189 protein-coding genes and 4 tRNA genes (1 of these 193 only partly in view) are annotated in these 211,992 nt (G+C 73.8%); 78 read left to right on the top strand and 115 right to left on the bottom strand.

Annotated features, from left to right (window positions below):
* Positions 1–508: 508 nt before the first annotated feature.
* From glgB to ACFYE3_RS13665, 3 genes are all read right to left on the bottom strand, one after another.
* Positions 509–4,447, bottom strand: a complete 3,939-nt coding sequence (glgB, locus tag ACFYE3_RS13675; protein WP_387610028.1) for a 1,4-alpha-glucan branching protein GlgB — start codon at positions 4,445–4,447, stop codon at positions 509–511.
* A 53-nt stretch (positions 4,448–4,500) separates the two neighbouring features.
* Positions 4,501–6,267 (bottom strand): maltose alpha-D-glucosyltransferase, encoded by a 1,767-nt coding sequence (gene treS / locus ACFYE3_RS13670; protein ID WP_387610026.1) that lies wholly within the window; start codon positions 6,265–6,267, stop codon positions 4,501–4,503.
* 107 nt (positions 6,268–6,374) lie between these two features.
* The gene (locus tag ACFYE3_RS13665) at positions 6,375–8,831 is read right to left on the bottom strand and encodes an alpha-1,4-glucan--maltose-1-phosphate maltosyltransferase (RefSeq protein WP_387610024.1); all 2,457 of its coding nucleotides are present in this window, start codon (positions 8,829–8,831) and stop codon (positions 6,375–6,377) included.
* A 143-nt stretch (positions 8,832–8,974) separates the two neighbouring features.
* Between ACFYE3_RS13665 and glgP the strand changes: the two genes are divergently transcribed.
* The gene (gene glgP, locus ACFYE3_RS13660; RefSeq protein ID WP_387610022.1) at positions 8,975–11,572 is read left to right on the top strand and encodes an alpha-glucan family phosphorylase; all 2,598 of its coding nucleotides are present in this window, start codon (positions 8,975–8,977) and stop codon (positions 11,570–11,572) included.
* A gap of 102 nt (positions 11,573–11,674) precedes the next feature.
* On the opposite strand, the gene glgX is transcribed toward glgP, so the two are convergent.
* Genes glgX through ACFYE3_RS13630 form a run of 6 tightly spaced genes read right to left on the bottom strand, consistent with a single transcriptional unit; the run spans position 11,675 to position 18,209 of the window.
* Positions 11,675–13,894, bottom strand: a complete 2,220-nt coding sequence (gene glgX / locus ACFYE3_RS13655) for a glycogen debranching protein GlgX (RefSeq protein WP_387610021.1) — start codon at positions 13,892–13,894, stop codon at positions 11,675–11,677.
* Positions 13,881–14,855 (bottom strand): 23S rRNA (guanosine(2251)-2'-O)-methyltransferase RlmB, encoded by a 975-nt coding sequence (gene rlmB / locus ACFYE3_RS13650; protein ID WP_387610019.1) that lies wholly within the window; start codon positions 14,853–14,855, stop codon positions 13,881–13,883. Before rlmB ends, glgX begins: the two co-directional genes overlap by 14 nt.
* A 39-nt stretch (positions 14,856–14,894) precedes the next feature.
* Positions 14,895–16,325 carry a cysteine--tRNA ligase gene (gene cysS / locus ACFYE3_RS13645; protein WP_387610018.1) on the bottom strand — a complete coding sequence of 477 codons (1,431 nt, stop codon included), beginning with the start codon at positions 16,323–16,325 and terminating at the stop codon, positions 14,895–14,897.
* Between the two features lie 35 nt (positions 16,326–16,360).
* Positions 16,361–16,852, bottom strand: a complete 492-nt coding sequence (gene ispF, locus ACFYE3_RS13640; RefSeq protein WP_387610016.1) for a 2-C-methyl-D-erythritol 2,4-cyclodiphosphate synthase — start codon at positions 16,850–16,852, stop codon at positions 16,361–16,363.
* A gap of 3 nt (positions 16,853–16,855) precedes the next feature.
* Positions 16,856–17,719 carry a 2-C-methyl-D-erythritol 4-phosphate cytidylyltransferase gene (gene ispD, locus ACFYE3_RS13635; RefSeq protein WP_387610014.1) on the bottom strand — a complete coding sequence of 288 codons (864 nt, stop codon included), beginning with the start codon at positions 17,717–17,719 and terminating at the stop codon, positions 16,856–16,858.
* Positions 17,720–17,726: 7 nt separating this feature from the next.
* A complete protein-coding gene (locus ACFYE3_RS13630) occupies positions 17,727–18,209 on the bottom strand; it encodes a CarD family transcriptional regulator (RefSeq protein WP_017831963.1) in 483 nt (160 codons plus the stop codon).
* Positions 18,210–18,365: 156 nt separating this feature from the next.
* Here ACFYE3_RS13630 and ACFYE3_RS13625 point away from each other — a divergent pair, with 156 nt between their 5' ends.
* Positions 18,366–18,914 (top strand): hypothetical protein, encoded by a 549-nt coding sequence (locus ACFYE3_RS13625; RefSeq protein WP_387610012.1) that lies wholly within the window; start codon positions 18,366–18,368, stop codon positions 18,912–18,914.
* A 100-nt stretch (positions 18,915–19,014) separates the two neighbouring features.
* On the opposite strand, the gene ACFYE3_RS13620 is transcribed toward ACFYE3_RS13625, so the two are convergent.
* Both ACFYE3_RS13620 and ACFYE3_RS13615 read right to left on the bottom strand, forming a co-directional pair.
* A complete protein-coding gene (locus ACFYE3_RS13620; protein WP_035926161.1) occupies positions 19,015–19,695 on the bottom strand; it encodes a response regulator transcription factor in 681 nt (226 codons plus the stop codon).
* Complete coding sequence (locus ACFYE3_RS13615) at positions 19,692–20,960, bottom strand: sensor histidine kinase (RefSeq protein ID WP_387610010.1); 1,269 nt, start codon at positions 20,958–20,960, stop codon at positions 19,692–19,694. The genes ACFYE3_RS13620 and ACFYE3_RS13615 overlap by 4 nt, the downstream gene beginning before the upstream one ends.
* A gap of 220 nt (positions 20,961–21,180) precedes the next feature.
* On the opposite strand from ACFYE3_RS13615, the gene phoU reads away from it, so the two are divergent.
* Positions 21,181–21,879 carry a phosphate signaling complex protein PhoU gene (phoU, locus tag ACFYE3_RS13610; RefSeq protein ID WP_387610008.1) on the top strand — a complete coding sequence of 233 codons (699 nt, stop codon included), beginning with the start codon at positions 21,181–21,183 and terminating at the stop codon, positions 21,877–21,879.
* A 104-nt stretch (positions 21,880–21,983) separates the two neighbouring features.
* Here phoU and ACFYE3_RS13605 read toward each other — a convergent pair whose 3' ends face one another.
* The 3 genes from ACFYE3_RS13605 to ACFYE3_RS13595 form a co-directional block, all read right to left on the bottom strand.
* Complete coding sequence (locus tag ACFYE3_RS13605; protein ID WP_387610006.1) at positions 21,984–22,742, bottom strand: phosphoglyceromutase; 759 nt, start codon at positions 22,740–22,742, stop codon at positions 21,984–21,986.
* Positions 22,743–22,832: 90 nt separating this feature from the next.
* On the bottom strand, positions 22,833–23,147 hold the full coding sequence (locus ACFYE3_RS13600) for a DUF2516 family protein (RefSeq protein ID WP_368832613.1): 315 nt from the start codon (positions 23,145–23,147) through the stop codon (positions 22,833–22,835).
* A gap of 10 nt (positions 23,148–23,157) precedes the next feature.
* The gene (locus ACFYE3_RS13595) at positions 23,158–24,327 is read right to left on the bottom strand and encodes a trans-sulfuration enzyme family protein (RefSeq protein WP_387610004.1); all 1,170 of its coding nucleotides are present in this window, start codon (positions 24,325–24,327) and stop codon (positions 23,158–23,160) included.
* An 82-nt stretch (positions 24,328–24,409) separates the two neighbouring features.
* Between ACFYE3_RS13595 and tmk the strand changes: the two genes are divergently transcribed.
* Genes tmk through ACFYE3_RS13580 form a run of 3 tightly spaced genes read left to right on the top strand, consistent with a single transcriptional unit; the run spans position 24,410 to position 27,900 of the window.
* The gene (gene tmk / locus ACFYE3_RS13590) at positions 24,410–25,129 is read left to right on the top strand and encodes a dTMP kinase (RefSeq protein WP_387610002.1); all 720 of its coding nucleotides are present in this window, start codon (positions 24,410–24,412) and stop codon (positions 25,127–25,129) included.
* On the top strand, positions 25,126–26,265 hold the full coding sequence (locus ACFYE3_RS13585) for a DNA polymerase III subunit delta' (RefSeq protein WP_387610001.1): 1,140 nt from the start codon (positions 25,126–25,128) through the stop codon (positions 26,263–26,265). The genes tmk and ACFYE3_RS13585 overlap by 4 nt, the downstream gene beginning before the upstream one ends.
* Positions 26,266–26,310: 45 nt before the next feature.
* On the top strand, positions 26,311–27,900 hold the full coding sequence (locus ACFYE3_RS13580; protein ID WP_387610000.1) for an alpha/beta hydrolase: 1,590 nt from the start codon (positions 26,311–26,313) through the stop codon (positions 27,898–27,900).
* Between the two features lie 224 nt (positions 27,901–28,124).
* Here ACFYE3_RS13580 and ACFYE3_RS13575 read toward each other — a convergent pair whose 3' ends face one another.
* The gene (locus tag ACFYE3_RS13575) at positions 28,125–28,844 is read right to left on the bottom strand and encodes an HAD-IA family hydrolase (protein ID WP_387609998.1); all 720 of its coding nucleotides are present in this window, start codon (positions 28,842–28,844) and stop codon (positions 28,125–28,127) included.
* Between the two features lie 219 nt (positions 28,845–29,063).
* On the opposite strand from ACFYE3_RS13575, the gene ACFYE3_RS13570 reads away from it, so the two are divergent.
* Positions 29,064–29,136 (top strand) — tRNA-Thr (locus ACFYE3_RS13570).
* Positions 29,137–29,351: 215 nt separating this feature from the next.
* Entirely contained in the window at positions 29,352–30,236 is an 885-nt protein-coding gene (locus ACFYE3_RS13565) for a hypothetical protein (protein ID WP_387609996.1), read from the top strand.
* Positions 30,237–30,994: 758 nt separating this feature from the next.
* On the opposite strand, the gene ACFYE3_RS13560 is transcribed toward ACFYE3_RS13565, so the two are convergent.
* Entirely contained in the window at positions 30,995–32,812 is a 1,818-nt protein-coding gene (locus ACFYE3_RS13560) for a sensor histidine kinase (RefSeq protein ID WP_387609994.1), read from the bottom strand.
* Positions 32,813–32,891: 79 nt separating this feature from the next.
* On the opposite strand from ACFYE3_RS13560, the gene ACFYE3_RS13555 reads away from it, so the two are divergent.
* The 5 genes from ACFYE3_RS13555 to ACFYE3_RS13535 all read left to right on the top strand — a co-directional run bounded on the left by ACFYE3_RS13555 (position 32,892) and on the right by ACFYE3_RS13535 (position 37,491).
* On the top strand, positions 32,892–33,989 hold the full coding sequence (locus ACFYE3_RS13555; protein WP_387609993.1) for a PP2C family protein-serine/threonine phosphatase: 1,098 nt from the start codon (positions 32,892–32,894) through the stop codon (positions 33,987–33,989).
* A complete protein-coding gene (locus tag ACFYE3_RS13550) occupies positions 33,986–35,941 on the top strand; it encodes a glycosyltransferase family 2 protein (RefSeq protein WP_387609991.1) in 1,956 nt (651 codons plus the stop codon). The genes ACFYE3_RS13555 and ACFYE3_RS13550 overlap by 4 nt, the downstream gene beginning before the upstream one ends.
* Positions 35,925–36,257 (top strand): STAS domain-containing protein, encoded by a 333-nt coding sequence (locus ACFYE3_RS13545; protein ID WP_387609989.1) that lies wholly within the window; start codon positions 35,925–35,927, stop codon positions 36,255–36,257. Before ACFYE3_RS13550 ends, ACFYE3_RS13545 begins: the two co-directional genes overlap by 17 nt.
* The gene (locus tag ACFYE3_RS13540; RefSeq protein WP_387609988.1) at positions 36,250–36,681 is read left to right on the top strand and encodes an ATP-binding protein; all 432 of its coding nucleotides are present in this window, start codon (positions 36,250–36,252) and stop codon (positions 36,679–36,681) included. Before ACFYE3_RS13545 ends, ACFYE3_RS13540 begins: the two co-directional genes overlap by 8 nt.
* 219 nt (positions 36,682–36,900) lie before the next feature.
* Positions 36,901–37,491 (top strand): glycosyltransferase, encoded by a 591-nt coding sequence (locus tag ACFYE3_RS13535; protein ID WP_387609986.1) that lies wholly within the window; start codon positions 36,901–36,903, stop codon positions 37,489–37,491.
* Positions 37,492–37,516: 25 nt separating this feature from the next.
* Here ACFYE3_RS13535 and ACFYE3_RS13530 read toward each other — a convergent pair whose 3' ends face one another.
* The 4 genes from ACFYE3_RS13530 to ACFYE3_RS13515 all read right to left on the bottom strand — a co-directional run bounded on the left by ACFYE3_RS13530 (position 37,517) and on the right by ACFYE3_RS13515 (position 41,047).
* Positions 37,517–37,837 carry a hypothetical protein gene (locus ACFYE3_RS13530; RefSeq protein ID WP_387609984.1) on the bottom strand — a complete coding sequence of 107 codons (321 nt, stop codon included), beginning with the start codon at positions 37,835–37,837 and terminating at the stop codon, positions 37,517–37,519.
* Positions 37,838–37,896: 59 nt separating this feature from the next.
* Positions 37,897–38,361 (bottom strand): hypothetical protein, encoded by a 465-nt coding sequence (locus ACFYE3_RS13525; RefSeq protein WP_387609982.1) that lies wholly within the window; start codon positions 38,359–38,361, stop codon positions 37,897–37,899.
* A gap of 157 nt (positions 38,362–38,518) precedes the next feature.
* Positions 38,519–39,502: an NAD(P)H-quinone oxidoreductase gene (locus ACFYE3_RS13520; RefSeq protein WP_387609981.1), complete on the bottom strand. Its 984-nt coding sequence runs from the start codon at positions 39,500–39,502 to the stop codon at positions 38,519–38,521.
* Between the two features lie 108 nt (positions 39,503–39,610).
* Positions 39,611–41,047 (bottom strand): cryptochrome/photolyase family protein, encoded by a 1,437-nt coding sequence (locus ACFYE3_RS13515; RefSeq protein ID WP_387609979.1) that lies wholly within the window; start codon positions 41,045–41,047, stop codon positions 39,611–39,613.
* A gap of 95 nt (positions 41,048–41,142) precedes the next feature.
* Here ACFYE3_RS13515 and ACFYE3_RS13510 point away from each other — a divergent pair.
* From ACFYE3_RS13510 to ACFYE3_RS13500, 3 genes are all read left to right on the top strand, one after another.
* Positions 41,143–41,230, top strand: a tRNA-Ser gene (locus ACFYE3_RS13510).
* 131 nt (positions 41,231–41,361) lie between these two features.
* Complete coding sequence (locus ACFYE3_RS13505; protein WP_387609977.1) at positions 41,362–43,572, top strand: bifunctional metallophosphatase/5'-nucleotidase; 2,211 nt, start codon at positions 41,362–41,364, stop codon at positions 43,570–43,572.
* Positions 43,573–43,618: 46 nt separating this feature from the next.
* A complete protein-coding gene (locus tag ACFYE3_RS13500) occupies positions 43,619–45,664 on the top strand; it encodes an ExeM/NucH family extracellular endonuclease (RefSeq protein ID WP_387609976.1) in 2,046 nt (681 codons plus the stop codon).
* Positions 45,665–45,750: 86 nt separating this feature from the next.
* Here ACFYE3_RS13500 and ACFYE3_RS13495 read toward each other — a convergent pair whose 3' ends face one another.
* Positions 45,751–47,715 (bottom strand): FAD/NAD(P)-binding protein, encoded by a 1,965-nt coding sequence (locus tag ACFYE3_RS13495; RefSeq protein WP_387609974.1) that lies wholly within the window; start codon positions 47,713–47,715, stop codon positions 45,751–45,753.
* Between the two features lie 64 nt (positions 47,716–47,779).
* Here ACFYE3_RS13495 and ACFYE3_RS13490 point away from each other — a divergent pair, with 64 nt between their 5' ends.
* Positions 47,780–49,897 carry a prolyl oligopeptidase family serine peptidase gene (locus ACFYE3_RS13490; protein ID WP_387609973.1) on the top strand — a complete coding sequence of 706 codons (2,118 nt, stop codon included), beginning with the start codon at positions 47,780–47,782 and terminating at the stop codon, positions 49,895–49,897.
* A 13-nt stretch (positions 49,898–49,910) separates the two neighbouring features.
* Here the strand turns inward: ACFYE3_RS13490 and ACFYE3_RS13485 are convergent, their stop codons facing one another.
* From ACFYE3_RS13485 to ACFYE3_RS13470, 4 genes are all read right to left on the bottom strand, one after another.
* Positions 49,911–50,321, bottom strand: a complete 411-nt coding sequence (locus ACFYE3_RS13485; protein ID WP_368820837.1) for a phage holin family protein — start codon at positions 50,319–50,321, stop codon at positions 49,911–49,913.
* 12 nt (positions 50,322–50,333) lie between these two features.
* Positions 50,334–50,756 (bottom strand): spore germination protein GerW family protein, encoded by a 423-nt coding sequence (locus ACFYE3_RS13480; RefSeq protein WP_387609971.1) that lies wholly within the window; start codon positions 50,754–50,756, stop codon positions 50,334–50,336.
* A gap of 171 nt (positions 50,757–50,927) precedes the next feature.
* Positions 50,928–51,016: transfer RNA gene (locus tag ACFYE3_RS13475), tRNA-Ser, on the bottom strand.
* Positions 51,017–51,078: 62 nt separating this feature from the next.
* On the bottom strand, positions 51,079–52,179 hold the full coding sequence (locus tag ACFYE3_RS13470; RefSeq protein WP_387806133.1) for a glycosyltransferase: 1,101 nt from the start codon (positions 52,177–52,179) through the stop codon (positions 51,079–51,081).
* 228 nt (positions 52,180–52,407) lie between these two features.
* Here ACFYE3_RS13470 and ACFYE3_RS13465 point away from each other — a divergent pair, with 228 nt between their 5' ends.
* Positions 52,408–53,874, top strand: coding sequence for a lipopolysaccharide biosynthesis protein (locus ACFYE3_RS13465; RefSeq protein WP_387609968.1), 1,467 nt, complete (start codon positions 52,408–52,410; stop codon positions 53,872–53,874).
* Between the two features lie 12 nt (positions 53,875–53,886).
* On the opposite strand, the gene ACFYE3_RS13460 is transcribed toward ACFYE3_RS13465, so the two are convergent.
* From ACFYE3_RS13460 to ACFYE3_RS13445, 4 genes are all read right to left on the bottom strand, one after another.
* Positions 53,887–55,983 (bottom strand): acyltransferase family protein, encoded by a 2,097-nt coding sequence (locus ACFYE3_RS13460; protein ID WP_387609967.1) that lies wholly within the window; start codon positions 55,981–55,983, stop codon positions 53,887–53,889.
* Positions 55,984–56,058: 75 nt separating this feature from the next.
* Complete coding sequence (locus ACFYE3_RS13455; protein WP_387609966.1) at positions 56,059–57,153, bottom strand: glycosyltransferase family 2 protein; 1,095 nt, start codon at positions 57,151–57,153, stop codon at positions 56,059–56,061.
* 54 nt (positions 57,154–57,207) lie between these two features.
* Positions 57,208–59,394 (bottom strand): RecQ family ATP-dependent DNA helicase, encoded by a 2,187-nt coding sequence (locus ACFYE3_RS13450; protein ID WP_387609964.1) that lies wholly within the window; start codon positions 59,392–59,394, stop codon positions 57,208–57,210.
* A gap of 616 nt (positions 59,395–60,010) precedes the next feature.
* Complete coding sequence (locus ACFYE3_RS13445) at positions 60,011–61,801, bottom strand: AMP-binding protein (protein ID WP_387609962.1); 1,791 nt, start codon at positions 61,799–61,801, stop codon at positions 60,011–60,013.
* 162 nt (positions 61,802–61,963) lie between these two features.
* Here ACFYE3_RS13445 and ACFYE3_RS13440 point away from each other — a divergent pair, with 162 nt between their 5' ends.
* Positions 61,964–63,487, top strand: coding sequence for an MFS transporter (locus ACFYE3_RS13440; protein WP_387609960.1), 1,524 nt, complete (start codon positions 61,964–61,966; stop codon positions 63,485–63,487).
* 9 nt (positions 63,488–63,496) lie between these two features.
* Here the strand turns inward: ACFYE3_RS13440 and ACFYE3_RS13435 are convergent, their stop codons facing one another.
* Positions 63,497–64,789, bottom strand: coding sequence for a DUF2254 domain-containing protein (locus ACFYE3_RS13435; protein WP_387609959.1), 1,293 nt, complete (start codon positions 64,787–64,789; stop codon positions 63,497–63,499).
* A gap of 120 nt (positions 64,790–64,909) precedes the next feature.
* Between ACFYE3_RS13435 and pstS (ACFYE3_RS13430) the strand changes: the two genes are divergently transcribed.
* Positions 64,910–66,052 carry a phosphate ABC transporter substrate-binding protein PstS gene (gene pstS, locus ACFYE3_RS13430; RefSeq protein WP_387609957.1) on the top strand — a complete coding sequence of 381 codons (1,143 nt, stop codon included), beginning with the start codon at positions 64,910–64,912 and terminating at the stop codon, positions 66,050–66,052.
* Between the two features lie 23 nt (positions 66,053–66,075).
* Positions 66,076–67,146, top strand: coding sequence for an ArsO family NAD(P)H-dependent flavin-containing monooxygenase (locus tag ACFYE3_RS13425; protein WP_387609956.1), 1,071 nt, complete (start codon positions 66,076–66,078; stop codon positions 67,144–67,146).
* 19 nt (positions 67,147–67,165) lie between these two features.
* Here the strand turns inward: ACFYE3_RS13425 and ACFYE3_RS13420 are convergent, their stop codons facing one another.
* Positions 67,166–67,390, bottom strand: coding sequence for a hypothetical protein (locus ACFYE3_RS13420; protein WP_368832646.1), 225 nt, complete (start codon positions 67,388–67,390; stop codon positions 67,166–67,168).
* Between the two features lie 154 nt (positions 67,391–67,544).
* Between ACFYE3_RS13420 and ACFYE3_RS13415 the strand changes: the two genes are divergently transcribed.
* Together ACFYE3_RS13415 and ACFYE3_RS13410 are read left to right on the top strand one after the other, a co-directional pair.
* Entirely contained in the window at positions 67,545–67,799 is a 255-nt protein-coding gene (locus tag ACFYE3_RS13415; RefSeq protein ID WP_368820850.1) for a hypothetical protein, read from the top strand.
* Positions 67,800–67,963: 164 nt separating this feature from the next.
* On the top strand, positions 67,964–68,248 hold the full coding sequence (locus ACFYE3_RS13410) for a hypothetical protein (RefSeq protein ID WP_387609954.1): 285 nt from the start codon (positions 67,964–67,966) through the stop codon (positions 68,246–68,248).
* A gap of 104 nt (positions 68,249–68,352) precedes the next feature.
* On the opposite strand, the gene ACFYE3_RS13405 is transcribed toward ACFYE3_RS13410, so the two are convergent.
* Positions 68,353–68,428, bottom strand: a tRNA-Lys gene (locus ACFYE3_RS13405).
* Between the two features lie 183 nt (positions 68,429–68,611).
* Between ACFYE3_RS13405 and glsA the strand changes: the two genes are divergently transcribed.
* The 4 genes from glsA to ACFYE3_RS13385 all read left to right on the top strand — a co-directional run bounded on the left by glsA (position 68,612) and on the right by ACFYE3_RS13385 (position 73,099).
* The gene (glsA, locus tag ACFYE3_RS13400; RefSeq protein WP_387609952.1) at positions 68,612–70,483 is read left to right on the top strand and encodes a glutaminase A; all 1,872 of its coding nucleotides are present in this window, start codon (positions 68,612–68,614) and stop codon (positions 70,481–70,483) included.
* A 43-nt stretch (positions 70,484–70,526) separates the two neighbouring features.
* Positions 70,527–71,171 (top strand): hypothetical protein, encoded by a 645-nt coding sequence (locus ACFYE3_RS13395; protein WP_387609950.1) that lies wholly within the window; start codon positions 70,527–70,529, stop codon positions 71,169–71,171.
* 292 nt (positions 71,172–71,463) lie between these two features.
* Positions 71,464–72,078 (top strand): DUF47 domain-containing protein, encoded by a 615-nt coding sequence (locus ACFYE3_RS13390; protein WP_387609948.1) that lies wholly within the window; start codon positions 71,464–71,466, stop codon positions 72,076–72,078.
* 43 nt (positions 72,079–72,121) lie between these two features.
* Complete coding sequence (locus tag ACFYE3_RS13385; protein ID WP_387609946.1) at positions 72,122–73,099, top strand: inorganic phosphate transporter; 978 nt, start codon at positions 72,122–72,124, stop codon at positions 73,097–73,099.
* 105 nt (positions 73,100–73,204) lie between these two features.
* Here ACFYE3_RS13385 and pstB read toward each other — a convergent pair whose 3' ends face one another.
* The 4 genes from pstB to pstS (ACFYE3_RS13365) form a co-directional block, all read right to left on the bottom strand.
* Positions 73,205–73,984 (bottom strand): phosphate ABC transporter ATP-binding protein PstB, encoded by a 780-nt coding sequence (gene pstB / locus ACFYE3_RS13380; protein WP_387609945.1) that lies wholly within the window; start codon positions 73,982–73,984, stop codon positions 73,205–73,207.
* 70 nt (positions 73,985–74,054) lie between these two features.
* A complete protein-coding gene (gene pstA / locus ACFYE3_RS13375; protein WP_387609943.1) occupies positions 74,055–75,188 on the bottom strand; it encodes a phosphate ABC transporter permease PstA in 1,134 nt (377 codons plus the stop codon).
* Positions 75,188–76,123 (bottom strand): phosphate ABC transporter permease subunit PstC, encoded by a 936-nt coding sequence (pstC, locus tag ACFYE3_RS13370; RefSeq protein ID WP_387609942.1) that lies wholly within the window; start codon positions 76,121–76,123, stop codon positions 75,188–75,190. The genes pstA and pstC overlap by 1 nt, the downstream gene beginning before the upstream one ends.
* A 175-nt stretch (positions 76,124–76,298) precedes the next feature.
* A complete protein-coding gene (gene pstS / locus ACFYE3_RS13365; RefSeq protein ID WP_387609940.1) occupies positions 76,299–77,414 on the bottom strand; it encodes a phosphate ABC transporter substrate-binding protein PstS in 1,116 nt (371 codons plus the stop codon).
* A gap of 302 nt (positions 77,415–77,716) precedes the next feature.
* On the opposite strand from pstS (ACFYE3_RS13365), the gene ACFYE3_RS13360 reads away from it, so the two are divergent.
* The gene (locus ACFYE3_RS13360; RefSeq protein ID WP_387609938.1) at positions 77,717–78,865 is read left to right on the top strand and encodes an FUSC family protein; all 1,149 of its coding nucleotides are present in this window, start codon (positions 77,717–77,719) and stop codon (positions 78,863–78,865) included.
* Positions 78,866–78,893: 28 nt separating this feature from the next.
* On the opposite strand, the gene ACFYE3_RS13355 is transcribed toward ACFYE3_RS13360, so the two are convergent.
* From ACFYE3_RS13355 to arsB, 3 genes are all read right to left on the bottom strand, one after another.
* On the bottom strand, positions 78,894–79,346 hold the full coding sequence (locus ACFYE3_RS13355; RefSeq protein ID WP_387609936.1) for an arsenate reductase ArsC: 453 nt from the start codon (positions 79,344–79,346) through the stop codon (positions 78,894–78,896).
* 54 nt (positions 79,347–79,400) lie between these two features.
* Complete coding sequence (locus ACFYE3_RS13350; protein ID WP_387609934.1) at positions 79,401–79,832, bottom strand: arsenate-mycothiol transferase ArsC; 432 nt, start codon at positions 79,830–79,832, stop codon at positions 79,401–79,403.
* A 62-nt stretch (positions 79,833–79,894) separates the two neighbouring features.
* Complete coding sequence (arsB, locus tag ACFYE3_RS13345; RefSeq protein WP_387609932.1) at positions 79,895–80,986, bottom strand: ACR3 family arsenite efflux transporter; 1,092 nt, start codon at positions 80,984–80,986, stop codon at positions 79,895–79,897.
* Positions 80,987–81,070: 84 nt separating this feature from the next.
* Between arsB and ACFYE3_RS13340 the strand changes: the two genes are divergently transcribed.
* The 3 genes from ACFYE3_RS13340 to disA are packed head-to-tail and all read left to right on the top strand — an operon-like array spanning position 81,071 to position 84,018.
* Positions 81,071–81,457, top strand: coding sequence for an ArsR/SmtB family transcription factor (locus ACFYE3_RS13340; RefSeq protein ID WP_368820864.1), 387 nt, complete (start codon positions 81,071–81,073; stop codon positions 81,455–81,457).
* A 49-nt stretch (positions 81,458–81,506) separates the two neighbouring features.
* On the top strand, positions 81,507–82,934 hold the full coding sequence (gene radA, locus ACFYE3_RS13335) for a DNA repair protein RadA (RefSeq protein ID WP_387609930.1): 1,428 nt from the start codon (positions 81,507–81,509) through the stop codon (positions 82,932–82,934).
* Positions 82,935–82,941: 7 nt separating this feature from the next.
* Positions 82,942–84,018, top strand: a complete 1,077-nt coding sequence (gene disA / locus ACFYE3_RS13330; RefSeq protein WP_387609929.1) for a DNA integrity scanning diadenylate cyclase DisA — start codon at positions 82,942–82,944, stop codon at positions 84,016–84,018.
* Positions 84,019–84,034: 16 nt separating this feature from the next.
* Here the strand turns inward: disA and ACFYE3_RS13325 are convergent, their stop codons facing one another.
* On the bottom strand, positions 84,035–84,778 hold the full coding sequence (locus ACFYE3_RS13325; RefSeq protein ID WP_387609927.1) for a hypothetical protein: 744 nt from the start codon (positions 84,776–84,778) through the stop codon (positions 84,035–84,037).
* A 24-nt stretch (positions 84,779–84,802) separates the two neighbouring features.
* Here ACFYE3_RS13325 and ACFYE3_RS13320 point away from each other — a divergent pair, with 24 nt between their 5' ends.
* Positions 84,803–85,780, top strand: a complete 978-nt coding sequence (locus tag ACFYE3_RS13320; RefSeq protein ID WP_387609925.1) for an A/G-specific adenine glycosylase — start codon at positions 84,803–84,805, stop codon at positions 85,778–85,780.
* Here the strand turns inward: ACFYE3_RS13320 and ACFYE3_RS13315 are convergent.
* The 20 genes from ACFYE3_RS13315 to dacB all read right to left on the bottom strand — a co-directional run bounded on the left by ACFYE3_RS13315 (position 85,764) and on the right by dacB (position 106,104).
* Positions 85,764–86,291, bottom strand: a complete 528-nt coding sequence (locus tag ACFYE3_RS13315) for an amino-acid N-acetyltransferase (RefSeq protein WP_368820869.1) — start codon at positions 86,289–86,291, stop codon at positions 85,764–85,766. The two genes, ACFYE3_RS13320 and ACFYE3_RS13315, sit on opposite strands and share 17 nt — an antisense overlap.
* Positions 86,292–86,423: 132 nt before the next feature.
* A complete protein-coding gene (locus ACFYE3_RS13310) occupies positions 86,424–88,988 on the bottom strand; it encodes an ATP-dependent Clp protease ATP-binding subunit (RefSeq protein WP_368832667.1) in 2,565 nt (854 codons plus the stop codon).
* A gap of 299 nt (positions 88,989–89,287) precedes the next feature.
* The gene (locus ACFYE3_RS13305; protein ID WP_387609922.1) at positions 89,288–89,617 is read right to left on the bottom strand and encodes a histone-like nucleoid-structuring protein Lsr2; all 330 of its coding nucleotides are present in this window, start codon (positions 89,615–89,617) and stop codon (positions 89,288–89,290) included.
* Positions 89,618–89,870: 253 nt separating this feature from the next.
* On the bottom strand, positions 89,871–90,086 hold the full coding sequence (locus ACFYE3_RS13300; RefSeq protein WP_387609920.1) for a hypothetical protein: 216 nt from the start codon (positions 90,084–90,086) through the stop codon (positions 89,871–89,873).
* 65 nt (positions 90,087–90,151) lie between these two features.
* Entirely contained in the window at positions 90,152–91,675 is a 1,524-nt protein-coding gene (gene lysS / locus ACFYE3_RS13295) for a lysine--tRNA ligase (RefSeq protein WP_387609919.1), read from the bottom strand.
* 44 nt (positions 91,676–91,719) lie between these two features.
* Entirely contained in the window at positions 91,720–92,595 is an 876-nt protein-coding gene (panC, locus tag ACFYE3_RS13290) for a pantoate--beta-alanine ligase (protein WP_387609917.1), read from the bottom strand.
* Positions 92,592–93,530 carry a Rossmann-like and DUF2520 domain-containing protein gene (locus tag ACFYE3_RS13285; RefSeq protein ID WP_387609915.1) on the bottom strand — a complete coding sequence of 313 codons (939 nt, stop codon included), beginning with the start codon at positions 93,528–93,530 and terminating at the stop codon, positions 92,592–92,594. The genes panC and ACFYE3_RS13285 overlap by 4 nt, the downstream gene beginning before the upstream one ends.
* Positions 93,527–95,053 carry a PH domain-containing protein gene (locus tag ACFYE3_RS13280; protein WP_387609913.1) on the bottom strand — a complete coding sequence of 509 codons (1,527 nt, stop codon included), beginning with the start codon at positions 95,051–95,053 and terminating at the stop codon, positions 93,527–93,529. Before ACFYE3_RS13280 ends, ACFYE3_RS13285 begins: the two co-directional genes overlap by 4 nt.
* A complete protein-coding gene (locus ACFYE3_RS13275) occupies positions 95,050–95,562 on the bottom strand; it encodes a PH domain-containing protein (protein ID WP_368832700.1) in 513 nt (170 codons plus the stop codon). The genes ACFYE3_RS13280 and ACFYE3_RS13275 overlap by 4 nt, the downstream gene beginning before the upstream one ends.
* Positions 95,563–95,572: 10 nt before the next feature.
* Complete coding sequence (locus ACFYE3_RS13270; RefSeq protein ID WP_387609911.1) at positions 95,573–96,142, bottom strand: DUF3180 domain-containing protein; 570 nt, start codon at positions 96,140–96,142, stop codon at positions 95,573–95,575.
* A gap of 12 nt (positions 96,143–96,154) precedes the next feature.
* Complete coding sequence (gene folK, locus ACFYE3_RS13265; RefSeq protein ID WP_387609910.1) at positions 96,155–96,685, bottom strand: 2-amino-4-hydroxy-6-hydroxymethyldihydropteridine diphosphokinase; 531 nt, start codon at positions 96,683–96,685, stop codon at positions 96,155–96,157.
* A gap of 1 nt (position 96,686) precedes the next feature.
* Positions 96,687–97,148, bottom strand: coding sequence for a dihydroneopterin aldolase (gene folB, locus ACFYE3_RS13260; protein WP_368832676.1), 462 nt, complete (start codon positions 97,146–97,148; stop codon positions 96,687–96,689).
* A complete protein-coding gene (folP, locus tag ACFYE3_RS13255) occupies positions 97,145–98,086 on the bottom strand; it encodes a dihydropteroate synthase (protein WP_387609908.1) in 942 nt (313 codons plus the stop codon). Before folP ends, folB begins: the two co-directional genes overlap by 4 nt.
* 4 nt (positions 98,087–98,090) lie before the next feature.
* Positions 98,091–98,855 (bottom strand): GTP cyclohydrolase I FolE, encoded by a 765-nt coding sequence (gene folE, locus ACFYE3_RS13250; protein ID WP_387609907.1) that lies wholly within the window; start codon positions 98,853–98,855, stop codon positions 98,091–98,093.
* 12 nt (positions 98,856–98,867) lie between these two features.
* Entirely contained in the window at positions 98,868–100,976 is a 2,109-nt protein-coding gene (ftsH, locus tag ACFYE3_RS13245) for an ATP-dependent zinc metalloprotease FtsH (protein WP_387609905.1), read from the bottom strand.
* A 181-nt stretch (positions 100,977–101,157) separates the two neighbouring features.
* The gene (gene hpt, locus ACFYE3_RS13240; RefSeq protein WP_058875281.1) at positions 101,158–101,709 is read right to left on the bottom strand and encodes a hypoxanthine phosphoribosyltransferase; all 552 of its coding nucleotides are present in this window, start codon (positions 101,707–101,709) and stop codon (positions 101,158–101,160) included.
* Positions 101,699–102,814 carry a tRNA lysidine(34) synthetase TilS gene (gene tilS / locus ACFYE3_RS13235; protein WP_387609903.1) on the bottom strand — a complete coding sequence of 372 codons (1,116 nt, stop codon included), beginning with the start codon at positions 102,812–102,814 and terminating at the stop codon, positions 101,699–101,701. The genes hpt and tilS overlap by 11 nt, the downstream gene beginning before the upstream one ends.
* A complete protein-coding gene (locus ACFYE3_RS13230; RefSeq protein WP_058875279.1) occupies positions 102,811–103,290 on the bottom strand; it encodes a hypothetical protein in 480 nt (159 codons plus the stop codon). Before ACFYE3_RS13230 ends, tilS begins: the two co-directional genes overlap by 4 nt.
* Before the next feature lie 126 nt (positions 103,291–103,416).
* The gene (locus tag ACFYE3_RS13225; protein WP_387609900.1) at positions 103,417–104,598 is read right to left on the bottom strand and encodes a zinc-dependent metalloprotease; all 1,182 of its coding nucleotides are present in this window, start codon (positions 104,596–104,598) and stop codon (positions 103,417–103,419) included.
* Positions 104,599–104,643: 45 nt separating this feature from the next.
* Positions 104,644–106,104 (bottom strand): D-alanyl-D-alanine carboxypeptidase/D-alanyl-D-alanine endopeptidase, encoded by a 1,461-nt coding sequence (dacB, locus tag ACFYE3_RS13220; protein WP_387609897.1) that lies wholly within the window; start codon positions 106,102–106,104, stop codon positions 104,644–104,646.
* Positions 106,105–106,360: 256 nt separating this feature from the next.
* On the opposite strand from dacB, the gene ACFYE3_RS13215 reads away from it, so the two are divergent.
* From ACFYE3_RS13215 to ACFYE3_RS13200, 4 genes are all read left to right on the top strand, one after another.
* Positions 106,361–106,888: an inorganic diphosphatase gene (locus tag ACFYE3_RS13215; protein WP_368832683.1), complete on the top strand. Its 528-nt coding sequence runs from the start codon at positions 106,361–106,363 to the stop codon at positions 106,886–106,888.
* A 470-nt stretch (positions 106,889–107,358) separates the two neighbouring features.
* Entirely contained in the window at positions 107,359–110,988 is a 3,630-nt protein-coding gene (locus tag ACFYE3_RS13210) for a TM0106 family RecB-like putative nuclease (RefSeq protein ID WP_387609894.1), read from the top strand.
* On the top strand, positions 110,985–111,647 hold the full coding sequence (locus tag ACFYE3_RS13205; RefSeq protein WP_368820888.1) for a hypothetical protein: 663 nt from the start codon (positions 110,985–110,987) through the stop codon (positions 111,645–111,647). Before ACFYE3_RS13210 ends, ACFYE3_RS13205 begins: the two co-directional genes overlap by 4 nt.
* A 52-nt stretch (positions 111,648–111,699) precedes the next feature.
* Positions 111,700–112,365, top strand: coding sequence for a hypothetical protein (locus ACFYE3_RS13200; RefSeq protein WP_387609892.1), 666 nt, complete (start codon positions 111,700–111,702; stop codon positions 112,363–112,365).
* On the opposite strand, the gene ACFYE3_RS13195 is transcribed toward ACFYE3_RS13200, so the two are convergent.
* From ACFYE3_RS13195 to ACFYE3_RS13180, 4 genes are read right to left on the bottom strand one after another with little or no spacing between them, the layout of a single operon-like run.
* Positions 112,323–113,303, bottom strand: a complete 981-nt coding sequence (locus ACFYE3_RS13195) for a glycine betaine ABC transporter substrate-binding protein (protein ID WP_387609890.1) — start codon at positions 113,301–113,303, stop codon at positions 112,323–112,325. The two genes, ACFYE3_RS13200 and ACFYE3_RS13195, sit on opposite strands and share 43 nt — an antisense overlap.
* The gene (locus ACFYE3_RS13190) at positions 113,300–114,112 is read right to left on the bottom strand and encodes an ABC transporter permease (protein WP_387609887.1); all 813 of its coding nucleotides are present in this window, start codon (positions 114,110–114,112) and stop codon (positions 113,300–113,302) included. The genes ACFYE3_RS13195 and ACFYE3_RS13190 overlap by 4 nt, the downstream gene beginning before the upstream one ends.
* On the bottom strand, positions 114,109–115,338 hold the full coding sequence (locus tag ACFYE3_RS13185; RefSeq protein WP_387609885.1) for an ABC transporter ATP-binding protein: 1,230 nt from the start codon (positions 115,336–115,338) through the stop codon (positions 114,109–114,111). The genes ACFYE3_RS13190 and ACFYE3_RS13185 overlap by 4 nt, the downstream gene beginning before the upstream one ends.
* A 4-nt stretch (positions 115,339–115,342) precedes the next feature.
* Positions 115,343–115,984: an ABC transporter permease gene (locus ACFYE3_RS13180; protein ID WP_368832689.1), complete on the bottom strand. Its 642-nt coding sequence runs from the start codon at positions 115,982–115,984 to the stop codon at positions 115,343–115,345.
* Positions 115,985–116,132: 148 nt separating this feature from the next.
* Between ACFYE3_RS13180 and ACFYE3_RS13175 the strand changes: the two genes are divergently transcribed.
* The gene (locus ACFYE3_RS13175) at positions 116,133–117,557 is read left to right on the top strand and encodes a dihydrolipoyl dehydrogenase family protein (protein ID WP_387609883.1); all 1,425 of its coding nucleotides are present in this window, start codon (positions 116,133–116,135) and stop codon (positions 117,555–117,557) included.
* 10 nt (positions 117,558–117,567) lie between these two features.
* Here ACFYE3_RS13175 and ACFYE3_RS13170 read toward each other — a convergent pair whose 3' ends face one another.
* Positions 117,568–118,569: an HAD family hydrolase gene (locus tag ACFYE3_RS13170; RefSeq protein WP_387609882.1), complete on the bottom strand. Its 1,002-nt coding sequence runs from the start codon at positions 118,567–118,569 to the stop codon at positions 117,568–117,570.
* A 74-nt stretch (positions 118,570–118,643) separates the two neighbouring features.
* Complete coding sequence (gene serS, locus ACFYE3_RS13165) at positions 118,644–119,948, bottom strand: serine--tRNA ligase (protein WP_387609880.1); 1,305 nt, start codon at positions 119,946–119,948, stop codon at positions 118,644–118,646.
* A 150-nt stretch (positions 119,949–120,098) separates the two neighbouring features.
* Here serS and ACFYE3_RS13160 point away from each other — a divergent pair, with 150 nt between their 5' ends.
* Entirely contained in the window at positions 120,099–121,040 is a 942-nt protein-coding gene (locus ACFYE3_RS13160) for a diacylglycerol/lipid kinase family protein (protein ID WP_387609877.1), read from the top strand.
* Positions 121,041–121,081: 41 nt separating this feature from the next.
* Here ACFYE3_RS13160 and ACFYE3_RS13155 read toward each other — a convergent pair whose 3' ends face one another.
* The 3 genes from ACFYE3_RS13155 to ACFYE3_RS13145 form a co-directional block, all read right to left on the bottom strand.
* A complete protein-coding gene (locus ACFYE3_RS13155) occupies positions 121,082–121,408 on the bottom strand; it encodes a hypothetical protein (protein ID WP_387609874.1) in 327 nt (108 codons plus the stop codon).
* Between the two features lie 143 nt (positions 121,409–121,551).
* Complete coding sequence (pheA, locus tag ACFYE3_RS13150) at positions 121,552–122,553, bottom strand: prephenate dehydratase (protein ID WP_387609871.1); 1,002 nt, start codon at positions 122,551–122,553, stop codon at positions 121,552–121,554.
* Positions 122,550–122,885, bottom strand: coding sequence for a rhodanese-like domain-containing protein (locus tag ACFYE3_RS13145; RefSeq protein ID WP_368820900.1), 336 nt, complete (start codon positions 122,883–122,885; stop codon positions 122,550–122,552). Before ACFYE3_RS13145 ends, pheA begins: the two co-directional genes overlap by 4 nt.
* 220 nt (positions 122,886–123,105) lie before the next feature.
* Between ACFYE3_RS13145 and ACFYE3_RS13140 the strand changes: the two genes are divergently transcribed.
* From ACFYE3_RS13140 to gabT, 4 genes are all read left to right on the top strand, one after another.
* Positions 123,106–124,575, top strand: a complete 1,470-nt coding sequence (locus ACFYE3_RS13140) for an APC family permease (protein ID WP_387609868.1) — start codon at positions 123,106–123,108, stop codon at positions 124,573–124,575.
* Positions 124,576–124,644: 69 nt separating this feature from the next.
* Positions 124,645–126,186, top strand: coding sequence for a PucR family transcriptional regulator (locus tag ACFYE3_RS13135; protein ID WP_387609867.1), 1,542 nt, complete (start codon positions 124,645–124,647; stop codon positions 126,184–126,186).
* Positions 126,187–126,482: 296 nt separating this feature from the next.
* A complete protein-coding gene (locus tag ACFYE3_RS13130; RefSeq protein ID WP_387609865.1) occupies positions 126,483–128,021 on the top strand; it encodes an NAD-dependent succinate-semialdehyde dehydrogenase in 1,539 nt (512 codons plus the stop codon).
* A gap of 163 nt (positions 128,022–128,184) precedes the next feature.
* Positions 128,185–129,528, top strand: a complete 1,344-nt coding sequence (gene gabT, locus ACFYE3_RS13125; RefSeq protein WP_387609864.1) for a 4-aminobutyrate--2-oxoglutarate transaminase — start codon at positions 128,185–128,187, stop codon at positions 129,526–129,528.
* A 151-nt stretch (positions 129,529–129,679) separates the two neighbouring features.
* Here the strand turns inward: gabT and ACFYE3_RS13120 are convergent, their stop codons facing one another.
* Together ACFYE3_RS13120 and ACFYE3_RS13115 are read right to left on the bottom strand one after the other, a co-directional pair.
* The gene (locus tag ACFYE3_RS13120; protein WP_387806129.1) at positions 129,680–130,615 is read right to left on the bottom strand and encodes a hypothetical protein; all 936 of its coding nucleotides are present in this window, start codon (positions 130,613–130,615) and stop codon (positions 129,680–129,682) included.
* A gap of 284 nt (positions 130,616–130,899) precedes the next feature.
* Positions 130,900–131,319: a hypothetical protein gene (locus ACFYE3_RS13115; RefSeq protein ID WP_387609861.1), complete on the bottom strand. Its 420-nt coding sequence runs from the start codon at positions 131,317–131,319 to the stop codon at positions 130,900–130,902.
* Positions 131,320–131,450: 131 nt separating this feature from the next.
* Here ACFYE3_RS13115 and ACFYE3_RS13110 point away from each other — a divergent pair, with 131 nt between their 5' ends.
* Positions 131,451–132,962 carry an amidase gene (locus tag ACFYE3_RS13110; protein WP_387609858.1) on the top strand — a complete coding sequence of 504 codons (1,512 nt, stop codon included), beginning with the start codon at positions 131,451–131,453 and terminating at the stop codon, positions 132,960–132,962.
* Here ACFYE3_RS13110 and ACFYE3_RS13105 read toward each other — a convergent pair.
* Positions 132,959–133,147 carry a hypothetical protein gene (locus ACFYE3_RS13105; RefSeq protein ID WP_368832476.1) on the bottom strand — a complete coding sequence of 63 codons (189 nt, stop codon included), beginning with the start codon at positions 133,145–133,147 and terminating at the stop codon, positions 132,959–132,961. The genes ACFYE3_RS13110 and ACFYE3_RS13105 overlap by 4 nt on opposite strands.
* Before the next feature lie 190 nt (positions 133,148–133,337).
* Here ACFYE3_RS13105 and pgm point away from each other — a divergent pair, with 190 nt between their 5' ends.
* Positions 133,338–134,972, top strand: coding sequence for a phosphoglucomutase (alpha-D-glucose-1,6-bisphosphate-dependent) (gene pgm / locus ACFYE3_RS13100; protein WP_387609856.1), 1,635 nt, complete (start codon positions 133,338–133,340; stop codon positions 134,970–134,972).
* On the opposite strand, the gene ACFYE3_RS13095 is transcribed toward pgm, so the two are convergent.
* Positions 134,962–135,660 (bottom strand): metal-dependent transcriptional regulator, encoded by a 699-nt coding sequence (locus tag ACFYE3_RS13095; protein ID WP_387609854.1) that lies wholly within the window; start codon positions 135,658–135,660, stop codon positions 134,962–134,964. The two genes, pgm and ACFYE3_RS13095, sit on opposite strands and share 11 nt — an antisense overlap.
* Positions 135,661–135,879: 219 nt before the next feature.
* Between ACFYE3_RS13095 and ACFYE3_RS13090 the strand changes: the two genes are divergently transcribed.
* The 5 genes from ACFYE3_RS13090 (at position 135,880) to ACFYE3_RS13070 (ending at position 140,435) form a co-directional block, all read left to right on the top strand.
* Entirely contained in the window at positions 135,880–136,413 is a 534-nt protein-coding gene (locus ACFYE3_RS13090) for a nickel-binding protein (protein WP_387609852.1), read from the top strand.
* Positions 136,414–136,541: 128 nt separating this feature from the next.
* Positions 136,542–137,633: an acyl-CoA dehydrogenase gene (locus tag ACFYE3_RS13085; RefSeq protein ID WP_387609851.1), complete on the top strand. Its 1,092-nt coding sequence runs from the start codon at positions 136,542–136,544 to the stop codon at positions 137,631–137,633.
* Entirely contained in the window at positions 137,609–138,361 is a 753-nt protein-coding gene (locus tag ACFYE3_RS13080; protein ID WP_387609849.1) for an ABC transporter ATP-binding protein, read from the top strand. Before ACFYE3_RS13085 ends, ACFYE3_RS13080 begins: the two co-directional genes overlap by 25 nt.
* Positions 138,358–139,539: an ABC transporter substrate-binding protein gene (locus tag ACFYE3_RS13075; protein WP_387609848.1), complete on the top strand. Its 1,182-nt coding sequence runs from the start codon at positions 138,358–138,360 to the stop codon at positions 139,537–139,539. The genes ACFYE3_RS13080 and ACFYE3_RS13075 overlap by 4 nt, the downstream gene beginning before the upstream one ends.
* Positions 139,536–140,435, top strand: coding sequence for an ABC transporter permease (locus ACFYE3_RS13070; protein ID WP_387609845.1), 900 nt, complete (start codon positions 139,536–139,538; stop codon positions 140,433–140,435). Before ACFYE3_RS13075 ends, ACFYE3_RS13070 begins: the two co-directional genes overlap by 4 nt.
* Positions 140,436–140,438: 3 nt before the next feature.
* On the opposite strand, the gene ACFYE3_RS13065 is transcribed toward ACFYE3_RS13070, so the two are convergent.
* Positions 140,439–140,756 (bottom strand): CDGSH iron-sulfur domain-containing protein, encoded by a 318-nt coding sequence (locus ACFYE3_RS13065; protein WP_387609844.1) that lies wholly within the window; start codon positions 140,754–140,756, stop codon positions 140,439–140,441.
* Positions 140,753–141,814, bottom strand: coding sequence for an iron-containing redox enzyme family protein (locus ACFYE3_RS13060; RefSeq protein ID WP_387609842.1), 1,062 nt, complete (start codon positions 141,812–141,814; stop codon positions 140,753–140,755). Before ACFYE3_RS13060 ends, ACFYE3_RS13065 begins: the two co-directional genes overlap by 4 nt.
* A 191-nt stretch (positions 141,815–142,005) precedes the next feature.
* Here ACFYE3_RS13060 and ACFYE3_RS13055 point away from each other — a divergent pair, with 191 nt between their 5' ends.
* From ACFYE3_RS13055 to ACFYE3_RS13035, 5 genes are all read left to right on the top strand, one after another.
* Complete coding sequence (locus tag ACFYE3_RS13055) at positions 142,006–143,364, top strand: uracil-xanthine permease family protein (protein ID WP_387609841.1); 1,359 nt, start codon at positions 142,006–142,008, stop codon at positions 143,362–143,364.
* A gap of 148 nt (positions 143,365–143,512) precedes the next feature.
* Positions 143,513–143,914: a hypothetical protein gene (locus ACFYE3_RS13050; protein ID WP_387609839.1), complete on the top strand. Its 402-nt coding sequence runs from the start codon at positions 143,513–143,515 to the stop codon at positions 143,912–143,914.
* A 38-nt stretch (positions 143,915–143,952) separates the two neighbouring features.
* Positions 143,953–144,378: a four-helix bundle copper-binding protein gene (locus tag ACFYE3_RS13045; RefSeq protein ID WP_387609837.1), complete on the top strand. Its 426-nt coding sequence runs from the start codon at positions 143,953–143,955 to the stop codon at positions 144,376–144,378.
* 1 nt (position 144,379) lies between these two features.
* Positions 144,380–146,797: a phosphoenolpyruvate synthase gene (ppsA, locus tag ACFYE3_RS13040; RefSeq protein WP_387609835.1), complete on the top strand. Its 2,418-nt coding sequence runs from the start codon at positions 144,380–144,382 to the stop codon at positions 146,795–146,797.
* Entirely contained in the window at positions 146,794–148,683 is a 1,890-nt protein-coding gene (locus ACFYE3_RS13035; protein ID WP_387609832.1) for a heavy metal translocating P-type ATPase, read from the top strand. Before ppsA ends, ACFYE3_RS13035 begins: the two co-directional genes overlap by 4 nt.
* A gap of 58 nt (positions 148,684–148,741) precedes the next feature.
* On the opposite strand, the gene ACFYE3_RS13030 is transcribed toward ACFYE3_RS13035, so the two are convergent.
* The 4 genes from ACFYE3_RS13030 to ACFYE3_RS13015 all read right to left on the bottom strand — a co-directional run bounded on the left by ACFYE3_RS13030 (position 148,742) and on the right by ACFYE3_RS13015 (position 150,763).
* Positions 148,742–149,170 carry a universal stress protein gene (locus tag ACFYE3_RS13030; protein WP_368832492.1) on the bottom strand — a complete coding sequence of 143 codons (429 nt, stop codon included), beginning with the start codon at positions 149,168–149,170 and terminating at the stop codon, positions 148,742–148,744.
* Positions 149,171–149,255: 85 nt separating this feature from the next.
* Complete coding sequence (locus tag ACFYE3_RS13025; RefSeq protein ID WP_387609830.1) at positions 149,256–149,684, bottom strand: universal stress protein; 429 nt, start codon at positions 149,682–149,684, stop codon at positions 149,256–149,258.
* A gap of 76 nt (positions 149,685–149,760) precedes the next feature.
* Positions 149,761–150,192 carry a universal stress protein gene (locus tag ACFYE3_RS13020; protein ID WP_368832494.1) on the bottom strand — a complete coding sequence of 144 codons (432 nt, stop codon included), beginning with the start codon at positions 150,190–150,192 and terminating at the stop codon, positions 149,761–149,763.
* 154 nt (positions 150,193–150,346) lie between these two features.
* Positions 150,347–150,763: an Hsp20/alpha crystallin family protein gene (locus ACFYE3_RS13015; RefSeq protein WP_387609828.1), complete on the bottom strand. Its 417-nt coding sequence runs from the start codon at positions 150,761–150,763 to the stop codon at positions 150,347–150,349.
* Positions 150,764–151,049: 286 nt separating this feature from the next.
* On the opposite strand from ACFYE3_RS13015, the gene ACFYE3_RS13010 reads away from it, so the two are divergent.
* The gene (locus tag ACFYE3_RS13010) at positions 151,050–151,568 is read left to right on the top strand and encodes a hypothetical protein (protein WP_387609827.1); all 519 of its coding nucleotides are present in this window, start codon (positions 151,050–151,052) and stop codon (positions 151,566–151,568) included.
* Between the two features lie 19 nt (positions 151,569–151,587).
* Here ACFYE3_RS13010 and ACFYE3_RS13005 read toward each other — a convergent pair whose 3' ends face one another.
* Both ACFYE3_RS13005 and ACFYE3_RS13000 read right to left on the bottom strand, forming a co-directional pair.
* Positions 151,588–152,913: an erythromycin esterase family protein gene (locus ACFYE3_RS13005; RefSeq protein ID WP_387609824.1), complete on the bottom strand. Its 1,326-nt coding sequence runs from the start codon at positions 152,911–152,913 to the stop codon at positions 151,588–151,590.
* Complete coding sequence (locus ACFYE3_RS13000; protein ID WP_387610032.1) at positions 152,910–154,265, bottom strand: phosphoribosyltransferase family protein; 1,356 nt, start codon at positions 154,263–154,265, stop codon at positions 152,910–152,912. Before ACFYE3_RS13000 ends, ACFYE3_RS13005 begins: the two co-directional genes overlap by 4 nt.
* A gap of 272 nt (positions 154,266–154,537) precedes the next feature.
* Between ACFYE3_RS13000 and ACFYE3_RS12995 the strand changes: the two genes are divergently transcribed.
* Positions 154,538–155,116 (top strand): hypothetical protein, encoded by a 579-nt coding sequence (locus tag ACFYE3_RS12995; protein ID WP_387609822.1) that lies wholly within the window; start codon positions 154,538–154,540, stop codon positions 155,114–155,116.
* A 24-nt stretch (positions 155,117–155,140) separates the two neighbouring features.
* On the opposite strand, the gene ACFYE3_RS12990 is transcribed toward ACFYE3_RS12995, so the two are convergent.
* From ACFYE3_RS12990 to ACFYE3_RS12970, 5 genes are read right to left on the bottom strand one after another with little or no spacing between them, the layout of a single operon-like run.
* The gene (locus ACFYE3_RS12990) at positions 155,141–156,187 is read right to left on the bottom strand and encodes an enoyl-CoA hydratase/isomerase family protein (protein WP_387609819.1); all 1,047 of its coding nucleotides are present in this window, start codon (positions 156,185–156,187) and stop codon (positions 155,141–155,143) included.
* 40 nt (positions 156,188–156,227) lie between these two features.
* On the bottom strand, positions 156,228–157,052 hold the full coding sequence (locus ACFYE3_RS12985) for a glycerophosphodiester phosphodiesterase family protein (RefSeq protein ID WP_387609817.1): 825 nt from the start codon (positions 157,050–157,052) through the stop codon (positions 156,228–156,230).
* Positions 157,053–157,062: 10 nt separating this feature from the next.
* The gene (locus ACFYE3_RS12980; RefSeq protein ID WP_387609814.1) at positions 157,063–157,941 is read right to left on the bottom strand and encodes an HAD family hydrolase; all 879 of its coding nucleotides are present in this window, start codon (positions 157,939–157,941) and stop codon (positions 157,063–157,065) included.
* A gap of 14 nt (positions 157,942–157,955) precedes the next feature.
* Complete coding sequence (locus ACFYE3_RS12975; protein WP_387609811.1) at positions 157,956–158,474, bottom strand: YbhB/YbcL family Raf kinase inhibitor-like protein; 519 nt, start codon at positions 158,472–158,474, stop codon at positions 157,956–157,958.
* Positions 158,475–158,506: 32 nt separating this feature from the next.
* Positions 158,507–159,436, bottom strand: a complete 930-nt coding sequence (locus ACFYE3_RS12970) for a carbohydrate kinase family protein (RefSeq protein WP_387609808.1) — start codon at positions 159,434–159,436, stop codon at positions 158,507–158,509.
* A gap of 212 nt (positions 159,437–159,648) precedes the next feature.
* On the opposite strand from ACFYE3_RS12970, the gene ACFYE3_RS12965 reads away from it, so the two are divergent.
* The gene (locus ACFYE3_RS12965) at positions 159,649–161,100 is read left to right on the top strand and encodes a glyceraldehyde-3-phosphate dehydrogenase (protein WP_387609805.1); all 1,452 of its coding nucleotides are present in this window, start codon (positions 159,649–159,651) and stop codon (positions 161,098–161,100) included.
* A 126-nt stretch (positions 161,101–161,226) separates the two neighbouring features.
* Here ACFYE3_RS12965 and ACFYE3_RS12960 read toward each other — a convergent pair whose 3' ends face one another.
* The 10 genes from ACFYE3_RS12960 to fdhD all read right to left on the bottom strand — a co-directional run bounded on the left by ACFYE3_RS12960 (position 161,227) and on the right by fdhD (position 172,582).
* Complete coding sequence (locus ACFYE3_RS12960) at positions 161,227–162,546, bottom strand: M18 family aminopeptidase (protein ID WP_387609803.1); 1,320 nt, start codon at positions 162,544–162,546, stop codon at positions 161,227–161,229.
* A gap of 9 nt (positions 162,547–162,555) precedes the next feature.
* The gene (locus ACFYE3_RS12955; protein WP_387609800.1) at positions 162,556–163,659 is read right to left on the bottom strand and encodes a CPBP family intramembrane glutamic endopeptidase; all 1,104 of its coding nucleotides are present in this window, start codon (positions 163,657–163,659) and stop codon (positions 162,556–162,558) included.
* A 64-nt stretch (positions 163,660–163,723) separates the two neighbouring features.
* Positions 163,724–164,785, bottom strand: coding sequence for a Gfo/Idh/MocA family protein (locus ACFYE3_RS12950; RefSeq protein WP_387609798.1), 1,062 nt, complete (start codon positions 164,783–164,785; stop codon positions 163,724–163,726).
* 76 nt (positions 164,786–164,861) lie between these two features.
* Positions 164,862–165,881, bottom strand: a complete 1,020-nt coding sequence (locus ACFYE3_RS12945) for a LacI family DNA-binding transcriptional regulator (protein WP_387609795.1) — start codon at positions 165,879–165,881, stop codon at positions 164,862–164,864.
* A gap of 41 nt (positions 165,882–165,922) precedes the next feature.
* Positions 165,923–167,377 (bottom strand): GH1 family beta-glucosidase, encoded by a 1,455-nt coding sequence (locus tag ACFYE3_RS12940; protein ID WP_387609792.1) that lies wholly within the window; start codon positions 167,375–167,377, stop codon positions 165,923–165,925.
* The gene (locus ACFYE3_RS12935) at positions 167,377–168,279 is read right to left on the bottom strand and encodes a carbohydrate ABC transporter permease (protein ID WP_387609789.1); all 903 of its coding nucleotides are present in this window, start codon (positions 168,277–168,279) and stop codon (positions 167,377–167,379) included. The genes ACFYE3_RS12940 and ACFYE3_RS12935 overlap by 1 nt, the downstream gene beginning before the upstream one ends.
* A complete protein-coding gene (locus ACFYE3_RS12930; protein ID WP_387609786.1) occupies positions 168,276–169,394 on the bottom strand; it encodes a carbohydrate ABC transporter permease in 1,119 nt (372 codons plus the stop codon). Before ACFYE3_RS12930 ends, ACFYE3_RS12935 begins: the two co-directional genes overlap by 4 nt.
* Positions 169,395–169,458: 64 nt before the next feature.
* Positions 169,459–170,751 (bottom strand): ABC transporter substrate-binding protein, encoded by a 1,293-nt coding sequence (locus ACFYE3_RS12925; protein ID WP_387610030.1) that lies wholly within the window; start codon positions 170,749–170,751, stop codon positions 169,459–169,461.
* Between the two features lie 198 nt (positions 170,752–170,949).
* Positions 170,950–171,684 (bottom strand): glutamine amidotransferase, encoded by a 735-nt coding sequence (locus ACFYE3_RS12920; RefSeq protein WP_387609784.1) that lies wholly within the window; start codon positions 171,682–171,684, stop codon positions 170,950–170,952.
* A 40-nt stretch (positions 171,685–171,724) separates the two neighbouring features.
* Complete coding sequence (gene fdhD, locus ACFYE3_RS12915) at positions 171,725–172,582, bottom strand: formate dehydrogenase accessory sulfurtransferase FdhD (protein WP_387609782.1); 858 nt, start codon at positions 172,580–172,582, stop codon at positions 171,725–171,727.
* A gap of 396 nt (positions 172,583–172,978) precedes the next feature.
* Between fdhD and ACFYE3_RS12910 the strand changes: the two genes are divergently transcribed.
* From ACFYE3_RS12910 to ACFYE3_RS12890, 5 genes are all read left to right on the top strand, one after another.
* Positions 172,979–173,578: an alternate-type signal peptide domain-containing protein gene (locus ACFYE3_RS12910; protein WP_387609779.1), complete on the top strand. Its 600-nt coding sequence runs from the start codon at positions 172,979–172,981 to the stop codon at positions 173,576–173,578.
* A 110-nt stretch (positions 173,579–173,688) separates the two neighbouring features.
* A complete protein-coding gene (locus ACFYE3_RS12905; RefSeq protein ID WP_387609776.1) occupies positions 173,689–174,279 on the top strand; it encodes a hypothetical protein in 591 nt (196 codons plus the stop codon).
* Between the two features lie 16 nt (positions 174,280–174,295).
* Complete coding sequence (locus tag ACFYE3_RS12900) at positions 174,296–175,285, top strand: hypothetical protein (RefSeq protein WP_387609775.1); 990 nt, start codon at positions 174,296–174,298, stop codon at positions 175,283–175,285.
* Complete coding sequence (locus ACFYE3_RS12895; protein ID WP_387609773.1) at positions 175,282–175,935, top strand: signal peptidase I; 654 nt, start codon at positions 175,282–175,284, stop codon at positions 175,933–175,935. The genes ACFYE3_RS12900 and ACFYE3_RS12895 overlap by 4 nt, the downstream gene beginning before the upstream one ends.
* A 143-nt stretch (positions 175,936–176,078) precedes the next feature.
* Positions 176,079–176,831 (top strand): PIG-L deacetylase family protein, encoded by a 753-nt coding sequence (locus ACFYE3_RS12890; protein WP_387609771.1) that lies wholly within the window; start codon positions 176,079–176,081, stop codon positions 176,829–176,831.
* A gap of 24 nt (positions 176,832–176,855) precedes the next feature.
* Here the strand turns inward: ACFYE3_RS12890 and ACFYE3_RS12885 are convergent, their stop codons facing one another.
* The 4 genes from ACFYE3_RS12885 to ACFYE3_RS12870 all read right to left on the bottom strand — a co-directional run bounded on the left by ACFYE3_RS12885 (position 176,856) and on the right by ACFYE3_RS12870 (position 180,805).
* Positions 176,856–178,070: an MFS transporter gene (locus tag ACFYE3_RS12885; protein ID WP_387609769.1), complete on the bottom strand. Its 1,215-nt coding sequence runs from the start codon at positions 178,068–178,070 to the stop codon at positions 176,856–176,858.
* The gene (locus ACFYE3_RS12880) at positions 178,063–179,346 is read right to left on the bottom strand and encodes a glycosyltransferase 87 family protein (protein WP_387609766.1); all 1,284 of its coding nucleotides are present in this window, start codon (positions 179,344–179,346) and stop codon (positions 178,063–178,065) included. Before ACFYE3_RS12880 ends, ACFYE3_RS12885 begins: the two co-directional genes overlap by 8 nt.
* Positions 179,347–179,477: 131 nt before the next feature.
* Positions 179,478–179,819, bottom strand: a complete 342-nt coding sequence (locus ACFYE3_RS12875) for a hypothetical protein (protein ID WP_387609763.1) — start codon at positions 179,817–179,819, stop codon at positions 179,478–179,480.
* 176 nt (positions 179,820–179,995) lie between these two features.
* Complete coding sequence (locus tag ACFYE3_RS12870; RefSeq protein WP_387609762.1) at positions 179,996–180,805, bottom strand: SDR family oxidoreductase; 810 nt, start codon at positions 180,803–180,805, stop codon at positions 179,996–179,998.
* A 182-nt stretch (positions 180,806–180,987) separates the two neighbouring features.
* Here ACFYE3_RS12870 and ACFYE3_RS12865 point away from each other — a divergent pair, with 182 nt between their 5' ends.
* On the top strand, positions 180,988–181,659 hold the full coding sequence (locus ACFYE3_RS12865) for a hypothetical protein (RefSeq protein ID WP_387609759.1): 672 nt from the start codon (positions 180,988–180,990) through the stop codon (positions 181,657–181,659).
* A 12-nt stretch (positions 181,660–181,671) separates the two neighbouring features.
* Here the strand turns inward: ACFYE3_RS12865 and ACFYE3_RS12860 are convergent, their stop codons facing one another.
* Positions 181,672–182,601 carry an NADP-dependent oxidoreductase gene (locus ACFYE3_RS12860; protein WP_387609756.1) on the bottom strand — a complete coding sequence of 310 codons (930 nt, stop codon included), beginning with the start codon at positions 182,599–182,601 and terminating at the stop codon, positions 181,672–181,674.
* Between the two features lie 162 nt (positions 182,602–182,763).
* Here ACFYE3_RS12860 and ACFYE3_RS12855 point away from each other — a divergent pair, with 162 nt between their 5' ends.
* Entirely contained in the window at positions 182,764–183,186 is a 423-nt protein-coding gene (locus ACFYE3_RS12855; protein ID WP_387609755.1) for a VOC family protein, read from the top strand.
* Positions 183,187–183,254: 68 nt separating this feature from the next.
* On the opposite strand, the gene ACFYE3_RS12850 is transcribed toward ACFYE3_RS12855, so the two are convergent.
* The 5 genes from ACFYE3_RS12850 to moaC all read right to left on the bottom strand — a co-directional run bounded on the left by ACFYE3_RS12850 (position 183,255) and on the right by moaC (position 186,501).
* On the bottom strand, positions 183,255–183,713 hold the full coding sequence (locus ACFYE3_RS12850) for an SRPBCC family protein (RefSeq protein ID WP_368832522.1): 459 nt from the start codon (positions 183,711–183,713) through the stop codon (positions 183,255–183,257).
* Between the two features lie 121 nt (positions 183,714–183,834).
* Positions 183,835–185,013 carry a molybdopterin-synthase adenylyltransferase MoeB gene (gene moeB / locus ACFYE3_RS12845; RefSeq protein WP_387609754.1) on the bottom strand — a complete coding sequence of 393 codons (1,179 nt, stop codon included), beginning with the start codon at positions 185,011–185,013 and terminating at the stop codon, positions 183,835–183,837.
* A 5-nt stretch (positions 185,014–185,018) separates the two neighbouring features.
* Positions 185,019–185,471, bottom strand: a complete 453-nt coding sequence (locus ACFYE3_RS12840) for a molybdenum cofactor biosynthesis protein MoaE (RefSeq protein ID WP_387609752.1) — start codon at positions 185,469–185,471, stop codon at positions 185,019–185,021.
* Positions 185,468–186,007 (bottom strand): MogA/MoaB family molybdenum cofactor biosynthesis protein, encoded by a 540-nt coding sequence (locus ACFYE3_RS12835; RefSeq protein ID WP_387609750.1) that lies wholly within the window; start codon positions 186,005–186,007, stop codon positions 185,468–185,470. Before ACFYE3_RS12835 ends, ACFYE3_RS12840 begins: the two co-directional genes overlap by 4 nt.
* A complete protein-coding gene (moaC, locus tag ACFYE3_RS12830) occupies positions 186,004–186,501 on the bottom strand; it encodes a cyclic pyranopterin monophosphate synthase MoaC (protein ID WP_387609748.1) in 498 nt (165 codons plus the stop codon). The genes ACFYE3_RS12835 and moaC overlap by 4 nt, the downstream gene beginning before the upstream one ends.
* Positions 186,502–186,671: 170 nt before the next feature.
* Here moaC and ACFYE3_RS12825 point away from each other — a divergent pair, with 170 nt between their 5' ends.
* Positions 186,672–187,550, top strand: coding sequence for an alpha/beta fold hydrolase (locus ACFYE3_RS12825; protein ID WP_387609745.1), 879 nt, complete (start codon positions 186,672–186,674; stop codon positions 187,548–187,550).
* Positions 187,551–187,554: 4 nt separating this feature from the next.
* On the opposite strand, the gene ACFYE3_RS12820 is transcribed toward ACFYE3_RS12825, so the two are convergent.
* Positions 187,555–187,941 carry a hypothetical protein gene (locus ACFYE3_RS12820; protein ID WP_387609744.1) on the bottom strand — a complete coding sequence of 129 codons (387 nt, stop codon included), beginning with the start codon at positions 187,939–187,941 and terminating at the stop codon, positions 187,555–187,557.
* Between the two features lie 192 nt (positions 187,942–188,133).
* On the bottom strand, positions 188,134–189,366 hold the full coding sequence (locus ACFYE3_RS12815) for a molybdopterin molybdotransferase MoeA (protein WP_387609742.1): 1,233 nt from the start codon (positions 189,364–189,366) through the stop codon (positions 188,134–188,136).
* Positions 189,367–189,415: 49 nt separating this feature from the next.
* On the opposite strand from ACFYE3_RS12815, the gene ACFYE3_RS12810 reads away from it, so the two are divergent.
* From ACFYE3_RS12810 to ACFYE3_RS12785, 6 genes are all read left to right on the top strand, one after another.
* A complete protein-coding gene (locus ACFYE3_RS12810) occupies positions 189,416–189,745 on the top strand; it encodes a biopolymer transporter Tol (RefSeq protein WP_387609740.1) in 330 nt (109 codons plus the stop codon).
* A gap of 112 nt (positions 189,746–189,857) precedes the next feature.
* The gene (locus ACFYE3_RS12805) at positions 189,858–191,036 is read left to right on the top strand and encodes a GTP 3',8-cyclase MoaA (RefSeq protein WP_387609739.1); all 1,179 of its coding nucleotides are present in this window, start codon (positions 189,858–189,860) and stop codon (positions 191,034–191,036) included.
* Between the two features lie 6 nt (positions 191,037–191,042).
* On the top strand, positions 191,043–191,309 hold the full coding sequence (locus ACFYE3_RS12800; protein ID WP_387609738.1) for a MoaD/ThiS family protein: 267 nt from the start codon (positions 191,043–191,045) through the stop codon (positions 191,307–191,309).
* Between the two features lie 4 nt (positions 191,310–191,313).
* A complete protein-coding gene (gene mobA, locus ACFYE3_RS12795) occupies positions 191,314–191,901 on the top strand; it encodes a molybdenum cofactor guanylyltransferase (protein ID WP_387609737.1) in 588 nt (195 codons plus the stop codon).
* A gap of 39 nt (positions 191,902–191,940) precedes the next feature.
* Entirely contained in the window at positions 191,941–192,237 is a 297-nt protein-coding gene (locus tag ACFYE3_RS12790) for a DUF6457 domain-containing protein (protein ID WP_387609736.1), read from the top strand.
* Positions 192,237–193,604: a molybdopterin molybdotransferase MoeA gene (locus ACFYE3_RS12785; protein ID WP_387609734.1), complete on the top strand. Its 1,368-nt coding sequence runs from the start codon at positions 192,237–192,239 to the stop codon at positions 193,602–193,604. Before ACFYE3_RS12790 ends, ACFYE3_RS12785 begins: the two co-directional genes overlap by 1 nt.
* Before the next feature lie 117 nt (positions 193,605–193,721).
* Here ACFYE3_RS12785 and ACFYE3_RS12780 read toward each other — a convergent pair whose 3' ends face one another.
* The gene (locus tag ACFYE3_RS12780; RefSeq protein WP_387609732.1) at positions 193,722–194,222 is read right to left on the bottom strand and encodes a DUF456 domain-containing protein; all 501 of its coding nucleotides are present in this window, start codon (positions 194,220–194,222) and stop codon (positions 193,722–193,724) included.
* A gap of 82 nt (positions 194,223–194,304) precedes the next feature.
* Here ACFYE3_RS12780 and ACFYE3_RS12775 point away from each other — a divergent pair, with 82 nt between their 5' ends.
* A complete protein-coding gene (locus ACFYE3_RS12775) occupies positions 194,305–194,913 on the top strand; it encodes a lytic transglycosylase domain-containing protein (RefSeq protein WP_387609730.1) in 609 nt (202 codons plus the stop codon).
* Positions 194,914–194,920: 7 nt separating this feature from the next.
* On the opposite strand, the gene ACFYE3_RS12770 is transcribed toward ACFYE3_RS12775, so the two are convergent.
* The 3 genes from ACFYE3_RS12770 to ACFYE3_RS12760 all read right to left on the bottom strand — a co-directional run bounded on the left by ACFYE3_RS12770 (position 194,921) and on the right by ACFYE3_RS12760 (position 202,008).
* Entirely contained in the window at positions 194,921–196,363 is a 1,443-nt protein-coding gene (locus ACFYE3_RS12770) for a phytoene desaturase family protein (protein ID WP_387609728.1), read from the bottom strand.
* Between the two features lie 9 nt (positions 196,364–196,372).
* Positions 196,373–201,295, bottom strand: a complete 4,923-nt coding sequence (locus ACFYE3_RS12765) for an NAD-glutamate dehydrogenase (RefSeq protein ID WP_387609726.1) — start codon at positions 201,293–201,295, stop codon at positions 196,373–196,375.
* 134 nt (positions 201,296–201,429) lie between these two features.
* Positions 201,430–202,008 carry a histidine phosphatase family protein gene (locus tag ACFYE3_RS12760; protein WP_387609725.1) on the bottom strand — a complete coding sequence of 193 codons (579 nt, stop codon included), beginning with the start codon at positions 202,006–202,008 and terminating at the stop codon, positions 201,430–201,432.
* A gap of 177 nt (positions 202,009–202,185) precedes the next feature.
* Here ACFYE3_RS12760 and ACFYE3_RS12755 point away from each other — a divergent pair, with 177 nt between their 5' ends.
* A complete protein-coding gene (locus ACFYE3_RS12755) occupies positions 202,186–203,568 on the top strand; it encodes a TIGR01777 family oxidoreductase (RefSeq protein WP_387609724.1) in 1,383 nt (460 codons plus the stop codon).
* A 152-nt stretch (positions 203,569–203,720) separates the two neighbouring features.
* Here ACFYE3_RS12755 and ACFYE3_RS12750 read toward each other — a convergent pair whose 3' ends face one another.
* Together ACFYE3_RS12750 and ACFYE3_RS12745 are read right to left on the bottom strand one after the other, a co-directional pair.
* Positions 203,721–205,916 (bottom strand): catalase, encoded by a 2,196-nt coding sequence (locus ACFYE3_RS12750; RefSeq protein ID WP_387609721.1) that lies wholly within the window; start codon positions 205,914–205,916, stop codon positions 203,721–203,723.
* 279 nt (positions 205,917–206,195) lie between these two features.
* On the bottom strand, positions 206,196–207,188 hold the full coding sequence (locus tag ACFYE3_RS12745; RefSeq protein WP_387609719.1) for a YsnF/AvaK domain-containing protein: 993 nt from the start codon (positions 207,186–207,188) through the stop codon (positions 206,196–206,198).
* A gap of 146 nt (positions 207,189–207,334) precedes the next feature.
* Between ACFYE3_RS12745 and ACFYE3_RS12740 the strand changes: the two genes are divergently transcribed.
* From ACFYE3_RS12740 to ACFYE3_RS12730, 3 genes are read left to right on the top strand one after another with little or no spacing between them, the layout of a single operon-like run.
* Entirely contained in the window at positions 207,335–207,598 is a 264-nt protein-coding gene (locus tag ACFYE3_RS12740) for a PLDc N-terminal domain-containing protein (protein ID WP_387609717.1), read from the top strand.
* Between the two features lie 43 nt (positions 207,599–207,641).
* On the top strand, positions 207,642–208,325 hold the full coding sequence (locus ACFYE3_RS12735) for a tetratricopeptide repeat protein (protein WP_387609715.1): 684 nt from the start codon (positions 207,642–207,644) through the stop codon (positions 208,323–208,325).
* A complete protein-coding gene (locus ACFYE3_RS12730) occupies positions 208,322–209,278 on the top strand; it encodes an aldo/keto reductase (protein WP_387609713.1) in 957 nt (318 codons plus the stop codon). Before ACFYE3_RS12735 ends, ACFYE3_RS12730 begins: the two co-directional genes overlap by 4 nt.
* 15 nt (positions 209,279–209,293) lie before the next feature.
* On the opposite strand, the gene ACFYE3_RS12725 is transcribed toward ACFYE3_RS12730, so the two are convergent.
* Positions 209,294–210,064, bottom strand: a complete 771-nt coding sequence (locus tag ACFYE3_RS12725; RefSeq protein WP_387609710.1) for an IclR family transcriptional regulator — start codon at positions 210,062–210,064, stop codon at positions 209,294–209,296.
* Positions 210,065–210,236: 172 nt separating this feature from the next.
* Between ACFYE3_RS12725 and ACFYE3_RS12720 the strand changes: the two genes are divergently transcribed.
* Together ACFYE3_RS12720 and ACFYE3_RS12715 are read left to right on the top strand one after the other, a co-directional pair.
* On the top strand, positions 210,237–210,398 hold the full coding sequence (locus tag ACFYE3_RS12720) for a hypothetical protein (protein ID WP_387609707.1): 162 nt from the start codon (positions 210,237–210,239) through the stop codon (positions 210,396–210,398).
* Positions 210,398–211,992, top strand: the 5' portion of a protein-coding gene (locus tag ACFYE3_RS12715; RefSeq protein ID WP_387609704.1) for a bifunctional sugar phosphate isomerase/epimerase/4-hydroxyphenylpyruvate dioxygenase family protein. 271 nt of this gene lie beyond the right edge of the window; the window shows 1,595 of its 1,866 coding nt (coding positions 1–1,595); its start codon is at positions 210,398–210,400; its stop codon lies beyond the right edge, outside the window. Before ACFYE3_RS12720 ends, ACFYE3_RS12715 begins: the two co-directional genes overlap by 1 nt.

Raw genomic sequence — 211,992 nt, 5'->3', positions numbered from 1 at the left:
AACCAATCAACCGAATAAAACATCCGGTATCAACAAACATGGCACACTATTGAGTTCTCAAACAACAGACCGATCAGCGTGTCTCGCTTGACACCTTGCTGCCGGAGTGCTCTGCAACCTTAGCCCTTCCGGTCGGCCCCGGTCAATCTCAGGTGAACTCTTGGTTACCTGATCGTGACGGCGCCGCCTTCCGGCGAAGCTCACAATCTCCCACCCTAACACCCTTCCAACTCCGTGCAACTCGTTGGTTGCTCGGTGCGGACCGTCCGGTGTGGGATGCCGTCCCGTGGCTCTCCCGGAGGAGTTCCTCGCCGCGACGACTTGGAAGAAGTTACTCCGATTCCGCGGCCCGTGCAAACCGGCCTCCGGGACCCCGCTGCCGCCGCCCGTCGAGGGGTCTCCCGGGCATCCCGCGCCGGTGCCGGGGACGGCGGAAGGGCCCGGATCCGAGGATCCGGGCCCTTCCCGCGACTCCGGTCGACACCTCGCGGGCGCGACCGGGGCCGGATCAGTGCTCGGCCGGCTTGAGGTACAGGACCGCCAGCGGCGGGACGGTCAGCTCGACCGAGGCGGGGTTGCCGTTGTGGGCGCCCTCCTTGGCGGTGACCTTGCCGAGGTTGCCCACGCCGGAACCGCCGAAGAGCTCGGAGTCCGTGTTGAGCGCCTCGACCCACTCCCCCGCCCACGGCAGACCCAGCCGGAAGTTCTCGTGCGGGTTGCCGGCGAAGTTCGCCACGCACACGAGCGGGTTGCCCTGCTCGTCCCAGCGGGTGAAGGAAAGGGTGTTGCGCCCGGCGTCGGCCGCGTCGATCCACTCGAAGCCGGCGGGGTTGTTGTCCCGCTCGTACAGCGCGGGGGTCTCGCGGTAGATCCCGTTGAGGGTGCGCACCAGCTCCTGGACGCCCTTGTGCGGCGGGGTCTCGGAGAGCCACCAGTCCAGGCCGTGCTCCTGGGACCACTCCGACTCCTGGGCGTACTCCGTGCCCATGAAGATCAGCTGCTTGCCGGGGTGGGCCCACATGAACGCCAGGTAGGCGCGGACGTTGGCGAGCTGCTGCCACCGGTCGCCCGGCATCTTGCGCAGCAGGGAGCCCTTGCCGTAGACGACCTCGTCGTGGGAGATCGGGAGCAGGAAGTTCTCCGAGAACGCGTAGACCAGCGAGAACGTGAGCTTGTTGTGGTGGTAGTACCGGTTGACCGGGTCCTCAGCCATGTACTCGAGGGTGTCGTTCATCCACCCCATGTTCCACTTGAGCCCGAAGCCCAGCCCGTCGGCGTCGGTCGGCCGGGTCACGCCCGGGTAGGACGTCGACTCCTCGGCGATCATGACGACCCCCGGGGTGCGCTTGTACGCGGTGGCGTTGGCCTCCTTGAGGAACGCGATCGCCTCGAGGTTCTCGCGGCCGCCGAAGACGTTGGGCTCCCACTCCCCCTCGTTGCGCGAGTAGTCGAGGTAGAGCATGGAGGCGACCGCGTCCACGCGCAGGCCGTCCACGTGGAACTCCTCGAGCCAGTAGGAGGCGTTGGCCACCAGGAAGTTCCGGACCTCGTTGCGGCCGTAGTCGGGGATCAGTGTCCCCCAGTCCTTGTGCTCGCCCCGGCGGGGGTCGGCGTGCTCGTACAGGGGCTCCCCGTCGAAGCGGGCCAGCGCCCACTCGTCCTTCGGGAAGTGGCCCGGCACCCAGTCCACGATCACGCCGATGCCGGCCTGGTGCAGCTTGTCCACGAGGTAGCGGAACTCGTCCGGGCTGCCGAAGCGGGAGGACGGCGCGTAGTAGGACGTCACCTGGTAGCCCCAGGACCCGCCGAACGGGTGCTCCGCCACGGGCATGAACTCCACGTGGGTGAAGCCCTGCCAGGTGAGGTACTCCACGAGCTCCTTCGCGAGGTCCTTGTAGCCGAGGCCCTTGCGCCACGAGCCGATGTGCAGCTCGTAGACGCTCATGGGCGCGTTGTGCGGATCGGTCGCCGCGCGGCGCGCCATCCAGTCGTCGTCCTGGAACTCGTAGTCGGACTCGAAGACGCGGGACGCGGTGGACGGCGGCACCTCGGTGCCGAAGGCCATGGGGTCCGCCTTCTCGCGCCAGCCGCCGTCCCGGCCGAGGATGCGGAACTTGTAGGTGGCGCCGGAGCCCAGGCCCGGGACGAAGATCTCCCACACGCCCGAGGAGCCGAGGGAGCGCATGGCGTGCTCGCTGCCGTCCCAGCCGTTGAAGTCGCCGATGACCCGCACCGCCTGGGCGTTGGGCGCCCACACGGCGAACGCCACCCCGGTGATGTCGCCCATCGCCGAGGGGTAGCGGCGCACGTGCGCACCGAGGACGGTCCACAGCGTCTCGTGGCGGCCCTCGCCGATGAGGTGGAGGTCCAGCTCGCCGAGAGTCGGCCCGAAGCGGTACGGGTCGTCCAGGCGCTGCGGCTCCAGGTCCCGGTAGGTGACGTCCACGCGGTAGTCGGGGATCCGCCCCGGTTCGTGCGCCGGGACCACGCCCGTGAAGATGCCGCCCCACTCGTGCTCGAGCTCGAAGGTGCCGTCCTGCGTCACGACGGCCACGGCCGTCGCGAACCGGCGCAGCGTGCGCACGGTGACGCTGCCGTCCGGGTTGAGGTGGGCGCCCAGGACGCCGTGCGGGTCGTGGTGACGGCCCTCGGACACCGCCGCCAGCACGTGCTCGGCCACGGGCACCGCCCCCGCGGGTGCTACGTCGTGCCCGGCCGGGACGGCGCGGGACGTCTGGACGGGGTCGGATCGGTCCTGCGGAGTGCTGGGGCTCACTGCGTCCTCGATTTCCGTTCCCGCTGCCGCCGGGATGTGCCGCGCGGACCGGGAGCTGTCGTCGTCGTGGTCGGTGCCGGGCGCGGGGTCCGCACCGGCGGTATCAGGGTTCACGCTACGCGACCGGAGGCTCTCCAGTGAACGGCGAACCGCCGCGGCCGGGACGTCCACCCAGTCGGGGCGGTTGCGCTGCTCGTAGACGACCTCGTACAGGGCCTTGTCCAGCCACAGCGCCAGGAACAGGGGGGAACCGCGGTCCACCGCGTGCCCCGCGCCCTGCTCGTAGCCCGCCAGGAAGGCGTCGCCGGCGCGACGGCCCCACTCCTCGGCGTCCTCCGCGCCGGCACGGGCCCCGAAGGCGGCGGCGTAGTCGAAGGAGCGCAGCATGCCGACCACGTCGCGCAGGGCGACGTCCGGGCGGGTGCGCTCCTCGATGGCGCGCAGGGGCTCCCCCTCGAAGTCCAGGACCTTGAACTGCCCGTCCTCGGTCTGCAGGACCTGCCCCAGGTGGTAGTCGCCGTGGATGCGCTGCAGCGGGGGCAGCTCCGGCACGTCGTCGAGGGACGTGATCAGCTGGTCGAGGGCGGCTGCGTGCTCCGAGAACAGGGAGCCGGTCTCGGTGCGGGCCCAGCGCAGGCGCCCTCCGAGGTCGTTCAGGAGGCGGGCGCGGGCGTCGTCGTCGGGGGCCTCCGCGCCGAACGCGCGGCCCAGGTCGCGGTGCACGCGCGCCGTCGTGCGGCCCAGTTCCCGGGCCTCCTCGGAGAAGTCCGCGCCCTGCTCGGCGGCCTCGACGGCCCGTCCCCACGCGTCGGCGGAGCCGGCGAGGAACTCGGTGGCCACGGCCAGCTGGCCCTGCACGGCGCTCAGACCGGTGCGCCAGCGGGCGTCGAGCCACCCGAAGGTGCTCGGCACCGCGGGGCAGCCGAGCGCGGTGAGCTCGCGGCCCACCTCGACGTCGGGGTTGTCGCCCTCCCCCAGCACCCGGAAGAACTTCACGATCACGGCGTCGGCGTCCGCCCGGCCCGCGGGCGGGGTGAGGATCACCGAGGAGTTCGACTGCTCGCTCGAGATCACACGGACCTGCTCGGACGTCTCGACCGCGTAGGGGACGCGCAGCACGTCGCCGTGCGCACCGGTCACGGTCATCCCGAGGGGGCCGGAGCCGACGGATGCCGCGCTCTGCATGAGCCCGAGGACCGGCCCGACGAACGCCGGGTCCCCGACCCCGTCGTAGACCCAGGGGCCGGCCACGGCGTCCTCCGCGCCGGGCAGCGGCAGCCCGGTGCGGTGGGCCACGGCGCGGCCGGCGCGGGCCGCCCGGTCCCGGAGGAAGCGCGCGGCCCGGCGCGGTGTGGCGTTCTCCTCCGGCGGGACGCCTGTCCCGGCCTCCTCGGCCGCGGCCGGCGCCAGCTCCCCGACGAGGAAGCGCTCGGCGCCCTCGAGGGGCGCGGCGCGGAAGCTCAGCGGCACCTGGAGGAGCTCGGTGCGCGCCCCCTCGGAGGCCTCCACCAGGAGGATCCGGGCGCCGGCGCCCTCCTGGTCCGGCAGGGCCAGCTGGGCGACGACCCGCAGTTCCACGCCCGCACCCCCGTCGGCGAACGGGAACCACCGCTGCCGCGGCAGCCACCGGCGCAGGAGGTCGAGGAGCTCGTCGGGGTGCTGGTCGGTCATGGGATCGGGTCCTTCCGGGACGGGCGTGGAGGTGGCCGGACGCGCGGACGCGCTCAGGACTTGGTCGCGGTGATGATCGGCATGGCCGTGGTCTGCGGGGCCGAGCCGTCGTCGCGGGCGGCCGCCCGCAGACGCAGCCAGAAGAAGTCCTGGCTGCCCAGGGTGATGCGGTACTCCCCGGCCTCGTCCACCTCCCCGAACAGGTCGCCGCCGAAGAGCTCGCGCAGCCCGCGGCCCGCGAACTGCGGCATCCGGATCCGCGCGAAGGCGGGGGTGTGGGCGAGGTTGAACAGGCACAGCACGGTCTCGCCGCGCCCGTCGTCGGTCTCGTCGTCGGGGAGCACGCGCAGGAACGCGAGCACGGAGTCGTGGTCCGTCTCCACGTTGACGTAGGTGCCGAGGCCGAAGGCCGGGTGCGCCTTGCGCACCGCGAGCATCTGGCGCATCCAGTGCAGCAGGGACGACGACGACGCCAGCTGCGCCTCCACGTTGACCTGGTTGTAGTGGTAGACCAGCGACTGCACGACCGGCAGGTACAGCTTGCCCGGGTCCGCCTTGGAGAACCCGGCGTTGCGGTCCGGGGTCCACTGCATCGGGGTGCGGGACGCGTCGCGGTCGTCGAGCCAGATGTTGTCGCCCATCCCGATCTCGTCCCCGTAGTACAGGAACGGGCTGCCCGGCAGGGACAGGAGCAGGGCGTGGATCAGCTCGATCTCGGCCCGCGAGTTGTCCAGCAGGGGGGCCAGCCGGCGGCGGATGCCCACGTTGGCGCGCATGCGGGAGTCAGGGGCGTACCAGCCGAGCATCGCCTGGCGCTCCTCGGTGGTCACCATCTCGAGGGTCAGCTCGTCGTGGTTGCGCAGGAACGTGCCCCACTGGGTGCCGCGCGGGATGTCCGGGGTCTCGCGCATGGTCTCCACGATCGGGCCGGCCTTCTGGTCCCGCAGCGCGTAGAAGATCCGCGGCATGATCGGGAAGTGGAAGCACATGTGGCACTCGGGGCTCTCCTCGCTGCCGAAGTACTCCACCACCTCGTGCGGCATCTGGTTCGCCTCGGCGACCACCACGCGCCCCGGGTACTGGTCGTCGATCATGCGCCGCAGGTCGACCAGGAAGTCGTGGGTGCCGGGGAGGTTCTCGCAGTTGGTCCCCTCCTCCTCGATCAGGTACGGGATCGCGTCGGCCCGGAAGCCGTCGATGCCCATGTCGAGCCAGAACTTCACCACGTCGTGGACGGCCTCCACCACGGCGGGGTTCTCGAAGTTGAGGTCCGGCTGGTGGGAGAAGAACCGGTGCCAGAAGAACTGGCGGCGGATCGGGTCGAACGTCCAGTTCGACTCCTCGGTGTCCACGAAGATGATCCGGGCGTCCTGGTACAGCTCGTCCGTGTCGGACCAGACGTAGAAGTCGCCATAGGGCCCCTCGGGGTCCTCGCGGGAGGCCTGGAACCACGGGTGCTGGTCGCTCGTGTGGTTGAGCGGGAGGTCGATGATGACCCGCAGGCCGCGGGCGTGCGCCTCGGCCACGAGGCGCTTGAAATCGCTGATCGTGCCGAACTCGTCGAGCACGGAGTAGTAGTCCGAGATGTCGTAGCCGCCGTCGCGCAGCGGGGACTCGAAGAACGGCGGCAGCCAGAGGCAGTCGATGCCCAGCCACTGCAGGTAGTCGAGCTTGTCGATCAGGCCGGAGAAGTCGCCCGAGCCGTCACCGTTGGCGTCGGAGAACGCCCGGACGAGCACCTCGTAGAACACCGCTTTGCGGAACCAGTCGGGGTCGTGGGAGATGCCGGGGGCGTTGAGCGAGTACGGCGAGATGCTCATGCGGGGGTGCCGCCTTTCGGACAGGTGGGTCGGAGGCCATCGGTGCTGAGGAGGGGCCCTCCCGGGGATGTCGCCCGGGAGGGCCCCGACGGGGAGCGGTCGAGCCCCTACTTCACGTTGCGGCGGACGTGCAGGACGTGCGCGGGGTCGTAGTGCGGGTCCAGGCGCACGTAGTTGTGCGTGCCCCACTTCCACGAGTGCCCGCTGAGCAGGTCGTCCACCCAGAAGCTGCCGTCCTCGTTGAAGTCCGCGTCGTCCAGGTCCAGGGACTCCAGGTCCAGCCACACGGTGCCCTCGCGGACCGCGTGCGGGTCCACGTTGACGACCACGATGACCGTGTCCTTGTAGCTCGAGCCCCCGTGCCGGACGGTCTTCGTCTTCGAGTAGGCGACCAGGGCGTCGTCGGACGTGGACTGCACCGTCAGGTTCTGCAGGTCGCCCAGGGAGGCGTGCCGGCGCCGGATCTCGTTGAGCCGCGTGAGGTACGGGGCCAGGGACTCGCCGCGCTCCTCCGCGCCGGCGAAGTCGCGGGGCCGGTACTGGTACTTCTCGTTGTCGACGTACTCCTCGGCACCCGCCCGCGCCACGTGCTCGTACAGCTCGTAGCCGGCGTAGACGCCCCAGAGGGGCGAGCCGGTGGCGGCCAGGACGGCACGGATCTTGAAGGCCGCGGGACCGCCGAACTGTAGGTACTCGGTGAGGATGTCGGGGGTGTTCACGAAGAAGTTCGGCCGGTACACCGCCGAGGTCTCGTGGCTGATCTCCTCCAGGTACTCCTCGATCTCCTTCTTGGTGTTGCGCCAGGTGAAGTACGAGTAGGACTGCTGGAAGCCGACCCGGGCGAGGCCCTGCATCATGGCGGGGCGGGTGAACGCCTCGGCCAGGAACACGACGTCGGGGTGTTTGGCATTGACGGTGCCGATCAGCCACTCCCAGAACCACAGGGGCTTGGTGTGCGGGTTGTCGACCCGGAAGATCTTCACCCCGTGGGAGATCCACAGCTCCACGATCCGCAGCACCTCGAGGGACAGGCCCTCGGGGTCGTTGTCGAAGTTGATCGGGTAGATGTCCTGGTACTTCTTCGGCGGGTTCTCCGCGTACGCGATGGAGCCGTCGGCACGGGTCGTGAACCACTCCGGGTGCGCCGTGACCCACGGGTGGTCCGGGGAGGCCTGCAGGGCGAGGTCCAGGGCCACCTCGAGGCCGAGGTCCGCGGCGCGGGCCACGAATCCGTCGAAGTCCTCGAACGAGCCGAGGTCGGGGTGGATCGCGTCGTGCCCGCCCTCGGGGGCGCCGATGGCCCACGGGGACCCCGGGTCCTGCGGACCGGCCACCAGCGTGTTGTTGGGGCCCTTGCGGTGGGCGTGGCCGATCGGGTGGATCGGGGGCAGGTAGATGACGTCGAAGCCCATGCCGGCGACGGCCTCGAGGCGCTCCGCGGCGGTCCGGAAGGTGCCGGAGGCCCAGGTGCCGGACTCGGCGTCGAAGACGGCGCCCTCGGAGCGGGGGAAGAACTCGTACCAGGACCCGCGGCCGGCGGCGGCGCGCTCGACCTTCAGCGGACAGCGGCGGCTCTCGGTCACGAGGTCGCGCACCGGCCGCTCGGCGACCACGGCCAGGACCTCGGCGGAGGTGCCGGCCTCGAGCCGGTGCTCGGCGGGCAGCTCGCCGTTGCCGAGCGTGCGCGAGACCGAGCGGAACAGCTCGGCGTCGGAGTCCGGGCGGCCCGGCTCCGCGGCGGCACGGTCGAAGAGCACGACGCCCTCGGCCATCATGAGGTCGACGTCCTGGCCGACGCCCACCTTGATCTCGGCGGCGTGGCGCCACGTCTCGAACAGGTCGCCCCAGCCCTCGACGGCGAAGGTCCAGGCGCCCTCGGCGGTCGGCGTGAGCCACGCCTCGTAGCGGTCGGTGCCGGGAATGGTGAGGCGCATCGGCACGCGCTCGGCCTCCGCGCCCTGCGGGTCGTACAGCACCGCGGTCACGCCCAGGGCGTCGTGGCCCTCGCGGAACACGGTGGCGCCCACCCGGACCGACTCGCCCGGCACAGCCTTGGCCGGGAAGCGCCCGTCCTCGACCACGGGGCTCACACCGGTGATCGGGATCCGGCCGTAGACCAGGTCCTCGCGGGAGAACGCCGAGCCGGCGGCCTTCCGGCGGGTGGTCGTCGCCTTCCGGGGCGTGGTGGTCTTCCTGGCGGTGGCCGTCCTCGTGGTGCCGGCCTTGGCGGCCGGAGCCTTGGCGGCCGCGGGCGCCTTCGGGGCGGCGGTCCTGGTCGTCGAGGTCCGCTTGGCACGCGGCTTGGGCTCCGCCGCGGGGACGACGGCGATGCCGGGCTCGTCGGCCACGGGCGTCGGGGCCTCCGCGTCCGGGGCCTTCCGGGCGGTGGACGCTCGGCGCCGGGCAGGCGCCTTCTTCGCGGGCTGCTCGACCGGCGCCTCGGGGGCACCGGTCCCGGCGGCGGGAAGGGCGGGTGTCGTCGAGGGGTCGGGGGCGGGCGCGCCGGCCGGGCTCGAGGCCGGGTCGGACGGGGGCGGCGTGTTGGCTTGGCTCACCTGGACCACGTTAGCGACAAACCCGGCGATCGTTAAGCCCGCTGTCGAACCGTGGGACGGTGTCGCGGCGCCGGTGGGGCGGCCCGGCGCGCCGGGGGACGGGTGGGCCGTGGCGCCGCCCTCCGGCGCCGCGGCACCGGTAGTCTGACGGCGTGAAGGCAATCCGTAGATTCACCGTGCGCACCGTGCTGCCGGAGTCCATCGCCCCTCTGAGCCGACTTGCGAGGAACCTCCGCTGGTCCTGGCACCGGCCCACCGAACAGCTGTTCGCCGAGCTGAACCCGCAGGCCTGGGACGCGGTCCACGGGGATCCCGTCAAGCTCCTCGGCTCCCTCACCCGCGAGGAGATCCAGCAGATCGCCCAGGACCCGGCCACGGTGCGCCGGATCGAGGAGCTGGACGCCGACCTCGAGCGCTACCTCACCGACGACCTGTGGTACCAGAGGACCCAGACGGAGGACGCCCCGAGGGCCATCGCCTACTTCTCCGCCGAGTACGGTGTCACCTCCGTGCTCCCCCAGTACTCGGGCGGGCTGGGAATCCTCGCCGGCGACCACCTCAAGAGCGCCTCGGACCTCGGCGTGCCGGTGGTGGGGGTCGGCCTGTTCTACCAGCACGGCTACTTCAAGCAGTCCCTGTCCCGCGACGCGTGGCAGCAGGAGTCCTACCCCGTGCTCGACCCGGACGGCATGCCGCTGGCGCTGCTGCGGGAGGAGGACGGGAGCCCGGTCCGCATCACCCTGCCGCTGCCCAACGGCCGTTCCCTGTCCGCCCACGTCTGGCGGGCCGACGTCGGCCGCGTCCCGCTGCTGCTGCTCGACTCCGACATCCCGGACAACGACGACCACGCCCGCAACATCACGGACCGCCTCTACGGCGGCGGCGGCGACCACCGGCTCCAGCAGGAGCTGCTCCTCGGGATGGGCGGGATCCGGGCGCTGCGGGCCTTCTCCCGGCTGACCGGGGCGCCCGCCCCGGAGGTCTTCCACTGCAACGAGGGCCACGCCGGGTTCCTGGGCGTCGAGCGGATCGCGGAGCTCATGGACCCGGCGGACGGGACCGAGCCGATGACGTGGGACGAGGCCCTGACCGCGGTGCGCTCGGCCACCGTGTTCACGACCCACACCCCGGTGCCCGCGGGCATCGACCGGTTCGAACGGGCGCAGATCGAGCACTTCCTCAACGCGGGTCTCGCCCCGTCCGTGCCCACGGCCAAGGTCCTGTCCCTGGGCGCCGAGGACTACGACGGCGGCGACCCCGCCAAGTTCAACATGGCGGTCATGGGCCTGCGCCTGGCCCAGCGCGCCAACGGGGTGGCCAAGCTGCACGGTGTGGTCTCCCGGGGCATGTTCCAGGGGCTGTGGCCGGGCTTCGACGTCGACGAGGTGCCGATCGGCTCGATCACCAACGGCGTGCACGTGATGACGTGGATCGACCCGCGCATGGCGGAACTGGCCCTCGACCCGATGGGCTCCGACCTGAACCGGGCCGCGCGGTGGCGCCGGATCTACGGCGTCGACGACGCCGAGCTGTGGTCCGTCCGCCGGGAGCTGCGCACCCGGCTGGTGGAGGACGTCCGGGCGCGGCTGCGGGCGTCGTGGAAGAAGCGCGGTCTCGCCGACGCCGAGCTGGGCTGGACCGACACGGTCCTCGACCCCGGCGTGCTCACGATCGGCTTCGCCCGCCGGGTGCCCACCTACAAGCGGCTCACGCTCATGTTGCGGGACCCGCAGCGGCTCAAGCGGATCCTGCTGGACCCGGAGCACCCCGTGCAGCTCGTGGTCGCCGGGAAGTCGCACCCGGCCGACGAGCAGGGCAAGCGCCTGATCCAGGACCTCGTGCGCTTCACGGACGACCCGGAGGTGCGCCACCGGATCGTGTTCCTCCCCAACTACGACATTGCGATGGCCCGGACCCTCTTCCCGGGCTGCGACGTGTGGCTGAACAACCCGCTGCGCCCGCTCGAGGCGTGCGGCACGTCCGGGATGAAGGCCGCCCTCAACGGCGGACTGAACCTCTCGGTGCTCGACGGCTGGTGGGACGAGATGTACGACGGGCAGAACGGCTGGGCCATCCCGACCGCCGACGAGGGCGCGCACCCGGACGAGCGCGACGACATCGAGGCCGCCGCTCTCTACGAGCTCATCGAGAACCACGTGGCCCCGCGGTTCTACGGCGAGACGGCGGAGGGCTCGGACCCGAACGCCGACGGCGTGCCGCACCAGTGGCTGGCCATGGTCAAGCACACCCTGGCGACGCTGGGCCCGCAGGTCTCCGCCAAGCGCATGCTCGAGGACTACGTGCGGCACCTCTACGTCCCGGCCGCGGTCTCCGGCCGCCGGGCCGCGCTGGACGGCCACGCGGCCGCCCGGGCGAAGTCCCGGTGGGTCGGGCGCGTGCGCCAGGGGTGGGGCCAGGTGGCGGTCGAGCACGTGGACGCCGAGGGCGTGGCCCAGGAGCCGCAGATCGGCGACGAGCTCACGGTGTGCGCGTACCTCTCGCTCGGCTCCCTGAGCCCCGACGACGTGTGCGCGGAGATCGGGTACGGCCGGGTCTCGGAGACGGACCACATCCACGAGCGCAAGTACGCGGGCCTGAGCCCCGTGGACGACCTGGGCGGCGGCCGGCACAAGTTCTGCGGGAGCATCACCGTGGACCGCTCGGGCCCGTTCGGCTACACCGTGCGGGTGCTGCCCGCCCACCCCGAGCTCGCCGACAAGGCGGAGCTGGGCCTGGTGACCAACGCCTGAGCCGGCGCGGCACCGCGCGCGGCACAGGAGGGGCCGCACCCGTGGGTCACGGGTGCGGCCCCTCCGGTGCGTGGGCCGCCGCGGCTCAGCGCACCCGGAAGCTCAGAGCACCCGGAAGAGGGTCACCGAGCCGGCGGGAACGCCCTGCGCCTGGCCCGCCCGGTAGCGCGTGCCGTAGCGCCCGTGCAGCACGGAGGCCGTGCTGTGCACCAGGGAGTAGACGCCGTCGGCCTTCTCGAGGGGGTGCCCGTCCTCGCCCGGGCGCAGGAGGTCCGCGACGTCCGGGAAGGTGATCGCCATGTCGGCGCTCGCGCCGTTGACGACCATGAGCCCCGCCACCCGACCACCGCGGGACCCGATCAGCACCTGGATGGTCCGGGCCCCGGGGGTCTGCCAGCCGGTGGCGGTCATGGCCGACCCGTCGGGGCCGAACCAGTGCATCATCACCTCGTCGGGGCGGGTCGGGAAGTGGGACGGCTGCCCCGCCAGGAACTCCCCCCGCACGCTCACCAGGGAACGGGTGGCCGCGAGCATGGCGCGGTCCGCCGGGGTGAGCCGCCAGTCCACCCAGGACAGCTCGTTGTCCTGGCAGTAGGCGTTGTTGTTGCCGCGCTGGGTGCGGCCGAACTCGTCCCCGGCCGTGATCATGGGCACGCCCTGGGAGAACAGCAGGGTGGCCATGACGTTGCGCGCGGTCTGGGCCCGGTCGGCCCGGATCCGGACGTCGCGCGCCGGGCCCTCCACCCCGTGGTTCCACGAGTGGTTGTCGTTGGTCCCGTCCCGGTTCTTCTCCAGGTTGTCCTGGTTGTGCTTATTGTCGTAGGAGACGAGGTCCGCCAGGGTGAAGCCGTCGTGGGCGGTCACGAAGTTCAGGGACGCCAGGGCGCTGCGCCCGGACGCGGCGAACATGTCCGAGGAGCCCGCGAGCGCCCCGGCGAGCCGTGCGGCGTTGCCGCCGTCCCCGCCCAGGCTCATGCTGCGCGGGCCGGTGAGCCAGAAGTCGCGGACGGTGTCCCGGAAGCGGTCGTTCCAGTCGGCCCACCCCTCGGGGAAGTGACCGGTCTGCCATCCGCCCATGCCCACGTCCCAGGGCTCGGCGATGAGCTTCGTCCCGAACAGGGCGGGATCGGCGCCGACGGCCACGAGGAAGGGGTGGTTGCGGGTGAAGCGGTGGCGCTCGTCCCGGGCCAGCTCGGGGGCGAGGTCGAAGCGGAAGCCGTCCACGTGGCAGCGCTCCACCCAGTAGCGCAGGGAGTCGAGCGCCATCTGCACCACCCGCGGGTTGCCGAAGTTCACGGAGTTGCCGCACCCCGTGACGTCCACGTAGCGGCCGTCCTCGCCGTGGCGGTAGTAGGCCTCGTCGCCGAGTCCCCGCCAGCAGTAGGCGGGCTCCTCCTGGCCGGCCTCCGCCGTGTGGTTGTAGACGACGTCGAGGTAGACCTCGAGCCCGGCGCGGTGCAGCTCCCGGACCATGGCCTTGAACTCGTCGAGCACGCCCTGCGGCCCCCGGGCGCGGGCGGCCTCGGTCGCGTAGCCGGCGTGCGGGGCGAAGAAGCCCAGCGTGTTGTAGCCCCAGTAGTTGCTCAGCCCGAGCGACGTGAGGTGGGGCTCGTCCAGGTGGGCGTGCACGGGCAGGAGCTCGACGGCCGTGACGCCCAGGGACGTGAGGTACTCGGTCATCGCGGGGTGCGCGAGCCCCGCGTACGTGCCCCGGAGGTGCTCCGGGACGTCCGGGTGCAGGGCGGTCAGACCCTTGACGTGCGCCTCGTAGACGACGGTGTCTCTCCACGGGGTGGCGGGACGGCGGTCCTCGTCCCAGTCGAAGTCCTGCTGGACGACCACGGACACGTAGCGGCCCCCGTAGGCGTCGGGCCCGGGGTCGGCGACCCCGGGCGGCGGGGCGACGCGGCGCAGACCCTTGCCGTAGGGGTCGAGCAGGATCTGCTGGTCCGCCGGGTCCGGGGAGCGGTGCCGGGAGGCGACCGGCGAGTCGGCGGGCACGAAGCCGTACTCCGTGCCGGCGGGCAGGGCGGGGGTCTCGTCCCGGTGCCGCAGGTAGTCGAAGCCCGTCTCCGAGAGCCGCTGCTGCTCGGCCGGCGGGATCGTCCCGTGGTGCACGCCGCCGGTGCGGCCGGTGAGCCGTCGGCGCTGCCAGCGCCCGCCGGGCAGCCGGAGAACGATGTCCAGGTCGGGGATCCCCGGGGCGTAGACCGCCACGTTCGCGCTGCCGTCGCGCTCCGGCGAGGGGTGGACCCCGAGGGGGTAGGGGTGGGAGACGTACGGCCGACCGGTGTCCTGCCGCCGGGGCTCAGGAACCAGCACGGCGTCGCGACACCTCGTACAGGGTGATGCCCACGGCCATCGAGGCGTTGAGCGACTCCATCGTGGAGTCGATGGGGATGGAGACGACCTGGTCGCAGTTCTCGGTGACCAGCCGGGACAGGCCCTTGCCCTCCGAGCCGACCACGATGACGAGCGGCTCGGTGGCCAGTTCGAGCCCGGGCAGCTCGACGTCGCCTCCCCCGTCGAGGCCGACCACGAAGTAGCCCATGGCCTTGAGCTCCTCGAGCGTGCGGTTGAGGTTGGCCGCCTTCGTGACGGGCACCCGGGCCGCGGCACCGGCGCTGGTCTTCCAGGCGGAGGCCGTGACGCCCACGGACCGGCGCTCGGGCACGATCACGGCGTTGCCCGAGAACGCGGAGACGCTGCGGATGATGGCACCGAGGTTGCGGGGGTCGGTGATCCCGTCGAGGGCGACCATCAGCGGCGGGCGGCGGATGTGCCGTTTCTCCCACTGGGTCATGAACTTCCGGGCGGCCTCCACGGCGTCCTGGTACTCGTAGGCCGGCACCTGCAGGGCCACGCCCTGGTGCACGGCGTCGCTGGTGAGCCGGTCGAGCTCGCCCTTGGAGGCCTCGAGGATCGTGATCCCCCGCTCGGCGCAGAGCTGCAGGATCTCGCGCACGCGGTCGTCGACGTCGATCTTGCTCGCCGCGTACAGGGCCTTGGCGGGGATGTCCGCGCGCAGCGCCTCGACCACGGAGTTCCGCCCGGTGACGAGGTCCTCCTGGACCTTGCCGCGGGTCCGGGCCGGGGAGCGACCGCCCGGGCTCTGCCGGCGCTCGGCGGCCTTCTTCAGCTTGTGCGCCTTGTGGTACGGGCGGTCCTCGGCCTTGGGGGTGGGGCCCCGGCCCTCGAGGGCCTTGCGGCCGTGGCCGCCGGTGCCGACCAGGGGGCCCTTCTTGTTCTTGCGGATCGCGCCGGGACGCTTGGGGGCTGGCATGGGTTCCTCTGTTCGGTCGTGGGTGGTGGGGCGGGCCGGTCAGGCCACGGACCAGGTGGAGCCGCCGGCGGCGTCGCGCACCGCGACGCCGGCCGCGGCGAGCTCGTCCCGGAGGGCGTCGGCCCGGGCCCAGTCCTTGGCGGCGCGGGCCTGGTCGCGCTGGGCCAGCAGCGAGCGCACGAGGGCGTCGAGGGCCGTGTGCTCGGCCGCGTTGCCCCCGGCGTCCCCGAGGTCCATGAGCCCGGTCAGGCCGAGGACGTCGGTCATGGCGCGCACCGCGCGGGCGGGCGCGGCGGCGTCCGGGCCGTCGGCGAGCGCGGAGTTGCCGGCGCGGACGGTGTCGTGCAGGACGGCGAGCGCCTGGGGCACGTTGAGGTCGTCGTCCATGGCGTCCCCGAAGGCCTGCGGCACGTCCCCGGCCGTCCCCTCGAGGTCGGCGCCGGCGTCCCGGGCCGCCCGCAGGAAGGACTCCACGCGCTCGACCGCGGCCGTGGCCTCGACGAGAGAGGTGGGCCGGTAGTCCAGCACGGACCGGTAGTGGGCCTGGCCGAGGTAGTAGCGCACGGCCAGCGGCCGGGCCTCGGCGAGCATGTCCGCCGGGGAGACGGTGTTGCCGATCGACTTGGACATCTTCTCGCCGGCGTAGGTGACCAGTCCGTTGTGCAGCCAGAGGGTCGCGAACCGCTGCCCGGCCGCCGTCGACTGGGCGAGCTCGTTCTCGTGGTGGGGGAAGCGCAGGTCCAGGCCGCCGCCGTGGATGTCGAAGTGCTCGCCGAGGTACTTCGCGGCCATGGCGGAGCACTCGAGGTGCCAGCCGGGCCGGCCGGCGCCCCAGGGCGAGTCCCACCGGGCGGTCTCGGGCTCGCCCGCTTTGTGCCCCTTCCACAGGGCGAAGTCGCGGGGGTCCCGCTTGCCGCGGGGGTCGGCGTCGGGGGCGTCCTGCATGTCGTCGACCGACTGGTGGGTGAGCTCGCCGTAGCGCGCCCAGGAGCGGACGTCGAAGTAGACGTCCCCGGAGCCGTCCGGCGCCGGGTAGGCGTGTCCGGCGTCGACCAGGGCGCGGATCAGCGCGTGCATCTCGGGGACGTGGCCGGTGGCGCGCGGCTCGTAGGTGGGCCGGTCGACGCCGATGGCGGCGTAGGCGGCGTTGAACGCCTGCTCGAACCGGTAGGCGAGCGCCCACCAGGGCTCGCGGGGGTGGTCGCCGTCGTAGTCGGGGGCGAAGGACGCGGCCGAGTTCGCGAGGATCTTGTCGTCGATGTCGGTGACGTTGCGCACGGTGGTGACCCGGTAGCCGCGGTGGGCGAGCCACCGGGCGAGCTGGTCGAAGACCAGGGCCGAGCGGACGTGGCCGATGTGCGGCATGCCCTGGACGGTGGCGCCGCAGTAGTACAGACGCGCCTCGCCGGGGTGGGCGGGCTCGAAGTCCCGCACGGTCGCGGTGGCGGTGTCGTAGAAGCGCAGAGTCACACGGCCCATCATAAGGGCGGGCGGTGGCGCGCCGGTCAGGCTCCCCGCGCGTCCGCGGGGACGACCAGCGCGGTGGCCACGGCCGCGAGGCCCTCGCCGCGGCCCGTGAGCCCGAGGCCGTCGGAGGTCGTGGCGCTGACCGTGACGGGCGCGCCGGCCGCGGCGGTGAGGACCGCCTCCGCCTCGGCCCGCCGCGGCGCGAACCGCGGCCGGTTCCCGATCAGCTGCACGGCCACGTTGCCGATCTCGAAGCCGGCCGCCCGCACGATCCGGGCCGCCTCGGCGAGGATCAGCGTCCCGGACGCGCCCTTCAGCTCGGGGCGGTCCACGCCGAAGTGGGTGCCCAGGTCCCCCGTGCCCGAGGCCGAGAACAGGGCGTCGGCCGCGGCGTGGGCCACGACGTCCCCGTCCGAGTGTCCGGCGAGACCGCGCTGCCCCGGCCATTCGAGCCCCGCGACCCACAGCGGGGTGCCCTCGGGTCCGAAGGCGTGGACGTCGACGGCGATGCCGGTGCGGGGCAGGATCACGGGTCAGCGCTCCTCGGGGCCGGGACGGTCGGGGCCGGGACGGTCGGGGTCGGGAAGGCCGGGCATCGGAGCGGCGGCCGCGGGAGTGCCGGCGGTGACGGGCACCGCTGCCGCGCCCGGTGCGCGGCCGCGCAGGACGGCCTCGGCCAGGACCAGGTCGAGCGGGCGGGTGATCTTGAAGGCGTGCTCGTGGCCGGGCACGGTCAGCACGGTGGTCCCCGGGGCGTGGGCCTCCACGAGGGAGGCGTCGTCGGTGACGGACTCCGGGTCCGTCCCGGCGTCCGCGGCGGCGCGGTTCACCGCCCGGAGCAGGGCGAGGTCGAAGCCCTGCGGGGTCTGCACCGCGCGCAGCACCGTGCGGTCCACGGTACCGAGCGACCGGCCGGCGTCGTCGACCCGGCGCATCGTGTCCGCCACGGGCAGCACGGGGACCACGGCGCGCGCCCCGGCGCGCAACCGGTCCACGACGGTGCGGAAGACCTCGGGCGGGGTGAGGCAGCGCGCGGCGTCGTGGACGAGCACGGCGGTGCAGGCGGTCTCGGACCGCGCGAGCTCGCTCAGCGCCTCCCGCACCGACTCCGCGCGGGAGGCGCCGCCTGTCACGGGCCGCGCGCCGTGCGCCCGGGCGGTCGCGGAGAGCTCGCGGTCCCCGGCGGGGACGGTCACCAGCACGGGGCCGGTCAGCCCGGCGCCCCGGATGCCCCGCAGCGCGTGCTCCAGCAGCGGCCGGCCGTCGAGGGCCACCAGGGCCTTGGGGATGCCGTGCCCGAGCCGCGTGCCGGAGCCCGCCGCCACGACCACGACGGCGAACCCGCCCTCCGAGGAGGGCGGGTTCGCCGTCGTGGGCCGTGGTGCGTTCCCGGTCACGGGCCGGTCAGGACGCCAGGATGTCGTCGAGGCGCTTCTCGGCCTCTTCCTCGTCGATCTTCTTGGCGAGCGCCAGCTCGGAGGTGAGGATCTGGCGGGCCTTCGTCAGCATCCGCTTCTCCCCCGCCGAGAGACCGCGGTCGCGGTCGCGGCGCCAGAGGTCGCGCACGACCTCCGCGACCTTGAGCACGTCGCCCGAGGCGAGCTTCTCGAGGTTGGCCTTGTAGCGCCGGGACCAGTTGCTGGCCTCCTCGGTGTCCTTCGCCTGCAGGACCGAGATGACCTTCTTGAGCCCGTCCTCGTCGACGACGTCGCGCACGCCCACCAGGTCGACATTCTCCGCGGGTACCTCGATCACCAGATCCCCCTGGGTCACCTTGAGCTTGAGATACATCTTCTCTTCGCCCTTGACGGTGCGGGTCTTGATCTCCTCGATGGTCGCCGCGCCGTGGTGCGGGTAGACAACCGTCTCGCCAACCTCAAAAACCATATGGAAATACCCCTTTCAGAACGTCCATTCTAACACGGTGTAGGATTCGCCGATCCGGGACGGGCGGGGCACCGGGGGCCCCGCGATGCGGACGATCCGTCGGCAAACGGATAAGCTGAACGGGACATCGTCCTGAGCTCCCGAGGAGTACGCGCCGTGAAGATCGCCGCCCGCCAGAAGCTGCGCCGCGCAGGCCTGAGTGCCGCCGCCGCGGCCGCCCTGCTGACCACTGCCGGATGCGCCTACATCAATCCCCCGGCCACGACCATGGTGTACTCGGCCGCGGACGGGATCGTGGAGCAGGTCGGCGACGTCAAGCTGGCCAACGTGCTGATCGTGGCCACCGGCGCCGAGGAGGAGGGCCGCGTGCTGGGCACCCTCAGCAACCGCGGTCAGGAGGACGTCACACTGACGATGGACGTCGACGGCGCCACCGCCGAGGTGCAGATCCCGGCCGGCGGCTCCGTGGAGCTCGACCAGGCCGAGCCGGTCCTCGTGGACCGCGCCGGCGCGGACCCCGGGCTCATGGTCGAGACCGAGTTCACCGCCGGCGGCGAGTCCCTCACCGAGCGGGTCCCGGTCCTGGACCACACCTTCGAGCGCTACGCCGAGTTCGTCCCCGGCGGCGCGCCGACCACCCCTGCGAACCCCTCCAACACGCCCGTGCCCGTCGAGGAGATGGTGGGCCAGGAGAGCGGCCACTGACGGCTCCCACCGGCACGCGCGCTCGGGCGAAGGGCCCGGAACCCCCACGGGGTTCCGGGCCCTTCCGTCTCCGGATTCCTCCGTCTGCGGCGCCGCCGGCTCAGCCCTCGAACTTGTAGCCCAGGCCGCGCACCGTCACCAGGTGCCGCGGGGCGGAGGGGTCGGGCTCGATCTTGGCGCGCAGCCGCTTGACGTGGACGTCGAGGGTCTTGGTGTCGCCCACGTAGTCCGAGCCCCAGACCCGGTCGATGAGCTGCCCGCGGGTCAGCACGCGCCCGGCGTTGCGCAGCAGCATCTCCAGCAGCTCGAACTCCTTGAGCGGCATGGCCACCCGCTCGCCGTGCACGCTGACCACGTGCCGCTCGATGTCCATCCGCACGGGGCCGGCCTGCACGGTCGCCGAGACGAGCTCCTCGGGCTCCCCCTGCCGGCGCAGGACCGCGCGGATCCGGGCCACGAGCTCCCGCGACGAGTACGGCTTGGTGACGTAGTCGTCGGCGCCGAGCTCGAGCCCCACCACCTTGTCGATCTCGGCGTCCTTGGCCGTGAGCATGATGATCGGCACGGAGGAGCGCTGCCGCACCTGCCGGCACACCTCGGTGCCGGACAGTCCCGGGAGCATGAGGTCCAGCAGCATCAGATCGGCCCCGGACCGGTCGAACTCCGCCACGGCGTCCACGCCGTTGTCGACGACCTCCACCTCGAACCCCTCCTTCCCGAGCAGGTAGGAGAGCGGGTCGCTGAGGGACTCCTCGTCCTCGACGATCAGGATGCGGGTCACTGTCGGTCCTCCGTGCTCCCGGCGCGCGCCGCGGGAGCGGCGGGCCGTGGGGTCGATGCTCCTGGGCGGGGTGGTGCCTGCTGCGGCACCGGTCGGGCGGACGCGCCGGGAGCCGGCTGCCCGGTCCCCCCGGCGTCGTCGGCGCCCTCGATCTGGGGGATGCTGAGGGTGAACGTGGAGCCGCGGCCCGGCTGCGACCACAGGGTGGCCTCGCCGCCGTGCTGCGACATGACGTGCTTGACGATGCTCAGGCCCAGCCCGGTCCCGCCCGTCCGGCGGGACCGGGCCGCGTCCACGCGGTAGAAGCGCTCGAAGATCCGGTCCTGCTCGTCCTCCGGGATGCCCGGGCCCTGGTCGGTCACCGAGATCTGGGCCATCCCGTCCCGCTCCCGGACGCCGACGCCCACGCGGGTGCCCTCCGGGGAGTAGTGCACGGCGTTGTCGATGAGGTTGCGCAGCGCGGTGACGAGCAGGTCGGGGTCGCCGAACACGGGCCGGGTGACGCGCCCGCCCACCGCGATCTCGATGCCCTTGTTCTCGGCCGGGAACCGGTTGCGGTCCACGGCGTCGGCGATCACCTGGTTGAGGTCCACGGGCCGGCCCTCGGTGACCACGTCCGCGCCCTGCAGGCGGGAGAGCTCGATGATGTCCTGGACCAGGGCGGTCAGCCGGGCGGACTCCTTGTGCAGGCGCTGGGCGAAGCGGCGCACGGCCTCCTCGTCCTCGGCCGCGTCCTCGATCGCCTCGGCGAGCAGCCCGATGGCCCCCACGGGGGTCTTCAGCTCGTGCGAGACGTTGGCGACGAAGTCGTTGCGGATCGACTGCGCCCGGACGATCTCCGTCTGGTCGTCGGCGAGCAGCAGGATGTACTCCTCCGCGATGGGGGCCACCCGGACGTCGAGCACCACCGCTCCCGTCTGGAACGGTCCGCGGTTCAGCTCGACCCGCCGCTCCTCGATCACGCCGCTGCGCCGGGCCCGGCGGATCATCTCGAGCATCTGCTCGTGCACCACGGTGTGCCCGCGGACCAGTCCGAAGGCGTAGGCGGCCGGGGAGGCGCGCACCACGCCGTCGACCCCGTCCACCACCACGTAGGCCCGGCCGATGACCGCGAGCACGTCCGCGGTGCCGTCCGGCAGCGTGGGCTCCTGGACGTCGGCGCGGGCGCGGCGGCCGCGCCCGCTCACCCGGAGGGCGATCAGACCGCTCACCCCGAGGGCGAAGCCGAGCAGACCCGCGGCGACGGCGATGGCAGTTGGACTCACGGAACCAGCTTAGGCACTCGGGGGCACGGGCACCCCGCACCGGGCGTCACGGGCTACAGGTTCAACGAACGTTCATCCTAAGATGAGCGAAAGTTCACTCCTGGCTGTGACGGTGGCGGCGGGTGTGCTCGCACCCGGCCCCCACGTCATCCGTCCCGCTCCGCGCCGCACCCCGGCCGCGGCTGCCGCGGACGCCGCCGCATCTCGAAAGGACGTCTCCGTGCGCAAGGTTTTCCAGGCAGAACTCCACCAGGTCGGTGAGGAGCTCATCCAGATCGCGACCCTGGTCCGCGAGGCCCTCGCCCGCGCCAAGGACGCGCTCCTCGACGCGGACATCCAGCTCGCCGAGGAGGTCATCTCCAACGACGCCCGGATCGACTTCCTGCAGAACGACCTCGACGAGCGCTCGATCGACATCCTCGCGCTGCAGAGCCCCGTGGCCTCGGACCTGCGGATGATCGTGGGCGCGCTCCGGATGAGCGCCTCCCTGGAGCGTGCCGGCGACCTCGCCCGGCACCTGGCCCAGGCCGTGCGCATCCGCTACCCCGAGCCGGTCATCCCCGAGCCGCTCGTGGAGACGTTCACGCGGATGTTCGACCTCGACCTCCAGATCCTGGACCGGGTCATCCAGGTGCTCCAGACCCGAGACCTCTCCCTCGCCGACGACATCTACTCGCTCAAGGGCGAGGTCAACAAGCTGCACCAGTCCGTCTTCGACGCGCTCGCCGCGCCGAGCTGGGACTCGTCGGTGCCCACCGCCGTGGACGTCACCCTGTGCTCCCGCTACCTCGAGCGCATCGGGGACCACGGGGTCTCGGTGACCCGCAAGGTCTCCTACCTGGTGACCGGCGACTGGGTCCCGGCGAGCGCCGACCGCCCGACCGGCCACGGCCACGTGGGCCGCGACGGGGGCGAGTGAGCCCCCGCCCGGGCGCCGGCTGAGCCGCCCCCGGGCACGAGGAAGGGCCGGGTCCACCGCAACGGTGGACCCGGCCCTTCCTCGTGTTCGGAAGCCGGCCGGGACTACTTCTTCCCCTGGTTGGCGACCGCCTGGATCGAACTCGCGGCGGCCTCGGGGTCGAGGTACTCGCCGCCGGCCACGAGCGGGCGCAGGTCCTCGTCGAGCTCGTAGTAGAGCGGGATGCCCGTGGGGATGTTCAAGGCCGCGATGTCCTCGTCGGAGATGCCGTCGAGGTGCTTCACCAGGGCGCGCAGGGAGTTGCCGTGCGCGGCGACGATGACCGTCCGCCCGGCCTGCAGGTCGGGGACGATCTCCTGCTCCCAGTACGGCATGAACCGGTCGAGGACGTCCTTGAGGCACTCCGTGCGGGGCGCGTCCGCCACGTCCGCGTAGCGGGGGTCCTCGGCCTGGGAGTACCGGTCGGAGTCGTCCAGCTCGGGCGGCGGGACGTCGTAGGAGCGGCGCCAGGTCATGAACTGCTCGTCGCCGTACTCGTCGCGGATCTGGGTCTTGTCCTTGCCCTGCAGCGCGCCGTAGTGGCGCTCGTTGAGCCGCCAGGAGCGCTTCACGGGGATCCAGTGCCGGTCCGCGCGGTCCAGCGCGAGGTGGGCGGTGGTGATCGCCCGGCGCAGGAGCGAGGTGTGCAGGACGTCCGGGGCGATCCCCTTCTCGACGAGCAGCTCACCGCCGCGGACGGCTTCCTCCCGCCCCTTCTCGGTCAGGTCCACGTCCACCCACCCGGTGAACAGGTTCTTCTCGTTCCAGTCGGACTGTCCGTGCCGGAGCAGGACGAGCTTGTGCGGTGCTGATTCGGTAGCCATGGGGCCATTCTTCCATCCGGTCGGCGGCCCGGGACAAGCGGACGTCGCGGGCGCCCCGTGTCGCGGGACCGGGGGCCGCGCGGCCGCCGGTCACCAGTTGTTGGGGCCCTTGGACTCCAGGCCCACGGCCGGGCGGACGTCGGCGAGGTAGACGCCCACGGCCGTGCCCGCGATGAGCAGGATGAACAGGCTGGGCCGCAGGAGCAGCAGTGTGAAGACCGTGAAGGCGAGGGAGCCCCCCGTGAGCGCGAGCCAGAAGCCCTTGGTCCGCTTGAAGGCGCGCTGGAACTGCACCGGCGCCTTGGTCAGGCAGTCCACGAAGGCCCACACGGCCAGTCCGGCGACGACCAGGGCGAGCGCGATGTCGATGAAACGCACGAGATAGAAGACCCAGGGAATGTCCACGCCGCCCAGCCTACCGGTCGATCCCGGACAGGGCGCGGTCGAGGTCCTCCCAGAGGTCCTCGACGTTCTCGATGCCCACCGACAGGCGCAGCAGCGTCTCCGGGACGCTGTGCGGCTCCTCGTGGTGCCGGCGCCGCCGCTCAATGAGCGACTCCACCCCGCCGAGCGAGGTCGCGGGGGTCCACACGCGCAGCGTGTCCACGGCCGCCTCGACGGCGTCGACGCCCCCCGCGGGGACGATCGCCACGATCGCGCCGAAGCCGTCCATCTGCGCGGCGGCGCGCTCGTGCCCGGGGTCCCCGGGCAGGCCCGGGTAGCGGACCTCGAGCACGGCCGGGTGCCGCTGGAGGCGGCGGGCGAGCTCTCCGGCGGTGGCCGCGGAGCGCTCGACCCGCACCGCCAGGGTGCGCATCCCCCGCAGCGCGAGCCACGCCTCGAACGGGCCCGGGATCGCGCCGTGCAGGGAACGGTGCCCCTTCAGCCGGGCCCGCAGGGCCGGGTCGGAGGTGACGGCGGCCCCCAGGACGACGTCGGAGTGCCCCGCCAGGTACTTGGTCACGGAGTGCACCACGATGTCGGCGCCGTGCACGAGCGGGCGCTGCAGGAGCGGGGTGGCGAACGTGTTGTCCACGCACGTGAGCACGCCGCGCGCGCGGGCCGCCGCGAGCAGCGCGGGGAGGTCGGCGACCTCCAGCATGGGGTTGGTGGGGCTCTCGAGCCAGAGCAGGTCGGCGTCGTCGAGGGCGGCCACGACGTCCTCGGTGTCCGCGACGTCCACGGTCCGCACCGTGAGCATCCCACGGGACTCGAGGTCCGCAGCCAGGGCCAGGGAGCCCTGGTAGCTGTGCCGGGGCAGCACCACGCGCCCGCCCGCCGGGACGAGCGAGAGCACCGACGCGACGGCGGCCAGCCCCGAGGCGTAGAGCAGCCCGGGCAGCTGTGCCTGCTCGAGCCGGCCCAGCACGTCCTCGACGTCCTCCCACGTGGGATTGCTGAAGCGCCCGTAGGTGCGGTCCTCGGCGTCGAGCCCGCCGGAGCCCCGGTAGGTGGAGGTCAGGACGATGGACGGGCCGACCGGCGCGTCGTGCTCCGGTGCGGGCCGCCCGCCCGCGACCAGCACGGTGTCCGGGCGGAGGGCGGTGGAGCCGGGGGCGGACGGGATCTCGGAGCGCGCAGTCATGGCCCCAGGCTATCGGCCCGCGGCGTCCCCGGCCCGCGCGCGACCGGGGCGCGCTGTCCGCGCGGGTGGATAGGCTGGGACCGTGACCTCCCGACCGGACCCCGCCCCGCCGCCCGCCACCGCCGCGGAGGCCTCCCCCGCGCCGTCCGGGCGCGGGCTCTTCGTCGTGTTCGAGGGCGGGGACGGCGCCGGGAAGTCCACGCAGGCCAGCCGGCTCGTGGACGCCCTGCAGGCCGAGGGGCACGACACCGTGCGCACCCGGGAGCCCGGCGGGACCCCCCTGGGCGAGAAGGTGCGCGAGCTCGTGCTGGACCCGGCGCACGGGCCCGTCGACGCCCGCGCCGAGGCCCTGCTCTTCGCCGCGGCCCGCGCCGCCCACGTCGCCCAGCTCATCCGCCCCGCGCTCGCCGCCGGGCGGACCGTGGTCTGCGACCGCTTCGCCGACTCGTCCGCCGCCTACCAGGGCGCCGGGCGCGGTCTCGGCGTGGACCGCGTCGCGGAGCTCAACGCGTGGGCCACGGCCGGGCTCGTCCCGGACCTCACCGTGCTGCTCGACGTCCCGGCCGGGACGGGGCGCGCCCGCCGGGAGGCCCGCGACGGCTCCGCGGGCGACCGGCTGGAGACCGAGCCCGACGCCTTCCACGACGCCAACCGGGAGGCGTTCCTCGAGCTCGCCGGGCGGGCGCCGGAGCGCTACCTGGTGCTCGACGCCACCCGCCCGGCCGCGGAGATCGCGGCCTCCGTGCGCACCCGCCTCGCCGGGCTCCCCCGGTGCGCCCCGGCCGCGGAGGTGGGAGCGTGAGCGTGTGGGACCAGTTGCTGGGCCAGGACGCCGTGGTGGCGCAGCTGCGGCGCGCCGCCCAGGAGGACCGGCCCAACCACGCCTGGCTGTTCACCGGGCCGCCCGGTTCGGGGCGCTCCAACGCGGCCCTCGCGTTCGCCGCGGCCCTGCTGTGCGAGCAGGAGGACCCCGCCGAGCGCGGGTGCGGGCAGTGCCACGCGTGCCGCACCGTCCTGGCCAGCTCGCACGCGGACCTCACCCACTTCGTCACGGAGAACCCGCAGATCACCATCGAGGAGGCCCGCGAGCTGGTGGTCCGCGCCCAGGACCGGCCCTCGGTGGGCCGCTGGCGCGTCATGGTGGTCGAGGACGCCGACCGCATGGTGGAGCGGACCTCCAACGTGATGCTCAAGGCCGTGGAGGAGCCCCCGCCCAACACCATCTGGCTGCTGTGCGCCCCGAGCCCCATGGACGTGCTCGTGACCATCCGCTCGCGCTGCCGTCCGGCCACGCTGAAGGTGCCCGCCGTGGAGGACGTGGCCGAGCTGCTGATCCGCCGGCACGGGGTGCCCCGGCAGCGCGCGGAGGAGAGCGCCCGGCTGGCGCAGTCCCACGTGGGGATCGCCAAGCGGCTCGCCCTCTACGACGACGCCCGCACCCGGCGGCAGGAGGTCGTCTCCATGCCGCTGAAGCTCTCCGGGGTGCCGGACGCCGTGCGCGCCGCGGACCGGCTGCACAAGATCGCCGTGGAGGAGTCCCAGGCGGACGCCGATTCCCGCAACGAGGCGGAGCGCAAGCAGCTGCTCGTGGCCCTGGGCGCACCGGAGTCCGGGCGGGTGCCGCCGGCCATCCGCGGCGCCCTCAACCGGCTCGAGGCCGACCAGAAGCGCCGGTCCCGGCGGATCCAGACGGACACCCTCGACCGCTTCCTCATCGACCTCACCACCTTCTACCGCGACGTCCTGACCCTCCAGCTGCGCACGGGCTCCGCCCTGGTCAACGAGCACCTGGCCCAGCAGCTGCAGGACCACGCGTCCAACTCGACCCCCGAGCGGACGCTGCACCGCATCGACGTGATCAGCCGGACCCGGGACCGGATCCGGACCAACGTCAGCGCGCAGCTGGCCTTCGAGGCCATGGCCGTCTCCCTGCTCTGACACCCCCGACCGCCCGCCCCCCTCTCCCCCCCCTCGAGGAGCCCCATGATCCGCCGCGCCGCCCCCTCGCGCCGTTCCCTCCTGCCGGTCACGGCCGCACTGACCGCCGCCGGCCTGCTCCTGAGCGGCTGCTCCTCCCTCGGGGCCGGCGCCACGGGCGAGCCGACCTCCGGAGGCGCCACCGGCACCGTCGTCGAGGGCAGCCCCGAGGAGCTCCGGCGCTACTACACGCAGACCGTCGCCTGGGAGGAGTGCGCGTTCGAGGTGGAGACGAACGGCGCGCAGGACGACCTCCAGTGCGCCGACGTCGAGGTGCCCCTCGACTACGCCGACCCGGCCGGGGGGACCACCACGGTGGTGATGTCGCGCCTGCCCGCCCGCGGGGACCCCCGCGGCAGCCTGCTCCTCAACCCCGGCGGACCCGGCGCCTCCGGGGTGGACGCGATGCTCTACGCGCAGTACACGGTCACCGGCGACGTGCGCGAGGCCTACGACGTCGTGGGCTTCGACCCGCGCGGCGTGAGCCGCTCCGAGGGGATCGAGTGCCTCGACGACGCCGAGCTGGACGCGTGGCGCGCCGAGCCGATGTTCGACCCCCAGGACCAGCCGGTCGAGCAGATCCAGGACGAGTACGAGCAGCTCGGCGCCGCGTGCGTGCAGGACTCCGGGGAGCTCGTGTCCCGGATGGACACCGTGAGCGCCGCCCGGGACATGGACGTGCTCCGGGCCGTCCTCGGCGACGAGCGGACGACCTACCTGGGCTTCTCCTACGGCACCCACCTGGGCGCGGTGTACGCCGACCTGTTCCCCGACCGGGTCGGCCGGCTCGTGCTCGACGGCGGCGTGGACCCGACCCTGAGCGACATGGAGGCCACCGCCGACCAGGCCGAGGGCTTCGAGGACAACCTGCGCCACTGGGTGCAGCAGTGCCAGTCCGAGATCCGGGACTGCGTGGTGGCCGACGTCTCCGTGGACGAGGCGATGAACCGGATCCAGGAGCTCGTCGCCTCGGTCGACGAGGGGACCGTGACCGCCGCGGACGGCCGGCGGGTCACCGCCACCAACGCGGTCGAGGGCATCCTGGGCCCTCTCTACGCGACCACCACCTACGAGACGCTCAACGAGTCCCTGGGCGCCGCCTTCGACGGCGACTTCTCCGCGCTGCTCGCCCAGTCGGACGCCACGCACGGGCGCAGCGCCGAGGGCCGGTACACGAGCAACACGACCGTGGCGTTCACGGCCGTCAACTGCCTCGACCGGCCCGACGGGACGGTCACGGCGGAGCAGATGGCCCGGCACCAGGAGGAGCTCGAGCGGGTCGCGCCGACCTTCGGCCCGTACCTCGGCTACGGCGACGCCGCCTGCCAGGGATGGCCCGTCGAACCGGCGGGCCTGCAGGAGCCGCTCGACGCCGCGGGCGCCGATCCCGTCCTCGTCGTGGGCACCACCCACGACCCCGCGACCCCCTACCACTGGTCCGAGGCCCTCGTGGAGCAGCTCGACGACGCCCGGCTGCTGACCTACGACAGCTACGGCCACACCGCCTACACGGCCGGCAACCGCTGCGTGCAGGACGCCGTGGACGCCTACCTGCTCGAGGGCGAACTCCCCGCGGAGGGCACGACCTGCTCCTGAGCCCGCGCCGCCGAGGCTGCCGAACCGGTCGGCGGCCGCCCGGTCGCACCGCCGGCGCCCCCGCGCGGAGCCCCCGTGGCGCCCGTCAGGCCGGGTCCTGCGCCCCCGGCTGGAGCCGGCCGCCCTCCAGCATGCCAACCACCGAGGCCGTCGTCGTCCTCGCCCATCGGCGCGCGTCACACGCGCGCGCGGTCCGCCGGAGCGGGCAGGCACGGCGGTGGGCGTCAGCTCCGCCCGGGCACCGGCGCCCGGACGAGGCCGGGGAGGTCCCGGACGGAGTCGACCACCACGTGGGCGCCGGCCGCGCGCAGGGACGCGGCGTCGTGCGCGCCCGTGCGGACGCCGACGACCGCGGAGGAGCCGGCCCGCAGCCCGGCCTGCACGTCCGCCGCGGTGTCCCCCACGACCATGACCCGGCGGACGTCGCCGAGGTCGAGAGCCAGCACGGCGGTCAGCACCATGTCCGGCCAGGGCCGCCCGCGCCCCGCGTCCGAGGGGCACAGGCTGAGATCGGCCAGGCCCGTCCAGCCGAGCTGCTCGAGAAGCGTGTTGAGGCTGTGCCGGTCGTAGCCGGTGGCCAGGCACACCCGCAGACCCGCCTCGCGCAGCGCCGCGACGGCCTCCTCCGCGCCCTCCACGGGGGTGACCCCCTCGGTGGCCAGCAGCTCGTCGAGATGGTGCTCGAAGTCCCGGACGGCCTGCCGCGCCCGCTCCGGGTCGGTCGCGAACAGCTGCTCGAGCACCCCCGCCTTCGACTGGCCCAGCGTGTCCCGGACGTGCTGGAGCATCCGCCGGAACCGCTCCGAGCCGGGGTCGACGCCGAGACCGGTCACGGTGCGCTCGAAGGCCCGCTCCATGATCCCGTTGTCGTGGAACACGGTCCCGGACATGTCCAGGAAGGCCAGCTCGAGGTCCGGCGCGAGGCCACCGTCCGGTGTGCGCACTGGGCTGCTCCTGTTCCGGGCGGACCCCTGCGGCCGGCCCCGTCGTCGTGTCCGTCCATCCTGCGCAACGGGCCCCGGGCGGGCAATGCCGGGCGGCCGAAGAGCCGGTGAACTCCCGGGGAACGCCCCACGGCGCCCGGCCGACCCGATTGGGGACGCCCCGGCGCTCTCTGCTACAGTTTCACCTGCACTGAGGCCGTCCCGGACGGCCGAGTGCAGGCCTCCTTAGCTCAGTCGGTAGAGCGTTTCACTCGTAATGAAAAGGTCGTCGGTTCGATTCCGACAGGAGGCTCCGGCACGAGAAGGCTCCGGACCCGATGGGTCCGGAGCCTTCGTCGTCGGGCCCCGGCTCCCGTCCGCCCCGCCGCCGGCCTCGGCGGGGACGGCGCGGTCCGGCCGTCACAGTCGCGTCACCCCTCGTCAGAGACCTGTTTGTCGAGCGGATCCCGCCGTACGCTGAGGCAATTCCGGGCGATCGGCCACCACGGACGACTTTGGCGGTGCACCATGCAACTCCGTTCCCGACAGCAGCTCTGCACGCTCGTCCTGGCCGGAGCAGCACTGGCCACGTCGGCCTGCGGCACCTCCCCCGATCCTCCCCCGGACGATCCCGCCCCGGCCTCCTCGGAGTCCGCGGACCCGTCGGGCTCCGCGACCCCGCAGCCGAGCGAGCCCGGCGACCCCCCGGTCTCGCGCATCCTGACCTGGCTGCGGATCGGGCCCAACGGGGAGGGCACCCCGCTGTGGTACGACCCCCTGAAGGACGGCAACTGCGGCGACGAGCAGCTGCTCGCGTCCCGGGTCCAGCCCATCCCGCGAGCCGGCGCCGTCCTGTGCGAGGCCGCCACGACCAACGACCCCGAGCTGTGGCGGCAGGGCGAGGAGGCACTGGCCGCCGCTCCGGCACCCGGCAGCTGCTGGGAGGAGGAGACCGTGGCGGGCCTGCGGAGGCTGGTCGAGTTCCACCGCCGGGCCCCGGAGGCGGTCCCCGACCTCCGGGTCCCCGATGGCACGGCCTGCCCTCTCGTCCTGGAGAGCCTCGTCTCTCCCCTGGCGCCCGGGGTCGAGGGCCTGGAGATCCCCGTCTCGACCTGCGGGGGCGCCCCGGTCTTCCTGCAGGGCAATCTCGAGTGGATGCCGCCCGAGGGCATCCGCGCCGTGACGGTGGGCGCCACGGCCGTGCCGGTGCAGGAGGGCAACGAAAGCCTGTTCTTCCGCGCCCCTCCCTCCGACGTGACCGGCCACGTCCCGGTGTCCGTCTCGGACGCGGACTGGCCCGTCAGCGGGCTGGCCCACCTCGTCTACGAGGTACCGGCGGCCGCCTGTCCCAGCCCGCCGCCGGCGGCCACGCCGACTCCGACGGCCACCCCCACTCCGACGCCCGCACCGTAGGAGCCACGGTGGCGGAACAGGGACCGGACCAGCCCCCGCTCTGGACGCGCCTGGTGCAGGCGGTCTCGGAGCTGGGCATCTCGGTCGGCCTGCTCACGGCCCTGCTCGTCTACTACGGCTGGGTCCGCGCCGGCGCCCAGGCCCGGGTGATGGGCCTGGACGTGAACCTCTTCGGCTACACCACCCAGGACTACCTTCTGCTGAGCATCAGTTCCCTCTACGGGACGCTCTTCTGGATCGCCGTGGTCGTGCTCGCCGGGGTGTGGGCGGACCGCCTGGTCCGCGAGCGCGTCGACGCCCGGGTCCGGGCGTCCGGGAGCGCCCCGGTGGCGCGGTGGGCGCGGCTGGGGACGTGGTTCTTCATCGGGCTGGCCGTCGCGGCGCGGCTCCTGGGCGGCGCCGTGCCGGAGGATGAGGCCTGGGTGATCCCCTTCGCCATGGCGCTTTGCGTCCTGGGCTCCGCATGGGCCGCCGGGCTCCGGCGGCGCGCCACGGCGCGGGACCGGCCGCCCACCGCGCCGCGCGGCCAGCTCCTGGGCGCCGCCGCACTGGTGTCGGTGGTCGGCCTCCTGGTCTTCTGGGGCACGACCGCCGCGGCCGAGGCCATGGGAGAAGTCATGGCCTACGACTTGCAGGACGATCTGGCGGAGATGCCGCGAGCGGTCGTCTACAGCGAGAAGCCGCTGCACATCGGCCTGCCCGGGGTCCGCGCGGAGGAGCTGGGCGGACCGGACGACCCGCTCCACCGCTATGACGGGCTACGGCTCCTGACGCTGCGGGGCGGCCGGTACTTCCTCCTGCCCGAGCAGTGGACGGTCGCCGGCAGCACGGTCCTGGTGCTGCCCGACGACGACTCGGTCCGCCTGGAGTACAGCCGGTGATCCGTTCTGCTCCGACCGGTCGGGGGCCTCCGCACCGGCCGGTCCGGCCGCGGGGAGGGTCAGGGTGAAGACGGTTCCTTCCCCCGGTGCGCTCTCGCAGCGGACGGTGCCGCCGTGGCGCTGGACGATCTCGCGCACGACCGCCAGCCCCAGGCCCAGCCCCGGGATCGCGCTCATCCGGGCGTTGCGGCTGCGGAAGAACCGGCCGAACACGTTCTCGGCGTCCTCCGGGCGCATCCCCATGCCGCAGTCGACGACCTGCACCTGCACGGTGCTGCCGACCGGGGCCACCCGGACCGTCACCGGCCCGCCGTCCGGGGAGTACTTGATGGCGTTCGAGAGCAGGTTGTCGAGCACCTGGCCCAGGCGCACGGGGTCGCAGGGCAGGACGAGACGGGACGGGGCGTCGACCCGCAGCACCACCCCCGCCTCCGCGGCCCGGAGCCCGGCCGCCGCGACGGACTGCTGGACCACCTGGACGAGGTCGGCCGCCACCGGCTGCAGCTCCAGACCCGGGCCGGCCGTGCGAAGGAGGTCCTCGACCAGGACGAGCAGCTGGTCCGCGTTGCGCTCGATGACCTCCAGCCCGGAGCGGACGTGCCCGGGGAGCCGATCGTCCATGGCCACGAGCTCGGTGTAGCCGCGGATGGACGTCAGGGGCGTGCGCAGCTCGTGGGAGACGCCGGCCAGGAAGTCGTCCTTGGCCTTCAGCGCGGCCACCAGCTCGGTCACGTCGTTGAAGGACAGGACAGAGCCCTCGGTCCCCCCGTCCTCGTCCCGGAGCACGCGGACGGACACGGAGAGGACCCGCTGGACGGGGGCCTCCCCCGCCCACACCAGGACGTCGGAGAAGGACTCGCCGCGGATGGCGCGGAGGGCGGGGCGCCGGTCCACCGGCAGCGGCGTCCCGTCCGCGTCCGCGTAGATCCGCAGGTCCGCCTCGGCGCCGTCCCCCATCCCCTCGGGCAGCGAGAGCTCGTGGATCCGGTGCTGGCGCCGGTTCATGAGGATGTCGTGGCCGTGCTCGTCGATCGCCAGCACGCCCACGTCCACCGTGTCCAGGACGGTGTTCAGCAGCCGTTCCCGCCGCGCGGTCACGCCCAGCAGCCGGCGCAGCTCGGCGTCCTTGGCCTCGAGCTCGGCGTTCTGGCGCTCCATGCTGTTCGACAGCACCTGGACGGTGAGCCCGATGCCCAGCAGCATGACCGGGATCAGCAGCGGGGCCGTCAGCAGCTGCGCGCTCAGCGGCCGGGGCGGGACGAGGAGCGGGACCCACACCATGGCGAGGGTCAGGAGGAAGCCCAGCGGTGCGGACGCCCGCGGCAGCCGTCCCGAGCCGGTGAGCCAGATGACGGGGAACGCGGCCATGATGCCCACCCCCGTCACGGTGCTCAGCGTGCCCTCCCGCAGCAGGGTGATGGGGACGAAGTCCAGGACCGGGATCGTCAGGAACGCCCCGTAGGGCAGCCGGTCCCACGGCACGAGCACGCACAGGGCCGTCAGGGCGAGCGTGAGCGCGAGGGCAAGCTGCACCTGCAGGTCGTCCCGCAGCGGTTCGTGGACGGCCCAGATCCCGGCGACGAGGACGACGGTCGTGACGAACAACGGCATCTGGCTCAGGAGCACGCGCCGGCGCATCGACAGCTCGTGGAAGCTGATCCGGTCGAGGGAGAGGACGGTGAGCAAGCGGTCCACGGGAGAACTCTTCCGACTGGGTGCGTCACCCTCGGGGGGTCGGGATGACAATTGCAAAGAATAGCGGCTTAATGAGTCCATGACCCCCTCCCCCCAGGGTCGCCGTGCCGTCGTGATCGAAGACCACGACGACATCCGCAACCTCCTCGCCCAGACCATCGGCATGCGCGGCTTCACCGTGACGACCGCCGCGACCGGCCTCGAGGGCATCGAGGCCGTGCGCCGCGACGGCGCCGACCTCATCACCCTGGACCTCAGCCTCCCGGACCTCGACGGGCTGGAGGTCTGCCGGCGGGTGCGGCAGTTCTCCGACGCCTACCTGCTCATGGTCACGGCCCGCCCGGGCGAGATCGACCGTCTGGAGGGCCTCGAGCTCGGGGCGGACGACTACATCAGCAAGCCGTTCAGCCCCCGGGAGCTGCAGGCCCGGATCGAGGCGATGTTCCGCCGGCCGCGCGCCCGGGCGGAGCAGGCCGACGCCGAGGAGCTGCGCCGCGCGGCCGAGGTCCAGCGCAGCCTGCTGCCCGCCGCCGCCCCGTCCGTGCCCGGCTACGACGTGGCCGGAGCGTGCCGGCCCTCCCGCAGCGTGGGCGGGGACTTCTTCGACTGGTACACGACCGGCGGCGGGCTCCAGGTCTCGCTGGCCGACGCCATGGGCAAGGGCATGGGGGCCGCGCTCATCGCCGCCACCGTGCGCGCCGTGCTGCGCTCCGCGGCCGGGCAGCCGGACATGCAGCAGGCCTTCCGCGACACGTGCCGGCAGCTCGAGAACGACCTCGCCCACTCCGACTCCTTCGTCACGCTCTTCCACGCCCGCCTGGACACGGCCCGCGGGGTCGTGGAGTACGTCGACGCGGGACACGGACTGGGGCTGCACGTGCGCGCGGACGGCACCGACCGGCTGCGCCCGGGCGGTCCGCCGGTGGGGGCGGTGCCCGGGACGGAGTGGGTGCCCGGCCGGATCGTGCTCGCGCCCGGCGACGCGCTCGTCGTCGTCAGCGACGGCCTCCTCGACGCCTACGAGGACGTCGACGACGCCGTGCGGGCGGTCGCGGACGTGGTCTCCCGCCACCATGACGCCCAGTCCGTCTGCACCGCGATCCTCGACCTGGCCGCCGAGGAGACCCGCACCGACGACGTGACCGCCGTGGTCGTCCGCCGCCGGAACGCCCCGTGAACCGCTTCCTCGTCCGGCTGCTGGTCGTCCTGACGCTCCTGCTGGGCGTCAACTACATCGCCTGGCGCTGGCTCGAGTCGCTGAACTGGTCGGCGTGGTGGATCGCCGTGCCCCTCGTGCTCGCCGAGACCTACAGCCTCATCGACGTCTCGCTCTTCGGGCTCACCGTGTGGCGGCTCCGGCGCCGGGGGGAGGCCGGCGCCCCGCCCGCGGGCGCCACGGTGGACGTCTTCATCACCACCTACGACGAGCCCCTGGACCTCGTGATGGGCACCGCCCTGGCGGCGCAGGCGATCCGCCACCCCCACAGCACGTGGATCCTCGACGACGGGGCCCGCCCCGAGCTCGAGGCCCTCGCCGCCGAGCACGGGCTGGGCTACCTGACGCGCAGCGAGGACTGGACCGACCGGCCGCGCCACGCCAAGGCCGGAAACCTCAACAACGCCCTGATGACGACCCAGGGCGAGTTCCTCCTGATCCTCGACGCCGACCAGGTCCCCGACCCGGAGATCCTGGACCGCACCCTGGGCTGGTTCAACGACCGCAAGGTGGCGCTCGTGCAGACGCCGCAGTGGTTCGTCAACGTGCCCGACCACGATCCGCTCGGCAGCCAGGCCCCCCTGTTCTACGGCCCCATCCAGCAGGGCAAGGACGGCTGGAACGCCGCCTTCTTCTGCGGCTCCAACGCGATCCTGCGCCGCGAGGCGCTCATGCAGCTCGGCCTCTCCGGCTACGTCCAGGAGGTCGAGCAGGACGTGAAGGAGGCCCTCGCCCGCACGCGGGCCGCCCTGCGGAAGGCGCGGCGGGCCCCGGAGGCCACGAACCCCGTCGTCGCCGGCATGCTCGACGACGTCGAGGCCGCCACCGCGAGGGCCCACGCGGAGCTGAAGGCCGGCGCCCCCCTGACGGAGCTGACCTACCGGCTGCAGCGGGAGGTGGACGCGGCGGCCCGGCGGACGGTCACGCAGGACTTCTCCCAGATCGAGGCGGATCTCGCCTCGATCGCCGCCCTGGAGCTGCCCCCGGAGGACGGCATGGTGTGGCCGGAGGAGCTCGCCTCCGCCGTGGACCGGATGTCCCGCCGCGACCTGTCCCCGCTGGCCGCCGTGGAGCCGGTCCGGGAGGTGCTCGAGGCGGTCTCCGTGGACCGGCCCGGCGAGGCCCAGCCGGTGATGCCCCTGGCGACGATCTCGGTCACCGAGGACATGGCCACGGCGATGCGCCTGCACGGCCTGGGCTGGCGCAGCGTCTACCACCACGAGGTCCTCGCCCACGGCCTGGCCCCCGAGGACCTGAAGACCATGCTCACCCAGCGCCTGCGCTGGGCGCAGGGCACGGTGCAGGTGCTGCTCCGGGAGAACCCGCTGCTGCAGCGCCGGCTCGGGTGGGGCCAGCGGCTCATGTACTTCGCCACGATGTGGAGCTACCTGTCCGGCTTCGCGGCCGTCGTCTACTTCGCCGCGCCCATCGTGTACCTGGTGCTGGGCATCCTCCCGGTCACGAGCCTCAGCTGGGACTTCTTCGTCCGGTTCATCCCCTTCATGGTGGTCAACCAGCTGCTGTTCCTCGTGGTGGGCCGGGGCATCCCCACGTGGCGCGGCCAGCAGTACAGTCTCGCCCTGTTCCCCATCTGGATCCGGGCGTGCACCACGGCCGCCCGCAACGTCTGGTTCGGCCGGCCCCTGGGCTTCGCGGTCACGCCCAAGGTGCGGCAGGACTCCGGTCCGGCCTGGCACCTCATCCGCCCGCAGCTGGTGGTGATGGGGCTGCTGGCCGCGGCCCTCGTGGTGGGGACCGTCCGGCTGGCGGTCGGACTGAACGAACCGGTGGGAACCCTGGTCAACGTGGCCTGGGTCGCCTTCGACCTGGTGGTGCTGAGCGTGCTCGTCACCGCCGCGAGATACACGGGCTTCGAGCCCGAGAAGAGGAGTGCCGATGCAGTTCACGATTGAGCAGAAGCCGAGGTTCGCCCACATCACGGGCACCGGACGGCTCAACATGGTGGGAGCGCCCAAGCTCCGGGAGGTCGTGGCGAAGGTCGTCGGCGAGGGCAGCAACCACGTGGTGGTCGACCTCGGCGGCACCGAGTTCATGGACTCCTCCGGCCTGGGCGCCCTCATCGGGTGCCTCAAGCTGGCCCGCCAGGCCGGCGGCGACCTGCGGATCGCGAACGTCAGCCCCCAGGTGCGCATGGTCCTCGAGCTCACCAGCATGCACCGCGTCCTCACCCCCTACGACACCGCCGACGCGGCCTTCGCCGATGACTGAGCCCACGGCCCGCCGCTCGCGCCGGGGCCCCGCCACCGCCCTGACGGTGGACGCCCTGCACGAGGACCTGGACGCCCTGTGGGGAGAGGCCACGTTCGTGCCCGAGGCCGACCGGATGGCCTTCACGCTGGCGGTGGTGGAGGCGGCCGGCAACGTGGTGGTCCACGCGGTGCCCGCGGCGGAGGAGCCGATCGAGCTCTCGGTGGACCTGGTCGCGGACCCGCACCGGCTGGAGGCGAGGATCTACGAGATCGGCGCCGCACCGGCGCAGGTGGACCTCGCGCGGACCATGGCGCAGGAGCACCGCGAGTCCGGGCGCGGGCTCGCCCTGATCCAGGCGCTGGTGAGCCGGGTGGTGTTCGAGCGGCACGGCGACACCAACGTCTGGAAGCTGTGCCGGGAGTGCGGCCGGGACGAGGCGTAGCACCCCCGGCGCCCCCTGGAATGCCTCTCCTGCCGGGGCGGACGTCCCCTGATTTGCGGATGTAAACTGTCTGCCGTGGTGCCTAGACTTTGGTCCAGGACAACACGTCAGGGGGCTCACGTTGTCACCGAAAGCACTCGTTCAGGGGCCGGTCGGGCTCCTCGCCGCAGGGGGACGTCAGCGGCGGGGCGCACGCCGAGCACGCCGAGAGAAGTCGTCATGATCGCCGCGATCATTCCCGTCCACGACGAGGCGACCCGCGTCGAGCACGCGGTCACCTCCCTCCACCGTCAGACCCGTCCGCCGGAGCGCATCCTCGTGATGTCGGACGACTCCACCGACGCCACCGTCGAGGTCGCTCTGCACGCCGGCGCCGAGGTCCTGCTCACCGTCGACAACCGTCACGACCGGGCCGGGGCGCTGAACCAGGCCCTGGACACCGTCCGGATGGAGCCGGACGACCTGGTCCTGGTCCTCGACGCGGGCGTCCGGCTGCCACCGGGCTTCCTGGCCCGAGCCCTGGCCGCCCTCCAGGACCGCAACGTGGGCGCCGTCTCCGCCCGGTCCACCGCCGTCGGCGGCCCCGCGGCGCTGATCCGCTGGCGGGCGCTCGAGGACGTCCGACGGTCGTTCGGCCGCTACTGCGACGAGGGCCCCGTGACCGGCCAGATGCGCCTCGCCCTGGACCTCGAGGCCGTCGGCTGGCGCCTCTGCCCGCCCCTGGAGGACGAGGAGGACGCGCCCGTCCCGGTCGAGCACATCGTGCCCGTCCCGGTCGACGCCCTACGGGCGCAGCCGGCGGCCGCGTGATCCGCCGCCCGGCCCGTCGGGACGCTCAGTCGCGGGCGGCGCGCCCCGCGAGGACGACCGCCGCGCCCGCGAGGACCGTGCTGGTCAGGCACCCGATCGGCAGCGGCAGGCAGCAGCCGCCGACCGTGACGTTCGTGCCGCGGCGGGTCCGCGTGGAGTAGCCGGGGAAGGGGAGCATCCGGAAGCCGGACCGGCGCCCGTACGTCCCAGCCCGGCGGCCGGGCAGGTCGTAGCCCGGGCCGAAGCGCCCGGGGCCGCCGCGGCCGGGACGGCCGAGGGGTGAGCGGGACCAGCGGGCGTCGAACTCGTCGTCGGCCGCGCGGTAGTCGAATCCGGATGCGTTCATGCCGACCATCAAACCATCAGCAGTCTGTCGGGTCCACCCCGCCCCTGTGCGGAACGGGCTCAGCCCCGCTGCAGCAGCTCCTCCGCGCGCTCCACGTGCTCCCGCACCGCCTCCGCCCGGCGGACGACCGCGTCCAGCCGGTGGGCCGAGGACTCCTCGTCGGGGCGCACGAACCGGGCCATGGTGAGGGCCTCCGCGGCCTGGGCCATCGCGTTGCCGGCGCGGGACAGCTCGCGGTGGACGTCGTTGAGGTAGCCGCCCGGGGATGCCGGGATGTCGTGGCTGCTGCTGGGCGCCGCGCGCTGCGCCGCGGCGCACACGGACCGCACCTCCGGCAGCAGATCGGCGAGCGCGTTGGCGGTCGGCACCACGGACTGCGCGAGCGCCTTGTCCGGGAGGCTCTCGAGGATCTGGTGGAAGCGGTCCAGACCCCGGCGGAACCGGTCGTGGGCGCGGCGCCACACGCCCAGGCCGAGCTCGGCCTCGTCACGGCGAGCGGCGCGGTAGTCGCGCAGGAATGCCACGGGCGGTCCTTTCGAGAGGAGACAGTCCATCCTACGGCGCTCCGGCCCACCTCCCGCGCGCACGGAGGGCGGGCCGGAGAGCCTGCGGAGGGCCTGCGGAGGGCGGGCACGACGACGGTCCGCGGCCGGGCGTGCGGGGCCGTGCCGGCCGGTGCGCTCAGGGGACGAGCAGGACCTTGCCGATGTGCGTGCCGGAGTCGAAGTACTCGTGGGCCCGCGCGACCTCGTCCAGGGGGAAGGTGCGGTCGACGACCGGGCGGACGGCCCCCGACTCGACGTGCGGCCACACGTGCTCCTGCACGGCGGCCATGATGCGGGTCTTCTCCGCCACGGGCCGCGGTCGCAGCGTGGTGCCGATCACGGCGGCCCGCTTGGCCATGAGCTTGCCGAGGTCCAGCTCCCCCGTGCGCCCGCCCTGGGTGGCGATGACCGCGATGCGCCCGCTGGTGGCCAGCGCGTCCAGGTTGCGCCCCAGGTAGGAGCCGCCCACGACGTCGAGCACGATGTCGGCGCCGTGCCCGTCCGTGAGCTCCCGGACGCGCTCGACGAAGTCCTCCTGCCGGTAGTCGATCGCCTCGGCGCCGAGCCGCCGTGCGGCGTCTGCCTTGTCCGGGCTGCCGACCGTGGTCAGCACGCGCAGTCCGAGCGCCCGGCACATCTGGATGGCGTTGGTGCCGATCCCGCCCGTGCCGCCGTGCACCAGGATCGTCTCGCCCTCGCGGGCGGCGGCGGCCATGAAGACGTTGGAGAGGACCGTGGCGCAGACCTCCGGGAGCCCGGCGGCGGCGGCGAGGTCCACTCCCGCGGGCGCGGGCAGGACCTGGCCGGCCGGGACGACGACCTCCTCGGCGTAGCCCCCGGAGTCCAGGAGGGCGACGACCTCGTCCCCGGGTGCGAGGCCGGCGCCGGCGGGCACCGCGGGGCCGAGCTCCCGCACCGTGCCCGAGACCTCGAGGCCGAAGACGCTCGACGCTCCGGGCGGGACCGGGTAACTGCCCCGCCGCTGCATGACGTCGGCCCGGTTGATCCCGGCGGCCCGGACCCGGATCCGCACGCCGTCGGGGGTGAGCTCCGGGGCGGGGACCTCGGCGACGGAGAGGACCTCCGGTCCGCCGGGGGTGGTCTCGAGCACTGCGCGCATGGTGGGGCCTTCCGGTCGGGGACGACGTGCGCTCCCATTGTGTCGCGGGGCGGGGACCCGGTCACCCGGCGTCGGCCCGTGGCGAACAGGGGTGCGCCGGTGCCGCGCTCAGCGGATCGAGGCGTAGGCGTCGAGGGCCCGTCCACGGCTGGCCGGCAGGTCCACGACCGGCTCCGGGTAGCCCACCGACGGGCCGAGCAGGCCGGGCTCGTGGGGGTCCACGCCCTCGTCCCCGGCCAGCTCGGGGACCCAGCGGCGGATGTAGCGGGCCTCGGGGTCGAACTTCCGGCCCTGGGTCAGCGGGTTGAAGATCCGGAAGAACGGGCTCGCGTCCGCGCCGGAGCCGGCGACCCACTGCCAGTTCCCGGGCCCGCTCGCGGGCTCGGCGTCCACCAGCGTCTCCCAGAACCACTGCTCCCCGGCCCGCCAGTCGACCAGCAGGTTCTTGGTGAGCAGGGACCCGGCGACCATCCGGACCCGGTTGTGCATCCACCCCGTGGCCCGCAGCTGTCGCATGCCCGCGTCCACGAGCGGGAATCCGGTGCGCCCCTCCTGCCAGGCCCGGACGTCGCCGGCGGCCTCCGCCGGGTCCCGCCACGGGAACGCGTCGAAGGCCGGGCGGACGTGGCGCACGTGCAGGTCCGGCACCTGGTGGAGCAGGTGCCAGTTGAACTCCCGCCAGCCCAGCTCGGCCAGGAACTTCTCCAGTCCCTCGCTGCTCCCCCGCTCGGACCGGTGCCGGACGGCCGCGTCCCACACCGCGAACGGGCTGATCTCGCCCCACCGCAGGTGCGGGGAGAGCCGGCTGGTGCCGTCCCGGTCGGGCCGGTCGTGGCCCTCGGCGTAGTCCTCGACGCGGTCCAGGAAGTCGTCCAGCCGCTCCCACGCGACCGCCTCCCCGGGCGTCCACGTCGCGGCCAGACCGGCCGCGCGCTCCGGGGACGGCACCAGGCCCCAGTCGTCCTGGTCCTCGGTGCCGGCGGCCGCCGCGACCTCCGCGGCGGCGCCCCGGCCCGCACCGGGCACGGGCAGGGGCTGCCGGATCTCCAGCGCCCGGAGCGCCTTCCAGAAGGGGGTGAACACCTTGTACGGGCCGCCGGCGCCGGTGCGCAGGGTCCACGGCTCGTGCAGCAGCGCGGCCTGGAACGAGTGCGCCTCGACCCCGTGCTCGGCGCACCACTGCTTCACCCCGGCGTCCACGGCGAGCTCGGGGCCGCCGTAGCGGCGGTTCCAGGTGACGCCGCCCGCACCCGTGCGCCCGAGGACCTCGGGCAGCACGTCCCCCGCGGGGCCGCGGCGCAGGACGAGGGGGATGCCCAGCTCCCGGAGGGACTCCCGCAGGGACCGCAGGGACCCGTCCAGCCACCATGTCGCGGCCGCGCCGAGGGGCCGGACCCCCTCGGAGTCCTGGTCCAGGACGTAGAGGGCGACCACCGCGCCGCGCCGGCACGCGGCGTCGAGGGCGGGGTGGTCCGTGACGCGCAGATCGTCCCGGAACCACACGATCGTCGTCGTCCCGCTGTCGGGGCTCTCGGGTGCGTCCACGCGCTCACCCTAGCCGCGGCTTTGGCGGCGTTCCAGGGGCCGTGGAAGAATGGGCTGCGCGCTCCGCCGCCCCACCGGGGAACGGACGAGCGCGGGGAAGGTTGTCCGAGCGGCCTAAGGAGCCGGTCTTGAAAACCGGTGTGCGGTGACCCCGTACCAAGGGTTCAAATCCCTTACCTTCCGCCCCGCACGAGGCCCCCTCCGCGAACCCGCCGGCGGGGGCCTCCGCGCATGCCGGCCCCCAGTGGCCCCGCGCGGTGCGGGCCGGAAGATGTCGCTGTGTCGTGGCCCACCGTTCACGTCTGCGTGCTCCAATGGTGACAACGAACCGCCGCGCCCCCGGAGGACCTCCCATCGCACCCCAGAAGCACCGTCCCGCCCTGCTCGCCGCGCTCGCCGCCGGCGCCGTCGTCACCTCGTCCGGCCTGGTCCTCCCCGCGGCGTCCGCCGAGGAGACCGCGGGCCCGGGCACCCCGGTCCCCGCCGGGGAATCGACCGCCGCCGGGGAGACGGCCGTCGATCTGCTCTACTTCAACGACTACCACGGCCGGCTCGGCTCGGACCCCCTCCTCTTCGCGGGCGCGATCGAGCAGCTGCGCGCGGGAAACGAGGACGGCACGCTGCTGCTGTCCGGCGGGGACAACGTGGGTGCCTCCGAGTACGTCTCGGCCGTGCAGCAGGACGACCCCACCCTCGACGTGCTCGACGCGCTCGGCCTCGACGCCTCTGCCGTGGGCAACCACGAGTTCGACCGGGGCGCGGACGACCTGACCGGCCGCATCACCGAGCGCGCCGACTTCCCGTACCTGGCGGCCAACGTCACCGGCCCCGACGGCGAGCTCGTCACCGAGGCGTCCGCGACGTTCGACGTCGACGGCGTGCGCGTGGGCGTGGTCGGCGCCGTCACCCAGCAGACCGCCGCGCTCGTCCCGCCCGGCGCGATCGAGGGCATCACCTTCGGCGACCCCGTCGAGGCCGTCAACGCCGAGGCCGAGCGGCTCGAGGAGGACGGGGCCGACGTCGTCGTGGCCGTCTACCACGAGGGCGTCGCGGACGCGGCCGACGCCCTCGGCGACCAGCTGGTGACCGGCACCAGCACGACCGTGGACGTCGTGCTCAACGGGCACACCCACGAGGTCTACGACGAGGGCGTCGACACGGACGGCGACGGCGACCTCGACCGCGCGGTCCTGCAGGCCGGCTCGTACGGCGGCAGCCTCGGGCGGATCTCCCTGAGCTACGACGCGGCCGCCGACGACGTCGACCTCACCACCGCGGTGCTGGCCGTCGACGAGGTCGTCACCGCGTCCGAGGAGGAGCTTGTGGCCCGGTACCCGCGCGTCGCCGAGGTCGCCGGGATCGTCGCGGCCGCCGAGGAGGTCGCCGTGGAGCGGGGCAGGACCCCGGTCGGCGAGATCACCGGGGACATCACCACCGCCTACGGTCTCCGCGACGGGAAGCCGGTCCGCGACGACCGGGGCGCCGAGTCGAGCCTCGGCAACCTGGTCGCCGAGTCCATCCGCGACAGCCTGGACGAGTCGAACGGCGTGCAGATCGGCCTGATCAACCCCGGCGGCCTGCGCGCCGACCTCCTCTGGGCGGACGACCCCGCCCAGGTCATCGACGGCGAGCGCGACGGCGTGGTGACGGAGTCCGAGGCCAACCAGGTGATGCCCTTCGCCAACAACCTCAGCACCGTCACCCTCACCGGCGAGCAGTTCGAGCGGGTCCTCGAGCAGCAGTGGCAGCCCGCCGGGGCGTCCCGGCCGTATCTGCAGCTGGGCCTGTCCGAGAACGTCTCCTACACCTTCGACGCCGCCCGCCCGGCCGGCGACCGGATCACCTCGATCACGGTCGACGGGCAGCCCGTCGACCCGGCCGCCGAGTACGTGCTCGGCTCCGTGTCCTTCCTGGTGGAGGGCGGCGACAACTTCACCGCCCTCACCGAGGGCACCGACGTGACCGACACCGGCCGGATCGACCGTGACGCCTGGATGGAGTACCTCGCCGACCGCTCCGCCGACGCCCCGATCGCCCCGGAGTTCGACCGCCGGTCCGTGTCCCTGACCGGCGCGGCCGCCGAGGCCTGCACCGTGGGCTTCGAGGTCTCCCAGCTCGACATGACCTCCCTGGGCGCCCCGTCCACCACGTCGCTCTCCGTGCGCGAGGGCGGCCCGGAGGGCACCGGGATCGGCACCGCGGCCGTCGCCGACGGCGCGGCCACGGTCTCCGTGGACACCTCCGACCTGACCGGGGGCGCGCCGGTGTGGCTCGTCGCCGAGCCCACCGGCACGCAGGTCCGCGTCCCGGAGCAGGTCCTGGACCTGGCCGACGGCTGCGCGCCGGCACCGGCCCCCACGCACGGGCCCGGCGAGGAGCCGGCGCCGTCCGAGGAGCCCGCGCCGGGGCACCGGCCCGGCCAGGGCCACCTCAGGAAGCACCCCGGGCAGGGCGAGCCCGGCAAGGGCGTGTGGGAGCACGGCTCCGAGCGCGCCCGCTCCGTCCTCGGGCGCCTCTTCGGCTGAGCCCTCCCGACCCCCTTCTCCCTCCCCCGACCGAAGGAACTCCCCCGTGCAGAAGCTCTTCACCGTGCCCCTGAGCGCGGCGGCGGCCACCGCGCTGCTCGCCGCGCCGCTGACGGTCCCCGTCCACGCCGCCCCGGAGCCCAGGCCGGGCGTCCGGCCGGTGGAGCTCCCGGTCCGGGAGATCCAGGGCACCGGGGACACCTCCCCGGTGACCGGGCGGGCCGTAACCACCCGCGGCGTCGTCACCGCGGTGTACGCCACCGGCGGCCTCAACGGCTACTACCTGCAGACCCCCGGCACCGGCGGGGACCTCGACCCGGCCACCCACGACGCCTCCGAGGCGATCTTCGTGTACTCCCCCGACACCGCCGCTACCGTGCAGCCGGGACAGTTCGTGGAGGTCACCGGCGAGGTCGCCGAGTACTACGGTCAGACCCGGCTCAGCGTCCGCTCCGAGGGCCTGCGGGCCCTCGACGAAGCCGCGGAGGCCGCCAAGCCCGCAACCGTGGCATGGCCGGCCGAGGAGGCCGAGCGTGAGGACCTCGAGGGCATGCTGCTCGACCCGTCCGGTGCGTTCGTGATCACCGACAACTACGACCTCAACCGCTACGGCGAGATCGGCCTGGCGGCCGACACCACCCCGCTCGTGCAGCCCACCGCCGTGGGCGCGCCCGGCTCGCCCGAGGCCGCCGCGCAGGCCGCGGACAACGAGGCCCGGGGCGTCCTGCTCGACGACGGCGCCACGACCAACTACGGCAACGTCGCCAACGCCTCGGTCCCCCTCCCCTACCTCTCCCCCACGACCCCGATGCGGATCGGCGCGCCCGTCGACTTCGTGGCGCCCGTGGTGCTCGGCTACTCGTTCGACGAGTGGCGCCTCCAGCCCACGACGCACGTCACCGGGGAGAACCCCGAGGACGCGCCCGTCATCGCCGAGAACACCCGCGCTACCGCCCCGGAGGACGTGGGCGGGGACCTCCAGCTCGCCACGTTCAACGTGCTGAACTACTTCACCACCACGGGCAACGAGCTGACCGGCTGCAGCTACTACACGGACCGCGCCGGCGACCCGATCTCGGTGCGCGGGGGCTGCGACGCCCGCGGCGCGGCCGAGCAGGAGGACCTGGAGCGCCAGCAGGCCAAGATCGTGGCCGCGGTCAACGCCCTGGACGCCGAGGTCGTGTCCCTGGAGGAGATCGAGAACTCCGCGAAGTTCGGCAAGGACCGGGACCAGGCGCTCGCCGACCTGGTCGGCGCCCTCAACACCGCCGCCGGCGCCGAGGTCTGGGCGTACGTGCCGTCACCGGCCGAGCGGCCCGCCGTCGAGGACGAGGACGTCATCCGCACCGCGTTCATCTACAGGCCGGCCGCGCTAGGGACCGTGGGCGAGTCCGTGATCCTCCAGGACGAGGAGAACTTCGACAACGCCCGCGAGCCGCTGGCCCAGACGTTCCGCCCCGCCGGCGGGGACGCGGGCGACGACTTCACCGTGGTCGCCAACCACTTCAAGTCCAAGGGCCCCGCCCCCTCCACCGGCCCCAACGCCGACGCCGGGGACGGCGCCGGCGGCTGGAACGCCGACCGCACCGCGCAGGCACAGGCCCTCGTGGCGTTCGCCGAGCAGCTGGAGTCCACGCAGGGCACCGACCGGGTGCTCCTCACGGGCGACTTCAACTCCTACGACCAGGAGGCCCCGATGCGGGTCCTGCACGACGCCGGCTACGCGAACCTGGCGCCCGAGGGCGAGCACTCCTACGCCTACGGCGGGATGGTCGGCTCCCTCGACCACGTCCTGGCCTCCCCCGCCGCGGCCGAGATGGTCACCGGCTCGGACATCTGGGAGATCAACGCCCACGAGTCCGTGGGCCTGGAGTACAGCCGGCACAACCACAACGTGGTCGACCTCTACGCGGCCGACCCGTACCGGGCCTCCGACCACAACCCGGAGGTCGTGGGCCTGCGCACCGGCGCCGAGGAGCCGGTGGTTCCGCAGAAGCCGGGCCGGGGCGGCTCCGGCGAGCACCCCGGCCGCGGCGTCGCGGAGCACGCCGCCGACCGCGCCCAGGAGGTGCTGCAGGGCCGCTCCGGCTGAGCTGCCCCCGGCCCGTGGCCGGCCACGGGGACCCCGCCCCGCCACGGATCCTGTGGCCGGCCGGGGTCCCCGTGGCCGCACCCTTCTCAGCGCCGGGCGGGAGCCGGGGCCAGCACCGCCGCGGCGATGCGGTCGGCGTCCGCCAGCGTCCGGGCGCCCAGCTCCGCGGACGCGCCGGCCTCCGCGGCGATCGCCACGCCCCACTGCACGGCAGAGAGCTGCAGGCCGAGCACGAGGACGCCGGGCTCCACGCCGCCGTCGACGCGCACCGCACGGTACGGCGGACGGCTCACGTCCAGCCCGGTGCCAGGCACGGTCGCGACACCGTCCCGGGTCTCCATCGCCCGGACCCGCACCAGTCCCTCCCGGTGCATCGCGGACAGCAGCGGCGAGATGTTGCGCCGGACGTCGTTGGGCGGGGACATGGCCTCCACGAGGTGCTCGGCGCGGAACGGCTCGTCCTTGACCCAGGGGGAGCTCGCCACGAACCGGCCCTCCTCCTCGTCCACGAGGAACTGCGGGTCCGGGCCCAGGAAGCGCACCACGCCGGCACGGGCCAGCGCCGCCAGCTGCTGGGTCCGCAGCACCGGCGGCCCGGAGGCGAGGCCCTCCACGAACGGCTCGAACGTGCGCCGCAGCTCGTCGGTCCAGGAGGCGTCGCCGATGCCGATGTCCGCGAGCACGGCCTTGAGCACGGTGCGCGCGGCGTTGAGGGAGGCGACGGCCATCTGCAGCGGGTCGTCCTCACCGGCCAGCGCGCCGTGCACGTCCCGGTCCAGGTGGTGGACCAGGGCCGCCGCGTACTCGTCGTGGGAGCCGAAGCTGAGCCCCTCGAACGGGCGGGCGAGCCGCAGGGCGTTGAGCTGCCGGCCCGGGACCACCGCGGACGCGATGAGCCGCTCGGCCCGGGACGTCCACGGCCCCTCGGGGTGGTCGTCCCCGGTGCTCAGCACGGCGTCGAGGCGCGCCAGGAACTCCTGGGGATCGGTCTCGAAGGCGTCCGGGGCGGTCCGCGCCAGGACGGTGTAGTAGTTCCACTGGGCGTCCTTGCGGATCAGCGGATACAGGTCCGCCTCGAAGGACAGCGGTCCCTGCGCCCGCGCGGCGAGCGCCCGCACGGCGTCGAGGGTGAAGAACCGGGTGACGAGGGAGGCGGCGTAGTAGCCCTCGAGCACGGCCTTGGAGCGGTACGGGGTGCCCCGGCGGGAGCCGGCCACGATCACGGGCTCCCGCCCGGACGGGTGGTAGACGTAGCGCTCCCCGTCCTGGGTGTAGATCCCGCCGCGGCCCTCGGTGACCTGGGCGAGGACGTCGCAGAAGTTCAGGCCCATGCCGCGCACCAGCACGGTCCGCCCGGCGGGCAGGGCGTCCCAGTGCGCGTCGGCGGGCACGGCGGGCGGCCAGTAGGTCAGCCCCAGCTCGGCGGCGCCGTCCACGAGCTCCCGCTGGTCGGGGCGCAGGTCGGCGTCGAGGTGACCCAGGGCCAGCACCACGGCGTCCGCCGGGAGGTTCTGCCCGCCGCTGATCTCCACGTCGTAGCGGTGCCGGGCGTGCTCCCGCACGTGCACGCCGACGGCCTCGGCCCGGTGCACGGCGAGCGCCACGGTGGGCGGGAGGGCGTCCTGCAGCGTGCGGAAGATCCAGGAGAGGTAGACGCCGTACATCCGCCGGGAGGGATAGGACTGCGGCGTCATCCGGGTCAGGTGCGCGGCGTCGTCGGGGTCCACGGCGATGGTCCCCGCCACGGCGGCGAGCCGCCAGTGCTCGAAGCTCATGTTCCGCAGCGGCTCGAGCGGGTCCACGGGCAGCACCCCGTCGTCGGCGATCACCGTGGGGAACACCGAGGGCGTGTTCATGAGGTACAGCGGGGACTGGTTCGTCCGCCACACGTGCCCCGGACCGGGCGGGAAGGGGTCGACGACGTCGATGCGCACCCGGGTGCCGGAGGCCGCCGCGCGGGCCGCGAGCCGCTCCACCACCGACAGCCCGCGCGGGCCGGCCCCGATCACGGTGACTCGTCGTTCGGTGCCTGGCCTGCCCGTTGCGCTCATGGCCCTCAGGATATCGACCCGCGCACGGGGCCACGGGCACGGGGCTGCGCCTACGATGGCGGACATGACCGAGACCGCGCAGACCGCCGCCCGCCCGACCGCCGAGCAGCCGCACGACGAGAACCTGTGGCTGGAGGAGATCACGGGGGCCGCACCCCTGGAGTGGGTCGCCGGGCAGAACGCCCGCACCCTGGCGGCGCTCGAGGGCCCGCGGCTGCGCCGTCTCGAGGCCGACGTGCTGGCGGTCATGGACTCGACCGAGCGCATCCCCATGGTCGCCAAGCACGGGCCGCACTACTACAACTTCTGGCGCGACGCCGAGCACCCGCGCGGCGTCTTCCGCCGCACCACGTGGGAGTCCTGGCTCGGCGAGGACACCGAGTGGGAGGTGCTGCTCGACGTCGACGCGCTGGCCGCCGAGGAGGGCGTCGACTGGGTCTGGGGCGGGGCCCGGCTGCTGCGCCCGCAGTACACCGGCGGGCGGCACCGGAGGGCGCTGTTCAGCCTCTCCCCCGACGGCGGTGACGCGAAGCGGGTGCGCGAGTTCGACCTCGACGAGCGCCGGTTCGTACCCGGCGGGTTCGACGTCCCCACGGCGAAGTCCACCGTGACGTGGGTGGACGCCGACACCCTGCACGTGGGCACCGACTTCGGCCCCGGCTCGATGACCACGTCCTCCTATCCCCGCACGGCCCGCGTCCTGCGCCGCGGGCAGGCCCTCGCCGAGGCCCGCCAGGTGTTCGAGGTGGCCGAGGACCACGTCCAGGCGGTGCTCGTGCGCGACCACACCCCGGGCTTCGTGCGCGACGTGGCCGTGGACGTGGTGGACTTCTTCGCCTCCCGCACCTACCTGGTGCGGGAGGAGGAGCTCGTGCACGTCGACGTCCCCGACTCGGTGACGGTGGACCTGCACCGGCAGTGGCTGCTGCTGCGCCCGCAGGAGGAGCTCGAGCTGGACGGGACCGTGCACCCGGCCGGCTCCCTGCTCGTGGCCGAGCTCGAGGCGTTCCTGGCCGGGGACCGCTCCGTGACCGCCGTGTTCGTCCCGGACGCGCGCACCTCCCTGCAGTCCTGGTCCTGGACGGCCGACCGGCTGCTCCTCAACCTGCTGCGGGACGTCTCCTCGGTGGTGCGGGTCGCCGAGCCGGGTCCCTGGACCTCGTCGGAGCTGCCCGGGGCGCCGGCGCTGTCCAGCGTGGACGCCTACGCCGTCGACGACGAGGACCCGGAGGCGGGCAACGACTACTGGCTCGTGGCCACCGGCTTCCTCACCCCCACCACCGTGTCCCGCGGCACCGTCCCGGCCGGCGGCGCGGCGGGGGCCCCGCCGCGCACGGCGAGGACCGCACCGGCGTTCTTCGACGCGGCCGGGCTGTCGGTCGAGCAGCACTTCGCGGTCTCCGCGGACGGCACCCGGGTGCCCTACTTCCAGGTGGGCCCGGCCGACCTGGTCCTCGACGGGGCGAACCCGACGCTGCTCTCCGGCTACGGGGGCTTCGAGGTCTCCCGGACCCCCGCCTACTCGGGGGCCCTCGGGCGGTCCTGGCTGACCCGCACCGACGACGCCGGGCGGTCCGGGGTCTACGTCCTCGCCAACATCCGCGGCGGCGGGGAGTACGGTCCGGCGTGGCACCGGGCCGCGCTGCAGGCGAACCGGCACCGGGCGTACGAGGACTTCGCGGCCGTCGCCGCGGACCTGCAGGCCCGCGGGGTGTGCTCCCGGGGAACGCTCGCGTGCTCGGGCGGCTCCAACGGCGGGCTGCTCGTGGGCAACATGCTCACCAGCTTCCCCGAGCTGTTCGGCGCGGTCTCCTGCGGGGTGCCCTTGCTGGACATGCGCCGCTACACGAAGCTGTCCGCGGGCTACTCCTGGATCGCGGAGTACGGCGACCCGGACGATCCCGAGCAGTGGGAGTCCGTCCGCACGTTCTCGCCCTACCACCTGCTGGAGGAGGGGCGGGACTATCCGGACGTCCTGTTCTGGACCGCCACGAGCGACGACCGCGTGGGCCCCGTCCAGGCGCGCAAGGCGGCCGCGCGGATGCTCGGCATGGGCTACGAGAACGTGTGGTTCTACGAGGCCACCGACGGCGGGCACGCGGGCGCGGGCGACAACAAGCAGGCCGCCCGCCTGCACGCGCTCTCCCACGAGTTCCTCTGGACGGCGCTGCACCGGGGCTGAGCCCCGGCGCGGGTCAGCGCTTCTCGCGGTCGGGGACGATCCAGCCCATCACGAGGGAGACCACCCCGATGATCAGGGTGGCGAGCACCGCCGTCCAGAGGAAGGAGTCGATCTCGAGCCGCAGCGGCGTGAAGGAGCTCAGCCAGGACGTCAGCCACAGCATCGCCGCGTTGACCACGATGGCGAACAGCCCCAGCGTGAGGCAGGTGATCGGCAGGGACAGGATCGACAGCACGGGCCGCACGACCGCGTTCACGACGCCGAACACCAGGCCGACGAACAGGTAGGCCAGCACCGACGCCGCGGTCTCGCCGCCGACGGCCGAGACGACGGACGGGTCCGCCGCGATGCCCATCCCGGGCAGGATCCAGGCGGCCACCCAGATGGCGAGCGCGTTGACGAGGACACGGAGCAGGAACGACATGGTCCCATCCTGTCAGTCGCGGCGGGAGACGGCCGCCCAGCCCACGACCGTGGCCGCGCCGCACAGCGCCAGGCCCAGCGCGAGGGCGATCCGCCCCGCGTCGACGGCGGGCCGCCACGTGACGCTGTCCCCCCGGACCACGTAGACCCCGGCCGGCTCGGCGTGCACGCCGTAGCCCACGCCCGATCCGCTGCCCGAGCTGTCCTTCTCCTCGCCGGAGCCCCCGCCACCGCCGCCCCAGCCCCTCACGCGGGCGACGGGCACGACCGTGGTGCCGTTCACCTCGTACGCCTCGCCGAAGACCCGGCGCACCGTCACGGCGTCGACGGCCTGCTCGAGGACGGTGCGGTCCGTGAGCCCGGCGCGCCAGGCGGGGGCGGGGCGTGACCCGCCGGGCGCGCCGGGAGTGGTCTCGGGACGGTCCTGCTCCGGCATGGTGGCCTCCCTGGGCTCGGGCGCCGGCGGCGCACTGGCCCCCAGTCTAGGAAGCCGCCGGTGCCCGGTCACGGGGGCGGCCGCAGATGACGGGCGGCGCGGGACCCGGAACGCGAGACACCCCGGACCGAGGGTCCGGGGTGTCAGCGATGTCCGGGGACATCACGAGCGCGGAGACGGGGGGATTTGAACCCCCGGTCGAGTTTAACCCCGACCCTTCATTAGCAGTGAAGTCCATTCGGCCGCTCTGGCACGTCTCCATCCGTGGCCCACCACGCGGGTGGACAACACAGGCCAGCTTAAGGGAGGACCGGGCACGGGGTCAAAGCCGACGGCGCCCGTGCCGCCCGGCGAGCACGGAGCGGTAGAGCCGGTCGAGGTCCGCGGCGATCCGCTCGGACCCGTAGACGGAGCGGATCTCCTCCGCCATGGCCTCCGGGCCGAGCAGTCCGGGATCCGCCACGACGTCGAGCACGGCACCGCCGAAGGCCTCGGCGGTGCGCTCGGCCACGAGGCGCCCGTTGCCCGGGTGCACGAAGTCCCGCTGCCCGCCGAGGGCGCCCATGACCACCGGACGGCCCGCGGCGAGGGCCTCGGCCGCCGCCACGCAGAACGTCTCCGAACGGCTGGGCAGCAGGAACACGTCGGCGGCGGCCAGGCGCCGCTGCACCTCGTCCGCGCCGACGTTGCCCAGGAGCCGCACGCGCTCCCCGACCCCGAGCCGGCGCGCGCGGTCCCGGACCTCCTGCTCGAGTCCGCCGGAGCCGCACCAGGTGAGGCGGACGTCGTGGCCGGCGTCGCGCAGCCACGCCACGGTGTCGACCGCCAGGAGGGGGTCCTTGATGTCGCGCAGGGCGCCGACCGCGACGAGTTCGAGGGTGCTCCCCCGCGGCGGGTCCGTGACGTGCTCGGCGTGGTCGACCACGTTGCCGATCCGCTCGACCCTGTCGGCCGGCGCGAAGCGGCGCAGCACGTCGCACATCATGGTGCTCACGCCGGTGACGCGGTCCGGGACGCGCAGGATCCGGCGGCTCCCGGCGAACCGCCGCCACACGGGCCCGTTCTGCTCGGGGGTGAGCACGCCGTTCCAGTGCTCCGTGTGCACCCACGGACGGCGCCCCGCGAGGGGCAGGCAGACGAGCGCGGCCGAGAAGGGCATGGTGTGCAGGACGTCGGCGCCGGCCAGGTGGCGGCGGAGCGCGGCGTACGCCCGCAGCAGCGTGACCGGGTGCCGCGGGTCGAACGGGAGCCGGAGCACCGGCACCCCGTCCCACCGGTCCTGGACGGCCGGCCCGGTGCGCAGCAGCCGCAGGTGCAGCACCCGGACGTCGTGGTGGCGTGCGGCGGCGCGGACGTGCCGGGGGACGAAGGGCGTCTCCCCGGGCCGCTCCGCGGACGGGTACCAGGTGCTGACGACGAGCACGCGCACAGCGCTCAGCCCTTCCCGGCGCCGGTGCGGTCGGGGGCGTCGTCGGGCGCGGCGCCGAACGGGGCGCTGAACGGGGTGCTGGGGACGGTGCTGAACGAGGTGGGGGCGGCGATCATGGTGCCACCCTAGCGGCGGGCCGCGCCCGGGGCGGTCCCCGGACGGCGCCCGGGCGCGAGTAGACTCGGGCGCGATGACCAGCCCAGCCCCCGGGTCGGCCGCCTGATGTCCCGGCTGCGCTCGATCCTCTTCCCGCCGCCCAACCACGCGAACACCGACAACCCCCTGGGGTCGGCGTTCGCGCTGACCGTGGTGGCCGTGTTCGTCCAGGGGCTGTCCCGCTTCGGCTACAGCGTCCTGGTGGGCAATCTGCTGGGGCAGGAGGCCCTCGCCGAGGTCAACCTGACCATCTCGCTGGCCCTGTTCCTCGTGCTGCTGTGGCCCCAGGCCTCGGGCACGGGGGCCGCCAAGTTCATCGCGATGGCCCGGGGCCGCCAGGACCCCGAGGGGCAGGCGGCGACGGCCTCCTTCACCGCGACCAGCGCGTCCGCGGGCATGGCGCTGCTGTCGGTCTCGGCGGTGCTCTACGCCGCGTTCGCGCTCGAGCTCTCGTGGGGCTTCGCGGTCTCGGCGGGCCTGCTCGTGCTCTCCCTGTCGGCCTACAACTTCGTGCGCGGCGTCCGCACGGGCAACAACCAGTTCGTGACGACGACGGCGTGGGACACCATCAGCTCGTTCCTCACCCTCACCCTGCTGCTGCTGGTCCTGCTCGCCGGCTGGCACTGGGTCCTGCTGCTGCCCCTGATCCTCGGCTACTCGGTCTACGCGCTGCCCTCCTGGCCGCGCCGCACCGGGGCGCGCCTCGACCCGGCGCTGCGCCGGGAGATCCTGGTCTTCACCGCCTGGGGTTCGGCCCACCTGCTGGCGGCGAGCGGCCTGATGCAGCTGTCCCTGGTGATCGGCGACAGCTTCGCCACGAAGGCCGAGGTCGGTCTCTACGCCGCCGCGGTGTCCCTCGCGACCCCCGCCAGCATGCTGTCCGGGGCCATGCTCACCGCGCTGTCCCCGAGCGTGGCCCGCATGCACGCCGCGGGGGACACCGCGGGCCTGACCCGCCAGGTGGACACGATCCTGCGCACCATGGTCACGGTGTTCCTGCCGGTCTTCGGCGTGGGGGTCCTGTGGGCGGAGCCCGTCCTCCGGCTGGTCTATTTCGGGGACCCCGAGTTCGTGAACGCCGAGCCGCTGCTGGTCGTGCTGTTCCTGGCCGTCTCGGCGACCAGCTTCAACGCCGCGAACGCCCGGCTCAACGGCACCGAGGCCTGGGGGGTCAAGGTGCTCGCCGCCGCCAACGGGCTCGGCCTGGTGCTGGGCGTGGTCACGATGCTCCTGCTGGGCCCGGAGCTCGGGATCATGGCCTCCGCGGTCGGCTACCTCGCGGGCTCGCTGCTGAGCGCGCTGCTGCCGCTGCTCGTGGTCTGGCGGCTCGACCGGATGCGGTGGGGCACGGTCCTGCTGCGGATCGTGGCCGGCTACGCGATGATCCTGGTCGCGCTCGACCTGCTCGGCCCCGACTTCAGGGTGCTGCCGGCGCTCGGGGCGACCGCCGTGTTCCTCGCCGTCTGGGGCGGGCTCAGCGCCCGGGACCTGCGGCCCGCGCTGCGCGCCGTGGGCGCCCGGCTCCGTCGCTGAGCCGGCTCCGGCTCACCCCGCGGCCAGCGGCCGGGCCCGCTGCCCGAACTGCTGGTCGAACTGCTCGGCGAAGGCCGGGACCATCGTGACCACGTAGTCGCGGGGCATGTGGTTGTCGTCCATGTAGACCCAGCGGTTGCCGATCCGGGACGAGCACGTGCCGTCGGGACAGATCCAGTCGCTCATGTCGACGCTGACGAAGTTCCCGTGCCACCCCGTCAGGGCGTCGGCCGGGTTCTGCGGGGCGAGCTTCTGCGCCCGCGGCGGGTTGCAGCGCTCGGCGTCCGGGCCGTCCTGGTCGATGCAGGTGACCATGTTGAAGGAGAACCGCGGGTTGTCCCGGATCCCGACCACCGTGATGCCCCGCTCGTCGAGGTCGTCCAGGAGCTGCGAGAACCCGGGGGCGATCTGCTCGCCGGGCCCCTCGTCGGCGGTGACGGTGGACGTGGTGAGCACGACGTCGATCCCGTGGTCCTCGATGTACTGGTCGGTGAGCCCGATCAGTTCCCGGCACTCGGTGTTGTCGGTGGTCTCCACGGGCTGGAACCGGCAGGCGCCCCGGATGACGGAGACCAGGTTCCAGCCGCGGTCCTCGGCGACGCGCTGGAACGCCGGCAGCCACTGCTCGGCGTGGGAGTTGCCGACCACCATGGCGTCGACCTCGGCGTCCGGGTCGACCGGCAGGGTCGAGCAGGCCACCTTGTAGCCGTCGAACCACTCCTCCGTCGCGGCGTCGCAGGACTCCGGCAGCTCCGACCACTGCCCCTCGCGGACCAGCGGGTTCGGGATCGTGGGCACCTGCGGGTCCCGATCCCAGGCGAGGTCCCCGGTCAGCACCGCGGCCCCCGGGTTCTCGAGGACGGCCTGCTCCGCGGCCTCCTGGGCGTGCCGGTCCAGGACCACCCGCGCCCCGGAGACGGGGACCAGCACGAGGGCCGCGCACAGCACCACGAGCCCGAGCTGGTGCCTGCCGGCGCGGGCGCCGGTGCGGGGCCGCAGGGGCCGTTCGACGAGCCGGTGCACCAGGACGCCCAGGACGATGCTGCCCAGGAGGATGAGCAGCCCGTGCAGCAGCGTGGCCTTGGCGCGGTCCGTGACCACCAGGTAGGTGACGAGCACGGGCCAGTGCACCAGGTAGACGGCGTAGGACGCCTCGCCCAGGACCAGCAGGGGCCGGCGGCTGAGCAGGGCGTCGGCCCCGCGGGGGTCACCGGTGTGCCCGGCGAGGATCACCAGCGCCGCCCCGGTCAGCGGCCACAGGGCGGCCCAGCCCGGGAAGGAGCCCTGGACGTCGAGGACTAGCCCGCACACGGCGATGGCCACGAGCCCGGTCCAGCCCAGGACGAGGCGCAGCGCGCCCGGCAGGGTGACGCCGCGCAGCACGGCCAGGGCCAGCAGGGACCCGAGGGCGAACTCCCACAGCCGGGCACGGGTGTCGAAGTAGGCGAAGGCCTGCTCGTTGCCCGTGGAGACCACCGAGAAGGCGAAGGAGGCGAGGAACACGGCGCCGAACACGCCGGTGGCCGCCGTGGCGACGGACCACCGGGTGCGCCGGGCGACCAGTCCGCACAGGGCGAGGAGCAGGGGCCACAGCAGGAACACCTGGCCCTGCACGGACAGGGACCAGAAGTGCTGGAACGGGCTGGCCCGGGAGGTGTCCGCGGCGTAGTAGTCGACCGCGTTGAACGCGAGCACCCAGTTCTGGGAGTACAGCACCGTGGCCGCCGCCTCCTCGATCGCGGCGTACCACCGGTCGGACGGGAAGAGCATCCGCACCACGACGAGGGTGCCCAGCACCGTGACGACCACGGGAGGCAGCAGCCGCGAGAACGTCCTGGTCCAGTAGCGGCCCAGCTGCGGCCCCTTCCCGGCCTCGAGCCGCCGGACGAAGGAGAGCGTCATGAGGAACGCCGAGATGAACAGGAAGACGTCCACTCCGCCCGAGACCCCGCCGATCCACACGTGGTAGACGGCGACCAGGAGGACGGCCACGGTGCGCAGCCCCTGGACCTCGGGGCGGAAGCGGTGGGCGGGGGCGGCCGTGCCCGCCGGGGGCGCGGTGCTGCTCGCGACCCCGGGGGAAGGGTCGGCGGGGAGGAGACGGCTCATGGAGTTCTCTCGTCGGGCGGGGGGTCGGACGACTGGCTCGGCACCATTGTTCCACCGAACGGCGGCGCCGCACGGTCACATCAGCAGGGACGCGACCATGAACCGCAGGGGGGCCTCGCGGTGCAGGACCCTGCGCGGGTCCCGGGTGAGCAGGGTGGTGGGCCAGCCGAAGCGGCGACGGGCGTTGTCCACCCGGAGGATGGCCTCCGCCGTCGCCCCCGGCCGGACGACGAGGTCCAGGACCTCCCGGTCCGCGCAGGACAGCACGGTGAGCGCCCGGGGTGCGCGCGACGTGACCAGGTCGAGCAGGCTGCCCACCTGGTGCGCGTCCTCCGGGGACCACCGTCCGGCGGCGGTCCGGCCGCGGACCGCGCCGAAGACCTGGACCCGGAGGATCTTGGCGGCGATCGCCGTCCGCTGCTCCACGGCCAGCCCGGCGTACCAGGAGCCGCCGAGCAGGTCGGTCGCCGCGGCGAGGTCGTCCGTCAGGGGCCGCGGCTCGGCACTGATCCGGTCGGCGGCACCCTCCCGCAGGAGGTAGCCGGCGCCGCGGGGCGCGAGGTCGACCCGCCCGTCGCCGAACCAGGCTCGGGCCACCAGCTCCTGGTCCTCCCCGGTGGCGTACCGGCCGTTGAAGCGGACCCCGCGGTCCACCAGGAGCTCCCGGCGGAGCAGCCCGAAGACGTGGGTGCGGTAGGCGAGCCGGTCCTTGACCGGGTCGAGGTCCGCGCGGCGGAAGGGCCGCGGCACGGGGGTGCGCACCGGCCGACCGGAGTCCTTGACCAGGCGCGGGAGCACCGCCGCGGAGCCGTGGCGTTCGGCGGTCGCCGTCCAGGCCGCGAGGGCCCCGGGGGCGAGGGTGTCGTCGCTGTCCACGAAGGACACGTACCGGGCGCGGGAGCGCTCGAGGGCCAGGTTGCGGGGCCCGGCCGGGTTGCCGGTGCCGTCGAAGCACTCCACGAGCTCGACGAGCGGACGGTGCTCCGCGGCGAGGCGGTCGCGGATCAGTGCGGCCTCGACGTTGTGGCACACCACCGTGATGTGCACCCCGCCGTGGTCGCCGACCGGGAGCCCCCCGGCCAGCACGGAGCCGACGGCCCGGTCCACGGGCCGGGCGGTGGTGTGCACCGGGATGATGACGTCGACGAGCGGCGTGGGGGCAGGGGACACGCAGGCCAGCGTACAAGACCGCGCCGGGCCGGGCCGCCCGGCGCGGTCCGCGCGTCAGCCCTGGGAGGCCAGGACGAACGGCAGCACGGGTCCGGAACCGGCCCGGCGCAGCGCGCGGGCGGCCACGGCGAGCGTCCAGCGGCTGTCCACGAGGTCGTCGACCAGCAGTACCGGGCGCCCGCCCAGCCGGTCCAGCCCCTCCGCGAGCTCGGGCGGCACCCGGAACTTCTCCCACAGGGCCGCGAGGCGGTACGCGCTGTTGCCGCCGTGCCCGCCGGACGGGAAGCCCTCGGGGACGTCGAGCTCCCCCAGATAGGGCAGGTGCCCGACCTCGGCCATGCCCTCCGCCAGGGAGCGCACGAGCCGGGGACGCGAGCGGGACGGGACCGAGACGACGGCCGCGGGCCGGTCCGCCCAGCGCCACTCGGCGAGCACCTGGACGCACGCCCGGCCGAGGGCGGGGTCCACCGGCCCGTCGACCGGCGCGCCCTCCTCGTCGGTGCGGAACACCTCGCGCAGCCGGTTGCCCCAGCCGAGGTCCGTGAGCCGGGCCAGCGCCCGCCCCTCGGCGCAGCGCTCCTGCTCCGGGATGCGGCCCTTGACCTCGACCCCGAGGCGCGGCATCCCGGTGGGCCACTGGGCGCGCGGCTCCACCACGACGCCCACGCGGGTCAGGGCGGCCCCGGCGGTGTCGGTGGCGGACTCGTCGACGGTCGTGGGGTACCAGGGGCCGGCGCAGCTGTCGCAGCGCCCGCAGGCCTCGGCGGTGGCGTCGTCGAGCTGCCGGGCGAGGAACTCCATGCGGCACCCGGTGGTGCGCTCGTACTCGAGCATGGCGTCCTGCTCGGCCACCCGTGCCGCGGCGATCCGGCCGTAGCGCTCGGCGTCGTAGCGCCACGGCACGCCCGTGCTCTGCCAGCCGCCCTGCACGCGCTCCACCGCGCCCTCGACGGCGAGGACCTTCAGGAGCAGCTCGAGCGGGCTGCGCCGGACGTCCACGCGGGACTCCAGCACGGCCACGGACAGGGCTCCGCCCGCGGCCTCCAGCTCGCCCAGGACGGCGGCGGCCTTCTGCTCGGTGGGCATCGACGAGGTGGCGAAGTACTCCCAGATCCGGCGGTCCTCGGTGCCCGGCAGCAGCAGGACGTCCGCGTTGTCCGTGGCGCGGCCCGCACGGCCCACCTGCTGGTAGTAGGCCACGGGCGAGGACGGCGCGCCCAGGTGGACCACGAAGCCGAGATCCGGCTTGTCGAAGCCCATGCCGAGCGCGGAGGTGGCCACGAGGGCCTTGACCCGGTTCTCCTTGAGGGCGGCCTCGAGCTCCTCGCGCTCGCCCTGGTCGGTGCGCCCGGTGTAGGCGCTCACCGGGATCCCGGCGTCGGCGAGCGCCTGGGCGGTGTCCTCGGCGGCCCCCACGGTCAGCGCGTAGATGATCCCGCTGCCCGGGAGGGACTCGACGTGCTCGAGCAGCCACGCCAGGCGCGCCGTGGCCGAGGGCAGGTCCAGCACGCCGAGGCGCAGGGACGCCCGGGACAGCGGGCCGCGGAGGGTGAAGACCTCCCCCGTGCTGCTGCCGCCGGGACGCACGCCCAGTTGCTCCTCGACGTCGGCGACCACGCGCTCGTTCGCGGTGGCGGTCGTGGCCAGGACGGGGACCTGCTCCGGGAGCCGGGCGATGAGGTCGCGGATGCGCCGGTAGTCGGGGCGGAAGTCGTGGCCCCAGTCGGAGATGCAGTGCGCCTCGTCCACCACGAGCAGCCCGAGCCGGGCGACCAGCTGCGGCAGCTGCTGCTCCCGGAACACCGGGTTGTTGAGCCGCTCCGGGGAGACCAGCAGGACATCGAGCTCGTCGGCCTCCAGCTGCGCGGCGATCTGCCCCCACTCGGTGGCGTTGGCGGAGTTGATGGCCGCCGCCCGAACGCCCGCGCGGGCGGCGGCGGAGACCTGGTCCCGCATGAGGGCCAGCAGCGGGGAGACGATCAGGGTGGGCCCGCGCCCCCGGGCACGCAGGAGCAGGGCGGAGAGGAAGTAGACCGCGGACTTGCCCCACCCGGTCCGCTGCACCACCAGGGCCCGCCGGCCGCGCCCCACGAGAGCCTCGACCGCCTCGAACTGCCCGGGGTGGAAGGCGGCGTCCGCCCGGCCGGTGAGCGCGCGCAGCAGGTGGAGCGCGTCCTCGTGCAGGACCGGGTCCGTCGCGGTGTCGTGGGCGGCGATGTCGTGGGCCGGGGAAGTCGTCATGGCCCCAGTCTTCCAGGGCCCCCCGACGCCGCCCCACCGGAGGTCAGGACGTGCAGTGGCGACGGGGCCCGGACAGAGCGATGCGCCCGCTGCCCATCCGTCGAACGGATGGCCCCCGCAGCGGGCGCATCGACCGGCCTGACGGCCGGTGGCGAGCAGAGACTCGCCTGGCGGGAGTACCGCCCCCCAGCGGTGCTCCCATTCGGTTCACCCCCCGATGAACCGGCTGCACCGGCACCCCCCGATGCCTGCGTGCGTGCGGCCCATCCCCCGATGAACCGCTGTCGATCCGCCCCCCGGCGGATCGGTTGGTTCTGCCCCATCGGGTGAACCAATTGCCACCATGGTGGCAGGGTTTCCGTGACCTGTCACGGCCCGTGAAGTCACATACGGTTTGGTGGACACCGACGCAAAATCATGTGTTTGCACTGGTCAACGCCAGGTTCCACCACGACCTCTCGTTACCGATCGGTATTGCGCGGCGGCCGGCGTGGCACGAAGTGGGGACACCCCGCACGCGGGGTGTCCCCCGTTGCGCGCACGGCCGGCACTGTGCGTTACGTCACGTTGCGGGCACGGCACCCCGGTCCGGTGGCGGGGCGCCGTGCGCGGGCGCTCAGCCGCGCAGCCCCGGGAAGTCGGCCTCCGTGTACTCGACGCCGTACCCGTCGGCCCCGGGGGCCGCGGCGCCGGAGCGGTCCGCCGCCGCCTCCCGCTCGCGCAGCACCACCCGGCGGATCTTGCCGGAGATCGTCTTCGGCAGGTCGGTGAACTCGACCCGGCGCACCCGCTTGTAGGGAGCGAGGTTCTCCCGGGCGAAGCGCAGGATCTCCCCCGCGAGCTCCCGGGTGGGCTCGGCGCCGGCGGCGAGCACCAGGTAGGCCTTCGGCACCGCGTGCCGGACCGGGTCCGGCGCCGGGACCACGGCGGCCTCGGCCACCGCGGGGTGCTCGATGAGCACGGACTCCAGCTCGAACGGGGAGATCCGGTAGTCGGAGGCCTTGAAGACGTCGTCGGTGCGGCCCACGTACGTGTAGACGCCGTGCTCGTCGCGGCGGGCGATGTCGCGGGTGTGGTACCAGCCGTCCTTGACGACCTCGGCCGTGCGCTCGGGTTCGTCGATGTAGCCCGCCATGATCCCGGGCGGGTCGTCGTCGACCTTCAGGCAGATCTCCCCCTCCTCGGCGGGCGCGCCCGTCTGCGGGTCGAAGAGGTCGACGACGAAACCCGGCAGAGGCCGGCCCATGGCCCCCGGCGCGACCGGCTGCCCGGGGGTGTTGGCGATCTGCAGCGTGGTCTCCGTCTGGCCGTAGCCGTCCCTGATGGTCACGCCCCACGCGTCCTGCACCCTGCGGATCACCTCGGGGTTGAGCGGTTCGCCGGCGGAGACGGCGGACGTCGGCGGGTCCTGCACCCGGTGCAGGTCGGCCTGGATGAGCATCCGCCACACGGTGGGCGGGGCGCAGAAGCTGCTGACCCCGGCCCGGCCCATCTGCGCCAGGAGCCCGACCGCGTCGAAGCGGGCCTGGTTGTGGATGAACACGGTGGCCTCCGCGATCCACGGGGCGAAGAAGTTGGACCACGAGTGCTTGCCCCAGCCCGGGGAGGCGATGTTCAGGTGGACGTCCCCGGGGCGCAGGCCCATCCAGTAGACCGTGGACAGGTGCCCGAAGGAGTACGAGTAGTGGGTGTGCTCCACGAGCTTGGCCTGGGACGTGGTGCCGGAGGTGAAGTACAGCAGCAGGGGGTCCCGGGAGCGCGTGGCGCCCTCCGGGACGAAGACGGGGTCCGCGGCCGCGGCCTCCGCGTACGGGTGCACGGGACGGCCGGGCAGCTGCGCGCGCACTCCCTCGACCTCCGCGCCGACGACGACGAGCTCGTAGTCGCCGTCGACGCCCGCGAACTTGGGCGCGTTGGCGGTGTCCGTGACGACCCACGAGACCTTGCCCCGCTGCACGCGGTCCAGCAGGTCGGCGGGCGGCATCATGACGGCGGTGGGGATCAGGGGCGCGCCCAGCTTCATGCCGGCGAGCTGGGTCTCCCACAGCTCGAGCTGGTTGCCGAGCATGAGCAGGACGCGGTCGCCGCGCCGCACCCCCAGGCCCCGCAGCCAGTTCGCGGTGCGGGCCGAGGACTCGGCGAGCTCCCGGAAGGTGCGCCGGAGCTCCGTGCCGTCCTCCTCGACGATCCACAACGCGTCCCGGGCCCCGCGCTCCGGGTCCCGGGCGACGTGGTCGAACCAGTCCAGGGCGAAGTTGAAGTGCTCCATCCGGGGCCAGCGGAACTCCTCGCGGGCCCGGTCGTAGTCCTCCCGCAGCTCCAGGACGCGGTCCCGGGCGGCCTCGTACTGCTCGGAGACGCCGGGGGCGTCGTCGGACGTCGTGCCTGTGGGGACCGGCTCGGCCATCGGGGACCTCAATCATTGTCGCTGCGGGCCGGACGGGACCGTCCGGCGGGCCATCCCGAGCAGTCTAGTGCGGCCCGCCGCCGCCCGTCCGGGCCGGGCACGGTGCCGGCTCTGGAAGGATGGGGCCCGCACCCCGCGCCCCGGAAGGAGCCCCGCCCCGCCATGCTGTCCCCGGCACCCGACGTCCCGGTCCGCGCCGGCGCCCGCGAGTGGGCCGCCCTCGTGGTCCTGATGCTGCCGGTGCTGCTGATCTCCGTGGACAACACGGTCCTGAACTTCGCGCTGCCGGAGATCTCCCGCGAGCTGGGCCCCACCGGCACGCAGCTGCTGTGGATGGTGGACGCCTATCCGCTGGTGCTGGCCGGGCTGCTCGTGCCCATGGGCTCCCTCGGGGACCGGGTGGGCCGCCGCCGGCTGCTGCTGGTGGGGAGCACGGGCTTCGCGGCCGTGTCCGCGCTCGCCGCGTTCGCCCCGACCGGGGAGTCGCTCGTCGCCGCCCGGGCGCTGCTGGGCCTCTTCGGGTCGATGCTGATGCCCGCCACCCTGTCCCTGCTGCGCAACATCTTCCACGACGCGACGCAGCGGCGCACGGCCATCGCGGTGTGGGCCACGGGCTTCTCGGCGGGCGGGATCCTGGGCCCGGTGGTGGGCGGTTTCCTGCTCCAGCACTTCTGGTGGGGGTCCGTGTTCCTCCTGGCGGTCCCGGTGCTGCTGCCCCTGCTGGTCCTGGCGCCGGTGCTGGTGCCCGAGTCCCGCAACCCGGCGCCGGGCCCGGTGGACGTGCCCAGCGCCGCGCTGATCATGACCGCCATGGTGGCGCTGGTCCACGGCATCAAGGACCTCGGCGGGCACGGCCCGTCCGCCGGCGTGCTGACCGCCACGGTGGTGGCCGTGGCCGCCGGGGGGCTGTTCGTGCGCCGCCAGCTGCGCAGCCCGGTGCCGATGCTGGACCTGCGGCTCTTCCGCCATGCCCCCTTCACCGGCGGGCTGCTCAACAACCTGGTGGCCTCGACCACCTTCATCGGCTTCCTCTTCTTCGTCTCCCAGCACCTGCAGCTCGTGGAGGGCATGCCGCCCCTGGAGGCGGGCCTGGCCCTCATGCCGGGCGCCGCCGTCACGATCGCCTCGGGTCTGCTGGTGGTGCGCGTGGTCGGCTTCGTGCCCCCGGCGCTCGTGCTCGGCGGCGGGCTGCTGGTCATGGCATCGGGCTTCCTGCTCGTCCTGCTCGGCGACCTCTCGGGCGGGCTCGTGCTCGTGGTCGCCCTCATGGTCATCGGGCTGGGCTCGGGCGCGGCCCAGACGATCGCCGGGGACCTGATCCTCACCGAGGTGGCCCCCGAGCAGGCCGGCGCCGCCTCGGCGATCTCGGAGACCGCCTACGAGCTGGGGGCCGGGCTCGGCGTGGCCGTCCTGGGCACGGCCGTGACCGCGACCTACGCCCGCCGGATGGCCCTACCGCCCGGTCTGGACCCCGAGCAGGCCGCCACCGCGTCCGAGACCCTCGGCGGGGCGGTCGACGTCGCCGCAGGCCTCGGCCCGGACGCCTCCGGGGAGCTCCTGGCCTCGTCCGTCGCGGCCTTCGAGGCCGGCGTGCACCTGTCCGCCGGGATCGGCGCCGCCCTGCTGGCCGGGACCGCGGTGCTCGTGGGCCTGCTGCTGCGCCGGGTCCCGCGGCTCCGCCGGTAGCGGATCCGCTCAGTCGGCCGAGCGCAGCCTGACGTGCCGCTCCACCCGGGCGAGGTCCCGGGGGTGCGGTGCGCTGTCCCGGAACCGGTCGAGCAGGACGCCGACGTGCTCGTGGGCCTGCCTCCGCACGGACGGGTGGACGCTCGCCGCCTCGATGCGGGCGGCGAGGTCCACGAGGGCCAGCAGGACGCTCACGTGCCCGGTGGCGTGCGGGCCGATCTGGTCGAACGGCATGTCCACGATCTCCTCGACCCCCACCGTCCCGTAGCGGAGCCGGTGCACGCCGTCGACCACCACCGTGTTCCCCGGGAGGGGGCGGGCCACGGCAGTGACGATCCCGGAGGCGACCTCCTCGACGGCGTTGACCGCGGTGTAGGGGTCGTTGGTGCTCGGGGAGAGGGCGCGCACGGCGAGCTCCACCACCTGCTGCTCCGCGAAGCGGACGTCCTGGAGCGCCGAGCGGGAGTCGCCCACCCGCACGCAGCGCCGCAGCCGGCCCGCGAGCTCCTCGGCCCGGTGCTCGGGCCACACCCGGAACAGCGGCTCCGCCGCCAGGACGTGGTCGCCCACCCGCGGGACGAGCTCGACGACGACGTCACCGGCCTCGGCGTGGTCCCGGAGCCGCTCGAGGTCGACGCTGACGACGTAGCCCACACTGTCCGCCCGGACCTCGCCCCCACCGCTGCGGTGCCCCGCGGTCCGGACCAGCTCCTCCGGCGTCTCCTCCGGGTGCCACCGCTCGATGACGTCCAGCAGGTGCCGGCGCGCACCGTGGACGAGGGTGTCCACCTGCACGGAGTCCGCGATGTGGTGGATGAAGTAGACGACCAGGGCGACGTCCGCGACGGCCATCAGCACCCCGAGGTTGACCGCCAGGTGCGGGACGAACGGCTGCGCGAGGTCGTCGGAGGCCGAGCGGATCGTGCGCAGGACCAGCAGGGTGTAGATGAAGGTGGAGACCAGCACGCCCAGCACCACCTGGTTGCCGCGGTCCGCCATGAAGTTGCGCACCAGCCGGGGACCGTACGTGGAGCTGGCCGTGGCGATCACGGAGATCGTGATGGAGAAGGCGGTCGCGGCCACGCCGAGCATCGACCCGCCGATCGCGGAGAGCATCGACCGGGACCCGTCGATGCCGACGGCGTAGAGCCACGCGATCCACGGGGAGTCCAGGTCCTCGGGCAGCCACCGGTCGACGGCCACGGCGGACTGGGCCAGGACGACGGCGGCGAGCACGCACACGGCGGGCACGAACCAGAACCTGTCGAACACCCGGCGCCAGGAGCCGGAGAGCTTTTCCATGAGCTCACCCTAGACCGGCCCTGCGCACCGGTGGCGGTAGGCTGGGCGCCCGGACCCGCGCACCCGCGGGCGCGCGACCTCCCTGACGCCCCACCCTGACCGCTCCGAGGAGACCTCCCCATGCTCAACGCTTCGCGACCGCCCCGACGGACCAGGACCGCTCGGGTGCTGCGGGCCGGCGCGGCGCCGGCCCTGGTCCTGGCGGCGCTGACCGGGTGCGGCTCCGACTACCCCCTCGGCGAGGAGCAGCGCCGGGCCGCGGAGGAGGGCGGCTCGGACCTGTCCGGGATCCTCACCGGCGTGGGGTCCTCGGCGCAGAACGCCGCCATGCTGACGTGGCGCAGCGGCTTCGAGTCGATGCACCCGGACGCGCAGGTGCAGTACCTCTCCGCGGGCTCCGGCGCGGGGCGCAGCGCGCTCGTGGGCGGCGGCACCGACTTCGCCGGCTCGGACGCCTACCTGGACGAGGAGGAGCAGGCCGAGGTCCGCGACTTCTGCGGTCCCGGGGGCGCGCTGAACATCCCCGTCTACATCTCCCCGATCAGCGTGGCCTTCAACCTCCCGGGCGTCCAGGAGCTCGACCTCGACGCCGGGACCATCGCGGGCATCTTCCGCCACGAGATCACCCGGTGGGACGACCCGGCGATCGCCGCCCAGAACCCCGGCGTGGAGCTGCCCGATCTGCCGATCACGCCCATCGCCCGTGCGGACGACTCGGGGACGACCGAGAACTTCACCGACTACCTGCACTCGGTGGTCCCCGAGGTGTGGACGGACGAGGAGGACGGCGGCTGGCCGGCGGGGCTCCCCACGGAGCGCTCCCAGGGCAACGCCGGGGTCGTGAGCCTCACGGCGGAGACCGAGGGCGCCGTCACCTACGCGGACGACTCGCTCGTGGACGAGTCCCTCGGCAAGGCCAGGGTGAAGGTCGGCTCCGAGTACGTGGCCGTGTCCGGCGAGGCGGCCGGCACCGCGGTCGGCGAGGCCACCCGGGTGGAGGGCACGGGTCCGCACGACATCGCCCTCGAGCTTGACCGCGAGCCGGACGCGGCCGGGGCCTATCCGGTGGTCCTGGTCTCCTACCACATCTACTGCAGCAGCTACGCGGACCCGGAGGTCCTCGAACTGGCCAAGGAGTTCGGGCACTACGTGGTCAGCGAGGAGGGCCAGCAGGCCTCCTCGGAGGCCGTCAAGAGCGCCCCGCTGCCGGAGAACCTGACCGCCGAGGCGCAGGCCGCCCTCGACTCGATCAGCCTCCGCTGACCGCTCGGGACGGGAGCGCGGGCGTGGGCGAGGACGTGGGCGAGGTCCTCGACGTCGCGGTGGTGGGCGCCGGGCAGGCCGGGCTGGCCGTGGGCTACTACCTCCGGCGCACCGGCCTGTCGTTCGCGCTGCTCGACGAGCAGGAGGCGCCGGGCGGGGCGTGGCGGCACGTCTGGCCGTCGCTGCGGCTCTTCTCCCCCGCGGGGTACTCGTCGCTGCCCGGGCACCCGATGCCGGACACGGGCGGGGCCGCCCCGGACGCCGGGCACGTCGTCGACTACCTGTCCCGGTACGAGGAGCGCTACGGGCTGCCCGTCCGGCGGCCGGTCCGGGTGCGGGCCGTGCACCGCGACGGGGTGGGCTTCCGCCTGGTGACGGACGACGGCGAGCTGCGGGCGCGCGCCGTCGTGAGCGCCACCGGAACGTGGTCGCAGCCGTTCTGGCCCGTCCTGCCCGGGCAGCGGGAGTTCCGGGGCGAGCAGGTGCACAGCGCCCACTACGACGGACCGGAACGGTACCGCGGCCGCCGCGTGCTCGTGGTGGGCGGGGCGAACTCCGGGGCGCAGATCGCCGCCGAGCTCGCCGAGGCGAGCGAGCTGACGTGGTGCACGAACGCCCCGCCCCGCCACCTCCCCGACGAGGTCGACGGGCGCGAGCCGTTCCGCGTGGCCACGCTGCGCGCCCAGGCCCTCGCCGCGGGCCGCCCGGATCCCGGCGGGGTGGCGAGCCTCGGCGACGTGGTGGCCGTCCCCTCCGTGCGCCGCGCCCGCGAGGCCGGGGTGCTCGCCCCCCTGCCGATGTTCACGCGGTTCACCGCGCACGGCGTGGTCCTGGCGGACGGCCGGGAGCAGCCGGTGGGCGCCGTCGTCTGGTGCACCGGGTTCCGCCCGGCCCTGCGGCACCTCCGGCCTCTGCACCTGCGGGAGGACGACGGGCGGATCCGCACCGACGGCACGGCCTCCACCCGGGCGCCCGGTCTGCACCTCGTGGGGTACGGGGACTGGACGGGTCCCGGATCGGCGACCCTCATCGGCGTGGGCCGCTCGGCGCGGGACACGGTCGCGGCGGTGGGCAAGCGGCTCGCCGGCGGCTGACGCCCGCCCCGGCGGCGCCCTAGGCCGGATCGTCGGGGCCGGTGTCCTCCGGGCGGCGGTCCCGCCGGACGAAGCGGACCACCCGGACGGCGATCAGCCCGGCCCAGAGCAGCAGCAGGACGAACACGAGGGCGCTGAACACCCCGTCCTCCGAGGACCAGGTGAGGAGCTGGCCCGCGAGCAGCAGCACCGCGGTCGCGGACAGGAGGACGAGTGCGGTGCGCTCGCTGCTTCGCTCGGACATGGCGGCTCCTGCCGGTCGGCGTCCTGGTCCTCGGATCCTCGCACATCCCGGGGGCGTGCGTCCTGCCGGGAGCGGGGCCGACCTGTCGTCCTTCTCCCGCAGCGGCGGTCCGCACCGCTACCGTGGAGTGGTCCCCGACAGAGAGGCTCCTCCGATGCGCCGCACCCTTCCCGCCGTGGCCCTGCTCGTGCTGACACTGACCGGGTGCGACGACCGGCCGGAGGAGGTGGAGAGCACTCCCGGCGTCTCCCCCACCTCCTTCAGCCCTCCTCCCCCGGTCACCGCCACCCCGCCCCCGACGCCTGACGGCGTGCCGACGGATCCCGGGACCGGGTCCGCGGCTCCCGCGCCGGACCAGCCGGGCCCCGAGTCGGTCCCCACTCCCTCCGAGCAGCTCGACGGGCAGTAGGCGGCCCCGGCGGGGCTGCGTCGTCGCCGGGCAGGACAAAAGTGCAGGGGATGCCGACGGACGTCTACACCTCGATCCCTCGGCGACACGCGCACGCCGCGCGGACACGCGGGACCTCATATGCATAAACATGGGCATACCCCCTCTCCCTGGAAGGCACCCCCATGTACGAGAACACCGCTCTCGTTCCCCGCCCCCGCTGGGCGACCCGTCAGGAGCTGACCGATCCCGAGACGGTCACCAACTCACGGGAGCTGCCCACCCGGTCCCTCGCCGGCCCGTCACCGGTCGCGCTCCTGGAGACCTGGGAGGTCATCACCACCGCGGACGGCTCCTACGCCCACCGCGACGGCCTCGTCCTGCACATCGGCCACGAGGCGTGGACCGTGGAGCAGGCCAGAGCCCTGCGCGACCGCATCGGCGAGGCCCTCGCCCTGCTCGACCAGTAGCACGGTCGGCGCCGCCGCGCTGCCCCGCGCCCCGGGGCACCCGGTGCGGGCAGGGAAAGAACCCCACCAGCCCCGGTCGCACCGGCAGTGATGGGGTTCTCCTCTGGTGGGCCCCGTGGGGCTCGAACCCACGACCCATGGATTAAAAGTCCACTGCTCTACCAACTGAGCTAGAGGCCCGTGCTCCACCGGCGGGCACGGGGCGCGGCCGGTCCGGAGCGGGCACCACTCTACCGCACGGTCCAGCCCGGAGCCGGTGCGCGCCGCCCGGGGCGACCCGCGCCGGAGGTGCACAGCCGCCTGACGGTTAGAGTGGTGGGCAGTTCCGTGCCACCCACGCCCACCCCGACCGGAGGACCGACCGTGCCGCACCCGAGCACCGAGGAAGAAGCACGCGCGGAGACGGGGCTCTTCGGCCCGTCGGCCGTCACCGAGTACCTCGAGCAGGTGGTGGAGCAGCTGCGGGACGTCCGCGGCGGCGAGCCCAGCTCCTCCGTCCCCGCCCTGGCGGGAGCCGACACCGAGCGCTTCGGCATCGTCATCGCCACCGCGGACGGCCACGTGTACGAGGCGGGCAGCACGCGGGACGAGTTCAGCATCCAGTCGATCTCCAAGGCGTTCACCTACGCCCTCGCCCTCTCCGACCTCGGGGCGGAGGCCGTGCACGCGAAGATGGACGTGGAGCCGAGCGGGGACGCCTACAACGAGATCTCCCTCCAGCCCGGCAGCGGGCGCCCCGCCAACCCCATGATCAACGCCGGTGCGATCGCCTCGACGTGGCTCGTCCCCGACAGCGACCGCGACCTGCGCCGGGACCGGATCCGCGGCGCCTACTCCCGGTGCGCGGGCCGGGACCTGGCGATCAGTCCCGAGGTCCTCTCCCAGGAGCACGACGCCGGGGACCGCAACCGCGCCCTCGGCTACCTCCTGGCCTCCGCCGGCATCATCGAGGGGGACCCGACCCAGGGCCTCGAGGACTACTTCGCCCAGTGCTCGGTGCTGATCACGTGCCGCGACCTCGCCCTGATGGGTGCGACCCTCGCCAACGCCGGCACGAACCCGCTGACCGGGGACGAGGTCTTCGACGTCGACACGGTCTCCCGGGTGCTCTCCGTCATGAGCTCCTGCGGGATGTACGACGACGCCGGCGAGTGGATGGTCCGGGTGGGCCTGCCCGCGAAGTCCGGGGTGGGCGGTGGCATCATCGCCGTCCTGCCCGGGGAGCTGGCCGTGGCCACCTTCTCCCCGGCGCTGGACCGGCACGGCAACAGCGTGCGCGGGGTGCTCGCGTGCGAGCGGCTCTCCCAGGACCTGGACCTGCACTTCACGCACACCGCCCGGGTGGCCCACTCCACGGTCCGCGCCAGCTACCCGATCGACCAGTCCCCGTCGCTGGTGCGCCGCAACGCCGAGGCGGAGGCGGTGCTGGCCGAGCACGGCAGGGACGGCGTCGTCGTGGAGCTCCAGGGCGACCTGCTGTTCACGGGCACGGAGACCGCGATCCGCACGGTCCGCGACGTCGCCTACGACGCCTCGTACGTGGTGGTGGACATGCGCCGCGTGGACGTGATCGCCGAGTACGCGATGCCGCTCCTGGCCAAGACCCGCGCCGAGCTGCACGCGGCGGGCCGCACCGTGGTGGCGGTCGCCAGCGACCCGGGCTTCGCCGGATCCTTCCGGGGCGAGCCGCCGCTCGAGGTGTTCCCCAGCCGGGCCGCGGCCATCAAGTGGGTCGAGGACCGGCTGCTCGAGGAGCACGGCGGACCGGAGTGCACCCCGTCCCGGGTGAAGCCCGTGGAGTCCGAGCTGCTCTCCCGGCTGGACCCCGAGGACGCCCGCGACCTCCGCGCACGGACCGTCGAGCGGACCTGGGCGGCCGGGGAGAACATCCTGCGCACGGGGCAGAACTTCGCCGGCATCCACCTCATCGTCAGCGGGAGCGTGTCGATGTCCCTGCGCACGCCCACCGGCGAGCGCGTCGAGCTGCAGGTCCTCGGCCCGGGGATGAGCTTCGGGGAGCTCGCCCTGGGCACCGGGGACAAGCAGCACGTGACCCTGAGCGCCGTCACCGACGTCACCGCGCGGGTGCTGCCCCCGCAGGCGCTCGCGGAGATCGAGCAGGAGGAGCCCGCCCTGGGGATGCGGCTGTGGAAGGCGCTGGCCCGGGACGGCTTCGAACGGGCCGACCAGCAGTGGCGGGACGCGGCGGTGCACGCCTCGGCCAGCGACTGGTGAGCGCTCCGTGGCCCGCCGCCGGCCACGGCCGTACGCTGGACGCATGAGCGACGTGCCCCGCCACCACAAGCCGGTGAAGTTCTCCCCGGAGCAGTTCGAAGCGCACGAGGGCGGGCCCGACCCGGCCCGCGTCTCCGAGGCGGCCCACCTCGCCGCCCACGCCCTCGTCTCCCGCGGGCGCGCCAGCGACGATCCCGAGATCAGCCGGCGGCTCATCGAGCTGACCGACGAGCAGGGCCTGGAGGGGATCGCCGAGATGTGGGCGGAGGCCCCGGCGGTGTCCCTGCCCGGGGCCCTGTGGCGGCTCTACGCCCTGCGGGCGGGGGTGCGGAAGGACCCGGTGCGGATGGGCCGCTACTTCACGGCCGGACGGGGCACCGCCCAGGTCTCCCACGTGGTGGCCGGCGTCGCGGAGCCCCCCGGGGCGGACGAGATCACCTCGATGGCGGACGCGATCCTCTCCGGGGCGTTCAACGGGGAGTTCGACGTCGCCCTGGACCGGTTCGCGGCGTTCTGCCGCGTGATCGCCCTCGGCCGGATCCGGCTGGCGGACACCGGGCAGATGCCGGTCGTGGACCCGGACGCGGCACGGGCGCCGAGCACCGTGGCCCTCACCCAGCGGCTCGAGCGGACCGCGGAGGAGCTCGAGGCCGCGGCGCACCAGTGGCGCCGCGGCCACCTCGACTGAGCCCCGCCGTCCCGGCGGCTGCGCGCCCGGCCGTGCGGGAGCCCACAGCCGCAGGACTTGGCCCCACGCGCCCGTCGACTACCATGGACCCCAGGTGCCGGGCCGCGGCAGCCCCGGGCTCCATCACATAGCCGCCACGAGCGGCCTTCCGCCGAGAGGCGCTCCCGGTCCGGCACCGCCCTCCCCCTCTTCCCGGGACCGCCGGCCGCCCGCGGGCCGTTCGACGGCCCCGTGTACAGTGAGACCCGCCGTGCTCCGCGGCGCAGGTCCCGACGCCCAGGACGGTCAGCACATGGCGCTTCGCATCTTCCCGGAGGACGAGCTGGTCCTGGACCTGCTGGCCGACATGTCGGGACAGGTGACGGAGAGCGTGCGGCTCCTGTCCGAGCTGCTGGGCTCCCCCGAGGCCGACGTCGCGACCCTCGACGCGGTCCGCGAGTGCGAGGCCCGGTCCACGGACCTGTACTTCTCCGTGATGACCACGGTGCGCTCCACGTTCGTGATCCCCATCCCCCGGCAGGACGTCTACATCCTGGGGCACTGGCTCAACAAGGCCGCGGAGGAGCTGCTGGCGGTCGCGGAGGCGCACGTCGCCTACGGACTCACCCGGCCGCCCTCGTACGCCACGGACCAGCTCGGGGTGATCGAGCGGATGTCCGAGCTCACCACCCGGGCGATGCGCGACCTCGGCAGCCTCCAGGGCCTGGACGACTACTGGTACGAGATGCTGCGGCTGGGCAAGCAGTCCGAGCGCATCTACCAGCTGCACATGGGTCACCTGCTCGAGAACCACAAGGCGATCCCCGCGATGCGGCGGGAGCGCGCCGTCCGGCGCTTCGCCGGGGCCTCCCGGGCCCTGGTGCGGGTCTCCACCGAGGTGGGCCGCATCGTCGTGGCGGAGTCCTGACTCCGTGCTGACGGCCCTGACAGTCCTGGGGATCGTCCTGACCGTGACCCACACCGTCGTCAACGGTTTCCACGACGCCCCCAACGCCCTCGCCCTGCCGGTGCGCTTCCGCGCCCTCACCCCCCGGGTGGGCCTGGTGTTCACCGCCCTCGTCAACGTGGCCGGCGTGTGGGCCGCCGCGTACCTGCTCGCGGACTGGGTCATCACGGGCGTCCCGGTGCCGCACGACGTGGTCGGCTCCGCGACGATCGTCTGCGCCCTGGTGACCACGATCGGCTGGAACCTGCTCACCTGGTGGTGGGGCATGCCCAGCTCGTCGACCACCGCACTGGCCGGCGGGCTGCTCGGCGCCCTGCTGGGCGCCCGCGCGGTGGGGCTCGTGGCGGAGAACCCGCTCACGGCCACGGCCCTCTACCAGGTCGTCGTGCCCCTCGTGCTGGCGCCGCTGGTCGCCTACGCCGCGGCCTGGGTGCTCGTGGTGCCCCTGCGGCACGCGCTGCGCCACTCCGAGCCGGACGCCACCACCTTCCGTTCCCGGCTCGTCCTGGCCATCGGCGCGGCGGCCGTCTCCTTCGGGCACGGCATCCACCACGGTCGCCGGGCCGTCTGGGTCTTCGCGACGCTGATGCTGTGCGCGGGCCTCCAGGACCCGCTGGCGGACGGTGCCGCACCGTGGCCCTTCCTGGTCGTCGCGGCCGGGCTGGCCGCGGGCACCCTGTTCGGGGCCTGGCGGATCGCCTACACGCTGTCCTCCCGGATGATCACGATCGACCCGTTCCGCGGCGCGGTGGCCCAGGGCGTGGCGGGGACCCTGCTGTTCCTGGGCGGGACGCTGATCCCCGTGCCGATGTCCACGTCCCAGACCACGGCCGCCGCGATCCTCGGCGCGGGGCGCCAGCAGCGCTTCCACACGGTCAACGTCCGGGTGGTGCGGCGGGTCCTCCTGGTGTGGGTCCTCACCGTCCCGGTGTGCGCAACGCTCTCCGGGACGCTCCTGCTCGCCCTCTCGCCGCTGCTGTAGGGCCCCGGGACCCCGCACCCAGGTCGGGAGCCCCGACGACGACGACGGGCGCCGGTCACCTCCGCGGAGGTGACCGGCGCCCGTCGTCGTCGCGTGCGAGCCGGCTCAGCCGAAGCGGCCGGACACGTAGTCCTCCGTCTGCTTCTCCCGGGGGTTGCTGAAGATCTCGGAGGTGGGGCCGTACTCGATGAGCTTGCCCGGCTTGCCGGTGCCCTGGATGTTGAAGAACGCGGTCCGGTCCGAGATGCGCGCGGCCTGCTGCATGTTGTGGGTCACGATCACCACGGTGTAGTCCTGCTTGAGCTCGTTGATCAGGTCCTCGATCGCCAGCGTGGAGATCGGGTCGAGGGCGGAGGCCGGCTCGTCCATGAGGATCACCTCGGGCTTCACGGCGATCGCCCGGGCGATGCACAGGCGCTGCTGCTGGCCGCCGGAGAGGCTCGAGCCCGGCTTGTCGAGGCGGTCCTTGACCTCGTTCCAGAGGTTCGCCCCTCGGAGCGAGCCCTCCGTGAGATCGTCGGCGTCACCGCGCGAGATCCGCTTGCTGTTGAGCTTCACCCCCGCGAGCACGTTGTCGCGGATGGACATGGTGGGGAACGGGTTGGGGCGCTGGAAGACCATCCCGATCATGGAGCGCACCACCACGGGGTCCACGCCGGGGCCGTAGAGGTCCTCCCCGTCGAGGAGCACCTGGCCCTCGGCGCGGGCGCCGGGAATGACCTCGTGCATGCGGTTGAGGGTGCGCAGGAAGGTCGACTTGCCGCAGCCGGACGGGCCGATGAACGCGGTCACCGACCGGGCGTCGATGCCCATCCTGACGTCCTCGACGGCCAGGAAGTCGCCGTAGTAGACATTGAGGTGGTCGACGTCGATTCGCTTGGACATGTGTGTTCCTTGCTTCTTTCTCGCAGGGGTGCGTGCGGGAGGTGCGTGCGGGAGCGGGGTGCGGCGCGCGTCAGCGGCCGGCTGCCTTGGGGGCGAACGCCCTCGCGACCAGCCGGGCGACGAGGTTGAGCAGCATCACGATCAGGATCAGCAGCAGCGCCGCGGCCCACGCGCGCTGCTGCGAGGGGTCGGGGCTCGTCGGGGACGTGGGCGTCATGATCTGGTAGTAGATGAACGTGGGCAGCGTGGTCATCCACCCGGAGAACGAGTTCCAGTTGATGGCGGTCGCGAAGCCGGCGGTGACGAGCAGCGGGGCCGTCTCCCCGATCACGCGGGCGATCGCCAGGGTCACGCCGGAGGCGATGCCGGAGATCGCGGTGGGGATCACCACCTTGAGGATCGTCCGCCACTTGCGCACGCCCAGGGCGTAGGCGGCCTCGCGCAGCTCGTTGGGGACGATCTTCAGCATCTCCTCGGTGTTCTTCACGACCGTGGGGATCATCAGCACGGTCAGCGCGACCGCCGCCACGAAGCCGAAGCGGGTGGACGGGCCGAACAGCAGTCCGAAGAGGGCCGCGGCGAACAGGCCCGCCACGATGGAGGGGATGCCCGTCATGACGTCCACGAAGAACGTGATGCCGCGCCCCAGCCAGCCGCCCCGCGAGTACTCCACGAGGTAGACGGCCGTCAGCAGGCCGATGGGGACCGACAGGAGGGTGGCCCAGAAGGTGATGGACACGGTGCCCACAATCGCGTGGTACGCGCCGCCCAGCACCGGGCCGTCCCCCGCGGCCGCGGCGTTGTCCGTGGCGCCGGTGACACCGTTCATGGACGTCAGCAGCAGGTTGGAGGTCAGTCCGGGGAGCCCGTTGGCGAGCACCGTCCAGACCACGGAGATCAGCGGGATCACCGCCAGGACGAACGCCGTGTAGACGAGGTAGGTCATCAGGGAGTCCGCGCCCTTGCGCCCGCCCTCGATCACCGAGACGACGACCGGCGCGGCGACCAGGAAGACCGCGGCGGCGAGGACGGCCCAGAGGGCCGTGGAGAAGCCCAGGAGGGCCGCGAGGGCGGCCCCCACCACGACGGCGCCGGCGCCGATCACGGGCACCAGCCACGCCGGCTTCTGGTTGCGGGTGAGCATCGACCGGCGGGGCGAGGAGGGACGCACGGGCGTGGGACTGCGGAAGGCGGTGGAGGACATCAGTTGGCTCCCGAGAATTCCTTGTAGCGGGCGACGATGGCGCGGGCGATCATGTTCACGATCAGGGTGATGACGAACAGGATCAGGCCCGCGGCGATGAGCTCGGACAGCCGCAGGCCGTAGGCCTCCGGGAAGTTGAGGGCGATCTCCGCCGCGATGGTCTGGTTGCCCGACTGCACGAGCGAGGAGGTGAGCGGGCCGCTCGAGAGCACCAGGGCCACCGCCATGGTCTCACCCAGCGCGCGGCCGAGGGCGAGCATCACGGCGGAGACGATGCCCGGGCGGGCGAAGGGCAGCACCGTCATCCGGATCATCTCCCACCGGGTGGCGCCGAGGGCCAGTGCGGCCTCCTCGTGGAGCTTCGGGGTCTGCACGAACAGCTCCCGGGACATCGCCGTGATGATCGGCAGGATCATGATGGCCAGCACGATCCCGGCCGTGAGCATGGTCTTGCCGGTCTGGGACGCCGGGCCGCTGAAGATCGGCACGAACCCGAGGTTGGTCGACAGCCAGTCGTAGAAGGGCACCACGGAGGAGGCCAGGACCGTGGTGCCCCAGGCTCCGTAGATCACCGACGGGATCGCCGCCAGCAGGTCGATGACGTAGCCCACGGGCTTGGCGATCCGTGCCGGCGCGTAGTGGGAGATGTACAGGGCCACCAGCACGCCGATCGGGGTGGCGATCACCAGGGCGATCACGGCCGCGATCACCGTGCCGATGACCATCGGCCAGATGTAGGACCAGAAGCCGGCCCCGCCGGAGATCTCCTCGGCCGGGGCCTGGAAGGTGGGCAGCGCCTGCAGGAACAGGAACAGCGCCACGGCCGCCAGGACGGCGAGGATCAGCACGCCGGCCCCGAGGCTGAGCCCGGAGAAGATCGAGTCGCCCGCCTTGCCGCCGGCGGCGGTCTTCCTGGTGGTGACGGTGGTGGACATGTCGGGTGCCCCTTCGATTGCCTGACACGGATGGCGCCGGGACGGGGTGGTGCCCCGGCGCGTGGGTCCGGTGACGCGCCTCACGGGGAAGTCGCCTCACACACGAATGTCCCGTTCGGCGCGGGCACGGGCGGGAGTGCCCGGGCCCGCACCGAACGGGACCAGCGGAACTGGATCAGCCGGCGACCGTGATCTGGTCGATCGCCTCCTGCGCGGCGGTGCGCAGGTTCTCGGACATGGGAGCGGAACCGGCGGCCTCGGCCGCCGCCTGCTGCCCCTCCTCGCTGATGACGTACTCGCCGAACGCCTTGGCGAGATCAGCGGTCTCCTGGGAATCGTACTGCGGGCAGAAGATCTCGTAGGACACGAGCACGATCGGGTAGGTCCCGGACTCGGTGGTGTCGCGCTTCAGGTCCATCGCCATGTCGTACTCGGCGCGGCCCTCGACCGGGGCGGAGTTCTCGACGGCGGCGGAGGCCGCCTCCGGGGAGTACTCCACGTACTCCTCGCCGACGCCCACGGCCACGGTGCCCAGGTCGCCCACGGCGGAGGCGTCCGCGTAGGTGATGGCGCCCTCGGTGGCGTTGGTGGACTGCACCACGCCGGCGGTGCCCTTGTTGTTCTCCGCCGCCCACTGGGACGGCCAGTTGCCGGAGACCTCCTCGGTCCACACCCCGGGGGCGGCCGCGGCCAGGTACTCCTGGAAGTTCTCGGTGGTGCCGGACTCGTCGTTGCGGTGCACCACGGTGATCGGGGTCTCGGGCAGCTCCGCCTCGGGGTTCTGCTCGGCGATGGCCGGGTCGTTCCACCGGGTGATCTCGCCGGTGAAGACCTGGGCGATGGTCTCGCCGTCCATGTTCACGGTGTCGACGCCGGGCAGGTTGAAGGCCACCGCGATCGGGGAGATGTAGGCCGGGACGTGGAAGCCTCCGTCGGGGCCGCAGATCTCCTTGGACGCCTCGTACTCCTCGTCGTCGAGGTACGCGTCGGAACCGGCGAAGTCCGTGCCGCCGGCGGTGAAGGCCTCGCGGCCGGCGCCGGAGCCGTCCGGGGAGTACTGCACCGTGGCCTCGGGGTTGGCCTCCTGGAAGCCGTTCTGCCACGCGGTCATCGCGGCGTTCTGCGCGGACGAGCCCGTACCGGTCAGCGTGCCGGAGACTCCGGCGCCGGCGGCTGAGGTCTCGGCGGAACCGGTTCCCTCCCCCGTGGCGTTGTCGGAACCGCACGCGGTGAGTGCGAGCGAGCCGATGGCGAGAACGGCTGCAGAACGGCCGAGGTGGGAAACCTTCACTTGAATAGCCCCTTCAGATCACAGTGGTGCCCCGTCGAGGGGCCGTCGTTCGAGGTGGCGCCGGCAGAGCTCCGGGCCGGTGCAAGAGGTGGGTCTGCGGTCGACCCGCGGACCTCTCACCGAGAGACGCTAGGGAGCGCAGGTGGCCAGATTGACCCGCGAAGGTGAACGGAGGGTGAACACCGGCCGCCGCAGCCGTGCCGGAGTTGCACATCTCACACCGCACTTGCCCGTTCCCGGCCCGGTCCGGGGGCTCCGTCCCGCACGCCGGCGGCCTCGCGCCGCTCGCCTAGGATGGCCCCATGCAGCCAGGCAACCGTGCGCGAGCCGCGGCCCGCGCGGTGCGCAGCCGCACCCGGATCGGCCTCACCCGGGTCCGGACGGGCCTGCTCCAGAGCTTCCAGATCACGGTCGCCAGCGTCGGCGCCTATGTGATCGCCGAGCAGCTGCTGGGCCACTCCGGGCCCATCTTCGCGGCCACCGCCGCCCTCGTGGCCCTGGGCTTCGCGAAGGACGGGCTCCGCTACCGGCGGGTCCTCGAGGTCTCGATCGGCTGCACCCTCGGCATCGCCGTGGGCGACACGCTGATCCACGTCCTGGGCACGGGCGTGTGGCAGGCCGGCGTGGTCCTCATGACCTCGATCCTGCTCGCCCGCTTCCTGGACAACGGCACGCTGTTCACCACCCAGATGGGACTGCAGTCCGTGCTCGTGGTCCTGCTGCCGCCGTCCCAGGACGGGGTCTTCGCCCGTTCCACGGACGCGGTGGTGGGCGGGCTGTGCGCCCTGGCCATGGCCTACTTCGTGCCCACGGACCCGCGGAGCCAGCCGCGCCAGGGCCTGCGGGCGCTCGTCGACGAGTTCTCCGGGGTGCTCCGGGAGGCGAGCCGGGCCATGGAGGACTACGACGCCACCGCCGCCTGGCACGCTCTCGTGCGTGCCCGGCAGACCCAGCCGCTGGTGGACTCGGTGACGTCCGGGCTGAAGTCCGCCCTCGAGATCGCCACGGCCTCCCCGCTGTACCGCGGCCGCCGCGCGGAGATCGAGGGGATCGCCCACTCCATCCGCTACCTGGACCTCGCCGTGCGCAACGCCCGGGTCCTCGCCCGCCGCCTGGCCTCCGTGCTCAACCACGTGACGCTCTCGGACGAGGCCGTGGCCGCGATGAGCGACGCCCTCGAGGACCTCGCGGACGCCGTCGTCACGCTGGGCAACGCGCTCGCGGTGGCCTCCCCCGGGTCCCGGGAGAGCTATCTGCGCCAGGCCCGCAACGAGCTGGCGAACGTGGCCGGGCGCCTGCACCCCGGGCAGATGGGGGTGCGCACCATGGAGGGCGAGACCCTGGTGCTGGACATGCGCCCGATGGTCGTGGACCTGCTCGAGGCGGCCGGGATGACCCACGACGAGGCGCGCGCCCAGCTCCCCCGGCTCGAGGGCTGGGACCGCGCCTGACCACGTCCCGTCCCGCTCGACCGGCCCCTCACCCGGCGGTGCCGCCGGGCAGCAGCTCGGAGATCAGCTGCTGGATCCGGTTCTTGATGTCGTCGCGGATCGGGCGCACGGACGCCACGCCCTTCCCGGCCGGGTCCTCCAGCGCCCAGTCCTCGTACCGCTTGCCCGGGTAGAACGGGCACGCGTCGCCGCAGCCCATGGTGATGACCACGTCGGAGTCCTGCACGGCCTCGTCGGTGAGGATTTTGGGGGTCTCGGCGCTCATGTCGATGCCCTCCTCGGCCATCGCCTCCACGGCGGCCGGGTTCACGGCGTCCACCGGGGCGGAGCCGGCCGAGCGCACCTCGATGCGCCCTGCGGAGAGGTGGGTCAGGTAGGCGGCGGCCATCTGGGAGCGCCCGGCGTTGTGCACGCACACGAACAGGACCGACGGCTTGTCCGTGGTCTCGGCGGGGGTCGCGGAAGTGGGCTCAGCAGTCATCGGGATCATCCGTTCCGTCGCAACGAGAAGAGGGTGGGTGAGGGGCGTGAAAACTCAGGCGGGGTTGCCGTCGGTGAGTTCGGTGAGCAGCCGCCGGACCCGCGCGTCGATGTCGTCGCGGACCAGGCGCATCCGCTCGGCGCCCTCGATCCCGCGCGCGGAGGGCTCGTTGGTGTGCCAGGTCTCGATGCTCCCGCTCATCCCCTCGACCGGTTCGACCTCCGCCTCGCTGCCCAGGACCACGACGCGGTCCACGGTGCGCAGCAGCCCGGGGTCGACGGGCTTGGGGCGCCCGGAGGACATGTCGGCGCCGACCTCGGCGACGACCTCGGCGGACAGGGCGTTGACGGCCTTGCCGGGCCGGGTGCCGGCGGAGTGGGCCTCCACGGCGCCTCGGGCGTGGAGATCCATGAGGGCGGCGGCCATCTGGGACTTGCCGCCGTTCTTGGCGCACACGAACAGGACGGAGGGCGTGGTGCTGGTCATCGGGGCTCCTGGATCGGGGAGGGCGGGCGGTGACGGGTCCGGGTGAGCGGGGCGGGGCCGGGTCAGCGGGTCGGGACGGTGCGGTCGCCGGGGAAGAGCCTGCGCCCCGCCCACAGGGACACGTACACGAGGCCGACCAGGACCGGGACCTCGATGAGCGGGCCGACCACCCCGGCCAGGGCCTGTCCGGAGGTGACCCCGAAGGTGCCGATGGCCACGGCGATGGCGAGCTCGAAGTTGTTGCCGGCGGCGGTGAACGCCACGGTGGTGGACTTCGCGTAGTTCAGTCCCAGCGCCCGGGAGGCCAGCAGGGCCACGCCGAACATCAGGAAGAAGTAGACGACCAGGGGCAGGGCGATCCGGGCCACGTCCCAGGGGTTCGAGGTGATGGCGTCGCCCTGCAGGGCAAAGAGCAGCACGATGGTGAACAGCAGGCCGTACAGGGCCCAGGGCCCCAGCCTCGGCAGGAACGTGCCCTCGTACCACTCCCGGCCCCTGGCCTTCTCGCCCAGGGCGCGGGTGAGGAACCCGGCCACCAGCGGGATGCCCAGGAACACCAGCACCGAGATCACGATGGACCACACGGAGAACTCGGCCGAGGTGGTCGGCAGGCCCAGCCAGGCGGGCAGGACCTGGAGGTAGAACCAGCCCAGGGCGCCGAAGGCGACGACCTGGAAGACGGAGTTGATCGCCACCAGCACCGCGGCGGCCTCCCGGTCCCCGCAGGCGAGGTCGTTCCAGATGAGGACCATCGCGATGCAGCGGGCCAGCCCCACGATGATGAGCCCGGTCCGGTACTCCGGCAGGTCGGGCAGGAAGATCCAGGCCAGGGCGAACATCAGGACCGGGCCCACGATCCAGTTCAGCGCCAGGGAGGCGCCCATGAGGCGCCGGTCGGCGGCGATGCGGCGGGTCTCGTCGTAGCGGACCTTGGCCAGGACGGGGTACATCATCACCAGGAGCCCGATCGCGATGGGCACGGACACCTCCCCGATCCGCACGGCCTCGAGGGCGGTGTCCAGACCCGGGACGAAGCGTCCCAGGAGCAGGCCGGCGACCATGGCGGCGACGATCCAGACGGGCAGCCAGCGGTCGAGGAAGGACAGGTCCTTCATCACCCCCTGGGAGGCGGCGGGGGCGGTGGTGGTGCTCATGGGCGGGAGGACCTCTTCACATCGACGGGCATCTATCCCGCACGATACGTCTCGCATCGACAGTCGTCAATGTAGGATGGGGGGATGACTCTCGCACCGGACCTCGACAGCACGGTCACCGCCCGGGCCGCGGGTCGGTGCTCCCCCGGCGCGCCGGCCACGGAGTGCTGCTCGCTCTCGGGCGGGCCCATGGGCCCCGACGACGCCCGGCGCGTGGCGGGCCTGCTCAAGGCCCTGGCCGACCCCACCCGGCTGCGCCTGCTGTCCCACGTGGCCGCTCAGGGCTGCGACACCGTGTGCGTGTGCAGCCTCACCGACGACCTCGGCATCAGCCAGCCCACGGTCAGCCACCACATGAAGAAGCTCGTCGACGCCGGGCTGCTCACCCGCGAGCAGCGGGGCAAGTGGGCGCACTACTCCGTGGTGCCCGAGGCGTTCGCGGACCTGCGCGCCTTCCTCGACCTGGGCTGAGCCGGCCGCGGCGCTTGGGGCGTCCGACGCGGCGGCTAGCCTGGACGCCATGAGCACCCGCACCCGCCGCAACTCCCCCGCCTACCGCTGCTCCGAGTGCGGCTGGAGCACGGCCAAGTGGGTGGGCCGGTGCGGGGAGTGCCAGGCGTGGGGCACGGTCGAGGAGATCGGCGAGCACAAGGCCCGCACCACGGCCGCCCGGTCGATCGCCGAGCCCGCCCGTCCCATCGCCCAGGTGGACGCCACCGTGGCGGCCTCGGCGCCCACCGGGGTGCCCGAGCTGGACCGGGTCCTCGGCGGCGGACTGGTCCCCGGCGCGGTCGTGCTGATGGCGGGCGAGCCCGGGGTCGGGAAGTCGACGCTGCTGCTCGACGTCGCCGCGCGCTTCGCGGAGGGCACGGGCGAGGGCACCCGCGACGTCCTCTACGTCACGGGCGAGGAGTCCGCGGCGCAGGTGAAGCTGCGCGCGGACCGGATCGACGCCGTGGCCCCCACCCTGTACCTCACGGCCGAGACGGACCTGGCCACGGCGCTGGGCCACATCGAGAAGATCTCCCCCCGCCTGCTCGTGGTCGACTCCGTGCAGACGCTGGCCAGCGCCGAGGTCGAGGGCTCCGCGGGCGGGGTGACGCAGGTCCGCGAGGTCGCCGCCTCCCTGATCGCCGCGGCCAAGAAGCGGAACATGACCACGCTGCTCGTGGGCCACGTGACCAAGGACGGCTCCATCGCCGGGCCCCGGCTGCTCGAGCACCTCGTGGACGTCGTGTGCCAGTTCGAGGGCGAGAAGCACTCCCGGATCCGGCTGCTGCGGGCGGTGAAGAACCGCTACGGCCCCACGGACGAGGTCGGCTGCTTCGACCTCACCGAGACCGGGATCACGAGCGTGGAGGACCCCTCGGGCCTGTTCGTCTCCCGCACGGCCCTGCCGGTCTCCGGCACGTGCCTCACGGTGACCCTCGAGGGCCGCCGGCCGCTCCTCGCCGAGGTGCAGGCGCTGCTGGACCGTTCCTCCACCGCCCAGCCCCGGCGGGCCACCGCCGGTCTGGACTCCTCGAGGGTCGCCATGCTGCTCGCCGTCCTGCAGCGGCGGGCCGGCGTGAACCTGGCCGGGCTGGACTGCTACGTCTCCACGGTCGGCGGCGTGAAGCTCACCGAGCCGTCCACCGACCTCGCCGTGGCCATGGCGCTGGCCTCGGCCGCGCAGGACCGGCCCCTGCCGCAGCGCCTGGTGTGCTTCGGGGAGGTGGGGCTCGCCGGCGAGGTGCGTCCCGTCCCGGGCATCGGGCGCCGCATCCAGGAGGTCGCCCGGCTGGGCTTCACCCACGCGGTCGTGCCCGCGAGCCCCACCGGGCCGGGGCCGGTCCCGGCGGGCTTCACCGTCCGGGAGGTGACCACCATCAGCGACGCCATGGAGCTGCTCTTCCCCCGGTCCGCCGCCGCGCCCGCCCGGAAACGGCAGACCGCCGCGGCCGTATGATGTGACCGTGGCGAAGACCCCTGAGAACGCACTGCGCAAGACGCTGGCCCGCATCGCGCCCGGCACCGAACTGCGCACCGGTCTCGAGCGGATCCTGCGCGGACGCACGGGCGGGCTGATCGTGCTCGGCTTCGACCGGTCGGTCGAAGCCATCTGCTCCGGCGGCTTCGACATCGACACCGACTGCTCCGCGCCCAGGCTGCGGGAGCTGGCCAAGATGGACGGCGCCATCATCTGCGACCGGGACGCCACCCGCATCCTCAAGGCCGGGGTCCAGCTCGTGCCCGACCCCTCGATCGGCACCACGGAGTCCGGCACCCGGCACCGGTCCGCGGAGCGCACCGCCAAGGAGACCGGAGTGCCGGTGATCTCCGTGAGCCAGTCCATGAGCGTCATCACGATCTACGTGGGCGAGACCCGCTACGCCATCGAGGGCTCCCAGTCGATCATGGCCCGCGCCAACCAGGCCCTGCAGACCCTCGAGCACTACAGCCACCGGATGGAGCAGGTGCTCGGCGCCCTCTCCTCGCTCGAGATCGAGGCGTCCGTGACGGTGCGGGACGTCGCCCTGACCCTCCAGCGCATGGAGATGGTCCGGCGGATCTCCTCGGAGATCGGCTGGTACGTGCTCGAGCTCGGCGTGGACGGGCGGCTCATCGCCCTGCAGCTCGAGGAGCTCACGGCGGGCACCGGCCCGGGGCCGGACGTGGTGCTGCGCGACTACCTGCCCGACAGCACCCCCGCGGAGGGCATCGAGGAGGGGCTGGGACGTCTCGCCGAGCTCAACCCCACGGAGCTCATCGACCTGCAGCGGATCGCGGTGTCGGTGGGGCTCCTCGAGCCGCAGGGCAGCCTCGAGACGGACCTGCACCCGCACGGCTACCGGCTGCTGGAGGGCATCAAGTCCATGCCGCGGGCGGTGGCCAACCGGCTCGTGCGCCAGTTCGACGGCCTGCAGTCCCTGATGGCCGCCAACCTCGAGGACCTCAAGGCGGTCGAGGGCATCGGCGAGCAGCGCGCCCGCACGGTGCGCGAGTCCCTCTCCCGGATGGCCGAGACCAGCCTGCTCGAACGCTTCATGTGAGCCGCGCGCGGCGCGCTCACTCCAGGACGAACGGCACGGGCTCCGCGGTGCGCTCCCCGAGGGAGGTCACGAGGCGGTAGTAGCCGGCCTGGGCCTCGCCCCCCGCCTCCGCGCAGCCCTCGGCGGTGCGCAGACGGTTCCACGTCAGCCGGGCGCTCTGCTCCTGCCCGGGCCCGATCGTCACCTCCGCGTCCTCGGAGCCGGCCTGGCAGTGCCTGCTGTCGAAGACGGTGTCCGCCCCCGAGCTCACCTCGTAGACCATCCGGGACGTGCCCGCGTTGACGCGGCAGGGGTCCGCCCCCGTGTTCTCCAGGGTCAGCACGAGGACCGGCTCCACGTCCTCGGGGTAGCTCTCCCGGTCCGTGGACGCCCGCACGGCGAGGTCGGGCCCGCACTCCTCGACCGGGCCCTCCGTGGCGGCCGCGGACGGCGACCCGGACGCCGACGCGCTCTCGTCCGGCCGCGGCGTGAAGTCCGCGAAGGGCTCCTCCGAGGCCGCGGCGGCCGAGGCGGTGGCCTCGTCCGGGGCCGGGGCCCCGTCCGCCTCCCCGGGACCCAGCATGCCCGCGACGGCCGAGACCAGCCCCACGGCCACGAGCAGGAGCAGGACACCCGCCGCGAGGGCCGCCACGAGCCGGCGGCGCCGGTACACCTCGGGGCTCAGGCGCCGGGTTCCGGGGTCGCGGGGAGCTCGTCCGTCGTCGTCGTGACCGTTCCCCGACCGTCCGTGGGGGGTGCTCCCGGAACCCTTCTGCGCCATCCCCCCAGGCTACAGTGGACTCCGATGAGCTCCCCGCACCCTGCCCCGCCGGCCGCCGCGGACCCCGGCCTGCCGGGCCTGCACCAGGCCGTGACCGACTGGTTCGACGACGCCGCCCGGGACCTGCCGTGGCGGGACCCGGCCTGCTCCCCGTGGGGGGTCATGGTCAGCGAGTTCATGCTCCAGCAGACGCCCGTGGTGCGCGTGCTGCCCGTGTGGCGGGCGTGGATGCAGCGCTGGCCGCGGCCCGCGGACCTCGCGGCCGAGAGCACCGGCGAGGCCGTGCGCGCGTGGGGCCGGCTCGGCTATCCGCGGCGGGCCCTGCGGCTGCACGCGGCCGCCGTCCGGATCACCGAGCACCACGCGGGCCGGGTGCCGGCCGGGCACGAGCAGCTGCTGGCCCTGCCCGGCGTGGGCGCCTACACGGCCGCCGCGATCGCGGTCTTCGCCTTCGGGGACCGGCAGACCGTGGTGGACACGAACATCCGCCGCGTGCACGCCCGGGTGGTCACGGGGCGGGCCCTGCCGTCGCGGTCGCTGACGGCCGCGGAACTGCGGCTCGCGGAGGAGCTGATGCCCGCCGAGGACGCCCTGGCCGTGCGCTGGAACCAGGCGGTCATGGAGCTCGGAGCCCTCGTCTGCACGGCCCGCTCCCCCCGGTGCGAGCAGTGCCCGGTGCGGAACGCGTGCGCGTGGGTCGCCGCGGGCCGGCCCGAGCCCGTCGAGGCGCCCCGGGGGCAGAGCTGGCACGGCACGGACCGCCAGGTCCGCGGGGCGATCATGGCGGTGCTGCGGGCCGGGACCACGCCGGTGCCGGCGCGCCACCTCACGGGTCCCGTGGACGTCGCGACGGGCGCGGACCTGCCGCCGGAGGCGTTGCGGGCCCTGGACGCGCTGCACGGTCTGGGCGCCCCGGAGGAGCAGCGGCTGCGCGCCCTGGACGGGCTGGTGCGGGACGGGCTGGCCGTCGCCGGACCGGCCGGGGTCAGCCTTCCGGGCTGAGCTCGAGCAGCATCCGGGTGTTGCCGAGGGTGTTCGGCTTCACGCGGGCCAGGTCGAGGTACTCGGCCACGCCCTCGTCGTGCGAGCGCAGCAGCTCGGCGAACACGTCGGGGTGCACCTGGTTCTGGTTGGGCATGACCTCGAAGCCGTACCTGCTGAAGAAGTCGACCTCGAAGGTCAGGCAGAACACCCGCGAGACCCCCACGGCGCGGGCCCGCTCGATCAGCCCGGCCAGCAGCGTGCGCCCCACCCCCCGGCCCCGCCACTCGTCGGAGGTGGCGAGGGTCCGGACCTCGCCCAGGTCCTCCCACATGACGTGCAGGGCGCCGCAGCCGATGAGGCCGGCCTCCTCGTCGCCGACCGCCTCCACCACCAGGAACTCCTGGATGCCCTCGTAGTAGGCGACCGTGTCCTTGTTGATCAGCACCCCGGCGCGCGCCAGCGGTGCCACGAGGTCCTTGATGGCGGGGACGTCGGAGGTGCGGGCGGGTCGCAGGCGAAGGTCGGTCACGCCCCCAAGTGTACGCTTGCGAACTCCGCCGCCCCGCGGGGGTTACCCTCCGCGACCGTCCCCACTTGGGCGGACGCCGAGGGGCCCGCCGCGCGGGTGCGCGGCGGGCCCCTCGGCGGGCGTCAGGCGGACTCAGCCCTCGGAGCGGTTCTCACCGTCGCCGCGGGAGACGTCGACGTCCTCCAGGCCGCCCATCGGGTCGACCATGCCGTCGCCCGTGAGGTCGGACATCGGGGTGGAGGAGAAGACCAGCTTCTCCGCGTCGCCCTCGCCCTCGGTGCCCACGAAGATCTTCTCCCCGGTGCTGATCTCCCCGAAGAGGATCTTCTCGGAGAGCTGGTCCTCGATCTCCCGCTGCATGGTGCGGCGCAGCGGACGGGCGCCCATGGACGGGTCGTAGCCCTTGCGGCTGACCCACCGCTTCGCGGAGTCGGAGAGCTCGATCGACATTCCCTGGTCGCGCAGCCGCTCCTGCAGCCGGGCCACGAACAGGTCCACGATCTGCACGATCTCGGTCTCGGTGAGCTGCGGGAAGACGATGATCTCGTCCACGCGGTTGAGGAACTCGGGCCGGAAGTGCTCCTTGAGCTCGTCCTGCACCTTCGCCTGCATGCGCTCGTAGTTGGACGCGGGGTCCACGCCGGTCTGGAACCCGACGGGAACGGCACGGGAGATGTCCTTGGTGCCCAGGTTCGTGGTCATGATGATCACGGTGTTCTTGAAGTCCACCACGCGGCCCTGCGAGTCGGTCAGGCGACCGTCCTCGAGGATCTGCAGCAACGAGTTGAACAGGTCCTGGTGCGCCTTCTCGACCTCGTCGAAGAGCACCACCGAGAACGGCTTGCGGCGCACCTTCTCGGTGAGCTGCCCGCCCTCCTCGTAGCCCACGTAGCCCGGAGGGGCGCCGAAGAGCCGGGAGACCGTGTGCTTCTCCTGGTACTCGGACATGTCCAGGGTGATGAGGGCGTCCTCGTCCCCGAACAGGAACTCCGCCAGCGCCTTCGCGAGCTCGGTCTTGCCCACGCCCGTGGGCCCGGCGAAGATGAACGACCCGCCCGGCCGCTTGGGGTCCTTCAGGCCCGCGCGCGTGCGGCGCATCGACCGGGAGAGCGCCTTGATGGCGTCGTCCTGGCCGATGATGCGCTTGTGCAGCTCGTCCTCCATGTGCAGGAGACGGCCCGTCTCCTCCTCGGTGAGCTTGTAGACGGGCACTCCCGTGGAGGCGGAGAGGACGTCGGAGATGACCTCGGGAGTCACCTCCGCGAGCTCGTCACCGCCCTCGCGCCAGGCGCGGTCCTTGTCGTCCCGCTCGGCGATGAGCTTCTGCTCCGTGTCGCGCAGCGAGGCGGCCTTCTCGTAGTCCTGGCCGTCGATCGCGGCCTCCTTGAGCCGCTTCACCTCGACGATGCGGTCGTCGAGCTCCTTGATCTCCGGCGGGGCCGTCATCCGCTTGATGCGCAGGCGCGCGCCGGCCTCGTCGATCAGGTCGATCGCCTTGTCCGGCAGGAACCGGTCGGAGATGTACCGGGCGCCGAGGTGCACGGCCGCCTCGAGGGCGTCGTCGGAGATGGAGACCCGGTGGTGCGCCTCGTACTTGTCGCGCAGGCCCTTGAGGATCTCCACGGCGTGCGCCTCGGAGGGCTCGTCCACCTGGATCGGCTGGAAGCGGCGCTCGAGGGCCGCGTCCTTCTCGATGTGCTTGCGGTACTCGTCGAGGGTCGTGGCGCCGATGGTCTGCAGCTCACCGCGGGCCAGCATGGGCTTCAGGATCGAGGCGGCGTCGATCGCGCCCTCGGCCGCGCCCGCGCCCACGAGCGTGTGGATCTCGTCGATGAACAGGATGATGTCCCCGCGGGTGCGGATCTCCTTGAGCACCTTCTTGAGCCGCTCCTCGAAGTCGCCGCGGTAGCGGGAGCCCGCCACGAGGGAGCCGAGGTCCAGGGTGTAGAGGTGCTTGTCCTTGAGGGTCTCGGGGACGTCCCCGCGCACGATCTGCTGCGCCAGGCCCTCGACGACGGCGGTCTTGCCGACGCCGGGCTCGCCGATGAGCACCGGGTTGTTCTTGGTGCGGCGGGAGAGGATCTGCATGACGCGCTCCATCTCCTTGAACCGCCCGATGACCGGGTCCAGCTTGCCCTCGCGTGCGGCGGCGGTGAGGTTGCGGCCGAACTGGTCCAGCACGGCGGAGCCCGCGGGCGTGCCCTCGGACTGCCCGGCGGAGCGCACGCCGGCGCCCTCCTTCTCGGGGGTGCCCCCGCCCTGGTAGCCCGAGATGAGCTCCAGCACGGTGGAGCGCACCTTCTGGGGCTCAGCGCCGAGCTTGGTCAGCACCTGCGCGGCCACGCCCTCACCGGCGCGGATGATGCCGAGCAGGATGTGCTCGGTGCCGATGTAGTTGTGGCCGAGCTGCAGGGCCTCGCGCAGCGAGAGCTCGAGCACCTTCTTGGCGCGCGGCGTGAACGGGATGTGCCCGGACGGGGCCTGCTGACCCGGGCCGATGATGTCCTGGACCTGCTCGCGGGCGCCGGTGAGGGTGATGCCCATCGAGTCGAGCGCCTTGGCGGCGACCCCCTCGCCCTCGTGGATCAGCCCGAGCAGCAGGTGCTCGGTGCCGATGTAGTTGTGGTTGAGCATCCTGGCCTCTTCCTGGGCCAGCACCACGACCCGGCGGGCGCGGTCGGTGAAGCGTTCGAACATGGATACTCCTCAGTCGATGTCTGCAGACGATGCTACGCACCCGCAAGCCCGATCGGGGGGCTGTTCGCCACCGGCGAGAAGACCGGGGGGCCGGGGCGCGGACGACTCCCGGAAGGGCGCACGAGAATTGCCGCTGTTCGCGTCCGCGGCAACAAAGTCGCAGGTCATCAAAAGAATGGGAGCGGAATTCGGTCCCGGACCCGTTCGCGGGCATTAGTGGCCCGCCCCGGCGGGTGGAAAAGATAAGGAGGGACCGGCGGGCCGGTCCCTCCTCTATTGTGCTGAGCGCGAGCGCGCTCCTATTTGTGGGCGTCGTAGTACGCCTTCTGCACGTCCTGGTGAATACGGCCGCGGTCGGAGACCGGGTGGCCGTTCTCCCTGGCCCACTGCCGGATGGCGGCGGTGTCCGGGTTGGACTTCCCGGTGGGGCGGGCCTGCTTGGGCGCCTGCTTGCTCTGGGCGCGCCGCGCCTTCGCGATGAACGGCCGCACGGCGTCGCGCAGCTTGGTGGCGTTGCCCTCGGAGAGATCGATCTCGTACTGCGCGCCGTCGAGGCCGAAGCGCACGGTCTCCTCCGCGGGCCCGCCGTCGAGGTCGTCCTCGAGAATGATCTGCACGGTCTGTGCCATAACTGAAACTCTCCTCCGCCTCTCGGCGCTCGTCTTTCCCCGGCCGCGCCGAGAGCGGCGCGTTCCGAGGCGGTGCTGATTCCCCCGTGTCATACCGGATGATCCGGATCGTGAATTCCGGCGAACACCGGGAACCCGCGCTCCCGGCGTCGTCGAGTTTATCCTACAATTCGGGAGCGGAATTCAACAGCACGAAAAGGCGGACAAACGGGCGCGAATTCGAATTCATCGGAAAGACCGGGGAGGCGGGAGCTCAGCGTCCCGTGCCGCGGCCGCGGCGCGGCGACCGGCCGAACGGCAGGTCCTCGCCGTCGCGCTGCTTGAGCTGCTCGTACCAGCGCTCGGCGTCCTCCTGGGAGCGGGCCTCGACCGCGCGCTCCGTGCGGTCGCCGCGGAAGATCCAGCGGAGAATGAACCAGAAGATGATGCCGATGCTGATCGAGGGCAGCAGGACAGCGATGTATTCCATGGGTGCGATTCTCTCGGGACGATCTGGGCGGAGGCTGAGGATGGCGCGGGGCCGCGGCCCCGCGCTCAGTCCTGCTCCGGCTTCATGAGGGGGAACAGGATGGTCTCCCGGATCCCCAGGTCGGTGAAGAGCATGATGAGCCGGTCCAGGCCCAGGCCCAGCCCGCCCATCGGCGGGGCGCCGTGCTCGAGGGCGCGCAGGAAGTCCTCGTCCAGCCGCATGGCCTCGTCGTCGCCGGCCGCGGCCCGGTGGGACTGCTCGGTGAGCCGCTCGCGCTGGACCACGGGGTCGATCAGCTCGGAGAACGCCGTGCCGCGCTCCATCCCGCCGATGATCAGGTCCCACGCCTCGATCAGGCCGTGCTCGGAGCGGTGCTGGCGGGCGAGCGGCTGCGCCGAGGGCGGGTAGTCGCACACGAAGGTCGGCTGGACCAGGGTGGGCTCCACGATCTCGCCGAACAGCTCGAGCACGTACTTCTCCGCGTCCCACATCGGTCCGACGGGGACCTCGTGCTCCTCGGCGATCCGGTGCAGGGTCTCCACCGGTGTCTCCGGGGTGATCCGCTGCCCCACGGCCTCGGACAGGGCCGGATAGACGGACAGCCAGCGCCACTCCCCGCGCAGGTCGATCGTGCCCTTCTCCGTCTCGATCGTGTCGACGCCCAGGGCGTCGGCGCACGCGAGGATGATTTCCTTGATCCGCTCGGCCATCGTGAACTGGTCGGCGTAGGCCTCGTAGGCCTCCAGGGTGGTGAACTCGGGGCTGTGCGAGGAGTCGACGCCCTCGTTGCGGAAGACCCGGCCGATCTCGAAGACCCGCTCGATCCCGCCGACCACGGCGCGCTTGAGGTAGAGCTCCGTGGCGATGCGCAGGGTCATGTCCTGGTCGAACGCGTTGAGGTGGGTCTCGAACGGCCGGGCCGTGGCGCCGCCGTGCACGAGCTGCAGGATCGGCGTCTCGATCTCCACGTAGCCGCGGTCGACGAGGACGTTGCGCACCGTCTGGATGATCCGTGCCCGTTGCACGACGACGTCGCGGGCCTCGGGCCGGACGATGAGGTCGAGGTAGCGCCGGCGCACCCGGGTCTCCTCGTTGAGCTCGTTGTGCAGCGTGGGCAGGGGCCGGATCGCCTTCGACGCCATGGCCCAGGCGTCGGCCATCACCGAGAGCTCGCCGCGGCGGGAGGCGACGACCTCACCGTGCACGGCCACGAAGTCGCCGAGGTCCACGAGTGACTTCCACTCCGCCAGGGAGTCCTCCCCCACCTCGGCCCGGGAGAGCATGACCTGCAGGCGGGTGCCGTCCCCCTCCTGGAGGGTGGCGAAGCACAGCTTGCCGGTGTTGCGCACGAAGACCACGCGCCCGGCCACGCCGACGAACTGCCCGGTCTCCTCGCCGGGCTCGAGGTGGCTGTGGGCCTCCCGCACCTCCGCGAGGGTGTGGGTGCGCTCCACGCCCACGGGGTAGGCCTCCCGGCCCGACTCGAGGAGCCGGGCACGCTTGGCGAGCCGGAACTGCATCTGGTCCGAGAGCTCGGCCTGCTCGGCCTCGTCCTGGGCGGTCGGGGAGGTGTTCTGCGCGTTGGTCACAGTTGTCCAGGATAACGGGGAGGGTCAAATCCCGGTCCGGGTGCTCAGAGCACGAGGTTGTCGATCAGCCGGGTGCCGCCCACGTGGGCGGCCACGAGGGCGAGGGCACCGGGCGCCGGCTCGACCGGCGCCAGGGTGCGGGGATCGACGACGACGAGGTAGTCCAGCCGGACCCCGTCCTCGGCGTCGATCCGCCGCCGGGCCGCCTCGAGCTCCAGCTCCCCGGCGGCGAGCGCCCGCAGCGTGCGCGGGAGCACGAGCGCGGACCGGCGCTGCGCGGCATCGAGGTAGCGGTTGCGGGAGGACAGGGCCAGTCCGTCGTCGTCGCGCACGATGGGCACGGGCCGGACGGTGACGGGCAGGTCGAAGTCTGCGACCATCCGGCGCACGAGGAGCAGCTGCTGGGCGTCCTTCTCCCCGAAGTACGCCCGGAACGCCGCCGGCCCGGGCGGAGCGGTGATGTTGAGGAGCTTGTTGACCACCGTCAGGGCGCCGTCGAAGTGGCCGGGGCGGCTCGCGCCGTCGAGCACGGAGCCCAGCCGGCCGGAGGTGACGCGCACGAGGGGCTCCCCGTCGGGGTACATCTCGGCCAGGGACGGGGCGAACACGAGGTCGGCGCCGAACCGGGCGAGCAGCTCGACGTCGGCCTCGAGGGTGCGCGGGTAGCGCCCGAAGTCCTCGTCCGGGCCGAACTGCAGCGGGTTGACGAAGACCGAGACCGCGACCACGGTGTTCTCCTCCCGGGCGAGGCGCACCAGGTGGCCGTGCCCCTCGTGCAGGGCGCCCATGGTGGGCACGAGGCCCAGCGACGCCGGCTCTCTAGGCGCCCGTTCCGGCACCGCGCCGAGCCGGTCGGCGAGGGCGGCCCGGAACTCCTCGACGCCCCGGCAGACGCGGGGGGCGCTGGCGGGGGTGCTCACGGGGTGTCCTCTCCGTCGGGGCCGTCGGGGCCGTGGGTGAGCTCGAGGGCGGCGAGCACGGCGTCGTAGCGGCGGCGGTCGAGCAGGCCGCGGTCCAGGGCGCGGCGGGCGGTGACGCGGGCGAGGTCCAGGTAGGCCAGGAGGACGTCGTCGCCGCCGTGGCCGTGGGCGTACTCGTCGAGGGCGTCCCGGTGGGCTGCCACGGTCCCCGCGTCGCCGCGGGCCACGGGTCCGGTGAGCGCCGACTCCCCCGCGGCCAGGGCGTTGTCCAGGGTGGCGCGCAGCAGGGGCCCGATCATCCGGTCGGGGCGCTCCACCCCGATGTCGCGGAGCACCTGCATGGACTGCCCGGCGACGGTCATCAGGTGGTTGGCGCCGTGGGCGAGGGCCGCGTGGTACAGCGGGCGGTCGGCCTCCGCGACCACCACGGGCTCGGCGCCCATCTCGACCGCGAGGGCCTGGGCGATGGGCAGGACCGGGGCCGGGGCCGTGATGCCGAACGAACAGTCGCTCAGACGGGTCAGGTCGAGGCTCATGCCCGTGAAGGTCATGGCCGGGTGGATCGCGAGCGGGATCGCCCCAAGCCGGCGGGCCGGGTCCAGGACGACGGTGCCCCAGCGGCCCGCGGTGTGCACCACGAGCTGGCCGGCCTGCCACAGCCCGGCGTCGGCGAGGCCCTGCACGAGCCCGGGCAGCTCGTCGTCGGGCACGGCGAGCAGCACGAGCTCGGCGCGCTCCAGCACGGCGGGGACGTCGAGGACGGGCACCCCGGGCAGGAGGGCCTCGGCCCGGTCCCGGCTGGCCTCGGAGACGGCGTTGACGCCGACGACGGCGTGGCCGGCGGCGCGCAGCGCAGCACCCAGGACCGCGCCCACCTTTCCGGCGCTGACGACCCCGACCCCGAGGCGTCCCGGGCGGTCGGACGGGTGGGTCATGCGTTCTCCTGCCGGGGGGTCGGGGGGCGGCTCGGGCCGTCGGCCAGTCTACGGGCCCCGGCCGCGTGCGCCGCCTGTGCCGCGGCGAGCGCCCGGGCGTCCCCGGTGTCGAGGTGCGGGACCGTCACGGTCACGGGCCCGGGCGTGGAGTGCAGGTGGACGTCGGCGAGCCTCAGCGCCCGCTCGAGCGGGCCCTGGCTCACGGCCACCGACTGGGTCTTCTCGTGGGGCAGCACGGCGGTGCGCCGGCTCAGCCGCCCGGACCGGACCGCGAGGACGTCGCCGGTCGCGGCGAAGCCGGTCCGGCGGTGCACCAGGGGGTCGAGCCACCGGGCCCGGCGCGGGGAGGTGGTGAACCGGCCCTGCGCGCCCAGCCCGTGCAGGCCTTCCCGCAGCAGCGCCGCGAGGTCCCCGTCCCGGGCGCCGGGCAGCGCGAGGTGCAGGACCTGGTGCACCTGGGGCAGGGTGCCGACGGGCAGCAGGGTGGAGCGCATGGCGTCGCTCTCCCCCGCCGCGGGACCGTAGCCGGCCACGTTGACCCGCACCCGGTACCAGCCGAAGGCCCGCCAGAGCAGCGGCTGGTCCACGCCCACCGCCTGGATCCGCCCCGCCGGGACGGTCTGGGAGCGGACGCTGAACAGGCCGTAGCGCACGCGCATGCCCTCGGGCACGCGCAGCAGCCGGAAGTGGTAGCCCTGCTCGACCCTGCGGTAGGAGACGGCGCCGAAGCTGATCAGCCCGGGCAGCCAGGCCGCGAGCATCGCCGGCCCGGTCCGGGGGTCCGCCAGCAGGGCGAGCGGCGCGGCCGCCAGCAGCACGGCCAGGGCGACGGCGGAGCCCGAGGCGAGCACCGAGCCGATCAGCCGCGGCACCGGCACCCCGAGCACCGGGCGCTCCTGGTCCCCGGTCACCGCCCAGGGCGCCGGCCGCCGCACGGGCGCGCCGGGCGTCCCGCCGGGCGCCGGGGCGGAGCGACCCCGGACCGGGGCGGCCAGGCCGAGCCGGCCCAGCAGCTCCCCGCGCAGCACGCGGGCCTGGGGGTGGGTGAGGTAGGACAGGGACACCGCGGACTGCCCGGCGTCGGCCACCTCGAACTTCAGCTCGGCCAGCCCCAGCAGCCGGGGCAGGAACGGGCGGTGGATGTCGATGGCCTGCACCCGGTCCAGCCGGGCCTGGCGCTCCTGCCGGAAGAGCACCCCGGAGCGGATCCGCACGTGCTCCGGGGTCACCTGGTAGCGGGTGAACCACCACGAGACCAGCACGGCCGCCGCGAAGACGAGCAGCACGACCAGCACGATCCCGGCCAGCACCCACCAGAACGCGGTGCCCATCCGGGCGGGGTCGAAGTCCTGGGGCGGCACGGCGTCCCCGCGGCCGAGATAGGCGTTGAGGAGGTCGTCGAGGAGGATGTTGACGACGGCCCCCGCGATCACGAGCATCGCGAGCCACCCCTTGACCACCGGGGTGAGCGGGTGGACACGGTGCCACTGCGCAGCCGCCGCGGGGGCGGGCCCAGCGCTCACAGGCCCGCCAGGAGGGCCTCGCCGCGCGCGGTGAGCCGCTCGCGCAACCGGGACGCCTCGGCGTGCTCCACCCCGGGGATCTCGGCGTGGCTGCCCACGGCCGCGGTGTGCAGCTTCACGGTGGCCAGGCCGAAGCTGCGCTGCAGCGGGGAGACCGACACGTCCACGTACTGCATCCGCCCGTAGGGGATGACCGTGACGCGCTGGTAGAGCAGGCCCCGCCGCACGAGCAGGTCCTCGCCGCGCTCGGCGTAGCCCAGCGCCCGGACCCGCCGCGGGGCCAGGAGCACCGAGAGCAGGCCGGCCGCCAGGACGGCCGCGGGCGGCAGCAGCAGCAGGCCCAGAGGGGCTCCGGACCAGACGCCCGTGGCCGCCAGCACCGCGGGCCAGCCCAGGGCCGCGAGCCAGAACAGGGTGCTGAGGAGGGTGGAGAGCACCACCACGGTGAGGTGCCGGGGCGAGACCCGGGTCCAGGCCAGGCCCTCGGGGTCGATCGCGGGGTTGCTCAGGGGCACCCGGTCACCGGGCGTCCCGGCCACGGGTCCGCCGCCGGGCGCGCGGGCGGATCTCTCGGGCATAACCACCTTCTCCCTCGGGGAGCTCCTTCTGCCGTCCCCTACGGTACTCGGCGCCCTCCTCCGCGTCGGGATCGTCCGGCGGCAGTTTGCAGAAGCCTTCCACGATCCAGCCCACCACGACGAGGACGAGCCCGGCCCCGGCGTGCACCAGGCTGGCCCACAGCGGGCCCTGCTCGGAGCGCACGGACACGAGGGCGAGCTGCTCGACGGCGACGGCGGCGTGCCAGCCGGTCAGCATCGCCCCCGCCCAGGCCACCGCTTGCGCCCCGGCCGCGGTGCGGGCCGCGACGAGCGGGTCGAAGCGCTCCGGGTGCGCCCCGTCCTGGTGGCGCTTGACCCGCACGCCCAGCACCAGCAGGGCCGCCGCGACGGAGGCGAGGGCCGCGAGCGAGGCCCACGGCAGGATCAGCAGCGGCCCGCCCGCCGCCGTGGAGAGCCGGTTGGCGGTCCAGCCGACGGCGCCGGCGGCGGCGGCGCACATCAGCAGCGCCGGGACCGTGAGCACGTGCACGGCGGCTCCTCCTCAGTCCCCGTCCCCGCCGGGGGCGGGGTCCTCGGCCAGCAGCGGGATCGTGTCCGGCCCCAGGCCGCCGAGGTCCGCCGCCCCGCGGGCCAGCTCGGCGACGCCGCGTCCCTCGAGCGTCGCGCCGGGGTCCATGAGGGCCCAGGGCACGAGCACGAACGCGCGGGTGCCGGCGCGCAGGTGGGGCACGGTGAGGTCCGGCTCGTCCAGGCGCAGGTCCCCGTAGACGATGATGTCGACGTCGAGGGTGCGCGGGCCCCAGCGCTGGGTGCGGGTCCGGTGGTGGCGCTCCTCCACCTCCTGGCACGCCCGCAGCAGCCCGAAGGGGCTCAGGTCGGTCTCCACCTCGACGACGGCGTTCAGATAGTCGCCCTGGCCGGCCGGTCCGCCGACCGGCTTGGAGCGCACGATGGGGGAGGCTCGGGTCAGCGTGATCCGCGGGTGGCCGGCCAAATCCTGGGCGGCGCGGCGCAGGGTGGCCTCCCGGTCGCCGAGGTTGGCGCCGAGGGCGAGGACGGCCCGGGTGCCCACGTCAGCGCTCCCGGTAGATCGTCACGGACACGTCGGAGAACGTCACCTCGATGGGCGCCTTGGGCTTGTGCACGGTGACCTCCACCGCGTCGAGCGGGAAGCGGTCGAGCAGCCGCCGGGCGACCTGGTCGGCGAGGGTCTCGAGCAGGTTGACGCTGGGACCGATGACGATGTCCCGCACCTCCTCGGCGACCTCGCCGTAGTGGGCGGTCAGGGCGACGTCGTCGGTGGCCCCCGCCGCGGCCAGGTCCAGGTACATGACCAGGTCCACGAAGAAGGGCTGTCCGCTGCGCTTCTCCTGGTCGAAGACCCCGTGGTAGCCCACCGCGCCGATGCCCAGGAGGTTGATCCGGTCCCGGCGGTCGGGGGACCGCGTGGTGGACACCGGGACGTGCTGGCGGCCCGCCCGGTCCCCGGCGCGCATGCGGGCGGCGTCCGCGTCCTCGCGCGGCACCCGGTTCACCGGCCCGCTCCGGAGGACGCCGCCGGCAGCACGCCCGCGCCGGGACGCAGGAGGGCCGGCTCCACGCCGCGCCAGGCGTGCGCGGCGGCCACGGCGTCGACGCTCGGGCGCACCGCGTGGACGCGCACGCACCACGCCCCGGCGTGGGCGGACAGCGCACTGATCGCGGCCGTCGCCGCGTCCCGCCCGGCCGCCGGTCGGGGGGCGCCGTCCTGCTCGAGAAGGGTGCCGAGGAAGCGCTTGCGGGACGCCGCCACGAGCACCTTGTGGCCGGTGGCCGTGAAGCGCGGCAGCGCCCGGAGCAGCTCCCAGTTCTGGGCCCCGCGCTTGTCGAAGCCCAGCCCGGGGTCCAGGACCAGCTTCTCGGGGGCCAGGCCGGCCGCCAGGCAGCGCCCCGTCAGCTCCTCGAGCTCGCCGAGCACCTCCCCGGCGACGTCGTCGTAGACGGCCCGGGAGTCCTGCACGTCGGGCAGGCCGCGGGCGTGCATGAGGACGTAGGGCGCCTGCCGCTCGGCGACCAGGTCGATCATGTCCTGGGTCGCGCCCAGACCCGAGACGTCGTTGACGATGTGCGCCCCGGCGTCCAGGACGGCCTCGGCGGTCCCGGCGTGGAGCGTGTCGACGCTGAGCACCGCCCCCGCGGCGGCGAGGGCCTCGACCACGGGCAGGATCCGGCGCCGCTCCTCGGCGGGGGCGATCCGCTCGGAGCCGGGCCGGGTGGACTCGCCCCCGACGTCCACGATGTCGGCGCCCTCGGCCAGCATGCGCAGCCCGTGCGCGATCGCGGCCTCGTGCGCGGCGTGCTCGCCGCCGTCGCTGAAGGAGTCGGGGGTGACGTTGAGGATGCCCATGACCAGCGTGCGCCCGGTGGGCAGGTGCTCGAAGGAGCCCCAGCCGGAGGGCCGGTGCGCGGGGTCGGTGGGGCGGGGAGTCGTCACGTGCTCAGCGTCCCAGGATGAGGCTCATCGCCTCGGCACGGGTGGCGGGCTCGCGCAGCTGGCCGCGCACCGCCGAGGTGACGGTCTTCGCGCCCGGCTTGCGCACGCCCCGCATGGACATGCACAGGTGCTCGCACTCGACCACCACGATCACCCCGGCCGGGGCGAGGTGCTCCACGATCGCCTCCACCACCTGGGTGGTCAGCCGCTCCTGGACCTGGGGCCGGCGGGCGAAGAGGTCCACGAGGCGTGCGAGCTTGCTCAGGCCGGTGACCATCCCGTCGTGACCGGGGATGTAGCCCACGTGGGCGTGCCCGTGGAACGGGACGAGGTGGTGCTCGCAGGTCGAGTAGAAGGGGATGTCCTTGACGAGGACCATCTCGGAGTGGCCGATGTCGAAGGTCGTCCCGAGCACCTCGGCGGGGTCCTGGTGCAGGCCCGCGAACATCTCCGCGTACGCCCGCGCCACGCGCCCCGGGGTGCCCTGGAGGCCGTCCCGGTCGGGGTCCTCGCCGATCGCCAGCAGCAGCTCGCGCACGGCCGCCGCGACGCGCTGCTGGTCGACCGCCCCGGCGCCGGCCTCCAGCTCGGGGGCGGCGTCGGGGTACGGCGGGTCGAACGCCTCCGCGCGCGGGTCGTGCGCGCTCGTCTGCTTCGTGCGGGCCTCGTGGGGCAACGCGCCCTCCTTCGGGATCTGCCGGCTCGGCCGGGTCTGCCGGGTCTGCCGGGCGGAACGGGAGTCGGCGGACGCGACCGGCTGTCGCTCCATCCTAGGCCCGGCTCAGTCCGTGCCGGGCCCCAGGGTGGTGCCGGCGGTGCTCGCGGAGCCCGCCCCCTCCCCCGTCGGCACCGAGTGGCCGCGCTCGGGGACCTCGAGGGGGTGCTCCGGCTTCGCGGCGGCCGCCTGGTCCTGCGGGGCCAGGGTCGCGGGGTCCTGGGCGTGGATGCGCCGGGCCTCCTCGCGCTCGGCCTGCGTGACCACGGGCGGGTCCTCGGAGAGCGGCCGGGTGTCCTTGGACAGCCACACGGGCCTCAGGTCCCGCTTGCGGATGTCGTGGAAGAGGTCCGCGATCTGCGCCTCGTTGAGCGTCTCCTTCTCGAGCAGCTCGAGGGCGAGCCGGTCGAGGACGGGTCGGTTGTCCATCAGGATCGCGTGCGCCTCGTCGTGGGCCTGGTCGAGCAGGGCCCGCACCTCCTCGTCCACGATCGCGGCGGTGCGCTCGGAGTACTCCCGGCCCGAGCCGGCGGCGTCCCGGCCGAGGAACGGCTCGGAGCTGTCCCCGCCCAGCTTGATCGAGCCCACGCGGGCGCTCATGCCGTACTGGGTGACCATCTTGCGGGCCGTGTCGGTGGCCTTCTGGATGTCGTTGGACGCGCCGGTGGACGGGTCGCGGAACACGATCTCCTCCGCCGCCCGCCCGCCCATGGCGTAGGCCATCTGGTCGAGCAGCTCGTTGCGGGTGGTCGAGTACTTGTCGTCCATGGGCATGACCATGGTGTAGCCCAGGGCCCGGCCGCGGGGCAGGATGGTGATCTTCGTGACCGGGTCCGTGTTGCGCAGGGCGGCGGCCACGAGCGCGTGCCCGCCCTCGTGGTAGGCGGTGACCTTGCGCTCGAGCTCCTTCATGATCCGGCTGCGCTTCTGCGGACCGGCGATGACGCGGTCGATCGCCTCGTCCACGGCCCGGTCGTCGATGAGCTGGGCGTGGGAACGGGCGGTCAGCAGCGCCGCCTCGTTCATCACGTTGGCGAGCTCCGCGCCCGTGAAGCCGGGGGTGCGCTTGGCCACGGCGGCGAGGTCCACGTTGTCCGCGAGCGGCTTGCCCTGGGCGTGCACGCGGAGGATCTGGAGGCGGCCCTTCATGTCGGGGGCCTCCACGCCGATCTGGCGGTCGAAGCGGCCCGGGCGCAGCAGCGCCGGGTCCAGGACGTCGGGGCGGTTGGTCGCGGCGATCAGGATGACGTTGGTCGTGGCGTCGAAGCCGTCCATCTCGACGAGCAGCTGGTTGAGGGTCTGCTCGCGCTCGTCGTTGCCGCCGCCCATGCCCGCGCCGCGCTGGCGGCCCACGGCGTCGATCTCGTCCACGAAGATGATGGCCGGCGCGTTCTCCTTGGCCTGCTGGAACAGGTCGCGGACCCGCGAGGCGCCCACGCCCACGAACATCTCGACGAAGTCGGAGCCGGAGATCGAGAAGAAGGGCACACCGGCCTCGCCGGCCACCGCCCGCGCGAGCAGGGTCTTGCCGGTGCCGGGCGGGCCGTAGAGCAGCACGCCCTTGGGCACCTTCGCGCCGAGGGCGGTGAAGCGCTCGCGCTCCACCAGGAACTGCTTGATCTCGTCGAGCTCCTGCACGGCCTCGTCCGCGCCGGCGACGTCGGCGAAGGTCACCGTGGGGTTGTCCTTGTCGAACATCTTGGCCCGCGAGCGCCCGAAGCGCATGACCTGGGACCCGCCGCCCTGCATCCGGGAGAACACGAACCAGAAGATGGCCAGGATGATCAGGAACGGGAGCATGAAGCCGAGGAGGCTGGTGAACCAGTTCGACTCGACGGGCTGGTCCGTGAACCCCTGGAGGTCCGCCGCGTTCATCGCGTCGACGACCTCTTCCCCGCGCGGGGTGACGTAGTAGAACTCCACGCTGCGCCCGAGGTCCCGGCCGTCGAGGGAGAGGTCCTCCTCCAGCTGGAGCTCGACCTTCTGCTGGCCGTCGTAGATCTTGGCCTCGGAGACCTGGCCGTCGCGGAGCAGCTGGAGCCCGACGTTGGTGTCCACGCGCCCGGAGGATCCCGTGGTGAGCGTGCCCACCAGGGGGAAGAGGATCAGAGCGGCCAGCAGGACCCAGAACCAGGGTCCTCTGAAGAAGTTGTTGGGTTTTTTCGCCGTGGCCAAGCCGCTGATCCTCCCGTGGATGATTGTCCGGGCCCCCTCGAGCCCGGGCCCGCCCAGGGCCGGGGGTCCAGGGGACGCAGACCTACAATGTACAGCCCGGGATCCGGGCTCCGCCCCGAACGGGCCGGGAGTTCCCTGTCAGCGGACACCCCGCCGGGGAACCGCCCGGCGGAGCGGCGGCTCACTCGTAGACGTGGGGCGCCAGGGTCGCGATGCAGTCGAGGTTGCGGTACTTCTCGGCGTAGTCGAGCCCGTAGCCCACCACGAACTCGTTGGGGATGTCCCAGCCCACGTACTTGACGTCGATGGAGGTCTTCGCCGCCTCGGGCTTGCGCAGCAGGGCGCAGATCTCCACCGAGGCCGTGCCGCGGGACTCGAGGTTGGCGCGCAGCCAGGACAGGGTCAGGCCCGAGTCGATGATGTCCTCGACGATGAGCACGTCCCGTCCCGTGAGGTCCGTGTCGAGGTCCTTCAGGATGCGGACCACGCCCGAGGACTTGGTCCCGGAGCCGTAGGAGGACACGGCCATCCAGTCCATGGGGTACTGGCCCTGGAGCGCCCGGCACAGGTCGGCCATGACCATCACCGCGCCCTTGAGCACGCCCACGAGCAGGACGTCCCGGCCCCGGTAGTCGGCGTCCACGGCGGCCGCCAGCTCGGCGATCCTCGTGTCGATCTCTTCCTTGGTGTACAGGACCTCGGTGAGATCCCCCTGGACGTCCTCAGCCTTCACGGCGCTCCTCGTGTGATGCGGATGCGGGTCGGGTGGCGCTCGCGGGCCGCGGGCGGACGAGCTCCAGGTGCCCCGGGCCACGGGTGCCGGCCGTCGGGCGGCGGCGCCACACCGACACCTTACCCGCCATCTGCACGGGCCCCGCGGCGCCGTGCCCCGCGGCGAACTCGTCCAGCGCGCCGAGCCGCTCGTAGGCCGGGGTCTGCCCGCCGGCGGCGACCACGGCCGCCGACAGGGCGCGGCGGCGCAGCGCGGCGTGCGCCGCCCGCACGGTGGCGAGGTCGAGGACGAGGGAGCCGGGCAGCTCCGGGGCGGCGGCGCGGGCGCGCTCGAGCAGCTCCCCCGCGGCGCGCTCGAGGTAGTCCGCGTCCGGACCGAGGATCGCCGCGGACCGGGCCAGGGCGCGGGCCAGCCCGGGGCCGAGCTCCTCCTCCAGCAGCGGGAGCACGCGGTGGCGGACCCGGGAGCGCATCAGGGTGGTGTCCCGGTTCGTGGGGTCGTGCCAGGGCTCGAGCTGCTCGGCGGCGCAGATCCGGAGGGTCTGCGCGCGGGAGAGGTCGAGGAACGGGCGGAGGTAGGTGACGCCGTCGAGCTCGCGCACGGGGGGCATCCCGGCCAGCGAGCGGGTGCCGGAGCCGCGGGCGAGGCCCAGCAGGACGGACTCCGCCTGGTCGTCCAGGGTGTGCCCGAGCAGGACGGCGTCGGCGCCCGTGCGCCCCACGACCTCCGCGATGCCCGCGTAGCGGGCGGTGCGGGCCGCCATCTCGGGCCCGCTCGCGTCCTGGCGCACGGTGACGGCGGTGACGACGACGGGCGCCAGCCCGGTCTGCTCGAGGGCGCGGGCGGCGCGGGCGGCGACCGCCGCGGAGTCCTCCTGCAGGCCGTGGTCGACCACCACGGCGCCCACGCGCAGCGTGCCGCGACGGGCGAAGTGGGCCGCGGCGGCGGCCAGCGCGAGCGAGTCGGGCCCGCCGCTGCAGGCGACCAGCACGAACGGGGGCTCCGAGCAGACCTGGGAGACGTGCTGCCGCACGGAGTCGAGCACGCGGCGCCGCCCCGCGGCGACGTCCGGGGACAGTCGGCCGCGGCGGGCGAACTGGGTCACCGGCGGGCGTCCTCGCGGTCGCTCGCGGCCTGCTGGTTCTGCGACTCCCGCACGGCCAGCCGCACGACCTTGGCGAGGGTCGGGGCGGTCTCGCCGAGCAGGTCCAGGGCGGCCTCGAGCTCGTGCCGCGGGACCACGTGGGCGAGGGCCGCCACGGCGTTGGTCTCGCTGTGGATGCCCGCCTGGATCTGCGTGGTGGACAGCACGGGCTGCGAGGCCTCGACCGCGGACAGGGTCTCCTCGATGTCCGGGGTGCCGATGCGCTGCTCCAGCATCACCAGGCGCTCGTAGACCGCCGGGTTGCCGATCTTGATCCGGCGGCCGCTGTTGAGCTGCGACAGCATGGGGGCGGAGAGGCCGAGGACCTCGGCCAGCCGCCGCTGCGTGATGCCGTAGGCCTGGACGACCGTGCCGAAGCGCTCCGACAGGGGCTGGCCGTACAGCTTGACCTGCTGTTCGATATTCTCTGTGCTCACGTAAAAATCTTGTCACACAATGGTGATCCGGCCTACCGCGTGTCGCGCTGTGAACGAGGACGGCGGGACGGGACGTCCCGGCCATAGTGTCTATGAATCTGCATGTCAAACGGGGGTGCGTGGCGTCTACCACATTCCGGGCGTCTCCGGGGCGGGAACGGCCCGGAGGGGCGGTGCGTCGGGGCCCAGCACGCGCTCGATCCAGCGCTCGGGGGCGTGGATCTCGGCCTCCGTGGGCAGGTGCTCCGGGGCCTCCCAGATCCGGTTGAACCGGTCCAGCCCCACGGTCCCCACCACGGTGGAGACGAACCGCTGGCCGTCGCTGTACTGGCGCATCTTCGCGTCCATCCCGAGCAGGCGCCGGACGAAGCGGTCCAGGGTGCCCTGCAGCTCGGAGCGCCGCTCGAAGCGCCGCCGGATCGTCTTCACGGAGGGCACCACGGAGGCGTCCACCCCGTCCATCACGAAGTTCGCGTGCCCCTCGAGCAGGCTCATCACGGCGGTGAGGTGGGAGAGCACCTCCCGCTCGCGCCGCCCCAGGAGCAGGCCCACCACGCCGAGGGAGGCTCTGGGCTCCTCCGTCCCCGAGCCGCGCCCGGGCAGGGAGCGGACCGCCTCCGTGAGCCGCGCTCCGAGGGTCTCGGCGTGGCCCATGAGGGAGTCGGCGAGCTCGTTGATCTGCTCGATCATGTGCTCGCGCAGCCACGGGGCCGCGGCGAACTGCACGCGGTGGGTCTGCTCGTGCAGGCAGACCCACAGCCGGAAGTCCTCGGGCTCGACGTTGAGCTCCCGCTCGACCGTGAGGATGTTGGGCGCGACGAGCATCAGCCGCCCGCCGGGGTGCCGCTGCGCGGCCACGGCGGAGACCAGCCCGGCGTAGGGGTCGTACTGGCCGAGGACCTTCGCGGAGAGGAAGCCGAGCACCGCGGCCATCTCCATGGCGGTGGCCGTGCCGCCGAGCGCGGTGGCGGCCGCGCCGAACTGCTCGGGACGGCGCCGGCGCAGGGCCTCGACCGCCGGCTCCATGAGCACCTCGAAGGCCTGGGCGTTGGCCTTCGACCACCCGGCGCGGTCCACGATCAGCACGGTGGAGTCCCGGAGGTCGCGCGCGGCCTCCAGGCCGGTGATCCGGTGCACGTGGTCCACCGACGCCTCGGCGTGGCGGCGCATGGAGGCCACGGCGGCCTGCATGGCCCGGGCGGACATCTTCGGCCCGGGTGGGGTGAGCCGGGCGGCGGCGGAGGCCGCGAGGTCCCACCGGACGATCCCGGGCGCCTCCGTCTCCGGCGGTCGTTGTGCTGTGCTCATGGCCTCATGCAACCACACGCGCCTGGGAGCACCCGGCGGGGGCCGTCACAGTCGGGCCAGGGCCGCCACCGCGCGGTCCACGGCGTCCCGGGCGGCGGCCGGGTCGGTGACCTCGTTGAGCACCACGGAGAACGTCAGCAGCCGGCCGCCGTCCGTGGTGACGTGGCCGCTGAGGGTCACCACGGAGTTCAGCGTGCCCGTCTTGGCCCGCGCCAGGCCCCGCCCGGGGCGCTCGGCGTCGTCGTCGAACCGGTCGGCGAGGGTCCCGCTGCCGCCGGCCACCGGAAGCGCCCGGGCGCCCGGCGTCAGCGCTCCCGTGGGGTCGGTGACCATGGCCCGCACGACCTGCTCGAGCGCGCGGGCGGGGATCCGGTTGCGCAGGGACATCCCGGACGCGTCGGAGAGCTCGACGCCGGACGTGCCGATGCCCTGCGCCTCGAGCGCCCCGGCCGCGGCGGCACGGCCGCCGGCGATGCTCGCGGGCCGGTCCGCGGCGCGGGCCGCGAGCCGCGCGAGGACCTCGGCGAGGTGGTTGTCGGACTCCTGCAGCATGAGCTCTGTCTGTTCGGCGAGGGTCGCGGACTCGACGGCGGCCAGCTCGGCCGCGCCCTCGGGCGCCCGGCCGGGCGCGACCTCGGGGACGGGCGCGGGCGCCCCGTCCGCGGCGAGCCGTGCCGCGAGCTCGGCCGCGAAGGCCTCGGCGACGTCCTGCGCCGCGTCCACGGGCCGCTCGTCCGACGGTCCCTCCCCGGCGGGCACGCGGTGGGACCAGAACGCCATGGGGGCGACGGGCCCGATCTGCCCCGCCGCCACGTCCTCCGCGGCCCAGTCCTCGTTGAGGGCCGGCCCGGGGAACAGGCCGGCGTCCCACCGCACGCCGGTGGGCACGGCCGCCCCGCGCTCGGCGAGCGCCTCGGCCGTCGCCTCCGCCAGGGTACGGATGCCGGCCCGGCCCAGCACGGCGTCCGGGTCGGAGCCGCCCGGGCTCAGCAGGGTGTCCCCGCCGGCCACCAGCACCACCGTGCCCGGCTCCCGCCCCCGGACCACCGTGGTGCGCAGCCGCTGATCGGGGTCGGCGTGGGTGAGCAGGGACAGCGCCGTGACGAGCTTCTGGTTGGAGGCCGGGACCAGTGGCGCGTCCGGGTCCCGCTCGAGCAGCGGCGCCCCGGTGAGGGCGTCGGCCACGAGGACGGAGCGCCGTCCGGCGGGAGCGCCGGCGAGCGCGGGGTCCACCGCCGCGGCCACCTCCGCGGCGCCGGGCACGGGGGCGGTCGGGTCGGGGGGCACGGCCCCGGCGGGGGTCGGCGCCTCCGCCGGGAGGACGCGGGCCGCCGGGACGTCGTCGCCGCCCAGGCCCAGCGCGGGGGCCCAGTGGGGGTGCAGCCAGCCCGCCACGCCCAGGCAGCCCGCGGCGAGCAGCGCCGTCAGGGCGCGGTGGCCGCGGCCGGCGCGGGCCCGCGGCCGCCGCTGCCCGGCGGGGGGACCGTGGCGTCGGGGACTGCTCATGCCCCCATTGTGGCCCGTGCCGCAGCCCAGCGGCGGCTCCTGCGCGGGCCCGGTGCGGCGCCCGGGCGGCTCAGTGGCGGTGCAGTGGCGGTGCAGTGAAGGCACCGTGGCGGGCCGGACGGTTACCGCCGCCCGCGGGGCCGCCGCTATCGTGGGTGTCGGATCTGCCCCACCCCGCCCGGGTGGTGCGGCCGTGCTCGGCCGCTGTCAGCCCTTTCCGGCCCGTCCGGGCCCACCCAGCACGAGGAGAAGCACCATGGAGTTGGACGTCACCATCGAGATCCCCCGGGGATCGCGCGTCAAGTACGAGATCGACCACGAGACCGGTCGCCTCCGCCTGGACCGCGTCCTGTTCACGTCGATGCAGTACCCCGCGCACTACGGCTACTTCGAGGACAGCCTGGGCGAGGACGGCGACCCCCTGGACGCCCTCGTGCTCCTGGACTTCGAGATCGTCCCGGGCGTGCTCGTGGAGTCGCGGCCCGTCGGCGTGTTCAACATGAACGACGAGGCCGGCGGGGACGCGAAGATCCTGTGCGTGTCCACGGACAAGCGCTACGACCACATCCAGGGTCTCGACGACATCGACGAGTTCAAGCTCAAGGAGATCCAGCACTTCTTCGAGCGCTACAAGGACCTCGAGCCCAACAAGTGGGTCAAGGGCGAGGGCTGGGAGGGCCGGGAGACCGCCGAGCGCCTCGTCGAGGAGGCCCGCGAGCGCTTCGAGCAGTCCCACTACGAGTCGGCCGCCGAGGCCGAGGAGAAGGCCCCGTCCACCGACTGAGCGGACGGGTGCGACGGCGGGGGCCGGGGACCGGACGGTCCCCGGCCCCCGCGCGTGCGGGGCTCCCGGCCCGGCCGTTCCCCCGGGCGCGACGTGACGTGACGTGAGCCCTACAGGGATTCCATGAATTTCGTTATATTGGGTTCGGCCGGCTCAGCCGGCCCGACGGCCCCAGGATGCATCCCCCCATCGGCATCCGGGCCGCCGACCGGGATCGAGGTCGCCGGAGCGCACCCGCGAGGTGCCCGGTGGCGGCGGGGGTCCCCCCACCCGCGCCGCATCCCATCGATCTCTCCCGGTCCATCCCGGCGGGCCGGTCACCGGCCCGCCGGGAGTCGGCCGGCAGGTCCGAGGACCTGCCGGCCGATCCTCGTCCTGCGCTCCTGGTCCCGCCCTCCTTGTGACGTCCGGTCCCTGTGGTTCGATGGACGCGGACCCGGGACGGACCCGGTGCCGTCGGAAGGATGCGCATGTTCCTGCTGGGCCCCGAGGCGGACCTCGTCTTCTCCGCGAGCGACCTCGTGCGCGCGGCCGAGTGCCCCTACGCGAGCCTGTGCGTCCTGGACGAGAAGCTGGGCCGGGCGCCCCGCCGGGCCCCGGGGCGGGACGCGATGCTCGCCCGCACGGCGGAGCTGGGCGACGCCCACGAGCACCGGGTCCTGGCCGCGCACCTGGAGGCGTTCGGCCCCTGGGACGCGGCGACCGGACGGGGCGTGCACGAGGTCCAGCCGGCCCGGCGCATGGACCGGGACGAGCTGACGGCCAAGCACGCCGAGTCCCTGGGCGTCCTGCGCGCGGGGGCCGACGTGGTCTTCCAGGCCTCCTTCTTCGACGGCCGCTTCCACGGCCGGGCCGACTTCCTCGTCCGCCGCCCGGACGGTGCGTACGCGGTGCACGACACCAAGCTCGCCCGGCACGCCAAGGTCACCGCCCTGCTCCAGCTCGCCGCCTACGCCGACCAGCTCGAGCGGGCCGGGGTGGACGTGGCCCCCGAGGTCACCCTGGTCCTCGGCGACCAGCGGGAGGCGGTCTTCCCCGTGTCCGAGCACCTGGCGGTCTACCGCGAGCGCCGGGAGCGGTTCGTCGCGGCCGCCGCCGCGCACCGGGCGCGGACCGGGCCCGTGGACTGGCAGGACGACGACGTCGCCCGCTGCGGCCGGTGCGAGCACTGCACCCGGGCCGTCGCCGCGCACCGGGACCTGCTGCTGACGGCGGGACTGTCCGTGCGGATGCGCCGCACGCTGCGCGACCGGCACGGGGTGCGCACCGTCGACGAGCTCGCGGCGCTGGAGGACCGCCCGCTCCCCGGCGCCGTGCGGCGGCTGCGGGACCAGGCGGCCATGCAGACCGGCCGGGGCGGGGAGGACGGCGCGGTCGAGTACCCGAAGGACGGGGGGACCCGCCGGGTCGCCTACCGGATCACGGCCACGGACCCGCTGCGGCGGCTGCCCGCCCCCGACGCCGGGGACGTGTTCTTCGACTTCGAGGGCGATCCGCTGTGGCAGGACCCCGAGGACCCGACGTCCTGGGGGCTCGAGTACCTGTTCGGCGTCGTTGAGCAGCCCCCCGCTCCCGGCGCCGCCCCCGTCTTCCGGCCGTTCTGGGCGCACGCCCGGACCCAGGAGCGGGACGCGCTGCGGGCATTCCTGGACTACGTGGCCGAGCGTCGCCGGCGCTTCCCCGGGATGCACGTGTACCACTACGCCAACTACGAGAAGGCGGCCCTGCGCCGGCTCTCGCTCGTGCACGCGGTGGGCGAGGACGCCGTGGACGAGCTGCTGCGCGAGAACGTCCTGGTGGACCTCTACGACACCGTGCGGGGAAGCCTGCGGCTGTCGGAGAGCTCGTACTCCATCAAGAAGCTGGAGCCGCTCTACATGGGCGAGCACCTGCGCACCGGGGACGTCGTGGACGCCGGTGCGTCGGTGGTCGCCTACGCCGACTGGTGCACGGCCCGGGAGGCCGGGCGGGAGGACGCCGCGGAGCGGCTGCTGGCCGGGATCGCCGACTACAACGCGTACGACTGCCTCTCGACCCTGCGGCTGCGGGACTGGCTGCTGGGCCTCGCCGGGATCTCCCCGGACCCGGCGGACCACCCGCCGCGCCCCGCCCAGGAGCGGCTCGAGCTGCCCGAGGAGCTGCCGGACGCCGGGATGACGGGGGCCGAGCAGCGCCTGCACGAGCATCTGGACGACCCGGCGGCGCGGGGCGCCCTGACGGAGGAGCAGCGCACGGCTGTCGCGATGGTCGCCTCGGCCACCGGCTACCACCGGCGCGAGCGCAAGCAGTACTGGTGGTCCCACTTCGACCGTCTCGAGGGCCCTGTGGAGGACTGGGAGGACACCCGCGACGTGTTCGTGGTCCGGCGCGCGGAGGTGCTCGAGGACTGGGCGAAGGACCCGGCCAGGCGCAGCAGCGCCGCACCCACCCGGCTCCTGCGCCTGGCGGGCCGGTTCGGCGAGGGCTCCACCCCGAAGCCGGGCACCACCGGGCTGTTCCTGATGTACGGGGCCCCCGTCCCCGCGCACCTGGCCGACGACGCCGCCCCGCGCGGCAGCGGCCGCGCCGGGGACTGGACCGCCGCGCTCGAGAACGTCGAGGAGCACGAGGACGGCACGGCGGTGCTCACCGTGCGCGAACGGCTGAAGAAGCCGCGGGACGCCCCGGCCCCCGAGCCCTGGGCGGAGCTGCCGATCGCGCTGGGCCCGGCCCAGCCGATCGCCACGCGCCCCCTCGAGGAGTCCCTGCAGACCCTCGCCGCGCGCACGGCCGACGCCCTGCCGGGACTGCCCGGGCAGCCGGGTGTCGAGCTGCTCCGGCGCCGGGCGCCGCGGCCGGCGGACGGCGGCCCCCTGCCCCGTCCGCACGACGGCCCCGACGGCACGATCGACGCCGTGGTGCAGGCCCTGCGCTCCCTCGACCGCAGCTTCCTCGCCGTCCAGGGACCCCCCGGCAGCGGCAAGACGTATCTCGGCTCCCACGTGATCGGCCGGCTCGTGGAGGCCGGCTGGCGGATCGGCGTGGTGGCGCAGTCCCACGCGGTCGTCGAGAACCTCCTCACCGGGGTGCTCGAGAAGGGCGGGGTCGCCCCCGAGCGCGTCGGCAAGAAACCGCCCTCCGGCCGGCCCGCGGACCGGGAGGCGCCGTGGCGCGACGTCCCGGGAAAGGACTTCGCCGCGTTCCTGGCGGAGGGCGGCGCCGTGGTGGGCGGCACCGCGTGGGACTTCTCCAATGCCAAGCACCTCGAGGACGAGGCCCTGGACCTGCTCGTCGTCGACGAGGCCGGGCAGTACTCGCTGGCCAACACCCTGGCCGTGTCCCGCGCCGCGCGGCGTCTGCTGCTGCTGGGCGACCCGCAGCAGCTGCCGCAGGTCTCGCAGGGCACCCACCCCCTGCCCGTGGACGAGTCGGCGCTGGGCTGGCTCTCCCACGGCTCGCCCACGCTGCCCGCCGAGCACGGCTACTTCCTGGACCGCACCTGGCGGATGCACCCGGCCCTGTGCGCACCGGTCTCCGAGCTCTCCTACGCCGGGCGGCTCGGGTCCGCCCCGGCCGCGAGCCGCCGCGAGCTCACCGGCGTGGCCCCGGGGCTGCACACCTGCTACGTCGAGCACACCGGCAACCGCACGGCCTCGCCCGAGGAGGCCCGGCGCGTCGTGGAGCTGGTCCACGAGTTCGTCGGCACGCCGTGGCGCTCCGGACCGGGGCTCCCCCCGGAGGCGCTGACGCCCGAGGACGTGCTCGTGGTGGCGGCGTACAACGCCCAGGTCGAGCTGATCGGCCGGGAGCTCGGCGCCGCGGGTCTGCGGGACGAGGACGGCCGCGGGGTCCGCGTGGGCACCGTCGACCGGTTCCAGGGCCAGGAGGCCCCCGTGGTGATCGTGTCGATGGCCGCCTCCGCCGCCGACGGCCCGCGCGGCATGGAGTTCCTGCTCTCCCCCAACCGGCTCAACGTGGCGGTCTCCCGGGGGCAGTGGTGCGCCGTGGTGGTGCGCTCCCCCGCCCTGACGGACTACCTGCCCGCCACCCCGGAGGCGCTGCAGGTGCTCGGCCGCTTCACGCGGCTGTGCCGCCGCGGACGGACCGCGGGGCTGCCGTGAGCCCCGAGCGCGTGCCCTACGTCCTGCACTTCGAGTCCAGGACGGTGGTGCTCGGCGAGCCGGCCCACCTCGAGGAGCTGGACTCCCTGCTGCGGCGCGCCGACGTCCCGACCCGCCCCACCTACTGGCACGGCATGCGGCAGGACGATCCCGGGGCGGCGCTCAACAGCGTGGGCACCGACCTCACCGCGGAGCAGTTCTGGGACCGCGTGGACGCCGGGGCGTTCGCCGCCGCCCGGTGGCCCGTGGACCTCGACGGCCCGCTCTACCTCCCGGCGCCGCCCCCGTGGCTGCAGCGCGCCCGGGCGTGGGAGTACGACCCCCTGGCGCCGGCCCTGGGCGCGGCGGCACCGGGCGGGTGGCTGCGGGCCCCGGGCTGGGCCGGCACCGAGAACAACGACGCCGGAGCCCCCGTGGGACTGCTCCAGCTGACCGACCCGGACTCCTTCTGGGTGCTCGGCTCCGACGCCGACCTGGCGGAGGTCGCCGCCACGGCCAAGGAGCTGGCACCGTTCCGGCAGGGCTTCGACCGGCTCACCGCCTACTTCGGCCCCGACGACCGCATCGGCTGCCTGCGCCTGCCGGTGGTGTGCCGGGAGCCCCTGGAGGACGAGCTCATCGTGCAGGGGGTCGACATCGAACCGCGCTTCTGGGAGTGAGTCCCCGCCGCGCCCCCGCTCCCCCGCGGCCCCCGTGCCCGATACTGGGACCGTGTACGTCGTGACCCTGGACCAGCGCCGCCGCGAGGCGGGCGACCTCGTGCCGGGCCTCCTGCGCCGCCTCGCGGACCTCGAGACCGTGGTGCCGTTCCAGCGCGCCCGGGCGCACGCGGTCCAGGGCATCACCGCCGAGCCCGGCGCCGCGGTCGCGGCCGCGCTCGCCGGGCTGCGCGGCGGGACCTGGAGCGTGGGGATCGGGGTGGGACCGGTCCGGCTCGAGACGGCTACCGACCCGGAGGGCCGGACGGGCCTGCGCGCCGACGGCCCCGGGACGGTGCACGCGCGCCGCGCCGCCGAGGCCGCCACCGGGCGGGTGCCGGTGCGCGTGGCCGCCGACGACGCGCCGGCCGCGGCGCAGGCGCAGTCCGTGCTGCGGCTGCTGGGCCGGATCGTGGCGGAGCGCAGCGACGCGGAGTGGCGTGTGGTCGACCTGCTCGTGCCCGGGGCCCGTGGCCAGCAGAAGGTCGTGGCCGCCGAGCTCGGCATCTCCCCGCAGGCGGTCTCCAAGGCGGTGGCGCGCTCCCTGTGGCAGGAGGAGCAGGACGCCCGCCCCGCGGCGGCCCGGCTGCTGGGCCTGTGCGCGCCGGCCCCGGACGGGCCGGCGGGCGGAGGGGCTCAGGGCTCGACGATGAACCCCTCGGAGAGCATCCACTCGTAGGCGACGTCGGCCGGGTCCCGTCCCTCGACGTCCACCTGCCGGTTGAGGTCCTGCATCACGTCGTCGGTGAGCGCCGCGGCGATCGGCTCCAGGACCTGCTCGAGCCCGGGGAACTCGTCCAGCAGCTCGGTGCTGAAGACGGGGGCCGCGTTGTAGGCGGGGAAGAACTGCCGGTCGTCCTCGAGGACGGTGAGGTCCAGTGCCGGGATGCGGCCGTCCGTGGAGAAGACCTCGCCGAAGTTGCACTCGCCGTCGTCCGTGGCCGAGTAGATGGCGCCGGTGTCGTAGATGCCGATGTTGTCCTCGGGCACCTCGCTGCCGCGGTCCAGGTCGTAGTGGGCGAGCAGGGGGGTGAGCCCGTCGCTGCGGGAGTTGAACTCGGACTCCACGCAGAACGTCCGCTCCTCCTCGGGCAGGCTCGCGATGTCCGAGACCGTCTCCAGGTCGTGGGCCTCGGCGTACTCGGAGCGCACGGCCATGGCGTAGGTGTTGTTGAGGGCCGCCGGGGCGCCCCACGTCAACCCGTTGTCGAGGTCCGCGTCGTGCACGGCCTGCCACTGCTCCTGCTGGTCCGGGATGCCGGTCTCGTTGCCCATGTACGTCAGCCACGCCGTGCCGGTGTACTCGAACGTGAGGTCGGCGTCCCCGGTGAGCATGAGCTCCCGCACGGGCTGGGAGCCGGGGACGTTGGTGATGTCCTCCGTCTCGAAGCCCGCCGCCTGCACGGCCAGCACCGCGACCTTGCCGAGGATGAGCTGCTCGGTGAAGTTCTTGGACGTCACCCGCACCTCGGTGTCCTCGGCGCCCGCGACGGGCTGGATGGAGCCGGGCTCGGCGGCGGGCACGTACGCCGTGGAGGGCTCGAGCCCGCAGCCGGTCAGGAGCAGGCCGGCGCCGGCGAGCAGCAGGGCGCCGCCGGCGGCACGGGAGGTTCTCATCGCAGTCCTTTCGGGCGCGCGACGTGCTCCACCACACGGCCGACCCAGTCGATGGCGAGCGCGAGCAGCGCCACGAGGATCGACCCGGCGATCAGCACCCGCACGAGGTTGAGGTTGACCCCGGTGGTGATCAGCAGCCCGAGCCCGCCGCCGTTGACGAACGTGGCCAGGGTCGCGGTGCCGACCACCAGGATCAGGGCGGTGCGCACGCCGGCCAGCATGACCGGCACGGCCAGGGGGAGCTCGACGCGGAACAGGACCGAGACGGCGCTCATCCCCATGCCGCGCCCGGCCTCGACGAGGCTGCGGTCCACGCCGTCGAGGCCGACCATGGTGTTCTTCAGGACGGGCAGGATCGCGTAGACGATCAGCGCGACGACGGCCGCCCGGAAGCCGAAGCCGAACCAGAAGGCGAACAGCACGACGAGGCCCACCGCCGGGGCTGCCTGGCCGATGTTCGCCAGCGCGATCACCGGACCGGTGAGGAAGCGCAGCGGCCTCCGGGTCAGGAGGATGCCCACCGGGATCGCGACGAGCAGGACCACCACCGTGGCCACGACCGTCAGCTGCAGGTGCTCCACGGTGTAGCTCCACAGCGACGCGGGGCTCAGGGTCACGGCCTCCGTCTCGGTCAGCTCCGCCGTGGACAGCCACAGCACGAGCAGGCCCAGCGCCACGAGGATCGTCAGGGGCTGCAGGAGCAGGCCCTTCCAGGTGCGCTGGTCGGGGTCGGCCGTGGACGGGCGGGGCGCCGGGGCGTTCCCGGGGTCCTGCTCCGCGGCGGCGGGGCGCTCGGTCTGCGCGCTCATCGGTCCCCGCCCCCCGAGCTCGCGCTCACCGCGGGCATCTCGCCCGTGTTGTGGCCGAGGGGCGCGTCCTCCGCGGCCACGGCCCGCCGGGCCTCGGTGATCGCGGCCATGACGGTCTCGACGTAGATGACGCCCTCGAACCGGTCCCGCGCTCCCACCACGAGCGCGGCGCCGGTGCTGGAGACGAGCATCGTGTCCAGGGCGTCGTTGAGCGTGGCACCCGTGCCGACCAGGGGCAGGCGGTCGTTGCGCTCCCCGGGGACGGTCTCGAAGCGCTCGAGCTGCCGGCGGGACGGCCACGACAGCGGCCGGCCGCGGTCGTCGACGACGACGACGTCCCGGGTGCCCGCCTCGTCGATCCGCCCGAGCACCGCCCGGACGTCCTCGCCGGGACGGGTGGTCACCGCGGGGACGAGGTCGACCTCCCGGACCCGGGTGAGGGTGAGCTGCTTGAGGCCCGCGCCCGAGCCGATGAAGTCCTCCACGAACTCGTCGGCCGGCTCGGCCAGGACCCGTTCGGGGGCGTCGTACTGGACGATCCGGGCGCCCTCGTCGAAGACGGCGATCCAGTCGCCGAGCTTGACCGCCTCGTCGAAGTCGTGGGTCACGCACACGATGGTCTTCTGCAGCTCGTGCTGGATGTTGATGAGCTCGTCCTGGAGCCGCTGCCGGGTGATGGGGTCCACCGCCCCGAACGGCTCGTCCATGAGCAGCACGGGCGGGTCCGCCGCCAGCGCCCGGGCCACGCCGACGCGCTGCTGCTGGCCCCCCGAGAGCTCCCTCGGGTACCGGTCGCGGTAGACGGCCGGGTCGAGGGAGACGAGCTCGAGCAGCTCGTCCACGCGGGCTGCGATGCGCTGCTTGTCCCAGCCGAGCATCTTCGGGACCATGCCGATGTTGGTGGCCACGCTCATGTGCGGGAACAGCCCGCCGGCCTGGATCACGTAGCCGATGCCGCGGCGCAGCTCGTCGCCGTTCATCGAGGTCACGTCCTGGCCGTCGATGACGATCCGCCCCTCGGAGGGTTCGATGAGCCGGTTGATCATCTTCAGCGTGGTGGTCTTGCCGCAGCCGGAGGGACCCACGAGCATGACGATGCTGCCCGCGGGGATCTCGAGGGTCAGGCCGTCGACCGCGGCCCTGGCCTGCCCGGGGTAGCGCTTGGAGACGTTCTCCAGCAGGATCCGGGCCCCGGTGACGGAGGAGTCGGTACGGGGGGTGGTCACGGAGTCAGACACGGATACCTCGCGATGTGGTGAGTCGGCCGAGCAGCACGAGCAGCCCGTCCAGGATGAGTGCGACGACGATGACGGCGACGACGCCGGTGACGACCGACGCGAAGGAGTTGGCGCCCCCGAGCCGCGACAGCCCCGAGAAGATGAAGCCGCCCAGACCGGGGCCCAGCACGTAGGCGGCGATGGCGGCCACGCCCATCACCATCTGCGCCGAGACCCGCATGCCGGCCTGGATGACGGGCCAGGCCATCGGCAGCTCCACGCGCAGGAAGGTCGCCGACCGGCTCATGCCGAGTCCGCGCGCGGCCTCGACGGTGGCCTGCGGGACCCCGGCGAGCCCGACGAGCGCGTTGCGCAGGACGGGGAGGACGGCGAAGAAGGTGACCACGACGACCGCGGGGGTCACCCCGAATCCCAGGGGGGCGATCAGCAGGCCGATGAGCGCGAAGGACGGGATGGTCAGCCCCACGGCGGAGACGTTGTTGGCCACGGTCGTGAGCCGGGACGAGCGGTAGCACAGCGCCGCGAGGGCCACCGCGAGGACCGTGGCCAGGACCAGGCACTGGACCACCAGGGAGAAGTGCTGCCAGCTGGCGAAGAGGATCTGCTCCCACCGGTCGGACACGTACTCGATCACGGCACGCCTTTCGGTCGTCGTCGATGACGTCGTCACCCGGTCTGCCGGTCAGGCTATCACCCCGCTTTCGTGGATGTGATGCGCCTCACACCCACGGGGTCGCCGCGGAGCTGTTGTCCGGCGGCACGCTCGTTGGCAGACTCGGGGCATGGCACAGCCCGAGGACGCGTACGACGTCGTGGTGATCGGCGGTGGTCCCGTCGGCGAGAACGCGGTCCACCGCGTGGTGCGGGGCGGGCTGAGCGCCGTGCTCGTGGAGGCGGAGCTCGTGGGCGGGGAGTGCTCCTACTGGGCGTGCACGCCGTCGAAGGCGCTGCTGCGCCCCGGGGCCGCCGTCGAGGCCGCCCGCGGGGTCGCCGGAGCGGCGGAGGCCGTCACCGGCCCGCTGGACACAGCGGCGGTGCTGCGCCGCCGGGACGGGTTCGCGGCCCACTGGGACGACGCCGGCCAGGTCGAGTGGCTGTCGGGGGTCGGCGTGGACCTGGTCCGGGGCCGGGGCGCACTGGCCGGGCCCCGGCGGGTCCGGGTGACCGCCGAGGACGGCGGCGTCCGGGTCCTGGAGGCCCGGCACGCCGTGGTGCTGGCCACGGGCTCGCGGCCGGTCGTGCCCCCGGTCCCGGGGCTCGCGGACGTGCCGTTCTGGGGCACGCGGGACGCCACCGCCGCGCAGGAGGTCCCCGGGTCCCTGGCGGTGCTCGGCGGGGGCGTGGCCGGCACGGAGCTGGCGCAGGCCTTCGCCCGCCTGGGCTCCCGGGTCACGGTGGTCGCCCGCAGCCGGCTGCTGAGCGCCTTCCCGTCCACCGCCGCGCGGCTGGTCGCCGAGGCCCTCGAGGCCGAGGGCGTCACGCTCGTCGAGGGGCGGGCCACGGAGCGGGTCCGGTCCGTCGGCGGCGGCGTCGAGCTCGTCCTCGAGGGCGGCGGGACCGTCTCCGCGGAGCGGCTGCTGGTGAGCACGGGGCGGCGGCCCGCCCTGGCGGGCCTGGGCCTCGAGGAGCTCGGCCTGGACCCGGCGGCGCTGCGGGTCGACGGCTCGGGCCTGGTGGCGGGCGCGGAGGGCGCCTGGCTCTACGCCGCCGGGGACGCGGCGGGCGGGCCGCTGCTGACCCACCAGGGGAAGTACCGGGCGCGCGCCGCCGCGGACGCGGTCGTGGCCCGCGCGACCCGCCGGCTGGGGGCGTCCGCTCCCCCGTGGTCCCCGTTCGCGGCCACGGCCGACGGGTGCGCCGTGCCTCAGGTCGTCTTCACCGACCCCGCGGTGGCCTCCGTGGGCCGTTCCGCCGAGCAGGCCCGCGAGGACGGCCTGGACGTGGACGTCGTGGAGCACGCCATCGACGTGGCCGGGGCGCTCCTGCACCGCGACGACTACCGCGGCTGGGCGCAGCTGGTGGTCGACCGGCGGCGCCGGACCCTGGTGGGCGCGACCTTCGCCGGCCCGGACGTGACGGAGCTGCTGCACGCGGCGACCGTCGCCGTGGTCGGCGAGGTGCCGCTGGAGCGGCTGTGGCACGCGGTGCCCGTCTTCCCCACCATCAGCGAGGTCTGGCTGCGGCTGCTCGAGGAGTACGGGCTGTGAGCCGCGGGCCTCAGAGCAGCGAGCGCAGGATGCGGGCGACGCCGTCCTCGTAGACCGTGTGCGTCACCTCGTGGCACGCGGCCGCGACCTCGTCCGGGGACTGGCCCATGGCCACGCCGCGGGCGGCCCAGTCGAGCATCTCGATGTCGTTGCGGCCGTCGCCGACGGCGACCGTGTGGGACGGGTCCACGCCGAGCCGGCGGCGGATCTGCTCCAGGGCGCTGGCCTTGGAGACGCCGTTGGCGGCGATGTCGAGCCAGGCGCTCCAGCCCACGGAGTAGGTGACGCCGTGCAGCCCGGCCTCGTCGATCGCCCGGGCGAACTCCTCCGGGGTGTGCTCCGTGCTGTACACCACCATGCGCACGGCCTTCATCCGCGCCAGCTGGTGCAGGTCCACGCCGATCGCCTCGATGCCGAAGGACGCGTCCTGGAAGCGCTCGGTGGAGTAGAAGGACCCGTCCTCGGTCTCGAGGGCGAACTTCGCGGTGGGCAGGCGGTGCTCGAGGGCCTCGAGGGCCTGGCCCGGGTCGAAGGAGACGCACTCGAGCACCCGGTGGTAGTCCGGCAGCTCCGGGTCCAGCTGGAGCGTCATGCCCCCGTTGGAGCACACGGCGTAGCCGCGCTCCTGGCCGATGAGCTCGACCACGGGCAGCGTCGCCCCCTTGGAGCGGCCGGTGGAGATGACCACGTGGTGGCCGGCCTCGAGCACGGCCTGGGCGGCCTCGCGCACCGGACGGGACATGTGGCCGTCGTGGTCGACGAGGGTTCCGTCGACGTCGAGGGCCACCAGGTACTGGACGCCCGCCTCCTTCTTCCACCCGTTCGAGCGGGGAGGCTGGATCTTGAGGGGGATCCGGACGTCTGCGGCGGAGCGCGCGGGCGCGGTGGTGCCGCCGGCCGTGTCGCTGAGGTCTTCCGAGTGCTCGACCTTCAGCGGGACGGTGGAGTTGATGCCGACGAGTTCGTGCTGGTCCTCGGTGCCAGCGGTCTTTTCTTTTGTCATGCGGGACATGGTGCCACATCACACCGACAGGATGGCCGAGATTTCGATGTGAGATGAACGGGAGCCGAACACCGTCCGGCGGCTCAGCGACGGACGGGGATGACCTCCTGGCCGCGCAGATAGGGGCGCAGCGCCTCGGGGACGCGCACCGAGCCGTCGGCCTGCTGGTGGGTCTCGAGGATGGCGGCCAGCCAGCGGGTGGTCGCCAGCGTCCCGTTGAGGGTGGCGACCGTGCGGGTGCCGCCCTTGCGGACCTTGCCGGCGGGGTCCGTGGTCTCGGGCAGCCGCTCCCGGATGTTGAGCCGCCGCGCCTGGTAGGTGGTGCAGTTCGACGTCGAGGTCAGCTCCCGGTACTTGCCCTGGGTGGGGACCCACGCCTCGCAGTCGAACTTGCGCGCCGCGGAGGTGCCGAGGTCCCCGGCGGCGGTGTCGATCACCCGGTAGGCGAGCTCGCACTTGGCGAGCATCTCCTCCTCCCACGCGAGCAGCCGCGCGTGCTCCGCCTCCGCGTCCTCCGGGGAGCAGTAGACGAACATCTCGAGCTTGTTGAACTGGTGCACGCGGATGATGCCCCGGGTGTCCCTGCCCCCGGAACCGGCCTCGCGGCGGTAGCAGGAGGACCAGCCGGCGTAGCGCAGCGGCCCGTCGGAGAGGTCGAGGATCTCGTCGGCGTGGAACCCGGCGAGGGGCACCTCCGAGGTGCCCACGAGGTAGAGCTCGTCCTTGCCGACGTGGTAGATCTCGTCGGAGTGCGCGACGTCGAAGCCCGTGCCGCTCATGATCTCGGGGCGCACGAGGTTCGGGGTGGTCATGGGGATGAACCCGTTGTCCACGGCCTGGTCCTGGCCCATGAGCAGCAGGGCGGTCTCGAGCCGGGCGACGTCCCGCTTGAGGAAGTAGAACCGGGCGCCGGAGACCTTGGACCCCCGCTCCATGTCGATGCCGTCCACGAGCTCGCCGATCTCGAGGTGGTCCTTCGGCTCGACGCCCTCGGCGGCGAAGTCGCGGGGCTCCCCGACGGTCCTGAGCAGGACGTAGTCGTCCTCGCCGCCCGTGGGGACGCCGTCGAGGACGAGGTTGTCCACGACCGCGACGAGCTCGTCCTGCCGGGCCCGGGCGGCCTCCGACGCCGCCTGCGCCTCCTTGACCCGGGCGGCCAGCTCCTTGACCTCCTCGAGCAGCGCCTGCTTCTGCTCGCCCCGGGCCCGGGCCACCTGCTTGCCGAAGGCGTTCTGCTCGGCCCGCAGGGACTCGTACTCGGTGATCAGGTGGCGGCGCTCGACGTCCGCCTCCAGGATCCGGTCGATCAGGGCGTCGTCCGCCCCGCGGGCGCGCTGCGAGGCGCGGAAGACGTCGGGGTTCTCACGGAGCTGGTTGATGTCGATCACCCTGACAGGGTACCCAAGTCCCCAGGAGGCGACCGGGTTAGGGTGGAGGCCCATCGCGATCCGCCCGGCGCCCGGGCCCGCGGCGTCGTGCCGCGGCATCACCGCACGGTGCCACCGGTCCCCGGCGCCGCAGAACCGAGGAGTCCTTCCGTGACCGCCACTCCCGTGGCCCCCAAACGGGTCGCCGTCGTCATCAATCCCATCAAGGCCGACGCGGACGTCGCCCGGGACGCCATCATCATCGGGTGCCGCAAGGGCGGGTTCCCCGACCCCGTGTTCCTCGAGACCGCGGAGGACGACCCCGGCTCCTCCATGACCCGGGAGGCGCTCGAGCAGGACGCCGACCTCATCATCGCGGCCGGCGGCGACGGCACCGTCCGGGCCGTGGCGGAGGCGCTGGTCGGCCACGACACCCCGCTGGGACTCATCCCGCTGGGCACCGGCAACCTCCTGGCCCGCAACCTGGGCGCCGACCTGGGCGACCCGCACCGCAACGTGGACATCGCGCTCTTCGGCGCGGAGCGCGCCATCGACATGGCCACGTTCCGCGTGGAGCTCGAGGGCGGGACGGTGGAGGACCACGCCTTCTGCGTCATGGGCGGCGCCGGCTTCGACGCCCAGATCATGACGGACACCCGGGACGAGCTGAAGAAGCTGGTCGGCTGGGCGGCCTACGGGGAGGCCGGGGTCCGGCACCTGTTCGCGCCCCCGCGGTGGGCCCGCTTCCGGATCGACGACGGCGAGTGGCAGAGCCGCCGGGTCCGCTCCGTGATGGCCGCCAACTGCGGGATCCTGACCGCCGGCATGATCCTGGTGCCGCAGGCGAAGATCAACGACGGCGTGCTGGACCTCGTGGTGATGTCCCCGCGCAGCACCCTGGAGTGGGCGATGATGGCCGCCAAGGTCGTGTTCCGGCAGCGGCGCGACCTGCCCGTGATCGAGTTCTTCGCCGCGCAGAAGGTGCGCGTGGAGTTCCACGAGCCCATCGAGTCCCAGATGGACGGGGACGGCACCGGGCGGATCCACGGGTTCGAGTCCGAGATCCTCCCGGGCGCGCTGTCCGTGCGGGTCCCGCCCTCCCAGGGCGACTGACGCCCGCGGGGCCGCGGGGACCGTCACCCCGGGGCGGCGGGTCAGTCGGCGGGGTCGGGCCGGCGGCTCAGGCCCGCGACGAACGCGCCCACGAGGGCGAGCACGGCCAGTCCCACGGCGAGGAGCGGGCCCTGCCCGCGGTCCGTGAGCGGGGCGCCCGGCTCCGGGACGACGCGGGAGGCCGGCTCGAGGTCGAGCGCGTCGGCGGTCTGCGGGTCGCCGACGACGGGGCTCGGACCGGCCTCGACGCGGACCACCTGGGTGGGCGCGGGCGGCTCGGCCGCCGCAACCGGTGGGGCGGCGAGCGCGCAGGCCAGGAGGGCCGGTGCTGCGGCGAGGGCGAGACGGCGGACGGCGGGAGCAGGCATGGTGGCACCTCCGGTCGGGCTCGGTCCCGACCCGGGGGGTCGATCGACACCGGCTGAAGATCGCGGGCACGGACGCGCCCGCACCCCCATGGTGCATGTATTCGCATTCGTGAACAAGCGGGGGTGCGGTGCACGTCCTTCCGTTACGCGGGGCCCGGCGCCCCCGGTGCGGGCAGGGGCCGCGGGCTCCGGTGGTCGCGTCCCTGCAGGGCCGCGACCCAGGCCTCCGCCTCGCGGAAGGCGCCGTCGGAGTGGTGCCGGGCGACGGTCGCCACCTTGTGGTCGGCGCGCGGGTAGGAGCCGAGGAAGCGCGTGCTGGGACAGACGCGGCGCAGCCCCTCGAGGGCGTCCGCCACCCGGGCGTCGAGGATGTGCCCGTCCACGTCCACGCTGAAGAAGTACTCCCCGAGGAAGTTGCCCGTGGGCCGGGACTCGATCCGCGAGAGGTTGACCCCCCGGGTCGCGAACTGCTCGAGGATCTCCATGAGGGCCCCGGCCCGGTCCTCCCACAGCGGGATGACGAGCGTGGTCCGGTCCGCACCCGTCCGCGGCGGCAGGGGCGCCTCGGGCCGGGCCACGAGCACGAACCGGGTGACGGCGGCCCGGTTGTCGCCGATGTCCTCCGCCAGCACCTCGAGCTCGGGGTGCTGCTCGACGACCACGGGCGAGCAGACCGCGGCGTCGAAGCCGGCCCGGGAGGCCGGCTCCTCGTGGCCCGCCCCGCCGGGGAGCAGCGCGAGCGCCGCGGCCGCCGTGGAGGACGCCGGGACGTAGTCCACGCCCGGCAGCCGCTCGTCCACCCAGCCCCGCACCTGGGCCCAGGCGTGGGAGTGCGTGGAGACCGTGCGGACGTCGGCGAGCGTCGTGCCCGGCGGGGCCACGAGGACGAAGCTGATGGGCACGAGCGCCTCACGGACGATGCGCAGCTCGCTGCCGGTGGCCACGGCGTCGAGCGTCGCGGTCACGCCGCCCTCCACGGAGTTCTCGATGGGCACCATGGCGGCGTCGACCTCGCCGGCGCGGACGGCCGCGAGGGCCACGGGCACGGAGGACACGGGGCGGCGCTCGGCCTCCCGGGCGCCCTCCACGCTCAGCAGCGCGGCCTCGGTGAAGGTGCCGGCAGGGCCGAGGTAGGCGTACCTCAACGGACGTTCGGGGTCTCGCCCGTCTCGGACACCATGGGCTTCTCGGCGTCCATCCACGCCCCCATGCCGCCCAGGACGTTGATGGGGTCGAAGCCGTACTGCTGGAGGTACGCGGTCGCCTTCAGGGAGCGTCCGCCGGAGCGGCAGATCACGTACACGTCCTCGTCCACCGGCACCTCGCCGTAGCGCTCCGGGAGCTGCCGGAGCGGGATGTGCTGGGCGCCGTCGATGTGCCCGGCCGCCCACTCGTCGTCCTCGCGCACGTCCAGGACGCGCGCGCCCTCGGGGATCTCCTCCACCGAGGCGCTGGGCAGGTTGTCCAGGTTGTCCATCGTCAGGGTCCTCTCGTCGGAAACGGGTTCTCTCGGAACAGCCTAGTGCGCGGGCACCGGGGCCGGCCCGTCGCCGGGTCATCCCGGCCCGGGGGCTTCCAGGCAGCACACAGGAACGAAACAATCCGTGTATAGATTGTGCCCTCGCCGCCGGGAGCGCCGTGCGGCGGGTCCGACCAGGCACCTCGTCCGGGTGTCCTCGACAGAAGGAAGAACTGCCATGAGCACCATCGACCCCCGCAGCGCGGGGCCCGACGCCCCGGACCGCGAGGACCACGGCTTCAAGAAGGTCCTCGGCCGCCTCGACGCGATCGCCCTCGGCTTCGGCGCGATGATCGGCTTCGGCTGGGTCATCCTCACCGGTGACTGGCTGGCCGAGGCCGGGACCATGGGCACCGTACTGGCCCTCGTCACCGGCGGGCTCATCATGGCCGTCGTGGGACTCGTCTACGGCGAGCTCGTCGCCGCGATGCCGTACGCCGGCGGGGAGCACAACTACCTCATGCGCGGCATGGGCGCGCGCTGGGCGTTCGTGGGCTCCTGGGCCATCACCGGTGGCTACATCACCATCGTGGCCTTCGAGGCCGTGGCGGTGCCCCGCACCCTGCAGTACATCTTCCCCGGGCTGAGCCAGATCCCGCTGTGGACCGTCGCCGGCTTCGAGGTGAACCTGACCTGGGCGCTGGTGGGGTCGCTGACCGCGGTCGTCATCACCGCGATCAACATCCGCGGGGTCAAGCACGCGTCGATGGTCCAGATCTTCGTGATCCTCTTCCTGCTGATCGTGGGGCTCATGATGATCTTCGGGGCGTTCACCCGCGGCTCGGTCGCCACCATGGAGCCGTTCTTCACGAGCGGCACCGCCGGCTTCTTCCTCGTGCTCGTCACCGTCCCGTTCCTGTTCGTCGGCTTCGACGTCATTCCCCAGGTCTCCGAGGAGATGCACCTGCCGGCCAAGCAGCTGGGCGGGACCATCATCATCTCCGTCCTGCTCGCCGCGGCGTGGTACGTCATGGTCGTGCTCACCACGTCCTCGGCGATGTCGGGAGCGGACATCGCGGTCGCCGACATCGCCGTCGCCGACGCCATGGGGGCCATGTTCAACAGCACGATCGTGGCCAACCTGCTCATCGCCGGAGGCATCGCGGGCATCCTGACGTCCTGGAACTCCCTCCTCATGGGCGCGTCCCGCCTGCTCTGGGCGCTGGGGAACTCGCGGATGGTCCCGCAGTGGTTCGGCCGGCTGCACCCCAAGTACAGGACTCCGGCCAACGCCCTGCTCTTCGTGGGCGTCCTCTCCTTCGTGGCGCCGTTCTTCGGCGCGGAGATGCTGGGCTGGCTGGTGGACTCCGGCTCCCCGTCCATCGTGATCGCCTACGCCCTGGTCTCCGTGGTCTTCGTGATCCTGCGCCGGCGCGAGCCGGGCATGGACCGCCCCTTCCGGATCGGCGGCCGCGGCCACGGCGGCACGGTGATCGGCGTGCTCTCGGTCGTGCTGTGCCTCGCCCTGATCAGCCTGTACCTGCCCGGGATGCCCGCCTTCCTGAGCGCGCCCGCCTGGACGATCTTCGGGCTGTGGTGGCTGCTGGGGCTCGTGTTCCTGCTGCGCATCCCCACCGGGATCCAGCCGGGCCCCGACGCCGAGCACCGGCTCGTCGCCGAGGTCGAGCGCCGCAGGCAGCGGAGCTGAGGCGGCCGCCGCGCCGGGGACCGCTGCTCTAGGCTGTCCCCGGCGCGCCGAGGAAGAGGAGGACTGCCCATGGTCACGGTCGCCCAGGTGCTCGGCCTTCCCGGGCTCGGGCTGGAGACCGTCGTCGAGGCGGCCACCGACCTTCCGGTGAGCTGGGTGGTGACCAGCGAGCTCGCCGACCCCACCCCCTACCTCGAGGGTGGCGAGGTCCTCCTGCTGACCGGCATCCACACCTCCGCCCGGGCGCACTCCTGGACGGAGTACGTCGGCCGGCTCACGGACCGGGGCGTGGTGGCGCTGGGCCTGGGCGTGGGCGGACAGCTGTCCTACCTCCGTGTGCCGGACGATCTCGCCGCCGCGTGCCGGGACGCCGGGCTGACCCTGTTCAGGGTGCCCGAGCGCACACCCTTCCTGGGCATCATCCGCGCCGCGGCAGAGATGCGGGCGGCCGAGACGCGCACCGCCCTCGAGGCGATGCTGTCGGAGCAGCGGAGCCTGACCCGGGCCGCGGTGGGGCGCAACGGACCGGCCCGCGTGGTCCGCACGCTGGTGTCGGTGCTCGGCGGCGGATGGGCGGGGGTCTGCGCGGCGGACGCCCGGATCGTGGAGCGCTCCGCACCCGGACTGCCCGAGCTGCCCGCGGGCCGGACGCTGCCCGAGCTCCTCGACCGGCTGCGCCCGGCCGGGCTGCGCGGGTCCCTGAGCGAGTCCGGCCCGGCGGGCGCGGTGGTCGTCCATCCCCTCGGAGTGGACGGCGTCCCCCAGAGCTACCTCGTGGTGGCCCTGGCCGGCCCGGTCGATCCCGTCCGGACCGGCGTGATCGCCACCGCCGTGGCCCTGCTCTCGCTGCACGCGGAGCGCGCCGCGGAGCAGGCGCTGTTCCGCCGCCGGGTCCGTGCGGGGGCTCTCGCCCTCCTGCTCAGCGGCGAGGTGCGGTCGGCGGACGCGCTGCTGGGGGTGGCGGACGACACGACGTGGTCGACGGCGCCCCGGGTGCGGGTGGCCCGCCTGCGCGGTGGCGCCGAGGCGCTCCGGGACGGCGTGCGACGACTCGAGTCGCGCACGGCCCACGGCACGAGACCCGTGCTCGTCGGGGCGCCGGCCACGGAGCCCGACGGGGAGCAGACCGCCGCGGTGCTGCTGGAGGACCTCCCGGAGCGGCTGGCCGAGGTGCGTGCCGCCGTCGAGGCCTCAGGGCTGCGGGCCGGCATCGGCGGCCCGTCGGCCGTGCACGAGACGGACGCGAGCGACCGTGAGGCCCGCGAGGCCCTGGAGCGCACCACGGACCGTCAGCGCGTCGGCACGTGGGACGAACTCGTGGCGGGCGGCGTCGCCGGCCTGCTGCCGCCCGAGACCGCCCGGGCCTGGGCGCGGCAGCTGCTGCGTCCCGTCGACCGGGCCGGACTGCCGGCCCTGCTGCGCACGTTCCTCGCGCACAACGGCAACCGGAGCGGGACGGCCGAGGCCCTGGGGATCCACCGCAACACCCTGCAGCAACGGCTGCAGGAGATCGAGGAGGCGCTCGGCCGGTCCGTGGACGACCCGCAGCTGCGTGCGGAACTGTGGATCGCCCTGCGCCTGTCCGACCGCCCCGACCGGTCGGCTCCGTAGCCCGTCGTCGTTCCTCTGTGCACTGTGCACAACAACGTCTCGAAGGTTCAGCATCTTGCTGGGTGACCCCGGCGCTAGCCTGGAGCAGTCGGGGGACCGTGGCGGCCCCTCGGCGCCGGCTCCGCCCCGGCTCGGCGTCACCCGGTGACGACGTCCCCGTGGGGGAGCCCGTCCGGAGTCCTACGATGGACGGGCGGGCCCAGTGCTGTCGCCCGCCCGTCCGATGAACCCCTTGACGCAGCGCAGCGCCACCGGTGCCCGGTGGCCCGGCGCGCGTCGACCAGAGAGGCTGATACATGAGCACCACGGACAAGGCCCCCGCGGCCACCGGCATGACCGACCGCATCGAGGCGGTCCTCGCCAAGACCCCCACGGGGCTGCTGATCAACGGTCAGTGGCGCGACGCCTCGGACGGGGGAACCTTCGAGGTGGAGAACCCGGCCACCGGCGAGGTCATCGCGAGGATGGCCTCGGCCACCCGTGAGGACTCCCAGGCCGCGATGGACGCCGCCGCCGATGCCCAGGAGTCCTGGGCCCGCACCCCCGCCCGGGAGCGCTCGGAGATCCTGCGGCGCGCGTTCGACCTCGTGCAGGAGCGCGCCGAGGACCTCGCCCTGCTGATGACCCTGGAGATGGGCAAGCCGCTGGCCGAGGCCGCCGGGGAGGTCAAGTACGGTGGGGAGTTCCTGCGCTGGTTCGCCGAGGAGGCCGTGCGCGACTACGGCCGCTACACCGAGTCCCCCGAGGGCACCCTGCGGATGCTGGTCACCCACAAGCCGGTGGGCCCGTGCCTGTTGATCACCCCGTGGAACTTCCCCCTGGCGATGGCCACCCGCAAGGTCGCCCCGGCCGTGGCCGCCGGGTGCACCATGATCCTCAAGCCCGCCCGGCTGACCCCGCTCACCTCCCAGTACTTCGCCCAGCTCATGCTGGACGCGGGCCTGCCGGCCGGGGTGCTCAACGTCGTCTCCTCCAAGTCCGCCGCGGCGGTCTCCGAGCCGATCATGGCGGACCCGCGGCTGCGGAAGGTCTCCTTCACCGGCTCCACCCCGGTGGGCAAGCAGCTGATGAAGCTGGCCACCGACAACGTGCTGCGCACCTCCATGGAGCTCGGCGGCAACGGGCCGCTGATCGTCTTCGAGGACGCCGACATCGACAAGGCCGTCACCGGGGCGATGGCCGCGAAGATGCGCAACATGGGCGAGGCCTGCACCGCCGCCAACCGGCTGCTCGTGCACGAGTCGGTCGTCGACGAGTTCGTGGCGAAGATGGCCGAGAAGATGGCCGCCCTGACCGTGGGCAACGGCGTGGACGACGGGGTGAGCGTGGGCCCGATGGTCGAGGCCAAGGCCCGCGACTCCGTCGAGGAGTTCGTCACCGACGCCGTCGAGCGCGGGGCGAAGGTCGTCGTCGGCGGGGCGCGGGTGGACGGGCCCGGCTACTTCTTCCAGCCCACCCTGCTGCGCGACGTCCCCGTCGACGCCCGCGCGGTGACCGAGGAGATCTTCGGCCCCGTCGCCCCGGTCGTCACCTTCACCGACGAGGACGAGGCCGTGGAGTTGGCCAACGCCACCGAGTACGGTCTGGCCTCCTACGTGTTCACCGAGAACATCTCCCGCGGCCTGCGCATCGGCGACCGCATCGAGTTCGGCCTGATGGGCCTCAACGTCGGGGTGATCTCCAACGCCGCCGCCCCCTTCGGCGGGGTCAAGCAGTCCGGCCTGGGCCGCGAGGGCGGGGCCGAGGGCCTGGCCGAGTACACCACCACCCAGTACATCGGCGTGGAGAACCCCTGGGCCGACCTCCCCAACCCCGGCACCGGCACCCCCGCCTGAGGTCCTGACCCACGATCCCGGCCCCGGGACGGCGGTCGTCGCAGCCGCCTGCGACGACCGCCGTCCCGTGCCGGAGCACGCCTGGTCGACGTCCGCGTCCGCGCAGGCACGTCCCACCCGTCCCGTCCCCACCGTCCCGTCCCCATCGAAAGGAGATCTCGTCGTGACCGAGATCCAGTACCGGCTCGAGCAGGTCCGTCGCCTCGACGGCGCCCTCCCGGGCCCGAAGTCCCGCGAGCTGTCCGACCGGCGGGCCGCGGCCGTCGCCTCCGGAGTCGCCTCCTCCGTGCCCGCCTACGCCGCGGACGTCGACGGCGGGATCGTCCTCGACGTCGACGGCAACCAGCTCGTCGACCTCGGCGCCGGCATCGCCGTGACCACCGTGGGCGCCTCCGCCCCCGCCGTGGTCGCCAAGGTGCAGGAGGCCGTGGCGCACTTCACGCACACCTGCTTCATGGTCACCCCGTACGAGGGCTACGTGGCCGTCGCGGAGAAGCTCGCCGAGCTCTCCCCCGGCGACCACCCGAAGAAGGCGGCGCTGTTCAACTCCGGCTCCGAGGCCGTCGAGAACGCCGTGAAGATCTCCCGCGTGCACACCGGCCGCCAGGCCGTCGTCGTGTTCGACCACGCCTACCACGGCCGCACGAACATGACTCTCGCGATGACCGCCAAGGTGATGCCCTACAAGCAGGGCTTCGGCCCGTTCGCCGGCGAGGTCTACCGCGTACCCGTGTCCTACCCGTTCCGGGACCCGGAGGGCATGACCGGCGCCGAGGCCGCCCGCCGGGCGCTGCTCCAGGTGGAGAAGCAGGTCGGCGCGGAGAACGTGGCCGCGGTCGTGATCGAGCCCATCCAGGGCGAGGGCGGGTTCATCGTGCCGGCCGACGGCTTCCTGCCCGCGCTGTCCGAGTGGTGCACCGACAACGGCGCCGTGTTCGTCGTCGACGAGGTGCAGTCCGGCATCGCGCGCACCGGCGAGTGGTTCGCCGTGGACCACGAGGGCGTCGTCCCCGACCTGATCACCGTGGCCAAGGGCGTGGCCGGCGGCATGCCGCTGTCCGGAGTGGTCGGTCGCGCCGAGATCATGGACTCCGTCCACGCCGGCGGCCTCGGCGGCACCTACGGCGGCAACCCCGTGGCCTGCGCCGCCGCCCTCGGCGCGCTGCAGACCATCAAGGAGTGGGACCTCGTCACCCGCGCCCGCCGGGTCGAGGAGATCATCCGCGAGGAGCTGGTTCCGGTGGCCGAGGAGACCGGCATCGTGGGCGAGATCCGTGGCCGCGGCGCCATGATGGCGCTCGAGTTCGTCCGGCCCGGCGGCACGGAGCCCGACGCCGACGCCGCCAAGGCGATCGCCGCGGAGTGCCTCGCGCAGGGCGTCATCATCCTCACCTGCGGAACCTTCGGCAACATCGTGCGCCTGCTGCCGCCGCTCGTCATCGGCGAGGAGCTGCTGCGCGACGGCCTGCAGGTGCTCGCACAGGCCGTCCGCAACGCGGCGGCCTAGGCGAGCATCGAGGGGCCTCGTTCAGCACCACCCTCACGCCGAGGGGGCCCGTTCGCACGGTCGGACAGTCACATTCCGTTCGGACGGGCCCCCTCGGCGTGGCGGTCGGCCGGTCGCGACCCCTCGCCCCGGGCACTCCGGCTCGGCCCCGTCACAGGCGGTGCGCGATCCCCATGGCCTCCCACACCAGAGCGACCGCCACCGGCACCCGGCCCCGCGTCGTCGTCGCGTGCCGGTGCAGGTCGTGAGCGCAGATCCGGAGCTCACGCCACCCCGCCGACTCCGTGGCCCGCAACCGCCTGATGTCCACCACTCGCTGCTCCGCCCGGTCGTGGTGGCCACCCTCGTACTGCAGGCTCAGCCGGTGGCTCTCCAGGGCGAGGTCCGGCTGTGCCAGAAGCGTCCCGTCGGGCCCCAGCAGAGGATGGTCGAGCACCAGGCCCCGGATCCCGTGGTCCTCGAGCAGCAGCCGCAGCCGTGTCTCGCCGGGCGAGTCCGACCCTGCCCGCGTCCGCTCGACCGCGGCGCGTGCCGTACGGATGCCACGCCGCCCGGCGTGCTCCCGCACTCCGGTCTCGAGCTCGTCCGGTCGGCACACCGCGGCCACGGCCCGGCGGATCCCGTGGCGGTGGGCATTGATCAGTCCGTCGGCGAGCACCACTGCCTCCGTGACCGTGAGCTCGGCGCAGACGTCCAGGAACGTGCGCACCGGTGACGTGACGGCCACGGCGTGGACGAGGACCACCTCGTGCGGACCGAGGCGCCCCCTCCGGCAGACGACGCCTGGCCGCCTCAGGGCCCTCGAGTTGTCGGCGCGCGTGAGCCACAGCTCCGAGGACCGCTGCCAGCGGGCGGGAACCCTCAGCCGGTGGAGCAGCGCCGCGGAGCGGTGGCTGATCACCGTCCCCGGATACCGGCGGGTCAGTGCCCGTGCCGCTTCCAGCAGAGGAGCGGGACAGCCGACGGGGACCCGCACTCCCCTGCCGACGGGACTGGTGAGGTCGGAGTCCCGGAGCCGGTGCTCCGCGACGCCCAGTGCCAGGGCCTCCTGACGTGAGAAGCCGATTCCACGGAGCTCAGGCGGCAAGGGGCCGGGGTGTCGCATGACGAGAGCATGACCGCCGTGGACGGGCGGAGGACGGCGCGAGCACACGGAGTGGTGCGGTCCCGCCCTCCCGGACCGTCATCGCGCCCCGGTGGAGTGCGGTTGCGCTGCTCGGTGTCCTTCCGCCCATCCACGGCGAGGGGGCGGGTTCCGCACGTCTCCATCACCGACGGGTCGCTGCCGGACCCTCCGCGCCACCCATTCCCGCCGAACGCGACCCCTCGCGCGCCCGGGGTGCCGAACGCGACCCCTCGGCGCGGTGGGTGTCAGCCGGAGCAGCGCTCCTGCAGGCCTCTGACCTCCTGGACCACGCTGATGAAGGAGCGTTCGCCCTGCCGGAAGCCGGCGACGGCCTCCCGGACGGAGGTGAGCTGCCCGGACAGCTCGTCGGGGGCGGTGGCGGCGAGCTCGTCGACCTCGGTGAACAGTCCGGCGGGGTCCTCCCGCAGCTGCTCCGGGGCGGTACGCACGGTCTCGAGCACGCGGGCGCACGTCTCCTGGACGGTGGCGGCCGAGGCGCCGCCGGAGGCCGCCGGGCCGCTCGGGGCGGTGGACGTCGGCGCGTCCTGCCCGGGGCCGGCCGCGGAGTCCCGGTCGGCGGAGGAGCAGCCGGTGAGGGCCAGGAGCAGGACGGCCGCCGTCGCCGCGCGGATCACCGCGGGACGGGGCGCATGGGCTGTGGGCACGGGGATCTCCTGCGGGGTCGAGGTACCTGGGGGCGCCCGGGGGCGCCCGGACAGCCGTCAGCCTACTAGCCTGGGCTCCGTGCCCTGCGGCCCCCGGACGGGAGCCGCCGTGACCCCGGACAGGAGCCGCCGTGACCCCGATCGGAGACCTCAGCGCCGCGCAGCTGCGGGACGCGCTGGCACGCGGCGACCTGGGCGCGGTCGAGACCGCCGAGCACTTCCTGGCCCGGATCGCGGAGCGCAACCCGGCGCTGGGGGCGTTCGTCCACGTGGCGGCGGACCTCGCCCTCGACCGGGCACGCGCGCTCGACGCCCTGCCCGCCGGGGCCGCGCGCGGACCGCTGCACGGCGTGCCGCTCGCGGTGAAGGACCTGCACGACGTCGCCGGGATGCCCACCACCTACGGTTCCGCCGCCGTGACCGGGAGACGCGGCGGCGCGCCCGTGGCCGAGGCCGACGACGACCTCGCGGCCGTGCTGAGCGCGTCCGGCGCGGTGTGCCTGGGCAAGACCCAGGTGCCCGAGTTCGGTCTCAACTGCTACTCCGAGAACCTCGTGGCCCCGCCCGCCCGGAACCCGCACGACCTGTCGACGGGGGCCGGGGGCTCCTCGGGCGGCCAGGCGGCGGCCGTGGCGGCGGGCCTGCTCCCGGTGGCGCCGGGCTCCGACGGCGGAGGATCGGTGCGCATCCCGGCGGCGGTGTGCGGGCTCGTCGGGCTCAAGCCCAACCGCGGCCGGGTGCCCACCGCGGACGCGCAGTCGGACGCCGCCCAGCTCGTGGTGAACGGGCCCCTCGCCCGCACGGCCGAGGACGCGGCGCTGCTGCTCGACGTCCTGTGCTCCCCCGCGCCCGGCCCGGCGCACGGCAACGTGGTGCAGCGGGCGGTCCGCGCCGCCCCGCAGGGGTCCTTCCTCGACGCCGTGCGCGCGGCACGGCGGGGCGACCTCCCGTGGGGGGACCGGCCGCTGCGGATCGGGGTGAGCACCGCCTCCCCGTTCGACTCGGCCCAGGACATCGAGGTCTCCCCGGAGGCGCGCGCCGCCCTCGACGCGGGCGTCGCCCGGCTGCGGTCCGCCGGGCACGAGGTCGGGGAGGCCGGGCTGTCCTACGACCCCGAGTACCCCGGGGCCTTCTTCGACGTGTGGACCACCTCGATGGGCACGGCCCCGCTGGACGACGACCGGGCGGGGAGACTGACCGGCCTCGCGGGGGCCTTCCGGGCCCGCGCCCTGCGCCGGTCGGCGGTCGAGCTGGCACGGGCCGTGGGCGTCCTGCGCCGCGTCGAGCAGGACGTGGTGCGCGCGTACGGCGCCTGGGACCTGGTCCTGACGCCCGCACTGGCCATGACACCGCGCCCGCTGGGCTGGTACTGGGAGGGCTACGACCTCGCGGACCCGGCGGGCGCGGACCAGGACTACCGGCGCCAGTGCGGCTACACGCCGTGGACCTCGGTCGTGAACGTCGTGGGCCTGCCCGCGGTGACCGTCCCGACGCTGTGGACCCGCGCGGCGGGCGACGACGACGGGCCGGTCGTGCCCATGGGCGTCCAGCTCATCGGCCGCCCGAGCGCAGAGGCGCAGCTGCTCGCCGTCGTCGCCCAGCTCGAGGACCAGGGCCTCCCCGGTCCCCGCCCCGCGGCCTAGGAGTGGCCCAGGGCCTCCTCCTCGGGGTCCTCGTCGGGGTCGGTGGCCGCCTCGGGGTCCTCCTCCGGCTCGAAACCGGTGGCGTTCTCGTCGGTGGTCAGCCCGATGCCCTGCTCGTTGTCCGGGACGGTGCCCTCCGGGCCCTTGCCCGTGCCCTCGGTCGTCTCGTCGGGTGCGTCGCTCATGGTGCCGGCCTCCTCGTTCGGTCCTGCCCTGTCTGGTGCCCTCATCCTGTCCCACCGGCCACGATTCCTCCAGCCCTCGCCCGGGCCTCTGTCGCAGGGCGTCCCACGAACCGGCGCGAAGCACGAAACCTGGCGACCCGATCGCGTGCCAGCCCCCGCGCGCCCGCCGCCCGGCGGTAGGTTGGGCGCCATGACCAACCGTGCGGGCACCGTCGCCCAACCCAGTGACCTCGTCGACCTCGGCAAGCTCCTCGACGCCTACACCGACGTCGTGCCCGATCCCTTGGACCCGGACCAGCGCGTGGCGTTCGGCACGTCCGGGCACCGGGGCTCGTCCCTCAAGGCCTCGTTCAACGAACAGCACATCGCGGCGATCACGCAGGCCATCGTGGAGTACCGCGCCGGCCAGCGGATCACGGGCCCGCTGTTCATGGGCAAGGACACCCACGCCCTGTCCGGGCCCGCGCAGGACACCGCGCTCGAGGTGCTGGCCGCCAACGACGTCACCGTCCTGCTGGACTCCCGGGACGGCTACGTGCCCACCCCGGCGCTGTCCCACGCGATCCTGACCCACAACACGGGCCGGGCGGAGGGGATGGCCGACGGCATCGTCATCACTCCCTCGCACAACCCGCCCGGCGACGGCGGCTTCAAGTACAACCCGCCCAACGGCGGCCCCGCGGACTCCGACGCCACCGAGTGGATCGCCCAGCGCGCCAACCGGTTCCTCGAGAACGGCATGTCCGGGGTCCGCAGGGTCTCCCTGGCGCAGGCGCGGGCGGCGGAGACCACCGGCGGCTACGACTTCCTCGAGGAGTACGTGCGGACGCTGCCGGAGGTCGTCGACCTCGACGTGATCCGCGACTCCGGCCTGCACATCGGCGCGGACCCCATGGGCTCGGCCTCCGTGGCGTACTGGGGCGAGATCGCCCAGCGCTTCGGACTGAACATGACCGTGGTGAACCCGGCCGTGGACCCCCAGTGGGCGTTCATGACGCTCGACTGGGACGAGAAGATCCGGATGGACTGCTCCTCCCCGTCCGCCATGGCCTCGCTCATCGGCAACCGGGACAAGTACGACATCGCCACGGGCAACGACGCCGACACCGACCGCCACGGCATCGTGACCCCGGACGCCGGGCTGATGAACCCCAACCACTACCTGGCGGTGGCGATCGACTACCTCTTCCGCGAGCGCACCGGCTGGTCCCCGGACGCCGGGGTCGGCAAGACCCTGGTGTCCTCCTCGATCATCGACCGGGTGGCGGCCTCCCTGGGCCGGGAGCTCGTGGAGGTGCCGGTGGGCTTCAAGTGGTTCGTGCCCGGGCTGATGGACGGCTCGATCGGCTTCGGCGGCGAGGAGTCCGCGGGCGCGTCCTTCCTGCGCCGGGACGGCTCCGTGTGGTCCACCGACAAGGACGGGATCATCCTGGCCCTGCTGGCCTCGGAGATCACGGCCCGCACCGGGAAGACCCCGTCCCAGCGCTACGCGGAGCTCACCCAGGAGTTCGGCGCCCCCGTCTACCAGCGCATCGACGCCCCGGCGAGCCGGGACCAGAAGGCCGCCCTGAAGAAGCTCTCCCCGGCCCAGGTGGAGGCGGACGCCCTGGCCGGCGAGCAGATCACGGCGAAGCTGACCAACGCCCCCGGCAACGGCGCGGCGATCGGCGGGCTGAAGGTCACCACGAAGAACGCGTGGTTCGCGGCCCGGCCGTCCGGCACGGAGGACGTCTACAAGATCTACGCGGAGTCGTTCCTCGGCGAGGAGCACCTGCAGCAGGTCCAGCGCGAGGCCAAGGCGCTCGTGGACGGCGTCATCTCCTGACGGGCCCCGGAGGCGGTCCGGGACGGTCCCGGAGCCGGACCCAGACCGCCTCCGCGGCGAGGACGTCGACCTCGACGACGCCCCCGTCCACCACCACGGGCACCGCTCGGGACCGGTGCTCGCCGAGCACCAGTTCCGTCCCGGGCCGGATGCCGGCGGTCCCGAGCCGTCGCAGCACGCCCGGGTCCGCGTCCGAGACCCGGGCCACCACCACGGGGCTGCCCGGCGGGACGTCGGCCAGGAGCACGGCCGGGGCGGACGGCACGGTGCCGTCCCGCCGCGGGATCGGGTCGCCGTGCGGATCCCGCTCCGGGTGGCCCAGGAGGGCATCCAGCCGGGCGACGAACCTCTCGCTCACGGCGTGCTCGAGGACCTCGGCCTCCTCGTGCACCTCGTCCCAGGCGTAGCCGAGGTGGCCGGTGAGGAACGCCTCGAGGATCCGGTGGCGCCGCACCATCTGGACGGCGACGTCCCGGCCGCGGTCGGTGAGGGCGATGCCGCCGTGGGCGGGCCGGCTCAGGAGCCCCTGGGCCGTGAGCTTCTTGACGGCCTCCGACACGGTGGACGGGGACAGGCCCAGCCGCTGGGCGAGCCCGGTGGTCGTCACGGCGTCCGAGGACCACTCCTGGGCCAACCAGACGGTCTTGAGGCAGTCCTGGACGGACCGGTTCAGTTCTTCCGCGCGCACTCCCCCAGGCTAGCGACCGGAGAGCGGTGGCGCGTGCCGGCGGACGGACGGGGGCGCATTGTCCACCGGACGGACCCGTGGGGCGAGGAGGACCCGCACAGGAACCCCATGTTGCGAAGTGTGACGGATTCCGGGACCTTCCGAGGGCGGGAGCCTAGCCTGGCAGGAGTGCCCGAGCGGCTCCGACGTCGCAGCCCCGCCCCTTCCGGAAGGAACCCCATGTCTCTCCACCTGCTCGAGATCGTTCCCGCCTCCGCGTCCAAGGACGCCGTGACCCAGCTCATCGCCACGGTCTCCGAGGCCGTCTCCGCGGCGGGCGCCGAGTTCATCGAGTCCCAGGTCACGGCCGACCACGGACGGGTGTTCGTGATCGTCGAGGCCGACAGCGCCGAGGACCTCGCCCAGACGGTGCGCACCGCCGCCGGGGACGCCGCCGCGGAGGTGACGGGCCCCGACGCGGTCCGCCTCGTGGGCGCCGAGCTCGACGACATCAAGAAGCTCAAGGGCGACGCCCAGTTCCTGGTGGAGTGGGACATCCCCGCCGAGATCACCATGGAGCAGTACCTGGCGCGCAAGAAGGCCAACTCCCCGAAGTACGCCGAGGTCCCCGAGGTCTCCTTCCTGCGCACCTACGTGCGCGAGGACACCGCCAAGTGCCTGTGCTTCTACAACGCCCCCGACGAGGCGTCCGTGGAGCGCGCCCGCCAGGCCGTGGGCACCCCGTTCGACCGGCTGTTCAAGCTCAACGTCTGAGGGGTCGCAGCACCCGACGGCACGGCGGTCCCCACGAGCCGGGGACCGCCGTGTCGTGCTTCCCACCCCGGGCCCGCCCGCCGTGCGGGCCGGCCCCGCCCCGCACTCCCCCGGCAGAACGGACCACCATGACCCAGTCCACGCGATCCCCGTCCGCGGCCGGTGCGCCGGCCCCCGGGAGCCGGCCGCTGCTCGCGCCGCTCGTCGACTACCCGGACCACGACCTCGTCCGCCGCACCGCCGCGGCCCGGGCCCGCGACGTCGACTCGGCCGCCGCCTCCCCGCTGGAGACCCTGCGCGAAATGGGCGCCCGGGGACTGCTGGACCTCGGCCTGACCGGGTCGCTGGCACCGCAGGCCGCCGTCGTGTTCGACCTCGCCACCGAGTGCACCGCCACGGCGTTCTCCCTGTGGGCCCACCGGGCGACCGTCGAGTACCTCGCCGCCACGGGGACGGAGATCCCCGAGGACGTGCGGTCCGGGGCCGTGCCCGGCTGCTCGGCGATGGCGCCGGCCTTCAAGGACGCGGCCGGCATCGGGGAGATCCCCGTGACGCTGAGCGCCGGCGCGTCGGGTCCGGTCCTGGACGGCACCGTTCCCTGGGCCTCCAACCTGTACCCCGAGGGCGTCGTGGTGCTGCCCGCCGTCCGCGAGGACGGCACGCGCGTGGTGGTCCGGACCCGGGTCTCGGCGCCCGGCGTGAGGGTGCGGCTGCTCGAGAACCTGATGGCGCTCAACGCGACGGCCTCGGGCGTGCTCGTGCTCGAGGCCGTGGCCGTGGACCCCGCCGAGGACCTGCTGAGCGAGGACGTCCCGTCCTTCCTCGCCGCCGTCCGCGGCCCGTTCCTGCTGCTGCAGACCGCGTTCTGCCTCGGCCTCTCCGCCGCCGCGCTGACCGCCGCGCACGAGGCCCTGCAGGGCGTCGCCGAGGTGTTCCGGGAGGAGCTCGAGGAGGCCACCGCCGAGTACCGGCGCCTGCGCGCCGAGCTGCTGCGCCTGGCCGAGACGCCCCGGGAGGCCGGCCCCCGGGAGCTGTTCTCCCTCCGGCTGGACGCCGGACTGCTCACGGGCCGGGCCACCCGGATCGAGGCGAAGATCGTGGGCGGGCGCGGCTACGCCATGTCCTGCCCCACGGCGCGCCGGGCCCGCGAGGCCGCGTTCCTGCCCGTCCAGTCCCCCACGGAAGGACACCTGCGGTGGGTGCTGCAGAACCTGGCCTGAGCCGCGCCGCGCCCGCGCTCACCGTCCGCGGGCTGCGCAAGAGCTACCCGGGAGCCGCCGCCCCCGCCCTCGACGGGGTGGACCTCACCCTGCGCAACGGCGAGACCTTCGCGGTGCTGGGCCCCAGCGGGTCCGGGAAGTCCACGCTGCTGCGGGCGATCGCCGGGCTCGAGCCCCTGGACGGTGGCAGCATCGAGTTCGGCAGGGCCGACGAGCGCTTCGCCGTCGTCTTCCAGGACCCCGGGCTGTTCCCCTGGCTGTCGGTGCGCGAGAACATCGCCCTCGGCGGCCGGTACCGGCGCAACCGCGACCGCTTCGAGGACTCCCGCGTGGACGACCTGCTCGGGATCCTCGGCCTGGCCCCGCTGGCGCACACCCCCGTCCAGGAGCTCTCCGGCGGGCAGGCCCAGCGCGTCTCGGTGGGCCGCGCGCTCGCGGTGCGCCCCGACGTGCTCCTGCTCGACGAGCCGTTCAGCGCCCTGGACCCGGCGACCCGCAAGGACCTCCAGCTGTGGCTGCGCGGGCTCGCGACCGAGCTCGACCTGACGGTCTTCCTCGTGACGCACGACGTCGACGAGGCCATCACCCTCGGCGACCGGATCGGCTTCTTCGCCGGTCCGCGCGGGTTCCGGCAGCAGTGGGTGCCGGCGCAGGACGGCACGACGGCCGAGCAGATCCTCGCCCACTACCGCGGGGCCGACGACGGCCTCGGGAACTGGGTCATATGAGCGCCGGCGGGCCGAGCCGGCGGGTCCTGCTGCGGGCCGGGGCGGGGGCCGCGGCCCTCACCGGGCTCGGCTGGGGCGCCGGCTCCCTCTACGCGGGCAGCCAGCAGGACGCCCGCGGCTCGGCGGACCCGGAGCGCCCGGTGCGGATCGGCTACCTCCCGATCACGGACGCCTCCCCCCTGCTGGTCGCCCACGCGAACGGGTACTACGACGACGCCGCCGTCCCGGTGGCCGACCCCGTGCTCTTCCGCAGCTGGTCGTCGCTGTCCGAGGCGTTCGTGGCCGGCAAGGTGGACGCGATCCACCTGCTGATGCCCATGGCCCTGTACATGCGCTACGGACTGCGGGCCGACGTGCGCATCACCGCGTGGAACCACACCAACGGCTCCGCGCTGACGGTCCGCCCGGACGTGGCCGAGGTCGGCGACCTGGCCGGGGAGTCCGTGGCGATCCCGGCGTGGTGGTCCGTGCACAACGTGGTGGTCCAGAAGCTGCTGCGCGCCGCGGGCCTGACCCCGGTGATGCGCGAGAGCCCGTCCCGGGCGCGGCGCACGGTGGCCCTGCTGCCCATGGCCCCCTCGGACATGCTCCCCGCGCTGAACAACGGCGTGATCGGCGGGTACGTGGTGGCCGACCCGTTCAACGCCGCCGCCGAGGCGCGGAAGGTGGGGCACATCCACCGGTTCCTCGGCGACGTGTGGCGCGACCACGCGTGCTGTGTGACCATGATGCGCGGCGAGCTCCTCCGCAACCGCCCCGCGCACGCCGCCGGCTTCATGGACGCCCTCGTCCGGGCCCAGGCCTGGGCCCGGCAGAACCGCCCCGAGACCGCGGCGCTGCTGGCCGCCGGCTACCTCCCCCAGCCCCGGCCCGTGATCGAGCAGGCCCTGACCTACTCCGCCGCCGAGCACGAGGACGCGCTGCAGCACCCGGGCTGGCACGGCGAGCGCCTGGACTTCCGCCCCTACCCGTACGCGAGCTTCACCGAGGAGCTGGTGCGCGCCATGCAGGACACCGTCGTCGACGCCCCGGCGGGGTTCCTCGACGGACTGGACCCGGCGCTCGTCCACCAGGAGCTCGTCGACGACACGCTCGTGACCCGCAGCATCGAGAAGGCCGGCGGCCTCGGCGCCTTCGGCCTGACCGGCACCACCCGGACCGAGGAGATCAGCGCATGAGCGCGCCGCACCCCGCCCCGCAGCACGTCCCGGGGACCCCCACCGACCTCGACGACGTCGCCCGCACCGGCCCGTCCCGCACCGGTCCCCCCCGGCCCGGCCCGGCCGGGTCCGCTCCCGCGCGGACGGCCCGGCGCACCGGGTCCCGCTGGACGGGCCCCGCCTGGGGGGTCTTCGGGGTGCTTGTCACGATCGCCGTGTGGTGGGCGTTCACCCACGCCGCGGCCGGGGCGAACACCATGATCGCCGCCTTCCAGCCCGAGCGCATGCCCGGTGCCGTGGCCTCGCTGGTCGAGCGGGGGGTGGTGGTCCAGGACGGTCTGACGAGCCTGTGGCGCCTGCTGTGCGGGCTGGCCGTCGCCACGGGCCTGGGCGTGCCGCTGGGCCTGCTCATCGGCTCCTACCGCCGCTTCCGGTGGACCAGCGCCCCGGTGGTGCAGTTCCTGCGCATGGTCTCCCCGCTGTCCTGGGCGCCGGTGGCCGTGGCGCTGCTGGGGGTGGGCAACGCCCCCGTGATCTTCCTCGTGGCCGCCGCCGCGATCTGGCCGATCACCATGAACACGGCCGCGGGCGTCAAGGCCCTGGACCCGCTGCACCTGCGGGTCGCCGAGACGCTCGGGGCCACCCCGGCCGAGCGGCTGCGCACCGTGGTGCTGCCCAGCATCCGGCCGTACGTCATGACCGGGGTGCGGCTCGCCCTGGGGATCTCGTGGGTGGTGATCGTCCCGGCCGAGATGCTCGGGGTCAGCAGCGGTCTGGGCTACGAGATCCTCAACGCCCGCGACCGGCTGGCCTACGACGAGATGCTCGTGGTGATCCTCGTCATCGGCCTGCTGGGCATGGCACTGGACCAGCTCGCGCAGTGGCTGCTGCGGGAACCGGGCCCGCGCCGCTGAGCCTCAGCGGGCCCGGAATCGGGCCCGCTTGTGCGAGCCGTCGCAGAACGGCTTGATGGACGACGCCCCGCAGCGGCACAGCGCCACGGTGGCGCGCCCGGGGTCGATGGGCCGGTCGTCGCCGTCCAGCAGCTCATAGCCTCCCCGCACCAGCAGCGGGCCGTCGGGACACACGGTGATCGTCACCGGCTCACCGGCCCCGGCAGCCGCGGCCGGCCCGGGATCGAGGACCGGGGCGGGGCCGGGGAGCGGCGCGGGACCGGGGGCCGAGCCGGGGTCCGGGGCCGCCCCGGACCCCTCGGGGCGGTGCTCCCCGCTCACCGGACGAGCTCCGCGGCGCCGCGCCGGGACGGCTCCGCCGTGGCCGGGCGCAGCGCCGACTCCCCCGCCTCCCACCGCGCGAGCGCCTGGCGGGCGGCGAGCGCGTCCAGGTGCAGGACGCAGCGCGCGCCGAAGAAGACGTCCGCCGCGACGGCGGGGTCCTCGACCACGAGGCCCCCGGCCATGTCCCGGGCCGCGATCTGCTCGTGGGCGGCGTCGGCCTCGACGTGCTCGTCGTAGAAGGCGGCCGCGGCGGGCAGCCCCAGGCGGTGGAAGCCGCGCGCCAGGAACTTGGAGGGCACGGAGGACGTCATCTCGTACATCGCCAGGTGCCCCACCACCGCGCCGCGCAGCCGGCGGTGCAGACCGAACATCGTGACGGTGTTGAACCCGGCGAGCCACTCGGCGGGCACCCGGTCGACGGCGCTGCCGTAGGAGTCGTCGAGGCCGGCCTCGCGCATCCCGGCCGCGAACAGGGCCGAGTGCATGCGCAGGGCGTTGCCGCCGCCGTACTCGTCGACCTGGATCTCGATGAGGCCGGCCTTCGCCCGGCCGCTCAGCCGCGGAATGCCCCAGGTGTGCGGATCGCCCTCCATGAGCTGGTAGACGGACTTCAGCTGCAGGAACTCCCGTGCCTGCCCGGCGTCCGCCCGGCCGGAGAGGTGGCGCGCGAGGCTCGGGCCGTCGTCGTCGGCGGCCATGGCGAACAGGGCGTCGGCGACCGACTGCGGCGTGCCGGGAACGGTGTCGGCGGGCAGCTCGGCGCGCAGCTGCGCCTCGAGCGCACCGGAGAGGACCTCCCGCGCGCGCAGCAGCTCGGGGTCGCTCTCCCAGCGGTCGTCGACCCCGTCGACGCCCTGGTAGTGCAAGGCGTGCAGGACGAACAGGCTGAGCTGGACGTCGTCGTCGGCGAGCACGCCGTCCGCGCGGGACACGGCGGCACGGGCGGCCGCCGGCAGCGCCCCGGCCCGGGCCTCGGCCCCGGGGGTGCCGGGCTCCTCCTGGAGCACCGCGAGGAGGTCCTCGCCGAGCGGCCCTCGTGGCTGTGGCTGACGCATGTGTCGACTCCTGTCCGGACGGTGCGGCTGATCGCCCTCCATCATAGTGACCATCACCGTGCTGATCATATGGACGGCGTCCGACACCGCCCGGGCACCGGGCCCGGGGCCCCTCTCCGCCCGGCGGGGGCACCGAGTACAGTGGTGGAGGCCCGGATCCGGGCTCCCACCCCGCCGTCGAGGAGACCCGCATGAGTTCCCCCGTGCCCGGACCCACCACCGCCACCCGCCTCGGCCTGGGCTGGCGCCTCCACGGCGACGGCCGCACCGTCACCGCCGGGGAGGTCGTGAGGCCGCGGGAGCGGCTCACCTGGCCCCGCACGGTCGCCATCGGCGCGCAGCACGTGGTCGCCATGTTCGGCGCCACGTTCCTGGTGCCGCTGATCACGGGCTTCCCGCCCTCCACCACGCTGTTCTTCTCCGGCGTGGGCACGATCCTCTTCCTGGTGATCACCGCGGGCCGGGTGCCGTCCTACCTCGGCTCGTCCTTCGCGTTCATCGCCCCCATCACCGCCTCGATGAACCAGTACGGCCCCGGCGGCGCGCTGGGCGGAGTCCTCATGGCGGGCGCGGCGCTGTTCCTCATCGGCCTGGTGGTGCAGTTCGCGGGCACGGCCTGGCTCCAGAAGCTCATGCCGCCGCTGGTCACGGGCACCATCGTGGCGCTCATCGGGTTCAACCTGGCGCCGTCCGCGAAGGACAACTTCATGGCCTCCCCGGTCACCGGGTTCGTGACCCTGGCGTCCATCGTGCTGATCTCGGTGGTCCTCCGCGGCCTGCCCGGCCGGCTGTCGATCCTGCTCGGCGTGCTGATCGGCTACCTGACGGCGGTGGTCCGGGGCGAGGTGGACTTCTCCGCGGTCGGCGCCGCGTGGCAGGAGCAGGGGCTCTTCGGGCTGCCCCCGTTCCAGGCCCCCGAGTTCCACCTGCCCCTGATGGGCCTGTTCGTCCCCGTCATCCTCGTGCTGGTCGCCGAGAACATCGGGCACGTGAAGTCCGTTGCCCTCATGACCGGCGACGACCTCGACCCGTACATGGGGCGCGCGATCATGTCCGACGGCCTCGCCACCGTGATCGCCGGCTCGGGCGGCGGCTCGGGCACCACGACCTACGCCGAGAACATCGGCGTCATGGCGGCCACCCGCGTCTACTCGACGGCGGCCTACTGGGTCGCCGCCGGCGTGGCGATCCTGCTGAGCGTCTTCCCGGTCTTCGGCGCCGCCGTGGCCACCGTCCCCGCGGGAGTGCTGGGCGGAGCCGCCACGGTGCTGTACGGGATGATCGGCATGCTCGGGGTGCGGATCTGGGTGCAGAACCGCGTGGACTTCTCGAACCCGGTCAACCTCACCACCGCCGCGGTGGCCATGATCATCGGGGTCGCCGACTACACGTGGGAGGCCTCCGGGCTGCAGTTCGCGGGCATCGCCCTCGGCACCGCGGCCACGCTCGTGGTCTACCACCTCATGGCGGCCCTGGCCCGCGTGCGGGGGACGGTGAGCAGCGATCCGCTCGCCCCCGACACCACGCGGCTGCCCTCACCCCTGGGCTGACGGCTGCGGGGCACCCCTTACTCGTCGGTAGACGAAATGTGCCGATGAGAGGCCACCATTCTTGGTGACCCACGTCTCCTTTCCCCTAGCGTGGAGTGCGGGAGGGCCGAGCAGCCGGCCGCGCACCACGAGCTGCAGGGGAGAAACCATGCACCACAAACCGTCCGTTCTCGTCCAGGTCGACCTCGACGGCAGGCACGTCCGGCTCCTGGTCAGCGGGTGCGTCACCGAGCTCAACCACCGGGCCCTGTGCCCCCTGGTCCGCCGCGCCCGCACCCTGGTGCCGGGCATCGCCGTGGTCGTGGACCTCACCACCGCCCACCACGTCGAACCGGCCGCCGTGGACCTGTTGCGCTGGGCCGCGGAGCACGAGGACGCCGTGCGCGGCACGCCCGCCGTCGACTTCGTGCTCCCCGACGAGCTCCCCGGCCACGGCACCGTGACCCGGCTCGCCGGGTGGACGGGCGCCCGCCGCCGCCCGCGGGTCCCCGAGCAGGCGCGCCCGGGGGTGCGGGCCGGGGCCGCTCCGAGGCCCCGCCTCGCGGGCTGAACCGCCCCGTACCGGTCCGACCAGATGGAGGACACCCCGTGAGCACGATCAGCCGCGCCCTGATGGCGCACCCCGCCGCCCCCGAGCTCTCGCGCGAGGAGCGGGCGGCCGAGGCGCGGTGCATCGAGGCGTGCCTCGAGGCCGCCCAGATCTGCCGGGTCGGCGCCGACGCCTGCGTGGAGGAGGACGCCGTCGCGGACCTGCGCGACTGCCTGCGCGCCGAGCAGGACTGCGCGGTGATCTGCTCGGCCACCGCCCAGGTGCTGGCCCGCCTCGGCTTCCCGGAGCCCGGGGACGGCCGGGCCGTGCTGGTGCCGCTGCTCGGGGCGTGCCGGGCGGCGGCCCGGGCGTGCCGGGACGCGTGCCGCAAGCACGCCGAGGTCTACGAGCACTGCGCCCTCGTGGCCGAGGCGTGCGAGCGCTGCGACGAGGCCTGCGGGGCCCTGGTGGCCCGGAGAAGCTGACGTGGCCGCCCCCGAGGTCCACTGGTTCGAGGAGCTCGGGATCACGGACGTCCCCCGGGTGGGCGGCAAGAACGCCTCCCTCGGGGAGATGGTCCGGGAGCTGGTGTCCCGGGGGGTGCGCGTGCCGGGCGGCTTCGCCACCACCGCGGACGCCTACCGGTCCTACGTGAAGGCCAACGGGATCGGGCCCGCCCTGCGGGACCGGCTCGAGGACCACCGCGCGGGCCGCGCGACGCTGCGGGGGACCGGCGCCGCCGTGCGCGCGCTGTTCCTGCGCGGCGAGTTCCCCGCGGAGACGGCGCGGCAGATCCGGCAGTACTACCGGGAGCTCGCCGAGCGCACCGGCCGCGCCGACCTGTCCGTGGCCGTGCGCAGCAGCGCGACCGCGGAGGACCTCCCGGACGCGAGCTTCGCCGGCCAGCAGGAGACCTTCCTCGACGTGGTGGGCGAGGACGAGCTGCTGGAGGCGTGCCGGAGGTGCTACGCGTCCCTGTTCACGGACCGGGCGATCACCTACCGGGAGCTCAAGCGGTTCGACCACCTCGCGGTCGCGCTGTCCGTCGGCGTGCAGGAGATGGTGCGGGCGGACCTCGGCTGCTCCGGGGTGATGTTCTCGATCGACACCGAGAGCGGCTTCCCGCGCGTGGCCGTGATCAGCGCGACGTGGGGCCTGGGCGAGACAGTGGTGCAGGGCACCGTGGACCCGGACAAGTACCTCGTCTTCAAGCCCCTCCTCGACGTGGCGGAGGCCCCGATCGTGGAGCGGACCCGGGGGGCCAAGCTGCACAAGCTCGTCCACGACGACGACGCCCCTGCCGGCGCCGCCGCCACCCGGCTCGTGCAGACCTCCCCCGCGGAGCGGCAGGCGTGGGTGCTCGACGATGCCGACGTCCTGCAGCTCGGCCGCTGGGCCGTGCTCGTCGAGGACCACTACGGCCGCCCCATGGACCTGGAGTGGGCGAAGGACGGCCTGACGGGCGAGCTGTTCCTGCTGCAGGCCCGGCCGGAGACCGTCCAGGCCGGTCGCAGCGGGACCCGCTTCACGGTCCACCACCTCCGGGGCAGGGGACGCGTGCTCGCGGTGGGCGCCGCGGTCGGGGACGCCGTGGCGACCGGCCCGGCGTGCGTGGTGCGCACCGCGGCGGACATCGAGTCGTTCCGGGACGGGTCGGTGCTCGTCACCGAGATGACGGACCCGGACTGGGTCCCGGTGATGAAGCGTGCCGCCGCGATCGTCACCGACCACGGCGGAACCACCAGCCACGCGGCGATCGTCAGCCGGGAGCTGGGCCTGCCCGCCGTCGTCGGGACCGGCGACGCCTCCCGGACGATCCCGGAGGACCAGGAGCTGACGGTCTCCTGCGCGGAGGGCGACCGGGGCACCGTCTACGAGGGCACCCTCGCGTTCGACGTGGAGGAGGTCGACCTCGGGGAGCTGCCGGACGCGCGCACCGCGATCATGGTCAACGTGGCGAGTCCCGCCGCGGTCCTCCGCTGGTGGCGGCTGCCGGCCGACGGGGTGGGGCTTGCCCGGATGGAGTTCGTCGTCAACAACATCGTCGAGGTCCACCCCATGGCCCTCGTGCACCCGGAGCGGGTCCGGGACGAAGCGGACCGGCGACGGATCGCGCAGCTCACGCAGGGCTTCCCGGACGGGCCGGAGTACTTCGTGCAGACGCTGGCGCTGGGCCTCGCCAAGCTCGCCGCCCCGTACCACCCCCGGCCGGTGATCGTGCGGCTCAGCGACTTCAAGACCAACGAGTACGCGCACCTCGTGGGCGGGGCGGCCTTCGAGGAGCCCGAGGAGAACCCGATGCTCGGGTTCCGGGGGGCCTCCCGCTACTACGACCCCCGGTACCGCGAGGGCTTCGCCCTCGAGTGCCGGGCGCTGCGGCGGGTCCGCGAGCGCATCGGCTTCGACAACGTGGTGGTCATGGTCCCGTTCTGCCGCACCGTGGCGGAGGCGGACCGGGTCCTGGCCACGATGGCCGGGCACGGTCTCGAGCGCGGGCGGCACAGCCTGAAGGTGTACATGATGTGCGAGATCCCCTCCAACGTGGTCCTGGCCGAGCAGTTCGCCACCCGGTTCGACGGCTTCTCCATCGGCTCCAACGACCTCACGCAGCTCGTCCTGGGCGTGGACCGGGACGCGGAGGCCCTGCGCGCGCTGTTCGACGAGCGGGACGAGGCCGTGACCCGGATGATCAGCGAGGCGATCCGCAAGGCCCACGCCGCGGGCATCCCCATCGGCATCTGCGGCCAGGGTCCCAGCAACCACCCCGACTTCGCCGAGTTCCTGGTGCGGGAGGGGATCGACTCGATCTCCCTGAACCCGGACAGCTTCCTGCGCACCGCGCGGCGGATCGCCGAGACCGAGCGGCGCCTCGCGGCCGGGCCCGGGAGCACGATGGACGCATGAGCCTCTCCGTGGGCGCACGCCCGGACCTGGACGTCGACCCCGGCCGCGCGGGACGGCTGCTCGAGTTCCCGCGGCGCTACCCGCTCGTGGCCGTGACCCTGGCCGTGGGCGCCGGGGTCGTGGGGCTGCTGGTCGCCGAGCTGCCGGGGCCGGCGCAGTGGCTGGGCTCCGGCTGGGCCCTGGCCGTGGCCGCCCGGGTGGCGTGGGGCATGGTCGAGGACATCATCGCCGGGCACTGGGGCGTGGACCTGCTGGCCGTCACCGCGATCAGCTCCACCGTGGCGGTCGGCGAGTACCTGGCGTCCCTCGTGGTCGTCCTCATGCTCACCGGGGGCCAGGCCCTCGAGGACTACGCCGCGAACCGGGCCCGCAAGGAGCTCAACGCGCTGCTCGAGCGGGCCCCCGTGCTCGCCCACCGGCTGGGCCCGGACGGGTCCGTCCAGGACGTCCCGGTCGAGGAGGTCCGGCCCGGGGACGAGCTGATGGTCCGCCCCGCCGAGGTCGTCCCCGTGGACGGCCTGCTGCTCGGCGCGGAGGCCGACTTCGACGAGTCCTCCATCACCGGGGAGAGCCTGCCCGTGACCCACCGCGCCGGCGAGCAGGTGCTCTCCGGCGCCCTGAACGAGCAGCAGGCCGTGGTGCTGCGGGCCACCGTGACCGCGGCGGACAGCCAGTACTCCCAGATCGTGGCGATGGTGCGCGAGGCCGCCGAGTCCCGGGCGCCGGTGGTGCGCCTGGCCGACCGCTACGCCGTGCCCTTCACCGCGTTCGCGTTCCTCGTGGCCGGGCTGGCGTGGTGGTACCACGGGGACCCGGTGGTCTTCGCCGAGGTGCTCGTGGTGGCCACCCCCTGCCCGCTGCTGATCGCCGCTCCCGTGGCGTTCCTGGGCGGGATGAGCCGCGCGGCGCGCAACGGCGTCATCATCAAGAACGCCGGGACCCTCGAGCGGCTCGCGGCGGTGCGCACCGTGGCCTTCGACAAGACCGGGACGATCACCTACGGCCGCCCCGAGCTGCTCGCCGTCCACGCCCGTCCCCCCTTCCCGGAGGACGAGCTGCTGCGCCTGACGGCGTCCGCCGAGCAGTACTCCTCCCACGTGCTCTCCGCCTCGGTGCGGGACGCCGCGCTCGCCCGGGGGCTGGAGCCGGCCCCGGCCGCGGAGGCCCACGAGGAGGCCACCCACGGGGTCACCGCCACCGTGGAGGGGCGCCGGGTGGTGGTCGGCAAGCGCGCCCACGTGGCCCGCTCCGCCCCGGGTGTGCTCGAGCAGGCGCTCGCTCCGGGCGAGCTGGCCGTCTACGTGTCCGTGGACGGCCGCTTCGCCGGCACCCTGGTGATGAGCGACCAGGTGCGCGAGGACGCCGCGGCCACGATGGCCGAGCTGACCGGGCTCGGGGTGCGGGAGATCCTCGTGCTCAGCGGTGACGCCCGCGCCACCGTCGAGCACGTCGCCGCGGCGCTGGGCATCACCCGGGTGCTGCCCGAGTGCCTGCCCGAGGACAAGGTCCGCACCGTCCGGAGCGCCCCGCACCGTCCGGTGCTCATGGTCGGCGACGGCGTCAACGACGCCCCCGTGCTCGCCGCCGCCGACGTCGGCGTCGCGATGGGCGCCCGCGGCGCGACCGCCGCCAGCGAGTCCGCCGACGTCGTGATCCTCACCGAGGACCTCGCCAGGACCGCGACCGCGGTGCGGATCGGCCGGCGCACCATGCAGGTGGCCCTGCAGAGCATCTGGCTGGGCATCGCCCTGTCCGTGGTGCTCATGCTCGTGGCCGCCACCGGGGCGATCCCGGCGATCTTCGGCGCCCTCAGCCAGGAGGTCGTGGACCTCCTGGCCATCCTCAACGCCCTGCGCGCCCTGCGGGGGCCACGCGGCGAGCGGTGACGGGCCGCTGCCCTGCCGGACCGTCCCGGGCGCCGTGCCCTTCCGGTCCCGGGCCGCCTCAGTGCCGGACCACGAGCACCGGGCAGTGGGCGTAGGAGATGCACGCGTGGGACACCGAGCCCAGGGCCGAGCCGAGCAGCCCGCCGCGGCCGCGCCGGCCGAGCACGAGCAGCTGCGCGGTCTCGCTCTCCGCGATGAGCCGGCCCGCCGGGCGCCCGTGCGTGACCGTGGTGGTCAGGCGGTCGGGGACGTCCTCCCCGAAGACGGCCGCGACCGTGCGCGCGAGGATCCGCTCGTGGTTGGCGCGCAGCGCCTCCTCGTCGACGAGGAGCTCGGCGTCCAGCACGGTGGGGTCCCCCGCGCACGCGATCGCCTCGAGCGGGGCGTCGAGGGCCTCCGCGAGTCGCGCGGCGAGCCGCAGGGCCTCCATCGAGGACTCCGAGCCGTCGATCCCCACGAGGATCCGCTGGTCCGTCGGTGCACTCATGACCGAACCTCCTTGTCCGGGCCGGCTGCCGGGAGCCGGCCTGTCGGTGCCGCGTGGCCCGCGCCGGGTGGCCGGCGCCGGCCCGTCAGTGCCGGACGACCAGCACCGGGCAGTGGGCGTGGGCGATGCACGCGTTGGAGACGGAGCCCAGGGCCGAGCCCCGCAGGCCGCCGTGGCCGCGGCGTCCGAGCACGAGCATCAGGGCATTCTCGCTCTCCTCGACCAGGCGGGCCGCGGCCCGCCCGTGGAGCAGCTCGGCGTGCACGTGCGCCGGGACGTCGCCGCCGTACACGTCGGCGAGCGTCGACCGGAGCTGCTCCTCGCTGCCGGCCGGTGGCCGGCCCGGGTCGACGGTCTGCCAGCCCTCGATGAGGGGCGGTCCCTGCCAGAACATGAGGGCGACCAGCGGGACGTCCAGGGCCCGCGCGATCCTGTCCCCCGTGCGGAGGGCCTCCTTCGAGGAGTCCGATCCGTCGATCCCGACGAGGATCCGCTGCTGCGACGGTGCGTCCATGGTCCAGCTCCTTCGTTCCGGCGCCCGCGGGCCGGGCCCGGGGCGCGCTCCGTCCGCCAGGAACCCGGCGGACCGCTCAGTGCCGCACCACGAGGACGGGGCACTTGGCGTGGGAGACGAGGGCCGAGGAGACGGAGCCGAGGATCATCCCGAGCACCCCGCCCGTGCCCCGCCGGCCCACCACCAGCATCCGGGCGTCCTCGCTCTCCTCGATGAGCCGGGCGGCGGCCTGACCGCGCAGGAGCCGGGTGGTGAGGTTCTCCGGGCGCTGCTCCCCGAAGACCTCGGCGAGCGTGCTCTCGAAGAGCTGCTCGCTGCCGCGGCGGAACTCCTCGGGGTCCACCACGCGGTAGCTCTCGTAGAGCAGCGGGTCCTCCCAGCACATGACGGCCTCGAGCGGCGCACCCAGGGCCTCGGCGAGCCGCACTCCCTCCCGGAGCGCGGCCTTGGACGAACCGGACCCGTCGACTCCCACGACGATCCGGCCTCCTGACGACGGCTCGCCCATGGTGTTCCCCCTTGTTCCCGGCGGGCCGGCCGGTCCGCCTGTCTCCACGATAGGACTCGGTGGTGGCCGTCACAACGGATCCTCTGCCCCGTGGCCCGCGTGACGGCCGGCACCGACCCGGGCCGACCGCCGCTGCGCAGGTGGCGCGGCCTCCTCAGCCGCGGGTCACCTGGATCTTCTTGGTGGCGGGCGGCTCGACGTGCCCGGCGACGGGGACGCGGACCTCGAGCACGCCGTCGCGGTAGGCGGCGCTGATGTCCTCGTCCCGGCACCCGGCCGGCAGGGGCAGGGTGCGGGTGAACGAGCCGTAGCGGAACTCGGAGCGGTAGCTGCCCTTGTCCTTGTGCTCGATCCGCTCCCGGCGCTCGGCCCGCAGGTGGAGCACGTCCTCGGCCACGGTGAGCTCCACGTCCTGCTCGGGGTCGATGCCGGGCAGCTCCGCCCGGATCACCACCGTGTCACCGTCCCGGTACTCCTCCACGCGGGGCCAGGACGCCTCGACGTCCCCCTCCAGGAGGCGTCGGAGGGGCTCGAGCATCTCCAGCCCCTCCCTGCGCATCAATCCGGCCATGACCTGACTCCTTCCCGTGGCACCCGTTCCGCGGCGGCGACCCGGGGCGTCGGCCCGGCCGTCCGGGGAGACGGGTGCGGTCCGCCTCGACCCTTCCAGGGTAGACACCGCCGACCGGGCGCGTAAGGGCCGCGGGGTCCGGGACGCATGATGACGAAGGCCCGTTCCGCCGGTCCCGGCGGCACTGGATTCGCCGGTGCGACAGGGCGATAATCGGGGCATCCCCACGGGTCCTGCCGCCTTCCGGCGACCACCCCGGGGACCGGCACAGATCGAGGTGTCCGCCGTGGACAACAACGTGATGAAGATCGTCTACACGTTCTTCCTGGGGGCCCTGCTGGCCCTGTTCGTGGGCCTGGGGATCCAGACCTTCCATCCGGGGCCGGAGATGCCGGAGCCGACCGCGGGGGCGGAGGTCGTGCCCGGCGGAAGCACCCCGACCGAGGAACAGCGCGAGGAGATGGAGGAGAACGAGCGGCAGTGGCAGCAGTGGCAGGAGGAGCAGCAGAGCTACAGCCGCAACGTGGCGGTCGTCGCCCTGGGCGCGTCCGTGGTGCTGCTCGGCCTCAGCCTCGTGCTCGAGAAGCGCAACAGGGTGCTGACCAACGGGGTCATGCTGGGCGGGCTGTTCACCCTGCTCTACGCCATCGGCCGCAGCTTCGCCTCCAGCGAGACCACCATGACGTTCGTCGCCGTGAGCGTGGGCCTGGCCGTGGTGCTGCTCCTGGGCCACCGCCGGTTCTTCCAGGACCCTCCCGCGGAGAAGGCGCCCGAGGAGGCGCGACGGGAGCAGACCGGCGTCTGAGCCGCCCCGCCGGGACGCCTCAGAAGCCCGTCGGCTCGGTCTCCAGCTCCGGCTCCTCGGGCGGGGCCTCACGGTGCAGGGGCCGCAGCGCGGCGGTCGTCCCGCACCACAGCAGCGCGTCGTAGCGCTCCCCCATGCGGGTGGGCACGTAGTTGCCGGCCTCGCGCCACGGGTGGTAGACCACCCCGATGGCCCGGTGGCCGAACCTCCCGGAGAGCCAGGGCCCGGAGCGGTCGCGGCCGAAGACGAGCACCGCGGCCTCCTCCAGGGCCCGGTGCAGGAGGTCCTCGTGGCTGCCGGGACGCGCCTCCGGGACGGCGACGACCTCCTCGGCCGCGCCCCACGACCCCGCCGCGACCACCGACCCGGCCCAGGAGGCGAGGCCCACGAGCACCACCTCGTGCGGCGCGTGGCGCTCGCGCAGCAGCTGCCCCACGTTGACCAGCCCGGCGTCGAACATGTCGGTGGCCCGGGCGTCCCCCACGTGGGAGTTGTGCTCCCACACCAGGCCCTTGGCGCCGGGCCCGTGGTGGCGGGAGAGCAGGTCGGCGGTGTCCGCCATGTGCTCGTCGCGCACGTTCCAGGACTGCCGGTCGCCCCGCACCATCGTCCGGTAGTAGCGCTCGGCGTCGACCGCGACCATGGCGTTGAGGGCGGCGTCGAACGCGGCGGGGTCCCCGGCGGCCCGGTCCATGGTGCGGCGGCGGACCTCGGCCAGGAGCGCGACGACGTCGGCCTCGCAGCTCTCGGGCACGATCCGCGTCCGCCACGCGTACCGGTGCGGGTCCTCGTGGAAGGGGACGAAGCACTGCCACGCCTGCAGCGCGGCGGGCAGGGCCTCGGGCGCGCTGGCCTCGAGCCAGCCGATGATCTCCCGCAGCGAGTCCCACAGCGAATAGACGTCCAGGCCGTAGAAGCCCACCTGCTCGTGGCCGGCCCGGCGGGCGTTCTCCTCCCGGAGCCAGTCGAGGAACTCGGCGACCTCCTCGTTCGCCCACATCCACGTGGGCCAGCGCTCGAAGCCCGCGAGGACACCGTGGGCGTCGAGGTCCTGGTCCGCCTCGCCGCGCACCCACCGGTTGAGCCGCCAGCAGTCCGGCCAGTCCCCCTCGACCCCGATCCAGGTGAAGCCGTGCTCCTCGATCAGCCGGCGGCTGAGCAGGGCCCGCCACCGGTAGTACTCGTGCGTGCCGTGGGACGCCTCCCCCACGCACACGAACCGGGCGCCGGCGCAGCGCGCGACGAGCGGGTCGAGGTCCTGCGCCCCCTCCAGCGGCTGCGCGAGGGAGCGGATCTCCGCGAGGACCCCGGCCTCCCGGGAGGGTCCGCGCCCGAGCGGGCTCACCGGGACGTCCCGTCGCCGTGCTCCCCGGCCGGGGGGAGGTGGCGCAGGAACCAGTCCCGGGCCAGACCGGCGGCCTCGGCGAGCGTGCCGGGCTCCTCGAAGAGGTGCGTGGCGCCCTCCACGACGGCCAGCCGGGTGGGGCAGCGCATCGACTCCTGCGCCCACCGGTTGAGATCGAGCACCTCGGAGTCCTCGCCGCCGACGATCAGCAGGGTGGGCGCCTGCACCGAGCGCAGCCGCTCGTCCGCGAGGTCGGGGCGGCCCCCGCGGGAGACCACGGCCGCGATCGACGCGCCGGGCTCGGCCGCGGCCCACAGGGCGGCGCCGGCACCCGTGCTCGCCCCGAAGTACCCGACCGGGGACGTCGCGGAACCGGGCTGCTCGCGCAACCACGCCGTGGCCAGGAGCAGCCGCTCGGCGAGCAGGACGATGTCGAAGACGTTGCCGCGGTCCGTCTCCTCCCCGGGGGTGAGCAGGTCGAGCAGCAGGGTGCCGAGTCCCGCCTGCTGCAGCACGGAGGCCACGTACTGGTTCCGCGGGCTGTGCCGGCTGCTGCCGCTGCCGTGGGCGAAGACCACCACCCCGGCGCCGGGCCCCGGCAGGTGCAGGTGCGCCGCGAGCTGCTCGCCCCCGGCCGGGATGCGCACGTCGGCGTCGACCGGATAGCCGTGGGCGGCCTGCCCCGCCCGGGACGGCGGGGGCAGCTCCGGCTGGTGGCGGCGCCGGGCGGCGTCGAGCAGGGCCACCACCTCGGCGTCCTCCGTGGCGGAGAAGTCCCGGTAGTGGTAGCCGACGGCCGTGAAGTACGGGGGCGTCGCGAGACAGATCACCTCGTCCGCCTCGACCACCCGGCCCAGGGCCTCCTGCGGAGCCACCGGGACGGCCAGCACCACGCGCGCGGCGCCCAGCTGGCGGGCGATCCGGCAGGCCACGCGGGCCGTGGAGCCGGTGGCGATGCCGTCGTCGACGACCAGGGCGGTGCGCCCGGTGAGGTCGACCCGTTCCCGGCCCTCCCGGAAGCGCGCCGTCCGGGCCTCGAGCACGGCCCGCTCCCGCGCCTCGATCTGCTCGAGCTGCGCGTCCGTCACCCCGAAGTACTGCAGGGTCCGCTCGTCGAGCACGCGGGCGCCCTCTTCTCCGATGGCGCCCATGGCCAGCTCGGGCTGGGAGGGGACCCCCAGTTTGCGCACCACGATGACGTCCAGCGGCGCGTCGAGGACACGGGCCACCTCGTGGGCCACGGGCACCCCGCCGCGGGGCAGCCCCAGCACCACCACGTCCTGCCCGCGCAGGGACCTCAGCCGCTTCCCCAGCTGCCGCCCGGCCTCGACCCTGTTCTCGAAGACCACCATGGTCCCCACCGCCTCTCCGGCAGGCGCGCGGCCCACCGCCCCTCCGGTGCTCCCCCGGCTCCGCCCACGCCCTCGGGTCCCGCGGGCCGCGGTGGAGAACTCCAGCGTAGGCAGGCGGGGAAGGCTGTGGAAGGCCCGCGGGCCAGGTGACGGCCGTGGACAACGGCCCGGGTCCGCCCCACAATGTGAGCACGCCCCGGCGGCCGGCCGGCCGCGGTCCCGGGCGCCCTGGACGGACGTCCCGCACCGGCGGGGGAAACGGAGCACGCCGCATGAAGGACCGCCCGGAGAACAGCGCCGCGGACCGCGCGGACGGCAGGATCACGCGGACGGTCTACACGTTCTTCCTCGGGCTGCTGCTGGCCCTGTCCGTGGGTCTCGGCATCGCCACCGTCCATCCCGGCCCGCAGGAGCCCGCGCCACCCCCGGCGATCGCGGCGGCGAGGGAGTCCCGCGAGCTCGCCCCGGAGGAGCAGCAGCAGTGGGCGGCATACGCGCGCGAGCGGGAGACCTGGGAGGACAGGTCCATGCGGCACAGCCGCGACGTCGGCCTGGTCGCCCTGGTCGCCTCCGTCGTGCTGCTGGCCGTGAGCCTGGCCGTGGAGCGGCGCAGGCCGGTGCTCGCCCACGGCGTGCTGCTCGGCGGCCTGTTCACGCTGCTCCACAGCGTGGTCCGCAGCCTGATCTCGCAGGACACCGTCGCCGCGTTCGCCGTGGTCACCGTGGCGCTGGTCGTCGTGCTGTACCTCGGCTACCGCCGGTTCGTGGACCGGCCCACCGAGTCCGGTGACCCGTGGGGCCCGCCCCGCGTGGTGGTCAGCGACAACGGGAAGCACCCGTCCCGCCGCTGAGCGCGCCGGGTGCGGGCCGGCCGGTCAGAGGGGCAGCGGCAGCTTCTCGTCGAGCACGGCCCGGACGGCCGCGACGTCGACGTCCGTGACGGAGGCGTGCTCCCAGTCCGGCCGGTTGTCCTTGTCCACGAGGACCGCCCGCACGCCCTCGGCGAAGTCGGGGCGCGCGATCGTGTCCGCGGCGAGGCGCAGCTCCCGCTCGAGGCAGGAGCGGACGCTGTCGTCGGCCGCCCCGCGCTCGAGCAGCTCGAAGGTGCGCACCAGCGAGGAGGGGCTCATTCCCGCGAGGTCCTCCGGCGCGGCGGCGACGATCTCCTCGAGGGTCGGGGCGCCGTAGCGCTCCTCGATCTGCTCCCACCGCGCCACCACGGAGGACGGCTCGGGCTCGCGCGCGAAGCGGGACAGGGCGTCCTCCGGGCCCTCCTCCACCACGGCCCCGGCGAGGGCCTCGAAGTCCTCGTCCGCCACGAGGACGTCGGCCAGCCCGAGGGCGACGGCGTCCGCGCCGCTGACCCGCTGCCCGCCGAGGGCGAGCCAGCGGCCCACGGCCAGGCCCTGCTCGCCGCGGCGGTCCGGCCGGGAGACGCGCGGCAGGAACCAGGAGGCGCCGATGTCGGTGAAGAAGCCGATCTTCGTCTCGGGCATCGCCATGACCGTCGAGGGGCCCACCACACGGTGGGACCCGTGCACGGAGATGCCCATGCCGCCGCCCATGCAGATCCCGTTCATGAGCGCCACGTAGGGCTTCGGGTAGTCCGCGATCAGGCAGTCGAGGGCGTACTCGACGGCGAACACCCCGGTGGCCTCCTCCGTCAGCCCGCCGAGCACGGCGTCGCGGACCTCGCGGATGTCACCGCCGGCGCACCACGCCCGCGGCGAGGCGGAGGTGACGAGCACGTGGCGCACGGCGTCGTCCTCGCGCCACGCGTCGAGCGCGGCCTTGAGGGCGCGGTACATCTGCGCGGTCAGCGCGTTGAGCTGACGGGGCCGGTTGAGCACGATGTGCCCGGTGCCGTTGCGGACCTCGGTCAGGACGTGCTGCGCGGTGCCGGTCGTGGCGGTGTCGGTCATGGCTCCCACCCTGCCACGGGCGGGGCCGCCGTGTCATGGCTCACACGCCCGCGGGCGGCCACTGTCCCCGCTGGGCCAGGAGCGCGGCGAGCAGGTCGGCCCGGTCGGTGACGATCCCGTCGACCCCGAGCTCGAGCAGCTCGGCCATCTCCGCCGTCTCGTTGACGGTCCACACGTGCACGTCGATGCCGTGCCGGTGGGCGAAGCCCAGGAAGCGAGGCGTCACGAGCTGGACCTCCGTACCGACCCGCAGCCGGTAGCGGCGGGGGATCTGCACCGTGTCGAACGGCTCGATCCACCGGGCGGCCGCCCGCCGGGCGAGACGCCAGCTGGGCCCGCCCAGCCACGAGCACACGAGCAGCAGGCGCATCCCCTCCTTGCCGGAGGACGTGGGCACGGTCCGGCCGTCGAGCTCGCGGATCCGCCGCAGCGTGCGGCGCCGGCGGCTCTCGGAGAAGGAGGTCACCCGCACCCGGTCCACGGCGCCGAGCTCGTGGAGCAGCACCGGCAGGGCCGCCACGGACGCCTCGTCCTTGACGTCCACGTTGAACTTCAGCTCGGGGAACTCCGTGAGCAGGTCCGAGAACCGCGGGATGCGCCCGGCGCCGGCGACGCGCTCGGCGCTGATCTGCGCCCAGGTCAGCGAGGAGACCCTCCCGCTGCCGCCGGTGACGCGGTCGAGGGTCTCGTCGTGGAAGGACAGGACCACGCCGTCGGCCGTCGTGTTGACGTCCGTCTCGATCCACTCGTAGCCGAGGTCCCGGGCCGCACGGAAGGCGTCGAGGGTGTTCTCGGCCCCGTCCCGGCAGAAACCGCGGTGGGCCAGGGCTGCGGGGGTGTCGCGCCGGCGCGCTGGAGGGGTCACCCCCCTATTGTTACCCCGTGGTAGCAGTTTGTCCCGCCCATGACGCACCAGGTCGGCGGCGGCGCAGCAGCGCCTCGATCACCTGGGCCACCCCGTCCTCCTCGAAGGGCGGAGCCACGCGGCCCACGGCGCGCGCGACCGCGGGGTGCCCGCTCGCCATCGCGTACCCGTGGGCGGCCCACGTGAGCATCTCGAGGTCGTTGGGCATGTCGCCGAAGGCCATCACCTCGTGCGGGCGGATGCCGCGCTGGGCCGCGTACTGCTCGAGGGTGCGAGCCTTGGTGAGGCCCTTCTGGCCCATCTCCACGAGCGGGGCCGCCGCCACGGAGTGCGTCACGGACAGCCTGCCCGCCACGAGCTCGGCGAGCGCCCGGAAGTACTCCTGCGGGTCGGCGGTGTCCAGCTTGGCCAGGAACTTCACGAGCCCCTGGCCCTCCGGCACCCGCTCCCGCAGGGCCCCGACCAGGGGGTCGCCGATCTCCATCCGGTCGGTGCGGGCCCATCCGTGGTCCGTGAAGACGCCCTCGAGCGTCTCCGCCGCGAACAGCGTGCCGGGGTGCCGGGCCGCGACCTCGTCCATGACCGCGAAGGCGTCCCGGGCCGGGAACAGGCTCGACTCCACGACCAGGTCCGCCCTGAGGTCGTAGACCACCGCCCCGTTCGAGCAGATGACCACGCCCTCGTGGCCCAGCTGCTCGCGCAGGGGGTCGAGCCAGCGCATGGGCCGGCCCGTCACGAACACCACGTGGATGCCGCTGTCCTGGGCGGCGCGGATCGCGTCGACGGTGCGCGGGCGGAAGCGGAAGTCGTGCCCCAGGACGGTGCCGTCGAGGTCGCTGGCGATCATCCTGATCGGCGCCGCTGCGGGGACCTCCGGATCGGGGCTCACGGGTGTTCTGCCAACTACGCCTCGTGGATCCCGGTGAGGCAGGCGCGGGCGATCCCGGAGCTGAACAGCTGGAAGTTCACGACGGCGGGACTGGCGGTCTCGTCGACCTCGATCTGCTCGTCGGCCACCGCGGTCACGCACACGATGTAGCGGTGCGGCCCGTGGCCGGGGGGCGGGGCGGCCCCCACGTACTCGTCGGTGCCGCCGTCGTTGCGGTGCTTGACCGCCCCGGCGGGCGGGCCGGACGCCGCGCCGCGCTCGAGGGAGGTGACGTCGGCGGGGATGTTGGACAGGCACCAGTGCCAGAAGCCGCTGGGGGTGGGGGCGTCCGGGTCGAAGACCGTGACCACGTAGCTCATCGTGCCCTCCGGGGCGCCGGACCAGCTCAGCTGCGGGGACACGTCCTGGCCGCCGGCGCCCATGATGCCCGAGAGCTGGGCCGGGGCGAGCGGCCCGCCGTCGGCGATGTCCTCGGAGGTGAGGGTGAAGCTCGGCAGGTCGGGCAGGTCTGCGTACGGGTCGCGGTCGGGCACGGGCTCTCCTCCGGGTCGGGATCAGGAACGGGTCAGGGCGCGGGCAGCTCGTCCTTGCGGGGCAGGTCGGCGCCGGCGCGGGAGACCGTGACGCCGGCCGCCGCGGCGGCGTAGCGCAGCAGCTCGCCGACCTGCTCCTCGTCGAGGTTGTCGATCCGCTCGCGGGCCGGCGCGCCCGTGTAGCCGTGGTCGGTGAGCCAGGCGAGCAGCGCGGCCATGAAGGAGTCCCCCGCCCCTACGGTGTCCACGACCGTGGTGCGGGCGGCGGGCACCTCCACCCCGCGCGGACCGGTGGCGCGGGTGCGGGCCCAGGGCCCCAGGGGTCCCCTGGTGACGACGACGAGCTCCGCGCCGGCCTTGAGCCAGGCTCCGGCGCTCTCCTCGACGCTGCGGTGGGGGTACAGCCACAGGAGGTCCTCGTCCGAGGCCTTCACGACGTCGGCGAGGGCCACGAGCTGCTCGGCCCGGGCCCGCGCGTCCGAGGAGTCGGGGATGATGGACGGCCGGCAGTTGGGGTCGTAGGAGATCAGGGCCGTGCGGTGGGCCTGCTCCACGGCGTGCAGGACCTTCGAGGCCCCGGGCTCGAGCATCGCCCCGATCGAGCCGACGTGCAGCAGGGAGGTGTCCCGGAGCAGCTCGCCCAGCTGCTCGTCCGAGAGGTCCAGGGACCAGTCCAGCTGGAAGTCGTAGGTCGCGGCGCCGTCGTCCCCGATGACGGCCTCCGCCACGGACGTGGGCCGCGCGTCGGCCTCGAAGGGCAGGAGGACGCCGTTGTCCCGCAGGTGCGCCTCGACCTGCGTGCCGTACTCGTCCTCGCCGTAGCGGCCGAGGAACTGCACCTCGTGGCCGAGCCGGGCCAGGCCCACGGCCACGTTCATGGGGCTTCCCCCGGCGTGCGCGCGGGGCTCCTGGCCGCGCTTCGAGACCACGTCGACGAGCGCTTCACCGATGACCGTCAGCATGACCTCACGGTAGCACCCGCCGGTCCCTCCGCCCCCGGCGCCGGACCGGTCCGCCGGGCCCGTAACGGGGCCCTCCGCGCGCGCCCGTGCCCTTAGAATGGAAGGCGGCGTCCTGCGCGAACCGCAGCGGCGCGCGCACCCGACCGCGCAACGAGGCGCGGCACGTCACGGCCGGACACGATGACGTCCCCGGCCGAGGAAGAGAGTCATTCTTGAGCACTCCTGAAAGCTGGGCCGACCGCGAGGCACTCGCCGAGGGCATCGTCCCCCTGGTCGGACGCCTGCACCGTGAGAACAAGGTCGTGCCGACGGTCTACGGCCGCTCCCTCGTGCACAAGTCCGTCACCCAGATCATCAAGGCGCACCGCTTCGCTCGCCGCATCGACGGCGAGGAGCTGCCCCTCGAGGACACGACCCGCCTGCTCGAGGCCATGTCCGGGCTGAACCTCGGCACCTGCGCGGTGGACCTCGGCAAGCTCAACCGGCTCGCCCAGGAGTCGGACCAGGACCTCGAGGCGTTCCTGCGCGAGGAGCTCGCCCCCGTGGTGGACCGCAGGTCCCAGAACTCCCCGGAGTCCCAGGACGTGGTGCTCTACGGGTTCGGCCGCATCGGCCGCCTGCTCGCCCGCATCCTCATCAACCGCAACGACGGCACCGGCCTGAACCTGCGCGCCGTCGTGGTGCGCAAGAAGCCGGGCAACGACCTCGTCAAGCGGGCCTCCCTCCTGCGCCGCGACTCGGTGCACGGCAAGTTCGACGGGACCATCCACGTCGACGAGGAGAACGACGTCATCACGGCCAACGGGGTGGCCATCAAGTTCATCTACGCGAACGACCCCACCGAGATCGACTACACGGCCTACGGGATCGACAACGCGATCGTCGTGGACAACACGGGCGTGTGGCGCGACGAGGCCGGTCTCTCGAAGCACCTGCAGGCCAAGGGCGTGGCCAAGGTGCTGCTCACGGCGCCGGGCAAGGGCGACCTGAAGAACATCGTGTGCGGGGTCAACGACGACGTCATCACCGCGGAGGACACCATCCTGTCCGCCGCGTCCTGCACCACCAACGCGATCACCCCGGTCGTGAAGGTGCTCCACGACAAGTACGGCATCGCGCAGGGCCACGTGGAGACGGTCCACTCCTACACCAACGACCAGAACCTCATCGACAACTGGCACAAGGGCGACCGCCGGGGCCGCTCCGCCGCCCTGAACATGGTCATCACCGAGACCGGTGCCGCGAAGGCCGTGGCCAAGGCCCTGCCGGAGATGGCCGGGAAGCTGACGGGCAACGCGATCCGCGTCCCCACCCCGGACGTGTCCATGGCCATCCTCAACCTGCAGCTCGAGCAGGCCCCGGAGTCCGAGGACGCGGTCAACCAGTACCTGAAGGACATCTCGCTGAACTCGTCCCTGCGCAAGCAGATCGACTACACCGACTCCCCCGAGATCGTGTCCACCGACTTCGTGGGCTCCCGCCGCGCGGGCGTCGTCGACGGCCTCGCGACCATCGTCAACGGCAGCTCGCTGGTGCTCTACGTCTGGTACGACAACGAGTTCGGCTACTCCTGCCAGGTCGTGCGGGTGCTCGCCCGGATGGCCGACATCGCCATGCCGCAGTTCCCGGCCGAGCGGGTCGCGGTCGGCGCCGTCACCGGCTGATCCCGTCCCGACCGCGAGGGCCGTGGCCCGTCGGTGCGCCGCGCGCCGACGGGCCACGGCCCTCGCCGTGCCCGGGCACCGTGGCCCCGCCGGGACGCCCCGTCCCGGGGCCCGTCGTGCCGCGCGTCAGGCGGTGAAGAAGGCCCCCGCGACGGCCCCGAGGGCCGCGACGTCGTCCACGTGGCACAGTTCCCGGGCGGAGTGCATCGACAGCAGGCCGATGCCGACGTCGATGGTGCGCACGCCCAGCCGGGCGGCCGTGATGGGACCGATCGTGGACCCGCACGGCACCCGGTTGTTGGAGACGAACTCCTGGTAGCCCACTCCGGCGCGCGCGCAGGCCTCGGCCCAGATCCCGGCGCCCACGGCGTCCGTGGCGTAGTGCTGGTCCGCGTTGATCTTCAGCAGCGGCCCCGCCCCGGGCACCGGCCGGTTCACGGGGTCGTGGTGGCCCTGGTAGTTGGGGTGCACCAGGTGCCCGGCGTCGGCGGACAGGCACACGGACCCGGCCAGGGAGCGCCGGTGCTCGGCGGGAGAACGGCCCAGGCCCTCGCTGATGCGCACCAGCACGTCCTCGAGGAACGGCCCCGCGGCGCCGGAGCGGGTGCGGGAGCCGATCTCCTCGTGGTCGAACGCGGCGAGCACCGCGATGTGCCGGCCCTGCTCGACCGTCTCCGCCTCGCGGGCGAGGGCGCTCAGCCCGGCGTGCACGGAGGACAGGTTGTCCAGCCGCCCGGAGGCGAACAGCGTCCCGCCCTGCCCGAACACGGTGGGGGGCTGGGAGTCCGCCAGCACCACGTCGTAGCCGACGATCCGGGACGGGTCCACGGGCCCGCCGTCCACGTGCTCGGCCAGCAGCGCGAGGACGTCCGCGTCCTGCGGCTGCCCCACGCCCCAGACCGGCTGCACGTGCTGCTGCCGGTCGAGCTGCAGGCCCTTGTTGGCGTCGCGGTCCAGGTGGACGGCGAGCTGCGGGATGCGGGCCACGGGGCCGGTCGCGGTCAGGTGCTCGACCGGGGCGCCGTCCGTCCCGCGGACCACGAGCCGGCCCGCCAGTCGCAGCTCGCGGTCCAGCCACGAGTTCAGCAGCGCCCCGCCGTAGGTCTCGACCCCGGCCTGGTGCCAGGTGTGGGCCGTGGTGGTGGGCCGGGGCTTGAGCTTGAAGCCCGGCGAGTCGGTGTGCGCGCCGAGGATCCGGAACCCTGCCGCCGGCGGGACCTCCGCGGGGGTGGTCCATGCGACGACCGCCCCGTCGCGGAGCACGTAGCGCCTCCCGCGGACGCCGGTCCGGGTCCAGTCCTCCGTCTCGTCGAGGCGGACGAAGCCCGCCTCCTCCAGCCGGGAGGCGGCGGCGTGGGCCGCGTGGAAGGAGCTCGGCGACTCCATCACGTAGCGGCCGAGGTCCTCGACGGCGGACCGGGGGTCGACTGCGGTGCTCGGTTCCATGCCGTCAGTCTACGAAAGGGGCTGGGGCTCGGGTCCCGGCACCGGCCCCGCCCAGTGGCCGGGACAGGTCGGCGGGCCGGGGCACACCCAGGCACCGGGACCGTGGCCCGTCCGGCCGGGCCCGGTGCCGGCCGCGAGGCGGGCGGGCGTCCGCGGCGGGTGCACGGTCCGGGTCACCTCGACGCCGCGCCGGCGCGCGCCGCGGACCACGAGCCACGCGAAGAGCAGCTGCATGCCCGCCGAGATGGCGAGGGCCACCCAGGTCGACTCCTCGGCGTCGGGATCGGACAGGCCGAGGGCCCCGAAGAGCGTGGCGATCACGTTGTTGACCACGTGCAGGGCGATCGCCGCCTCGAGCCCGCCGGTGCGCCAGGTCAGCCAGCCGGCGACGACCGCCATGACCGCCACCGCCAGCAGCCCCCAGGTGTCGTACAGGTGCCCGAACGTGAACAGGGGCACCGGCAGCAGGATCGCGAACACGGGCCGGCGCAGCCACCGCCCCACGGTCTGCAGCAGGTAGCCCCGGAAGACGAGCTCCTCCGCCGCGCACTGCAGCGGGACCACCAGCACGATCATCGCGATCAGCCACCAGAAGCCCTCCACCGGCTGCGGGGCGGTCAGCGAGCCCAGCAGCGCGTACTCCACGAGGGCGGCGGCCGCGTGGCCGACCGCGTAGACCGCCAGGGCCACGAGGAGGCACCGGCCGAGGAGGCCCCACCGCAGCCGCCCCGTCACGGACAGCAGCAGCCCGAGGGGCCGGGGGCCCGTGATGGCCCGGGCCGCCAGCAGCGCCGGGATCATCAGGACCAGGGAGAAGAACAGCATGAAGAAGATCGCCGGGTCCATCATGTCCAGATCCGTGCCCGCGAGGAAGACCTCGTCCAGGGCCTCCTCGCCGCGCACGGCCAGGAGGCCCACGGCCCAGACGACGGCGAAGACGATCGTCAGCACCAGGTAGAAGGCCCCGAAGAGCAGCAGCTCCACGAGCGGCTTCCACCACCGGTGGTCGGGGTCGGCATGGGCCAGCCGGTGGTACGGGAGGAGCCGGGGGCCCGGGGCCGAGGAACCGTCGTCGAGGGATCCCTGTCTCCAGGGGGCGGCGCGCGTGGTCATGCCTCCCACGGTATCCGCAGCCGGCCCCGTCCGGGCGCACGGCGGGTCCGAGGACCCGGACCGCTCACGGGGTGTCGCTGGGGTAGTGCAGCCCCATCTGCCGGCGGGCCTCGTCGAGCAGGTCCAGCACGAGCACGGTGTCCGCGAGCGGCATGCGGGGGCTCTCGGTCAGGCCGGCCTGGACGCACCGGGTCACCTCCCGCAGCTCGTGGGCGAATCCGTGCCCGACGGCCCGGAAGCGCTCGGTGCGGGGCGCGGACCGCCCGGAGCGGACCACGAGCTCACCGGGGTGGTACAGGGGCGCCCCGGCGCGCAACCAGCCGTTCGTCCCGCTGATGGTGACCGTGCCCGGGCAGTCCGCCTCGATGGACGTGGTGAGGTGGGCGTGCGCGCCGTCGGCCCAGGTGAGGGACAGGCCGTTGTGCAGGTCCACGCCGTCCTCGTGGAGGGCGCCGTGGGCCGTGAGGCGGGCCGGTGCGCTGAGCACGGCGAGCGCCCAGGTGAGCGGGTACACGGCGAGGTCCAGCAGGGCTCCTCCGCCCGCCGCGCGGTCCCAGAGCCGGGACGCCGGGTCGTACGGCACCGGGGCGCCGAGGTCCGCCTGGAGCCAGCGGACCCGGCCGAGCTCACCGGAGCGGACGATCTCCAGGGCCCTCCCGAAGCTCGGCAGGAAGCGCGTCCACACCGCCTCCATCAGGAACAGCCCGCGGTCCCGGGCGAGCCCTCGCAGGTCCTCCGCCTCCCGGGCGTTGACGGTCAGGGGCTTCTCGCAGAGCACGTGCTTGCCGGCCTCCAGGGCAGCCCGGGCCACCGCGTGGTGCTGGGCGTGAGGCGTGGCGACGTAGACGACCTCCACGGCGGGGTCCGCGACGAGCCGCTGCCAGCCGGTGGCGCCGTCGTGGTCGTGGTGGCTCGTGCCCGCGCCGAAGCGCTCGGCGAAGGCGTCGGCGGAGGACCGGGAGCGGGAGCTGACCGCGGTGAGCACGGCGTCGTCGAGGAGCATCAGGTCCTCGACCACGCGGCCGGCGATCGACCCGGTGGCCACCACCCCCCAGTGCACGGGGCGGCCGGTCGCGGTGGCGGGGTCGTCGCCCGCCACGGGGGCGGGCGGAGCTGGAGGAGGCATGGTCGCCTTTCGGGCAGAGGGGCAGGGGACGCCGCCGACGGCGCCGGGGGCGTCGTCCGGGTCGCGGACGGACGGGTCAGACGGAGTCCCGCAGCACGAGCGAGGTCGACATGATGGTCACGCGCTCCGCCGGCCGGCCCTCGATCATGTCGACGAGGGTCTCGGCCATCTTGCGGCCGAGCTCGACGATCGGGTGGTTGACCGTGGTCAGCGCGGGCGTCACCGACGTGGCGAAGGAGTCGTCGTCGAAGCCCACCACGGCGATGTCCTCCGGGATGCGCAGGCCGCGCCCCTGGATCACCGTGTACGCCCCGGCCGCCATCTGGTCGTTCGCGGCGAACACGGCGTCGATCGGCAGGCCGCGGTCCAGCAGCCGCCGCATGGCATGGGCCCCCGACGCGAGCGTGAAGTCACCCACCTCCACGAGTTCGTCGCCCAGCCCGGCCCCCCGCACCGCGGTCCGCCAGCCGGCCAGCCGGTCGATGCCCGGGGGCATGTCCTGCGGCCCGGCGATGGTCGCGATGCTCCGCCGGCCCCGGTCGAGGAGCAGCCGGGTGGCGCTGCGCGCGGCGGCCTCGTTCTCGACCTCCACGTAGTAGGCGTCCTCGGCGCCCACGAGCGGGCGGCCTGCGAACACCATGGGCAGCGAGCCGGACAGATGGGTCCACGAGTGGTCGCCGCTGTGGTGCGAGACCACCAGCGCGCCGTCCACGTTGCCGCCCAGCAGGAAGCTGCGGGTCTTCTCGGGCTTCGCCTCGGACGCCATGACCATGTTGAGGGTGAAGTCGGTGTCCGTGAGGTACATCGCGATGCCCTGGACCACGGTCGTGAAGAACGGGTCCGCGAAGACCTTCGAGGTGGACTCCGGGATGATCAGCGCGACCGAGTTGGCCCGTCGCTTCGCCAGCGACCGGGCCGCGCGGTTGGGGGTGTAGTCGAGGGTCTCGATGGCCTTCCGCACCGACTCCGCGAGCTCGGGGTCGACGCTGGGCGAGTCGTTGACCACCCGGGACACGGTCGCCCGGGAGACCCCGGCCAGGGCGGCCACCATCTCGAGCGTCGGCACGGGCCGGGGACCGCGTGCGTCCTGCGTCATGGTCGTCTCCGGTGCTCTCGGCGTGTGGGCTGGCATCTATGCTAGGCGCCCGTGGACGGGGCCACCGGCGTGCGCTCCGCCGCGGCGGCGATGACCCCGGCGTAGGCGCGGCCGCTGTCCTTGACCGTGCGCTCGAACGTCTCGTAGTCCACCCGGACCACACCGAACCGCTTGCCGTAGCCCCACGACCACTCGAAGTTGTCCAGCAACGACCAGACGAAGTAGCCGCGCACGTCCGCGCCCTGGTCGATGGCCTCCCCCACGGCCGCGATGTGCTCGAGGACGAACGCGGTGCGCTCCGCGTCGTGGACGGTTCCGTCGCTGCCCATGACGTCGTCGTAGGCCGCGCCGTTCTCCGTGACGTAGAGCGGCGGGAGCGCGGGGTACTCCTCGCCGAGACGCACGAGGAGCGTGCGCAGCCCGTCCGGGTTCACCTCCCAGTCCATCGCCGTGCGCGGCAGGCCGCGGCTGGGGAACGCGATGTCCTCGGAGCCGATCCAGCACGAGGACGTGGGGCGGTCGGCGCCGCCGGAGTGGCCGTCGCCGCCGGAGGACTGCGGGTGCCCGCTGATGAGGTCGTCGTGGTAGTGGTTCACGCCGAGGAAGTCGAGGGGCGCCCCGATGGTCTCGACATCGCCGCCGCGGATGACCTCGCGGATGCCGAACCGCTCCAGGTCCGCGAGGGTGTCCTCGGGGTACGCGCCGCGCAGGATCGGGTCCAGGAAGAGGCGGTTCTGGAGGGAGTCGAACCGCCGGGCCGCGTCGAGGTCCACCGGGTCCGAGGGGTCGCGCGGGATCGAGTTGCTGAGGTTGAGGGTGATGCCCAGGTGCTCGGCACCGCCGGACCGCAGGTGCTCGACCGCGAGGCCGTGGGCCAGGTGCTGGTGGTGCACGGCGGCGACCGCGGCCCGGGGGTCCTGCCGCCCGGGCGCGTGGACCCCGGCCGCGTAGCCGAGCAGCGACGAGCAGAAGGGCTCGTTGAACGTGGTCCAGTGCCGCACCCGGTCGCCGAGCACCGAGTACACGTCGTCGGCGTACTCGACGAAGCGGTGCGCGGTGTCCCGGTGGGCCCACCCGCCCTTCTCCTCGAGCGCCTGCGGCAGGTCCCAGTGGTACAGGGTCAGCCAGGGCAGGATGCCGGCCTCGAGCAGCTCGTCGACCAGGCGGGAGTAGAAGTCCAGGCCCTCGGGGTTCGGGGCCCGGTCACCGGGACGCACCCGCGCCCAGCTCGTGGAGAAGCGGTAGGAGCCGAGCCCGAGCTCCTTCATGATCCGCACGTCCTCGGGCATCCGGTGGTAGTGCCGCACGGCGTCCTCCAGGGTGTCGCCGTTGGCCACGGCGCCCGGAAGACGGGCGAAGGCGTCCCAGACGGAGTCCTCCTTGCCGCCCTCGTGCCCGGCGCCCTCCACCTGGGCCGCGGCGGTGGCCGACCCCCAGAGGAAGCCCTCGGGCCAGCTGCGGTGGTGCACGGCTGCGTGTCCTGCGTTGTTCGGCATTAGCCCTTCACTGCTCCTTGCATGATTCCGGAAATGAGTTGTCTGCCCGCCACGGCGAAGAGCACCAGGAGGGGAAGCGTGGCCATCACGGCGCCGGCGAGGACGATCGAGTAGTCCACGTATCGGGCCGACTGCAGCTGGCTCAGCGCCGTCTGCAGCGTGGGGTTGCTCGCGTCGAGGACCAGCAGCGGCCACAGGAAGTCGGTCCACGCCGTCATGAAGGTGAACAGGCCGAGGATGGCCATGGCCGGGCGGGCCGCGGGGAGCGCGACGTGCCAGAAGGTCGAGATCATCGACGCCCCGTCCATCCGGGCCGACTCGATGAGCTCGTCGGGGATGACGTCCACGAGGTACTGGCGCATGAAGAACACGCCGAACGCCGTCACGAGGGTGGGCACGACGACCGCCCCGATCTCGCCGGTCCAGCCGAGCTCGCGCATCAGCATGAACAGCGGGATGATGCCGAGCTGCGTGGGGATGGCCATGGTCGCGACGACCGTGACCATGAGGCCGTCGCGCCCCTTGAACCGCAGCTTCGCGAACGAGTACCCGGCAAGGGTGGAGAACGTGACCACCGAGACGGTGATGATCCCCGAGATGAGCACGCTGTTGCCGAGGGCCAGCCAGAACGGGATGGTGTCGAAGACCTCGCCCACGTTCGTCCAGAAGTTGCCCCCCGGCAGCAGCGGCGGCCAGGTGCGGCCGAGCGCCTCGTTGGAGCGGCTGCCGATGATCACCGACCACCACAGCGGATAGGCGCTGGCCAGGAAGAAGGCGGAGAGCAGCCCGTAGGTGAGGAACCCGGGGCGGTGGCCGTCGCCGAAGATCCGCCGGCGCACGGGCACCGCCCGCGCCCGCGGCCGCCGCGTCCTGGTCCTGGTGGGTGCGCCGGTGGCGGTCATCGTGTCCTCCTCGTGGTCGTCGGTGCCGTGGCCGTCCGTGGCGCCCCGGTGCCGGTGTTCGCCGCCGCGTCGGGGACGACGGCGTCGCCCGCACGCAGCCGCCGCCGCCGCCGACGACGACCGGTCCTGGGACCGGCCCTCCCCCCGTCGGACGCCGTCGCGATGCGGCGCGAGACCAGGTAGTTGACGAGGCCGAAGAGCAGGATGAGGAGGAAGAGCAGCCAGGCGATGGTCGCGGCCTTGCCGAAGTTCTGGCGCTGGAAGGCCATCTCCCAGAGGTAGAGGACCGTGGTCTGGAACTGTCGCTGCGTGCCGCCCGCGGCCACGGGGTCGAAGAGCCTCGGCTCCGTGAAGATCTGGAGGCCGCCGATGGTGGTCGTGATGATCACGAAGACCATCGTGGGACGGATGCTCGGCAGGGTGATGCTGAAGAACCGGCGGACGGGGCCCGCGCCGTCGATCGCACCGGCGTCGTAGAGGTCCCGAGGCACCGCCTGCATCGCCGCGAGCAGGATCAGCGCGTTGTAGCCGGTCCAGCGCCAGTTGACCATGGCGGCGATGGCGATGTGGCTGGGCAGCGTCTCGTTCTTCCACATGATCGGGTCGATCCCGAAGCTGCCGAGGATGTTGTTGATGAGGCCGTACTGCTCGCCGAACATGTTCGTGAAGATCATGGCGACGGCCACCGGGGTGACCACGTAGGGCAGCAGCACGCCCATCTGCCACAGCGTCCTGGCGCGCAGGTTCTGGTCCAGGACCGCCGCGATCAGCACCGCGGCCGCCAGTTGCGGGATGCTCGAGAGCAGGAAGATGCTCACCGTGTTGAACAGCGAGTTCCAGAAGAACCGGTCCCGCAGCACCGCGGTGAAGTTGCCCAGGCCCACGAACTCGCCCCGGCCGGTGAGCAGGTGCCAGTCGAAGAGCGAGACGAAGAACGTGTACCCGAGCGGGAAGAGCCCCACCAATCCGAAGAGGACGAAGAAGGGCGCGATGTACAGGTAGGGGGAGGCTTTCAGGTCCAGGACGCTGAGCCGCTGTCTGCGGGTCGGCCTGGGCGGACTCGGCGCCGGCGCGGCGGGCGCCGCGGCGACGGGACGGTGGGCTGTCGTGGTCATGAGGGTCTCGCGCTTCCGTGAGGGGGCCTCCGGCGGATTCCGCAGGCCCCGTGGCCGGGTCCTGCTAGTTGTTGACGACCAGGTGGTCCAGAAGCGCGAGCGCCTCGTCCCAGGCCTCGTCGGCCGTGGCGGTCCCGGCGTCGAGACGCTTCAGCGGCGGCAGGAAGACGTTCTCCTGGATCACGGAGTCGTCCGGGCCCTTGAACTGGGCGACGACCCCCTCGGCGCGGGACGCGAGGATCACCCCGGTGGGTGCGTCGTTGAACACCGGGTTCGGTTCGGCGTCCTCGACCAGTTTCTGCTGGGCCTCGATGGTGCTGGGGAAGTTGTTCGCCGCGGCCGACTGCTTGACCTGCTGCTCGGGCGCGGTGAGCCAGGCCGCGAGCTTCGCCGCCTCCTCCGGGTGCTCGGAGGTCTCCGGGACGGAGAGGAACGCGCCGCCCCAGTTGGAGGCGCCGCCCGGGAAGACGTCGGCGAAGTCCCACCCGCTGCCCTCGCCGCCGCCGGCGGACTCGAGCTGGCCCTCGATGGTGCCGAGCATCCAGCCGGGGCAGACGAAGGTCGCGAAGGAGCCGTCCACGAAGGCCTGGCCGTTGCCCCAGTCGAACTGGGTCTGGTTCGCGGAGAGTCCGTCGAGCGTGCCGGCGGCGAGCAGGTCGAAGCGCTCGCGCAGCTCCTCGTTGCCCTCCACGTTCAGCTCGCCGTCGGCGGTGTAGTAGCCCTCCTCGAGCTGGTTGACCATGGAGTTCCACACGAAGCCGGACTGGTCGTACCAGGCCTTGCCCGTGGTCTCCTGGTACTCGCGGCCGAGCTCGAAGTAGGTCTCCCAAGTGGCGTCGTCGCCGCCGAACAGCTCCGCGACCTCCGCACGGTCGCTGGGCAGGCCGGCCTCCTCGAAGAGCTTGCCGTTGTAGCAGAGGCCCTGGGGGCCGATGTCGGTGCCGTAGCCGATGACGCGGCCTTCGGGGTCCGTCCCCTGCTCGAACTTCCACGGCACCCAGTTGTCCTTGATGTCGGCGGCGCCGTGCTCGTTGAGGTCGACGAACTGGTCGGAGACCTCCATGATCGAGCCGAGCCAGCCCTCCTCGATGGCAGTGACGTCGCTGAGCCCGGACCCGGCGGCGATCTTGGTGAAGGCGTCCGTGCGCGCGTTCGAGCCGCGGTCGATGTTCGTGGCCTTGATGGTCACGCCGGGGTTCAGCTCCTCGTACTCGCCGTAGAGGTCGTCGTAGCCGAAGGTCCCGAAGGTGGTGACAGTGAGCTCGACGGGGTTGTCGGCGCTGGCCGGCTCGCCTCCGCCCCCGCCGCACCCCGTGGCGACGGTTGCCAGCGTCGCCGCACCCGCCAGGGCTGTCATTCTCTTGAGTCGCGTGTGTCCCACGGTCACTCCTTGGTGTGAAGGGGCTGGAGAGGAGCTGCTGTCGAGAGAGCGCTCTCTCTATTGTGCCTCGACCGTATGTGTCTTAGGTCACAAGGTCAAGAGAGCGCTCTCTCGACAGGGGAAAAGTTGCTGCGCGTCCCGCGGTGACGACCGGACGGGTCCGCCCGCGGTGCGTCAGCGGGCGTAGCGGTCCACGAACGCGGCGAGGATCTTCTCGGGCTCCGTCACGGGCGGCCCTGTGCGGATGCGGTTCTTGACGTCCTCGGCCTCGGCGAGCGGGAAGTACCCGTGCTCCTTGTACGCCTCGATCCGGTTGAGCAGCGCGGGGGCGTCGAGCTCGGGGTGGAACTGGGTCGCGTAGAGGTTCTGCTTGATCCGGAACATCTGGACGGGGCACCCCGTGCCGGTGGCCAGCAGGACGGCGGCGGGCGCGAGGGTGCGCGTGCCCTCCTTGTGGCCCACGAACCCGTGGAACGCGGACGGGAACTCCCGGAGCAGCGGGTCCCGCAGCCCCTCCTCGGTGAGGGTGATCTCGATGACGCCGATCTCCTCGCCGCGGGTGCGGTCCACGATCCCGCCCTGGTGCGTGCCGAGGGTGCCGACGCCGTAGCAGGCGCCGAGGAAGGGGAAGTCCCGGGCGACGACCTCGTCGAGCAGGTCCCGCATCTCGGACTCGGCCCGGCGCTGCACCTCGGACTTCAGCTGCGGCGGGTCGGAGGAGTTGAACGGGGACCCGCCGATGATGACCCCGGAGTAGCGCCCGAGGTCGATCGCCGGCATGGGCCCGGCCTCCAGCCGGACCCGGTGGAGGCTGCTCTCCTGCAGCCCGCTGAAGCGGCAGACGGTCTCGTACTCCTCGTCCGCGACGTCGTCCTCGGCGCGGGTGGCGAGCAGCAGGAAGGGCTTCATGACTCCATCGTAGCCAGCGCCGGGGCGGCCTCCCGCCCGTTCAGGGGACGAGGCGCTCCCGGTGGGCGTAGGCGTTGAACGAGGTCCCGCGGCTGAAGCCCAGCAGGGTGACGCCCGTCCGGTCCGCGAGGTCCACGGCGAGGGCCGAGGGCGCCGAGACGGCCGCGAGCGCCGGAACGCCGGCCATGTACGCCTTCTGCACCAGTTCGAACGAGGCGCGGCCCGAGACCTGCAGGACGCAGGAGCTCAGGGGCAGCAGGTTCTCGCGCAGCGCCCAGCCCACGACCTTGTCCACGGCGTTGTGCCGCCCCACGTCCTCGCGCACGCACAGCAGCTCGGGCCCGCCGTCGCCGGTCCCGGCGGAGCCGTCCGGGAAGCGGAAGAGGCCCGCGGCATGGACGCCCCCGGTCGTGGAGAACAGCTTCTGCCCGCTGCGCAGCCGGTCCGGCAGGGCGAGCAGCGCGGGCACGGGCAGCCGGGTCCGGTCCCCGGCCGGGTCGAAGGAGGAGACCTTGGTGACGGCCTCGATGGACGCCGTGCCGCAGACCCCGCACGACGACGACGTGTAGACGTGCCGCTCCATGGACGTGTCCGGCAGGGCGACCCCGGGCGCGAGCCGCACCTCCACCACGTTGTAGGTCCGCTGCCCGTCCGGGCCGATGCCGCTGCGGTAGTCCATCTGCACGATCTCCGACGGCGCGCGCACCACCCCCTCGGAGACGAGGAAACCGGCCACGAGGTCGAAGTCGTGGCCGGGCGTGCGCATGGTGACGGTGAACGGGCTGCCGTTGAGCCGGATCTCGAGGGGCTCCTCGCCGGCCAGGGTGTCCGCCCGCCCGATCCCGTCGCCGTCGGCGGTGTACCGGTGCACGCGGCGTCGCTGGGAAGCGCGGGTCATGGCGGTCCTCCGGTCCCGGCTCCACCGGACGGGAGCCTTCCCCCGGCATCCTAGGCGCGCCCCTGCCCGAGGCCGAAGCGGGGACATTACCAGACAGTAACGTCAGGTGAAGTGGGGACAAGGCGGATCTGTTCTTATGCATAGACTTTTGTCTAGGGTTGACGTGTCAAGGGAATCCGGCGGCAGGGCTGCCGGCGGATTCCCCGGGCGCTCCACTGCGGTTCCACGGGCCGGCACGCCGAGGCGCGGCCGTCGCAGCCGGCTCCCCGTCCCCCGTGATCCGGGGGGACGGGGATCCCGCCGCCTCCGCGGACACCCACCGGATGCCCGGCACGACACGCGCACCGATCCCGCGCGTCCTCTCCTCTCACCCCTCTCTCGCTCGAAGGCGGAACCATGAACACTGCATCGCAGACCCCCCAGTCCGAGTCCCCCGTGCAGGGCGGCAAGAACCGGCGCGCCGGCAAGGCCGTCCTCGCCGGCGCCGTGGCCGTGGGCCTCCTCGCCGCCGGCGGCGGCACCTTCTCGAAGTGGTCCGACGACAAGGACGTCTTCGCCGCCGGCACCTCGGTGTCCACCGGCAAGCTCTCCCTGGGCACGCCGAGCACTCCCGTCTGGACGGACGCCGACGGGGTCATCCAGCTGGCCGGCTTCCAGGCCGTCCCCGGCGACGTCCTGACCTTCAAGACGAGCACGGTCGTGCAGGCCGAGGGCAAGAACCTCGAGGGCACTCTGGCGCTCGGCCTGCCGGACGTCGTCCAGCAGGCCGTCCAGTCCGGCGTCCTCGAGTACGACCTGACCATGACGGGACTGGCGGACCAGGACATCGAGGACGACGACGTCTACACCGTCCAGGGCGACACGGACGACGACCAGAAGGTCACCGTGACCGCGAAGTTCACCTGGAACGCCGACAGCGTCGACGGGCTGCAGGGACAAGGCCTCACCGGTCTGTCCCTGCACGACACCCAGCTGCTCCTCTCGCAGACCGTGTAGAGCCACCGGACCCGGCCCGGGTCCGCCCCGGTGCGGCGATGACGCCGCGCCGGGGCGCTCCCACCTCCCGCACACCCCGTCTCGCCCCGTCTCATCCCCCAGAGGCTCCCATGACGCGCACCGACCGACCCCGTCCCTCGACCACCGCCCGAGCCCTCGCCGCCGCCGCGGCCTCGCTCCTGGCCCTGACGCTGCTCGGCAACGGCCTGGGGACCTCCGCCCGCTGGTCCGACACGGCCCCGCTCGAGACGCAGGCCGTCAGCACCGGCGCCCTCGACATGGCGCTGGAGCCCGCGCGGGCGACCCTCCACCACACCGACCTCGATCCCGCGACCGGCGCCGTCCGGCGCGAGAGCGCCGACCTCACCGGAGCGGCGGACGCCCTGTCCGCGCTGGCCCCCGGCGACACCGTCGTCGTCACGACCCGCGCGGTCCTCGACGTCGAGGGCACGAACCTCACCGCGACCCTCACGGTCGACCCCGGTGTGCCGGCCGGCAGCGCGGTCGTCCCCCGCGTCGAGCTGGTGCCGGTCTCCGGCGCGCTGCCGCTGTCCCCCGGCCCGTCCTCCTGGGCCGTGACCACGGCCCACGACGGCGGCGCCTACGACGTCACCGTCTCCTACGAGGTCTCCCCGGACCCCTCCGCCCAGGGCCGGACCGTCGAGCCGGGCCCCCTCACGGTCGCCCTCACCCAGAACTGATCCCCCAGGAGTTCCCTTGAGCCAGTTCCGCACCCCCACGGCCTACGTGCTCGGCGTCCTCGTCCTGCTGGCCGTCGTCGTCCTCACGACCCCGAACGGCGGGACCCACGCACGCTGGTCCGCCACCGCACAGACCGAGGTGCCCGTCATGACCACAGGCCGGGTGGGCTTCGAGGTCGGCGGCGACAAGGGCGGCGGGAGCTCCGCGACCCTGACGAACACCTCCCGGTTCGGCGTCCAGTACCGGCCGGTCCAGGTGACCGTCCTCGACTCCGCCGGAGGGTCCGTGGCCCCGCCGCAGGGCATGGGCTTCGCCTACCGCACCGGCGCGGACTGCGGCGCCGCGGGGTCCCCGCCGCGGTGGACGGCCGTCGCGCCGGGCGGGACCGCCCCGGTGGCCGTCCTCGGGGAGACCCGGGCGCCCCTGGAGCGGGACCGGCCCGCGGGGATGTGCCTGACCGTCTCGACCGACGCCGTGGCCCAGGACGCGCTGCGCCCGCTGGACGGGCAGGTGCTGCAGGTCGTCACGGAGGTGGAGGCCGTCTCCCTCGGGGACGGCACCTGGTCGACGACCCGCTCGTGGACGGCGCCGTTCACGGTGGAGCTGCCGGCCGAGGTCGTGCCGCCCGTGACCGCTCCTGCTCTCCCGGTGGTGCAGGACGCCGCGCAGTGCGGTGCGGACAACGGCGCCGCACTGCTCCGGTGGTCCTGGGACGGCGGCCCCGGCGTTCCCACCGTCGCGCGGTGGGAGGCCCGTGTGCGACCCGTGGGCACCACGGAGGCATCCACGCTGGTGAAGGCCGTGCCGACGTCCACCGCACGGGAGGCTCGGATCACTGCCGCCGACCTCCTGGGCACGAACCATTCGTCCAGCCGGGACTACCAGGTCCTCATCCGTGCCGTGTTCGCCGACGAAGGCACCACCCCCGTGGACAGCGCCTACTCCTGGACGATCAAGGCCCCGGGCAAGAGCGGCCACATCAACTGTGAAGGACTCCCGTCATGACCACCGCGCTCCGCAGGACCCTCCACCCGCTGCTCGTGAGCGCCCTGGCCGCGGTGGCCGCGCTGCTGCTCGCCGTCGTCGTCGTCCCGCTCGCGCTGGGCTGGGTGCCCCTGACGGTGCTTTCCGGTTCGATGGAGCCGACCGTCCCGACCGGCAGTCAGGTCGTCGTCGCGCCCCTCGAGGGCGAGGACGACGCCGCGGGGTTGAGCACCGGGGACGTCGTGACGTTCATGCCCCGCCCGGACGACCCGACCCTCGTGACCCACCGGATCGTGGGCGTCGCGGTCGACGGCGAGGGGCGGCGCAGCTTCACGACCCGGGGCGACGCCAACGCCGCCCCGGACGCGGAGCCGGTCACCGCCACCCAGCTGCGCGGACTGGTGAAATACCACGTGCCCTGGGCCGGCTACGCCGCCACGCTCCTGGACGCGGAGCAGAAGCGCGGCGGGGTCGTGCTGGTCGCCGCGGTCCTGTTCGGCTACGCGCTGTGGCAGCTCGTGGGCGCCGTCCGGGACCGCGGCCGGCCCACGGACGAGGCCATGAGCGAGGTCACGGACGGGATCACGGACGAGGACGCGGAGCCGGTGTCCCCGGGCGAGGCGCGGACGGAGACGCTCCCGGTCGTGGCCTCCGCCGCCCCCGGCCGCTGAGCCGCTCCACCACCGCTGCGGAGCCCGCTCGTCCTCCCGGCCCCGCGACATCGGCCCGACGGCATCGGCCCCGCGACATGGGCCCGGCGACATCGGCGTGGCCGGCGTTGCCGGACCCCGCGACCGGGACCATGATGGGGACCATGACTGGGACTCCGCTCACGCACGTCGACGAGAACTGGCAGCGCGCCCTGGTGGTGGTCGCGCACCCGGACGACATGGAGTTCGGCGCCGCCGCTGCCGTGGCCCGCTGGACCGGACAGGGCAAGGACGTGGTCTACTGCCTCGTCACCAGCGGGGAGGCCGGCATCGACGGGCTCGAGCCGCAGCAGTGCGGCCCGCTGCGGGAGGCGGAGCAGCGGGAGTCGTGCCGGATCGTGGGCGTGGCGCAGGTGGAGTTCCTGCACCTGCCGGACGGGGTGCTCGAGTACGGGGTGGCGCTGCGGCGGCGGCTCGCGGAGGTGGTCCGCCGGCACCGCCCGGACGTGGTGATCACCAACAACTTCCGCGACACCTGGGACAACGCCACCAACCTGAACCAGGCGGACCACATCGCCACGGGCCGGGCCACCCTGGACGCCGTGCGGGACGCCGGCAACCGGTGGATCTTCCCGGAGCAGCTCGAGGCGGGCCTGCAGCCGTGGCCCGACGTGCTGGCGGTCTGGGCGGCGGCCTCGCCCGACGCCCGGCACGCGGCGGACGTCACGGAGACCTTCGACGCCGGTGTGGAGTCCCTGCGCGCCCACCGCGCCTACCTCGAGGGCCTCGGCTGGACCGACTTCGACCCGGACGCCTTCCTGCGGGGCAACGCCGCCGCCGTCGGCGAGCGGCTCGGGGTGCCGCTCGCGAGCTCCTTCGAGGTGCTCCCCCTGCAGTGGGGCGGCACCGAGGACTGAGCCCCCTCCCCCGGCGGGGAGCGCTCAGGCGGGCTCGGGCTCCCGCAGGACCAGGAGCACCAGGAGCACGGCGAGGACCACGAGGGCCGCCACGAAACCCACCGCCCCCGCCCAACCGGTGGCCGTGTAGAAGACACCGCCGGCCGTGCCCAGCACGGACGAACCGGCGTAGTAGAAGAGCGTGTAGAGGGACGAGGCCTGCGCCTTGCCGGTGCGGGCGCGCACCGGCACCCACCCGGAGGCCACCGCGTGCGCGGCGAAGAAGCCGGCCGTGAAGAGCATCAGGCCCACCACGATCACGGGGATCGACGGGATGAGCGTGGCCAGCAGCCCGGCGAGCATGACGATCCCGCTGCTCGCCAGCACCACCCGGCGTCCGTGGGCCGCCGCGATCCGCCCGGCGGTCCCGGAGGACCAGGTGCCCGAGAGGTAGGCGAGGAACAGGAGGCTCACCACGGTCTGGGACACCCCGAACGGCTCCTCGCCGAGGTGGAAGCCCAGGTAGTTGTAGATCGCCACGAACCCGCCCATGAGCAGGAAGCCCTGCAGGTAGAGCACCCACAGACCGCGGTCCTCGAGATTGGCGCGCAGCCGCCCCAGCAGACCGGCCGGTCCGGCGAGCCGGACGGTCTGGCGCACGAACCCGCGCTGGCGCGGGGCGATCAGCACGAAGACCACGGCGGCGAGCGCGGAGAGCACGCTCACGGTGATCGTGCCGGTCCGCCAGCCGAACGCGTCGCCCACGGGGGCGGCGATGATGCGCCCGGCGAGACCGCCCAGACTGGTGCCCGCCACGTACGTGCCGGCGGCCACGGCGGCGTGCCGGCGGTCGAGCTCCTCCGCGAGGTAGGCCATGGCCACGGCGGGGATCCCGCCCAGGGCGACGCCCTCCGCGAAGCGCAGCGCCACCACGGCCTCGAAGCTCGGCGCCAGGGGCATGACGAGCCCCAGGGCCGTGGCGGACACGACGGCCATCACCATGGTCCGCAGCCGGCCCCACCGGTCGGAGACCACGGACCACGGCAGGACGCCCACGGCGAGGCCGAAGGTCGCGGCGGAGACGCCCAGGGACGCCTCCGCGGCGTCGATCCCGAGGTCCGTGGCCATGAGCGGCAGCACGCCCTGCACGGAGTAGAGCTGCGCGAACGTCGCCACGCCCGCGCACAGCAGGGCCAGCAGCACCCGGCGATAGCCCCGGCTGCCGCGGTCGTAGCCGGTCCAGGCGCCGGGCTCAGGCACGACCCGCGCCGCCGGCGTCCCGGGTCCCGGCCCGCAGCCCGGTGACCGTCCACAGGGCCAGGAGCAGGAACAGCGCGAGATAGGACAGGGCGGCCACGAGGTCGATCGCCGGCCCGGGGACCCCCAGGAGCCGCAGCCACGCGTCCCAGCGGATCGGCCCCACGTACAGGCCCACGAGGGCGACCCCGCCCAGCACCAGGGCGAGCCGGTGCGGGCCGTCCCGGAGGAACGCCGGCCACGCCTCGACCCACAGCGCCGTGAGCACGAGGCCCCACCACAGGTGGTGGTGGGACCAGGTGACCGGGGACATGTAGAGCATGACGAGGGCGTTGACCGCCACCACGGAGAGGATCATCCCGCGGGCGGCCAGGACCCGGATCAGCAGGGCGACGCCGACGACCATGGCGAGGACCAGGGCCCACCGCAGCAGGGGCTCCACCTCCCCGGGGACGCCGAGGTGGAGCAGCACCCCCTGCAGCGAGGTGTTGTCGACGTACGCGGTGCTGCCGACGCGTTCGTCGCTGACCACGGCCTCGGTCCAGAACACGACCGCGTCCCGCGGCAGCGCCAGGAACCCGATCAGCACGGTCGCGGCGAACGTGAGGCCCATCGTGAGGATCGGCTGCAGCTGCCCGCGCACGAGGAACACGAGCCCGAACGCCAGGGGCGTCAGCTTGACGCCGGCGGCCAGCCCGATCCAGAACCCGCGGGGGACCCTGCCCAGAAGGGTGTCGTCGCGGGTGCGCAGCAGGTCGTAGAGCACCAGGGCGAGGATCAGCGCGTTGATCTGCCCGAGACCCACGTTGCGCATCCAGGGTCCCGACCACAGCAGCACGGCAGTGCCCGCGGCCACGGCGGTGGCCGGGCCCAGCAGGGCCTGCAGGGGCAGCGGCCGGCCGCGGGCGGCGGCGTAGCGCAGGAGCACGGCCGAGAGGACCGCGGCGAGGCCGATCGTGGTGAGCCCCAGGGCGAGCTCGGTGAGCCACTCGGGCAGGTAGGCGAGCGGCACGAACAGCAGCGCCGCGAACGGCGGGTAGGTGAACGGCAGTCCGCCGTCGTCGTGCGGGCTGAGCCCGGGCCCGTAGAGCTCGTCGTCGAACCCGTGCCGGTCCACCACGGCCATGCCGCCGAGCCGGTAGACGTCCAGGTCGGTGCTGCCGTCGAGGACCAGCCAGACGGACCGCACCAGCGCGCCCGCCAGCAGCAGCCACACCAGTCCGGTCAGCGCCGTCGAGCGTCCGGTGCGGGACGCGGCGGCGGTGGACGTAACGCTCACCAGGGCCTCAGTTCTCGGGTCGGTGCGGGCAGGAGCGGACGCAGGCGGAGGCTGCGGCCCCCACTCTAAGCCCGCCCGGCACCGTCCCGGTCCGTGGACCCCTCAGGTGCGGGGCCGACCGGCGGCCCCGGTCATCCGCCCCATCCCGAGGCCTCCAGGTGGCGCACGACGGAGGGCTCGGCGGGCCGGTGGGCGGGCAGGGCGTCGGGGACCAGCAGTTCCACGGTCCCGGCCCCGTCCGGGGTGCCGTCGTGGTCGACGGCCCAGCGCAGCAGGTCCACCGCGATCGCCTCGACATGACCCGCGGCGGTGAGATCGACGCTGACGGTCACCGGGGGGATCAGCGTCCGGGCCCGGCGCACCAGCGGATACAGGACGTGCTGGTTGGCCTCGGTCAGGCACCCGGTGACGACCAGGCGCAGGTAGGCGCCGTCCAGGTCGACCTGGACGAGCACGGAGAGCTTGTGGTCCACGAGAGCATCCTTCGTCGCATGCCATCAGTTGCACGGCCGTCTGCTCGACCTCCGCCCAGAGTAGGTTTCTCCTTCCGGCTCAGTCACCGACGAGTGCGCTTTCCGGCCTGCCCCTGGGTGAACCGGCCCAGCCGATCGTGCCCCTGCCACCGGGGTGCGGTGCGGCGCGGGAACGGCTAGCCCTGCCGCCACTCGTCGCTCGTCAGGTGGGAGCCCGCCTGCGGCCCCATCTGCACCATGCCGCCGTCCACGACCCAGGATGCCCCGGTGACGTAGGCGGAGGCCGGGGACGCGAGGAACGCGATGACCGAGGCGACCTCGCGGGCGTCCCCGGGCCGGCCCAGCGGCACGCCGGGACGGTGGGTGGCCCGCGGGTTCTCGTCCTCCTGCCCCGTCATGGGGGTGGCGATCTCCCCCGGCGCCACCGAGTTCGCGGTGATCCCGTGCGCCCCCAGCTCGAGCGCGATGGTCTTCACGAGCCCGCCGAGGCCGTGCTTCGCGGCGTCGTAGGCGCTCGAGCCGACCCGTGGCACGTGCTCGTGGACGCTCGTGACGGCGATCAGCCGGCCGCCCCGGCCTGCGGCCACCATGTGCCGCGCCGCCGCCTGGAGGCACAGGAACGCGCCGTCGAGATCGGTGGCCAGCACCTTGCGCCACGTGCCCAGGGACGTCTCCAGGAACGGGACGTTCGCCCCCGTGCCCGAGTTGTTCACGAACACGTCCAGTCCGCCGAGCCCTTCGACGAGGCCGTCGACGACGGCTCCGCAGCTCTCCAGCTCCGTGGTGTCCAGCCGCGCCACCACCGCCCGGCGATCGTAGGACCGGACCTCCTCCGCCGTCCGTTCGGCGCCCTCCTCGTCCCGGTGCCAGGTGATGCCCACGTCCATGCCGGCGGCCGCGAGCGCCACGGCGGTGGCGCGCCCGATGCCGGAGTCGGAGCCGGTCACCACGGCTGTGCGGGGACTGAAGTCGGACGTGCTTCCCATGATCGTGGCCTTTCCTCCGTGCCGTGCGCGGACCGCTGTGCGGGGCGGCCCGGAGGCATCAGGCTATTCCCGGCGGTGACGTGGCGCACGCCCTCGAGGTCGGCGGCCGGGGCCATTGCGGACGGCGGCCGGGGAGAGGAACATATTAAGCAAACTGATGGTCCGAGACGGAGGAGAGCACCATGGCACACCAGGACCCCTCAGGATCGACCGTCCCGGAGGAGCCGCGGGCGTCCGGGAGGGACCGTCCGGGCGCCTCCACCCCGCGGGGGCGGCGGCAGGAGGTGGTCGCCGCGGAGAAGCGGGAGTTCGGGGGCGTCAAGTTCGGCTCCGCGTTCTTCGGCTGGATGACCGCCACGGGCATCGCCGTGCTGCTCACCGCCCTGCTCGCCGCGATCGGCGCGGGCGTGGGAGTGGCGACCAGCACGGATCCGGGCGAGATCGCGGAGCAGGTGGCGCAGGACGCCGGCACCGTGGGCCTCGTCAGCGGCATCGCTCTCGCCCTGGTCCTCTTCGTCGCCTACTTCGCCGGGGGCTACGTGGCCGGGCGCATGGCCCGGTTCGACGGTGCCAAGCAGGGGGTGGCCGTGTGGATCTGGGCGATCCTCATCGCGATCGTCCTGGCGGTCCTGGGCGCGGTCGCGGGCGAGCAGTTCAACGTGCTGCGCGAGCTCAACAGCTTCCCCCGGATCCCGATCGGCGAGGGCACCCTGACCACGGGCGGCATCATCGCCCTGGTCATCGCCGTCCTGATCCCGCTGCTCGCGGCGATCCTCGGCGGCCTGGCCGGGATGCGCTTCCACCGGAAGGTGGACCAGGTCGGCATCGACCACCAGTACCGGTCGCACTTCTGAGGCCGGTACCGGTCAGAACTCGAGGACGAGCCGCCCCCGCACACCCCCGGCCTCGACCCGGCGGTGCGCCTCGGCGGCGTCCGCGGCGGGCAGGACGGCGGCCACCCGCAGGGAGAGCACACCCTCCTCCACGTACCGGCGCAGCCGGTCGAGCTTCCGGCCCGAGCGGTACTCCCGGGGCACGCTGATCCGGTGCACGGTGATCCCCCGGCCCGGGTCCCCCGTCCAGTGCCGCACGGTCGCGAAACCGCCGCCGTCCCGGACGGCGGGGGCCGCCTTCTCGTGGAGCACGGCGGCGTCCACGAGGGCGTCGACCCCGTCGGGGAAGAACTCCCGGATCCGCTCCGCGACGTCGTCCCCGCGCGCCACCACGTGGTCGGCGCCGAGGCTGTCGACGAGCTCCAGATCGTGCTCCGCGGCGTCCGCGATCACGGTGAGGCCCTCGTGCTTGGCGAGCTCCACCACGTAGTTGCCCAGGGTCCCGGCGGCCCCGGTGACGGCCAGGGTCTGCTCGGGCTTCAGGTCCAGCACCTCGAGGATCTGCAGGGCCGTGAGCCCGTTCATGGGCAGCGTGGAGGCCGTGGCGAAGTCCGTGCCGGCCGGGAGGCGTGCGATCGAGTCGTCGGGGGCGACCAGGAGCTCCGCGTAGGCGCCCCCGTGCTCCCCGCGCGGCAGGGCGATGGCCATGACCGCCTCCCCCACGCGCCAGGCGCTGCCCTCCCCGACCTCGTCGACGGTCCCGGCCGCGTCCATCCCCGGCACGTACGGCGGCCGCAGGTGCTCCAACGGCTGACCGCCGGCGCGCAGCACGGTGTCCGTGGGGCTGACGGCGGCCGCCCGGACCCGGATCCGCACCTCCCCGGGTCCGGGGTGGGGGTCCGGCACCTCGTGCACGGCGAGGACCTCGGGCCCTCCGAACGACTCGACTCCGATGACTCGCATGCCCGTTCCAACCCCGCGGCGCGCGAGCCCATTCCGCTCTCGTCCCGATGCCGTTCCGGTGCGGTTCTGACATGCGGGCGAGGATTCCGTCACACCGTTGCGGCCCCACCGGCCGAGGGCCATCCTGGGGGCGGGTCCCACCGCACCACGAAGGGGAGCACCATGGCACCGACAGACTTCATCACCCTTCCCGTCTCGGACCTGGAGAGGTCGAGACGGTTCTACTCCTGCCTCGGCTGGCCTCTGCACCCCGCGTTCGAGGGCACCGGCGCCGGGACCGTCGAGATCCGCGAGGACGAGCACGTCATGGTCCTGAGCGAGGACCGCCACCTGCGCCTGGTGGGCCCCGGGAGGCCCGGCACCCCGGCCGACGCCTCCGTCGTCAACGCGCTGTGCGTCGACTCCCCCGACGAGATCGACCCCATCGTGGACCGCGCCGTCCGCGCCGGCGGGACCGAGGGCGACGCCCAGGACTACGGCTTCCTGCGCTCGCGCTGCTTCCGGGACCCCGACGGCCACCAGTGGGAGATCCTGTGGGTCGATCCTGCGGCGGCCTCCGTCCGCGCCGCCCGCCGGCCGCAGTGACCACGGGCACGACGGAGCCCGGTCACCGCGGGTGACCGGGCTCCGTGCCGCCTCGGCGGCTCAGGCGCTCACTTCTCGGAGACGGCCGCCGCGAGCCGCTCGAGGGAGTGCTCCAGGGCGCCCTCCTCGAAGAGCGGGAAGGACACGGCCTTCCTGGCCTCCGGGCTCGCGTGCTCCCACGAGTAGGTCTCGGTGACCAGCGTGGCGCCGGGGCCCTGGGGCTCGAGCTCCCAGATCCACTCCCAGCCCTCGAGCTCCGCGCCCTGCGGCTTGGGCTTCCAGGCGAGGAGCTTGTTCTCGTCGTAGCCGGAGACGGTGTTCTCCATGACGTAGTCGCCGCCCATGTGCTCGCCGTTCATGTTCATCACGAACACCTGGCCGACCTTCTGGATGCGCTGGTCGTCGCCGGAGACGACCGTGCCGGAGCCGTCGATCTGCTGGTGGCGCGAGGGGAGGCTGAGGACGTCGAAGATGGCGTCTGCGGGGGCGTCGATGACGCGGCTGGCGGAAAGACTGTTCTCGGACACGGGCGGTTCCTTTCGTCGAAACGGTACGACTCCACCGTAGGCAGACGGGACCGGCCCGTGGCCAGGGCTGTCCGCTCCCCGCGTAGACCCGGAGGCGCACAGCATCGGCCGCACGGGTCGATCAGTAGGGCTGCTGGGACGGGTCCACCTGCTCGATCCACGCCAGCACCCCGCCCTCGAGGTGCGCGACGTCGGGGTGACCGGCGGCCCGCAGCAGGCGCAGGGCCCGCTCGGAGCGCGCCCCGGCCTTGCAGTGCAGCAGCACCCGGCGGCCCGGGGCGATCCGGGCGAGGGCCTCCCCGGACTCGAACTGGCCCAGCGGGACCAGCCGTGCGCCGGGGATCGCCGCGAGCCGGGCCTCGTAGGGCTCCCGGACGTCGACGAGCTCGAAGTCCGCGGCGCCGCGCTCCCGCGCCGCCAGCAGCTCCGCGAGCTCCGGAGCCGTCACGGTCGGCACGCTCCCCGGCACCGGGCCGTGGCCGGGCGCCGAGCAGGCGGGAGCACCGTCGTCGGCCGCCGGAAGGGCCGTCACGGGCGGGCGGCCCGGCGTGGGCGACAGCGGGATCTCCCACCAGCGCGCCGAGAGGGCGTCGTAGGTGGCGACCCGGCCGAGCATCGTGGTGCCGATCCCGGTGACCAGCTTGACGGCCTCGACCGCCATGGCGGTGCCCAGCAGGCCCGGCAGCACGCCGAGCACCCCGGCCTCGGCGCAGTTGGGCACCGTGCCCGGGACCGGGGGCACCGGGTAGAGGTCGCGGTAGGTGGGTCCGTGCGCGCCCCAGAACACCGAGTACTGGCCGTCGAAGCGCAGGATCGAGCCCCACACGTGCGGAAGGCCCGCCAGCTCGCACGCGTCGGAGACGAGGTAGCGGGTCTCGAAGTTGTCCGTGCCGTCCAGCACGAGGTCGTAGCCGGCCAGGATCTCCTCCGCGCTGCCCGCGGTGAGCCGCCCGCGGTGCTCCACGACGCGCACCAGCGGGTTGAGGTCGGCGATCCGCGCGGCGGCCGAGGCGGTCTTGGGCGCGCCCAGTGTCGTCCCGCCGTGGATCACCTGGCGCTGCAGGTTGGAGGCGTCCACGACGTCGTCGTCGACGATCCCGAGGGTCCCGATGCCCGCGGCGGCGAGGTAGAGCAGGGCCGGGGAGCCGAGTCCGCCCGCGCCCACGCACAGCACCCGGGCGTTCTTGAGCCGCCGCTGGCCCTTCTCGCCGATCTCGGGGACGGTCAGGTGGCGGGCGTAGCGGCGCAGCTCGGCGTCGGTGAGCTCCGCGGCGGGCTCGACGAGCGGGGGCAGGTCCACGGCGCTCAGGCGTCCAGTCCGACCCACTCGGTGGAGCCGTCCGCGAACCGCTGCTCCTTCCAGACGGGCACCTCGGTCTTGATCCGGTCCACGAGCGCGTCGCAGGCGGCGAACGCGAGCTTGCGGTGGGCGGCGGCCACGGCCACCTCCAGGGCGGAGTCCCCGATCTCTAGGTGGCCGATCCGGTGGGCGGCCCAGATCCGCACCCCGGGGAACTCCTCGGCGACCCGGCGGGCCACGTCCTGGATGGCCCGGTCCGCGCCGGGGTGGCAGGTGTAGTCGAGGCTGGTGACGGGGCGGCCGCCGTCGTGGTCGCGGATGACCCCGCTGAAGGACACCACGGCGCCGGTGCGCTCGTCCTGCACCGCCGCGACGGCCCGGGCGTGGTCCAGGGGCTCCTCGGTGACGAAGGCGCCGAGCACGGCGGTCTCCGCCCGGATGGGTCCGGGAGCGCTCATCGGTCGGTCTCCTCGTGCGGTCGGGGGTCGTGGTGGGGGCCGTCGTGCCCGCGGTCGCGGTGGCCCTCGAGCTGGTCGCAGACGTGGTCGAGGAGCGGCTCGAGCACCTTCAGCCCGTCCCAGACCCCGCCGGTGGAGCCGGGGAGGTTGACCACGAACGTGGCGCCGCTGACCCCGGCGTGCCCGCGGCTGAGCACCGCGAGGGGCGTGGTCCTCCGGCCCTCCGCCCACAGTGCCTCCATGATGCCGGGCAGCTCGCGGTCCAGGAAGGGCCGGGTGACCTCGGGCGTGAGGTCGTCGGGGCCGAGTCCGGTCCCCCCGCTGGTCACGACCACCCGGGGACGGTCCTCGGGTGCCCGGGCCACGAGCAGCCGCTCGAGCTCGGCGCGCACGTCCTCGCCGTCGGCCACCACGAACGGGCCCTCGACCTCGAAGCCGTGGGAGCCGAACCAGTCGGCGGCGATCCGCCCGCTCCGGTCCTGGTAGACCCCGGCGGCGGCGCGGGTGGAGGCGACGATGACGGCGGCGCTCCTCATGCGGCGTCCCCGTCGGTCCGCGCCCAGTCCCCGGACTTGCCGCCGGACTTCGCGAGCACCCTGACCCGGTCGATCTCGGCGAGCTTGTCCACGGCCTTGATCATGTCGTAGAGCGTCAGGGCGGCCACCGACGCCGCGGTCAGCGCCTCCATCTCCACGCCGGTCACCCCCCGGGTCCGCACCGTCGCGGTGACCCGCACGCCGTCCACCAGCCGCTCGAAGTCCACGGTCACCTTGCTGATCGGCAGGGGGTGGCACAGCGGGACGAGCTCCGGGGTCTTCTTGGCCGCCATGATCCCCGCCACCCGGGCCACCGGCAGGGCGTCCCCCTTGGGGAGGTCCGCGGCGAAGACCTGCTCGACGACGTCGGGGCGGGTGCGCAGCGTGGCCGTCGCGGTGGCCTCCCGGGTGGTCACGGCCTTGTCCGAGACGTCCACCATGTGCGCGGACCCGTCCGCCCGGACGTGCGTGAGGCTCTGCTGATGCTCGGTCATGTCGGTTCGGTCCCCTTCGGATCTCCCGGTCGGTGCGTCCCTCCCATTCTCGCCCACGACGGGGCCGGCCACCGCCGTGGCCTGTCCTGGTACCGCCTCTGGAGCGGTGCTAGCTTGACGGGACGCGACCACATGGCCGTGGAGCCGCCGGCCCACCCGAGGAGAACAGCATGACGGCAGACCACTCCGGTGATGTCGGGGAGCCGGCGGCCAACAGGTGCTGGAAGCTGCGGCGGGACGCGGGCATCGGCCACCTCGACGTGCGCGAGGACGGGCCCCCGGACGGAGAGCCCGTGCTGCTGCTGCACGGCTTCCCGCAGGACGGCACGAGCTGGTCCCGGGTCGCGCCCGTGCTGCAGCGCGCCGGGCTGCGCACGCTCGTGCCCGACCAGCGGGGCTACGCCCCCGGGGCCAGGCCACGGGGCCGCCGCGCCTACCGGCTCGAGCTGCTCGTCCAGGACGCCGTGGCGCTGCTGGACGCCGCCGGGCTGGAGCGGGCGCACGTCGTCGGCCACGACTGGGGCGGGATCGTGGCGTGGGCCCTCGCGGCCCACCGGCCGGAGCGGACGGCGTCCCTCACCGTGGCCTCGGTCCCGCACCCCCGGGCGCTCGCACGCTCCCTGACCTGCTCGCCGCAGGCACTGCGCTCGGCCTACGTCGGGGCCTTCCAGCTGCCCCGGCTCCCGGAGGCGCTGCTCGGCCCGCGCCTCGAGGACCTCCTGCGCCGCTCCGGCCTGCCCGCCGCGGAGGCCGCCCGCTACGCGGCCCGGATGCGGGAGCCCGGCGCGCTCACCGGGGCCTTGAACTGGTACCGTGCCCTGCCGCTGTCCCGGCTGCGCACCGGACCGGTCGACGTCCCGACCACGTACGCCTGGGGCACCCGGGACCTCGCCCTGGGCCGGCGGGCCGCGGAGCTCACGGCCGAGCACGTGCGGGGGCCCTACCGGTTTGTGGAGCTGGACGCCGGCCACTGGCTGCCGGAGACCCGGGCCGAGGAGCTGGCGGGACTGGTGCTCGATCGCGTCGGCGGAGCCGCGACCGCCCCGTAGCGGCTCAGCCCCGCGGGGAGGGGCCCTCGGACGGCGCGTCTCCGCGCCGGCGCCGGGGGGTCCCCGCGATGCGCAGCGCTGCCTGCACCGCCAGCAGCGCGAACGCCGCGTAGTAGATCCACACGGAGGGGTAGAGCTGGGGGACGGTGCCGTTCCGGCCGACCAGGGTGAGCACGAACAGGACGGCCCCGGCCACGAGCAGCCCCAGGTGCGCCGTGCCGAAGGAGCCCCGCTCGCCGCGTCGGGCGAGGAAGAGCGCCAGGACGGCGAAGAAGATCGGGAACAGCATCTGGCCCACCACGGTGATGCCGTTCTGGTGGTACTCGTAGCGGCCGAGCGCCTGGATCACGGCGGTGGCGGCGAGGAGCAGCGGGGCGAGCAGGGACGTCATGGGGACCTGTTCTGTGCGATCGTCCGGGCGGGGCGCAGACCAGTCTAACGAGCGGCGGTGACACCGCCGCCGCACGCCCGGGCCAGGCCGGATGCGCCCTGCCCGGCAGCGGGGCAGGGCGCAGCGGGGCAGTGCCGCAGCGGTCCGGCCGGGCACCAGGTCGGTGGGGCAGCGGATCAGCCGGGCAGCGGATCAGTCGAGCAGCAGCAGCTCCACCGGGGTCCCCGCCGGCAGCTCGGCCCCGCCCGCCGGCACGAGCGCGAGGGCGTTGGCCCGGGCCGCCGAGGCCAGCAGGTGGGAGCCCGCCCCGCCCGCCATCCGCACCGTGGCGCCGTCCCAGACGACCCGGCGCACCTGCGTCCTGCCGGGCAGCGGCCGGACGGCCTCCGCCAGAGGCCCCGTGCGGCGGGCCCGCGGCGCCGGAGCTCCCACGGTCTCGGTCAGGGCGGGACGGAGGAACATCTCGAAGGACACCAGGGTGCTGACGGGGTTGCCGGGCAGGCAGACGAAGGGCACGCCGCCGGGCGTCGCGAGACCCTGCGGCCCGCCGGGCTGCATCGCGACGTGCACGAACTCGCCGTGGGGCGCCAGCACCTGCCGGACGACCTCGTAGGCGCCTTCGCTGACCCCGCCCGAGGAGACGAAGAAGTCGGGCCGCTGCCGCGCGTCCTCGGCCAGCCGTGCCGCGAAGGCGCCGGCGTCGTCGGAGACCAGGTGGGCGCCGAGCACCTCCACGCCCGCCTCCGCGAGCTGGGCGCACAGGATCGCCGCGTTCGCGTCGAAGATCTGGGCGGGGCCGCGCGGGGCGCCGGGCGCCACGACCTCGTCGCCCGTCGTGTAGAGCACGGCCCGGGGCCGGGCGCGCACGGTCAGCTCCGCGCAGCCCAGCGCGGCCGCGAGTCCGATCCGGGCGGGGGTGAGCCGCTGCCCCGCGACCAGCGCGGTCTCCCCCGCGACGACGTCCTCCCCCGCGCGGCGGACGAACCGCCCGGCCGGCTGGCCCACCGGGAGCCGCAGGCTCGTCCCCGGTACCGGGAAGCCGCTCGGCAGCGACTCCTCGACGGGCACCACCGCGTCCGCGCCGGGCGGCAGCGGCGCGCCGGTCATGACGGGGGCCGCCTCCCCGGGAGCCAGCGGGCCGGGGACGTGACCGGCGGGCACGGGGGCGACGACGACGAACGGTGTGCGCCCGTCCTCCCCCGGCGCCGCCCGGCTGTCGGCGGCTCGGATCGCGAAGCCGTCCATCTGGGAGTTGTCGAAGGGCTGCAGGCTCAGGGGCGCCACCAGGTCCACGGCCAGGACCCGGCCCGGCGCGGCCGCCAGGGGCACGGTCTCCGTCCGGGCGCGGAGGCCCCGCAGGGCGTCCGTGACCGCGCGGCGGTGCTCGTCGACGCTGCGGACCGGGTGCTGCGCGTGCCTGCTCATCCCACCAGCGTAGGTGCCGGGAGGGGCTCGTCCTGGCAGGATCGGAGCCATGACGCGACGGGATGTGGAGCACACGCCGGACGGCCGGTGGATCGTGGTGGACGGCCGGCGGTGGCGCCGCCAGGACCCCGGGCTGCCCACGGACGTGGCGGCCCGGCTGAGGTCCCACCTGGGCCGGGCCCGCGCGGCCGTCCGCACGGTGCGCCGGGACGGCACGGACGAGGAGCTGCGGGCCGTGCGGGACCGGGTGGGGCTCGCGAAGCTGGGCCTGGGCGAGCGCGGCACGCCGTGGTGGGAGCAGTCGCCCGCCGAGCGCGAGGCCCGGTGGACGGGGGCCCTCGAGCAGCTGGACGCGCAGGCCCCGCCGGAGCCGGCATGACGCCGGGCGGCGCGCGTGGCATTTTCGGCATGCCGGCGACTGATTACACTGGGCGGACCATCCCGGCGCGCCGAACACCGTGCGGGCCGGACGCGACCACCGAGGCGGTGACATGAGCGTATCCCTGGGACTTCCGCGCATCCGCAGTGCGGGTCCGGGCCCGAGCGGTGCGCCGCGGGAGGCGGGGCTCGTGGACCGCCACGGCCGCCGGGCCACCGACCTGCGCCTGTCGGTCATCGACAAGTGCAATCTGCGCTGCACCTACTGCATGCCCGCCGACGGCCTGCCCTGGCTGCCGGCCGCGCAGCTGATGAGCGCTGGTGAGATCGTCCGGCTCGTCGGCATCGGCGTGGCCGAGCTCGGGGTCACCGAGCTGCGCCTGACCGGCGGGGAGCCCCTGGTCCGCCGCGACCTCGAGGAGATCGTGGCCGGGGTGCGGGCCGCCCACCCCGAGCTGCCGGTCTCGCTAACCACCAACGGCATCGGCCTCGCTGCCCGCGCCGAGGCCCTGGCCGAGGCCGGGCTGACCCGGATCAACATCTCCCTGGACAGCCTGGACGCGGCGACCTTCCGCGCCCTGGCCCGCCGGGACCGCCTCGCCGACGTGCTGGCCGGGGCCGTGGCCGCGGCCGCCGCCGGGCTGGCCCCGGTCAAGATCAACGCGGTGCTGATGCGCGGGGTCAACGACCACGAGGCCCCGGAGCTGCTCGCGTGGGCGCTCGAGCGCGGCTTCGCCCTGCGGTTCATCGAGCAGATGCCGCTGGACGCCGACCACGGCTGGACGCGGGCGGACATGGTCACCGCCGCCGAGATCCGCGACCGGCTCTCCACCCGGTTCCGGCTGGCCCCGCACCCGGGGGCGCGCGACGGCGCCCCGGCCGAGCTGTGGGACGTGCACCCCCGCACGGCCACCGCGACCCCCGTGGACTCCGCCGTGACCTCGGATGCGACCTCCGCGGCGCCCCCCGCCGCGGCCTCTGCCCTGTGCTCCGGCGCCCAGGACCCGCCGCTGGGCACGGTGGGCGTCATCGCGTCCGTGACGGAGCCCTTCTGCGCCGACTGCAAGCGGACCCGGATCACCGCCGAGGGCAGGATCCGGTCCTGCCTGTTCTCCCACGAGGAGGTCGAGCTGCTGCCGCTGCTGCGCGCCGGTGCGACCGACGCCGAGCTCGCCGACCGCTGGCGGGCCGCGATGTGGGCCAAGCCGGCCGCGCACGGGATGGACCACACGGGCCTGGACTCCGCCGACTACGTCCAGCCGGAGCGCTCGATGAGCGCGATCGGGGGCTGACGCGACGTGCTCGTGCGCTACTTCGCCGCCGCCCGCGCCGCGGCCGGGACCGAGGCCGAGACCGTGCCCCTCGACGCGCCCGCTCTCCCGCGCCGGGAGGTGGAGGAGCTGCTGGTCGCACGGCACCCGCAGCCCCCGCCCGGCCAGCCGCCGCTGGCCGAGGTGCTGGCCCGGTCGAGCTTCCTGCTCGACGGGGTGGCCTGCCCCGACCCGCACGCTCCCGTCCCGGACGGGGCGGTGCTCGACGTCCTGCCGCCCTTCTCGGGCGGATGAGCGCGTGAGCACCACGGCCCCGGTCTTCCACGCCGTCGTCCTGGCGGGCGGCCGCTCCGCCCGCCTGGGCGGCAGGCCCAAGGCCCGGCTGCGGCGGGCCGGGCGCACCCTGCTGCAGCTCACCCTGGACGCGGTCGGGGACGCGGCGGGCGTCGTCGTCGTCGGCCCCCCGGACCCGGTCATCCCCGAGGGCGTGCTGCGCACCCGCGAGGACCCGCCGTTCTCCGGACCGGCCGCGGGCATCGCCGCCGGGCTGCGCGCCCTCGACGCGCTGCCCGCCGCGGGCTGGACCATGACGCTGGCGTGCGACATGCCCGGGGTGTCGCGGGCCGTTCCCCTCCTGCTGGAGGCCGCCCGGACCGGCGACGGCGCCGCCGGCTACGTGTCGGTCCCGCCCGGCGGCCACCGCCAGCCCCTCGCCGCCCTCTACCGCAGCGACGTGCTGCGCCGCGCGTTCGCGGGCCAGGACGCCGCGGACCGGTCCGTGCTCTCCTTCTTGCGGGACCTCCCGCTCCGGGACGTCACCGTGCCCGAGGACGCCACCGAGGACGTCGATACGTGGGACGATGTGCACAGGCACCACCTGACCTGACCACGAACGGGCGGCTCCACCGCCCGGGAGGAGCGGCGCATGCCCAAGGACCTGAGCCCGTCCGAGAACGAGATCCTGGCGCGGTGGGTCGAGGCCGTGCGCGGAGCCCTGGACGTCCCCGACGCCGAGCTCCCCCTGGACGCCGTGCTGGGCCTCACCGGCAGGATCGCCCACGGCACCGTCCGCCCGGCCGTCCCGCCCACCGCCTACCTGCTCGGCTACCACGTGGGCCGCGCCGCGGCCGCGGGTGAGGACGAGCACCGCGCCCTGGACCGTGCGCTGCAGACCGTCGGCGGCCTCGTCCCCGCCGCCCCCCGAACCCCCGAGGAGAACTGATGTCCGGACTGCCCCTTCCCCACGACACCAACAGCCCCTACACGCACGCGCTGCCCGTCATCGAGGACGACAGCGGCACGCCCGAGAGCGCCGCGGAGGAGGTCGAGACCGTCCACGACGCCGAGTGGCACCGGGCCCGGCAGTTCTCCTACGAGATCGCCACCGCGCTGCCCAGCCACTGGCTGCCCCTGCAGGAGGCACTCGGCGAGGTCCTGGCCGAGGACGTCACCGCCCCGATCCCGGTCCCGCACTACGCCTCCTCCGCCATGGACGGCTACGCCGTGGCCGGCCCCCAGCCGTGGACGGTGGTCTTCCCCGAGCCCGTGGAGACGGACCCCCGCAAGATGCTGACCATCCCGCCGCGGGAGCTCTACCGCCCGGTGCTCAACCTGGAGCCGGGCGAGGCCACCCGCATCGTCACCGGCGGGCTCGTCCCCGCCGGGGCCCGGGCCGTGCTGCGCGACGAGTACGCGGACCTGTCCGAGGAGGGGACCGAGCTCAGGATCGCGGCCCACGCCCCCTCGGCCGAGGACATCCCCTACGGGCAGAACATCCGCCGCACCGGGGAGGAGGTCGCGGCCGGGGACGTCATCCTGCACGCCGATTGCCTGCTCAACCCGGCGCACATCGCCTTCGCCGCCGTCAGCGGCCACGACATGCTCCCGGTCCGCCGCCGTCCGCGCGTGACCATCCTGCTCACCGGCAGCGAGGTGGTCGAGGACGGGATCCCCGAGCCAGGCCAGGTCCGGGACGCCTTCGGCCCCCAGCTGCCCACGTTCGTGGAGATGCTGGGCGGCTCCGTGGACCAGCTCCGGCGCGTCGAGGACACCGCCAAGGCGATGCTCTCCGCCCTGACCGAGGCGCCCTCCGGCATGGGGTCGGTGCTCGACGCCCGCACCGAGGTGGTCGTCACCACCGGAGGGACCGGGCACTCCGACGCCGACCACGTCCGGTCGGCGCTCCAGGAGCTCGGGGCGGTCTTCCTGCTCGACGGGCTCGCCCAGCGCCCGGGCCACCCCACGTTCCTGGCGCGGCTGCCCGAGGACGGTCCCTTCGTGGTCGGCCTGCCCGGCAATCCGCTGGCCGCGATGACCAGCATCTTCACGGTGGCCCAGCCCCTGCTGGCCAAGCTGCACGGCGACCAGCCTCCGACCACGCGCACCCTGCCCGCGGCCGAGGAGCTGCCGGGCCAGAAGGTCACGGCCCTCGTGCCCGGCTACCTCCGGGACGGGACGGTCGTCCCCCGGGACCGGGTCGGCGCGAACATGCTGCGCGGCCTCGCGCACGCGGACGTCATCGCCGTGGTCCCGCCGGGCGGCGTGGCCGCCGGGCAGGACGTCGAGGTGGTCCCCCTGCCCTGGCGCTGACGCGCCGCAGCACGCCGAGGGCCCGGACACCCGCTGCGGTGTCCGGGCCCTGCCCGTGCCGGGACGGGTCCCGGCACGGGCGCAGTCGCGGACCCGGGCACAGTCACGGGACCGGGCTCAGGCCGTCGTGAAGAGGACCAGCGCGCCCAGCACGAACACCGTGGAGGCGGCGAGCGCGCACCCGAACTCCACGACGATCCCCAGGCCCGCCGCCTTGAGACCTGCCCAGCTGGAGTCCAGCGCCGCCCGGAGGTCCCGCTGGCGGGCGGTCTCGCTCAGCAGCAGGCCCACGAAGAACCCCACGAAGATCCCGACCACCGGGATCACGAACAGCCCCACCACGGCGCCGGCCGCGGCGTAGAGGAGGGAGCGGTTGGGGATCTGCCGGCGCTTGAGCCGGGTCCCGGTGAGCACGGCGCTCGCGGCCATCCCGGCGATCGCCAGCGCGGAGCCGACGGCCAGCACGGTCCAGCCCTCGACGGCCTGGACCGTGAAGGCCCAGACGAGCAGACCGACCACGACCAGGACCGAGCCCGGCAGCACCGGCACGATGATGCCGAGGCACCCGACGACGAGCAGGGCGGCGGTGATGAGGGTCGCGATGATCTCGGCAGTCACGCCCTCATCGTAGGCGCTGGGGCGGGCTGTCCCCCCAAGAGGCCGCAGACCGGGACGGACGGTGCCTCCTAGCCTGGAACGGATGGCCACCACCGTCCTGGACCCCGCGCGCCCCGGCACCGAGGAACTCGCCCCGCGCGGTTCCCCGTGGTTCCTGCTGGCCTCCGTGGTGCTGCTCCTGATCGGCACCGGCGGACTCTTCCACGCCAACACCTCCGGGTGCTGCGAGGCGTCCCTCGGCAGGGAGCCCAGCCGCACCATCCCGGTCCCGGAGCCGTGGGGCGACGACGTCCTGGCCGCCGCCGAGCTCTCCGGGCTCCCGCCCGAGATCGTGGCCGCCCAGCTGGACGTCGAGAGCCGGTGGGACCCGCGGGCCGTCAGCCCCGCCGGGGCGCAGGGCCTGGCCCAGTTCATGCCGGACACGTGGAAGCGCTACGGCCGGGGCGACCCCTTCGACCCGCGGGCGGCCATCCGCGCCCAGGGCATCTACCTCAAGGACCTGCGCCGCATGGTGCAGGAGATGGCGCCCGCCTCGGCCCAGGAGGAGATCGACCTGGTGCTCGCCGCCTACAACGCCGGGCCCACGGCGGTCCTGCGGCACGGCGGGATCCCCCCGTTCGCGGAGACCCGCGGCTACGTGGCGCAGATCCGCGAGCTCGCGGCCACGAAGTACGCCGGGGGCGGCGCCTGAGCCCCCGTCAGCCGGCGGGCCGCCGGCTCCTCGCGAGGCCCCGCAGCGCTCTGCGGGCCGCGTGGTACCCGGCCATGCCGTGCACCCCGCCGCCCGGTGGGGTCGACGACGAGCACAGCCAGACCCCCGGCACGCCGGTCGCATAGGGGTCGGCCTGCACGGCCGGCCGGAACACCTGCTGCAGCCCGTCCAGGGCGCCGCCGCCGATGTCCCCGCCCACGAGGTTCGCGTTCCACGCCTCCAGCCCGGCCGGCGAGGTGTCCACGCGCTCGCGGACCCGGTCGCGGACCCCAGGGGCGAAGCGCTCGAGCTGCTGGAGCACCCGCTCCCCGGCCCGGGGGTCGTCGCACCCGTGGGGGACGTGGGCGTAGGCCCACAGCACCTGCCGGCCCAGCGGCGCCCGGGACGGGTCGGCGGCCCCCTGCTGGGCCACGAGCACGAACGGGCGCTCCGGCAGCCGGCCCGCCCGGGCCTGCTGCTCCGCGGCGCCGATCTCGGCGAGCGTCCCGCCCACGTGCACGGTCCCGGCCTCGGCCACCCGCGGGTCCCGCCACGGCACGGGGCCGTCCAGCAGCAGGTCCACCTTGTAGGAGGCCGTGCCGTAGCGCCACCGGGCGAGGGCCCGCCGGTACCGGTCCGGCAGCTCGAGCCCGCGCAGGCCCAGCACCTGCCGGGGCGTGAGGTCCAGGAGGACGACGTCGGCCGGGCGGACCTGGGCGAGGTCCGTCACCGGGGAGTGGACGAGCACCCCCCCGCCGTGCTCCTCGAGGTCGGCCACCAGGGCGTCCACGACGGCCTGGGACCCGCCGCGCGCCACCGGCCACCCCGTGGCGTGGGCGGCGGCGCCGAACAGCGTCCCGAACGCGGAGGTCAGTGCGTGCCGCGGGGGCAGCACCGCGTGGGCGGCGGATCCGGCGAAGAGCCCCCGGGCCTGCTCGGTACGGAACAGCGCCCGGGCCGTGGCCGCGGCGGGCCACGGCGCACGCAGGCCGAAGGAGGCCAGCGCCCGCGGGTGCTCGGGCACGCGCACGAGCGGGCCCAGCACCGACTCGACCGTCTCCTCCCAGCGCTCCACCACGCCGCGGTGCAGCAGGGACCACGCCCGGCCGTCCGCGCCCAGCCCCTCCGCCGTGCGCTCGAGCGAACGGTGGAGCAGGCCCGGCGGGCCGTCGTCGAGCGGGTGCGCGGCGACGACCGGCGGGTGCAGCCACTCGAGGCCGTGCCGGTGCAGGCCCAGCTGCGCGAACAGGGGGCTGGCCACGCCGAAGGGGTGGACGGCGGAGCCGAGGTCGACCACCGTGCCGGGGCCGAGCACGGCCGCGGAGCGGGCCGCTCCCCCGGCCGCGCCCGCCGCCTCGTGGACCGTGACGTCGAGCCCCGCGCGGGCCAGCACCACGGCCGCGGCGAGCCCGTTGGGCCCCGAGCCGACGACCGCGGCCGTCCCCTGCACGGGGCCGTCCTACTCGACCAGGGCGCTGCGCATGGTCCGCAGCGCCACGGACAGGGACGCGAGCTCGGTGGAGGCCTCGCCCGTGTCCTCGGCCTCGATCTCCCCCAGCACCTCGCGCAGCCGGGCCAGGCGGGACTCGTTGCTGGACTCCCAGGACTCCACCTTCTCCCGCGCGTCCTGTCCGGACGCCTCGAGCGCCTGGTCGGCGAGGGCCACCAGGGTCGCGTAGACGTCCTCCCGCATGGACATCCGCGCGAGGTTCTCCCAGCGCGTGGTCTGCGGCAGGCCGGTGATGCGGTTGAGCAGGCTCTCGATGCGGTAGCGGTCGTAGAGCCGGAAGTAGACCTTGGCGATGGTCTTGATCTGCTCCTCGTCGAGCTTGCCGTCCTCGGTGACCGCCTCGCCGGAGGCGTGGGCGAGGCGGGCGACGTCGAGCAGCGCGAACGCGTCCAGCAGCTGCGACCACTCCGTGGCCAGCGGCCCGGGGACGCCCTGCCGCTCGGCGGCCTCCGCCCGCGAGTCGACCCGCTGCCGGGAGTCCTCCCCGAGCAGCCGGTCCTCGAGGAAGCGGATGTCCACGGTGGGCTTGTAGCGGTCGATGACCTCGGCGACCGGGTTGGCGGTCTCCTCCCGGTTGATGAGCCAGCGCACCACGCGGTCCAGCAGGCGGCGCATGTCCAGGAACATCCGGTCCCACATCTCGGTGGGCACGTCCGCGGGCAGCTCCCGGTGCTGGTGGGCGTAGCGGTCGATCTCGTAGATCTGCACGGCCGCCACGAACGCCCGGGCCACCTCCACGGGCCCGCACCCGGTCTCCTCCATCACCCGGTAGACGAAGGGGATGCCGCCGTAGTTGACCATCTGGTTGGCCACCATCGTGCAGATGATCTCGGCGCGCAGGGGGTGGGTGCCGACGAGCTCGCCGAAGCGCTGGGTGATCTGCTCCGGGAAGTAGGCCTCCAGGACCTCCTCGAACCACGGGTCCTCGGCCAGGCCGCCGTCGACCAGGGCCTCCGAGAGCTGGATCTTGGCGTAGGCCGCCAGCACGGACAGCTCCGGGGACGTGAGCCCCTGGCCGGCGCGGACCCGCTCGCGCAGCTGCTCGTCGGAGGGCAGGAACTCGATCTCGCGGTCGAGGTCGGCCTCCTCCTCGAGCCAGTGCGTGAACCGGATGTAGGCCTCGTTGAGGGCCCGCACACGCGCCCGCTCCGTGGTGAGCAGCACGTTCTGCGCCACGTTCGTCTCGAGCACGAGCCCGGCGACCTCGTCGGTCATGGCCTCGATGAAGCCGGCGCGCTCCTCCGCGGTGAGCTCCCCGGCCACGACCATGCGGTCCACGAGGATCTTGATGTTGACCTCGCGGTCGGAGGACTCCACGCCGCCGGAGTTGTCGATCGCGTCCGTGTTGATCAGCACCCCGTTCAGCGCGGCCTCCACGCGGCCGAGCTGGGTGCAGCCCAGGTTGCCGCCCTCGGCGACGACCTTGACCCGCAGGTCCTGGCCGTCGACGCGGATGGTGTCGTTGGCCTTGTCCCCCACGTCCGTGGAGGTCTCCTGCGCCGACTTCACGTACGTGCCGATCCCGCCGTTGTACAGCAGGTCGGCGGGCGCCGTCAGGATCGCCCGCATCAGCTCGATCGGGGAGAGCTCCTCGACGCCGTCGTCGAGGTCGAGGGCCTCGCGGACCTGCGGGGAGATCGGCACGGACTTCGCGGTGCGCGAGTACACGCCGCCGCCGGCCGAGATCTTCTCCGGGTCGTAGTCCTGCCACGAGGACCGGGGGCGGCCGAACAGCCGCTCGCGCTCGGCGTAGGAGACGGCCGGGTCCGGGTCGGGGTCGAGGAAGATGTCGCGGTGGTCGAACGCGGCGAGCAGCCGGATGTGCTCGGACAGCAGCATGCCGTTGCCGAACACGTCGCCGGACATGTCCCCCACGCCCACCACGGTGAAGTCCTCCGTCTGGGTGTCGACGCCCAGCGCGAAGAAGTGCCGCTTCACGGACTCCCACGCCCCCCGGGCGGTGATGCCCATGGCCTTGTGGTCGTAGCCCACCGAGCCGCCCGAGGCGAAGGCGTCCCCGAGCCAGAACCCGTACTCCGCGGAGATCGCGTTGGCGGTGTCCGAGAAGGACGCCGTCCCCTTGTCCGCGGCCACCACCAGGTAGGAGTCCTGGCCGTCGCGGCGCACCACGTTCTCGGGGTGCACGACGACGTCCTGGCCGGACCCGTCCCGGACGAGGTTGTCGGTGATGTCCAGCAGGGAGGCGATGAACAGCTTGTACGCCTCCCGGCCCTCGGCCACCCAGGCGTCGCGGTCCACGGCCGGCTCCGGCAGCTGCTTGGGGTAGAACCCGCCCTTCGCCCCGTTGGGCACGATCACCGAGTTCTTCACCATCTGCGCCTTCACCAGGCCCAGGACCTCGGTGCGGAAGTCCTCGCGGCGGTCCGACCAGCGCAGGCCGCCGCGGGCCACCGGCCCGAAGCGCAGGTGCGTGCCCTCGACCCGCGGGGACCACACCCACACCTCGAACATGGGGTGCGGCAGCGGGGCCGTGCTGATCCGCCGGGGGTCCAGCTTGAACGCCATGGTGGGCCGGTGCCGGTACACGTTGGTGCGCAGGGTCGCGGCCATGATCTCGGCCAGCGCGCGCAGCAGCTTGTCGGCGTCCAGGGTGGGCACCTCGTCCAGGGCCTCGGTCAGCCGGCCGTGGGCGGCGTCGCGCTGGGAGCCGCGCACGGCGTCGTCGAGCGCCGGGTTGAAGCTCGCGTCGAAGAACTCGACCAGCGCCCGGGTGACCTGCGGGAACCCCAGGAGCGTGTCCGCTATGTAGTCGAACGAGTTGGGGTGCCCCAGCTGCAGGAGGTACCGGACGTAGGAGCGCAGCACGGCCACGGTCCGCCACGTCATGCGCTCCGTCAGGACCAGTCGGTTCAGGGAGTCCGACTCGGAGCCGTGGGACAGCACCGCGCACAGCGTGTCCTCGATGAGGTCCTCGGTCTTGGCGTCCTCCGGACCGATCGCGTCCACGCCCTCCGGCAGCCGCACCCCGAAGTCGTAGAGCTGGAAGTGGCGGCCGTCGGCGGGGGTGACCTCGTACGGCTTCTGGTCCAGGACCGTCAGGCCCAGGTTCTGCAGCATCGGCAGCAGCTCGGTGAGGGACAGGGAGCGGGTGAGGTAGATGTTCAGCCGCACGCCCCCGGGGTCGTCGACGACGCGCACCTCCGCCGGCAGGTGCGGGTTCCGCCCCCACAGCTCCTCGCAGCGCTGGAGGTCCTCGACGGCCTCCTCGATCTCGTAGTCCGCCCGGTAGGCGTCCGGGAACGCCTCCGCCCAGTTCTCGGCGTGGGTCCGTGCGAGCTCCTCCGGGAAGTGCCGGTGGATCGCGCGCGCCAGTGCCTCGGACCAGGACCGCACCGCGGCCCGCAGCCGCGCCTCGAGGCCCGAGCGGTCGAAGGACTGCACCTGACCGGTGTACGGCAGCCGGATGCGGAAGAACAGGCGGGCGAGGGTCGAGGAGGAGAGCCGGGCGTCGAAGTCGATGGACTCGGCGTCGAACGTGCGCCGGAGCTCGGCCTCGATCCGCCCGCGCACCGACGTGTTGTACCGGTCACGGGGCAGGAAGACGACGGCGGACATGAACCGGCCGAAGTGGTCCTGGCGCAGGAACAGGCGGGTCTGCCGCCGTTCGTCCAGGCCCATGACGCCGCGCATGATGTCGTAGAGCTCGTCCGCGGTCATGTGGAACAGCTCGTCGCGCGGGTAGTCCTCGATGTTGCCCATGAGGTCCCGGGCCGAGTGCGAGTCCTCGAGGAAGCCGAACCGCTCGGCGACGTCGGCCATCTTCTCCTTGATCAGCGGCGTCTCGCGGGCCGGCGTGTTGTAGGCGCGGCGGGTGAACAGCCCCAGCACGAGGTACTCGCCCACGATCCGGCCCTCGTCGTCGTACTTCGCGACGCCGATGTAGTCGAGGTACTCCCGGCGGTGGATCGACGAGCGGCGGTTGGCCTTCGTGATGAACAGCGTGCCGGCCTCGCGCGCGTGCTCCCGGCCCAGCCCGGTCAGGACCTGCCGGTGCGGCTTGCGGTCGTGCTCCACGAGCAGGCCGAGGCCGGTTCCGGGGCGGCTGACCAGGGAGAGCCCGTCGCCGGAGTCCTCGAGGTCGTACTCCTTGAACCCCATGAGGATGAAGTTGCCCCGGGCCAGCCAGCGCAGGAACTCCTGGGACGGTTCGATCAGCGGCGGGTGCCCGCCCTCGGGCAGGTCCAGCTGCCGCAGCCGGTCGAGCTCGTCCGCGAGCCGCCCGACGCGCTCCTTGAGCTCCACCTGGTCGTCGTCGACCCGCTGGACGTCCTCGAGCAGGCTCGAGAGCCGGGCCACGAGCTCCTGGGCGGTCTCGTCCGAGATCTGCCGGGAGAGCTCCACGGAGATCCAGGACTCCACGACGTGCGTGGTGCCGCCGTCCGAGCGGAAGCCGGCCAGGCTCGGCAGCGCGGTGGTGTCGCCGCTGGAGGTGGCCGAGAAGTCCGGCACCTGCTGGAGCTCGCGCAGCTCGTGGGTCTCCGCGTCCCGGGCGGCCACGAGCACGGGGTGGATGAGCAGACGGGCGCCGCCCCACTTGGCGGCGATCTCCGCGGACACGGTGCTCACGAGGTAGGGGACGTCCTCGGTGACCACGAAGACCACGGACGTCGAGTCCTCCTGGCGCACGCCCACGGCGATCTCCCGGGGCGCGCGGACCCGGCCCACCTCGTGGTGGTGGTCGGCCCGCTCGCGCAGCTGCTCCTCGGTGCGCGCGAGCAGGTCGTCCTGGGGCACGTGGCGGTAGTACTCGTTGATCCACGCCCGGTCCCCGGACCACTCGGGGGCCCGGGGGATCACCCGGAGCGCCTCGGTCCGGTCCTCGTCGGGGATCGTGTACTGGTCAGAGGCCACAGCCGCATCACGCCTTCGTCGCCGTGGACGGCCGGGGGCGCGTTCTGTGCGCCACCGTCGCCGCCGCAGGGGGTGGACGGCACCTCGTGGGACCGTCCCTGATGGCTTCAGCTTATTGAACGAAGACGGGGCTGTCAGGGCGCGGTGGACTCCGACACGTCATCTCGCAGGCGCGCGGCGCCGAGGGCCTCCGTCCGCACGGGGACCACCTCGCAGTTGCGGATCCTGGGATGGGCCTCCCCGTTGAGCTCGGAGACCGTCAGGCGGATGAGCGAGCCGTGCGCCACGACCAGCACGCTGCGCCCGGGGTGGTCGTCGCGGATCCGGCGCAGGGCCGACAGACCGCGGCGGGCGACCGCCTCCGCCGGCTCCCCGGCGGAGAGGACCCGTTCCCGCTCGGGCCCCTCGAGGCCGGCCAGGCGCGAGCCCTCGTGCGGGCCGAAGCCGCGCTCCACGAGCTCGTCGTAGGTGGCCGCGAGTTCGAGGCCCAGGGTCGCGCCGATGATCCGGGCGGTCTCCACGGCCCGGCCGAGCGGCGAGGAGACCAGCACGTCCCAGCCGAGGGCCTCGGCGTGCAGGTGCCGGGCGACGGCCCGGGCCTGCTCCCGCCCGGCGTCGTTGAGCGGGACGTCCGTGGCGCCCTGGAGCCTCTCCTCGAGGTTCCAGTCGGTCTGGCCGTGGCGGATGAGCACGATGCGTCCGTGGGTGTTCACGTCCTCCACTCTGGGCGACGGCCCGCCCGGGGGCAAGCGGAGCCGTGGAAACCCCGTCCGCGCGGGCCGGGGCTGCGCACCGCGCCGCGGCCGCCGCCGGCCCGCGGGGCGAGGACACGGACGGCCCGCGGCCCGAGGTCCTGGACGAACCGGGGCAATGCGGGTTGAGTGGCACGCATGACCACCTTCACGTTCAGCTCCCGCGTGCCCCACCCCGTCGAGGACGTCTTCGCCTGGCACGCCCGCCCGGGGGCGCTCACCCGGCTGACGCCCGCGTGGACGGGCTCCGTGGTGGAGGAGTCCTCGCCCCCGCTGCGGGACGGGACGCGGTCCCGGCTCCGGGTCGCCGTGCCGGGCTCCTACGGGCTGGCCTCGGTGCCCTGGACCGCGGAGCACCACGGCTTCGTCCCGGGCCGGGAGTTCCGGGACCGGATGGTGAAGGGCCCGCTCGCCTCCTGGGAGCACCAGCACCGGTTCGACGACGACGGGCACGGCGGCACCGTGGTCACCGACACCGTGGAGTACGCGGCGCTGCCGGGCAGCAGGGCGTTCGGGGACCGGCTGATGAGCCCCGCGCTGGGACGCCAGTTCGAGGCCCGCTCCCGGCGGCTGGCCGCCGACCTCGACCTCCTCGGCCGCTACCCCGGCCGGCCCCTGACCGTCGCCGTCACGGGGGCCTCCGGCACCATCGGCGTGCAGCTGGCCGCGCTGCTGGGCACCGGCGGCCACACGGTCCGGCGCTTCGTGCGCCGCGAGGCGCGCACCCCCCTCGAGATCTCGTGGGACCCGGCGGCCGGGGAGCTGGACCCCGCCGCGCTGCGGGGCGTGGACGTCGTGGTGAACCTGGCCGGGCGCAGCATCGGCGGGCGGCTCACGGACTCGGCGAAGCAGCAGATCCACGACTCGCGGGTGCTCGGCACCCGGCTGCTCGTCCGGGCCCTCACCGCGCTCGGCGACGAGGCCCCCTCCGCGCTGATCAACGGCTCCGCGATCGGGTACTACGGGGCGGACACGCACGGGGAGACCGTCACGGAGAAGTCAGCGCCGGGCGACGACTTCCTCGCCGAGGTCTGCACGGCGTGGGAGCAGGCCGCCCAGGAGGCCGAGGCTGTCGGCACCCGCGTGGTCACGGTGCGCACCGGGGTGGTGCAGAGCCCCGCCGGCGGCGCCCTCAAGGCCCAGCTGCCCCTGTTCCTCGCAGGACTGGGCGGACGGCTCGGCTCCGGGGACCAGTGGCTGAGCTGGATCTCGCTGGACGACGCGGTGGGCCTGTTCGCCCACGCGGTGCTCTCCCCCGGCCTGCACGGGCCCGTCAACGCCGTGGCCCCGATGCCGGTGACGGGCCGCGACTACGCCCGGACCCTCGGCAAGGTCCTGGGCCGGCCGGCGCTGCTGCCCACCCCGGGGTTCGGGCCGAAGCTCGTGCTCGGGTCCGAGGGCGCCGAGCTGATGGCGCTCGCGGACCAGCGGGTCTCGGCGGACCGGGCCATCGACCGGGGCTACCGGTTCCGCCACCCCGACCTCGGCTCGGCGCTGCGGGAGGAGCTGGGCCGCTTCTGACCCGCCCCGGCCCCGTCGCCCGCCCCGCGCGCCGCCGCTTCCGGGCCGACACGGCCGCCGCACCCGCCGAAGCCACCGCTCCCGCCCGAGCACACCGCGGATCGGCGGTGGCCCCGGGCGGAAGCGGTGGCTTCGGCGGTGGGGAGCGGCGGTCAGAGGCGGCCGGAGACCGGGAACCGCTCCCAGGCGCGGTGGCTCTTCATGAGCGTGACCACCTGCTCGACCACGGCGGCGGCGTCCTTGCCGGAGACCACGGCGGGCGCGCCCTCGGGCAGGCCCGCCGCGGCGAGCACCTGGCCCTTGGCGCCCCAGGTGCCGATGGCCTTGGCCTGGCGGAACACCTCGCCGAGCAGCAGGTGCACGCGCGGGTCCACGCCGCCGGAGGTGACGGCTCCGGCCTTCGCGTCGAGGCCCTGCTGGGCGTCCGGGGCCGGCGGGACGGCACCGGCCACGAGCACCGAGTCGAACTCGACGGAGCGCGCCGTGAGGTAGGTCCGGTGGGCCACGACCTTCCCGCCGCGCCCGACCGGCCCGCCGTGCGGGGCGATGACCAGCGGCACCATCCCGGCGTCGTCGATCGCGGAGACCACGGCCACGAGGTCGTTCTCGTCGGGGTCAGGACCCACCACGATGCCCACCTGGCGGCCGTCGAGGGGCCACTGCCCGCCGACCTGAGACAGGGCCGGGCTCGGCGTGATCTTCCCGTGCTTGACGGTCGGTCCCGGCGCCGGCAGGCCCAGTCCCCGGGCGACCACGGCGCACAGCTTCTCGTCGATGTTGGCGAGGGCCTGCAGCTGGCGCTCCTTGACCGACTGCTCCCAGCACTTGCCGAGCTCGAAGGTGTACGCCTGCGCGATGTGCTCCTTCTCGACGTCGCTCATCGACAGCCAGAACAGGCGGGTCTGGCTGTAGTGGTCCTCGAAGGTCACGGGGTTCCCGCGCTCCTTGACCGACTCCGCGACCGGGGCCGGGTGGTCGATGAAGGGGCGGGCCGGCTCGTCGGCGGGGAAGGGGTTGTTCCCGTCCAGCGAGTTCGGGTGGTAGGGCGCGACGCCGGTGTGCACGGCGGTCTGGTGCATCCCGTCCCGGAGCATGTCGTTGACGGGGGCGTGCGGGCGGTTGATCGGCAGCTGGGTCCAGTTGGGCCCGCCCAGCCGGCTGAGCTGGGTGTCCAGGTAGGAGAACAGCCGGCCCTGCAGCAGCGGGTCGTTGGTGACGTCGATGCCGCGGACCATGTTGTTGGGGTTGAAGGCGACCTGCTCGGTCTCGGCGAAGAAGTTCGACGGGTTGCGGTTGAGCGTCATCAGTCCGACCGGCTCGACGGGCGCGAGCTCCTCCGGGACGAACTTCGTGGGGTCGAGCAGGTCGATGCCCTCGAACATCTGCTCCTCGTTGTCCTCGAAGACCTGGACCCCGAGCTCCCACTCGGGGTGGGCGCCCGCCTCGATGGCGTCCGCGAGGTCCCGGCGGTGCACGTCGGGGTCCATGCCCATCGCGATCTGCGCCTCCTCCCACAGCACCGAGTGCACGCCGAGCTTCGGCTTCCAGTGGAACTTCACGAGCACGCTGCGCCCGGCGTCGTCGACGAGCCGGAACGTGTGGACGCCGAAGCCCTCCATCGTGCGGTAGGACCGGGGGATGCCGCGGTCCGACATGTTCCAGATCGTGTGGTGCTGCGCCTCGGTGTGCAGGGAGACGAAGTCCCAGAAGGTGTCGTGGGCGGACTGCGCCTGCGGGATCTCCCGGTCCGGGTGGGGCTTGGCCGCGTGCACGACGTCCGGGAACTTGATGGCGTCCTGGATGAAGAACACGGGGATGTTGTTGCCCACCAGGTCCCAGGTGCCCTCGGAGGTGTAGAACTTCGTGGCGAAGCCGCGGGTGTCCCGGGCGAGGTCGGCGGAGCCGCGCGAGCCGAGGACGGTGGAGAAGCGCACGAAGACCGGGGTCTCGACGTCCTTGCCGAACACGGCGGCGGAGGAGATCCTGCTCGCGGTGCCGTAGGAGCGGAACACGCCGTGGGCGCCGGCGCCGCGGGCGTGCACCACGCGCTCCGGGATGCGCTCGTGGTCGAAGTGGCTGATCTTCTCCCGGAAGTGGTGGTCCTGCAGGAGCACGGGTCCCCGTCGGCCTGCCTTCAGGGAGTGGTCGGTGTCGCCGCGCCGGGAGCCGTGGGCGGTGGTCAGGTGCTCCCCGCCCTGGGCGTTGAGGGTGGGGTCGATCCCCGTGTTCTGGCCCGTGGGGCTCACGGGCTCGGGCGTGCCCTGGTCCGGCTTGGGCGGCAGCGGCGGGCGGGGCGCGGTGGGCTCCGCGACCGGGGCGGTCTCGCTCCCGGGGACGCCGGGAGCCATGGGCACCTGCCCCCCGGTTTTCTGCCGCATCCTGTTCAGCCTCTTGCGCATGGTGGACCTCCCGGTCGTCGAAATGTGGTCGACACCGGCCGGCCCCGGCCCGCACGGACCGGAACGACCAGCTCACTTGCCATTACTTCACTCCCGTGAGGCGGGGCACAAGCCCCGGGCGCGGCCTCCGCGCTGGGTGAACAGGCGCCGGCGGCGCAGCGGGACGTCCCACGGCGGCACGACGGACCCCCTCGGCCGGGGGGGGCCGAGGGGGTCCGGGACGGGGGCTCAGTCCTCCTCGACGTCGATCCGCTCCTGGCGCACGGTCTCCTCGACGACCTCGGTGCGCTCCGTGCGGCGCACGACCAGGCGCACCCGCTCGTAGGGCACGCGCACCGTCTGCACCACGGGCACCTCGCGGTAGAGGATGACCTCGTCCTCCCCCACCGGCAGCTCCCGGCCGGCGAGGAACGCCTCGCGCTCCTCCTCGGTGACGGGAGTGCGGACCTCCTCGACGTCCTCGGACGCCAGGGTCTGCTCCGCGCGCACCGGCTCCTCCACCACGTACTTGCGCAGCCGGGCCCGGCCGGACTCGACCCGTTCGGTCCCGACCTGCAGCCGCTCCTCGTGCCGGACCACGGACGGGCTCTCCCCCGGGCGCTCACCGCGCCCGCTCCCTGCGGCCCCGAGCTCGCCGGCCCCGTCCCCGGCGACGTGGCGGCCGGCTCCGCGCTCCGTCGTGGCCCGGTCCGTGGCGCCCGGAGCCGTGGCGTACCGGTCCCCGGCCGCCGGGCCGGTGCTGTCCCGGCCGGTGCTGTCCCGCCCGCTCACCTCCTGGTCGAAGGCCTGTCCGCCGGCGCCGGATGCGTCGTCGCGCAGGTCGCCGCGCCCACCGTCGCGCTCCTCGTCGCCGACGCTCTCGCGGCCGTGGCCGGCCGTGGCGTCCGCCCCGGTCAGCGACTCGCCCGTCGCGCGCACGTTCGAGCCGTCGTCGCGGCCCGAGTCGTCGCCGTGACGCACGGCGTCGTCGTCCCCGGCGTCGATGTTGTAGGCGGGGGCCCCGCCGCGCGGGTCGCGCGTGTCGGTGGCGCCCGAGGTCGCGGAGCCGCCGATGTCGCCGTCCTCCCGCCCGTAGGCGTTGTGGTCCCAGAGCTCGTTCGCCGAGCTGGGCGGGTGGCGCTCCACCCCGGTGTCGTCCGTGTCCCTTCCGCCGGCGGGCCCGGCGGTGGGCTCCTCGTGGGCGGATTCCTGGTCGTACGGACGGTCGTCGGAGGTGGACATCGTGGACTCTCCTCGGGGTTGCAGTCGACATGCACATTTTATCAGCGTGCTGAGCGGTGGCGCAGCCCACTCTACGGGGGACCGGAGACCGGCACGCCCCGGCGCCCGCCCTTGTCCGCCCGCCCCGGCGGTGCGAGGATCGATGCATGAGCACCTGGACCGTCCTCGCGGCCGGCGGCGCCGAGGCCGTGCGGACGGGGGCGTGGGAGAGCGGTGCGACGGTGGCCGGAGCGGTCGTCGTCGTGCTGATGGTCGCCGCCTCGGTCTCCCTGCTGCGCAGCCCGGGCCTGGACCCCGTGCTGCGCCTGCTGTGGCTGCTCGTGATCCTCGCGTTCCCCGTCGCCGGCGCGGGACTGTGGTTCGCGCTGGGCCGCCGGGCCCCGCGCCCGCAGGACCCGCACCCCGCGTAGCCCCCTGACGTCCCCGCAGGACCCGGCCGAGAAAGGAATCCGCATGAGCTACCCCCAGGACGGGCACGGGTTCTTCACCCGGGCCCTCGACGCCGAGGACCGCGGACGGCTCGACGAGGCCGAGACCGCCTACCAGCAGGCCATCGTCCTCTTCGAGGAGGAGGGCGACTCCCTCCAGGAGCAGGCTGCCTGCCACTACAACCTGGGCCACCTCTACCTCGGGATGAACCGCCCCGGCCGGGCCGTCACCGCCTACGAGAACGCCCTCGGGCTCTTCTGCCGCATCCCCGGCAGCGGCAAGCACCGGGCCCGCACGCACTTGATCCTGGGCAGCCTGCTGCTCGAGCTGGACCGCGCCCACGACGCCGAGGAGCACCTCCTCGACGCCCTGGGCCAGTACCTCGACGCCCCGCACGAGGCGCAGGACCAGGCGCAGTGCCACGTCAACCTGGGACGGGTGTACGAACTGGGCGAACGTCACACCCAGGCCATCACCGCGTACAACCGGGCGCTGGACTTCTACCAGGAGACCGAGGCCGCGGCCACGGACCAGGCGGAGTGCTTCACCGCCCTGGGCCGGCTCTACGAGCGCGCTGGCCGGATGAAGGAGTCCGGGGCCGCCTACGCGGCGGCCGCCCGCCTGCGCTGGGCCGCCGAGCAGCAGCGCCTGGAGCAGCAGAGTCCCACCCGGGACGCCGGAGTGCCCGAAGGAGAGGACCGCCCATGAGCTCGCGCCTGATCTACGGCTGCATGACCATCGGCGGGTCGTGGGACGACGCCCCGCTGAGCGCCAGGACCGTGGACCGCGCCCGGGCCGCCGTGCACGCCGCGCTGGACGCCGGCATCACCGACTTCGACCACGCCGACATCTACGCCCACGGGAAGTCCGAGGAGGTCTTCGGCGAGCTCCTCGCCGAGGACCCGGGGATGGCGCGGAGGGTGACCCTCCAGACCAAGTGCGGGGTGCGCCTGCCGGGCAACACCGCCGCACCCGGTGCGCCGACCCACTACCGGCTGGACCGGGAGACGATCCGGAGCAGCCTCGAGGGATCCCTGCGCCGGCTCCGCGTGGACTCGGTGGAGCGGTTCGTGCTGCACCGGCCGGACCCCCTGGCCGACCCCCGGGAGGTCGCCGGGGCCCTGGACGAGCTGCGCAAGGAGGGGCTGATCCGCTCCGTGGGCCTGTCCAACATGTCGGTCCGCCAGGTGTCCCGCTACCAGCAGGTGCTCACCACGCCCGTCACCGCGGTGCAGCTCGAGCTGAGCCTGCGGCACCGGAGCTTCGTGGAGCAGCAGATCCTGGCCAACCACCCGGAGGGCGCGGAGCACTCGTTCCCGGAGGGGCTCCTGGAGTACTGCGCGGCAGACGGCATCGAGGTGCAGGCGTGGGGCGCCCTGGCCCGCGGCCTGTACACCGGTGCGCCGATCCCGCCGGAGGACCAGCACGCCGCGGCCACCGCCGGGACGGTCCACCGGATCGCCTCGGCGCACGGCGCCTCCGGCGAGGCGGTGGTCCTCGCGTGGCTCATGAAGCACCCCGGCGGAATCCGCCCGGTGCTGGGGACCACCGACCCGGAGCGGATCGCCGCGTGCGCCGGGGCGGAGGAGCTCGCGTCCCGGCTGGGCCACGAGGACTGGTACGCCCTGCTCACCGCGGCGCGCGGCCAGTCCGTCCCCTGAGACGGCGCCGGCCGCTCAGCCGGTGAGCCGCGCGCCCAGTTCCCCGGCCGCCTCCTGGAGGGCGGGCACCATCTCCACGAGGCCCTCCAGCCGGTGCCGGAACACCGGCGCGGACAGCGCGAGCGCGCCGACGCAGCCCCCGCCCGGCCGCAGGACGGGCACCGCCACGGCGACCATCCCCACGTCGTGCTCCTGGTCCTGGGTGGCCCAGCCCTCCTGCCGGACCCGCTCGATCCGGCGGCGCAGCTCGTCCCGGTCCGTGAGCGTGCCCGGGGTGCGCGGCTCGAGCCCGATCGTGCCGACGAGGTGCTCGCGCACGTCCTCCGGGGCGAACGCGAGCAGGCACAGCCCCAGGGCGGAGGAGTGCAGCGCGCCGCGGTAGCCGGGGTCGGAGGTGACCCGGAAGTCCGGCCCGTCCTCCTTGGCGAGGGTGTGGAAGCGATCGCCGTCCAGGACGGCGAACAGGCAGGACTCCCCGGTGTGCTCGACCATCCGCCGCAGCACGGGCACGACCGTCCCGGTGATCCCGAGGCGCTGGGCCACGCTGTGGGCGGCGTGGAAGATCTTCAGGCCCAGGACGTAGCGCCTGTCCTCCTGCAGCTCGGCGAAGCCGTCCCGGACGAGTGCGTTGAGCAGCCGGTACGTGGTGCTGAAGGGGTAGCCGCAGATCTTGGTGGCCTCGGCCGCGGTGAGTCCGCCCGGGTGCTCCCCCAGCAGCTCGAGCAGCTGGAGGGCCTTGCCCACCATGTCCTGGCGGGCGGCCCCTGCCGGCTCCGGGGCCGTCATCGGGGGCACCCGGCGCCGGGGACGGCGGTCCGGCTCGGTGTTCTCACGGCGGGGCTCCGTTCGACCTGCGGTTGACATGTGGACCAGCTCACAGCAATCATGATCACACAACAGAAGCGATTCCCACAATATGAGAACGTCGTCGTGCTGTGGGCCGATCCGGAGGACCTCCATGAGCTCAGCAGCGACGACCGCCGAGACCCCGGCCCCGCCGCCGCCCGGCCGGACGCCCCGCAGGGCCGCACCGGCCAGCTGGATGGGCGGCGCCCTCACATCCTACGACTCCGCGGAGCAGGTCGCCGCTGAGCCGGCCGTCTCGGGGGCGGGACGCTGATGCGCACCTCGATCGCCACGGTCTGCCTCTCGGGCACCCTCGAGGAGAAGATGCACGCCGCCGCGGCGGCCGGGTTCGACGGGATCGAGGTCTTCGAGCAGGACCTGGTCGTCTCCCCCTCCTCCCCCGAGGAGATCCGAGAGCTCGCCGGGCAGCTGGGCCTGAGTTTGGACCTCTACCAGCCCTTCCGGGACTTCGACGCCGTGGGCCCGGGGCAGCTCGCCGCGAACCTGCGGCGCGCCGAGGCCAAGTTCCGGCTGATGAACCGGCTCGGCACGGACACCCTGCTCGTGTGCTCGAACGTGGCCACGGCGGAGATCGACGACGACGAGGTCATGGCCGGGCAGCTGCGGCAGCTCGGCGAGCTCGCCGCGCGCCACGGTGTGCGGCTGGCCTACGAGGCGCTGGCGTGGGGGAGGTTCGTCAACGACTTCGAGCGCGCCCAGCGGATCGTGGACCTGGCCGACCACCCGAGCGTGGGGACCTGCCTCGACAGCTTCCACATCCTCTCCCGCGCCTGGGACCCGGCGCCCATCGAGGACATCGCGGCGGAGAAGATCTTCTTCGTCCAGCTGGCCGACGCCCCGCTGCTGAGCCTGGACGTCCTCTCCTGGTCCCGCCACCACCGGGTGTTCCCCGGGGAGGGCGGCTTCGACATGGTGGGCTTCATGTCCCACCTGGTCCGCGCGGGCTACGACGGGCCCGTCTCCCTGGAGATCTTCAACGACGCCTTCCGCCAGGCCGACGTCAACCGCACCGCGGTGGACGGGCTGCGCTCCCTGCGCTGGCTCGAGGACCAGACCCGGCGGGCCCTGGCCGGGGAGCGGACCCGGGACACGCTCCAGCTCCAGGCGCTGCCCGCGGTCGAGGAGCCCAGCGGCCACGACTTCGTGGAGATCCGCACCGGGCGGCTCGGCGAGACCACCCGGCTCCTGCACCAGCTCGGCTTCGCCCTGGGCGGGCACCACCGGTCCAAGGAGAACGTGCAGGTGTGGGTGCAGGGACCGGTGCGGGTCGTCGTCAACGACGCGGTCCCGGACGGCTCCCCCACCGAGGTCGCCGCGCTCGGCTTCGACGTCGCCGACCCGGACGCCGCCGCCGAGCGCGCCACCCGGCTCGAGGCCCTGCCCGTGCCCCGCTCCCAGCGCGACGACGAGCAGGTGCTGCGCGGCGTGTTCGCCCCGGACGGCACGGAGATCTTCTTCTGCGAGCGCACGGCGGACGGGGTCCCGGCCTGGCTGGGCGAGTTCGGCGCGGACGATGAGCTCGACACCGGCGCCCTGGTCACCGGGGTGGACCACATCAACATGGCCCAGCCGTGGCAGCACTACGACGAGGCCGTCCTGTTCTACACCTCGGTGCTCGCCCTCGAGGCGCAGGCCGCGCAGGACGTCCCCGGACCCTCGGGGCTGGTGCGCAGCCAGGTGATGCGCTCGGCCAACGGCGCGGTGCGGATGCCGCTCAACGTGGCCCCGGCCGCCGCCGAGCAGGGCTCCTTCGTGGGCGCGGCCTACCCCGAGCACGTGGCGCTGTCCTGCGCGGACGTCTTCGCCGTGGCCCGGCGGGCACGCCGGCGCGGGCTGCGGTTCCTGCC

The organism is Kocuria arenosa, assembly GCF_042879215.1.
Taxonomy (GTDB): domain Bacteria; phylum Actinomycetota; class Actinomycetes; order Actinomycetales; family Micrococcaceae; genus Kocuria; species Kocuria arenosa.
The sequence above is the reverse complement of the archived record's forward strand: the minus strand, read 5'-3'. Positions and strand labels throughout refer to the sequence as shown.

Excerpts from the sequence above, each read along its gene's own strand:
- ACFYE3_RS13520 (WP_387609981.1), bottom strand. The coding sequence starts at position 39,502 with ATGCGCGCAGTGCTCGAGACCACCCCCGGCGGACCGGAGGTCCTCTCC.
- ACFYE3_RS12865 (WP_387609759.1), top strand. The coding sequence starts at position 180,988 with ATGGCACACCAGGACCCCTCAGGATCGACCGTCCCGGAGGAGCCGCGG.
- ACFYE3_RS13390 (WP_387609948.1), top strand. The coding sequence starts at position 71,464 with ATGGCGCTTCGCATCTTCCCGGAGGACGAGCTGGTCCTGGACCTGCTG.
- ACFYE3_RS13480 (WP_387609971.1), bottom strand. The coding sequence starts at position 50,756 with ATGCCGGAGCAGGACCGTCCCGAGACCACTCCCGGCGCGCCCGGCGGG.
- ACFYE3_RS13225 (WP_387609900.1), bottom strand. The coding sequence starts at position 104,598 with ATGAGCACAGCACAACGACCGCCGGAGACGGAGGCGCCCGGGATCGTC.
- ACFYE3_RS13535 (WP_387609986.1), top strand. The coding sequence starts at position 36,901 with ATGATCGCCGCGATCATTCCCGTCCACGACGAGGCGACCCGCGTCGAG.
- ACFYE3_RS12890 (WP_387609771.1), top strand. The coding sequence starts at position 176,079 with ATGACTGGGACTCCGCTCACGCACGTCGACGAGAACTGGCAGCGCGCC.
- ACFYE3_RS13285 (WP_387609915.1), bottom strand. The coding sequence starts at position 93,530 with ATGACCCACCCGTCCGACCGCCCGGGACGCCTCGGGGTCGGGGTCGTC.
- ACFYE3_RS12720 (WP_387609707.1), top strand. The coding sequence starts at position 210,237 with ATGAGCTCAGCAGCGACGACCGCCGAGACCCCGGCCCCGCCGCCGCCC.
- ACFYE3_RS12730 (WP_387609713.1), top strand. The coding sequence starts at position 208,322 with ATGAGCTCGCGCCTGATCTACGGCTGCATGACCATCGGCGGGTCGTGG.
- ACFYE3_RS13135 (WP_387609867.1), top strand. The coding sequence starts at position 124,645 with ATGGTCACGGTCGCCCAGGTGCTCGGCCTTCCCGGGCTCGGGCTGGAG.
- ACFYE3_RS13195 (WP_387609890.1), bottom strand. The coding sequence starts at position 113,303 with ATGAGAACCTCCCGTGCCGCCGGCGGCGCCCTGCTGCTCGCCGGCGCC.
- pstA (WP_387609943.1), bottom strand. The coding sequence starts at position 75,188 with ATGTCCTCCACCGCCTTCCGCAGTCCCACGCCCGTGCGTCCCTCCTCG.
- ACFYE3_RS12835 (WP_387609750.1), bottom strand. The coding sequence starts at position 186,007 with ATGAGGAGCGCCGCCGTCATCGTCGCCTCCACCCGCGCCGCCGCCGGG.
- ACFYE3_RS13300 (WP_387609920.1), bottom strand. The coding sequence starts at position 90,086 with ATGGAATACATCGCTGTCCTGCTGCCCTCGATCAGCATCGGCATCATC.
- ACFYE3_RS13355 (WP_387609936.1), bottom strand. The coding sequence starts at position 79,346 with ATGACTGCTGAGCCCACTTCCGCGACCCCCGCCGAGACCACGGACAAG.
- ACFYE3_RS12825 (WP_387609745.1), top strand. The coding sequence starts at position 186,672 with ATGACGGCAGACCACTCCGGTGATGTCGGGGAGCCGGCGGCCAACAGG.
- rlmB (WP_387610019.1), bottom strand. The coding sequence starts at position 14,855 with ATGCCAGCCCCCAAGCGTCCCGGCGCGATCCGCAAGAACAAGAAGGGC.
- ACFYE3_RS13320 (WP_387609925.1), top strand. The coding sequence starts at position 84,803 with ATGAGCTCCCCGCACCCTGCCCCGCCGGCCGCCGCGGACCCCGGCCTG.
- ACFYE3_RS12950 (WP_387609798.1), bottom strand. The coding sequence starts at position 164,785 with ATGCCTCCTCCAGCTCCGCCCGCCCCCGTGGCGGGCGACGACCCCGCC.
- ACFYE3_RS13310 (WP_368832667.1), bottom strand. The coding sequence starts at position 88,988 with ATGTTCGAACGCTTCACCGACCGCGCCCGCCGGGTCGTGGTGCTGGCC.
- ACFYE3_RS13090 (WP_387609852.1), top strand. The coding sequence starts at position 135,880 with ATGTCTCTCCACCTGCTCGAGATCGTTCCCGCCTCCGCGTCCAAGGAC.
- ACFYE3_RS13325 (WP_387609927.1), bottom strand. The coding sequence starts at position 84,778 with ATGGCGCAGAAGGGTTCCGGGAGCACCCCCCACGGACGGTCGGGGAAC.
- ACFYE3_RS12895 (WP_387609773.1), top strand. The coding sequence starts at position 175,282 with ATGACCACCGCGCTCCGCAGGACCCTCCACCCGCTGCTCGTGAGCGCC.
- ACFYE3_RS13450 (WP_387609964.1), bottom strand. The coding sequence starts at position 59,394 with ATGACGACTTCCCCGGCCCACGACATCGCCGCCCACGACACCGCGACG.
- ACFYE3_RS13030 (WP_368832492.1), bottom strand. The coding sequence starts at position 149,170 with ATGAGTGCACCGACGGACCAGCGGATCCTCGTGGGGATCGACGGCTCG.
- ACFYE3_RS12725 (WP_387609710.1), bottom strand. The coding sequence starts at position 210,064 with ATGACGGCCCCGGAGCCGGCAGGGGCCGCCCGCCAGGACATGGTGGGC.
- ACFYE3_RS12905 (WP_387609776.1), top strand. The coding sequence starts at position 173,689 with ATGACGCGCACCGACCGACCCCGTCCCTCGACCACCGCCCGAGCCCTC.
- ACFYE3_RS13210 (WP_387609894.1), top strand. The coding sequence starts at position 107,359 with ATGTTCCTGCTGGGCCCCGAGGCGGACCTCGTCTTCTCCGCGAGCGAC.
- ACFYE3_RS12945 (WP_387609795.1), bottom strand. The coding sequence starts at position 165,881 with ATGACGCAGGACGCACGCGGTCCCCGGCCCGTGCCGACGCTCGAGATG.
- ACFYE3_RS13305 (WP_387609922.1), bottom strand. The coding sequence starts at position 89,617 with ATGGCACAGACCGTGCAGATCATTCTCGAGGACGACCTCGACGGCGGG.
- ACFYE3_RS12740 (WP_387609717.1), top strand. The coding sequence starts at position 207,335 with ATGAGCACCTGGACCGTCCTCGCGGCCGGCGGCGCCGAGGCCGTGCGG.
- ACFYE3_RS12870 (WP_387609762.1), bottom strand. The coding sequence starts at position 180,805 with ATGGGAAGCACGTCCGACTTCAGTCCCCGCACAGCCGTGGTGACCGGC.
- ACFYE3_RS13055 (WP_387609841.1), top strand. The coding sequence starts at position 142,006 with ATGAGTTCCCCCGTGCCCGGACCCACCACCGCCACCCGCCTCGGCCTG.
- ACFYE3_RS12810 (WP_387609740.1), top strand. The coding sequence starts at position 189,416 with ATGACGCGACGGGATGTGGAGCACACGCCGGACGGCCGGTGGATCGTG.
- ACFYE3_RS13410 (WP_387609954.1), top strand. The coding sequence starts at position 67,964 with ATGTACGAGAACACCGCTCTCGTTCCCCGCCCCCGCTGGGCGACCCGT.
- ACFYE3_RS13440 (WP_387609960.1), top strand. The coding sequence starts at position 61,964 with ATGCTGTCCCCGGCACCCGACGTCCCGGTCCGCGCCGGCGCCCGCGAG.
- ACFYE3_RS13070 (WP_387609845.1), top strand. The coding sequence starts at position 139,536 with ATGAGCGCGCCGCACCCCGCCCCGCAGCACGTCCCGGGGACCCCCACC.
- ACFYE3_RS12925 (WP_387610030.1), bottom strand. The coding sequence starts at position 170,751 with ATGACAGCCCTGGCGGGTGCGGCGACGCTGGCAACCGTCGCCACGGGG.
- ACFYE3_RS12995 (WP_387609822.1), top strand. The coding sequence starts at position 154,538 with ATGAAGGACCGCCCGGAGAACAGCGCCGCGGACCGCGCGGACGGCAGG.
- ACFYE3_RS13155 (WP_387609874.1), bottom strand. The coding sequence starts at position 121,408 with ATGCCTGCTCCCGCCGTCCGCCGTCTCGCCCTCGCCGCAGCACCGGCC.
- ACFYE3_RS13130 (WP_387609865.1), top strand. The coding sequence starts at position 126,483 with ATGAGCACCACGGACAAGGCCCCCGCGGCCACCGGCATGACCGACCGC.
- ACFYE3_RS13555 (WP_387609993.1), top strand. The coding sequence starts at position 32,892 with ATGACCCCCTCCCCCCAGGGTCGCCGTGCCGTCGTGATCGAAGACCAC.
- ACFYE3_RS13015 (WP_387609828.1), bottom strand. The coding sequence starts at position 150,763 with ATGGCCGGATTGATGCGCAGGGAGGGGCTGGAGATGCTCGAGCCCCTC.
- folE (WP_387609907.1), bottom strand. The coding sequence starts at position 98,855 with ATGGAGCGACAGCCGGTCGCGTCCGCCGACTCCCGTTCCGCCCGGCAG.
- ACFYE3_RS12805 (WP_387609739.1), top strand. The coding sequence starts at position 189,858 with ATGAGCGTATCCCTGGGACTTCCGCGCATCCGCAGTGCGGGTCCGGGC.
- ACFYE3_RS12935 (WP_387609789.1), bottom strand. The coding sequence starts at position 168,279 with ATGACCGCCACCGGCGCACCCACCAGGACCAGGACGCGGCGGCCGCGG.
- pgm (WP_387609856.1), top strand. The coding sequence starts at position 133,338 with ATGACCAACCGTGCGGGCACCGTCGCCCAACCCAGTGACCTCGTCGAC.
- ACFYE3_RS13485 (WP_368820837.1), bottom strand. The coding sequence starts at position 50,321 with ATGTCGTTCCTGCTCCGTGTCCTCGTCAACGCGCTCGCCATCTGGGTG.
- ACFYE3_RS13435 (WP_387609959.1), bottom strand. The coding sequence starts at position 64,789 with ATGGAAAAGCTCTCCGGCTCCTGGCGCCGGGTGTTCGACAGGTTCTGG.
- treS (WP_387610026.1), bottom strand. The coding sequence starts at position 6,267 with ATGAGCATCTCGCCGTACTCGCTCAACGCCCCCGGCATCTCCCACGAC.
- ACFYE3_RS12815 (WP_387609742.1), bottom strand. The coding sequence starts at position 189,366 with ATGAGCAGGCACGCGCAGCACCCGGTCCGCAGCGTCGACGAGCACCGC.
- ACFYE3_RS13595 (WP_387610004.1), bottom strand. The coding sequence starts at position 24,327 with ATGACTGCGCGCTCCGAGATCCCGTCCGCCCCCGGCTCCACCGCCCTC.
- ACFYE3_RS12940 (WP_387609792.1), bottom strand. The coding sequence starts at position 167,377 with ATGCCGAACAACGCAGGACACGCAGCCGTGCACCACCGCAGCTGGCCC.
- ACFYE3_RS13360 (WP_387609938.1), top strand. The coding sequence starts at position 77,717 with ATGCAGCCAGGCAACCGTGCGCGAGCCGCGGCCCGCGCGGTGCGCAGC.
- moaC (WP_387609748.1), bottom strand. The coding sequence starts at position 186,501 with ATGACCGAGCATCAGCAGAGCCTCACGCACGTCCGGGCGGACGGGTCC.
- fdhD (WP_387609782.1), bottom strand. The coding sequence starts at position 172,582 with ATGACCCGCGCTTCCCAGCGACGCCGCGTGCACCGGTACACCGCCGAC.
- ACFYE3_RS13050 (WP_387609839.1), top strand. The coding sequence starts at position 143,513 with ATGCACCACAAACCGTCCGTTCTCGTCCAGGTCGACCTCGACGGCAGG.
- ACFYE3_RS13420 (WP_368832646.1), bottom strand. The coding sequence starts at position 67,390 with ATGTCCGAGCGAAGCAGCGAGCGCACCGCACTCGTCCTCCTGTCCGCG.
- ACFYE3_RS12960 (WP_387609803.1), bottom strand. The coding sequence starts at position 162,546 with ATGGAACCGAGCACCGCAGTCGACCCCCGGTCCGCCGTCGAGGACCTC.
- ACFYE3_RS12790 (WP_387609736.1), top strand. The coding sequence starts at position 191,941 with ATGCCCAAGGACCTGAGCCCGTCCGAGAACGAGATCCTGGCGCGGTGG.
- ACFYE3_RS12745 (WP_387609719.1), bottom strand. The coding sequence starts at position 207,188 with ATGTCCACCTCCGACGACCGTCCGTACGACCAGGAATCCGCCCACGAG.
- ACFYE3_RS12750 (WP_387609721.1), bottom strand. The coding sequence starts at position 205,916 with ATGGCTCCCGGCGTCCCCGGGAGCGAGACCGCCCCGGTCGCGGAGCCC.
- ACFYE3_RS12920 (WP_387609784.1), bottom strand. The coding sequence starts at position 171,684 with ATGAAGCCCTTCCTGCTGCTCGCCACCCGCGCCGAGGACGACGTCGCG.
- pstC (WP_387609942.1), bottom strand. The coding sequence starts at position 76,123 with ATGTCCACCACCGTCACCACCAGGAAGACCGCCGCCGGCGGCAAGGCG.
- ACFYE3_RS13495 (WP_387609974.1), bottom strand. The coding sequence starts at position 47,715 with ATGAGCGCAACGGGCAGGCCAGGCACCGAACGACGAGTCACCGTGATC.
- pstB (WP_387609945.1), bottom strand. The coding sequence starts at position 73,984 with ATGTCCAAGCGAATCGACGTCGACCACCTCAATGTCTACTACGGCGAC.
- ACFYE3_RS13190 (WP_387609887.1), bottom strand. The coding sequence starts at position 114,112 with ATGAGCGCGCAGACCGAGCGCCCCGCCGCCGCGGAGCAGGACCCCGGG.
- ACFYE3_RS13145 (WP_368820900.1), bottom strand. The coding sequence starts at position 122,885 with ATGGACAACCTGGACAACCTGCCCAGCGCCTCGGTGGAGGAGATCCCC.
- dacB (WP_387609897.1), bottom strand. The coding sequence starts at position 106,104 with ATGAGCAGTCCCCGACGCCACGGTCCCCCCGCCGGGCAGCGGCGGCCG.
- ACFYE3_RS12820 (WP_387609744.1), bottom strand. The coding sequence starts at position 187,941 with ATGACGTCCCTGCTCGCCCCGCTGCTCCTCGCCGCCACCGCCGTGATC.
- ACFYE3_RS13540 (WP_387609988.1), top strand. The coding sequence starts at position 36,250 with ATGACTGAGCCCACGGCCCGCCGCTCGCGCCGGGGCCCCGCCACCGCC.
- ACFYE3_RS13445 (WP_387609962.1), bottom strand. The coding sequence starts at position 61,801 with ATGGCCGAGCCGGTCCCCACAGGCACGACGTCCGACGACGCCCCCGGC.
- ACFYE3_RS13415 (WP_368820850.1), top strand. The coding sequence starts at position 67,545 with ATGCGCCGCACCCTTCCCGCCGTGGCCCTGCTCGTGCTGACACTGACC.
- ACFYE3_RS13140 (WP_387609868.1), top strand. The coding sequence starts at position 123,106 with ATGAGCACCATCGACCCCCGCAGCGCGGGGCCCGACGCCCCGGACCGC.
- ACFYE3_RS13530 (WP_387609984.1), bottom strand. The coding sequence starts at position 37,837 with ATGAACGCATCCGGATTCGACTACCGCGCGGCCGACGACGAGTTCGAC.
- ACFYE3_RS13170 (WP_387609882.1), bottom strand. The coding sequence starts at position 118,569 with ATGTCCCGCATGACAAAAGAAAAGACCGCTGGCACCGAGGACCAGCAC.
- ACFYE3_RS13000 (WP_387610032.1), bottom strand. The coding sequence starts at position 154,265 with ATGGTGGTCTTCGAGAACAGGGTCGAGGCCGGGCGGCAGCTGGGGAAG.
- ACFYE3_RS13545 (WP_387609989.1), top strand. The coding sequence starts at position 35,925 with ATGCAGTTCACGATTGAGCAGAAGCCGAGGTTCGCCCACATCACGGGC.
- ACFYE3_RS12910 (WP_387609779.1), top strand. The coding sequence starts at position 172,979 with ATGAACACTGCATCGCAGACCCCCCAGTCCGAGTCCCCCGTGCAGGGC.
- ACFYE3_RS13630 (WP_017831963.1), bottom strand. The coding sequence starts at position 18,209 with ATGGTTTTTGAGGTTGGCGAGACGGTTGTCTACCCGCACCACGGCGCG.
- ACFYE3_RS13395 (WP_387609950.1), top strand. The coding sequence starts at position 70,527 with ATGAGCGACGTGCCCCGCCACCACAAGCCGGTGAAGTTCTCCCCGGAG.
- ACFYE3_RS12860 (WP_387609756.1), bottom strand. The coding sequence starts at position 182,601 with ATGCGAGTCATCGGAGTCGAGTCGTTCGGAGGGCCCGAGGTCCTCGCC.
- ACFYE3_RS13035 (WP_387609832.1), top strand. The coding sequence starts at position 146,794 with ATGAGCCTCTCCGTGGGCGCACGCCCGGACCTGGACGTCGACCCCGGC.
- ACFYE3_RS12855 (WP_387609755.1), top strand. The coding sequence starts at position 182,764 with ATGGCACCGACAGACTTCATCACCCTTCCCGTCTCGGACCTGGAGAGG.
- ACFYE3_RS13460 (WP_387609967.1), bottom strand. The coding sequence starts at position 55,983 with ATGAGCCGTCTCCTCCCCGCCGACCCTTCCCCCGGGGTCGCGAGCAGC.
- ACFYE3_RS12970 (WP_387609808.1), bottom strand. The coding sequence starts at position 159,436 with ATGCTGACGGTCATCGGTGAAGCGCTCGTCGACGTGGTCTCGAAGCGC.
- glgB (WP_387610028.1), bottom strand. The coding sequence starts at position 4,447 with ATGACCGACCAGCACCCCGACGAGCTCCTCGACCTCCTGCGCCGGTGG.
- ACFYE3_RS13565 (WP_387609996.1), top strand. The coding sequence starts at position 29,352 with ATGCAACTCCGTTCCCGACAGCAGCTCTGCACGCTCGTCCTGGCCGGA.
- ACFYE3_RS13340 (WP_368820864.1), top strand. The coding sequence starts at position 81,071 with ATGACTCTCGCACCGGACCTCGACAGCACGGTCACCGCCCGGGCCGCG.
- ACFYE3_RS13175 (WP_387609883.1), top strand. The coding sequence starts at position 116,133 with ATGGCACAGCCCGAGGACGCGTACGACGTCGTGGTGATCGGCGGTGGT.
- ACFYE3_RS13105 (WP_368832476.1), bottom strand. The coding sequence starts at position 133,147 with ATGAGCGACGCACCCGACGAGACGACCGAGGGCACGGGCAAGGGCCCG.
- ACFYE3_RS13605 (WP_387610006.1), bottom strand. The coding sequence starts at position 22,742 with ATGGCTACCGAATCAGCACCGCACAAGCTCGTCCTGCTCCGGCACGGA.
- ACFYE3_RS12990 (WP_387609819.1), bottom strand. The coding sequence starts at position 156,187 with ATGACCGACACCGCCACGACCGGCACCGCGCAGCACGTCCTGACCGAG.
- ACFYE3_RS13025 (WP_387609830.1), bottom strand. The coding sequence starts at position 149,684 with ATGGACGCACCGTCGCAGCAGCGGATCCTCGTCGGGATCGACGGATCG.
- ACFYE3_RS12840 (WP_387609752.1), bottom strand. The coding sequence starts at position 185,471 with ATGAGCGCTCCCGGACCCATCCGGGCGGAGACCGCCGTGCTCGGCGCC.
- arsB (WP_387609932.1), bottom strand. The coding sequence starts at position 80,986 with ATGAGCACCACCACCGCCCCCGCCGCCTCCCAGGGGGTGATGAAGGAC.
- ACFYE3_RS13505 (WP_387609977.1), top strand. The coding sequence starts at position 41,362 with ATGGTGACAACGAACCGCCGCGCCCCCGGAGGACCTCCCATCGCACCC.
- ACFYE3_RS12735 (WP_387609715.1), top strand. The coding sequence starts at position 207,642 with ATGAGCTACCCCCAGGACGGGCACGGGTTCTTCACCCGGGCCCTCGAC.
- ACFYE3_RS12930 (WP_387609786.1), bottom strand. The coding sequence starts at position 169,394 with ATGACCACGACAGCCCACCGTCCCGTCGCCGCGGCGCCCGCCGCGCCG.
- radA (WP_387609930.1), top strand. The coding sequence starts at position 81,507 with ATGAGCACCCGCACCCGCCGCAACTCCCCCGCCTACCGCTGCTCCGAG.
- ACFYE3_RS13020 (WP_368832494.1), bottom strand. The coding sequence starts at position 150,192 with ATGGGCGAGCCGTCGTCAGGAGGCCGGATCGTCGTGGGAGTCGACGGG.
- ACFYE3_RS13075 (WP_387609848.1), top strand. The coding sequence starts at position 138,358 with ATGAGCGCCGGCGGGCCGAGCCGGCGGGTCCTGCTGCGGGCCGGGGCG.
- ACFYE3_RS13215 (WP_368832683.1), top strand. The coding sequence starts at position 106,361 with ATGGAGTTGGACGTCACCATCGAGATCCCCCGGGGATCGCGCGTCAAG.
- ACFYE3_RS13060 (WP_387609842.1), bottom strand. The coding sequence starts at position 141,814 with ATGCGTCAGCCACAGCCACGAGGGCCGCTCGGCGAGGACCTCCTCGCG.
- ACFYE3_RS12785 (WP_387609734.1), top strand. The coding sequence starts at position 192,237 with ATGTCCGGACTGCCCCTTCCCCACGACACCAACAGCCCCTACACGCAC.
- ACFYE3_RS12955 (WP_387609800.1), bottom strand. The coding sequence starts at position 163,659 with ATGACCACGCGCGCCGCCCCCTGGAGACAGGGATCCCTCGACGACGGT.
- ACFYE3_RS13580 (WP_387610000.1), top strand. The coding sequence starts at position 26,311 with ATGATCCGCCGCGCCGCCCCCTCGCGCCGTTCCCTCCTGCCGGTCACG.
- ACFYE3_RS13490 (WP_387609973.1), top strand. The coding sequence starts at position 47,780 with ATGACCGAGACCGCGCAGACCGCCGCCCGCCCGACCGCCGAGCAGCCG.
- ACFYE3_RS12755 (WP_387609724.1), top strand. The coding sequence starts at position 202,186 with ATGACCACCTTCACGTTCAGCTCCCGCGTGCCCCACCCCGTCGAGGAC.
- pstS (WP_387609957.1), top strand. The coding sequence starts at position 64,910 with ATGCTCAACGCTTCGCGACCGCCCCGACGGACCAGGACCGCTCGGGTG.
- ACFYE3_RS13085 (WP_387609851.1), top strand. The coding sequence starts at position 136,542 with ATGACCCAGTCCACGCGATCCCCGTCCGCGGCCGGTGCGCCGGCCCCC.
- ACFYE3_RS12775 (WP_387609730.1), top strand. The coding sequence starts at position 194,305 with ATGGCCACCACCGTCCTGGACCCCGCGCGCCCCGGCACCGAGGAACTC.
- ACFYE3_RS13350 (WP_387609934.1), bottom strand. The coding sequence starts at position 79,832 with ATGACCAGCACCACGCCCTCCGTCCTGTTCGTGTGCGCCAAGAACGGC.
- ACFYE3_RS13465 (WP_387609968.1), top strand. The coding sequence starts at position 52,408 with ATGTCCCGGCTGCGCTCGATCCTCTTCCCGCCGCCCAACCACGCGAAC.